Source organism: Mesorhizobium sp. 10J20-29 (genome assembly GCF_054130485.1).
Genome location: NZ_CP199156.1, coordinates 2,182,932 through 2,405,912 on the forward strand (window position 1 = coordinate 2,182,932; position 222,981 = coordinate 2,405,912).

Consider the following 222,981-nt stretch of genomic DNA (forward strand, 5'->3'; position numbering starts at 1 on the left):
CCGCGCCTTCTCGCGTGTCGTCGGCTCGTTCGACGAGGGCATCGATGTCGCCATCAAGGACATCTTCGACGAGGTCGGCGTCGAGACGGGGAAGCTGGCGAAGGCCCGCTATACCTGTCCGTCGCGCGAAGCGGTCGATGTTTGCAGAAGTCAGGTCTTCAACGATGCCGGTTTCGGCGACATCGCGGACTACGTGGAGGGAAACGACCAGATCTACACCAATCTGGCGGGGACTCTCGATTATAAATGGGCCGACGACAGCGGCACGGTCTACGACGCCAGCGAGAAGTTCCGCGTCGACATCTCGCTGGCGGTGATCGAATATCCGATCGAGGCGGAATGCGGCGACCTAGCGCCCATGGCGCCTGAAGCGCTGCGCTACCAGGAAGTACACCTGCCGGTCGGCAAAAAGGACTACAGCATTGACATCCCGGTGCGCGGCAACCGCAGCATTTCGAGCTACATCTCACGCATGAAGCTCGGTGCCGAGCCCGCCATGTCGTCGTTCCACCAGTTCAGCGTAGCGGCGCATTTCACAGACGGAAGCATTCGCAAGAGCAAGCCGGTGAACCTCTATTACGTGCAGCCCCGGCTGTCGAAATTCCAGCCGGGCATGGAGCCGCCGGTCTGCACCCTGTCGAGTGTCGGAGGCTGCTAGGGACGACGGACAAGCCTATCCGTTCAACGATTTGACTGAATTCCGACCCCTGTCTACCTTTGCGTAAGGTTGGCTGTGGGGGCCGAAGGTCGGGGGCACTGTCATGAAATTCGGGATTGGGGTTGTAGCTGTCGTTCTGGCTGGCCTGTCGGGCGCGCCGGCAATTGCCGAGAGTGCAACACCGGCCGGCGCATGGGCCGAGCGCGTCCAGGTCATCTACCAGAAGGACGAAGGAACGGTCGTCCGCCGCGCGGTGCGCGTCTGGGACAGCGAACCAGAAAAGAACCTCGACTTCGTCTGGGAACCGGCTGAACCCGACTCGCTTGCTGCAGACGGTAGCGTGACCGGCAAAGGCAAGCTCGTCTGGCGCGTGCGCGGATCGGCGAGCTACGATCCCAACACCATCTACAGCACTTATGTCGGTGAGATGAAGGACGGCCGTCCTGATGGCGAGGGCCGGCTGCAGTTTCGCTCGGGCGAACTGTTCGAGGGCCATTTCGCTGCCGGCCTCCTCAGCGGTAGGGGCGTCCATGTCGATGCCGCGGGCAACCGCTACGAGGGCGAGTTTTCCGAAGGCCGTCCACATGGCGAGGGCCGTCTGGCCGAGACGAACGGCAGCATCTACACAGGCACTTTCGCGCATGGTGTCAGGCATGGCGAAGGCGAGACCAGGCTAGCCGGAGGCGCGACCTACATCTCGCGCTGGACCATGGGGCTGGAGAGCGGCAGGCCGGAGATCTTCGCCGACGCGACGCTTGGCGGGCTCATGAAGGCGCAGTCGGGCGGCGACGCCGGCAGGGTGGAGATATCGGTTGCGATCGAGCCGCGCATGACGCAGCAGGCCAGCGAAAACGACGTCCTCGCCTACCAGCACCTCGTGCGCGAGGAGGACATCGCCGTCTACCCCGTCAACGAGGAGATGAACAATTTCTGGAACGGCACCGGGGTGATCCACGAGAGCGAATGGATGTTCGAAGACCGCGACCTCGATGCGCCAGCCTATGTCGAAGTCGAGATGGGCTCGACCGATGGAAAGCGTGTCGATCTCGACAGGCTGGAGCTGCAGGTCGCCAACAGCGAGGCCTACCGCAAGCCGATGCTGTCAATCGTCCCCCATCGCGGGTGTAACGGCTTCAGACCGTCCTTCTCGATCAAGAACCATGGCTGGGGCGACGTGCGCGACTTGACGATGAACTTCCAGTTCACCGGACAGGACGAGGGCAGCCCGGCGAGCCGCAGTTACAGCCACGCGGTCGGCAGCTTCGACCAGGGAACCGACGTCGGCATCCGCAACATCTTTGACGAGGCTGGCGTTGACACGCGAAAGCTGGAGCAGGGTCGCTTCTCCTGCCAGTCCATCGAGGCCATAAACGTCTGCCGTAGCCAGGTCTTCAACGAGGTCGGTTTCGGCGAGCTTGCCGACTTTGTGTCGGGAGACCAGTTCCTGACGACGACGGCTGTGGGCACCTTCGATTACAGCTGGGCCGACGATGCCGGCAATGTCTATCCGGCATCGGAGCAGTTCCGCGCCGAGTTCTCGCTGGCGGTGATCGAGACCCCGAACCAGGCCGAGTGCGGCGCAGGTTATAACCAGGCGCCGGAAGCGTTGCGCTACCAGGACGTGAACTTTCCCGTCGGCAAGCAGAACTACACCATTGAGTTGCCGGTGCGGGGAAACAGGAAGCTCACGCGACACGTGGCACGTCTGAAACTTGCGGCCGAACCGCGAATGTCGTCGTTCCACCAGTTCAGCGTTGCCGCGACATTCGCCGACGGCAGCGTGCGAAAGAGCAAGCCGGTCAGCTTCTTCTTCATGCGGCCGCGAGATTCCAATTTTCAGCCCGGCATGGAGCCTCCTGTCTGCACCCTGTCGGACGACGCCATTCCCGGTTGCTGAGGCGCTCGCCTAGCCCGGCGTGTCGTAGAAAGCTGGGAGCGGGATGAGCCGCGCAAAGAAGGTCCCCTGCTCGAAGACACGGATCTCGAGCAGCGAACCGGACGACCGCTCGGCGGTCTGGTCGAACAGGAAGTTGCCGAGCGAATAGAGTTCCAGCGTGTCGCCGCCGCCGAGCGCGTTGAGCGAACCGCTTGCGACATGCGGGTGGGCGCCAACGATGGCCGAGACGGCGCGCAGCCGCATCTCGTCGGTGAGCATTCTTTCGCGAGGACCTGGCGCGGCGACGTACTCGCTGCCCCAGTGGACGAAGGCGACGACGGGCCTCAGAGCATCGGGCCGCACCAGGCGGTCAAGCAGCGGGGGGTCGATCAGGTCGAGCGCGTCGGTGCCGTTCCTGCCGATGTCGGTCAGGCCGACGATGTCGAGGCGGGGCAGTTCCAGCGCCTCGCCCTGGCCGAAAGCGGAAATGCCAGCCTGCTTCAGCGCTCCGAGCGTCTCTGCATAGCCCGCGTCGCCAAGGTCCATGGAATGGTTGTTGGCAAGGCCGACGCCAGCGACGTTCAACCGCTTCAGCCAGTCGACGGCAAGCTCCGCCGGCATGCCGAGCGTCATGTGCTCGAGCGCCTCCGGCACGTTGGGCAAGAGTACGCCCTCGAGATTGACGACCAGCGGCCGCGACTTCGTCAGCGCCAGAATTTCGTTCTCCACACTTTCGCTGTGGCGCTCGTCGAGCAGGAAGCGCGTCATGGCGCGGCCGAACATGGTGTCGCCTGCGAGGTAGTAGAAGCGTTCCTTGCCCTCGGCCGGATTGTTGAAGCCCGGGCCGAAACGACCGAACAGGATGACCAGGTAACTCGTCGTCTCCTCGATATGGCCGGCCGAATATTGCTGCATGTTTTCGTTGGCGACGACCAGGGGCGCCGCGCCGAACAAGCGGCGCTGCAATGCCGTCTGGATGTAGAGCGCGCCGGCGGAGTCGGCGTGGTCCGGCTGGCGCAGGCCGGCAATCGCGTCGAGCGAGCCCGACGCGATTATATTCAGCGTCTGCTGGTCGAAGCGGCGTGCCTCGTGGTGCGGCAGGTAGTGCGAGAAGTCGGTCGACTGGACGATCAGCGTTTCGCCGTCGACGAGCGGCGCCAGCGTCTCGGCCATGCGCTCCCAGTCGGCGCGGCGGGTCTTGATCGAGATGGCGACGGGGATGACCGACGCCTCCGGGAAATAATGGTGCAGGAAGGGCAGCAGCGCGCGCACGCCGTGCTCCTTGTCGAACAGGCAGGACTCCTCGATAAAGTCCCTGCCATCGAGCAACTGTCTCACCGCCGCGGCGTCGGTAGCGACGCGGCCCGTCGCGGTGTCAAAGCCATGTGTTGTGGTGGCGAAGGGTTTGCCCGACCGGAAGAAGTGGTCCGGTGCGAGCAGGATGATGCGCTTGTAGCGGAAGCCGGATGCGGCGCGAAAGCCTAGAGCGACGAGGTGGCTGGCCAGCAGATGATGCGGCGAAGTGATGCCGGTGAGACGCTCGTTGGAGGGTTCGTAGGAGGCGATCTCGGCGATTGCCTTGTCGAACAACGACCGGTCACTGTAGAGGCGCGGGTAATCACCGCCGGCTGGCGGGCATGCAGGCTCGGCAGCCCGGCTGCCGACGCCGAGCGAGACCAGCACTGCCAGTGCTGCCATCAGCGCCGGGAGCCGCCTGGCTGCTGCAAGTCCGAGCCGTTTGAGCACCGGAGAAATTTGCCGGCTCACGGCTTTGCCATCAGCAGGTTCTCGACGCCGCCGGCGTAGTAGAAGGGCTTCTGCCGGGAATCGGTCAGGGTCGCCACCTCGCGCCCGACATAGTCGGCGAGGCCGAACAGCGTGACGCCGTCCTCCGAGGTCTTTGCCTCGCCCTCCAGTCCCTTGAGCAGCGTGTAGGTGAAGACGCCGTGGCCGAGCTCGGCCATTTCGAGCGCCGTGTTGTTGGCAGCTGTCGCCGAGAAGACGACGATGCGGGCGTCTGCAGCGTCCTTTTCGAGGCGAGGGTTGAAGGCGTTGCCGGCATGGCAGGTGTCGAGCATCATGAAGCGCACGCCCTCGGCGCGCTCCACCGCCTTCTGGATGTCGGACCACTCCACGAGCGAAGACCGTTTCCAGCGATCGGCATCCTGCTTCCGCCCGTCCGTCGGGATGAAGTAGTAGTCCTCGCCGATGTTGATGCCGTGGCCGGCAACGAAGACGATGGTCGTGTCGTCCGGTCCCGGCAGGTCGAGGAAGTCGGTCAGTTCGTCGCTGATCGTGTCGGCGTCGGGTTCCAGAACGTCGTCGAGAGCGGCGAGGCGGACAGCACCTTCCGAGGTTTCCTCGAGCGAATCCTGGTTGACGATGACCAGCGATTCCATGCCGGTGAAGAGCGGCGCGGAGTTGCGCTCCAGAACGTGTAGGAGCGCGGTGGCGTCGTCGACCGTGTAGCTGAGATCGCAGGGCCGCCCGCTGCACTCTTCCTTCAGGAACGGGTACTTCTCGACGCCGATGACCACGGCGTAGAGCTTGCCCTTCCTTTCGGCTGCGCGCTTCTTCTTGCCGAGCGCGGCCACGCTGCGCTCGGTCAGGTAACCGGCGGCATTGGTGCCAGTGATGCGGATCTCGTTCTGGCCTTCCTGGATCGGCACCTCGATGATCGTCGTCTTGCCGCCACCGTTCACCGAGCGGGAGGTCAGGTCGCCGACATTGCGGCTGTTGGACAGGATCGAGAAGGTGGCGACGTCGGTCTCGGCTTCCTCGGCGCCGATGATCTCGATCGCCACATAGCCGTCGCGCACGCCCGACTGGTCTGCGGCGAGCTTGATGTCGAACTCGGGCGGCCTGCGCTCGAGCAGGCGCTCCAGCTGCCGCTCCGCGCCCGGGCGCATCTCGGCGACAGCCGCGCTCGAACTCTTCAGGATGATGGCGCGGCGCACCATTTCGGGGCTCCACAGGAAGGTCTTCAATTGCCCGGCGCGGACGAAGCGGCCTTCCTTGTCCTGGCCCTGATTGACCTGCCAGCCGAAGCGCTCGTCGCCATTGTCGGAAGCGTAGTAGTAGCCCTGCGGCATCCAGGCGACCCAGTCGGTGTCGTCGGCGTAGATCGAGACGATCAGTTCGCGCGTCCGGAGGTTCCAGAGCCGCAGCGTCTGGTCGGCGCTGCCGGTGACCAGCAGACCCGCCCTGTCGAGCGCGGCCATGGCGTGGATCTCGCCTGTATGCCCGCCGCGGAATTCGCCGGCGAAGTCGCCACTCTCCGCACCGTACTCGATCAGCGTGCCGTCATTGCCGCCGGTGACCAGGTTGGCCCCGCTGTCGAAGAGCGTGAAGGCGCTGTGCAGGTAGCCATTGGTGGCGTCGTTTTCGATGCGGTGCTGCATTTCGCCGGCCCGCGCGATTTCGAGGATCGCGTTGTCGAGGTCGTAGCTGCCGCCAGCCGCCGCCTTCAGCGCCCAGTCGCCGGTGGCGAGGACGGCGCGGCGGTAGCGTTCCGCGCCCCCGGCAAGCGGCTCGGGCTGTTCGAAGTATCGCTCCAGCGACGGCAGGCCGAGCCGCATGGAGAGCTCTCCGAGCGCCTCGGGGCAGGCATTGCGATCCGGGCAGGGATCGACATTGCCCCACGCGATCTCGAGCGTCTTCGGGTCGGCACCGACCGCCATCACCGGCTGGCCGCGACCCTGCAAGGCGCGCGTCATCTCGCCGGTCAGCGGGTTCCAGAGCTGGATCACGTGGCGGGTGCCGCCCGCGGTAACGACGGTGCCGCCGTCGGGCGATACGGTGCTTGCCGAGACCGTGCCGTCATGGCCGCGATAGTCGAGCACGGGCGCGTCGCCGTCGATCGGCCAGACCTGCGACCGGTGTTCGTCGCGGCAACCATAGCCGCAGGACAGCACGATGCGGTCGCCCGTGCCGGTGAAGGAGAGCGCGCCGACGAGATAGTCCTGTGGAGGCAGTGCGTGGACAAGCGTGCCGTCATCCGCGCGGCGGATTTCGACTTCGCCGTTCGCCGTGCCGACTGCAAACAGCGCGCCGTCGCTGGAAACCGCAAGCGACACGACGCTGGTGTCGCGCAGCGGCTCGGCATCTTCCGGCAATTCGATCTCTGCCTGCGTTGCCATGTCGAAGAGGCGGATGCCGTTGTCGGTCGTCGTGGCGACGAGGCGGTTGCCTCCAGCGGCAAAGCCTACTTGGCTGATGCGGTAGGAATCGGCGTCGAGCGCGGCGAAATCGGACCAGCCGGATTCGCCAGCCGCATCCTGGCGCCACAGCTTGACGATGCCGTCCTGGCCGCCAGCAGCGATCACCGTTCCGTCGGGCGAGAAGGCGACGTCGTAGTTGGCGTAGTCGAGACCCTTCAGAACGGCCTTGATCTTGCCGGTAGCGAGATCGAACAGTCGGACGTCGCCATAGGGCGGGCTATCGCCGAGACCCGGACCGAAATAGCCGACGGCGGCGACGGTCTTGCCGTCAGGCGAGATGGCGATGCCGAATATCTTGCCCTCGTTGCCGGGGCCGATCTTGCCGCGCAAGGTACGCAGCGACAAGCCAGTCTGCCAGTCCCAGATGCGTATGGTCTTGTCGTCGGAAGCCGAGACAAGCAGTTCGCCGTCGGGCGTGAAAGCGAGGTCCTTGACGAAGGCGCGGTGGCCGCCGGTGTCTAGGTCAAGGAAGAACTGCGGCGCCTCCTGCGCCAGGGCGGGGTGCACTATGGCCATGCAGCCAGCGAGGGCGGCCGCTGCGACTAGGCCGATGAACCGGCGGATGGTGGAACGGCGTCTCGGGGCAGAAGTCATGGCGCTACTCCGGCCGGGCGGGCGCGGCGCCCGAACCCTTGAGATACTGCTCGATCGGCAGCGCGTAGGTCGGCGAGAAGGCCTTGCGTTGTCTGGCAACATAGCCGGAGAAATAGCTCCAGAAGGATTGCGCAAAATCGCGGAAATAGGCGTCGGCCACCTCGCGCGAGCAGAGTCCGCCCTCGACGCAGAAGGACACCCGGTTGAGGAAATAGACGATGCGGTCGAACTGGTCCTGGAAGTCGGCGAGCGGCATGGTGCCGCCATCCGCCGTCAGCGCCTCCATGCCGATGCGGCTGGCATAGACCGCCTGCTCCGAGGCGGTCGGGTTTTCCCCGACCAGGCTGGCATAGCGTTCGTTGAGCGAGCCGATGCGCAGCTTCAGCGCCCGCTGCGCCGCCTGGTAGTCGGGCTGCTCCCAGAGCTCGACGAGTTCGAGCGCGCGCTCGACGCGCTTTTCCTCGCGGGCGGCAAGATACTGGTAGACCGAGAAGATGGCGCCGAGCACCAGCGTGAGGCGGATGACCAGGCCGGACCAGGCATAGACCAGCATGCGCCAGTCCCGCTCTGTGAAGGGGTTGGACTCCTTCTTTACCTCATGCGCGCTGAGCCACGGCATGGCGCCGGCTGTCTCGGGGAGTGCGGCGGGCTTGTTCTCCGGCGCAGGCGCGGCCTTGCCGACGACTGTCTTCGCCTTGCTCATTCGCAACTGTCCAGCTCGATCGTCGCGGTCGGGTCGAGCGCCAGGTCGGGTTGCTCGAGCTTCGCCTTGAGGCAGCCGAGCTGTTCGGGCGTCAGGATGAATTCGACGTCTGGCTCCAGCGGGCCGGAGCCCGGCAGGCGCAGGGCATCCACGATGCCGCGCGACTGCTCGCAGGCGCTGAGATCGACGACCACGGCGCCCTCGGTCTTGCCGGCAAGCGAGGGATAAGCCTCGAGGAAACAAGCGGCCAGCGCCGAGTTGGTCACCACTTTCTGGTCGCACAGGCCGCAGGGCTCCGTGGCGCCGGTGGCGGAGGCGGACATGAGCGCGCCAAGCAGGGCAACGCCGCGGTGCAATCTTGTCAGTCTGGTCACGGAACCACCTTTTCGGCAGGGACTGGCATTGTCGGGCAGGGCACGAGCCGTGTCAAAGCCGCGGCGTCGTCTCCATCGGGAAGATCATCACTGCCCCCTTGGCACCGCTCTTGTCGCCGAGCTTCATGACGGAGCGCGTCGAGGGTGCCGCGCCGATGTCAGCCAGCATGTCCGCGAAGCCGACCGGTGCGTTGATGTCACGGGTGACTTTGGCGACCCCCGGCTGGGCGAGGAACGAAAGATCCTCGATCTCGCTAAGCGGCGGCGCCTCGGTCAGCACGGCAATCATCCGCTCACGCCCGAAACTCGTGTCGGTGAAGGCGAACAGCCCCTCCTCGATGCGCGCACCGGGCACCAGGCGCTGGGCGTCGATATGGGTGATCGAGTAGTCGCTGCCGACGTAGAGAATGTTGATGTCGACGAGTTTGGTCGACTTGTTCTCGGCGAGGATGTGCACCTCGTCGTCGGGCATCAGCACAGGCACTGAGGCGGTCTCGAGCGGTTGCATCTCGTCGGCGCCGTCGCGCCGGATCATGAACTGAACGTTGACCTGGTCGGGCTTGTAGTCGCTGGCTGCCGCAAGCCGCGACAGGCTGGTGGCGCGGAAGATCTTGAGCAGATTGTCGGCCGTGCCCTTGGCGAGCCTGTCCGGGTCGGAGGGATCGATCGCCACCAGAGGCGGGTGTTCGCCGGTCGCGGTGCCGGCGTCGCCGGAGGATGGCAGGAAGTAGAGCGCCGGGCCGGCGACGTTCGCGGATTTCGCGCCGGGAAAAGCGTCGCCGCGCATCACGGCGAGCCGAACGTCAGCCTCCGCGCCGGGATCGACGATCTCGACATTGACGCCCCTGCCGTCGGTGGCGAGCTTTTCGAGCGCGCCGTCGACGAGGTCCACTTCGGCGTCGAACCCGTCGCCACCGGCAGGGCGCGCCACCTTGAGCCGATAGTCGACAGCCAGCTCGACGAGCCGCGCATAGGCGTTGGCGGGCATCGCGGCAAGGTCGAGCGCAGGCTTGCCCTCGAAGGCGACCGGCACGACCGTGCTCGTCAGGTTCTTTGCCGACTTCACCTCGAGGTAGCCGAGCGTCTCGGACAGTTCCGAAGCAGGCGAAGGAAGCACCGCCAGTTTCGTTCCGGGCGTCAGGCGATGCAGTAGGCCGGCCGGCAGGCCTGCCTTGCCGTCCTTGGCCTCGACCTGCCATTGCATGACGGTGTCGATCTTTTCCGAACCGAAGACGCGCGCATCGAGTTCGCCCTCGAAGAGCGGGGTGGGTCGCTGCCTTGCATCGGCGGAGTATTGCTGCAGTACGGCGTGGCCGAGCTGGCGGTAGGTCATGTTGGGGTTCTCCGCCAGCTTGGAGAAGATCGTGTAGGTGAAGAGCCCGTAGCTCTCCGCGCCTGGCGTTCCCTTGGGCAGCGGCATTTCCGGCGTCGTCTCGATGGTCTGGGCCGCGAAGAAGGCGACCATGCCGCCCTTGGCGATCGACTGCGCGCCGGTGGCGCTCTGGTCGGCGCCGGCGTCGATGCCGCGGCTAGAGGTTCCAAGCTCGAAGGCAGCCTCGCGGCGCGCGGCTTCGACCTCCTGTGGCGTCGCCGCTGCCTCGGCCATCGCAGCCTGCACGGCCGAGTCGGGAATGCCGAGATCGTCGAACTCGACCTTGCGGTCGTGCTCGCCGGCCGGCGCGATATCGCGTGTGGCGTCTCCCGAGTGGCAGGCATCGAAGATGATCCAGACGAAGGCGCCCTTGTCGCGGATCGCATCGAGAGCGGCACCGATCTCGTTGTCCATCAGCGCATTGGGGACGCCTTTTGTCCGGTCGGCCCATTTCGCCGTGTCGGCCGGCAGGAATATCTCGTCGAGACCGTCGGTCTCGCTACCGGGCTCAAGCGCCGGCTGCTGCGCGCCATGGCCGGAAAAATGCAGGTAGACGAAGTCATCGCGCTCGGCGCCCTCAGCGACCGCCTTCAGCGCATCGAGAATGTGCTCGTGGGTCGGCGAGGCGGCTGCGCCGTCAAGATTGTCGGCGAGCAACGTCACATTGGCTTCGTCGAAGGCGACAGGTGCGCTTGACAGAAGGTAGTCGCGCACCAGTTTCGCATCGTGGTTGGGTCCGACAAGTGAAGCCTTCGGCGGGAGCCCGGGATAGGCGGTGACGGCGACCAGCACCGCGTGGTTCGTCCGCGCCATGGCCGGCGCGGCCAGCATCGTACCGGCAGCCACCATCGTCGTGGCGGCCAGCATGCCGACCCGCAAAAACTTCAACATATTGCTATTCTCCCAAGCCCTTTTTGTCCCAAGCACTGCAATCGTCCCCCAAGAATTGGGCAGTATTTTGAATGTTGTGGCCGCGATCAAGCCGAAACCGGCCGCGAACGCATTTGCATCGGGCAGCTTCCGCAATATCCTGCTGCCGGCCGCGGTGGAATAAAGCCGCGCCGATCGCCATATCAGGCTTGCCGGCCGCGAACGCGACTGGCTGGAAATCGGAGTGGAGTGGAATGCTGGCGACACGCGAGAAGCTGACCAAGAACCAGTTGCGCGTGCTGGAAAGGCTGGAGGGCGCTGTCGGTCCGCTGAGCGCCTATACGCTGCTCGACCAGTTGCGCGACGACGGTTTCCGCGCGCCGCTGCAGGTCTACCGCGCGCTAGACACGCTGATGAAGGGCGGCTTCGTGCATCGTCTGGAAAGCCTCAACGCCTTTGTCGCTTGCGCCGAGCCGCACGACCACAGCCACCGCATGACGGCTTTCGCGATCTGCGACATCTGCGGCCAGGTTACGGAATTCTCGGACCACGAGGTCGGCGAGCAGCTCGACGAGTGGGTCGGCTCGACCGGTTTCGCGGCCAAGAAGGCGGTTATTGAGTTTCGCGGCACCTGCGCCAAGTGCCTTGCCGAGGCGGCCTAGCGGGCGGTTGACCAGCCGAACCACAGGGCGACGCCGGCGAGCAGCGCCGACAGGGTCCGGCGCGCCACCGTCTCGCGGCGGGGCTCGTTGAGGAGTGGCTCCAACGATCCGGCAAGCACGACGATCGCAACATGGATGACCGTCGCTACGGCCACATAGACGGCGCTCAGGGTCAGCGTCTGCGGGATGATCGGCTGATCGAGCTCGACGAAGGTCGGCAGCACGGCGACGTAAAAGACGGCAGCCTTGGGATTGAGCAGGTTGGTGACGAGGCCGCGCAGGAAATAGCTTCCGTGCGACACGCTTCCGCTCGAGACGACATTGGTTTTCGCCGTCCAGCCTTCCCAGGCGAGATAGAGAAGGAACAGGACGCCGGCCCAGCGCAGCCCCTCGTAGAGCAGCGTCGAGGCCTGAATGAGTTCTCCGACGCCGAGTGCAGCAATGACGCCGACCAAGGCCAGCCCGAGTGCAACGCCGGCGACGGTGGCAAAACCGAAGCGCCGTCCATGGCCGGCCGCGACCAGCGCCAGATAGGTCATGTTCGGTCCGGGGGTCAGCTCGATGAGCGTGCTGGCCACGGCGAAAGATAGGAGCGTGGCCGGCGCAACCGAGAAGATGTCCGCCAAATCAGTGCGCCTCGTCCCAGTTGTCGGCGGCACGCGCGTCGACCTGCAAAGGCACCGACAGCGAAATCGCCGGCATGGCGGCCTCTTCCATCACTTTGCGGATGACCGGGATGGCGGCTTCGACACTGGCGGCCGGGGCCTCGAAGACGAGCTCGTCGTGTACCTGCAGCAGCATGCGGACGTCCGACAGGCCGGCGTCATCGAGCGACGCGTCCATCCGCACCATGGCGCGTCGGATGATGTCTGCGGCCGAGCCTTGGATCGGCGCATTGATCGCCGCGCGCTCGCTGTTGGCGCGGATCGACGGGTTGGACGCCCGGATTTCCGGATAGTGCGCCCGGCGCCCGAAGATCGTCTCGACATAGCCGTGCTCGCGAGCGAATGCCTTGGTGCTTTCCATGTAGTCGCGAATGCCGGGAAAGCGCTCGAAATAACGCTTGATGTAGTCACCGGCTTCCTCGCGCGGGATCGACAGTTGGTTGGCGAGCCCGAAGGCCGAGATGCCGTAGATGATGCCGAAATTGATCGCCTTGGCGCGGTTGCGCACCTCGCGCGGCATGCCTTCGACCGGCACGTTGAACATTTCGGACGCCGTCATCGCGTGGATGTCGTCGCCATGCGCGAATGCCGCCTTCAGCTGAGGAATGTCGGCGACATGGGCGAGGATGCGCAGCTCGATCTGGCTGTAGTCCGCCGAGATCAGCTTGTTGCCCTTCTCGGCGATGAAGGCGGTGCGCACCTTGCGGCCGGCCGCTGTGCGGATCGGGATGTTCTGCAGGTTGGGTTCGTTGGAGGACAGGCGGCCAGTCGAGGTGGCCGCCATGGCGTAGGAGGTATGCACCCGCTTGGTTTCCGGGTGGATGTAGCCCGGCAGCGCGTCGGTGTAGGTCGACTTGAGCTTGGTCAGCTGCCGCCAGTCGACGATCTTGCGCGGCAACTCGTGGCCCTCGGCGGCGAGCTCCTCGAGCACTTGGGCGGTCGTCGACCATTGTCCGGTCTTGGTCTTGGATCCGCCGGGAAGCCCCATGCGGCCGAACATGATGTCGCCGAGCTGCTTGGGCGAACCGATGGTAAACCGCTCGCCGGCCAGCCTGTAGATGTCGTCTTCAAGCGCTGCGGCGCCCTGGGCGAGCTCGCCCGAAAGCCGGCTAAGTATCTGCCTGTCGACGGAGATGCCGCGCTGTTCCATGCGGGCAAGCACCGGCACCAGCGGGCGCTCCAGCCGCTCGTACACCGAAACCAGGCTCTTGGCGGCGAGGCGCGGCTTGAGCACGTCCCAGAGCCGCATCGTTACGTCGGCAGCCTCTGCGGCATAGGGCGTGGCGCTTTCGATCTCGATCTGGTCGAAGCTTCGTGCCGAGCGTCCGCTGCCGGCAAGTTCCTTCAGCGTCTGCGTCGCATGGCCGAGCCAGCGGTCGGCAAGGCCCTGCAGCGTATGCGCCGCCGTGCCGGCGTCGAGCACGTAGGAGATCAGCATCGTGTCATCGAACGGGCCAAGCTCGATGCCGTGCCGGGCAAGCACGATGTAGCTCGACTTGATGTCGTGGCCGATCTTTAGCACCGACGGGTCCTGGATCACGGGTTTCAACAGGGCGATCGCCTCGCGCAACGAAATCTGGCCCTCGACAGGACCGCCCGAGAGCAGGTCCTCGGCGCCACTGCGGTGAGCAATCGGAATGTAGCCGGCGCGGCCCGGCCGGATGGCGACCGAAATTCCCCAGATCTCAGCCTGCATAGGATCTATCGAGGAAGTGTGCAGTGCGAGCGCAAACTTTCCGGCCTCGAGGGGCTCGGCGGCCCAGTCGGCCAGCGTCTGCAAGTCGCGGATACATGCGTAGTTCGACGTCTCGACCTTGCTGGAGACGGCCGCCTCGGCGCGCGCAGCGGCCAGTGCCGCCGGGGTGCCGCCGAGATGGGCCGCGATGGCGGAGGCAGGAGAGGCGCTGGCGGATGCGGAGCCGTCCCCGGCAGCTTCGCCTTCGCCCGGCGATCCGGAGCCAACGTCGGGCCCATGCGCCTTGTCGCCGGTCTCTATGGCAACGGCTGCAGGGTCGATCTCAGCCGCCTCTGTGCCAGTCGCTTCTGCGACGCGGCGGGTAAGCGTGGAAAATTCCATCGTCTTGAGGAAGGCGATCAGCTTGGGGCCGTCCGGCGGATGCAGCACGAAATCGGCCAGCCCCTCGGCGATCGCGACGTCGTTCTTCAGCGTTACGAGTTCACGCGAGATTCGCGCCTTGTCGGCGTTCTCGATGATCGACTGGCGGCGCTTCTCCTGCTTGATCTCGGCGGCGCGTTCCAGCAGCGTGTCGAGATCGCCGAATTGTTCGAGGAGCGTAGCCGCCGTCTTCGGGCCGATGCCAGGAACGCCCGGCACGTTGTCGACGGAGTCGCCGGTCAGCGCCTGCAGATCGATCATCTTCTCTGGCGGCACGCCCCATTTCTCGATGACTTCCGGCACGCCGATCTGGCGGTCCTTCATCGGGTCGTACATCGACACGCTCGGACCGACGAGTTGCATCAGGTCCTTGTCGGAGGAGATGATGGTGGTGTCCGCGCCGGCCTCGTGCGCAAGGCGGGCATAAGTGGCGATAAGGTCATCGGCTTCGAAACCGTCCATCTCGATGCAGGGCAGGTTGAAGGCCTTGGTGGCCTGGCGGATCAGGCCGAATTGCGGGATAAGGTCTTCCGGCGGTGCCGAGCGGTTGGCCTTGTACTCGGCATAGAGGTCGTTGCGGAATGTCTTGGACGAATAGTCGAAGATGACCGCGAAATGGGTCGGGACCACGCCGACATCGGTGTTTCGTGCCTCCAGCATCAGCTTCCACAGCATGTTGCAAAAGCCGGAGACCGCACCGACCGGCAAGCCGTCGGATTTGCGGGTCAGGGGCGGCAGCGCGTGGTACGCGCGAAAGATGTAGCCGGAACCGTCGACAAGGAAGAGATGGTCGCCTTTTTTCATGCGCAAGGCCTAGCGCGCGGCCAAAAGCGTGTCCATCTCAAAGGCCACTTTTCGCAATCATTACTGACGTGTGGAAGAGCACCAAACGGCGATCACGGCTATGTTACACAACTGTAATCTTCGTGCCCTTGAATCGCCATGTTCAGATATCCAAATGATCGTCATCGGCGGTTTTTAGCCGAAGTCCGGAGTATGGCCCGTCCCCCGCCTAGACCGGACATTGCGGCAGCCTCATCCCCCCTCTCCGGGCTGCCGCATCGTTTGTAGTAAAGCCGCCGTGGTTGTCCCCTCCGCCACGGCGGCATTTTCTTGTCCGTTTTTGTTGCGAATCCATTGGATTTCGACCGGTTTGCCGCTGAATTGAGACAATCGACTGTCCCATTCCAACCTTTGATGCACTAGGGTTGCCGCGCAGATTCGAAAGGCAATCCGGCAATGTTGTCACTCCCCCCTGTTCTCGACCATCTCGACTCCAATCTTGATGCCAGCCTCGAGCGGCTCTTTGCGTTGCTGCGCATTCCTTCGATTTCGACAGATCCCGCATATGCGGCCGATTGCAGGCGCGCCGGCGAGTGGCTGGTCGAGGATTTGCGCTCGATCGGCTTCGACGCCAGCCTGCGCGATACGCCCGGCCATCCGATGGTCGTCGCTCATCACGAAGGAACCTCTGCCGACAGCCCGCATGTGCTTTTCTACGGCCACTACGACGTGCAGCCGGTAGACCCGCTGGAGCTCTGGACCGATGGCCCATTCGAGCCGGCGATCAAGGAGATCGAGCCCGGACGCAAGGTCATCACGGGGCGGGGCTCGTCGGACGACAAGGGGCAGTTGATGCTCTTCGTCGAGGCCTGCCGCGCCTACAAGAAGGTCAACGGCCAACTGCCGTGTCGCGTCACCATCCTGTTCGAAGGCGAGGAAGAATCCGGTTCCCCGTCGCTGAAGCCGTTTCTGGACGCCAACCGCGACGAGCTGAAGGCAGATTTCGCACTCGTCTGCGACACCGGCATGTGGGACGGCGAGACGCCGGCGATCACGGCGTCGCTGCGTGGCCTGGTCGGCGAGGAGATCACCGTTCGCGCCGCCAACCGAGACCTGCATTCGGGGCAGTATGGGGGTGCCGCGGCCAATCCGATCCGGATCCTGGCGAAAATCCTCGCCGACGTGCACGACGATACGGGCCGCGTCACCATTCCGGGCTTTTACGACGGCGTGGAGGAAACGCCGTTGCAGATACTGAAGTCATGGGAGACGCTTGGCGAAACCGCCGAGACAATGCTCGGCCCTATCGGTCTTTCCGAACTGGCCGGCGAGAAGGGCCGCTCGGCGCTTGAGCTGGTCTGGGCGCGGCCGACCGCCGAGTTCAACGGCATTTCCGGCGGCTATACCGGCAGGGGATTCAAGACGGTGATCGCGGCCGAAGCCTCGGCCAAGGTATCGTTCCGCCTGGTGCACAAGCAGGACCCGAAAAAGATCAGGGCCGCCTTCCGGAAATTCGTCGAGGAGCGCATCCCGGCCGACTGTTCGGTCTCCTTCCACGAGCACGGCGGTTCGCCGGGCATCCAGCTGCCGTACGACGCGCCTTTCCTCAGCAAAGCCAAGGCGGCGCTGTCGGACGAGTGGCCGAACCCGGCCATCATGACGGGCGGTGGTGGTTCGATCCCGGTGGTCGGCGACTTCCAGACCTATCTCGGCATGGACTCGCTGCTCGTCGGTTTTGCACTCGACGACGACCGTATCCATTCGCCAAACGAGAAATATGAGCTAACCTCCTTCCACAAGGGCCAGCGCTCCTGGGCGCGCATCCTCGATGCCTTGGCCCGCTGACACCGGAACCCCGACATGACCATCCGTTTCCACAAGCACGACCTGCCGGACCTCGCCCACTACGCCGTACCGGCGATGGCCATCGACACCGAGACGCTCGGGCTCAACCCGCACCGCGACCGGCTCTGCGTGGTGCAGATCTCGCCGGGCGACGGCACAGCCGACGTGATCCAGATTGCGCCCGGCCAGAAGAAGGCGCCGAACCTGGTCAAGCTTCTGCGCGACCGCAGCATCACCAAGCTGTTCCATTTCGGCCGCTTTGACATCGCCGTGCTGTACAATGCCTTCGGCGTCATGGCCGAGCCGGTGTTTTGCACCAAGATCGCCTCGCGCCTGACCCGTACCTACACCGACCGGCACGGGCTGAAGGATATCTGCAACGAACTGCTTGGCGTCAGCCTGTCCAAGGTTCAGCAGTCGTCCGACTGGGCGGCCGAGACCCTGACGCCCGAGCAGCTCGAATATGCAGCCTCCGACGTGCTCTATCTGCACCGCCTGCGCGATGTGCAGATGGCACGGCTTGCGCGCGAAAACCGCGCCAAGGAGGCCGACGCCTGCTTCCGCTTCCTGCCGACGCGGGCCAAGCTCGACCTCATGGGCTGGGCCGAAGAGGACATCTTTGCCCACAGCTGACCGCGGAACGCTTCGACCAGCGCCGCGTTGAGCGCGCAAACGGGAGACAAGCCATGAGCGGAGAGAGACCGATCACGACCGCGCCTATGGACGGCTCGAAGGTCACGGTGCTGTGGAGGGACCGCGACGAGCAGGAAAACCGGTCCATCGCTCAATACAGATCGGTGCAGAGGCTGAAACCGACCGGCGGCGATTGGGACGAGACGGACGAGGGCTGGTGGGCCTTCGTCGACAGCGACACCCAGATCCGCGTTGAGCCGCACAGCTGGAAGCCCGACGGTCCAGACGAAGACGATTAGGCGGCGTCGACGCACCATCTGACCGCTCGCCGCGAATCCGATTGTCGACTATGATGGTCCCGCACCCTTTCGATTCGTCGCGAGCGGGTTGAAGAGGGTTCACCGGGAGGGGAATACCATGGGTATCGAAAGCCTGATCATCTTCCTCATCGTGGGTGCCATCGCAGGCTGGCTTGCCGGACTGCTCGTCAAGGGTTTCGGCTTTGGCCTGCTCGGCAACATCGTCGTGGGCGTAGTCGGCGCGTTCATAGCCGGATGGCTGTTTCCGAGGCTGGGCGTATCGCTCGGCAATGGCATTCTCGACGCAATCGTGTATGCGACCATCGGTGCCGTCATCCTGCTGGTGCTGATTCGACTGGTCAAGCGGGCCTGACGTCACAAGTCATTGAAACGATTGGGTGCGCCGATGAAACAGAACCAGCTTTATCTTGTCATCGGCGCACTCATTGTCGCGGTCATCGCACTCGGCATCTACGTGTTTCGCGAGGAATCGAAGCCCGACGGCGTCGAGCTGCGGATCGACGACAAGGGCATCTCGATCCAGCAGAACTGATCGGGCAGAGGTCGTTGCCGCCGCGCGCGGGGGCGTTTCAGCCGTTGCAGCCTTTAAGCTTAACCCCACCTTAAATTGCCGCATTTAGCTTTCACCCCGAGTCCCAGTCCCGGGACCGGAATGGCGGCTTCATGGCGAAACGAAACAACCGGCGCATCGAGCCGACATTCGACACTCCTGCAAGGGCCAAAGCCCGGGGGCTGTCGGTGACCGATGACGACCGTGTCGTACCCGCCGGCAAGGCAAAGAGCGTACGGCGCAAGCCCGCGGCGAAGCGGTCTCGCAAGGCTCGCGGCGGCCGTCGCAAGTCCGGCATGTTCGGCCGCTTGGGCAAACTGTTCTACTGGACCTTCGTGCTGGCGATCTGGGGCGGTATCGCGGCCGCCGGCGTGGTCGTCTACTACGGCGCCAAGATGCCGGCGGCGACGACCTGGTCGATCCCGGACCGCTCGCCCAACATCAAGATCGTCTCCGTCGATGGCAGGCTGCTTGCCAACCGGGGCATGACCGGCGGCGAGGCCGTCGGCCTGCACGAGATGTCGCCCTATATCCCGCAGGCGGTGATGGCGATCGAGGACCGCCGCTTCTATTCGCATTTCGGCATCGACCCGCTCGGCCTCGCCCGCGCCATGGTCACCAATGTCATGCAGGGCCGCTTCACCCAGGGCGGCTCGACGTTGACACAGCAGCTTGCCAAGAACCTGTTCCTGAAGCCCGACAGGACGATCGAGCGAAAGGTACAGGAAGTCCTGCTCGCGATCTGGCTCGAGCACGAGCATACGAAGGACCAGATCCTCGAAATGTACCTCAACCGGGTCTATTTCGGCTCCGGCGCCTATGGCGTTGAGGCGGCGTCCAGGCGCTATTTCGGCAAGAGCGCGCGCGATGTCAGCCTGTCCGAGGCGGCCCTGCTCGCCGGTCTCCTGAAAGCGCCATCTCGCCTCTCGCCGGCGCGCGATCCCAAGGCTGCGGAAGAACGCGCCCAGGTCGTACTGGCCGCCATGCGCGACGAGAAGATGATCGGCGACAAGGAACTGACAATGGCGATGAGCGCGCCCGCGACACGCGCCGCCTCCTACTGGACCGGGTCGGAGAACTACGTCGCCGACCGCATCATGGAAGAGCTCCCCGGCTTGATCGGCGACGTGCGAACCGACATCGTCGTCGACACCACGGTCGATCTCGACCTGCAGGAACTGGCCGAGAAATCGATCCGACGGCTGGTCAACGAGAACGGCAAGAAGCTGAACGTCAGCCAGGGCGCGCTTGTGTCGATCGACAATTCCGGCGCCGTGCGTGCCATGGTGGGCGGATACGACTACGCCAACAGCCAGTTCGACCGCGCCTCGGAGGCACGCCGCCAGCCGGGCTCAGCCTTCAAGCCCTTCGTCTTCATGGCCGCGCTCGAACAGGGCCGTACTCCAGACAGCATTCGCAACGACGCGCCGATCAAGATCGGCAAGTGGACGCCCGACAACTACAACGGCAAGTATTACGGTCGGGTCACGCTGGCCACTGCCCTGGCGAAATCGCTGAACTCGGTCGCCGCGCAGCTTGCCATGGAAGTCGGACCGGCAGCCGTGGTCGAGGCAGCCCACCGCATGGGCATCGAATCCGAGTTGCAGGCCAACACGTCTATCGCGCTCGGCACGTCGGAAGTGACGCCGCTGGAACTGACGGCGGCCTATGTGCCCTTCGCCAACGGCGGCTACCGGCCGGACATCCATTTCATCACGCGTGTCACTTCGACCGATGGCGAAGTGCTCTACGAGAACACCGGCAGCGGCAATCCGCGCGTCGTCAGCTCCGAGGTCGTCGGCATGATGAACTCGATGATGACCGGTACGGTAGAGACTGGAACAGCCAGGAAGGCGGCATTCGCCTGGCCGGCCGCCGGCAAGACTGGCACCAGCCAGAATTCGCGCGACGCCTGGTTCATCGGCTACACGGCCAATCTGACCACCGGTGTCTGGTTCGGCAATGACGACGGCGCACCAATGAAGAGGGTGACCGGCGGTGCGCTGCCGGCGCAGGCCTGGCACGAATTCATGGTCGCCGCGCACGAAGGCGTGCCCGTTGCAGCCCTTCCCGGCACCTGGCATTCCCAGGGCGCGGACAGGCCGCTCGTCGAGCCGCAAAGGCCGGTGGCCGAGGTGTCACAGGGTGTGCCGAGCGCCAGCAGCCGCATGGACGACTTCCAACCGGCCAATGACGTTCCCACTGCCTCGATCGGCCGTCCGGTGCCGCCAGCCGATGTCGGCGGCCCGGTCCGCAAGCGCAGCACCTCCATCCTCGACATCCTGACCGGCGGCTGACGCGGCCATCTGATTGCCCCTCGCAATGTCTGGTGCGCGGCGCTACATAGCGCAGTGGAGAACCCCGTCATGGCCGAAATTGATACCCGCAAGACGATCGTGCTGACCGGCGCCAGCCGCGGCATCGGCCATGCGACCGTGAAGCGCTTCTCGCGCGAGGGCTGGCGTGTCATCACCTGTTCGCGCCAGGCCTTTGCCGACGATTGCCCCTGGCCGGCGGGTCCGGAGGATCACATCAAGGTCGATCTCGCCGACCAGGAGGATGTCGGCATCGCCGTGTCGGAAATCCGCCACCGGCTCGAAGCCCATGGCGGCAAGCTGCATGCGCTGGTGAACAATGCCGGCATTTCGCCCAAGCTGAAAGACAATGGCCGGATGAATTCGATAGACACGCCGATGCATGTCTGGCGTGACGTCTTCCAGGTCAATTTCTTTGCGCCGATCATGCTGGGACGCGGCCTGTTCAAGGAACTGGCGGCAAGCGGCGGCTCGATCGTCAACGTCACCTCGATCGCCGGCACCAGGGTGCATCCATTCGCCGGCACCGCCTATGCGACCTCGAAGGCGGCGCTCGGTTCGCTGACCCGCGAAATGGCTGCCGATTTCGGCCCGCACGGCATCCGTGTCAACGCCATTGCCCCGGGCGAGATCGACACCGCTATCCTGTCGCCCGGCACGGATCGGATCGTCGAGACCATTCCGCTGCGCCGCCTCGGCTCGACCTCGGAAGTGGCCGACATCATCTTTTTCCTGTGCTCCAGCCAGGCTTCCTACGTGACCGGCTCTGAAATCCACATCAACGGCGGCCAGCACGTCTGAAGCGGCAATCGCGCCAAGCCATTCCGGCCAGGCGCAACTCGCGGAAGATTTTTCTGCCGCGACGGGTAGCGGCAGAAAACCAATTGCCTGCCAATCCGGGCAGCGCCACCCCATTCCTTCAGCGCCATCGGCCCCGGGCGTAAAACTTCCGACTACACTTTCGGAAGCCGTATGCCATGACCAAGGATATCGCCCGCCTCAACGCCTTTCCCGTCTTTATGCGGGTCGAGGGCCAGGCCGTGCTTGTCGTCGGCGGCGGCGAGGAGGCCCTCGCCAAGGCCAGGCTGCTCGGCCAGTCGAGCGCCCGACTGCGGGTGGTGGCTGAAGCTGCCGAGCCGGAACTGGTCGACTGGATAGCCGCCAACGACGCCGAGCTGGTTGCCGAAGCCTTTCGCCCGGATCATCTCGACGGCGCGGTGCTCGTCTTCGCGGCAACCGGCGACGAGGCGCAAGACAGCGCCATCTGCGCTGAAGCGCGACGCAAGAGCATTCCCGTCAACGCGGTCGACCGCCCCGAACTCTGCGACTTCTTCACCCCGGCGCTGGTCAACCGCGCGCCACTCGCCATTGCCATCGGCACCGAGGGCGCTGGACCGGTTCTGGCGCAGATCGTGCGCGCCCGCATCGACCGCTTGCTGTCGCCCTCGCTCGGCGCGCTGGCCGGTCTCGCCAACAGCTTCCGCGGCACGGTGGAAAAGATCGTGCCGAAGGGTGGCGAGCGACGACGCTTCTGGAACGAGTTCTTCAGCGGTGCGCCGGCGCGTGCCATGGAAATCGGCCACATTTCGGAAGCGCGCCGCGCCGCGACCGAACTGCTTGCACGCCGCGCCGGACCCGCTACGGGCCACATTGCGCTTGTCGGTGCCGGTCCCGGCGCCGAGGACCTGCTGACGCTGCGTGCGCAACGCCTGCTGATGGACGCCGACGTCATCGTTCATGATGCGCTGGTCCCCGAGGCGGTGGTTGCCATGGGACGCCGCGACGCGGAGCGGTTGCCGGTCGGCAAGCGCAAGGGCTGCCACTCGAAGTCGCAGGCCGAGATCAACGAGCTTCTGGTCGCGCTCGGACAAGAGGGCAAGCGCGTCGTGCGCCTGAAGTCCGGCGACCCGCTGGTGTTCGGCCGCGCCGGCGAGGAAATGCAGGCTCTGCGCGAGGCCGGCATTTCCTATGAGGTTGTGCCGGGCGTTACCGCGGCCTTTGCCGCCGCTGCCGATTTCGAGCTGCCGCTGACGCTGCGTGGCGTGTCTTCGTCGATGGTGTTCACCACCGGCCACGACCTCAAGGGCGGCACACTGCCCGACTGGGGCAAGCTGGCGATCTCGGGCGCCACGGTTGCCATCTACATGGGTCGCTCGGTCGCCGCCGATGTCGCCTCACGGCTGATCGAGGCCGGCCTTTCGCCGGACACGGCGGTCGCCGTCGTCGAAAACGCCAGCCTCTCCAGCCGCCGGCGCTTCCACGGCACGTTGGCCGATCTGCCCTCGCTCGAGGAGCGCAGCGACCTCACCGGTCCTGTCATGACGATCATCGGCGACGCCGTTGCCGGCGCGAATTTTGAACGTTCCGAGCCGCTGGCGACACACAGGCGGGAGAAGCCCGCAGCACGCCAGGCCGAAGGAGCAGTGGCATGAAGATACTGACCGCCAACCGGCTGACCGACGGCGAGGCCGTGTGGTTCTCGACCAGCCAGGGCTGGGCCGAGACCATCGGCGATGCCGAACTCGCCGGGGACAAGGAGGCGGAAGCCCGCCTGCAGGCCATCGGCGACGCAGCCTACGCCAACAACGAGGTCGTCGACGTGAACCTCATCGACGTCGACCTCACCGACGGCGCGATCGTGCCGTCGCGCCTGCGCGAGCGCATCCGCGCCGCCGGGCCGACAAACCGAAACGACCTTGGCAAGCAGGCCCGGCTGGACGCCGGGCCGGCGGCCTAGGGAAACAGGGAAGGGCGGACGCGCCCCGCGAGACGAAAATGTACCGTTACGACGAGTTTGACCATGATTTCGTGAAGGCCCGGGTCGCAGAGTTCAGCGACCAGGTGGAGCGCCGTCTTGCCGGCGAGATCACGGAAGACCAGTTCAAGCCGCTCCGGCTGATGAACGGCGTCTATCTACAGCTGCATGCCTACATGCTGCGCGTCGCTGTTCCCTACGGCACGCTGAACTCCAGGCAGTTGCGCATGCTCGGCCACATCGCCCGCAAGTACGACAAGGGCTACGGCCATTTCACCACGCGCCAGAACATCCAGTACAACTGGCCGGCGCTGTCGGACATCCCGGCGATTCTGGCGGACCTTGCGAGCGTCGAGATGCACGCCATCCAGACCAGCGGCAACTGCATCCGCAACGTGACAGCGGACCATTTCGCCGGCGCGGCGGCCGACGAGGTTGCCGACCCGCGGCCCTATGCCGAAATCCTGCGGCAGTGGTCGTCGGTGCACCCTGAGTTTTCCTACCTGCCGCGCAAGTTCAAGATCGCGGTGACGGGTGCGTCGCGCGACCGCGCGGCCATCCAGACGCACGATATCGGCCTGCATCTGAAGAAGAACGACAACGGCGGACTCGGCTTTGCCGTCTATGTCGGCGGCGGGCAGGGCCGCACGCCGATGGTCGCCAAGAAGATCAACGACTTCCTGCCGGAAGAGGATCTGCTCTCCTACTGCACGGCGATCCTCAGGGTCTACAATCTGCACGGCCGCCGCGACAACAAGTACAAGGCGCGCATCAAGATTCTGGTGCACGAGACCGGCGCGGAGGAATTTGCCCGCCAGGTCGAGGCCGAGTTCGCGGCGCTGAAGGAAGGCGAACTGAAGCTGCCGGATGAAGACATCCGGGCGATCGAGCGCTACTTCGCGCCGCCGGCTCTCGCGCCGCGCCCGGAAGGCGACGAAGCGGTGCGCTTGGCGCGGCTCGATTCACGCGGTTTTTCCGAATGGATCGACCAGAATGTCGTCACCCATCGGCATCCTGACTATGCCGCGGTGACGATCTCGCTGAAGGGGATCGGCGAGGCTCCGGGTGACGCCAGCGACAGCCAGATGGAGGCGATTGCCGACCTCGCGGAGAAATATGCCTTCGACGAGATCCGCGTCAGCCACGAACAGAATCTGATCCTGCCGCATGTCGCACGCGCCGACCTCAAGGCCGTCTATGACGCGCTGGTGGAGATCGAGCTGGCGACTGCCAATTCTAACCTGATCACCGACATCATCGCCTGCCCGGGCCTTGACTACTGCGCGCTCGCCAATGCGCGCTCGATCATCGTCGCACAGAACATCTCGAAGCGCTTTGCCTCGCTGGAGCGCCAGCGCGACATCGGCGAGTTGAAGCTGAAAATCTCGGGCTGCATCAACGCCTGCGGCCATCACCATGTCGGGCACATCGGCATTCTGGGTGTCGAGAAGAAGGGCGCCGAGCTCTACCAGGTAACACTGGGCGGTTCGGGCGACGAGAACACCTCGGTCGGCGAGATCGTCGGCCGCGGCTTCGGCCCCGACGAGATCACCGATGCCATTGAAACGGTCGTGGAGACCTATCTGCGCGTCCGGTCGGACCGCTCGGAGACCTTCCTTGACGCCTACCGGCGTGTTGGGCAGGCCCCGTTCAAGGAGGCGCTCTATGCTGGCGAAGCCAAGGCCGCCTGAGGCCGAAGTCGAAGCGCTGGCGGAAGCCGCCAGCCTCGACGCTCTCTACGGGCACCTCGCGCCCGAGAGGATCATCGAGCGCGCCCTGCGCGACCACTTTGCCGGCGAGATCGCCGCCGTGTCGTCGTTTGGCGCGGATTCGGCCGTGCTCCTCAGCATGATCGCCAGCGTCGACCGCACGCTGCCGGTGATCTTTCTGGATACCGGCAAGCATTTCGGCGAGACTCTGTCCTACCGAGATGCGCTGATCGCCGATTTCGGCCTGACCGACGTGCGCGTCATCACGCCGGACAAGGCGGCGCTCGAGCAGCGCGACCCCGATGGCAATCTGCACCAGTCGGATACCGATGCCTGTTGCGCCATCCGCAAGGTGGAGCCGCTGGCGCGCGGTATTGAGCCGTTCCGTGCCTGGTTCACGGGCAGGAAGCGCTTCCAGGCCGCGACGCGCGCTGAACTCGCGGCGTTTGAGTCGGTAGGGCCGCGTATCCGCATCAACCCGCTCGCCCGCTGGACCACCGCCGACCAGGCCGACTACATGCGCAGCCACGCGTTGCGCGAAAACCCGCTGGTTGCCTATGGCTATCTGTCGATCGGCTGCTTCCCGTGCACCCAGCCGGTACAGCCGGGCGAGGACGCGCGCAGCGGCCGTTGGGCTGGACAGGCGAAAGTCGAGTGCGGCATACATCTGTCGGGCCTCGACCGCTCGCTCACCGACGCATCTTTGTAGGAATGTTGCATGGCTGACCCGACACCGGAGACCGCGCCGCGGCTCTGGACCCCAAGCGGCTTCCGCGAAGACGAGTGGACGCATGCCGAAAGTGCCGAGGCGCTGGCGGGCAACGGCCGCTTCATCCTGCCGCTGGCTGCCTTTCTTGAACTCGGCGAGCAGGAGCGCATATCTGCGCGCGAGCGGCTTGGCGTGCTCCTGCTACCGGGCGATGCGTTGGACAAGATTGTCGGTCTTCTCGACCAGCTTTCGCTGGTGGCGCTTGCGTTTCCAGCCTTCAGCGACGGCCGCTCCTTCTCCAAGGCGGAACTCCTGCGCAGCCGCCATGGTTTCGAGGGCGCGGTACGGGCGACCGGCGATGTCCTGGTCGACCAGCTGCCGCACATGCTGCGCGTCGGCTTCGACGAGTTCGAGGTGACGAACCCGGTGCTCATCCGGCGGCTGGAGACCGGCGTGACCGGTGGAATAGCGCTGCACTACCAGCCGGCGGCAAAACCCGCCGAGCGGGCCGGGCGCTATGCCTGGCGGCGCGCCCGCGCCGACTGAACGGGCGGCCGGTCGGCAGTTTGCGGGACAGCACCGCCAATCTGGTCCGACCAATTGCTTTCGAGCAAGCCTCGCCATAAAGTGCCGCCCGACTGTTCTGTCGTTCAAATGTCGGTCGCTATCCAGGGAGGATGATTATGTCGGGCAAGAAAATACTGATGCTGGTCGGAGAGTTCAGCGAAGAGTACGAAATTTTCGTCTTCGAGCAGTGCATGCATGCGGTCGGGCACACGGTGCATGTCGTTTGCCCGGACAAGAAGGCGGGCGAGATCATCAAAACCTCGCTGCACGACTTCGAGGGCGGACAGACCTATACCGAGAAACTCGGGCACGATTACATTCTCAACAAGACCTTCTCCGAGGTCGATCCGGCCAGCTACGACGCCATCTATTGTGCCGGTGGCCGCGGCCCGGAATATATCCGTATCGACAAGCGCGTGCAGGCGCTGGTTCGCCACTTCCACGAGACTGGCAAGCCGATCTTCACCATCTGCCATGGCGTCCAGATACTCATCGCGGTTGATGGCGTAGTGCGCGGGCGCGAAGTCGCGGCTTTGCAATATTGCGAGCCCGAAGTGACCCTGGCCGGCGGCAATTATATCGATGTTGCGCCGGACGGCGCCCATATCGACGGCAACCTGGTGTCGGCCAAGGGCTGGCCTGGCCTCGCGGCTTTCATGCGCAACTGCCTGAAGGTGCTCGGCACCGAAATCCGGCACGGCGAGCACCTGATGCGCGACGAGCGCAAGGCTGCCTGACGGGAACCTACGAGACGGCGGGCCGTCAGGCCCGTCGTGTCTGCAATTCAATTGATCGGGAAAAGCGGGGCGGGCCTGTCGGTCCGCCTTTTCGTCATGCCGCCGCGCGGGCCTCGCGGAATGACACCAGCTTGCGCCGGTTCTCGTCCCACAGCACGAGCTTTACGCAGCGCAGGCTTTCCAGCAGCGTGATGCGGCCGAGATTGCGCAATTCGGGAAAGTCCCGCAGCACTTCCGGAAGCCGATAGTAGGGCACGCGACTCGACAGGTGGTGAACGTGGTGGATGCCGATATTGCCGGTGAACCAGCGTAGCACCAGCGGCAGATCGTAATGCGAGGAGCCGTGCAGCGCGGCATGCTGAAACTGCCAGTCGTCGCCTTCAGCCCAATGCGTTTCCTCAAACTGGTGCTGCACGTAGAACAGCCAGATGCCCATGGCACCAGCCAGCGTCACGATAGGCAGGTGAACCGCCAGGAACGGCACGACGCCGCAGAACCAGATCAGCCCGCCGGCGAGCACCGCGATTCCTATGTTGGTGGCCATGGTCGAAACCCAAGGCGTCACGCCGGCGCGCATAAGTCCGAAGGGCAGGCGCTGCTGTAGGAAGAAGAGCCAGGCCGGTCCGATGCCGAACATTACGACAGGGTGGCGGTAGAGCCGATAGCGGAACTTGCCCCAACCGGACAGCGCGCGATATTCGGCGACGGTCAGCGTCGTAATGTCGCCCATGCCGCGCTGGTCGAGATTGCCGGCGCCGGCGTGGTGCGCGGCATGCGTGCGGCGCCAATAATCGTAAGGGGTCAGCGTCAGGACGCCGATAACGCGGCCAATCCAGTCGTCGGTCTGGCGATGCGCGAAGAAGGCGCCGTGCCCGCAATCGTGCTGGATCATGAAAAGGCGGACAAGAAAGCCCGCAGCCGGCAGGATCAGCACGAGTCCCCACCAGTAGCCATAGGCGACCGTGGCCAGGGCAAGAGCCCATAGCGCAACGAAGGGGATGACGGTGACGGAAAGTTCAAACGAACTTCGCAGCCGGTTCGGCGTGCGATAGGCTGACAGCGCTTTTACCCAAGCGCGCTCGTTTTGCGCGGAGCGCGGATCGGGCAGAGTCGTATTCATGGACGACCCTATGCAGAGCGGCGCGTATCAGGCAAGCGATAGAAGCGAGAACTTACGTTAATTCCCTGTCATGTTTGCGCTGCGGGCCTGTTTTCTGCGGCTTTCCACGCGATCCAGTTCGTCGAGCAGGGTCGCGAAGCGGTCGTCCGTCTCTGGCGGATCGCCAAAGCTTGGAAGCGAGTGGACGAAGCGCGTCATTGCCGGGGAGCCGAGCTGGCGCCGGATTTCCACCGGCAGGCTGCCGGGTGTATCGGGTATTCTGGCGTTCATGGGTTCCAATGCCTTCTGTTGGGAGCAAAACTACCCGCGCATTGGAATGGTTCCAGCTTTCGGCGGCTAACGGACAGTGCGCCACAAGATATGGTAAAGTTTATCTAAATTTGTATCGATCGCGTTGCCTGCCTGTAACAGCCGGTCCCGCCATGGCAGGTTTCGGCGATCGCTGTCCTAGGCCTTTACCCCTTGATTTTTGGCCGTCAAACATCGATATGCGGCACGACTTCAAACAGTGCCGAGATGACAGAACGCGATGAGCGACACCTCAAAAGACGAACACGCGCCTGACGACGCCCAGATGCCCGAAGCCAAAGCCGAGCGCCCGGAAGGGACGACCGACGGCGACTACGAGGCCCTGTTGCGCCTGATGAAGGAAAACGAGGAGCTGAAGGACCGTGCGCTGCGCGTTGCGGCCGACATGGAGAACCTGCGTCGCCGCACGGCGCGAGACGTGCATGATGCACGTGCCTATGCGGTGGCGAACTTCGCGCGCGACATGCTGTCGGTTTCCGACAATCTGCGCCGTGCCCTCGACGCCATTCCGGCCGAGGCGAAGAGTTCCGGCGACGCTGGCTTCACCGCCCTCATCGAGGGCGTCGAACTGACCGAGCGTGCCATGCTTTCCGCGATGGAGCGTCACGGGGTCAAGAAGCTCGCGCCGGAAGGCGAGAAATTCGACCCGAACTTCCATCAGGCAATGTTCGAGGTTCCCAACCCCGACGTTGCGGCCAACACGGTCGTTCAGGTGGTGCAGCCGGGCTATTCGATCGGTGATCGGGTGCTCCGGCCGGCTATGGTGGGCGTCGCCAAGGGCGGTCCCAAGCATGTTACCCCGGAAGCGCCGCCGGAGCCCGGTCCGGTCAACGAACAGGCCGAAAAAGACGCCTGACCTATCCGGCGCCATCGCATTCCGGTAAGCGGGAGCGATGAACGCAATCCAGCTTCTCGACTATGCCGGTGTCGCGGTTTTTGCCGCGACCGGCGCGTTGGCTGCCTCGCGCCGGCAGCTCGATATCATCGGCTTCCTGTTCCTGGCGAACGTTACCGCCATTGGCGGCGGAACCTTGCGCGACGTCATCCTCAACATCCCAGTCTTCTGGGTCGGCAATCACCACTACGTGCTCATCAGCGCCGCGGTGGCGGTAATCGTCTACTTCACCGCGCACCTTGTGGAATCCCGCTACAGGCTGTTGATCTGGCTTGATGCCGTCGGCCTCGCCGCCTTTTCGGTGATGGGTGCGGCCAAGGCCATGGCGATCACCGGCTCGCCTGTCGTCGCCATCGTCATGGGCATGCTGACGGCGACATTCGGTGGCATCCTGCGCGATCTGCTGGTCGGCGAACCCTCGGTGCTGATCAAGCCTGAAATCTACGTTTCGGCCGCAATGGCCGGAGCCGCCGTCTACACGCTGGCCGATATCGCCTACCTGCCGGGCTTCGCGGCAGCGCTGATTGCTTTTGGTTGTGCCTTTGCCGTGCGCGGCGGCGCGATCAGGTTTGGATGGAGCTTTCCACCCTACCGGGCGCGGCCAGGCCGACGGCCGGAAGACATTCCATGACGCTCGAATGGGCCTGCGCGTCCCGGGGTTCAGCCATGGCTAGTCGCGCGCGCTGTCGGCCTCAGGCCGCGTAGCGCTGCCCCTCGCCGCCATAGTAAATGACGTACCGGGCCGCGATCTCCTTCACCGGCATCACGATGAAGACGTCGACGGTGCCGAACTGGTGGTCGATGACGCAGCCGTCGCCGACCCGTGCGCCAACCCTGAGATAGCCCTTGATCAACGGCGGCATGGCGGCGAGTGCCGACTTCATGCTGACAGCCTCGGGCGGCATGAGATCCATCGAGCAGTAGCGGCTCGCCACGGCGCGGATGTCCCAGTCTGACGTGGTCCGGCAGTTCTGCGCCAGGAAAGACAGGGCCTCGGCATGTGCCGCCGGCACGACGCCGTGGAACGAGGCACAGCCGGTCATGACGCCGACGTTGTGTTGGTTGATATAGGCCCAGATGCCCTGCCAGAGAACTTCGATCGTGCGCTTGGAGCGGTATTGGGGCAGCACGCAGGAGCGGCCAAGTTCAAGGAACCGCTGGCCCGGATGCCGGGCGATCAGCTTCTTCAGCTCGAATTCGTCATCGGAGTAGAAACCGCCGGCCTTGTTGGCCGCTTCCTGACTCAGTAGCCGGTAGGTGCCGACGATCTGCCTGTGGCAGGGGCCGGGGAGGGCGGTGTCGAAAACCAGCAGATGGTCGCAAATGAGGTCGAAGCGGTCGGCGTCGCGTCGCTCGGTAGTATCGAGTTCTGCGCTGTTGGCGCCGAGTTCCTCGTAGAAAACGCGGTAGCGGACTTCCTGGGCGGCGGAGATTTCGTCGAGACTGCGCGCCAACCGGACCTCTAGGCTGCCGATCCGGCCAAGCGGAGCGCCGGCATCGAAGCGGCTCACCGCATTTCTATCGACCGCGGCCGGCGATAGGGCCTGATGGATTTCACGCTCCGGCAAGGCTGCACGCACAGGTGATTCTCCTTCGAGCCATCCCTCATGGCGCCGGGGATACGGACGGAGTGCAACAGGATTGTGACACTAGCTTGCTCGCCGGGACCGGGCAAGACAGCGGACTGTAGCCGGCTCAGCAGGATGACAACGACATCGGTTCGGGGCGTATGTGCCCGGAGTCGTGACGGTGTGGACACGGCCTTAGGCCGCGGCGCGTTCTTCCACCAGGCGAACCAGCGCATCGGGATCGAGCGGCTTGGTCACGAAGCCGCTCGCGCCATGAGCGAGGATGGCATGACGGGTCTTTTCCTGGCTGTCGGCCGAAAGCACCATGATCGGAATCGGCGGGGAGCCGACCTCCTCCTCGTAGCGACGAATGGCGGCGATCGCGTCGAGACCGTCCATGACCGGCATGTGCAGGTCCATCAGAACGACGTCGTAGGGGCGCTTGCCCCCGGCACCAGTTACCGCCTCCACCGCTGCCTTGCCGTTGCCCACGACGTCGACTCGGTGACCGGCCTTGAGCAATGTCGAACGCGCCAGCATGGCGTTGATCTCATTGTCCTCTGCGACCAGTACCGAAAGTCCTGGCAACTGTCCGCGCCTGCGCGCCGGCTTGATGCCGGGCTCTCTTGCGGGCTCGACCGACGCCTCCTTCGTGGCCAAAGCAGACAGCAGCACGCGAAGCAGCGTCTCGCCGCGCACCGGGCGCGCGAGGAACGTCGAATAGCCGCTGGCGCGGAACTCACCAAGCATGCCGCGATCGGTCGGCGCTATCATGGTGATGGCGTTGGCGGCGTTGAAACCGGCTTGGCGAAGCCGCTTGAGCACGCGACCGTCGGCCTTCTCGATCGCCGCGTCGACCAGCAGCGTCTTGCAGCCCTGCGCCATCGTGGAGGCCTGCGAGACGGAACTGGCAATGGCCACGCTGCCACCATAGGCATGGATCGTCATGGCGATGGCGCGCGCCTCGACGAGGTTCTTTGACAGTACCACCACCTTCTGCCCGGCCAGAATCTTGCCGCGCTCCTGCGGCGCTTCCGTGGCGCTGACCGCCGGAATCTCGAAGACGAAGTCAGAGCCTTCGCCGTGCTCGCTGGTGACCGACAGCGCGCCGTTCATCGATTCGATCAGCCGCTTGGAAATGGCGAGGCCGAGGCCGGCGCCGCCATGGACGCGGGTGGACGTACCGTCGGCCTGCTCGAATTCCTGGAAGATGCGGTCCATCTCCTGCGGCAGCAGACCTGGGCCGGTGTCGGCGACAGAGAAGCGTATCCCGCCGGGGTTGGAGCCGACCCGGGTGATTGTCAGCAGGATGCCGCCGGTATCGGTGAACTTGACCGCATTGCCGAGCAGGTTGAGCAGCACCTGCCGGACGCGCCCGGGGTCGGCAGTGATCAGGCGCGGCACCTCTGGCGCCACGTGGCAGCCAAGGCCGATCCCCTTGGCGAAGGCCTTGGCGGCGAGGAGTTCGACAACATTGTCGGCGATCTCGCGGGGCGACATGGGCTGCGGTTCGGCGTCGAAGCGGCCAGCCTCGATCTTGGAATAGTCGAGCAGGTCCTCGATCAGCGCGAGCAGAGCGCTTGCCGAGGTTGATACGGCACCGACATAGGTGCGCTGCTCCGGCGAGAGCTCTGTGTCGGCGAGCAGCTTGGCCATCCCCATGATGCCGTTCATCGGCGTGCGGATCTCGTGGCTTACAGTGGCCAGGAAGCGCGACTTGGCCTGGCTGGCGAATTCAGCGCGCTCGCGCGCGTTTATCAACGCCGTTTCGGCGCGCTTGCGCGGTGTGATGTCACGCGCGATCGCGCGGTGCGAGACGTCGTCGCTTGCCTTGTCGCGCACCGAAAGCTCGATCCAGGAGAACCAGCGTGGCCCGCTGGCGCTGCGGATCTCGACGTCGGTGGAACTCAGGCACTCGCCTTCCGAGAAGGCGGCGTCCGGCACCACGCCGACGTCGATGCCGATCTCGGCCAGCGTCAGGCCGACCAGCTCGCGCTGATCCATGCCGACAAGCTCTGCAAACACCCGGTTGGCGTAGACGATGCAGCCGTCCCGGTCGCGGTGGACGACGAGATCGCCGAGCGCGTCGATGAGGCCGCGGAACCGCTCCTCGCTCTCCTGCAGCTCCCACATCCGGTCGGCAATGTTCTCGATCTCGGCGCGGCTGCGGGCGACGCTTTCCGAGAGGATGAGAGCGGCGCGACCTTCGGCCTTCAGAGCCCTGGCGAACAGGACGATGCCGGCAATGCCGGTAACCAGCAGGCTGACGACCAAGAATCCGGGAGCGCCCGTCAACCGGGCCACGCCGGCCAGCATCAGAACAGCAACTATGGTGGCGAAGGACAGGAGGCGAGGCACGCGTTTGGGCAATACCGGAGCAAGCGGAGGCGGCGCCATGATGCGCCGGTTCACCGCTCCGCCAACCGGCCTTGCGGTGCCAGAATGCGCCTGCGGTTTCGCCCTGCTGTCAGAGTCCACGATCATGCGCAAACACTTGGCAGAGAGAGATTAGGGAAGCTTTTGGAGGAAAGATCGCATTTTAGCGGATCGGCTGGGAGCCAGCCGATCCGCCATGTGGCAAATCACATTTCGACGACGACGCGGCCGCGGATCTTGCCGTCGACGATATCGCGCGCCGAGGCGATAATATCGTCGAATCCGATCGTTCTGGACAGTGCGGACAGCTTGGCGTGATCGAGCTCGGTGGCGATGCGCCGCCAGGCCTCAAGCCTCATCGCGCGCGGTGCCATGACGGAATCGATGCCGAGCAGCGAGACGCCGCGCAGGATGAAGGGCGCGACGCTGGACGGCAGGTCCATGCCGCCGGCGAGGCCGCAGGCGGCGATTGCGCCACCGTAGGAGGTCATCGACAACACGTTGGCGAGCGTATGGCTGCCGACCGCGTCGACGCCCGCTGCCCAGCGCTCCTTGTTGAGCGGCTTGGCCGGGCCCGACAGTTCGTCGCGCTCGATGATCTCGGAGGCCCCGAGTTGCTTCAGGAAGTCGCTCTCCTCGGGCCGTCCGGTCGAGGCGATTACGTGGTAGCCGAGGCCGGAAAGAAGCGAGATGGCCACGGAGCCGACGCCGCCGGCGGCACCCGTGACGATTGCGGGCCCCATGTCTGGCGTGATGCCGTGCTTCTCCAGCGCCATGACGGACAGCATGGCCGTGTAGCCCGCCGTCCCGACGGCCATGGCATCGCGCGCGCTCATGCCGGCCGGAAGCGGTACCAGCCATTCGCCCTTGACCCGGGACTTACCGGCAAACGCGCCGTGGTGCGTCTCGCCGGTGCCCCAGCCGTTGAGGATCACCTTGTCGCCCGGCTTCCAGTCGGCGTTGTCGGATGCGACTACCGTGCCCGCGAAGTCGATACCGGGAACCAGCGGGAAGCGCCGTACGACCGGTGCCTTGCCGGTGATCGCGAGGCCATCCTTGTAGTTGATCGTCGTCGCTTCGATGGCAACGGTGACGTCACCCTCCATGAAGTCGGCTTCACCGAGTTCGGTGACCTCGACGGATTGCTTTTTTTCCGCATCGCGCGAAATCAGGATTGCCTTGAATCTGTCGCTCATCTTCTTTTTTCCTGTTTAGGGCTGCAGATTGGAGTGCCGGCCGAACGCGGTCAATCGGCCGAAGGTCGATCCTTGTCGTCCTGCCGTGACCAGCCGAGGAACTCGTCGGCGAGCACGATCAGGGCGCCGATGGTGATGAAGGCGTCGGCCAGGTTGAACACGGCAAACGACCAGACGGGCGTGTGGAAGAGGATGTAGTCGATGACGTGACCATGCAGGGTGCGGTCGATGATGTTGCCGATGGCCCCGCCCACGATCAACGCAAAGCCCAGCCGCGCAAGGACCTGCCCGGGCTCCGTGCGGCTCGCCAGATAGAGCACGAAGGTAATGACGGCGAGAGAAAGGACGATCAGGCCCGTGTCACCGAAGGAGGAGAACATCGAGAAGGCGACGCCGGTGTTATAGGTGCGAAACAGCGCGAGGAAGGGCAGGATGTCTACCTGCTCGTGCATGACGAGCCCGGTCTCGACAAGATGCTTGATCCACTGGTCGAGCGCCACGGCGACGGCGACGACCAGCGTATAGGACATGAGCGGCTTCAAGCGTCGGCCTCCCCATCGCCGATGGCAAGCGCACCGCGCCGGACCTCGTAGAGCATGACCCCGGTGGCAACCGCGAGATTGAGCGAATCGGCCCGACCCGCCTGCGGGATCTTGAGCAGCCGATCGCACGAGGCAGCGAGGTCTTCGGGCAGGCCTTGCTGCTCGTTGCCCATCAGGAGAAGCACCGGGCGGCCCGAATAGTCGACCGAGCGGTAGTCGACCGCGCCCTTGAGATGCGTTCCGGCCACCAGGCCGGGAAAACCCTTCCGCCAGGCAAGGAAGGCCTCTGGCGAGGCCTTTGCGACCGGTACGGCGAAGATCGATCCCATCGTTGCGCGCACCGTTTCGAGCGAGAACGGATCGGTCGTCTCGCCGACGAGGATGACGCCCTTTGCGCCAACGGCGTCGACGGTACGGATGACGGTGCCTAGATTGCCGGGATCGCGGACCCGGTCGAGGGCGACCCAGACGTCGTCGTTGCCGGGTCTGACGTCGCCGAGTGCGGTAAGGCGCTGTGCGAAGACGCCCACGACCGCCTGCGGGTTGTCGCGGCGGGTGATCGCAGTCAGGATCTTCTCGCTGACCTCCAGCACGGTACCGCCGGAGGCGACGGTGCGCGCGGCGATCTTTTCGATGGCGGCATTGCCGCGCGCCGCCTTGGCATAGACCAGCGTGCGGATCGACCAGCCGAGTTCGAAGGCGTCGATGATCAGCTTCAGTCCCTCGGCCATGAAAGCGTGCTGCTGGTCGCGGTACTTCTTCAGCGCCAGGGACTTGATGTCCTTGATCAGCGGATTGGCAAGGCTGGTTATTTCCTTGACCTGGCCCGGCGCGCCGCTGGCACGATGCTCGCTCATGAGGCCACCCAGCGCGAGAAGAGCGATGTCGAGAGGGCACGGCCGGCCGACTTCTCGCGGATGATCAACTCCCCGGATTCGACGGTTCCACCCATGCCGGCGAAACTGTCGCGCATCAGCGCGTGGATGGCGAAGAAGGAGGCGCGGATGGAATAGGCCGTCAGCACGACAGCGAGCGGCTTCGGCGTCAGGATTCGGCGGCAGAGATCGGCCAGTGCCGGCAGGTCGGCGAAGAGCTGCCAGACTTCGCCCTTCGGGCCGCGTCCATAGGCCGGCGGGTCGAACAGGATGATGTCATAGGCGCTGCCGCGGCGTTCTTCCCGCTCGGCGAATTTCATAGCATCCTCGCAGATCCAGCGGATCGGCTTGTCCTGCAGGCCGGCTATGGCCTGGTTTTCGCGGGCCCAGCCAATTGCCTTCTTCGAGGCGTCGACATGAGTGACTTCGGCGCCTGCACGCGCGGCGACCAGCGAGGCGACGCCCGTGTAGCCGAAGAGGTTCAGCACCTTCACCGGACGTCCGGCCTTTTCGATCAGCCCGGCCATGTGATCCCAATGCGAGGCTTGTTCCGGAAACACGCCGACATGGCGGAACGAGGTGAAGCGGCCGAGGTAATGGATGCCGTCGTGGCGCATTGGCCAGGTCTCGCCGAGCGGCGTGCCGGGGAACCGCCAGCGGCCAAGGCCTTCCTCTTCGGTGTCTCCGGTGAAGATCGCGTCGGCATTCTGCCAGTCGCGCTCGGGCAGGGCGCGCAACCAGATCGCCTGGTTCTCGGGGCGGATGATGCGGTAGGCGCCGTACTGCTCGAGCTTCTGGCCGTCGCCGCTATCGAGCAGCGCGTAGTCGTCGTTCGGCTTGACCTCGAGGATGAGGGGCAGCCGTTCGGCCGGCAAGGGTGCGTCGCGGCGCTTCAGCGTGGCCGGCGGGTGCGGCGCCTGCCGCGGTTCGTCGGCGTCAGGGCGCGCCTGCGCGGGTCTTGCCTGCGGCTTGGGCGCGCCGTGCTCGCGACGACGGTCTGGGCGTTTGGCGCGCTTCTGGCTCAACGAGACGGCTCTCCGGCGGGGGTGCTGGCTGCTTCTGCCATAGGCCAGAAGTCGGCGCAACAAAGCGCCGAACCTGCTACGGCAATCGATGGTCAGGCGGCAGTGGGTCGCAACGCCTTGTAGACCGCGATGCCGGCGGCGAGATCCTCGAGTGCGGCGCCGACCGACTTGAAGAGCGTGATATCGTCCCTCGTTTCGCGGCCGGTCTTCTGACCGCGCGCAAGCTCGTGCAGGTCGGCAACGATATGGTCCGGGTCGATGACCTTGGCTCTTAGGGGCTGCACGATATCGCCCGCTTCCTTGCTGGCGCCGGCGCGCGTATCGACGAAGACGCGGGCGCGCCGCACCGCCTCGTCGTCGCTCTCGCGCATGTCAGGCGTGAAGGCGCCGACAAGGTCGACATGCACGCCGGGGCGCAGCAGCGCGCCCTTGACGAGCGGTTCGGTCGAAATGGTCGCCGACGAGATGATGTCGGCCCAGCCCTGCGCCTCATCGAGGTCGGTGGCTACCGAGACCGAGACGCCGGGAATTTCGAGTGCGGCCGCCACCTTTTGGGCATTGGCTGGTGTGCGGTTCCATATCCGTATCTCGCGGATCGGCCGCACAGCGGCGTGCGCATTCGCAAGAAAGGGCGCAAGCGCACCGGCGCCGACGATCAGCAGGCGCGAGGCATCTTCGCGCGCCAGGTAGGTTGCCGCGAGCGCCGATGCACAGGCCGTGCGCCACTGCGTCAGCCGCTGTCCATCGATCAGCGCCCGCGGCTCGCCGGTTGTGCCGTCGAGCAGGAGATAAAGACCCATGACGGCCGGCTTGCCGATGCTGTTATTGTTGGGCGACACGGTGACGACCTTGACGCCGATATAGCCGTCCTTCGAGGTGCCCGCGGCCTGGAAATCCGACCAGGCCGGCATGATCAGCAGCGTAGAGGCCGCGCCGTCGGGCCGTTCGATCGTGTGATGATGGCGCACCGGCTGCACCGCGCCGGCCGAGAAGGCCTCGCGCAGCGTCTCGACCAATCCCGGAAAGGTCAGGGCGCGGTCGATATCGTCCGCCGAAATGGTCAGCATCTGTGGAACTCCGCCGGCCGCCGCCGGACTGTTGCTAGGGATGCGGCAGCGCGACCTGGGAAGGAGCCTTGTCGCCGGGCGCCCGCGCCGCGGCTTGGCGCAGCATGTCTGCCTCCTGGCTGCGGTGGCGCGCCATCTTGCGGTAGCGGCCCTGCTTGAACCAGGTTGCCAGGCTGCCGACGATCATGCCGATGCCGACCGCGAGGAACAGCAGTACGAACAGCGGCAGTTGCATGGTCAGCGCAGGATTGCCCGGATTGAAGGGATCGAGCGTGAAGGCCACGGGATTGCGATTGGCCACGGCCAACGCCACCAGGATGATGGCCAGGGGGACGACGATCGCAATCAGCACAAATCGGTTCAGCATGTTTTCTTCCGGTAGCTTTGGGGCGGCAGTCTCACTTGCTGCCGTTCAGCCGTTCGCGCAATTCCTTGCCCGTCTTGAAGAAAGGCACCCATTTCTCCTCGACCTCGACCGATTCCCCGGTGCGGGGATTGCGGCCCGTGCGCGCCGGCCGGTTCTTGACCGAAAAGGCGCCGAAGCCGCGAAGCTCTACACGGTTGCCATCGGCGAGTGCATCGGTGATCTCTTCGAAGATGGCGCCGACGATGTTCTCGACGTCGCGCAGAAACAGATGCGGATTTCGTGACGCAATGAGCTGCACGAGTTCAGATTTAATCATAGGAGCGATCCCCGCCACAATCACAGACTGAAGAATATGCGAATGATTTTATTGTCTTTTTTTATCGCTGCTGGTGACCCCGGCTAAGGGTGCCAGACGGATACGAGACCGTCAAGGAACAAGCGTTCGGCGCCAAGTTCGTTCAAAATGGTAGCGCTGTCTTCCGGAATGCCGAGCAGCCGGGCGACGGCCGCCACTGCCTGCGGCAAGGGAAACAGCGAGCTGTCGTCCTTCTGCTTCCACTCGATGACCTTCAATTCGGCGTCGACTCCCTTGGTTTCCAGCCATCCGATCGCCGCGCTCTCGCCGCCGAGTTCGTCGACCAGCTTGTTCTTCAGCGCCTGACGACCGGTGAACACCGAGCCGTCGGCGAGAAGCGCCACTTCGGCGGCCGACAGGGGCCGGCGTTCGGCCACCAGTCCCTTGAACCAGTCATAACTGTCGAGGATCATTGCACGCAGCATGGCGCGTTCTGGCTCGGTCGTCGCGTTGAAGGGCGAAGGCTCGGCCTTGAGGGGAGAAGACTTCACTTCCTCGAGCTTGATGCCGACCTTTTCCATCAGGCCGGTGACGTTGGGAAACTGCACGAGAACGCCGATCGAGCCGATAATCGACGATTTCCGGGCGACGATGTGATCTGTCGCGCTGGCGATCATGTAACCTGCTGAGGCGGCCAGCGTGCCGACCTGGGCGACCACGGGTTTTTCGGCGGCAAGCAGGCGTACCGCCTCGAAGATGGCCTCACCCCCGGCAGTGGTGCCGCCAGGCGAGTCAACGGCAAGGATCACGCCCTTGACAGCGGGCGCCTTGCGGATCTTCTCCAGACGCTCGAGCAGTTCGTCGTCCTCGGTGATCGTGCCCTCGATGCGCACTTTTGCGATGTGGTCGGCAGCCAGTCCGCCGAGGCCGTCGCGCATCGTCCATGCCGCGGCGGCCGCAAGGCCGACTGCAACGATGCCAAGTGCCGCAACCCGCCAGAAGGTGAGCTTGCGCCGCAGTCGGCGACGGTCGATCAAGTCGTCGGCCCGCATGGCCATGTCGAGTGCTCCCGTGCTGAAAATCCGTCGCGTTTTAGAGCATGCGTTTCTCCACCGCCACCGCTTTCATCTGTCGCCAATGCTGCGTTCCCGCAAGACGGGCTGGTCAAACTTCCCAAAATAACCATATTGGGGTGCAAATCGCATGCCTGTAAGATTTCGTGATGTGCTGGCGGCTTGGGCACGAACGCGAGCTCGGGCGGAACTCTAACCGAAGTGGACCGCAGAGAAGGTCCATCAATCATGGTGCCCCCGGCATCATCCAAGGCGAACTGGATATTCGGTACCCGATGGGCGGAGCGATCTGTCCGTCGTTATCGGACGAAGGCAGACGGAAGGCGGGCGCGTTGGCGCAAACGATCGGTACGACTGAAGATCAGGCGGAGCTGTCCATGGCGTCGATGCACCGGACAGTCCGGTCACGCACGGATGCGTTCGGCCGTGCCGCGCGCCATTCGCGCAATGTCCGGCGTCTGAAGTTCGTGCTGCCGGTCGCCGCGGTATTGCTGGCAGCCGGTTTCATTTCCATGTCGATGATGTCGGCACCGCCGGCGGTGAAGGTCGTGGAACAGGGCACGGACGTTGCTGACGGCAAGCTGGTGATGGCAAATCCGAAACTTGAAGGCTTCACCAAGAAGGGCCTGCCCTATTCGATGATTGCCGGGCGCGCATTGCAGGATTTCGAGGAACAGGGCATCGTCACGCTTGAGGGCATCGATGCCAAAATGCCTCTGAACGAGGACAACTGGGCCCGCGTTCAGACTGAGAGCGGCGTCTTCAACCGCATCGAGAACACGCTTGAGGTGGATACCGCTATCACGGTGACGACGAGCGATGGCCTGATCGCCAAGTTGCAGTCCGCCTTTCTGGACATCAACAATGGCAACTTGAAAACAAGTCAGCCCGTCGATATTCAATCCAATGGCTCAACGATTACCGCAGGGTCAATGGCAATTCTCGACAATGGCAATCGCGTTATCTTCGAAACGAAGGTCCGCGTGAACATTGACCCGGACAGAGTAAAGGCTGCTGAGGCGGCCAGGAGAGACACCGATGCGTCCAACTAGGTCCCATGTATGTCTTGCGGCGCTGCTGGCGCTTGGTTTCAGCGCGGGTGCGGCGCAGGCTCAGGCCGAGAGCGAGAGCCGCATTTCCGGCCTGCGCCTCAATGGCGGAGAGCCGATCGCCATCGAGAGTGACAAGCTCGAGGTCCGCGAGGAAGACAACATCGCGGTCTTCACCGGCAATGTCGCCGTGACCCAAGGCCCGACCCTTCTCAAGGCAGGACGCATGACGGTCCATTACGCCAAGGACGGCGGCTCGGCCGCAACCGGTTCGTCGAACATCGAGAAGCTCGAAGTCGACGGCAAGGTCTACGTCAAGTCGGACAACCAGGTCGCGACGGGCGATTCCGGCGTCTTCGACATGAAGACGGAAGTCCTTGTCATGTCGGGCAACAAGGTGGTGCTGTCTGAAGGCAGCAACGTCCTGACCGGTTGCAAGCTGACCGTGCAGATGAAGACCGGCCGCGCCCAGGTCGACGGCTGCTCGGGTCGCGTCCAGATGAAGATCGATCCGAAGTCCAAGAAGTAATGGACAGTCAGCCGTCCTTCTTCTCGCGCCTGTTCGGCACGCGCGGGCCGGCAGCGCCTGCGATCCGCAGAAGTGACATCGCGGCCTTCAAGGGCACGCTGATCGCCAAGGGGCTGACCAAGAGCTACAAGGGCCGCAGGGTCGTCAACGGCGTTTCGCTCGGTGTCAGGGCCGGCGAGGCCGTCGGCCTGCTCGGCCCCAACGGGGCCGGCAAGACGACTTGCTTCTACATGGTCACAGGCCTCGTGCCCGTCGACCAGGGGACTATCGAGATCGACGGTTTCGACGTTACGTCCATGCCGATGTACCGCCGCGCGCGGCTTGGCATAGGCTACCTGCCGCAGGAAGCCTCGATCTTTCGCGGCCTGACGGTAGAGCAGAACATCCGCGCCGTGCTCGAAGTCGTGGAAAAGAGCCGCAAGCAGCGCGAGATCGATCTCGATGCCCTGCTCGAGGAGTTCCACATCTCGCATCTGCGCGCCGCGCCGTCGCTGTCGCTGTCCGGTGGCGAGCGTCGCCGCCTTGAGATCGCCCGGGCACTCGCCAGCCGGCCGCACTACATGCTGCTTGACGAACCCTTTGCAGGCATCGACCCTATCGCCGTCGCCGACATCCAGCAGCTTGTTCGCCACCTGACCCAGCGCGGCATCGGCGTGCTGATCACCGACCATAATGTCCGCGAAACGCTTGGCCTCATCGACCGCGCTTACATCATTCATGCCGGCGAGGTGCTGACCCACGGCCAGGCCGACGAGGTGGTGGCCAATCCCGACGTCCGGCGCCTCTATCTCGGCGAGGGTTTCACGCTTTGAGGCGAGCCACTCCCGTTTTCCACCCCTGGACGGATCGAAAACCATTCTATCGACCCCAATAACCCCCCGGTAAGCGGTCCCTGCTAGTCATTCGCCTTGACAAGCAAAAGCCGGGCCAGTTTTTATGACCGGTCGCATAATTGTCACCTGGAGCCTCTCGCTGCCGGGGTGACGGTTGCACGGGGATGTATCGGGTAATGGCGCTTTCCGCCAAATTGCAGCTTAGGCAGTCGCAGTCGCTGGTCATGACGCCGCAGCTGATGCAGTCGATAAAGCTGCTGCAGATGACGCATCGCGAGCTCGAGCAGTTCGTCGACGAGGAGATCGAGCGCAACCCGCTGATCGACCGCGCCGAGCCGCGCGACGATGCGGCCACCGATCAGTTGCAGAAGAGCAGCAGCGATCAGGGCGACGACGACTGGCAGGACGGAGAGCCGGCCTGGACGTCCAAGGCGATGGCCGACAAGCTCGACAGTTCGCTCGAGAACGTTTTCCCGGACGATCCGGGCACGGGCGAGCGCCTCGGCCCGGACCTGACAGCACAGTGGAAATCGGCCGGCAGCGGCAGCAGCGGCAATGCCGGCGGTTCAGGCGATCCGTTCGACATGGACGACATGGCGGCCAGCGCCGTCACTCTGCGCGACCATGTCGGAGAGCAGATCGCCTTCGCTTTCGCAGAGCCGGCTGCCCGTCTGATTGCGCGCGAACTGACCGACAACCTCGACGAAGGCGGCTACCTGCGGGCAGATTTCGCCGACATCGTGGAGCGGCTGGGCGTCGAGGTCGAAGAGATCGAAAAGGTGCTCGCCATCTGCCAGACATTCGAACCAGCGGGAATATTCGCCCGCGACCTTGCCGAATGCCTGGCGCTGCAACTGGCGCAGCGTGACCGGCTGGATCCTGCAATGCAGACGCTGCTCGGCAACCTCGAAATGCTGGCACGCCGCGACTTTTCCGCGCTCAAGCGCCTGTGCGGGGTCGACGAGGAAGACCTTCTCGACATGATGGCCGAGATCAGGCTGCTCGACCCGCGGCCCGGAACCGGCTTTACCGGCGGTCACACGGACGCCATCGTCGCCGATGTCGAGGTGCGCGCCGCAAGTGACGGCAGCTGGACCGTCGAGCTCAACCCCGAGACGCTTCCCCGCGTGCTTGTTGACAACATCTATTTCGCCCAGGTGTCGGGCCAGGCCAAGAACCCGGCGGAGCGCGATTTCCTGTCCGAGTGCTTGCAGAACGCCAACTGGCTGACGCGCAGCCTCGACCAGCGTGCCAAGACGATCCTCAAGGTGACATCGGAAATCGTAAGGCAGCAGGACGCCTTTCTGGTCCATGGCGTGCGCCACCTGCGCCCGCTCAACCTGCGCACGGTTGCTGACGCCATCGGCATGCATGAATCGACGGTCAGCCGCGTAACCGCCAACAAGTACATGCTGACGCCGCGCGGCGTGTTTGAACTGCGCTATTTCTTCACGGTCTCGATTGCCGCATCGGGCGGCGGCGACGCCCATTCGTCGGAATCGGTGCGCGACCGCATAAAGCAGATGATCGACGAGGAGCGGCCCGCAAATGTGCTCTCCGACGACGCGATTGTGGATATGTTGAGGAAAAGTGGCATCGACATCGCGCGTCGGACCGTGGCCAAGTATCGGGAAGGCATGAGCATTCCGTCCTCCGTGCAGCGCCGCCGCGAAAAACGGGCCCTGGCGACCGCCGGACGCTAATTCTGCGCCCGATTCCGCCCTGCCCAAGCTTCATTGACATTCCCCGATGAAGTGACTAGAAGCCCGCCCGCATGGACAGGGCAGATGGCCTGACTGTTGAAGGCGCCGTCCGAAACGGCTTGTTGATCAACCAGAAAGTTCGAACCGTAAATCGGCCTGGGTGCCGCTGCGAAGCTTGTGTGCATCCGCCACGAGTATAAACTCTCGGACATCCAGAGTCTGAACAGGGAAGGTCGATAACAAAATGAGCCTGCGGATCTCGGGTAAGCACATGGACATCGGCGATGCGTTCCGTACGCGCATCGAAAGCCGGATCGGCGACGCGGTCGAAAAGTACTTCGACGGCGGCTTTTCCGGGCATGTGACGGTGGAAAAGTCGGGATCTCGCTTTTCGGCTGACTGCGTCATCTTCCTGGACAGCGGCATGGACCTGCAGGCTGCAGGCGAGGCCTATGATCCTCAGGCAGCCTTTGAGGCTGCTTCCGACCGAATCGAGAAGCGACTCAGGCGCTACAAGCGCCGCCTGAAGTCATATGATTCGGCCGCAAACGCCAATCTCAAGGAAGACATGGCTTATCGGGTGATGGCGCCTGTGGCCGACGAGGATGAGGAGGTGCCGGAAGACTTCGCACCCGCCGTCGTCGCCGAATCAACGCTGTCGCTGCGTACCATGTCGGTGGCGAACGCCATCATCGAACTGGACACGAAGGACAGCCCGGTCTTTGTATTTCGCAACGCCGGCAACAACCAGGTCAATATCGTCTACCGCCGCGGCGACGGAAATATTGGCTGGATCGACCCGTCAACGGCCTTGTCGGCCTGACGAAAATGCGTCTCCCGGCGATGGCCGGAAAGACCACGAGGATTTTTGCAATGGATCTCAGTGATCTCATCGAAGTTCCCGCAATCATGCCAGCGCTGAAGGCCAATTCGAAGAAGCAGCTTCTGCAGCTTCTGGCCGAGCGCGCATCAGCCATTACGGGCATTCCGGAGCGCGAAATCTTCGACACGATCTTGCAGCGCGAGCGCCTGGGTTCGACGGGCGTCGGCAACGGCATCGCAATACCGCACGGCAAGCTTGGCGGAGTCGAGCAGATCAGCGGTGTTTTCGCGAGGCTGGAAACGCCGATCGACTTCGAGGCGCTGGATGATCAGCCGGTCGATCTGGTGTTCTTACTTCTCGCCCCGGAGGGAGCCGGGGCGGATCATCTGAAGGCTTTGTCGCGTATCGCCCGCGTGCTGCGCGACGCGGATACGGTGGCGAAGGTACGCGGTACCCGTGACGCCACCGCCATTCATGCGTTGCTGTCAGAGACCCAAGGGTCGAAAGCAGCCTGAATCGATGCTTGCGGTCAGACCAGCGGGGCCTGACCGGCCCCGGTCAGTGAATGCTGACCGGCGTAAGGTCGTTTTCGAACGCTCCGGCGATCGCGCGTTCACGAGCGTCGGACAGCAGGATCGGCTGTCCATTGGCTGCAAACAGCGCCCAAAGCTTGGTGTTCGGGGCGATTTCGGGCAGGTTCGGGAACTTGCCCATCAGCTCGTCGCTGCCGATTTCGCGAAGATAGGCCACCGTGCCCTCGCCGAGATGGGCGAGGTCAGACTGCGTGAAGGTCTGGGTTTCGTCACTATGGGTCATGCTAGCCTCCAGTTTGCGGGGCGTCATTCCGACCGACCCGCCATCGAGCCAATATTTCGGAGCAGGACGAGATCAGTCTTTCACCGAAATGTTTATTTTTTGTACCAGCTTCTGCGGTTCTGGTCGGTCGAGATCAATCGCCAGCAGGCCGTTCTTCAGTTCAGCGGCCGTTACCCGCATTCCATCCGCCAGCACGAAGCAGCGCTGGAACTGTCGCGCAGCTATTCCGCGATGCAGATAGTCCCGTTCGGTTTCGTCGGTCTGCCTTCCCCGCACCACCAATTGGTTCTCCTCGGTTGTGACTTCGAGGTCTTCCTCGGCGAACCCTGCCACCGCCAGCGTAATTCTCAACTGCTGTGCGGTTCCATCGGTTCCATGCAGTCGTTCGATATTGTAGGGCGGATAGGAATCGCCGGTCTTGGACAGGCGTTCGAGCGTCTTTTCCATGGCATCGAAGCCGAGCAAGAGCGGACTCGAAAAAGGCGTCATACGGCTCATCGTTACGGTGTCCTCTGCGAGCGACATAATAGCGAAAGACCCGAAAGGCATCTTTCACACTGACCAGAGATATGGTTCCAGCCAAACTCAACTTCAAGCCTTTTCAGACGCCGCATTACAAGGAAACATCATGCCTTCCTCCATGCCCATCATCATCGACACCGACCCCGGCCAGGACGACGCAGTCGCCATTCTGCTGGCCTTGGCGAGTCCCGAGATTGATGTGCTGGGCATCACCGCGGTCGCCGGCAACGTGCCGCTCAGGCTGACCGAGAAGAATGCGCGGAAGATCTGCGAACTCGCGGGCAAGCCGGAAACGAAGGTTTTTTCCGGCGCCATACGCCCGATGGTGCGCCAGCTCGTCACCGCCGAGGAAGTGCACGGCAAGACCGGCCTCAACGGCCCGCAGCTGGCCGAACCGACCATGCCCCTGCAGGCGCAGCATGCCGTCGACTTCATCGTGGAGACGCTGATGCGCGAGGAAAGCGGCACGGTGACGCTTTGCGCTCTCGGCCCGCTCACCAATGTCGCACAGGCGCTTAACCGCGAGCCCAAGATCGCGCCGCGCATCAAGCAGATCGTGCTGATGGGCGGCGGTTTCTTCGAGGGCGGCAATGTGACGCCGACGGCCGAGTTCAACATCTATGTCGACCCGCACGCCGCCGACGTGGTGCTGAAGTCCGGCGTTCCAATCGTCATGATGCCGCTCGACTGCACCCACAAGGCGCTGACAACGGCCAAGCGGACGGCGGCCTTTCGCAACCGCGGCACCAGGGTCTGCGTCGCGGTGGCCGACATGCTCGAATTCTTCGAGCGCTTCGACGAGCAGAAATACGGCACCGACGGTGGGCCGCTGCATGATCCCTGCGTGATCGCCTGGCTGCTGAAGCCGGAGCTTTTCTCCGGCCGTTTCTGCAACGTCACGGTCGAGACCGCCTCCGAACTGACCATGGGCATGACGGTCGCCGACTGGTGGGGCGTCACCAAGCGTCCGAAGAACGCTACCTTCATGCGAGACATCGATCACGAGGGATTTTTCGAGCTTCTGATCGAGCGAATCGGCCGACTCTAGGCGGCTGCCTCGTCCGAAGATGCCGCGGCGATGACGCGACATCCGTTCAGGATATTCCCAGAAGAATTGCTGCTGCGTTTCCAGACGTGGCGGCGGCAATAGCATATCCCGCGTCTGACGAAGTGTTTCGCTCGGTTGAGAAACGTGTGGACCAGTCACGGAACTGCCCGATCCCTGCCTCAATTGTTGCCTTAGTCGCCCGCTAGCAACGCCCGCGAGTTAGGACGGAGAGTTTTCAAGGATGATGGGTATGAAAGCCGCAATGACTGCGGCCGCGTTGACGGCTGTACTTTTTTCGGGCGCGACGCCCGCTTCCGCCCAGTGCGGCAGTGCCTCCTGGTATGCGCTCTATTCGCAAACGGCATCGGGCGAGCAGATGAACCCGGCCGAACTGACGGCCGCGCACCGGACATTGCCGTTCGGCACCAAGCTGAAGGTTACCAATCAGCGCAACGGCAAGTCCGTCGTCGTGCGCATCAATGACCGCGGGCCCTTCATCAAGGGGCGCATGATCGACCTGTCGAAGGCGGCTGCCAAGAAGCTCGGCTTCATCGACAAGGGCGTCACCAAGATCTGCATGGCCAAGGCCTGATCGAACGTCAGAGGAGCCTGGCTGCGGCGGTTGCCGCCATTGCATCGGCCAGGTCTAGACCCCATACCGAGCGGCAGTAGTCGCGGAAATCGAAGCAGGGCAGGCCCGGACAGACCTCGAACTCGATGAGGTGTACGGTGTCGTCCGGCTCGACCCTGAAGTCGGCAGAATAGACGTCGCGCAGGCCGAGCCCGCTCATCATGCCGGCCGCAATCTCGCGGATCTTCTGTGCCGCTCCGGGCTGGCTGTCAGCGACGGCAACCAGCACCGGTTCGCGGTACCTGCCGTCTGCGGCCGCCTGGCTGCCGGTTTCGCCATAGAGCGCCATGCTGTCGTCCATTGTCTGGAAGTCGTTGCCGGAATCGACGAAGAAGATGCCGAGCGCCTCGATGCCTGCGCCAGGCTCGACGCCGAGGAAACTCGCCCGCACGTTTCGGCCCGGGACATAGGGTTGCACGACCACGCTGTCGCGATAGGCCGAATGGACACGTCGGCTGAGATCAAGCGCGTCATCAAGCGCGTCGGTGCGCGAATCCGGCCAGATGCCGATCTTGGCGCCAAGCCGGTTGGGCTTGACGAAATAGCCGCGCGCCGAGGTTGGCGGCTCGACCAGCCATTGCCCGTCGTGGGCGAGCCCCGCCGGAGGAACCGGCAGGCCGAGCGCGGCGAGCACCGCGCCGGAGCGGAACTTGTCCTGACAGAGCGAGAACAGGGAATCGTCGGCACCGAGCGTTCGCAGTCCGTTCAGCCGCGCCAGCATCGGTCCCGCGCTGCCGCGGAAGTAGGCGATCCCGTCGGTCAGGGTCCAGACGAGTGTCGGCTGCACGGAGTGGCGCGCAAGTGCCGCCGGCGCGTCGTCGAGCGCGACTGCCTCGAAACCCAGTCCACGCTCGTTGCAAGCCGCACCGATGGCGCCGAATTCGGGCGCGAGATCAGTCGATTGCGCGAGGTACGACGAGATTTCCAGCGCCTGTCGTTCGGCGAACCCATCCTGCCTTAGCCGCGCGCGGCAGGCCTCCTCCGGTTCATAGACGAGGACCAGTCTGGGCCTGTTGTTGCTCATGTGCGCAAACCTCTGCTCTCAGATGGCGACGCGCGGATCAAGCCGGCCGTTGACCGGCAGCTCGACCAGGAATGTCTTGCCGGCATGCGGATCGCCAGCACGGGCGCCGGCATCCATGTCCTGCCAGGCCGAGGTCACGGCGATGCGATCGGCTCTGGGACCGACGAAGACAGGACAGGTGGTCTGCCGCGCCGGTATCGCGACCGACCTGACACGCCTTCCGTCCGGTGCATAGGCATCAAGGCTTGCCGCGCCCCAACGCGCGTTCCACAGGACGCCATCGGCATCAACCACCGATCCGTCGAGGCCGCCGGTGCCACCGCTCTGATCGAAGAACACTGACGGTTCGCCGATCGGCAGTCCCGAGAGCGGATCGCAGTCGACCCGCATCAGGAGATTGAGGTCGGTGTCGGTAAAGTAGGCGGTCGCGCCGTCGGGCGAGAAACATATCGAGTTGGGAATGGTGATGCCGGCATAGAGCGTGCGAAGCTCGCCGCGAAAATACCAGTAGATCGCGCCCGCCTTCTTTTCCGCCCTCTTGCCCATCGTGCCGACCCAGAACGCACCCGACGGATGCACCCGGCAATCATTGGAACGCGTGACCGGATTGTCTGCCTCGATCGCCCTGTGCGGGGTGATCTCGCCCGAACGGATATCGCGTACATGCAGTCCGGTCTCTGTGGCGAGGAGCTGGCGGTCGTCGTCGATCCCGGCCAGCGCGCTCGTCATCTCCGGCAGGTTGTGGACCTTGACGCCGCCGCCCGGCATCGGCTTCTCGAGCAGTATTCTGCCGGTGATGTCGAACCAGAACAAGGTTCCCGTGTTCGGGTCGTAGGTCGGACCTTCGCCGAGCTGGCAATCGATATCGGACAGGATTGAGACGGGTGTGTTCACGTATCGGCTTCCTCAAAGACTTTGTCCCGGGGCGCCGCCGAACTACCGCTCGGCCCCGGTGCGCTCGCCAGCAAGAACTTCACCGCCGATGCGCCCGAGGCCGTGCGCATGGCGTGGGCGCCTGTACCCACGGCCCCTTCTGCGTTCGCACGGGCGCCGTGAAAGCGGCAAGCATCGTCTGGTTCATAGGTATCCCCCGTCGACGACCAGCGTCTGGGCCGAAACCATGCGTGCGGCATCGGATGCCAGGAAAAGGCAGGGGCCCACGAGGTCGTCTGGATACATGACCTGATGGATACTCTGCTTGTCGACATGCGCCTTGAGGGAAGCCTGGGTAACCCAAAGCTTGCGCTGGCGCTCGGTAATGACCCAGCCGGGCGCCACCGCATTGACCCGGATACCGTCATTGCCGAGCCTGCCTGCAAGTCCCTTGGTGAGGCCGATGATGCCGGCCTTTGCGGCCGTGTAGGACGGCATGTCAGGGTTGTTCATCATGAAGGAGGTCGAGGTGAAGTTGATGATCGAACCCTTGCCGGCCTTTTTCATTCCCGGCGCCACGGCCTGCGCGGTGAAGAAATGCGGGCGCAGGTTGATCGCCTGGTTTTCATCCCAGAAGTCCGGAGTCACCGCGTCGACCCTGTGGCGCTGGTCATAGGCCGCGTTGTTGATCAGCACGGTAATCGGCCCATGCGCCTCGGACGCAGCGGCAACCGCTGCCCGCAGAGCATCAATGTCACGCAGGTCGGCGTTGAGATAGAGAGGCCGTCTGCCGGCGGATTTCTCGACGCGGTAGCAGAGTTCTCGGCTCGGCTCGTCGGCGATGTCGATGAAGGCGACCTTGCTCCCCTGCAGGGCAAATCCTTCCGTAAGGGCGGCGCCGATGCCGCTTCCGCCCCCGGTGATAAGGACAGAGGCGTCTTCGAGGTCTGAAAATTTCGCTGAAGGTATCACCTGAAAATGACCTCCCTGAATGCTTGCCTGCCGGTGCAGGCACAACGTATCGGCGAAGGTGCGGATCAGGGCAAGGGCCGTCTCCAGCGATTTTTTGCGGCCGGGTACGTTGAGAACGGAGGCGTACTGCTCCATCTATCCGCCAACCAGGTGCTTGCGTGCAGGAGCGACAAGTGCTTGCACCCTATGGAGAATTGACCGTCTTGGCCTGGCATGGTCAAAAGCCGGTCGATTCCGAAGGCCGTATTCCGTTCACTGGAGCCCAATTAATGACCGATCGCGTAGAGATCTCTGGCCTGCGTGTTGCACGCGCGCTGCATGACTTCGTTTCTGGCGAGGTCCTGCCGGGAACGGGCGTAGACGAAGCCGGGTTCTGGAGCGGTCTCGCCTCGGTCGTTGGCGATCTCGCGCCGCGCAATCGCGACCTTCTTGCCAAGCGCGCCGCCTTGCAGGAGGCCATCGACGCCTGGCACCGCGATCATGGCGCTCCTTCCGACATGGAAGCCTACAAGTCGTTCCTGACCGATATCGGCTATCTCGTGCCCGAAGGCCCGGCCTTCAGCGTGACCACCGACAATGTTGATCCCGAAATCTCGACGGTGGCCGGGCCGCAGCTCGTCGTGCCGGTGGCCAATGCGCGCTATGCCCTCAATGCCGCAAATGCGCGCTGGGGTTCGCTCTACGACGCGCTCTATGGCACCGACGCCATCCCGGAGGACGGCGGCGCCAACAAGGGCAAGGGCTACAACCCTGTTCGCGGCGAAAAGGTGATTGGCTGGGTGCGCGACTTTCTGAACGAGGCCGTTCCGCTGGACGGCGCCGCCTGGCAGGACGCGCGCGGCTTCTCGATCGAAGGGGGCCGGCTGGTAGCCAAGCTCGATGGCGGCAGCGCCGGCCTGAAACAGCCGGAGAAGTTCGCCGGCTACATCGGCGAAAAGGCCTCGCCCGAGCGGGTTCTGCTGGCCAACAACGGCATCCACATCGAGATCCTGATCGACGCGACATCGACGATTGGCAAGTCCGATCCTGCCCACATATCCGATGTCTGGCTGGAATCGGCCCTGACGACGATCCAGGATTTCGAGGATTCGATCGCCGCCGTCGATGCCGAGGACAAGGTCTCGGCCTATCGCAATTGGCTTGGCCTGATGAAGGGCGACCTCGAAGAAGAAGTCACCAAGGGCGGCAAGAGCTTCGTGCGCAGGCTGAACCCCGACCGCACCTACCCGGCGCCGGACGGATCGCCCTTCGAACTGGTCTGCCGCTCGCTGATGCTGGTTCGCAATGTCGGACACCTGATGACCAATCCCGCGATCCTCGACGCCGATGGCAACGAGGTCCCGGAGGGAATGATGGACGCTGCGGTCACGGCGCTGATCGCCATGCACGACATCGGGCCCAAGGGACGTCGCAAGAACTCGCGCGCCGGCTCGATGTACATCGTCAAGCCGAAGATGCACGGACCGGAGGAAGTCGCCTTCGCGGTCGAGATATTCGGTCGGGTCGAGAAGATGCTTGGCCTCGCGCCGAACACGCTGAAGATGGGCATCATGGACGAGGAGCGCCGCACGACGGTTAACCTCAAGGAATGCATCAGGGCCGCCAGGGAGCGCGTGGTGTTCATCAACACCGGCTTCCTCGATCGCACCGGCGACGAGATCCGCACCTCGATGGAAGCCGGCCCGATGATCCGCAAGGGCGACATGAAGCAATCGGCCTGGATTTCCGCCTACGAGGCACGCAATGTCGATGTTGGGCTCGAATGCGGACTGGCGGGCCACGCGCAGATCGGCAAGGGCATGTGGGCGATGCCCGATCTGATGGCGGCGATGCTGGAGCAGAAGATCGCGCATCCGCAGGCCGGCGCCAATACCGCCTGGGTGCCATCCCCGACGGCGGCTACGCTGCATGCCACCCATTACCACAAAGTCGACGTGCACGCCGTGCAGGCGAGACTGAAGGACCGGCCGAAGGCGAAGCTTGAGGACATATTGTCCATCCCGGTGGCCGTGCGTCCGAACTGGACGCCCGAGGAAATCCAGAAGGAGCTCGACAACAACGCGCAGGGAATACTTGGCTATGTCGTGCGCTGGATCGACCAGGGCGTCGGCTGCTCGAAGGTTCCGGACATCAACGATGTTGGCCTGATGGAAGATCGTGCGACCCTGAGAATCTCCTCGCAGCACATTGCAAACTGGTTGCACCACGGCGTGTGCAGCCAGGCCCAGGTGATGGAGACGATGAAGCGGATGGCCGGTGTCGTCGACCGCCAGAACGAAGGCGACCCGCTGTACCACCCGATGGCGGCGAATTTCGAGGGCTCAATTGCCTTTCAGGCCGCCTGCGATCTCGTCTTCAAGGGGCGCGAGCAGCCGAGCGGCTATACCGAGCCGGTGCTGCATGCGCGCCGCCTTGAGCTCAAGGCATCGCGTGCGCAGGGCTGACTCCAGCGCTGACCGGGGCCCGGCCGCCGCGCCTTTCGGTAGCGTCGGCTTTGCCGACAGGTTGTCGACGCCGCCATCCGGCTGGATGAAGCACCCATGAAACTGCTCGCCATCGACACCGCATCGGTCATTTGCGCGGCCTGCGTCTACGACACGGCGGCCCGACAGGAGGACGGCCGCGCCGTCCTCGATCTCGGCAAGGGCCATGCAGAGCACCTGATGGCGGTGGTTGGCGACGCTATGCAACGGGCGAAAATCACGTTTCCGGAGCTCGACGCGGTGGCGGTGAGCATCGGCCCCGGTTCTTTCACCGGCGTGCGGGTCGGCGTTGCGGCGGCGCGCGGTCTGGCCATGGCCCTGAAGGTGCCCGCAATCGGCGTGACGACGCTGGAGGCTCTGGCCGCCGAGGCGCGCCAGCGCTTCGGCGAGGTGACGGTGATGAGCGCACTCGACGCAGGGCGGGGCGAGATCAACGCTGCCGTCTACGGCGAGACGGGCGCAACGCTCGTCGAGCCCACCGTGATGACGCTCGATGAGGCCGTCCTTCTGGCGCGGCGCCGTTCAACCGTGGTTGTTGGTTCCGCCGGGCCGCGGATCGCTGTGGAACTGCCCGCAGTCAAAACCGGCTCAACGTCGGCAACCGCCGATATCGGCTACTATGCGGCGATTGCCGCCGGCCGCGATGCGGGGGGCGAGAAGCCGCGTCCGCTCTATCTGCGCGGCGCCGACGCCAAGCCGCAGGCCGGTTTCGTCCTGCTGAGGCAGGCGACATGATGCGCATTCCCTTCCTGAAGCCGCGCGGCCGTGACTATTTCCTGGAGCCGCTGGCCCAGTCCGACAGTCCGGCGGTCTCGCGGCTGCACCAAGAGGATTTTCACCGGCCCTGGACCGATGGCGAGTTCGCCAGCCTGCTCGCGCAGGACACGGTGTTCGGCTTCGTGGCGCGAGAGACCGGCCGTGGCCACGAGGCGCCGGCGGGTTTCGTGCTCGCCCGGCTGGCCGCCGACGAGGCGGAAATCCTGACCATTGCGGTGGCGCGCTCACACCGCAGGCAGGGACTCGGCTGGAAGCTGATGGACGCGGTGCTGCGCGAGCTTCACCGCCAGCGCGCCGAGGCGCTTTTCCTCGAGGTCGATGAAACCAACGCGCCGGCAATCGCTCTCTACCGGCGCTTCGGCTTCTCCGAAGTCGGCAAGCGTCCGAACTATTACCAGTCGGCCACCGGCGCGTCGGGCGCGCTTGTCATGCGCCGCGATCTTCGCTAGCCAGTGGGCCTCTGCCGGGAGATGAAAAGCGCGCCATGATTGGCTGGGCAAGGCTCGTGATCGCGCTTTCCTGCGTCCTCTTGGCGACACTGCTGCTGGTGCCGGTACAACTGCTGGCCATGCGGACGGGCTGGTTCAGCGAAAATTTCGCGCGCGGCCTGTGGCACAGGGTCAACGTCAAGGCGCTCGGATTCCGCATCCACGTAGTCGGCGAAATGACCGCTCAACGGCCGCTGCTGATTGCCTCCAACCACATTTCCTGGACCGACATCGAGGTCATGGCCTCGCACTTCGACATGACCTTCATCGCCAAATCGGACATCGACGCATGGCCGGGGGTCCGGCGGCTGTTCAGGCTGCAGCGGCCGATCTATGTCGAGCGCACGCGGCGGCGAAAGACGGGCGAGCAGGCCGGCGAGATTGCCGAGCGCATGGCGGGCGACCAGCCCATCGTGCTCTTTCCGGAAGGCACGACCGGCGACGGCAACATGATCCTGCCCTTCAAGACCTCGCTGTTCGGCGCGGCATCCCTGGCGATTGACAGCGGCATCCGCGAAACCGTTCACATCCAACCGGTGGCCATCGCCTACACGCGCATCCACGGCGTCCCGATGGGCCGTCTCCACCGCCCGCTCGCCGCGTGGATCGGCGACACCGAGCTGTGGCCGCACCTGGCCGACCTGCTGCGTGGCGGCGGAATCGACGTCGAACTGCATTTCGGCGAGCCGGTCGCCTTTACCGCCGGCACCAGCCGCAAGGAGGCTGCCAGGCTGGTGGAAATTCGGGTCCGTTCCATGCTGCAGGCTGCTCTGCGCAACCCGCTTCCGTCCGCGTAGAAGATCGACGGCAGATTCGCCTGTTTTTTGCCGCGGGAACGCATTAGAAAGCGCCGCATGGAACAAGAACAGCTTTCAGAGCGGCCTGGTGCCGCCCCGACCTCCGAGATCGGGACGGCCACAAAGAAGGTCTTCGTCAAGACCTATGGCTGCCAGATGAACGTCTATGATTCCCAGCGGATGACCGACGCGCTGGCCGCGGATGGCTATGTCGGCACCGAGGCGATCGAAGAAGCCGACCTCGTGCTCCTGAACACCTGCCACATTCGCGAAAAGGCCGCCGAGAAGGTCTATTCCGAACTGGGACGTATTCGCGGCCTTAAAGCCGAGCGCGCCCGAAATGGACTGGAGACGATCGTCGGCGTTGCCGGCTGCGTGGCGCAGGCCGAGGGCCAGGAGATCATGCGGCGCGAGGGCGCCGTCGACCTGGTGATCGGGCCGCAGACCTATCATAAGCTACCCGAGGCGCTGCGCAGGGTTCGCGGCGGTGCCAAGGTCGTCGAAACCGATTACGCCATCGAGGACAAGTTCGAGCACCTGCCGCAGCCGCGCCGGGCGCAGATCGCTGGCCGTGGCGTGACCGCATTCCTGACGGTGCAGGAAGGTTGTGACAAGTTCTGCACCTTCTGCGTCGTGCCCTACACCCGGGGATCCGAAGTCTCGCGCCCGGTGGCGCAGATCGTCGCGGAAGCGCGACGTCTCGCCGAGAACGGCGTCCGCGAGATCACGCTGCTCGGGCAGAACGTCAACGCCTGGCACGGACTGGGCCCCGACGGCGCCGAGTGGGGCCTCGGCAGACTGCTCTTCGCACTGGCCGAGATTCCCGGGTTGGCACGCCTGCGTTATACGACGAGCCACCCGCGCGACATGGACGACGAACTGATAGCCGCGCATCGCGACCTGCCGGCGCTGATGCCCTATCTGCACCTGCCGGTGCAGAGCGGGTCGGACCGCATCCTGAAGGCGATGAACCGGCGCCACACGGCTGAGGACTATCTGAGGCTGATCGAGCGTATCCGCGCCGCGCGGCCTGATATTGCCATGTCGGGCGACTTCATCGTCGGATTTCCCGGCGAATCCGAAAGCGATTTTGAGGCCACCATGGAATTGGTGAGAAAGGTCCGCTACGCGCAGGCCTACTCGTTCAAATACTCGCCGCGCCCGGGTACGCCGGGCGCCGAGATGGACGACCACGTGGCCGAAAGCGTGAAGGACGAGCGGCTGCAGCGCCTGCAGACATTGCTGTTCGAACAGCAGCGCGAATTCCTTTCCGGCCTGGTTGGCAGCGGCATGGATGTGCTCATCGAAAAGCCCGGCCGCAAGCCCGGCCAGCGTGTCGGTCGCTCGCCCTGGCTGCACCCCGTTATTGTTGATGAAACCGCCGGCGAAATCGGTGACATTGTCAGTGTGCGAATCATTAACGCAGGCCAAGGCAGCCTGTTCGCCGATCCGGCATGACGGCGGATGACAACGAGGAGAGTCGTTTGAGCGCTACCGAGTTGAAGGACCCGCCCTCTGGGGCGTCGGACATGGCGCATATCGTTCTGACATTCGACAACAATAAGCTGGCCAGCGCGCTCTACGGCCAGTTCGATGAGAACCTGGCGCGTCTCGAACAGAAACTCGGCGTCGACATCCACTCGCGCGGCAACCAGATCACCATCAAGGGTTCGTCCTCGGCGGCCGAACAGGCGAGGCGCGCGCTCGACAATCTCTACGGCATACTCCAGAAGGGCGCCGACATCGGCCAGTCCGACGTCGACGGCGCGGTGCGCATGGCGATTGCAGCGGACGACCAGATGACGCTGCCGACGCTTGAGCGGAAGGGCAAGATGGCCGCCGCCCAGATTGCCACGCGCAAGCGCACCATTTACGCCCGATCGCTCAACCAGGACGCCTATATGCGCGCGCTGGACCGTTCCGAACTGGTATTCGGCATCGGGCCGGCCGGAACCGGCAAGACCTACCTGGCGGTCGCCCATGCGGCAATGCTGCTCGAGCGCGGCATGGTCGAGCGCATCGTGCTGTCGCGTCCTGCCGTCGAGGCCGGCGAGCGTCTGGGCTTCCTGCCGGGCGACATGAAGGAAAAGGTCGACCCCTACCTGCGGCCGCTCTACGACGCGCTCTACGACATGATGCCGGCCGACAAGGTCGAGCGGGCTATCGCCGCCGAGGTGATCGAGATCGCGCCGCTGGCTTTCATGCGCGGCCGAACATTGGCCCACAGCGCGGTGATCCTCGACGAGGCGCAGAACACCACGCCGATGCAGATGAAGATGTTCCTGACCCGGCTTGGCGAGAATTCGCGCATGATCGTCACCGGCGATCCGACTCAGATCGATCTGCCGCCCAATACCAAGTCGGGCCTGGTTGAGGCGCTTCGTATCCTCGACGGGGTATCAGGCTCCGTCACCGTGCGCTTCACCGACAGCGACGTGGTCCGTCATCCGCTTGTCGCGGAGATCGTCAAGGCCTATGACCGAGACTCCAAGATGGCGCGCGGCTTCGGCGCCAGCGAAGGGTGAAAAAGGCCGGCGCGCGTTTGCCGGCACGGATGTGATGCGTTCAACCTGGCCAAACATCGAGATCGATCTCCTTGTCGAGGCAGGGGCGTGGCCGCAGGAGTCCGATCTCCTCGAGATCACCTCGGATGCAGTCGGCGCGGTGTTGGCTGAGCTGGACCCGCCTTCGGGTGCGGCTACCGAACTCAGCGTCGTGTTTTCCGACGACGCCCATATCGCCGCCCTGAACGCCGAGTGGCGCGGCAAGGACAGCCCGACCAACGTGTTGTCGTTTCCGGCCTTTCCCGTAGCCATTGGCGCCCCGCTGCCGCCAATGCTTGGCGACATCATTCTTGCCAGTGAGACCGTCGAGCGCGAGGCGCGGCTGGAAGGCAAGGTCCTGCAGCACCACATATCGCACCTCGTCATCCACGGGCTGCTTCACCTGCTCGGTCACGATCACGAGAATGATGCGGATGCGGAGGCCATGGAGGGCATCGAGCGGGCCGCTCTTGCCAGACTTGCCATTCCCGATCCCTACGCGTAACAGAAGCGGAAACCAACCGGACGACGATGAACGATATTCCTGAGCCTGCCCCAAAGCCGGAGACGGGCGGTACAAAACCCGCCGCCGACGGCGCGGAAGAGGGACCTAGTCCCAGCACGACGGCGCCTGAGGTCTCGGCCGATCGGCCGACACTGCTTGGCCGCCTCTCGGGGCTCTTCAAGCCGCGAAACGGCTCCAACCTTCGCGACGAACTGGCCGATGCGCTGGCCGAGACGGACACCGGCGGCGAATCCTTCTCGCCCGGCGAGCGTGCCATGCTGCACAACATCCTCAGGTTGCGCGAGGTGCGGGTCGAGGACGTGATGATACCGCGCGCCGACATCGAGGCGGTCGAGATCAACACCAAGCTCGGCGAGCTGATGGCGGTATTCGAGCAGTCGGGCCATTCCCGCATGCCTGTCTACGCCGAGACGCTCGACGACCCGCGCGGCATGGTGCACATCCGAGACGTCCTGGCCAACATCACCAAGGTCGCGCGCACAAAGAAGGGCCGCGGCGGCAGGAAGCCGGCAGCCGTGACACTCGACCTCGGCAATGTCGATCTTTCCAAGACGATCGGCGAACTCAACCTCATCCGCACGGTGCTCTTCGTGCCGCCTTCGATGCTGGCCTCTGACCTGATGGCGCGCATGCAGGCGGCGCGCACCCAGATGGCACTGGTCATCGACGAATATGGCGGCACCGACGGGCTGGTCTCGCTGGAAGACATTGTCGAGATGGTCGTCGGCGACATCGAGGATGAGCATGATGACGACGAGCCGATGATCACGCAGTCCGGCGATGGCGTCTTCGTCGTCGACGGCAAGGCCGAGATCGACGACGTAGCCAAACTGATCGGCGAGGATTTCGCAGCCGGGGAGCATGGCGACTATGTCGATACGATCGGCGGCATGATCTTCAATACGCTCGGCCGCGTGCCGGCCCGCGGCGAGGTCGTCCAGGCCATACCGGGCTTCGAGTTCCACGTGCTCGATGCCGACCCGCGGCGCGTCAAGCGGGTCCGTATCGTCAACATCCTGAAGGCGGAGCGCCGTCGACGCGCCGCCCGAGCGGACCAGCCGAGCTCCTGAGGCCTTCAGGCCGTTTGGAACAGCCCGCCCATCCTGCTAAAGCTGCCGTCGTGATTCTGGGGACCAGATCCGCGGGCGATTCGGCGCGGAAGCTGGCAAGGCATGAGCAGGATAGCGAATGGAGCGTCTGGCTGGGCGGATAATTCTGCTTTGGGGCTGGCGCCGCGCCTTGGTGGCTTTCACCGCGGGCGCGCTTGCCGTGCTGACGCAGGCGCCGTTCGATTTCTTCGCCGTCGGCTTTGTGTCATTTCCGGTGCTGGTCTGGCTGCTCGACGGCGCCACCGTACCGCGACCCGCTGCGCTGACCAGGCGCCTGGCGCCGGCCCTTTCGATCGGCTGGTGGTTCGGTTTCGGCTATTTCCTTGCCGGGCTTTGGTGGATCGGCAACGCGCTGCTTGTAGAGGCAGACAGTTTCGCCTGGGCGCTGCCCATCGCAGTTGTAGGCATTCCGGCGCTTCTTGCCATCTTCTATGCCTTCGCCTGTGCACTGGCCTGGCTGCTTTGGACAAACAACATCAGCAGGATCGCCGCGCTCGCCTTCGCCTTCGGTCTGGCGGAATGGCTGCGCACCTTCCTGTTCACAGGTTTCCCGTGGAATCCCATTGGTTTCGCTGCAATGCCGACGCCTCTCCTGATGCAGAGCGTCAAGCTGGTCGGCGTAATCGGGATGAATGCGCTGGCGGTGTTCGTCTTCTCGACGCCGGCGCTGTTTGCGGCGCGCCGCAACCTTGGCCTGGGCGTGGCGACCGCGCTGGCGCTGGTCGCCGCGCACCTTGGCTACGGCTTCTACAGCATGGGCGTCAGGCTGCCCGAAACGGCCCAAACGCTCCCAGTGCGAATCGTGCAGCCTGCCGTGGATCTTTCCGAAAAGTGGGACAACAACGTGCGCGACCGGATATTCGCCACCACGCTCGAATTGTCGGCGCGCCCGCCGGAGGCCGGATCGCCGGCGCCGAAGCTGATCCTCTGGCCCGAAACGGCAGTCCCCTTCCTGTTCACCGACCGGCCAGACGCGCTGGCCGCGATCGGCGAGATGCTGCAGCCGGGGCAGCTGCTGCTGACAGGGGCGGTGCGCGCCGAACCCGGCAGCGGCACCGACGCTCCCCGCTATTACAATGCGGTCATCGCGATCGACGACGGCGGGGAGATCGCCGACGCCGTCGACAAGGTGCACCTGGTGCCCTTCGGCGAATACCTGCCTTTCTCCGGCTTGCTTGCCAGACTGGGCATAGAGCAGTTGGTGGCCGGTCCGATGAACTTTGTCGCCGGCAGCCAGCGTCACCCCCTGGCCCTGCCGGGCGGCATCGTTGGACTGCCCTTCATCTGCTACGAGATAATCTTCCCGGATATAGTAGCAGTTGACGTTACGTCACCTGGGGTTATTGTGAACGTGACTAACGATGCGTGGTTCGGGGAGACGCCTGGCCCGTACCAGCATTTTCGGCAGGCGCAGGTGCGATCTGTGGAAAGCGGGATGCCGCTGTTGCGTGCAGCCAACACCGGGATATCCGGTGTTATCGATCCGCAAGGGCGGATCGTGGACGGGCTTGCGATGAATTCCAGGGGCATTCTCGACGTCGAGCTGGCCGTGCCGGCCAGCGCCTGGAACTCTTATTCGCAGGCCCGGCTCGTCGGTTTTGCAATTCTGTTGATCCTGGCTCTCTTTGCTGCGGCAGGCAGGGTGTGGCACGGGATGCGGGCAGTTTGACAGGGTTTGTTGCGCGGCACATAGTTTGCCGCATTTGGAATGACGAGACTGGCTGCAGACAGGTATTAGCTATTTGGGGGGCTGAATCGGACGGACAGGTGACAATTGGTCCGTCGTGATCGGCGAGAAGAACCATGGTCGACAGCAGCAACAAGAAGAAACCGAATCCGACCGACATCCATGTGGGGAGCAGAATAAGGCTGCGCCGCAACATGCTCGGCATGAGCCAGGAAAAGCTCGGCGAGAGCCTGGGCATAACGTTCCAGCAGATTCAGAAGTACGAGAAGGGCACGAATCGTGTCGGCGCGAGTCGACTGCAGGCCATCGCCAACATACTTGGCGTGCCCGTCGCATTTCTGTTCGAAGACATGCCTGGCGCAGAGCCGGCCGCCACTGGCGGGTTTTCGGAGGATGCCTCGACCGCCTTCGCTCTTGAATTCTGCACCAGCGCCGAAGGACTGCAACTGAACCGGGCCTTCGTGAAGATCTCCGACGCCAAGGTACGTCGCAAGATCATCGAACTGGTCAAGACGCTGGCCAGCGATCCCGCCGCCTGAGGGGCGGTCGCCGCTTGCCGGTCCTGAGTCGGGCGCCGCTCTCCGGGGAGCGGCGACACGCGGCTTGACGACCCCGGCTTGTCCTCGCTAACACGTTGTCCGCCTGAACTCGGCTTCCGCCGATCGGACTTTCAAGAGGGGACACCCGTGACGCGGCAAAACTACATTTTCACTTCGGAGTCGGTTTCCGAAGGGCATCCGGACAAGGTCTGCGACCGCATTTCGGACGAGATCGTCGATCTGGTCTATCGCGAAGTGAAGAAGGTCAAGCCGGAAGACGCCAAGCGCTATGAGCAATACGCCGTCTCGGACCCGTGGAGGGTTCGCGTCGCCTGCGAGACGTTGGCGACCACCAATCGCGTCGTGATTGCCGGCGAGGTCCGAGTGCCGCACACGCTGCTGAAGAAGGACAAGAACGGCGACGTCGTTCTCGACGCCAACAGTCACCCGGTGGTCAACCCGTCCAAGTTCAAGTCTGCTGCGCGCAAGGCCATTCGTGAGATCGGCTATGAGCAGAATGGCTTCCACTGGAAGACCGCAAAGATCGATGTGCTGCTGCACGGTCAGTCTCCCGACATCGGCCAGGGCGTAGACAACGCTTCCGACCGCCAGGGCGAGGAGGGAGCGGGAGATCAGGGCATAATGTTCGGCTATGCCTGCCGCGAGACGCCTGACTTGATGCCGGCGCCGATCTACTACAGCCACAAGATACTCGAGCTCCTGGCAGCCGGCCGCCATTCCGGCGAAGGCGATGTTGGCAAGCTGGGCCCGGACGCCAAGAGCCAGGTGACCGTTCGCTATGTCGACGGTAAGGCTGCTGAGGCCACGCAGATCGTGCTTTCCACCCAGCACCTCGATGGCAGCTGGGATTCGGCCAAGGTTCGCAAGGTGGTCGAGCCCTTTATCCGTGAGGCGCTTGGCGACCTGAAGATCGCAGACGATTGCAACTGGTACATCAACCCGACGGGCAAGTTCGTCATCGGCGGCCCGGACGGCGACGCCGGCCTGACCGGCCGCAAGATCATCGTCGACACCTACGGTGGCGCAGCGCCGCATGGCGGCGGCGCCTTCTCCGGCAAGGACACCACGAAGGTCGACCGCTCGGCCGCCTATGCCGCCCGCTACCTCGCCAAGAACGTGGTGGCCGCGAAGCTCGCGGACCGCTGCACGATCCAGCTTGCCTACGCCATCGGCGTCGCCCAGCCGCTCTCGGTCTATGTCGACATGCACGGCACCGGCAAGGTCGACGAGGCGGTGCTCGAAAGAGCGCTTCGCGTCGTGATGGACTTGTCGCCGTCCGGTATTCGCCGTCACCTCGACCTCAATCGGCCGATCTATGCGAAGACGGCTGCCTATGGCCATTTCGGCCGCAAGGCAGGACGCGACGGCTCGTTCTCTTGGGAGAGAACCGACTTGGCCAAGGCGCTCAAGGAAGCCGTCACCGCCTGACCGGAGACCGAACAGTGACAGTCGAGGGCAGGCGCAGCAGGGCGACCGAGGCGTTCTTCGGTCGCCGCAAGGGGCGGCCCATGAGTCCGCTCCAGCAGAATGCGCTGGAGCAGGGCATGCGACACTACGCCGTCGACCTGAAGGCCGCGGCGCCAGCCGAGCTCACGACATTGTTCGAGCGTGACGTGACCGATGTGCGGCTGGAAATCGGCTTCGGCGGCGGCGAGCACCTGCTGCATGAGGCGAGGACGCACCCCGACACCGGATTCATCGGCGTAGAGCCCTTCATCAATTCCATGGCCAAGCTGATGGGCGTGCTGGCGGAGGCCCCGCTTCGCAATCTTCGCGTGCATGACGACGACGCCACGCAATTGCTCGACTGGCTGCCGGACGCTTCGCTGTCGGGGATCGACCTTCTTTATCCCGATCCCTGGCCGAAGAAAAAGCACTGGAAGCGTCGCTTCGTCAGCCCGGACAACCTCGACCGTTTTGCCCGCGTCATGCAGAGCGGGGCGCGCTTCCGCTTTGCCTCCGACATTGACACCTACATCAACTGGACGCTGCTGGCCTGCCGGGCGCATGGCGAATTCCACTGGCAGGCAGACGACGCGCGCGACTGGAATACGCCCTATCCGGGCTGGCCTGGCACGCGTTACGAAGCCAAGGCGCTGCGCGAGAAGCGGCGGCCCTGCTACCTCACTTTCGTCCGCCGCTGAGCGGCCGGATGCCCGTCCGGGCGGCATGCAGGACTTGAAAGCGGCTGGCGCTTGGTCTATATCGGGTTCAAATTCTTGGTCGGTTTGACGAAGAGTGGGTCCACCCGGTCCCGCTCTTTTTTGTTAGCTGGCCGTAGTGGAGACCCAATGACGGCCCTGGCAAACGAAACAACGGGTGACGATCGCATCATCCGCGAAAGCGGTGTGGACGCGCGCGTTGCGTCCATCGTCCAGCCGGTGCTGCGGGCGATCGGCTTCAGGCTCGTTCGCGTACGGCTGTCCGGGCAGAATGGACTGACGCTGCAGATCATGGCCGAGCGCGAGGACGGCACGATGACCGTCGAGGATTGCGAAGAGGTCAGCCGTGCGGTGTCGCCGGCGCTCGACGTTGAAGACCCGGTGGACAAGGCCTACCATCTGGAAGTCTCCTCGCCGGGCATTGATCGGCCGCTGGTCCGGAAGTCGGATTTCGAGAATTGGGCAGGACACCAGGCCCGTATCGAGACCTCTATCCTGGTCGCTGAGCGCAAGCGCTTCAAGGGAACGATTGTGTCTGCCGGTGCCAATGGCGTCACCATCGAACGAGACCAGGCCCCCGAGGGTGCCGAGACACGGATAGAAGTACCCTACGAATTGATCGCCGAGGCCAGGCTCATCCTGACCGATGATCTCATCCGCGACGCCCTGTCCAAGGACAACCAGGCGCGCAAGGAAGCCAAGAAGCGTGCCGGCGAGCCGGAAGACGAAGCAGACGACGAAACACAGGATTGATCGAACACCCACACCGTTGACCGGTGCAGGAGTGGATGACCAAGGAGACGACGAACATGGTTGTTAGCGCCAACAGGCTTGAACTGCTGCAGATCGCAGACGCGGTTGCGCGGGAAAAGTCGATCGACAAGGAAATCGTCATCGAGGCGATGGCCGACGCGATCCAGAAGGCTGCGCGCTCGCGCTACGGCCAGGAAACCAACATCCGCGCCGACATCAATCCGACGACCGGCGAGATGAAGCTGCAGCGGCTGATGGAAGTGGTCGAGGAGGTCGAGGATTACGGCCGCCAGATCGCGCTGTCCTCGGCGCGTGAGCGCAACCCCGATGCCGAGGTCGGCGATTTCATCGCCGAGCAGCTGCCGCCGATGGAGTTCGGCCGCATCGCCGCGCAGTCGGCCAAGCAGGTCATCGTGCAGAAGGTGCGCGAGGCCGAGCGCGACCGCCAGTTCGACGAGTACAAGGACCGCATCGGCGAGATCGTCAACGGCACGGTAAAGCGCGTCGAATACGGCAACGTCATCGTCGACCTTGGTCGCGGCGAGGCAATCATCCGCCGGGACGAGCTGATCCCGCGCGAGAACTTCAAATATGGCGACCGCGTTCGCGCCTATGTTTATGACGTGCGCCGGGAGCAGCGTGGCCCGCAGATATTCCTGTCGCGCACGCATCCGCAGTTCATGGCCAAGCTGTTCAACATGGAAGTGCCGGAAATCTACGACGGCATCATCGAGATCAAGTCGGTCGCCCGCGATCCAGGTTCGCGCGCTAAGATCGCCGTCGTTTCGCGCGACAGCTCGATCGACCCGGTCGGCGCCTGCGTCGGCATGCGCGGCAGCCGCGTCCAAGCCGTCGTCGGCGAGCTGCAGGGCGAGAAGATCGACATCATTCCGTGGTCGCCTTCGGCGGCATCCTTCATCGTCAACGCGCTGCAGCCGGCCGAGGTCGCCAAGGTGGTCCTCGACGAGGACGCTGAGCGCATCGAGGTGGTGGTGCCCGACGACCAGCTGTCGCTGGCAATCGGTCGCCGCGGACAGAACGTCCGTCTCGCCTCGCAGCTGACCGGCTGGGATATCGACATCCTGACCGAGCAGGAAGAGTCCGAGCGCCGCCAGAAGGAATTCGTCGAGCGTTCGACCCTGTTCATGGAAGCGCTGGACGTCGACGAGATGGTCGGCCAGGTTCTGGCTTCCGAAGGCTTCACCTCGGTCGAGGAAGTCGCCTTCGTCGAGCAGGACGAGATCGCCTCGATTGACGGCTTCGACGAGGACACCGCGGTCGAAATCCAGACGCGTGCTCGTGACTACCTCGAAAAGATCGAGGCAGAGCACGATTCCAAGCGCAAGGAGCTCGGTGTCGAGGACGATTTGCGCGAGGTCCCTGGTGTGACCACAGCCATGATGGTGACCCTCGGCGAGGACGGCGTGAAGAACATCGAGGATTTTGCCGGTTACGCGGTCGACGATCTCGTCGGCTGGAAGGAGCGCAAGGACGGCGAGACCAAGTTCTTCCCGGGCGTACTGGCAGATCACGCGGTGTCGCGTGCCGATGCCGAGCAGATGGTGATGACGGCCCGCCTGAAGGCTGGCTGGATCACCGAAGAAGAACCCGTCGAGGCGGAAGAAGAACCCGCTGAGCCGACCGGTGCGTGACGTGAGCCGGCCCGGAGACCGCATTGGAACAGATGAACGATCGCACCTGCATCGTCACACGCCGGCAATCTCCGCCGGATGAACTGATCCGTTTCGTTCTCGGGCCAGACAATTCGGTCGTCCCGGACATCAAGAGAAGTCTTCCCGGCCGGGGCTGCTGGGTAAGCGCCGACCGCTCGAGCGTCGACAAGGCCGCCAGGAAGGGGGCCTTCGCCCGGGCATTCAAGGCCGAGGTTACGGTACCGTCGGAACTCGGCGCTATGGTGGACAATGTGCTGGTAAAGTTGGCACTCGGTTCACTCGGGCTGGCCCGCAAAGCCGGAATGGTCGCGCTCGGTGCGACCAAGGTGGAGGCCAGTGTCCGCAGCGGAGCAGCGCTTTTCGCGCTGCATGCGGCTGAGGCATCCGAAGACGGCCTGCGCAAGATTTCGCAGGCGCGGCGCGCCACCGCCTATGCCGGCGGGCCGCAAATCGCCGCCTACAAACTTTTTTCGGAGGCCGAATTGGGTTTGGCATTGGGCGGTACAAATGTGATACATGCAGCCGTTCTCGCGGGCGACGCGGGTAGGGCGGTTGAAAAGCGCATGGTTGCGCTTGACCGATACCGGGGCGGATCCCCGGACGAACGGGCAATGTTTGCGGCGATTGCTGACGAAGTTGATGCCGCAGAGGATATGGAATGAGCGATACGAAATCGGATGACGACAAGATCTTGAGTGTCCCTGCGAAGAAGACACTGACGCTGAAGCGGCCCGGCATGGAGCAGGGTACGGTGCGTCAGAACTTTTCGCACGGCCGCACCAAGTCGGTCGTCGTCGAAACCAAGAAGCGCAAGTTCTCGATTCCCGGCGAGAAGGCCGAGACTGCTGCTGCCGCTTCCGTGTTCACGCCGAAGCCGGCGCCCGCGGCGCCTGCGCCCGCGCCGGCCGCCACCGCACCGACGCCTGCCGCCAAGGAGGCTCCAAAGGCCCCGGCCGAGCGTTCGGGCATGGTGCTGAGCGACCTGTCGACGAGCGAGATTGAAGCGCGCCGCCGTGCCCTCGAGGGCTCGAAGGTTCGCGAGGTCGAGGACCGCCAGCGTGCGATCGAGGACGCCAAGCGCCGCCTCGAGGAAGAAGAGCGCCGCAAGCGCGAGCGCGATGAGTCCGCGCGCCGCCAGGCCGAGGAGGAAGCTCGGCTTCTGGCCGAGGCCGAGTCGCGCCGCCGGGCTGAGGAAGAGGCACGCCGCCGCACCCCGGCCGCCGACCTGGTCGGCGCCGAAGAGGAAGCTGAAAGCAAGGCCAAGGGCCCTGTCCGCGGCGCGCCGATCAAGCGCATCGCGACTCCCGAAGTCACGCGTCCGGCCAAGCCGAAGGGCGAGGACGACCGCCGCCGCGGCAAGCTGACGCTGAGCAACGCGACCGCCGGCGAGGAGGCGCGTGCGCGCTCCCTGTCATCGATGCGCCGCCGTCAGGAGAAGTTCAAGCGCGCCATGCATTCGGAGCCGCGCGAGAAGGTCATGCGCGAAGTGGTTCTGCCCGAGACGATCACGATCCAGGAACTGGCGAGCCGCATGTCGGAACGCGCCGTCGACGTCGTGAAGTACTTCATGAAGGAAGGCCAGATTCTCAAGCCGGGCGACGTCATCGACGCCGACACCGCAGAACTGGTCGCCGCCGAGTTTGGCCACACGGTCCGACGTGTCGCCGAGTCCGATATCGAAGAGGGCATGTTCAACGTCGAGGACAAGCCGGAGGACCAGAAGTCGCGTCCGCCGGTCGTGACCATCATGGGCCACGTCGACCACGGCAAGACCTCGCTCCTCGATGCCATCCGCAACGCCAACGTTGTTTCCGGCGAGGCCGGCGGCATCACCCAGCACATCGGCGCCTATCAGGTCGAGAAGAACGGTCAGAAGATCACCTTTATCGACACGCCGGGCCACGCCGCCTTCACGGCGATGCGTGCGCGTGGCGCGCAGGCGACTGACATCGCGATCCTGGTGGTGGCGGCCGACGATTCCGTCATGCCGCAGACGATCGAATCGATCAGCCATGCAAAGGCTGCCGGTGTCCCGATCATCGTTGCGATCAACAAGATCGACAAGCCGCAGGCCGATGCGCAGAAGGTGCGCGCCGAGTTGCTCCGCCACGAGGTTTTCGTCGAGTCGATGGGCGGTGAAGTGCTGGACGTCGAAGTATCGGCGACCAAGGGCACCAACCTCGACAAGCTGCTGGAGGCGATCCTCCTGCAGGCCGAATTGCTCGACCTCAAGGCGAACCCTGACCGTACGGCCGAAGGTGTCGTCATCGAGGCCAAGCTCGACAAGGGGCGCGGCGCCGTCGCCACGGTTCTTGTGCAGACAGGCACGCTCCTGATCGGTGACATCATTGTGGCCGGCGCCGAATGGGGCCGTGTGCGCGCGCTGATCAACGATCGTGGCGAACAGCTGAAGGAAGCGCCGCCGGCTATGCCGGTGGAGGTGCTCGGCCTTGCCGGCACCCCCATGGCCGGAGAACGCTTCGCCGTGGTCGACAACGAAGCCAGGGCACGTGAGATCACCGACTACCGTCAGCGCCTTGCGCGCGACAAGGCGGTGGCCAAGCATGCCGGCCAGCGTGGATCGCTCGAGCAGATGATGTCGCAGTTGCAGGCGAGCGGGCTGAAAGAATTCCCGCTGGTCATCAAGGGCGACGTGCAGGGCTCGATCGAGGCGATCGTCTCTGCGCTCGACAAGCTCGGCACCGACGAGGTCCGTGCCCGCATCGTTCACGCAGGCGCCGGCGGCATCACCGAGAGCGACGTGTCGCTGGCGGAGACGTCCGGAGCGGCGATGATCGGCTTCAATGTTCGTGCCAACCCGCAGGCTCGTGCGGCTGCGGAAGCTGCAGGGATCGAGATCCGCTACTACAACATCATCTACGATCTGGTGGATGACGTTAAGGCGGCGATGTCGGGCCTGCTCTCGCCGGAGCGCCGCGAGACCTTCATCGGCAATGCGGAGATCCTCGAAATCTTCGACATCACCAAGGTCGGCAAGATCGCCGGTTGCCGCGTGACGGAAGGCAAGGTCGAACGTGGAGCGGGCGTGCGCCTGATCCGCGACGATGTCGTCATCCACGAAGGCACGCTCAAGACACTGAAGCGCTTCAAGGACGAAGTGGCAGAGGTGCCGGGCGGCCAGGAGTGCGGCATGGCCTTCGCGAACTACGAGGACATGCGCGTCGGTGATGTCATCGAGTGCTTCCGCGTTGAGATGATCACCCGGACGCTCTAGGCGTCGGACAACGCAGTGCATGCGGATGGCGGCAAGACCGCCATCCGGAACGCGTGAAACATGTAGTGCGGTTTGATCCCGTGCCGCACGCTTTCGGGATCGAAAAAACAATGAACAAATCTGCTAGTTCCGGCCCCTCGCAACGCCAGCTTCGCGTTGGTGAACAGGTGCGCCACGCTCTCTCCGAGACGCTGCAGCGCGGCGAGATCATCGATCCACTCATCGAAACGACGGTGATCTCGATTTCGGAGGTGCGCATGTCGCCCGATCTCAAGATTGCCACGGCCTTCATCTCCCCGCTCGGTGCTCCTCACCCGGATGCGGTGGTGGACGCTCTGAACAAGCATGCAAAGTTCGTGCGCGGGCGCGTTTCGCATGCGTTGCGCCAGATGAAGTACATGCCGGAGTTCAGGTTCCGTCTCGACACCAGCTTCGACAATTTTTCTAGGATCAACGAGTTGCTCAAGTCGCCGGAAGTGGCGCGCGACCTCGACGCCGACGACAAGGAAGACGAATAATGGGCCGTCGCGGCAAGAAGAAGGGGCGCCCGATTTCGGGCTGGGTTGTCCTCGACAAGCCGGTCGGCATGGGCTCGACCGATGCGGTCGCCAAGGTCAAGTGGCTGTTCCAGGCCGACAAGGCGGGTCACGCCGGTACGCTCGACCCGCTGGCGTCCGGCATGCTGCCGATCGCGCTCGGCGAGGCGACCAAGACTGTTCCCTATGTTCAGGACGGCGCCAAGGTCTACCGTTTCACGGTTGCCTGGGGCGAGGAGCGCTCGACCGACGATCTCGAAGGGCCGGTGACCGAACGCTCGGACCAGCGACCGGACGAGGTGGCGGTGCGCGCACTTCTGCCGAAATACACCGGCGTGATCATGCAGACGCCGCCACAGTTCTCGGCCATCAAGATTGCCGGCGAACGTGCCTATGACCTGGCCCGGGAAGGCACGACCGTGGAAATCCCGCCGCGCGAGGTCGAGATCGGTCGTTTCGACCTCGTCGAGATGTCCGCCGACGGGCGCTCGGTGTTCGAGATCGAATGCGGCAAGGGCACCTATGTGCGCTCGCTTGCCCGCGACATGGGGCGCGATCTCGGCTGCTTCGGCCATATCGCAGACCTGCGCCGCACCGAGGTCGATCCGTTCACAGCAGAGGACTTCGTCACCATCGCGGAGCTCGAGAAGGCCCGTTTCGGCGAAAAGGCCGAGGCATGCGCCGACACCGCCGAGGCCCAGGCGGCCGAGCCGGAAGTTCTGGTGCAGGACTTTTCAGCCATCGACGCGCTGTTGGTCGACACGGTCGCCGCGCTCGACTGTCTGCCGCAGGTCGCGCTCTCGGACGACGCTGCCCAGCGGATCAGGCTTGGCAATCCGGTAGTCATCCGTGGCCGCGACGCTCCGGTCGAGGCGGAGGAAGCCTGTGCCACCGCGCGCGGCCGGTTGGTCGCTATCGGCGCTATCGAGGCCGGAATGTTCCGGCCGAAGCGCGTCTTCGTCGGCTAGCTGCGATCCGGTGCTTTCCCATTGGGTGAAGGCCGTAGAGCCATGAGCCAGCAAAGCGGTGCATCGCAAATGCTGCTGGCTTTTCCGGCAAAACTGGACTATATGCGCCGCAGCATGGCGCCAGGCGTCATGTGCATCGGCCTCCGCTGGACGACATCCCGGCTGCAGGCGTCCCGTTTCCAAGTCATTTGAAAGGAAAGAATCCGATGTCGATTACCGCAGAACGCAAGCAGGAACTGCTGTCCGAATACGCGACCGTCAAGGGCGACACCGGTTCCCCGGAAGTCCAGGTCGCCATCCTTTCGGAGCGCATCAAGAACCTGACCGAGCACTTCAAGGACCACAAGAAGGACAACCATTCCCGCCGTGGCCTGCTCGCTCTGGTGTCGCAGCGCCGCAGCCTGCTCGACTACCTGAAGCGCAAGGATGAGAGCCGCTATTCGACCCTGATCGAGAAGCTCGGCCTGCGCCGATAAGAATTTGACCGGCGCGTCCTGACGAAGGACGCGCCGGTCACGCATTCGGGCTGCCGCATTGGCGGTCCGACCCGGCTCCGGATCAGTCAAGGGATTTGACGGAGCCTCCCATGGACGGTCATGGGGCAGGATTGCAGGATACTCGGCGCGGATCGCGCAGCCTGAATTTTACGAGTTTCCCGTTGTCTTGCCCGTGGCTCGCCCGAACAGGAAGCCAGGCAGGGATACACGCGCCGGAAAATGCGCGCGGGCCCTGCCGCATCGAAGGACAAGATATGTTCAATCATCACAAAGTAGAAATCGAGTGGGCAGGCCGTCCGCTCGTGCTGGAAACCGGCAAGATCGCGCGTCAGGCTGACGGCGCCGTGCTCGCCACCTACGGCGAGACCGTCGTTCTCGCTACGGTCGTCTCGGCCAAGGAGCCGAAGCCCGGCCTCGACTTCTTCCCGCTGACCGTCAACTACCAGGAAAAGACCTACGCGGCCGGCAAGATCCCCGGCGGTTACTTCAAGCGCGAAGGCCGTCCGAGCGAGAAGGAAACCCTGGTTTCCCGCCTCATCGACCGCCCGATCCGCCCGCTCTTCGCCGCCGGCTACAAGCACGACACACAGGTCGTCATCACCGTGCTTCAGCACGACCTTGAGAACGACCCGGACATCCTGTCGATCGTCGCCACCTCGGCTGCGCTGACGCTCTCGGGCGTTCCCTTCATGGGCCCGATCGGCGGCGCGCGCGTCGGCTACATCAACGGCGAATACGTTCTCAACCCGCATGTCGACGAGATGCAGGAATCGCAGCTCGACCTGGTGGTTGCCGGTACCGACGCCGCCGTCCTGATGGTCGAGTCGGAAGCCAAGGAGCTTCCCGAGGACGTCATGCTCGGTGCCGTCATGTTCGGCCACAAGGGTTTCCAGCCGGTCATCGATGCGATCATCAAGCTCGCCGAGGTTGCCGCCAAGGAGCCGCGCGACTTCACGTCCCCGAGCTATGACGAGCTCGAGGCCGAGATGCTGAAGCTGGTCGAGGGCGAGCTGCGCGAAGCCTACAAGAACGTCGACAAGCAGAAGCGTTACGCCGCCGTCGACGCCGTCAAGTCGAAGGTCAAGGAAGCCTTCGGCGCGAAGGAAGACGAGACGCCCAAGTACACAAGCGAGCAGGTCGGCGCAGTATTCAAGGACCTGCAGGCCAAGATCGTCCGCTGGAACATCCTCGACACCAAGGCACGCATCGACGGTCGCGATCTCTCCACGGTCCGCAAGATCGTCTCGGAAGTCGGCGTTCTGCCGCGCACGCACGGTTCGGCGCTGTTCACCCGCGGCGAGACGCAGGCGCTGGTCGTCGCGACGCTCGGCACCGGTGAGGACGAGCAGTATGTCGACAGCCTGACGGGCATGTACAAGGAGAAGTTCCTTCTCCATTACAACTTCCCGCCCTATTCGGTCGGCGAGACCGGCCGCATGGGTTCGCCCGGCCGCCGCGAGATCGGCCACGGCAAGCTTGCCTGGCGCGCTATCCGTCCGATGCTGCCGGCACCGGAAGCTTTCCCCTACACGCTGCGCGTTGTCTCCGAGATCACCGAGTCGAACGGCTCGTCCTCGATGGCGACGGTCTGCGGCACCTCGCTGGCCCTGATGGACGCCGGCGTTCCGCTCGGCAAGCCGGTTGCCGGCATCGCCATGGGCCTGATCAAGGAAGGCGAGCGCTACGCTGTGCTCTCCGATATCCTGGGTGACGAGGATCACCTCGGCGACATGGACTTCAAGGTTGCCGGTACCATGGGCGGCATCACTGCGCTGCAGATGGACATCAAGATCGACGGCATCACCGAAGAGATCATGCAGATTGCGCTTGGCCAGGCCAAGGACGGTCGCCTGCACATCCTCGGCGAGATGGCAAACGCTCTGTCCGGCGCCCGCGCCGAACTCGGCGAGTTCGCGCCGCGCATCGAGGTCATGCAGATCCCGACCGACAAGATCCGCGACGTTATCGGTTCGGGTGGCAAGGTCATCCGCGAGATCGTCGAAAAGACCGGTGCCAAGATCAACATCGACGACGATGGCGTGATCAAGATCGCCTCTTCCAACGCCAAGGAGATCGAGGCGGCGAAGAAGTGGATCCACACCATCGTGGCCGAGCCGGAAGTCGGCGAGATTTACGAGGGCACGGTCGTCAAGACCGCCGATTTCGGCGCTTTCGTGAACTTCTTCGGTCCCAAGGACGGCCTCGTCCACATCTCGCAGCTTGCCAATGACCGGGTCGCCAAGACCTCGGACGTCGTCAAGGAAGGCCAGAAGGTCTTCGTCAAGCTGATGGGCTTCGACGAGCGCGGCAAGGTTCGCCTGTCGATGAAGGTCGTCGACCAGGAGACCGGCAAGGAAATCGCCCGCGAGAAGCGTGCCGAAGGCGAAGACGCCGCGTAAGCCTGCTTGCGACGATCGAAACGAGTTGAAGACGGGCGCGGCCATATGGTCGCGCCCGTCTTGCATTATGTGAGCCGACGATGAACCGTGACGCCCAGAGAACGCTGTTTCACCCTTTCGAGACCGGCGACATCGCCTGTCCCGGCGAGGGTCGGCACATCCTTTATCTTGGCGCGGAGCCGGGCTATCGCCCCCCGGTGGAGTTTGCTGCGGAAATGTCTCTCGTGCAGGGCTTCCGCCCCTATTTCAATGCGCTGAAAGCTGCCGGACAGAAGGTCGCGCCGCGGCCGGACGGCGGCCCCTTCGACGGGGCGCTTGTGCTTGCGGGGCGCCATCGGGGCCAGAACGAAATGCGCATCGCTGCGGCGATCGAGCGCGTCGTGCCTGGCGGCACGATCGTGGTTGCCGGAAGCAGCGATACAGGGATAGCCAGCCTGCGCAAGCGGTTGGAGAAGCTGGTCGCACTCGAGGGCTACCTGCCGAAATATCATGGTGTGGCCATGTGGTTCGCCCGTCCCTCCGGCGCTGGCACGGTAGTTGCCGCGCTGGAGCCGCAGCAAGGCCTTGCGGAAGGCCGCTTCGTGGCAGCGCCCGGAATGTTCTCGCATGACCGGAGCGATGCTGGCTCGCGTCTGCTCTCCGAGCATCTACCCGATTCAGCAAAGGGTGCGGCGGCCGATTTCGGCGCCGGCTGGGGCTTCCTGTCGGTGGCGCTGGCCGAGCGCACGGCGGGGCTGAAGTCGATCGACCTCTACGAGGCCGATTTCGACTCGCTTGAGGCAGCAAGGACCAATCTTGCGTCGATCGCCGACATGCCGCCGACGGAATTCTTCTGGCACGATCTGGTCGGCGAGAAGGTGGAGAGGAAATACGACCTCATCGTCATGAACCCGCCCTTCCACCAGGGCCGTGCGGCGGAGCCGGGCATCGGTCAGTCCATGATCGGGACGGCGTCGGCGGCCCTGAAGCCCGGTGGTCGCCTGTTTATGGTGCAGAACCGCGGCCTGCCCTACGAACAGACACTCAAGGCGCGTTTCTCGCGTGTCGAGGAGATCGGCCGCGACGGTGCATTCCGGATCGTCCTGGCGCAGCGCTGAGCGCTGCAGGTATTCAGTTCATGCTGTTCGAATGATCGCGTTCGGCGCCGTGGACGGCGACAACCTGGCCATTCTCGACCTTGAGCGGCGCCGGCCGCCCGTAGAGATAGCCCTGCATGACCTCGCAACCCGCCGCCTGCAGCAGGCGGGCCTGCTTCTCCGTCTCGACGCCTTCGGCGATGGCATGGACGCCGAGTGCGCGCGACAGGCCGACGATCGTCGAGACGACTGCCCCGGAATTGGCGTCCACGTCGATGCGGTTGATGAAAGAGCGGTCGATCTTCAGCTTGTTGAACGAGAAGTCGATGAGATAGCTGAGGTTGGAATAGCCGGTGCCGAAATCGTCGACGGCAATTGAGATGCCCATCTCGGTCAATTGCTTCAGGATAGCGGCAGCGCGGTCCTTGTCCTGCATCATCGCCGTTTCGGTGACTTCGAGTTCCAGCCGCTGCGGCTTGATGCCGGTCGTGCGGACGACTTCACCGACGAGACCGACGAAGTCCCGTGTCATGAACTGGACCGGCGAGATGTTGACCGCGACGAAGCAGTTCTCGGGCAGGAATGCGGCGTCCTTGCAGGCCTTGCGCAGCACCCATTCGCCGATCGGCCCGATCATGCCGGTTTCTTCCGCGATCGGGATGAATTCAACCGGAGGGATCATGCCGCGGTCCGGATGCTTCCACCGGATCAGTGCCTCGTACCCCACGACCTCGCCTTTCAGGAGGTCGGTCTGCGGCTGATAGTGCAGATCGAAGTCGCCACGGTCGAAGGCGACACGCAATTCGGATTCGATCCACTGGCGATAGTCGGCGACACGGCCGATATCGGGGTGGAAGACGGACCAGTTCCCGATGCCGCTCGCCCGCGCGTTCTGCAGTGCAAGGTTGGAGCGCCTCAGCACCAGCACAGGGTCGACGCCGTCCTTCGGCATCGCGACGATGCCGATCGATACGTTGACGGACTGCTGGTGCGCCAGGAGGTCGTATGGCTCCATCAGCTCATTGATCAGTTGCTCGGCAATCGCTTCCATGGAGATTGTGAAGCTGGAATCGGGATAGAGCACCGCGAATTCGCCAGCCCCAATGCGGCCGACCGAAGCGTCGGGCGGCAATGCGGCCTTCAGCCGCTTGGTGAAGGCCCGGATAAGCTCGTCGCCCTTGGTGTAGCCGATGGAATCGTTGATTTGCTTGAAACGGTCGATGTCGACGTCGATCAGGAAGACCGGGTCACCCGTCTTGAGCGTTTCCTGCGCCGCCCGCCCGATGCGCGCGATCATTGCGGGCCGCGTCAGCAGGCCCGTCAGCTTGTCGAGGTGCGTCTCGTTGTAGACGTAGGTTGCGGATTCATCGATGCCGGCGAAGAAGGACATGGCGGCTCCGGCGGCTGCAAGCGCACAGAGCGAGGCAATGATCGCGCCGATCACCTCGGCCGGCATGCCGGCCACCCCGTCGCCGAACCCGAAGCGCAGCCCCCAGATGCCCAGCATGAAGCTTCCGAGGCCGGAACTGGCAATCGTGATGGCCCGGAATACCGGGGTTCTGCTCGGGTTGCTTACAGCGGGCATGAGAAGATTTCCCCAGTTCGCAGGGATTCTTATCTCAAAGGTCCTTAAAATGGGTTTCCAGCGAATATTTCAATTTTATCCGCCTGAGATGCCGGCAAGCAACGCCGAATCTATTCCTGCGGATCCTGCGTGCGCCGGAGTTCTTCAAGCGCCGGCATCGAAACGATGTGGTATCCGGAATCGACATGGTGGATTTCACCTGTCACGCCGGCCGACAGGTCGGAGACAAGGTAGAGCGCAGACCGGCCGATCTCGTCGATAGTCACGGTTCGCCTCAACGGCGAATTGCGCTGCTGGTACGACAGCATCTGGCGCGAATCCGAAATGCCCGCGCCTGCCAGCGTCCGCACCGGTCCGGCCGACAGGGCGTTTACGCGAATGTTGCGCGGGCCGAAATCATTGGCGAGGTAGCGCACGCTGGCTTCCAGTCCGGCCTTGGCAACGCCCATCACGTTGTAGTTTGGCATGATGCGGGTCGAGCCGGCATAGGTCAGCGTGATCATCGAACCGCCGCTGTCCATGAGCGCGGCGGCATGTCTTGCACACTCGGTGAACGAGAAGCACGAGATCACCATGGTCCGGATGAAGTTCTCACGGCTGGTATCGGCGTAGAGACCCTTCAACTCGTTCTTGTCCGAAAAGCCGATGGCGTGGACGATGAAATCGAGACTGCCCCATTCCTCGCCCAGTCGGGTGAATACCGACTCCAGGGAAGCGCTGTCCTCGACATCGCAGGGAAGGACCAGTTCGGCGCCGACCTGCTCGGCAAGCGGCTTTACGCGCCGGCCAAAGGCCTCACCCTGGTAGGTGAAGGCCAGAGTCGCACCCTGCTCGGCAAGCTGCCGCGCGATGCCCCAGGCGATGGAATGGTCGTTGGCGACGCCCATGACGAGGCCGCGCTTGCCGTGCATCAAATGGCCCATGCCGATTTCCTATGCGGAGTAGCGCTGGAACACCAGCGTTGCGTTGGTGCCGCCGAAGCCGAAGGAGTTGGACAGTACCGTGTCGATCTTGGCGTTGTCGATGCGCTTGCGCACGATCGGCATGCCTTCGAATTCCGGGTCCAGCGTCTCGATATGGGCGCTCTCGCCGATGAAGCCGCCCTGCATCATCAGGATGGAATAGATTGATTCCTGTACGCCTGCCGCGCCGAGCGAATGGCCGGACAGCGACTTCGTCGAACTGATGTGCGGCATCGTCTCGCCGAAAACTTCCCGAATGGCGCCCATCTCCCTGGAATCGCCGACTGGCGTGGAGGTGCCGTGCGTGTTGATGTAGTCGATGGGACCGGAGACCGTGGCCATCGCCTGGCGCATGCAGCGCACCGCGCCTTCGCCGGACGGCGCGACCATGTCGTAGCCGTCGGACGTGGCGCCGTAGCCAACGACTTCCGCGTAGATCTTGGCGCCGCGCGCCTTGGCATGTTCGAGTTCCTCGAGCACGAGGACGCCTGCGCCGCCCGCGATCACGAAGCCGTCGCGGTCGACGTCATAGGCGCGCGAAGCGACCGAGGGGCGGTCGTTGAAGTCGGACGACATCGCGCCCATCGCGTCGAACAGGTTCGACATCGACCAGTGCAGATCCTCGTGGCCGCCGGCAAAGATCATGTCCTGCTTGCCCCACTGGATCAGTTCGTAGCCATTGCCGATGCAATGCGCGGAAGTCGAGCATGCCGACGAGATGGTGTAGTTGACGCCGTGGATTTTGAACCAGGTGGCGAGCGTCGCAGATGCGGTGGAGGACATGCCTTTCGGAACGGCGAAAGGCCCGATGCGCTTAGGACTGCCGTTCTTTCGCGTAATGTCGGCGGCTTCCATGATGACCGTGGTGGAGGGGCCGCCCGAGCCCATGACGATGCCGGTACGCTCGCTGGTGATGTCGCCTTCCTCAAGGCCGGCGTCGGCAATCGCCTGATCCATCGCCACGTGGTTCCACTGGCCACCCTTGGACAGGAAACGCAGTGCACGCCTGTCGATCAGCGGGGCAGGGTCAAGCTTGGGCTCGCCCCAGACATGGCAACGGAAGCCGTGCTCGGCGAATGATTCCGAGAAGGTGATGCCTGATTTCGCATCGCGCAGTGATGCCTCGACCTCTGCAGCGTTGTCGCCGATGGACGACACGATTCCGAGGCCAGTGACGACGACCCGTCTCATCTGAAACTCCTTGCGGTCGAGCGTTGGCCGTCAGGCCGAAGCTGCTTGTTTGAACAGACCGACCCTGAGGTCGGTTGCGCGGTATATGGTCTCGCCATCTGCCTTTAGCCACCCGTCGCCGATGCCGAGCACCAGACGACCGCGCACGACACGCTTGAAATCGACGCCGTACTCCACCTTCTTGGTTTGCGGTGTCACCATGCCGGTGAACTTGACCTCGCCGGTCGACAGCGCACGCCCCTTGCCGGGCTCGCCGAGCCAGCACAGGAAGAAGCCGCTGAGCTGCCACATGGCGTCGAGCCCGAGGCAGCCGGGCATGACCGGATCCTTGATGAAGTGGCAGGGGAAGAACCAGAGATCGGGGTGGATATCGAGTTCGGCGCGGATATAGCCCTTGCCGAATTCGCCGCCGTCCTCGTGCACTTCGGTGATGCGGTTGAACATCAGCATTGGAGGGTAGGGCAATTGTGCGTTGTCCGGACCGAACAATTCCCCTCTCGCACAAGCCAGCAATTCTTCGTAATCGTAGCTGGACTTCGAAGCCGCCATCAATCGTTTCCCCGTTGGCGGGCGGCCTGGGCGCCCTTGTTGTTTCGTAGCTACCACAATCCGCTTGCAGGCGGAAAGCACAGTCAGCGATTATCGTGCCCGACCGTTAGGGTCAATGCGTGCTATTGATCGCATAGGCGCGAGCGAATATATTGAAAGACAAGCGGGTTCATTGAGGCGCGGGCATCTCTGCCCGCGGTATGTTGTGGAGCCCGGCGAAGAGGTTGGATGGACTCCAAGGTCCGGAACGATACGGTAGCGGTGGACAAGCGGGTGCGGGACGCGGGACTGCGTCCTACGCGCCAGCGGGTAGCGCTCGGCAATCTGCTGTTTGCCAAGGGCGACCGTCACCTGTCGGCCGAGGAACTGCACGAGGAGGCTCTGGCAGCCGGCGTGCCGGTTTCGCTGGCGACCGTTTACAACGCCCTGCACCAGTTCACCGAGGCTGGCCTGTTACGCATTCTGGCGGTCGAAGGGTCGAAGACCTATTTCGACACCAACACGTCGGATCACCACCATTTCTTCATCGAGGGCGAGAACCGGATTTTCGACATCGCTGCCGGCCCGGTCGAGATCGTCAACCTGCCCGAGCCGCCCGAAGGCATGGAAATCGCCAATGTCGACATCGTGGTGCGCCTGCGCCCGAAGCGCTCGAAATAGGCGAAGGCAGGTTGCGGCAGAGCGTCACGCCTGCCGAATGCTCCATCCCACTCAGATAATGGCTGGACGACCGACGAATCGGTCAGTTTGGCACTGGCGCTGCGTCCTCAGTCCTTGACCTGCTCGCCCGGGTAGGCGCCCCAGACGAGGGACTGGCTGATCCAGCCGGTGTGCCCGTCGAAGGTCATTTCGCACCAGTCACCGTTACAGGCGCGAATCGTGCCGATGACGCCGGGCTCGATCATCGCTCGCGTCGCCGAGGAAGGATCGGGGTCGGCAAGCAGGTTGATGCGCGCGTCCTTGCCCTTCTGCCATGGCGCGGTGATCGCGGTGCGCCGGCCGGACAGCAGCGACTGGTTGACCCAGCCTTCAGCGCCGTCGGCGTCGCGCACGCGCCGCCAGTTGTCATACTCCTGGATGATCTCCATCGGCAGGCCTGGCTTCAGGTACAGCCATTCGACCGGGTAGTTGACGCCGGGGCCGATGCGCGCATTGACGCGGCCGGATTTCAGGCTGACGAAGCGCGGCAGCGGCAAGCCGCTCGGCCCGCGTGAGATGTCCTGCGTGCCTGCTGCTGCCAGGGCCTCGCTGGACGGTATGGCGGCCGACAGGAGTCCCAGGCCGACCAGGGTGGCGCTTATCGTCAGGTGAAGGGACTGAAAACTGGACAATTTGGTTCCTCTGATCGAAAACAGCGCCCGCACTCAAGCTGAATCGGGCGCGCCTTTTTCTTTGTCATCGGCGAATCTGCTTGTTACACAGTCAGCCATGCCGGGCCGGTCCAGTGTCGCCTGTCTTGGTTAAAGAGGTCTGAAACAGACCCGGGTTCGAGGAAACTATGGCCGGCAAAAAGAAGCCCCTGGTCGTCATCACGCGCAAGCTGCCGGACCCCGTGGAAACGCGCATGCGCGAGCTTTTCGACGCGCGGCTGAACGTCGACGACCGGCCGATGAGCCAGCCCGAGCTGGTGGCGGCGATGAAGGAGGCGGATGTCCTCGTTCCCACCATCACCGACCGCATCGATGAAGCGTTGATCGCGCAGGCCGGCGACAATCTCAAGCTGATCGCCAATTTCGGAAACGGCGTCGACCGGATCGACGTCGCGGCTGCCGCCCGCCGCGGGATTTCGGTGACCAATACGCCGAACGTCCTGACCGAGGACACCGCCGACATGACGATGGCGCTGATCCTGACGGTGCCACGCCGGCTCACCGAGGGCGCCAACGTCCTGGACGGCTCGGGCAAATGGACGGGCTGGTCGCCGACGTGGATGCTCGGCCGGCGGATCTGGGGCAAGCGGCTCGGCATTGTCGGCATGGGCCGCATCGGCACGGCGGTGGCGCGTCGGGCGAAGGCCTTTGGCCTGTCCATCCACTACCACAACCGTCACAGGGTTCTGCCTGCCGTCGAGGATGCGCTGGAGGCGACCTACTGGGAGAGCCTCGATCAGATGCTTGCCCGCATGGACATCATCTCCGTCAACTGCCCCTCGACGCCGGCGACGTTCCATCTCCTGTCGGCCCGCCGCCTAGCGCTGATGCAGCCGTCGGCCTACCTGGTCAACACGGCGCGCGGCGATCTCATCGACGAGGATGCGCTGATCGGCATGCTGCAGGAAGGCAAGCTGGCGGGCGCCGGGCTCGACGTCTTCGAGCACGAGCCGGCGGTCAACCCCAAGCTGGTCAAGCTCGCCAAGCAGGGCAAGGTGGTCATCCTGCCGCATATGGGCTCGGCAACCATCGAGGGCCGAATCGACATGGGCGAGAAGGTGATCATCAACATCCGTGCCCATGTAGACGGCCACAGGCCGCCCGACAGGGTATTGCCGCTGAAAGCTTAACCGTCGAAGCCGACGGCGCCGTTGCTGTCGACGGCGACCCGTCGGCCGTCGAAGGCCGCAAAGCCCACCCGGTCGAGCCTCAGGGCAACGGGCGTAGACCAGCCCATCTCGCGTGCGACGATAAGGCCGAGCAGCAGGATCGCGTCCGGCTCGTGCAGCACGAGGGCCGCAGGCGCATGGCCGTTGTGAACCAGTTCGAGCAGTACCGCGGAAGCCGATGACGAACCGATCGTGCCGGGCAGGAAGAGCACCGTGCCGGCGATGGCTGCACCATGCTGAGGGTGACGAACATCGATGATGCGCCCCGATACCGGGTCGACGCCGCCCCAGAAGCTGATCGGCGCGGTGAGCACGAGGGCGGGGCCGGAACCGGCCGTTCCGGGCACCAGGATTCTTCCCCCAGCCACGCTCACGACTGCAGCTCCTTTAGCATGGGTCGTCCGGCCACGGCGCTTTCGACGCAGTCCGCAAGCGAGGCATAGAGAACCGAGTAGCCGGTATTGCCTGGCGCATAATGAGCGAATTTCCCCGAATTGGTCATCAGCACGCCTTCCCGGAGTTCGGGCAGGATCGGCGTGACGACAACGCATGTATCGGCGACCACCACGACGCCCAGTGCTTCCAGCGCCTGTCTGCGACCGTGCTTGTCGAGTTCCGCCAGCACGTGACGGCCGGTACAGGCATGGATAGGCACGCGCAGGCGCCGGCCGGCCACCAGCTTCTCCAGCGCGTCGAATTCGGCGAGCGAAAGGTGCGGGCTGCCGATGGCCACTGCGTCGATCTTCTCGCCCGGTCCGGCGGTCGAAAGGCGCATCTGCGCATCGGCTGCCATTTGACGGGTGACACGGATGACAGATGTCGGTTTGTTGCCGCCTAGCGCCGTCTCGGCGTCGGGAGCTTCCGGCGTGGCTCCGGCGATGTGGAAGAGCCCGACCGCTCCCGACGACGCGGCAGCCGCCCCGAAGGCCTTCAGAGCGTCCTCGCCCGGTGAAGCGGGGACTCCCGTGACGACGCCGATATCCGAGCCGACCAGGCGCCCATAAAGGCTGCCAAGCACGGGCCAGGCAATTTCGGAGGAAAGGAAGACTGGCTTCAGCGCCGAGACGTCGAAGATGACGCTGGCTCGGCGGTTTTCCGGCCGGTGCAGCCCGTAATCGGGCGCTCGCCCGGCGATCGCGCAGGCAATGTCCAGGAAATCACCGTAGCGGTTTGTGCGTGCTCCGAGCACGGAGTTGCAGAAGACGACGGCATTGGATTCGCCCCAGGCAACGTCGCTGCCGAGTGCCGGCCGGTGCCCGGCCTGGTAGGGCGCGCAAGTCCAGCTCTGCTCGCAGCCGAGCTTTCGGTAGGCCTCCATCATCCGACGCGCCATGCCGCGGGCGGGCTCAGCCAGCCGGACGCGCGAGCAGCCCATCAGATCGAGCGCGCCGACATTGAGCGTTGAACGCACGGCGACGCTGGCGCCGCCCTCGACCAGCCTTTCGGCGAAGATCGTGCCGGAATCGCCGTGATAGAGCGCGCCATCTATGTGTGCCGAGGCGACAGGGATGAGGCGCGGGGCGCCGAGAAGGCGCGCGCTTTCTGCGACGAGGCGCATCGCCATGGCGGTGCCGGCGCCCATCTCGCCCGTTGCCATCATCCGCTCCTGCGCGGTCAGTTCGAGGCTCAAGGCTGTTCCTTTCCGGGCATCTGCTCTCTTGCCGGGGTCATCGAAGGGCGATCGGAGGCGGGAGGTCTAAGATCACGACCGCTTGTAGCGGATCGTGTCGAAACGCGCCGCCAGCGCGTCGTAGAGCAGCAGTCGCCCGATCAGCGGCTCGCCGATGCCGACGATAAGCTTGATGACCTCGAGCGCCTGCAGCGTTCCGATTACGCCGGTCAGCGCGCCCAGAACGCCGGCTTCCGCACAGGACGGCACCAAACCCGCCGGCGGCGGCTCGGGAAAAAGGTCGCGGTAGGACGGGTTCGGCGTGCCATCGGCTCCGGTTTCGTAAGGCTTCAGCACGGTCACGCTGCCGTCGAAGCGTCCGACCGCAGCATGCACCAGGGGGCGCTCCTCCGCCGCGCAGGCATCGGCGACTGCGTAGCGGGTCTCGAAATTGTCGGAGCCATCGGCCACCATGTCATATGCCGCGACAAGCGAGCGGGCATTGCTGGCGTCGAGGCGCAGCGGATGGAGTTCCAGCCTAGTGTGCGGATTGATGCGCCTGAGCGCATTGCCGGCGCTGTCGAGCTTGGACAGGCCGACGGCCTCGGTGTCGTGGATGACCTGGCGTTGCAGGTTGGAAAGGGAGACGGTGTCGTCGTCGACGATGCCGAGCGTGCCGACGCCGGCCGCCGCGAGATATTGCAGCACGGGCGCGCCAAGGCCACCGGCGCCGATCACCAGCACGCGTGCGCGCTTTAACTTCTGCTGCCCGGCGCCGCCGACTTCCGGCAGCACGACGTGGCGCGCATAGCGTTCGAGTTCTTCAGGCGAAAAGGGGGCGCTCATGCCCGACTAATACCGCGTGCCGCGGGCAATGTCAGTCACCATCGGTGGCTGCTACACTGCCATGATCGACGGTCAGGAATTGCGCCCGTCCTTTGATGCTGGAAAACAGCGAGGCATCTGTGCCGGTCATGAATGCCTGACAACCAAGCTCCTCGAGGATCGTGAAGAGCGCTGCGCGCCGGCCGGCGTCGAGATGGGCGGCAATCTCGTCGAGCAGCAGGATCGGCACATTGCCGAAGACCTCACCGCAGAGCCTTGCATGCGCAAGGACGATACCGATGAGCAGCGCCTTCTGTTCGCCCGTCGAGCAGAGTTCGGCCGGCATGTCCTTGGGCCGGTGACGGACCAAGAGGTCGGAGCGGTGAGGGCCGTCCAGCGTGCGGCCGGCCGCACGGTCGCGTTCGCGGCCCGACGCCAGCGCCTGGCGGAATTCTTCCTCGACCTCCACCGCGGCTGCGGAACCGATCCGCGCCTCCAGTGTGCCGGAAAGCGCCAGATCGGAATGAGGGAAGGGACCATCGGGCAGCGCTGCGACCATCGTCGCCAGAAGCCGGACGGTCTCGACGCGGGCTGCAGCGATGGCTGTGCCCGACTCCGCCATCTGGGTCTCGATCGCCTCGAACCATGCACGATCCGTCGATCCATCAGTAAGTAAACGGTTACGATTTCGCATCGCTTTCTCGAAGGCCAGCGCCCGCTGGCCGTGGCCGGGCTCGGTGGCGAGCACCAGCCGGTCGAGGAAACGGCGTCGGTCGCCGGCAGGTCCCGTGAACAGCGCATCCATCGACGGCGTGATCCACATGACGCGGAGCCATTCGAGCAGCGCCTCCGCGGGCTTCGGCGTGGCGTTGATCCTGACGCGCCGCCCGGAATCCGTCGTCGCGTCTATGCCGGCCGTCCCGGTGCCGATTTCGCATTCGCCGCCGGGACCGTCCAGCACCGCGTGGATGGCGAAGCCGCCCGGCTGTCCCTCGCGCGCCATCTCGCCATAGCCGGCACGGCGCAGGCCCCGGCCCGGCGTCAGAAGGGATATCCCCTCGAGGAGATTGGTCTTGCCGGCGCCGTTGTCGCCGTTGAAAGCCACCATTCCCGGCCGGAAGTCGAGCGAAACGGCAGAGTAGTTGCGGAAATTTGTAAGCGTAAGCTTACGAATATAGGTGCCCACGGGCGGTGATGCCCGCGCGTCCGCGTTGTCCGGATTCATCCTGACGCCGGTCTTAGACCCGCATCGGCATGAGAACGTAGAGCGCGTGCTCGTCCGCGGTATCCTGGATGAGGGTCGGAGAGCCTGCGTCGGCCAGCATGAAGCGCGCTTCACTGCCGGAAAGCTGGGCCGCCACGTCGAGAAGGTATCGGGCGTTGAAGCCGATCTCGATCGGGTCCGAAGAATAGTCGGCGGCCAGTTCCTCTGTAGCGCTGCCCGAATCCGGGTTGGTCACGGCGAGGGTCAGTTGCCCGTCGGCGATCGACAGCTTCACCGCGCGGCCGCGCTCGGACGAGATCGTCGAGACACGGTCGACGGCGGCCGCAAAGGTCTGGCGGTCTATGGTCATCGCCTTGTCGTTGCCCGACGGAATGACGCGCTGATAGTCGGGAAAGGTGCCGTCGATCAGCTTCGAGGTCAGCACGACGCTGCCGATGGTGAAGCGGATCTTGGTGTCGGATACTTCGGTAGTGACCGCCACATCCGGGTCGTCGACCAGTTTCTGAAGCTCGCTGACGGTCTTGCGCGGAATGATGATGCCGGGCATGCCCTCGGAGCCGGCCGGGGCGTCCATTTCGGCGCGCGCCAGGCGATGGCCGTCGGTCGCGACCGAGCGCAGCTTCAGCTTGCCGCCGGATTCGATGGTGTGGAAGTAGATGCCGTTGAGATAGTAGCGCGTTTCCTCCGTCGAGATCGCGAACTGGGTCTTTTCGATCAGGCCCCTCAGCGCGGCCGAATCGATGCGGAAGATGTGCGAAAAGCTGCCGGCCGACAGTTCGGGGAAATCGGACTGGGGCAGGCACTGCAGCTTGAAGCTGGAGCGGCCCGAGATGACTGACATCGAGCCGCCGTCCTCGTCCGTGCGCAGCATGATCTCCGAGCCGTCAGGCAGCTTGCGCACGATATCGTAGAGCAGGTGCGCCGGAACCGTCGTCGCGCCGGCAGTCTCTACCTTGGCGGCTGTGGCTTCGGTGACTTCGAGGTCGAGATCGGTCGCCTTCAGCTCAAGGCTAGCGCCTGTCGCGTTGAGCAGCACGTTGGACAGGATCGGTATGGTGTTGCGCCGCTCGACCACGCGGTGAACGTGGTTCAGCGATTTCAGAAGGTTGGAGCGTTCCAGAATAACACGCATGACCGATCGAGCTCACTTGAATGAAGATTCGGAGGTCCGGACACGGACCTCCAGCCGGGGCGCACCAGGCGCCTGAATCGCAGCAAACTGACAGGAAAACCGGAGCAAACGCAAGCCTGTAGGCCCCGCTGCGGCGGGTTCGGGCGCCTTTCTGGGGATAAACGCCAAAGCGGCTGGCCCGCGGGGCGGGTCCAGCCGAATCGGCGTCGTTCAGGCCTGGTCGTTGATCAGGCGGCGGAGCAGTTCAAGCTCCTGCGCCAGCGTGTTGTCAGAGCCCGACAGGTCCTCGATCTTGCGCACGGCGTGCAGCACAGTCGTGTGATCGCGACCGCCGAACCTGCGTCCGATCTCGGGCAGCGAACGCGGCGTCATCACCTTGGCGAGATACATGGCGATCTGCCTCGGCTTCACGATGGTGCGGGTGCGCCTGTTGGACAGGAGCTCGGTCTTCGACACGTTGTAATGCCGCGCCACGACGCGCTGAATGTCCTCGATGCGCACGCGCTTGGGTTCGCCCGAGCGGTAGATGTGACCGAGGATCTCGTCGATACGCTCGATGGTGATCTGCGGCTCGAAGGTTTGCCGGAACAGCAGCTGGTTGAAGGCGCCTTCCAGTTCGCGGCCGCTGCCGGTGATGGTGCGGGCGACATGGGCGAGAATCTCTTCGGAGATGTCGAGATTTGCATCCTCTGCCTTGGCTGCCGCGTGACGCATCTGCAGCATGCCGAGCCGCATCGAATAGTCGGGCAGCGACATTTCGAGCGCAACGCCGCCATTGAGGCGTGAACGGACGCGCGGCTCGAGCGACTCGAGCTCTGCCGGCGGCCGGTCGGCCGCGACCACGACCTGCTTTGCGCTGTCGAGCAGCATGTTGATCAGGTGGCAGAACTCATGCTGGATCGACTTGCCCTGCAGGAACTGCATGTCGTCGATGATCAGCAGGTCGATGTCGCGCAGCTGCTCCTTGAGCGTCAATGCGTTGTTGTCCCGGATCGCCGTCGCGAAGCGCCACATGAAGTATTCGGCCGTCAGGTAGACGACACGGGATTTCGGGTTCTGCTTCAACGATTCCGCTGCAATTGCCTGTAGCAGGTGGGTTTTGCCAAGGCCGACGGTGGCATGCAGGAACAGCGGGTTGAAGCGCGACATGGACTCGGCGACGGCGCGCGCCGCAGCTAGGGCAACGCGGTTGGACGGTCCCTCGATGAAGGAGTCGAAAGTATAGCGCTGGTCGAGCGGCGAGCCGAGCACACCCTGGCGGAATTCGGGGCTGTTGTAGCCATTCCGGACGGGCGCCGGCGGCTCGGCGCGTCCGTTAGCGATGGTGCCGGAACCGAGCGCCGTCTGCTGCGTCGGCCGGGCCGGCTTGCGCACGAGCTCCTGGTCATCTTCCTGGGTCGGGCGGGCCAGACGAGTTGCGCTACGCACGACAATTTCGATCTTGAACAGGTCGGGGTCCTGCTGGCGCCAGAGTTCGGCGATGAGGTCGAGATAATGGCCGTTGATCCAGGACTTCAGGAACGCCGTCGGCACCGAAATGCGAACGAGGCCCTTGGAGGCTTCTGCAAGCTTCATCCTGCCGAACCAGCTGGAGTAGACTTCGGTACCGAGCCGCGCCTTCAGTTGTGTCCGCACGCGTTCGAAATTCTTCTCCGCGTCGCTCGAAGCCGCCATGTCGTTCCCCTCGGTCAAATTTACTGGAAAGAGAAGTCCGCCCTCGGCTCTCCCCTCAATACCGCCTTGCATCGTCAACATCCTCGTTCCTGCTTCCTGCGAGCCGCCGCCGGCCCTCCGGGAAAATTCCCGCGCCATCACTTCTTTTCGTTTCTCACGCCTGCAGGCAGCCAGACAAACCTTCGGCCATGCCGATAAACGCTCTTGAACGTTTTCGGCCGACTGATGGGCAAAGCGATCCTCGTTCCGGTGAACCACCAGAATTGATCCTTTACGCGTTGCTGCTAGACCCCACTCGCCTGCTACGTCGAAACAGACAGCACTGACCGATCGCGGAGTCGTATCCGCGTTGGCAAACTACGCCGAAATTGGCTGGCTTGACCGGGTTGGTGCCCGTCTTTCTCGATGGACAGACATTACAAAAAACGTCGTGGACAGGGCAAGTGCGGGGCTAACAGTTTTTTAATGAATCAGATTGGGTGACTGCCCGATTCAGCCGACCGTATTTGAACCAGAAGGGACAAAACCGTTTTGATTCAAAACCTTTCCCGCAGCCCGTCCGAAATGTCACTGCGGCGGAAATTTTTTCAAAAAATTCGCTTGACATTGGCTTGTCCCCCACTCGACGGAGCATGCGTGGGCAAGCTGTGGACAACCGGCTGTAACTATCTGAAAGAATGGAATAAATTGTGTTGCCGTTAACCTTCGGCAATGGCCCTGACGGCAGGGTGTACGGCGCTCCGGCGAGGCGTTGCCGGCAAACGATGGCGCGGGCAAGAGCAGGGGCGCAGAACGCATGTTCCACGGTGGGAACAAGCCGTTGTCTGGCAAACAAAAAACCCGGCGCAGAGCACCGGGTCATGTCACGCTATGACGTGGAGATTAGGCCGAAAGCGCCTTCAGGCGCTGGGCAAGGCGAGAGACCTTGCGGGAAGCCGTATTGGTGTGCAGGACACCCTTGTTGGCTGCGCGCATCAGTTCGGGCTGCGCTGCCTTGAAGGCGGCTTCGGCCGCGCCCTTGTCGCCTGCCGCCAGAGCCTCTTCGACCTGGCGCACATAGGTGCGAACACGCGACCGGCGGTTCTTGTTGATCGCCGTCTTGCGAGCGATCTTTCGCGTCGCTTTCTTGGCCGAAGATGTGTTGGCCATAGTGCCTCTCAATCTCTCTTGATGGGCGCTGGCTACGGGAGCAGCGCGCAAAAACAAACAGGCGGCCTCGAAGGCCACCTTGGTTGGGCCGGCTTATAGTTCAGCTTGACCGGCGCGTCAACGCGGATTCAGTCGCAAATGGTCTGGAATGGTCCCTTCCTAGCGGTTGCGGAAGTTGGCCGGCCGTTTCTCCGCAAATGCCGCCATTCCTTCTTTCTGATCCTCCAGCGCAAACATCGAGTGGAACAGCCGGCGTTCGAACCGCAATCCTTCCGAAAGCGTCGTCTCGTAGGACCGATTGACGGCCTCCTTTGCCATCATGACGGCAGGTAGTGAGAAGGCGGCGATCTTGTCGGCAGCCTTGAGGGCCTCGTCGATAAGGTCGCCCGCGGCAACGACGCGCGACACCAGCCCCGCGCGTTCGGCCTCGGCTGCATCCATCATGCGCCCGGTCAGCACCATGTCCATGGCCTTCGACTTACCGACGAAGCGCGTCAGACGCTGCGAGCCGCCCATCCCCGGCATGACGCCAAGCGTGATCTCGGGCTGGCCGAACTTCGCGCCGTCGGCAGCGATGATGAAGTCACACATCATCGCCAGTTCGCAGCCGCCGCCGAGCGCATAGCCGGCGACCGCCGCGATGACGGGCTTTCGCAGGCGAGCAAAATCCTCCCAGCCGACGAAGAAGTCTTCGAGATAAGCCTCGACATAGGTCTTGGCCTGCATCTCCTTGATGTCGGCACCTGCCGCAAAGGCCTTTTCGGAGCCTGTCAGCACGCTGGCGGCGATCTCCGGATCGGCTTCGATCTGCTTCAGGGCCGCCAGCAGCTCGGCAAGCACGGTTGAGTTCAGTGCGTTGAGAGCCTTGGGCCGGTTCAGCGTGATCAGCCCGACCTTGCCGCGGGTCTCGACGATGATCGTTTCATAGTTCATTCGGATGTTCCTTATCGCCGCCGCCGGTGGCTAATGCTGGCATACCGGACAATAGAATGTCGACCGGCCGCTTTGCACGATCCGGCTGATTGTTCCGTGACAGCCTGGCTTCCGGCAGGCTTCCCCTTCGCGGTCGTAGACGGAGAACTGGTGCTGGAAATAACCCAGCGACCCGTCTGCCTGGGCGTAGTCGCGCAGAGTCGAGCCCCCGGCCTCGATGGCATCGGCAATCACCGAGCGGATGGCCTCCGCGAGCCGCCGGGCGCGCTCCGTTGCCTTGCCCGAAGCAGTTGCGAGCGACCCGGCGCCGCGGCGCGGCGAGAGACCGGCCCGCCACAGCGCCTCGGCTACGTAGATATTTCCGAGGCCTGCGATCAGCGACTGGTCGAGCAGCGCTGCCTTGAGCGGGGTTTTCTTGCCGCGGAAGAGTGCGGCGAGAAGGTCGCCGTCGAGTGTGTTTCCGGTCGGCTCGACGCCGAGCCCGTCCAGCATCTTGTGCCCGCCCGCCTCATCGGCAAACAGCATGAAGCCGAAACGGCGGGGATCGTTGAAGATGACCTGCACGGCTTCCTGCCGCGAGTCGGTCAGATGGAAAACGACATGATCGTGTGCTGCGGCCCGCGAACGGGCATTATGAAACCCGCCCGGCGCATCCCCGGCATCGATGCGGAAGGACCCCGACATGCCGAGATGGCAAATCAGCATCGGTCCCCGGTCGAACTCCATCGTGAGGTACTTGGCCCGCCGGCCGAGCGACACGATTTGCCGCCCCTTGAGACGCGCGGCCAGGTCAAGTGGCAGCGGAAAACGCAGGTCCGGCCTGCGGGTCTCGACCGAGAGGATTCGTGCGCCTTCCATGGCCGGCTGCAGGCCCCGCCGGACGGTTTCGACTTCTGGCAGTTCAGGCATTGCCGGCGATGCGCGAAAGGAAGGACGTGCCGTGACGTCCGGCCGGAAGGCCAAGATGTTCGGCGACAGTTTCTCCGATGTCGGCGAAGGTTCGGCGCAGGCCGATGCCGCCGCCAGGCAGGCCTGGAGCCGCGCCGATTACGGGAACGCGCTCGCGCGTGTGGTCGGAACCGTGCCAGGATGGATCGCAGCCGTGATCGGCCGTCAGCATAAGCAGGTCGCCCGGTTGCAAGAGCGCCAGCGCCTCTGGCAGGCGGCGGTCGAAGGCCTCGAGCGCCGCTGCATAGCCGGCGATGTCGCGGCGATGTCCGAACAGCATGTCGAAGTCGACGAAGTTGGCAAACACAAGGTCGCCGTCGCCGGAATCTTGCATGGCCTGCAGCGAGGCGTCGAACAACGCCATGTTGCCGGCTGCCTTGCGCACTTCGGAAATCCCCTGATGGGCGAAGATGTCGCCGATCTTGCCGATCCCGAAGACCTTGCTGCCGCGCCCCGTCAGCCGGTCGAGCAGGGTGGGCTCGGGCGGCGGAACGGCATAGTCGCGCCGATTTGCGGTCCTTTCGAAGGTTTCCGGTGTCTCGCCGAGGAAGGGTCGCGCGATGACGCGGCCGATATTCAAGGGATCGACGAGTTCGCGCACCATCATGCAGAGCTGATACAGCCGCTCGAGGCCGAAATGCGTCTCGTGAGCGGCAATCTGGAAGACGGAATCGCTCGACGTGTAGCAGATCGGCTTGCCGCTCCTGATGTGCTCCTCGCCGAGCCGGGCAATAATGTCCGTGCCTGACGCATGGCAATCGCCCAGAATGCCGGGCAGCCCGGCCCTTTCGATCATCGATCTGGTCAGCGCCTCGGGGAAGGTCGGCACGGTGTGCGGGAAGTAGCCCCATTCGAAGGGCACCGGCACGGCGGCGATCTCCCAGTGCCCGGACGGCGTGTCCTTGCCGCTGGAGACCTCCTGTGCGGCGCCGTGGAAGGCTGCATCGCAAAGCCTCCCGGCTGCCGAAATCTGGAAACCGGATGCCGTGTCGGCTGCTTTTCCGAGCCCGAGCGACAGCATCTGCGGAAGCGCTATCGGCCCGCTGCGCAGGCCGGCGCGGTCGGCACGGCCCTCCGCGCAGGCCTCGACAATGTGCCCGAAGGTGTTTGCGCCTGCGTCGCCGAACTTGGCAGCGTCATCGGCTCCGCCGACACCGAAAGAATCCAGTACAAATAGAAATGCACGCCGCATTGGGGAATCTCTGACAGTCAATCGCCGAAACGGCGAGCCAGACATAGGGTTTGCCGACGGCGATGGCAAATCGGGAAGTGCAGGCCCCGCTGCCCTGCTGCGTGTCACGCAACGGGGCGTTGTACCATTCGACGACAAACAGCCCGGACCTTGTGGGGCCGGGCTGCTGGCTAAACGAGAGAGTCGGTCAGAAGCGTCGCGGAGAGTTCGCTCCCCGGCCGGTCAGCAGTCCGGGCAGGGGATCGTGGTACTCATGCGCGGCCGCAGAAAGTATGTCTCCTTCATGGAGATGCTGTCGAACGCCGCAGTGAGGCCGAGTGCGGGCTTGTCGGCCGCAGCCCATGTAATCACCGGTGTGTAGTTGAGCGAGGCCACGGCGCGTACCAGGAAGCTTCCCTTGATCTTCAGCGCCGCCGGAATGGTGGCGGCTGTGCCTGGCACTTCAGCCTGGCTGAAGACACCATTGACCAGTTTACGGGACCAGACCACCTGGACCTTCGGCGTCATTTCGTCGGTGACCTCGATCGCGGTGATCGTGATCGAGGGCGTGCTGCGGTTGTAGGGCTGGAGGGTGGCCTCGCCGATCCGCATGATCGCTTCGAGTTCGGACTTGTGGATCTCTTGCTGCTGGGTGACCAGGTCGGCCACCATGTCGCCAACGCGGCTGACCTTCTTGTTGACCTCGATCGCCTGCGACACTTCCATCGTGACGAAATACATCGCCATCAGAAGCGGCACGATCAGCGCGAACTCCAGTGCCGCCACCCCGCGCTTGTCGGAAAGCAGCCCGGCCAGCAGCGACGAACAGCGCATGCCCGCCCTCTTTGCCTTAGCCCGCAGTCCCATTTTCCTCTCCTTCCCCATTGTTCTTTCGCCCAACATTGACTGGTGTCAGTCGTCGAACGGTTCGTTCTGCCAGGTGACGGTCGCGAAATGCAGCGTCTTGCCGTCCTTCAGGTTCGACATGAGTTTGCTCATGAAGTCGGTGATGACTGGCCATTTGTAGAAGACGCGAAGCATGTTCTTGGACATCGAAAGACCCGGCGTTACCGCGAAGTCCGACGTGTTCAGGTCCTTGTCGGCAGTGATCCGGATGCGAACCGCCGCCGCCGCCGCGAAGGTCGGGAATTCGCGCAGGTCGACCTCGAGGCCGGGGCAGTCCTTTGCCACCATGATCTCGAGCTCGTCGCAGATCATCTTCTTGAGAGTGGCTTGCGTCAGGTCAGCGGGCTTCAGCTGGCCGGTGCGTATCTGCCTGGCAATGTCGTCGGTGATGTTGGACATCACCTGTTGGCCGGCGAAGGAAATGCAGCTCTCCAGAATCGCGAAAACCAGCGCTGCGAAGGGCAGTGCGAGGAGCGAGAACTCGACCACGGTGCTTCCGCTGCGATTGCGGAGAAATAGGCCTGCCAGCCCGGGACGCCGGGACGAAGCTTGCATATGATTTGGTTTGGTCATGTCGGTTTCCTGCCGCTCTTGGTGCGGTTATCTCGGAAACCTTAGAGGAAACCGGTTGAAGTCCGGTTTGGATGACAGTCGCAATTTTCGCGTTGGTTTTGATGAACCGTTAACGAAGTCGGCGACTTTGCCTGGGACCGGCGCCGGCGGCTATTGGCCGGCGCTCATCTCTGCTTCGGAGGTGCGTTCGGCCTCCGTCTTGTAGGAGCTTTCGCAATAGGGCGTGCAAGAGAGCGTCTGGACTTCCGAGCGCCTGTAGATGCGCACCGAGGATGCGGTGGACCGCGTCACGGTGATTTGCTCGTCGATGATGGGCGTCCCCTGGTCATCGAGAACGACAACGTTGGTCACCCCAAAGCCCTTGCCGGTCAGGATCACTGTCGAGGCGTCCTGCACCGACGCGTCGGCGATCTCGGGATTGCCGACGATGATGGTGTCGGCGTCGCGCGCCAGCTTGACGATCTTGGCCTGGTTCATTGTCACTTCGATACCGGCGGCTAGCGCAGGCACTGCCGAAATCGACGCGGCAAGAAGCGCGCCGAGGCCAATGTGCAGGGAAATTTTCGCCATTTTGGCTCTCCAGACGGGGACATGTTCAACAGAAGATGAAGGATATTGGTGAACCAACAGTTAAGCCCGCGGGTCTCATCACGGCTTCAACTGCGTCTTTCCCGCTCGCTTATTATAAGGTGCATCGCGCATGTGCTCCTCCGGCATAGCCTGGAAGCCGTCAGTGTGCGGCAGGCTGCGGGTTAGGTGGAGGTTAACCACCCTGGACCTTCGCCAGTTGAAAGGATTCGGTAAGGCTGTTTCTTAAGTCGATCGAAAGAGCTTCTCCCTAGATTGCCGGTATCCGATCAACCAGTCACAGAAGTTGACGGAAGTGCTGTAACACGGAGTAGGAGTTCTCAAATGACGAACATTTTCGCACGTTTCATCAAGGACGAATCCGGCGCGACCGCCATCGAGTATGGTCTTATCGCCGCTCTTATCGCTCTGGCCATCATGGTTGGCGCCGGCGCCGTCGGCAACTCGCTCGACGCCAAGTTCAGCAGCATCGCTACCAAGCTGAACTCGACCAACTAAGACACGGCCGGGTTCGTCCCGGCAGCGTAAAAGGGCCGCCCTCTCGGGGCGGCCTTTTTTTTGCTCCGTCGCAAGTCGACAAAAGTCCTTCACGCGCAATTAACGCCGTAGCGGCTAGATTTCGACCCAAGGTCTGCAACGTGGAAACCTTGTCATGCTCGAAGCTCTGATTTTCGTCGTCTTTCCATTTTGCATGGTATTTGCGGCCGTGTCCGACACGCTGTCGATGACCATCGCAAACCGCGTGCCATTGCTGCTGCTCGGTGTGTTCGCGGTCGTTGCGCCGCTCACCGGCATGGACTGGGCCACCTATGGCTGGCATTTCGCGGCCGGTGCCCTTGTGCTCGTGGTGACATTCGGCATGTTCGCCGCAGGCGGCATGGGTGGCGGCGACGCCAAGCTCGTGAGTGCTTCGGCAGTCTGGATGGGCTTCAACATCCACCTTCTCGAATATCTGGTAATCTCGGCCTTCGCTGGCGGCGTGCTGACGATTGCCATCCTCAGTTACCGGGGATCCGTGCTGGCGACCTATACCAGCCGCAACATGTTCCTTCGAAACCTGGCAGACGGAGAGGGCGGAGTGCCTTACGGCATCGCGCTGGGGATCGGTGGTCTGGTTGCGTATCCCTCTTCGCCTTTGATGATCTGGGCTCTGGCGCAGCTCGCCGCACAATAGAACTACGGCGATCTGCCGCGCTGCCTTCCATTAACTCTCAATCGACTGGCCGCAACGGAATATTAATCACGATAATAAGCATTGCGTTAACCCTAATTTGACGATTGGGGCTGCATGTTCCGGGCTGGCTAGGTGGTTTGCCACGTACGAGGTTAGGACAAATGGCAGCATCCCGACTTATAATTTTGGGCGTAGCAGTCGCTGCGGCAGGCGGCGCAGGTTACGTTGCCAAGAACATGATGGCGGCTCCGCCGCCGCAGGTCATCGTCGAGCAGGGCCCCCAGGGGCCGGCCATCGACCTGACGGATGTGCTGGTGCTGGGCGGCGATGTGCCGATGGGCGCCACGGTGGGCGACCAGCTCGAGTGGCAATCTTGGCCTTCCGACGGCATCAACGCCAACTTTATCACCCGCGACAGTGATCCCGAGGCGCTTGCCAAGTACAAGGGCTCGGTCGCCCGGGTGGCAATGTATGCCGGTGAGCCGTTGCGCAGGTCCAAGCTGATCGGCGAAGGCCAGAGCTTCATGTCGTCGATCCTGCCCTCGGGCAGTCGCGCAGTCGCCACGCAGATCGCCGCCGACACTTCGGCCGGCGGCTTCATTCTCCCCAACGACTATGTCGACGTGATCATGACGCGGCGTTCCGACACCGCCACGACCACCGGTGGGTTCGTCACCGAAACCATCCTCAAGAACATCCGGGTACTGGCGATCGACCAGGCCATCCAGGAGGACGAGGAGGGCCGGCGCGTCAAGGTTGGCGATACCGCGACATTGGAACTGACACCGCAGCAGGCGGAGATCATCACCGTCGCACAGCAAATGGCAGACAGGCTCACTCTGGCCTTGCGGCCCCTGGTGGATACCCAGGAAGTCGTGACCGACGAGGCCGATTATCTCGTCTCCGGCAACGGCAGGCGCGGCACTGTCCGCCTGATCAAGCAGGGCGAAGTTTCCGAAGTGGGGGCAAGGAAATGAATTCAACGGTGATTATGCCGGCCTCCAGGGGCGCAAAGGTTACAGCCGTGATGGCTGCGGCAATTGGGCTGCTTCTAGTCAGCACGAGCCTTCAGAGCGTTACAGATGCCCGTGCGGCGGGTCAGGCCCGTGTCGGTGAGACGACGGCGTCGCAGCGCATCAAGCTTGGCCTCAACAAGTCTGTCGTCATTGACCTGCCGGCCGATGCCTACGACATCCTGGTCGCCAACCCGGCAGTCGCCGACGCGGTGACCCGTACGGCGCGCCGCATATACCTGTTCGGCAAGAGCGTCGGCGAAACCAACATCTTCGTCTTCGGCCCGAACGGTGAGCAGATCGTCAGCCTCGACCTCGCGGTAGAGCGCGATACGGCCGGCGTCGAGGAAAACATCAAGCGCTTCATCCCGACTTCCAACGTCAAGGTCGAGCTGATCAACGACAACGTCGTCCTGACAGGCACGGTGGACACGCCGCTCGACGCTAGCCGGGCCGCGCAGATCGCCAACATGCTGGTCCGCGGCGGTGAAGCCACGACAGGCCAGTATTCGCAGACTGCAGCCGCCTCGAGCGATGGCGGCGGCGTCGACATCGACAACCCCGACGCAACGCGTCAGGTCAGCGGCATCGTCAATCTGATCCAGATCATCGGTGAAGACCAGGTGATGCTGAAAGTGACGGTTGCCGAAGTCAGCCGCAACGTCATGAAGCAGCTCGGCGTCAATATGATTGGCGACGGCTCGTCCAACGGTATCAGCTGGGGAGCGGTCTCAGAGAGCTTGCCGGGTCTCGGCAAGCCGCTCGGCGGAACCCAGGCCTCCATCGGAACGGCGGCCATCGACGCATACCTCAACGCAATGGAACAGGCCGGCGTCATGAAGACGCTCGCCGAGCCGACCTTGACGGCGGTTTCGGGCCAGCAGGCGACCTTCCGGGTCGGCGGCGAGTTCAACCTTGTTACGAACCAGGAGTCCGGCGATGACGGGTCGGTCACCTACGAGGTGGAGAAGATCGAGTACGGCATCGGCCTGGAGTTCAAACCGGTCGTCCTGTCGCCCGGCCGCATCAGCCTGAAGATCCGCACCTCCGTTTCGGAGCCGACCGACGAGGCCTCGGTCGCCCTGTCAGGCGGCGGCCAGCGCGGCGCGACCTACCGGCGCCCCGGCATGACGGCCCTGTCCATTCGCAAGCGACTTGCCGACACGACTGTCGAGCTTCCCTCCGGCGGCTCCATGATGATCGCCGGCCTGGTGCGCGACGACGTCAAGCAGGCCGTCAACGGTACCCCTGGCCTGTCTAAGCTTCCGGTGCTCGGAACGCTGTTCCGCAGCCGCGATTTCATCCGCAACGAGACCGAGCTGGTGATCATCGTGACGCCCTACATCGCAAGGCCGGTGGCGCGCAATCAGCTCGCCGCGCCGACCGATAACTTCAACCCCGCCAGCGACGGTGCCGCGATGTTCCTCGGCCGCGTGAACCGGGTCTACGGAACCATGCAGACCAACCTGCCCAACGGCCGCTATCACGGCGTTGTCGGCTACATCTACAAGTAATCGGGGATCTCAGGCCATGTCTGATGCAGCGTTCAAATTGAGGTCAGTCGCCGCACCGGCTCGCGCCGGGCGGATCTTCCGGCCTGCCATGCCGATCCTGGCTATCGCCACGGTTGCCTTGCTCGCCGGCTGCGCCATGCAGAAGCGGGATTCGATCACCGTCGGAGCCGTGCCTGACGATTATCGGACCAACCATCCGATCGTTATCGCCGAGCAGCAGCAGACGCTTGATTTGCCGGTGGCGGCGTCGCAGCGCGGCGCATCGCGGCAGCAGAAGGACTCGCTCGAGGGATTCCTGGTCGGCTACGACCGGACGGCGGCGCCGGTGCTCAATATCATTTCGCCGATGGGTTCGCCGAACGCCGTGGCGGCTGCCGATGTCGCGCATGATTTCGCCAGCGTCGCCGGAGCGAGCGGCGTGCCGACGAGCCGGATCATGTACGCTTCGTATCAGGCGGGACCGGAAGAAGTGTCAGCGCCCGTACGGGTTTCCTTTGCATCGATGCGCTCGCAGACCAACAAATGCGGACGTTGGCCGAAGGACATCCTCGAGACCAGCGATAACAAGCACTACGCGAATTTCGGCTGCCCGACCCAGAACAACCTCGCGGCGCAGGTCGCCAATCCCGAGGATCTTCTCGGACCGCGTAAGCAGACGCCAATCGACGCCGACAATCGCGATGCTGTGATCGGCGACTACCGCGATGCGCCGGCAGGTTTCGAGCCGAGTATCGGCTACTGACACGGGCTAAATTTGGGGTAAGGCAACATGACCAATCTGGCATATGACAGTCCAGTTGACGGCGAACCGGCAGAACAGGAAGTCGCAGCCATGCAGGCGCTGCGGCCTGTCCCGCGCATCTCCGTCCAGGCCTTCTGCGAAACGGACGGAGTCGCCCAGCCGATCGAACGGGCCGGCGAGGACCGCCGCATGTCGAAGGCTCACCTGAAGGTTCACATGGGTGGCGTCGCGACTGCGATCGAGTTCTACCAGTCCGCGCCGACGCCAAACCTTATCGTCCTCGAATCGCGCAGCGAGCCGCGCCAGCTGCTTGAGCAGCTTGGCCAGCTCGCCGAGTATTGCGACCCGAGCACCAAGGTCGTGGTCATTGGTCATTACAACGATGTCGGTCTCTACCGCGAACTGATCCGCTCGGGCATTTCCGAATATGTCGTCGCACCCATCTCGATGGCCGACGTGGTCAGCGTCATCTCGACCATCTTCGTCGATCCGGATGCAGATCCGATCGGGCGTTCCATCGCCTTCGTCGGCGCCAAGGGCGGCGTCGGCTCCTCGACGATCGCGCACAATGTTGCCTGGGCGATGTCGACGCTCTTCAACTCAGAGGTGGTAGTCGCCGACCTCGATCTCGCCTTCGGCACGGCCAACATCAACTTCGACCAGGACCCTGCCCAGGGTATCGCCGAAGCGGTATTCTCCCCCGAGCGGATCGACGAGGTCTATCTCGACCGGCTACTGGCGCAGTGCTCCGAGCACCTTTCGCTCCTGTCCGCACCCTCGACGCTGGAGCGCGTCTATGACTTTGACGCCGACGCCTTTACGCAGATCATCGATACGGCGCAGCGCAGCGCGCCGCTGCTGGTTCTCGATGTGCCGCACATCTGGACCGGTTGGACCAAGGCGACGCTGATGAAGGCCGACGAGATCGTCATTACAGCAACGCCGGAGCTGGCAAATCTGCGCAACACGAAGAACCTGGTCGACATGCTGAAGCGGCTGCGCCCCAACGACGCGCCGCCCAAGCTGATCATCAACCAGACGGGCGTGCCGAAGCGGCCCGAGATCGCCTCGAGTGATTTCTCCGAGCCGCTCGGTATCACACCGATGGCGATGATCCCCTTCGATCCCGCGCTGTTCGGCAACGCCACCAACAACGGACGCATGCTCGGCGAGATGGATGCCGCCCACTCGGTGGTTCACACCATCAACGAGATGGCCCACATCCTGACCGGCCGCAGCGAGATCAAGGCGAAGAAGAAGGCCGGCTTGGGCGATATTCTCGGCAAGCTGAAGTTGAAAAAGAACTGATTGTCCGACAGCTGAATTGGTAAGCGATCATGTTTGGTAAGAGAGGCAAAGACGACGGTTCGCGGGCGACGCCCGAATTCCGTCCAGCCGCCACACCCGAGGTCAGCGAGAAGCCAGCAACGCCTGCGCCGGCCCACGCTGGCGCGGCCGACGTCGACACAGTCACTGCTCCGCCAAGGACGGCAGCCGCCACGCCACCGCCTCCGCCGGCCGCGCCGGCGCGAAAGGTGGTCGAGGCGCCGCCTATCGCTACCGAGCCGCGCAAGCTGCAGCGCGAGCGTAGCGACAGCTACTACGACACCAAGAGCCAGGTATTCTCGGCGCTGATCGACACGATCGATCTTTCGCAGCTCGCCAAGCTGGATCCCGACAGCGCGCGCGAGGAAATCCGCGACATCGTCAACGATATCATCGCGATCAAGAACTTCGCGATGACGATCTCCGAGCAGGAAGAACTGCTCGAGGACATCTGCAACGACGTCCTGGGTTACGGGCCGCTCGAGCCGCTTCTGGCGCGCGACGACATCGCCGACATCATGGTGAACGGCTCCAAGAACGTCTACATCGAGGTCAACGGCAAGGTCGAACAGACCGGCATCCGTTTCCGCGACAATCAGCAATTGCTGAACATCTGTCAGCGCATCGTCAGTCAGGTCGGCCGTCGCGTCGACGAATCCAGCCCGATCTGCGACGCGCGCCTGCCCGACGGCTCGCGCGTCAACGTCATCGCGCCTCCACTGTCGATCGACGGCGCCACGCTCACCATTCGTAAGTTCAAGAAGGACAAGCTGACACTCGACCAGCTGGTCAAGTTCGGAGCGATATCGCCGCAGGGCGCCGAAGTCTTGAAGATTATCGGCCGCGTCCGCTGCAACATTGTCATCTCCGGCGGTACCGGCTCGGGCAAGACAACGCTTCTGAACTGCTTGACCAACTACATCGACCGCGAAGAGCGCGTCATCACCTGCGAAGACTCGGCAGAGTTGCAGCTGCAGCAGCCGCATGTCGTGCGCCTCGAAACCCGCCCGGCCAACCTGGAGGGCGAGGGTGAGGTCACGATGCGTGACCTGGTCAAGAACTGCCTGCGCATGCGTCCGGAGCGGATCATCGTCGGCGAGGTGCGCGGACCGGAAGTGTTCGATCTTCTGCAGGCCATGAACACGGGCCATGACGGTTCGATGGGCACGATCCACTCGAACAGCCCGCGCGAGTGCCTGAACCGTATTGAATCAATGATCGCGATGGGCGGCTACTCTCTGCCCCAGAAGACGGTTCGCGAGATCGTCGTCGGATCGGTCGACATCATCATCCAGGCTGCCCGTCTGCGTGACGGTTCGCGCCGCATCACCCACATCACAGAGGTGATCGGCATGGAAGGCGACGTCATCATCACGCAAGACCTCGTCCTCTATAATATCAAGGGCGAGGATGCGAGCGGCAAACTGGTCGGCGAGCATGTCTCGACGGGCATTGGCCGTCCGCATTTCTGGGACCGCGCACGCTACTACGGCGAGGAACAGCGGCTTGCCGCGGCCCTCGAGGCGATGGAGCAGCGGTCGGATTGAATGGGCGAACCAGGAAGGCGCTAGCTCCCGATGTTCGGAATTGACACCACGATACTGGCGTTCATCGCCCTTGCCGGTTGCAGCGCGGGGGCGGTGGCCTATGCCTTCCTTTTCAAGAGGATAGAGAGCGAGAACACGGCTGGCCGCCGGCTCGAGACCGTGAAGAAGGCCGAAACCGATCGCTCGGTCGTGATGGCCACGCGCGACCGCGCCGCCGAAGCGGCCAAGCGCCGCAAGTCCGTGCAGGATTCGCTCAAGGATCTCGATGCCAAGCAGATGGCGTCAGACAAGAACATCCGCAAGCCACCCCTGAAGGTGCAGTTGCGCCAGGCCGGCATGAAGGTTTCGATCGAACGCTTCTATATCTATTCCCTGCTTTGTGGTCTGCTGATCACGGCCGGAGCCTACGTGCTCCAGGCCCCGCTGCTCACCTTGCCGGGCGCATTGCTGGCAGGCGCCTTCGGCCTGCCGCGCTGGTTCGTCTCAATGAGGCGCGGCATGCGGGTGAAGGCGTTCCTCAACGAGTTCCCCAATTCGCTCGATATCATCGTGCGCGCCGTGAAATCCGGCCTTCCGCTCAACGACGGCATCAGACTTATTGCCAGCGAGTCGCCTGAACCGGTGAAGACGGAGTTCCGTCGCATCGTGGAATCGCAGCAGATTGGCCTGTCGATCCCGGATGCCGCCATCCGCATGCAGGAAACCATGCCGTGTCCGGAAGCCGGCTTCTTCGGCATCGTCATCCAGATCCAGCAGCAGGCGGGCGGCAATCTCTCCGAGGCGCTGGGCAACCTCTCGCGCGTGCTTCGCGACCGCAAGAAGATGAAGGCCAAGGTCCAGGCCCTTTCCATGGAAGCCAAGGCGTCCGCCGTCATTATCGGCGCGCTGCCTTTCCTCGTCGGATTCCTGGTCTACCTGTCCAGCCCGAACTACATCATGCCGCTCTTCACCACGAGCACCGGCCACCTCATTCTCGGTATCTCGGGCATCTGGATGTCGATCGGCATTTTCGTGATGCGCAAGATGATGAATTTCGATGTCTAGGAACGCAGCACAATGACCGCACAAGTCGTCAAGGCAATCACGGATCCCGCATTCCTGATCGCGTTGCTGGTCGGTATCGCGGTCTTCGCCACGATCTTCACGTTGATGCCGGCGTTGAGCGGCAACACCTTGAAGAACCGGATGAAGTCCGTCGCGCTCGAGCGCGACGAACTCCGCGCCAAGCAGCGCGCCAGGCTGGCCGTCGAGGCCGACCGGCGCCGCAAAGGCCTTCGGGAGGAACAGTCGGTGGGCATGCGCGCCATCGTCGACAGGCTCGACCTGCGGCGCGCACTCGTCGATGAAACCACGGTGGCGAAGCTCAAGGTGGCAGGCTTTCGCGGCCAGAATCCGCTGACCAAGTTCCTCTTCTTCCGCCTCGTGCTGCCTTTTGTCTTCTTTGCGGGCGCAGCGGCCTACACCTTTCTTCTCGGCGGTCTTCCCGAGCAGCCGACCTTCGTCAAGGTATTCGTCTGCGTCGTCGTTGCCTATGCCGGCTTCTACACGCCGGTTCTCTACGTCAACAACCGCGCCACCAAGCGCAAGCACTCGATCCAGATGGCCTGGCCCGATGCGCTCGACCTGATGCTGATCTGCGTCGAATCGGGCATGTCGATCGAAGCCGCCATCAAGCGGGTTGCCGACGAGATCGGTGGCCAGTCGGTAGCACTGGCCGAGGAACTGATCCTGACCAATGCCGAGCTTTCCTACCTGCCCGAGCGCAAGCAGGCCTATGACAATTTGTCGAGCCGCACGGGTCTGGAGTCGGTGAAGTCGGTTGCGCAGGCACTGGTCCAGGCCGAACGCTACGGTACGCCGGTGGCCCATGCCCTGCGCGTGCTGGCCAACGAAAGCCGCGACATGCGCATGAACGCCGCGGAGAAGAAGGCGGCCGCACTGCCGCCGAAGCTCACAGTGCCGATGATCCTGTTCTTCCTGCCCGTGCTGTTTGCCATCATTCTCGGGCCCGCCGGCATCCAGGTCAGCCAGCAGGGTGGCATCTTCGGTGACGGCGAAAAGACGATGCAGGAATAGCGCCGCACCGTCGGGCACAACCAGTCAAAGAAGAAGGGGCCGGTCGATCGACCGGCCCCTTCTTCTTTGCTGTTGCCCGGAGCCGATGCTCAGTTGGTGTTGGGCTTGTCTTCGTCCTTGAGCTGGTTCCAGGCATTCTGCTGAGCCAGCATGGAGCGCAGGTAGCTGACATTCGCTTCGGCCTGGTCCGGCGAAAGCTCGTGGCTGGCGATCTTCTCGGCCTCCTCGAAGCGGCCCTGCAGGCCGACGACGAGGGCGAGGTTCTGCCTGACGCGGCTGTCGGCGCCCGCTTGCTCGGAAGCCTTTCGCATATGCATCTCGGCGGTCTTGAGATCGCCCTCGAGCACGTAAGACATGCCGAGATTGGAGAGCACCGAAGGCTCGTTCGGCTTGAGGTCGAGCGCCCGCCGGTAAAGGTTGCGTGCCTCGCCGGCCTGGCCCAGCTGATCGAGGATGGCGGCTTCGGCCGACAGCAGCTTCCAGTCTGGATATTCGGGGGTCTGCGCCCTGCGCACCGCGTCGAGAGCGGGCTGCAATTCGCCGGCCCCCGCCAGGGACTTGCCGTAGGCTGCAAGCACCTCACGATCGGTCGGATGGGCGATGGCAAGCTTGCGCATCACAGCCAGAGACTGCTCCGTCTTTCCGTTCATCTGCAGCACGGTCGAGTATCGCATCGCCGTGGCCTTGTCGTCGGGGTTCTTGGTGTAGGACTTGCCGAGCGCCGCGCCAGCATCGCGCAGTTCGCCAGACGACATGTCGTTGACGGCTTTGCCGGATTGGCGGGAAATAGATCCCGTCGTCATCTTGCTGGTGCCGCAGCCGGACAGGTTTGCGACGACCGCGAGCGCCGTTGCAGCAAGGAGAAGCCTTTTTCCCGTTGCGTTCATCGTGCGGTTGGTCAACATCTTGGCAGGCGCTCCATTTTACGTGCACGGCCGCGTTTAGGTTCTGTGAAGAAATATTCTGTTAACCCTAACGGATGGTTAAGGAACGCCTCCTCGCAGCTATCGGGAACAATGCGGAATGCCTGTCGAACTCGTCGAAAAGAAACTTAAATCGTCTCGCCCCATCCATGTCATAGCCAAGGGCGGCCTGGACAGCGCTGGTCTGGCTGCGGCCGATGTCGCGTGGGCGAGGGCAAACGGCTTTTCAGGCGAGGCCGGTCGCACGCTTCTGGTTCCCGGCGCCGACGGGTCGGTGACCTCTGCCCTGTTCGGCGTAGGTGACGGAGCCGACCGCCTCTCGCTGGATTCTGGTTTCCTCGCGAAGTCATTGACGGAAGGAGACTGGCATCTTGCCGGAGATTTGGACGCCCCTGACTTGTCGGCATTGGGAATGATTCTCGGCGGCTACCAGTTCACCCGCTACGGCAAGAAGCCGGGCGCCAGGATCCGTTTGGCTTCGCCCGCCGGCACCGACGCCAAGTGGGTCGGTCGCATCGCCGAAGGCGTTTTCCTCGCCCGCGACCTGGTCAACACGCCGACCAACGACATGGGCCCCGACGAGCTCGAACTGGCAGTCCGGCGCCTTGCAAAGGCGCACAAGGCCAAGGTGTCCGTGATTGCCGGCGACGACCTGATCGCCAGGAATTTTCCGATGATCCATGCCGTCGGGCGCGCTTCCGACAAGGCGCCGCGCCTGATCGACATGATCTGGGGAAGAAGGGATGCGCCGAAGGTCACGCTGGTCGGCAAGGGGGTCTGCTTCGACACAGGCGGCCTCGACATCAAGCCGGCGAGCGGCATGCTGCTGATGAAGAAGGACATGGGCGGCGCTGCCAACGTGCTTGGCCTCGCCTCGATGATCATGTCGGCCGGAATGAAGGTCAGGCTTCGCGTGCTGATACCGGCGGTCGAAAATGCGATCGCCGGAAATGCCTTCAGGCCGGGCGACGTGCTGACAAGCCGCAAGGGGCTGACAGTCGAGATTGGCAACACGGACGCAGAGGGACGCCTTGTGCTCGCCGACGCGCTGGCATTGGCGGACGAAGAGGTGCCGGACCTTCTGATCGACATGGCGACGCTGACTGGTGCCGCCCGGGTCGCACTCGGCCCGGACCTGCCGCCTTTCTATACCGGCGACGACGACCTCGCGGCGGAGGTGTCGTCAGCGGCGTCGGAGATCGCGGATCCTCTGTGGCGTATGCCCCTCTGGCAGCCCTACGACAAGAAGCTGGCTTCCAAGATCGCCGATCTCAACAACGTCACCCCCGACGGCTTTGCGGGCTCGCTCACAGCGGCGCTGTTCCTGAAGAGGTTCGTCGAGAAGGCTGGCGCCTGGGCGCATTTCGACATCTTCGCCTGGAGCCCGTCCGACCGGCCGCATGGACCGGCTGGAGGCGAGGCGCAGGGCATCAGGGCGCTCGAACGGGTGATTTCGCGCCGCTTCGGCTGAGTTGACGCTGAGCAGGCTAACAATGAAACGGAAGCGAAACAATTTTGCCGCATTCTGCCGCGATGTCGATCTCATTGCGCCCGAGCCAGGCCCTTCAACTGTGGCAGCAGGTAACCCTATCGGAGGTGCGCGACGACGCGCCTGACCTGACCATGCGCCAGATGGCGATCCTGCTGACGATCTATCTCGAGAGGCCGCCGCATACGGTGCGGGGCCTGGCTGCGCGGTTGCAGGTGACAAAGCCGGTAATCACGCGCGCGCTAGACACGATGGGCCGCCTCAAGCTGGTGTCGCGGCACCGCGACGAGCGCGACCGGCGCAACGTCCTGGTCAAGCGGACCGTCGAAGGTGCCCTCTATGTCGAGCGCTTCGGCGATGTTATTATTGCGCAGGCTCTGGAGTTACCGATTTGACTGCCCACGACAAGCGTCTTCATGCCATCAGGCCGGATCTCGCAGACGAGAGACTGCGCGGCCAGGTCTCGTCTGATCGGTTCGTCGCCGGCCGGCCGGCCCGCATCTCCGTGCCTGTCGCCAATGTCCTGAAGGAGCCGTCGGCGGACGCGGAACTGAGCACGCAGCTGCAACTCGGGGAAAACGTCATAGTCTTCGAGGAGACCGGCGGATGGACCTGGGTGCAGGGCGGCTTCGACGGCTATGTAGGCTATGTCGAAGCAGGCTCAATCGGCAATGTCGGCGCGCCGGCGACGCATGTTGTCCGCGTCCCGCGAACCTTCATCTATTCCGGCCCTGACCTGAAGCTGCCGCACCGCGCCAGCCTGTCCATGGGCGCGTCGGTTGCGGTGACCGGCTCAGCGGAGACCCGCGGCACGCGCTATGCGGTGCTGGCCTCGGGCGAGGCGATCATCGCCGAACATCTGGTCCCAAGAGGCCATGATGACGACGATTTCGTCGCGGTGGCCGAGATGCTGGCGTTGACGCCTTACCTCTGGGGCGGCTGCACGGGTTTCGGCATCGACTGTTCGGGTCTCGTCCAGTTGTCGATGCGGATGGCAGGCCGCAAGGCCCTGCGCGATTCCGACATGCAGGCCGAAACGGTCGGCGAGCCGATTGAGCCGGGCGGACAATTGCGCCGCGGCGACCTGGTTTTCTGGAAGGGCCATGTCGCCATCATGACCGACCCCGAGACGATCCTCCACGCCAATGGCCACACGATGATGGTTTCCCGCGAGCGGCTGGCCGACGCGGTCGACCGGATCGGCTACCTCTACGGCACGCCGACTGGCTACCGTCGCCCCTGAACTAGTATCCGGCCCCGCGGTCGACCACGTATTGCAAGGGCTCGCCGCGTTCGAACGCGGCCATCTGCTCGAGCATCGGCTCGACGAGGTGAACCGGGTCTGATGTGGCGGCTGCATGCGGCGTGACGAATACGGCGGGATGGTTCCACAGCGGGCTGGTACGGGGCAGTGGCTCGACTTCGAACACGTCGAGGCTGGCCTCCTTCAGGGTTCCGTCCTCGAGCGCCCGCAGGATGTCGGCGTCCTTCTGCAGCCTGCCGCGCCCGGCATTGATCAGCACCGCGCCGCCGAGGCCGTTGCGCTTGCGCAGTTCCCTTAGCAGTTCGTAGTTGATGATGCCCGTGGTCTGCGGCGTCAGCGGCAGCAGCACAACCAGAATGTCGGTGGCATTGAGGAAGGGGATCAGCCCGTCATCGCCGCAGAAGGTGGCAACGTCGGTCATTGTCTGCTCCCGGCGGCTCCAGCCGTTGACCCGGAAACCGGCGGAAAGAAGCGTATGTGCCGCGGCGCGTCCGAGTTGCCCGAGACCCATGATACCGACCGAGATGTCGCTTGCAGGCCGTTGGGCGGGCTCACGCCAGATCTTGCGCTTCTGCTGCGCCCTGAACAGCATGCCCTGCCGGTGATGGTCGAGGACGCGCCAGAGCACATACTCGGTCATGTACTGCGTCAGGTTATCGGCGACGACGCGCACGATCGGCACGTCGGGCACGCCCGGGTCATTGAAGATGTGGTCGACGCCGGCGCCGATGGAGAAGATTGCCCTGAGGTTCGGCAGGCCGGCCAGCAGGTTCGGCCGCTGCTTCCACACCACCGCGTAGGTGATCGAAGGATCGTTCGGCCCGTCCGGTTCAAGCACGACCTCGCGGGACTTCGACAGGAGTTCGAGCCACAATCGCGGACTGAACCCGGTCACGGAGAGCAGAATTCGACCTTGTTCTTTCTCAGGCATCGGTTCCTCTGATGTTTCCGGCACTACTCGCTGACGACGCCTGTCGCCGCGGTCTCGATCCTGAAGGCTGCCGAGATCAGTGCTCTGGTATAGTCGGATTGCGGCCTTTCGAAAATCTGTTCGGCCGGGCCCGCTTCGACGATCTTGCCGTTGCGCATGACGATGACGTCGTTGGCGAGCGCCCTGACGACCTTCAGGTCATGGCTGATGAACAGATAGGCCAGTTCGTGCCTGGCCTGGAGGCTGCGCAACAGGTCGACGACCTGTGCCTGGACGCTCATATCGAGCGCCGATGTGGGCTCGTCCAGCATGACGAATTTGGGCTTCAACACCATCGCCCGAGCAATCGCGATACGCTGGCGCTGGCCGCCCGAGAACTCGTGCGGGTAGCGAAAGCGGGTTTCCGGGTCGAGGCCGACCTCGTTCAGCACATCGACCACCCGGCGGTCCCGCTCCTCGACCGACAATGCCGGCTCGTGGATGGCGAGGCCCTCCTCGATGATCTCCGATACCGACATGCGCGGGCTGAGCGAGCCGTAGGGGTCCTGGAAGACGATCTGCAACTCGCGCCGCAGCGGCCGCATGTCGCTGAAGGAGAGCGCGTCGATATCGCGACCGTTGAAATGGATCTTTCCCTGCGACGAGATCATGCGGGCAAGCGCCAGCCCCAGCGTGGTCTTGCCCGACCCGGATTCGCCGACGACGCCGAGCGTCTGCCCTGCGCGGACAGTCACGTCGACCCCGTCGACCGCCTTCACATGGTCGACCGTCTTGCGGAAGAAGCCCTGCTTGATCGGGAACCAGACCTTGATGTCCTCGCCCGACATGACGGTCCTGGCCGAGGCGTCGGCTGCCGGCGGCCGGCCCTTCGGCTCGGCTGCCAGCAGGTGGCGGGTGTATTCGTGCTGCGGATTGGAGAAGATCTCCTCCGTCGGACCCATCTCGACGATCTTGCCATGCGTCATGACGCAGACCCGGTCGGCGATCTTGCGCACGATGCCGAGGTCGTGGGTGATGAACAGCATCGACATGCCCAGCCGTGCCTTAAGGTCGGCCAGCAGCTCTAGGATTTGCGCCTGCACGGTAACGTCGAGCGCCGTCGTCGGCTCGTCGGCGATCAGCAGTTCCGGCTCATTGGCAAGCGCCATGGCGATCATCACGCGCTGCCGCTGACCACCTGATAGCTGATGCGGATAGGCGCCGAGCCGCCGCTCCGGATCGCGGATGCCGACCTCGTGGAACAGTTCGATCGTCCGCTTGCGGGCCTGCTGGTCGCGCATGCCCTGGTGCAGGGACAGCACCTCGACGATCTGCTGCTCGATCGTGTGCAGCGGGTTGAGCGAGGTCATCGGCTCCTGGAAGATCATCGTGACCTTGTTGCCGCGCACCTTCCTGAGTTCGTTCTCCCCTTGGGAAAGCAGGTCCTCGCCCTTGAACAAGACCTGCCCTGAGGGATGGCTGGCCGACGGGTAGGGGAGAAGCTTCAGCACCGAGAGCGCCGTGACGGACTTTCCCGAGCCGGACTCGCCTACCAGCGCCACGGTCTCGCCCCGGCCTATGTCGAACGAGACGCGGTCGACGGCGGTGGACGACTTGCCGCCCTGGGTGAAGGCCACGGAAAGGTCCCTGACCGAAAGGAGAGGCGTATCGCTCACTTGAATGTCTTCCTCGGGTCGAAGGCATCGCGCGTTGCTTCGCCGATGAAGATCAGCAGCGACAGCATCAGCGAGATGACGACGAAACCGGACAGGCCGAGCCAGGGCGCGTTGAGGTTGCTCTGCCCCTGCCGCAGCAGCTCGCCGAGCGAGGCGGAGCCCGGCGGCAGGCCGAAGCCGAGGAAATCGAGCGAGGTCAGGGTGGTGATCGAACCGTTCAGGATGAAGGGCAGGAAGGTCAGCGTCGCCACCATGGCGTTGGGCAGCAGGTGGCGGAACATGATCGTCCGGTTCGAGACGCCGAGCGCGCGGGCCGCGTTGACGTATTCGAAATTGCGGGCGCGCAGGAACTCGGCCCTGACGACACCGACGAAGGCGACCCAGGAAAACAGCAGCATCAGCCCGAGAAGGATGAAGAAGCCGGGCGGCAGAACGGCCGCCACGATGAGCAGGAGGTAGAGCAGAGGAATTGCCGTCCAGATTTCGATGAAGCGCTGGAACAGCAGGTCGACCATGCCGCCGAAATAGCCCTGAACGGCGCCTGCCGATACGCCGATGACGGCCGATCCGAGCGTCAGGATCAGGCCGAACAGGACCGAGATGCGGAAGCCATAGATGACGCGGGCGAGCACGTCGCGCGCCTGGTCGTCGGTGCCGAGCCAGTTCCAGTTGCCGAGATTGCAGTTCGGATCGTCGACCCCGAGCGGATAGCGCTGGCAGCGTGTTTCCTTGTCGTAGAGCCAGGAGGGTTTCGCGGGGGCTGCCTGCGGAATGTCGTTGTTGACGGTCCGGTAGGAGTAGCGCACCGGGGGCCAGAGTATCCAGCCATTGGCCTCGATTTCCTCGGAGATCACCGGGTCGCGGTAATCGGTGACGGCGAGGAAGCCGCCGAACTTCTCTTCCGGGTAGTCCACGGCAAAGGGCACCAGCAACTCGCCGTTGTAATAGGCGAGGATCGGCCGGTCATTGGCGATCACCTCGGCGATCAGCGACAATCCGAACAGCGCGAGGAATATCCACAGCGACCAGTAGCCGCGGCGGTTGGCCTTGAAGCTCTGCCAGCGCCGCTGGTTGAGCGGTGAGAGCCATGGTCGCTTCCGGACGGCTGGCACGGTATCGGCCAGCGACATCAGACATCCCTCCGGTCGAAGTCGATGCGCGGGTCGATCCAGGTGTAGGTGAGATCCGAGATCAGGCTGACGAACAACCCGAGCAGCGAGAAGATGTAGAGGTTGGCGAAGACCACGGGATAATCGCGGTCGAGCACCGAACGGAAGCCGAGAAGGCCGAGCCCGTCGAGCGAAAAAATGTTCTCGATTAGCAGCGATCCGGTGAAGAAGGCGGAGATGAAGGCGCCGGGAAAGCCGGCGATGACGATCAGCATCGCATTTCGGAAAACGTGGCCGTAAAGCACCTGTCGCTCCGACAGGCCCTTGGCGCGCGCCGTCACGACATACTGCTTGCGGATTTCGTCGAGGAAGGAGTTCTTGGTCAGCAGCGTGGTGGTGGCGAAAGCCGAGAGAACCATGGCTGTCAGCGGCAGCGCCAGGTGCCAGAAATAGTCGAGAATCTTGCCGCCCAGCGACAGCTGGTCGAAGTTCTCCGAGGTCAGGCCGCGCAGCGGAAACCAGTCGAAGAACGATCCGCCGGCGAAGAACACCATCAGCATGATGGCGAAGAGGAAGCCCGGAATGGCGTAGCCGATGATGACGATGCCGCTTGTCCAGACGTCGAAGGCCGACCCGTCCTTCACTGCCTTGCGGATGCCGAGTGGGATGGAGATTAGGTAGGACAGGAGGGTGATCCACAGGCCGATCGAAATCGAGACGGGCATCTTCTCGAGGATCAGGTCGAGCACCGAGATGTCGCGGAAATAACTGTCGCCGAAGTCGAACCGCGCATAGTTCCACAACATCAGTCCGAAGCGCTCAAGCGGGGGCTTGTCGAAGCCGAACTGCTTTTCGAGCTTGGCGATGAATTCGGCGTCGAGCCCCTGCGCGCCCCGGTATTTCGACGATCCCTCGCCGCCCTGACCGAACTCGCCGCCACCTGCGGCACCGTCGCCGCCACCGCTGCTCAGGCGGTCGCTGCCCTGGCCGGTCAGTTTGGCGATGACCTGTTCGACAGGTCCGCCGGGCGCGAACTGGATGACGGCGAAGGAGATGGCCATGATGCCGAGCAGGGTCGGGATCATCAGCAGCACGCGTCGGAGAATATAGGCGCCCATCAGCGTTCGCCCTCCCGTACCGGCCGCAGGAGCGCGCCCCGGCAGGACCGGCGCCGCGTGCTCACGCCTTCAGGTCCATTGATTCCGGTCCGTTGCCAGGATCGGGTGCTAGCCCTTGCCAATTGCCGCCGCCTTTTCCTTGTCGAACCACCACATCTCCTCCACCGGAAAACCGTAGTCCGGTTTGGGCTCCTGGTATCCGAACATGTCCCAGAAGGCGACCCGGTGATTCGCCGAGTACCAATTTGGAATCCAGTCTCGCCGCGCGCGCAAGACCCGGTCCAGCGCACGCATGGCGGTGATCAGGCCCTGCCGGTCGCCGGCAGCGCCGACGGCGTCGATGAGCGCGTCGACGGACGGGTCCGCTGTGCCCGGGAAATTGCGCGAACCCGGCAGGCTAGCCGCGCGTGAATGGAATAGTCCGTCGATCTCGTCGCGCGTCGGGGTGGCGCTGAAGGACAGGGCCATCGAGATGAGGTCGAAGTCGAAGCTTGCCTGCCGCGCCTGGTGTTGTGCGGCATCAACCAGGCGGATCGACGCGTCGATGCCGATCGATTTCATGATCTCGGTCCATGGTCCGAAAACGCGCGCGAAAGTCTCCTGATCGATGAGGATCTCGACGGTGAGGCGCTCGTTTCGATCGTTGACACGGAACGCGCCGGAGCGCTTCCAGCCAGCCTGGTCGAGCAGCTTCGAAGCGGCCCCGAGCACCTTGCGGTCGCGCCCGGACCCATCCGTCACAACCTGGATGACGGCCTCGCCGAACGCCTCGTCGGGGATCTTGCCGCGGAGCGGCTCGAGCAGTGCGAGTTCTTCCGGCGAGGGTAGGCCGACGGCCTTGTAGTCCGAGCGTTCGAAGCAAGACTGCGAGCGCGTATAGGCATCGTAGAACAGATTGCGGTTGGTCCACTCGAAGTCGAAGCACATGCCGATCGCCTGGCGCACGCGAGCATCGCGGAAGCGGTCGCGGCGCTGGTTGACCGCGACCGCTTGCATGGAAGGTCGATGCTCGCCGGGGAACTCGCGCTTGACGACCTTGCCTGCTGTGAGCGCCGGGAAGTCGTAGTCGGTCGCCCATGTGCGCGAGGTGAACTCCTGGCGGAAATGGATGTCACCCTTCTTGAAGGCTTCGAAGGCGGCCTGGCGCTCGCGGTAGAACTCGATGCGGATGCGGTCGAAATTGTAGAGGCCGCGATTGATCGGCAGGTCGCGCGCCCAGTAGTCCTCGACGCGATCGAACTCTATGCTGCGGCCGGCGGAGATACGGCCGACGCGGTAGGGCCCCGAGCCGAGCGGTGCCTCCAGCCCGGCGCTGCCAAACGGGTTTTCGGTGAAGTAGTGTTTCGACACGATCGGAAAGATAATGACGTCCTGAACCGTGCGCGCCGACTGTCTGCCGGAGAAGGTCAGGCGGAATGTCTGCGGATCGGGCGCCTCGGCCGATACCATTTCGGTAAGCGGCAATAGTAGGTTCGGATGACCGTCGGACTTGAGGAGGTTGAAGGTGAAGGCGACATCGTCCGCCGTCAGCGGCGTTCCGTCGTGAAAACGGGCCTCCGGTCGCAGCGCGAAATCGAAGCTGTTGCGGTCGGCCGACAGCACCACGGATTCAGCGATCAGCCCGTAGAACGCATCGGGCTCGTCGAGTACCGGCGTCATCAGCGAATCGAAGCACAGTTCCATCCGCGGGGGCGCATCGCCTGTCGGCACGAAGGAGTTCAGCGTGTTGAAGGTCTGGGTGTTCTGGTTGTAGAGCCAGTTTGGCGGCTGGAAGTTGAAGGTGCCGCCCTTGGGCGCGCCGGGATTGACGTAATCGAGGCGCTCGAACCCCTTCGGGTATTTCAGGTCGCCAAAGGCGGAGAGCCCGTGCAGCCTCGTCCCGGTCGGCGTGGCGGCGAAGGCCTGTCCGGGCAGCGTGCCTGCGGTAAGTGCGCCGCCGGCTAACGCAAGAAAATCCCGCCGGGAAAGCCCGCGCGCAGCCATCAATTGGCAGACTTGTACTTGGAAGACAGAATAGCTTCCTTCTCGGGATCGACCCACCAGGACTCGATATCCACGCCGATGTAGCCGGGCTGCTTGTCGGGCATCCCGAACTTGTTCCAGTAGGCGATCCAGACCTTCGCCAGATGCCACTGCGGAACGACATAGAACTCCCAGAGGAGGACTCGATCCAGCGCATGCGTGGCGGCAAGCAGGTCTTCCCGGTCGGTGGCGAAGATCACCTTGTCGACCAGGGCATCGACCACCGGGTTCTTGATGCCTGACTTGTTGCGCGAACCGGGCGTATCGGCGGCCGACGACGAGAAGAAGTCGCGCTGCTCGTTGCCGGGCGACAGTGACTGGGCCAGCACCGCCGTCACCGCGTCATAGTCGAAGTTCTCGTAGCGGTTCACGTACTGGCTGGTGTCGACGATGCGCAGCGTAGTGTCGATTCCAAGCTTTCGCAGATTGTCCATGAAGGGAGCGGTCACCCGCTCGTCGCTTGGATCGTTGCCAAGGAACTCTATTCTGAACTGCTCGCCGGTCTCCTCATTGATCAGCTTGCCGCCCTTGCTGGCCCAACCGGCCTCCTTGAAGAGCTGCACGGCGCGTCGCAGATTGTCGCGCGTCGATTGCGGGGTGTCATAGACGGGGAGCTTGAACTCCTCGGTAAAGACCTCCGGTGGCAACTGGTCGCGGAACGGCTCGAGAATGGCCAGTTCCTTGCCGGTCGGCAGACCGCTTGAGGCCAACTCGCCGCCTTCGAAATAGGAGTCCGTGCGAGCGTAGGAATCATAGAAGAGCGTGCGGTTCATGCTCTCGAAATCGAAGGCATAGGTAAGAGCCTGGCGGACGCGCCGGTCCTGGAACTGCGGCCGGCGAATGTTGAGAACGAAGCCCTGCATCGGTTCGCCGGAGGTCGTGTCGAACTCGGCCTTGATGACGTCGCCTGCCTTGAAGGCCGGGAAGTCGTAGCCGATGGCCCAGCGCTGGGATCGGTTCTCGCGTCTGATGTCGTCGAAGCCGCCCTTGGTGAAGGCTTGCCATGCGGCATTGTCGTCGCGGAAATATGAATACCGCCGGATGTCGAAGTTTTCGCGGCCGACCTTTACGGGAAGATCCGCGCCCCAATAGTCCTCGACACGCTCCCAGACGATTTCCTGGCCGGCCTTGAAGCCCTTGACCTTGTAGGCGCCCGACCCGAGCGGCGGCTCCAGTGTCTGGCGCGTAATGTCGCGCGTCTTGCCGGAGGCGTCGGTGCCTTCCCACCAATGCTTGGGCAGCACCGGCATGTCGCCGAGGATCTGCGGCAGTTCGCGATTGCCCTTCTGGTCGAAGCGGAACTCGACCTCGCGATCGGACACCGCAACGGCCTCGGTCACGTTGGCATAGTATTTGTTATAGAGCGGGCTGTTCTTTTTCAGCACGTCGAAGGTCCACACGACGTCCTCGACGGTGATTGGCTGGCCATCATGCCATTTCGCCCGCGGGTCGAGCCGGTAGGTGGCAGATGAAAAATCGTCCGGATGCTTGTAGGCGTCAGCGAGCAGCGCGTGGCTGGTGCTCGGCTCATCGGTCGCCTGCTCCATCAGCGTGTCATAGAGCAGGCCGCCGCCGAATGGCGTGAAGCCTGCGGCGGGCGATCCCTGCACGATGTACGGATTGAAGCTGTCGAAACTGCCAGCTGCGGTGCTGTTGAGCGTGCCGCCCTTGGGCGCATCGGGATTGACGTAGTCGTAGTGCTTGAAGTCGTCGCCATATTTCGACTTGTCCATCAGCGACGAGGTCGTCAGCCACTCCTCGGACTGGGCCGGCAGACTGCCGGCGACAAGCGATGCGGACATCCATCCGGCGAGCAGCAAGCTTCTTGCAATCACGGTAAGCCTTTCCCAATCGTTCCAGGCCCGGCCGCAGCCGGGCGCCACCTGTTCGTAGTCGAGGCCGAATTGCCCGTACGCTCGGACCCTAATAGCAAAAAAGCCGGGCAGAACCCGGCTTTTTCGTGATTTTTGAGGTTACAATTTTGTCATTGCGCCGGAGCGGCCTCGGATGGCGCTTCTTCGGCAGGAGCCTCGGCAGGCGCCGCATCCGCGGGTGCTGCCTCTGCAGGTGCCGCCTCAGCTGGTGCTGCCTCTGCCGGTGCCGCCTCGGCTTCAGCCGGTGCTGCCGCATCGGCGGGAGCCGATGCATTCTCGGCAGCGGGGGCCGCCGCCTCCGGCAACGGGACGGGGCTATCGGAAAGCGTGCGCAGATACGCGATGAGATTTGCGCGCTCGCCGTCCTTCTTGACGCCGGCGAAGCCCATCGCCGTGCCCTTGATGAAGCCCTTGGGCGAGGTCAGGAAGTGGTTCAGGTTGTCGTAGCTCCAGACCTTGCCGCCCTCGGCGAAGGCCTTCATGGCCGACGAATAGGAGAAGCCTTCATGCGAGGCGATCGGCCGGTCGACGGTGCTCCAGAGGTTGGGGCCAACCTTGTTGGGGCCGCCATTCTCGACCGTGTGGCACGCGGCGCATTTCTTGAAGACCGTCTCGCCGGCGGCCGGGTCGGCCGTTGCGAGCAGTTCAGCGATCGAGACTTCCGGCGCGGCCTCTTCAGCGCCGCCCGCTTCGGGTTCGGTCGCTTCGATGAGGAAACCTTCCTTCTCGGGCACCGGGGAGGCGAAAATCGAATCCGAGATGATGCTGACCGAGAAGACGATGAACACGACGCCCAGAAGCGCGCCGATCAGCTTGTTGAATTCGAAAGAGTCCATTCGCCCGAGGCTCCCTTGGCCGGCACACCGGCGGAAGCTTCCTTCTGCGCGGTGGATGATATGATATTTCTCTCCGGCCGGGCCGGTCGATTTGGCCGGAAACTAGGTCTTTTGCTTGGTCGTTGCAACACCTATAAGGGCGGTTCCAGTGAGACCTTTTGCCACTTTTGGCAACCCCGTCCAGACCGCATCGGTTCCCATGCCTGCACTTGTCATTATCCCGGCCCGGATGGCCTCGATGCGGCTTCCCGGCAAGCCTTTGGCCGACATTGCCGGGCGCCCCATGATCGTCCATGTCGCCGAGCGTTCGGCTGAGAGCGGGCTCGGTCGCGTGATCGTGGCCACCGACAGTGAGGCTGTAGCCGATGCTGTCCGCGCACACGGTTTCGAGGCTGCGATGACGAGAGAGGATCACCAGTCGGGATCGGACAGGATCTTCGAGGCGCTGCAGGCGCTGGACCCGGACGGCGGCATCGAAACGGTGGTCAACGTACAGGGCGACCTGCCGACGATCGAGCCGGAATCGATCCGCGCGGTCCTCGCGCCATTCGAGGATCCGGCCGTCGATATCGCCACGCTGTGTGTCGAGATTTCGCGCGAGGCTGAAAAAACCAACCCTAACGTGGTCAAGCTCGTCGGTTCGCCGGTGTCGTCGTCGCGCCTGCGCGCGCTCTACTTCACACGCGCCACGGCCCCCTGGGGAGACGGCCCTCTCTACCATCACATCGGGCTCTACGCCTATCGTCGCGCAGCGCTGCAGCGTTTCGTGTCGCTGCCGCCATCGCCGCTCGAGAGGCGTGAACGGCTTGAGCAGTTGCGCGCGCTGGAAGCCGGTATGCGCATCGACGCCGAGATCGTGCAGTCGGTTCCGCTGGGCGTCGACACGCCCGAGGACCTTGAGCGCGCCAGAGAAATTCTTGCAGACCGAAGAGGCTCCGACCATGCCCGCTGAAAAGACCAACAGGATTTCCTTCCAGGGAGAGCCGGGGGCAAATTCGGATACTGCCTGCCGCGACATGTTTCCGGGAATGGAGCCGCTGCCGTGCCCGACATTCGAGGACGCCTTCAATGCGGTCGAGACCGGCAAGGCGGATCTGGCCATGATCCCGATCGAAAACACGATCGCGGGCCGTGTCGCCGACATCCACCATCTGCTGCCTGAATCGAAACTGCACATCATCGGCGAGTACTTCCTGCCGATCCATTTCCAGCTGATGGCGCTGCCGGGCGTGGCCCGCAAGGAGATCAAGACCGTCCACAGCCACATCCACGCGCTAGGCCAGTGCCGGAAGTACATTCGCAGGAACGGCTGGAAGCCGGTTATCGCCGGCGACACCGCGGGTGCTGCCAGGCTTGTGCGGGATATCGGAGACCGCACCATGGCCGCCCTCGCGCCGCGTCTCGCCTCAAGCCTCTATGGGCTCGACATCATGGAGGAGAACGTCGAGGACACGGATACCAACGTGACGCGTTTCGTCGTTTTGACCAAGAGCAAGCAATGGGCCGAGCGCCCGTCGCCGGATGCCGGGATGATGACGACCTTCATCTTCCGCGTCCGCAACGTGCCGGCCGCGCTCTACAAGGCGATGGGCGGTTTCGCCACCAACGGCGTCAATATGACGAAGCTCGAGAGCTATCAGCTCGGCGCTTTCACGGCGACACTGTTCTACGCCGACATCGAGGGCCACCCGGACGATCCCATGGTCAAGCTGGCGCTAGACGAACTGCGCTTCTTCTCGCGCGAGGTCAGGATTCTGGGCGTCTACCCTGCAAGCCAGTCGCGCGACGAGTGGAAGGTCGCCGACTGACCGGGCTTCATCCTCAGGCGAGCGGCACGTAGTCAATCTCGAGAAACGCCTCGACTTCGGGAAGCCAGCGGTCCCGCACATAGGCGACGTGGTAGGGATGGTTGTTGTAGCCGTCATAGGCAGCCTGGTCGTCGAACTCCATCGAGAAGCCGTAGTGGAAATCGTTCTTCGGGCTGATCTGTTTCAACTGCTCGAAATGCTTCACGCCGGGAATGGTCGCCAGTGCCAAGCTGTCGGCCAGGAAGACGGCCTCCTCAGGCGAGCCGGGCCGATGCTTCAGGCGAAACGTGACGGTGTGGCGGATCATTTGTCGGTCCCCTTGTCAGAGTTCAGGCGCTCTCGGCCCAGTCACGGATGAGATGGTAGGCGATGGCGCCCTTCGGCGGCACGAAATGAGTGGGATGGGTCCTGGCGAGCATGGTCAGAACCTCCTCGCGCGAAAACCAGCGGCAGTCTTCCAGTTCCTCGAGGTCGGCGTCGATATCCTCGTTGAGCGCTTCGCCGTAGCAGCCGATCATCAGCGAATAGGGAAACGGCCAGGGCTGGCTGGCGTGGTAGACGACGCGGCCGAGCCTGATCCCGGCTTCCTCCAGGGTCTCGCGGCGTACCGCGTTCTCGATCGTTTCGCCCGGCTCGATGAAGCCGGCCAGCGCGGAGTACATGCCGGGCGCGAAATGCTTGCTGCGTCCAAGGATGCACTTGTCCCGCGCCACGGTCAGCATGATGGCGACCGGGTCGGTGCGCGGGAAGTGTTCCGCGCCGCAAGACATGCAGACACGCTTGTATCCGCCTGCGCGCATCTCCGTCGGCTGGCCGCAGCGGCCGCAGAAACGGTGGTTCGCATGCCAGGCAAGCAGGCCCGCACCCTGCGCCAGCGCGCCCAGCGAGGCGGGGTCGAGCAGCCCCTGCATGTTGATCGACCGGTAGTCGACGGCCTTGATCGTCTCCGGCAGCGTTTCAGGATCGAGAGAAACCGGCGCTGCCAGCATCGGGCCCTGCGGCGAGAAACCAAGCAGGATCGCCTGGTCTTCCAGCGCCTGGAAGGATTGCGCCTCCGCTCGCGTGAACTGCCCGTCGAAGGCTTCGCCTGCGAGCTTCAGCAGCGCGCGGCCGCCGCCCATCAGGAAGAGACGCGCACCTGGATCGTCCAGGGCGCGCAGCGCGGCGTCGTCGCTGCGGTTTTCCGACTGGCGGTCGAGGATGTTTCCGGCAAAGCCCATTGTCTGGCTGGGCTCTGTCGCTGGCGCATCGAATAGACGGAAGCTCATGCAGGAGACTCGGCGATTAGGGAGAAGTCGCCGGGGTTATAGCGCCGCCTTTATCTTTTGAGCAAACAGGTGAATGTCGGAACGCTTGTAAGGCTCGCGCGAGCCGTGGCCCCAGACCGGACCGGGCCATCCCGGATCGCCTTCGGAACGGGCAACGACATGGACGTGCAACTGCCGCACAATGTTGCCGAGCGCCGCCGAGTTGATCTTGGTGCAGCCGGTGACGGTCTTCAGCGCCTGTGCGACCATGTTGGTCTCGAAGGTCAGCATGGCCTGGTCGAGCGGCGTCATGTCGTGGATTTCCTCGATGCCGGACCTTTGCGGTACGAGGAGCAGCCAGGGCCAGCGCCGGTCGTTCATGACACGCAGTTCGCAAAGGCCGAGCCACATCAGTTGCTCGCTGTCGGCCTCCAGCCGGCCGTCCAGCGAAAATCCGGCCTTGCCGCCCGGCTTCATCTGCGTTCCCTCCTTTTCTGAAGGCTAGAGCGACCGCCCTTTCGCTGCAAGCGAATCGTGAACGGCGTGCGCCCGCCTTGTCGCGGTCTTCAATCCCGCTCTTGCAATCGCCGGCCAAATTGCCGATATGGACAGTGGGAGGTTGGTGGTGGACGAGCCACTCGCCAACCGGGTCAGGTCCGGAAGGAAGCAGCCCTAACGAGCACGGAACGGGTCATTGTTCCAGCCTCCCACCTAACCCATGATATGTCAGCATCGACCGCCGCATCATTGACGGCGCGATGCCGTGCAGGCGAAGGTCTGGCGGGGGAATCGGCCTGCCACTGGAATACGGGAAACGGGATGAGCGACGCCGGAAACGATCCGAAGGGCCAGGCTGCCGGCGGCTACAGGGTTCTCGCGCGCAAATACCGTCCCTCCGACTTCACCTCGCTGATCGGCCAGGAGCCGATGGTGCGGACCCTCACCAACGCCTTTTCGACCGGCCGTATCGCGCAGGCCTGGATGCTGACCGGCGTTCGCGGTGTCGGCAAGACGACGACGGCGCGCATCCTGGCGCGGGCGCTCAACTACAAGACAGGCACTGTCGACCAGCCTTCCGTCGATCTTTCGGTGCCAGGCGAGCACTGCAAGGCTATCATGGAAGGACGTCATGTCGACGTCACCGAGATGGATGCCGCGTCGCACACCGGCATCGACGACATTCGCGAGATCATCGAGCAGGTGCGCTATGCGCCGGTGTCGGCCCGTTACAAGGTCTACATCATCGATGAGGTCCACATGCTGTCGACGCAGGCCTTCAACGGTCTGCTGAAGACGCTCGAGGAGCCGCCGCCGCACGTCAAGTTCATCTTCGCGACAACCGAAATCCGCAAGGTTCCGATCACCGTCCTGTCGCGCTGCCAGCGCTTCGACCTCAGAAGGGTCGACGCCAGCATGCTGACGGAACATATGCGCGGCATTGCCGGCCAGGAGCAGATCGGCGTCGACGACGAGGCGCTGGCCATGATCGCCCGCGCGGCCGAAGGCTCGGTGCGTGATGCTCTGTCGATTCTCGACCAGGCGATCGCGCATGGCGCGGGCACGGTTACGGCCGAGCAGGTTCGCACCATGCTGGGTCTCGCCGACCGGGCGCGCGTCGTGGAACTCTTCGAATACCTGATGAAAGGCGATGTCGCCGCCGCACTCAACGCCTTCCGCGCTCAATACGATGTCGGGGCCGACCCGGTTGCCGTTCTGACCGATCTTGCCGAGTTCAACCATCTGGTCACCCGCCTGCGATTCGTGCCGTCGGCAATCAACGACGCCTCGCTGTCGGAAGAGGAGCGCGGTCGCGGTGCCGAGTTCGCCAAGACGCTGTCGGTGAGAGTTCTGTCGCGCAGCTGGCAGATGCTGCTCAAGGGAATTCCCGAGGTGCAGTCGTCGAACCGGCCGGTCAGCGCCGCCGAGATGGTGCTGATCCGTATCGCGCATGCCGCCGACCTGCCGACGCTCGACGAGGCGCTGAAGTCGCTGTCGGACGGCTCGCCGGTGTCGAGCGGCGCCGCGCCACGCCAGTCGCCGGGACAGGCGCCCATGCAGCCGGGCAATGGTGCAAATCCTCCGCAGTCGCGCATGGTGGCGACGAGCTCCGGCGGCGGGCAGACGATGCGTCTGGTCGAACCGGCTGAGAAGCCTGTCGAATTCACGCCGGCACCCGAGCCGGTGGCCGAGGCGGCCGCCGTAGCTGTTCGCTCGCTTGAAGACATAGCCGCCCTTGCCGACACGCACCGCGACAAGCTGTTCAAGATTTCGCTGAAGCAGTATGTGCGGCTGGTCCGCATCGAGCCCGGGCGGCTCGACGTCAGCCTGACCGGAGATGCGCCAAAGACCCTGCTCGGCGACCTGACGACGAGGCTGAAGTCCTGGACTGGGCGGCAGTGGATTGTCTCGCTGTCGCGGGAAGAGGGTGGAAAAACGCTCGCGGAGGCTGAAACCGCCAAGCGTGACAGCGCCATTCTCGACGCCAAGAGCGATCCGGCCGTTGCCGCCATACTGTCGCGGTTTCCCGGTGCCAAGGTAATCGACGTACGCATCCCGGATGCGACTGAAATCCAATCCGATGAGAACAGTCCACCGCCTGAACCGGCGGATGACGACGACATCGACAGCTAACGGAGACCATCATGAAGGATCTGCTCGGCCTTATGGGCAAGGCCAAGGAAATGCAGGCGAAGTTCCAGGGCATGCAGGAGGAACTTGCGACCATCGAGGCCAGCGGCCAGGCGGGGGGCGGCCTCGTCACCGTGACTTTGTCCGGCAAGTTCGAGATGAAGTCGCTGAAGATCGATCCGTCCCTGTTCAAGGAAGATGAGGTCGAGATCCTCGAGGACCTCGTTCTGGCGGCGCACAACGACGCCAAGGCTAAGGTCGAGGCGGTCATGCAGGAAAAGACGCGAGAACTGACCGCTGGCCTGCCGATTCCCCCCGGCATGAAGCTGCCCTTCTAGGGCTTCGACAACTCAAGCCTCATGTCGACGGCGGGTAGGACCAGGTCCGGTCCCATCTCGACCTCGATGACGCCGAGGCGGCGAAACCCCGCGGAGCGGTAGAACCCTTCCGCCGGCAGGGTCGACTGGCACATCATCGTGCGGATGCCGGCTGCCGATGCTTCCGCGAGGCATCGCAGCAGCAGGCTTCGCGCCACGCCTTTTCGCATATGGTCGGGATGGGTGGCGAAATGCCTGATATGTGCGATCCCCTGGCGGATCTCGCCGCTGCCAGGCTTTTCCACTGACCAGCCGCCGCAGCCGGCCGGCTCGCCGCCGATCGCGGCGAGATAGTAGGTGCCCCCCGCCAGCAGCTTCGGGTTGGCGCGAGACATGTAGGGCAAGGCAGCATCAAGCCCGTGCGGGTCGTATGACCCCTTGAGGCTGGCATAGGATGCGGCAAGCAGCGCCGACAGGAGTTCCTGGTCCTCGCTTCGCGCCGCGCGGATGCTTATCTCGCTCATGGAGGCCTTGCCGTTTTCCTTCCGCTCCGGCCCAGCATCATAAATGTCGCTGCCGCCGCTGCTACCCAATTTCGCCGTTCCCCGCTAAACCACGTCAATGTCCAAGCGAATCGCCGGTCCGGAAATCGAACGCCTGATCCAGCTCCTGGCCAAGGTGCCGGGGCTCGGCCCGCGCTCGGCCCGGCGCGCGGCGCTGCACCTCATCAAGAAGAAGGAGCAGCTTCTGGCGCCGCTTGCTTCGGCCATGGGCGAGGCCCTGGAAAAGGTTCGCATCTGTTCGACCTGCGGCAATGTCGATACCGCCGATCCCTGCATGATCTGCACCGACGCGCGGCGCGACCCGGGCACCATCATCGTGGTCGAGGATGTCGCCGATCTCTGGGCGCTTGAGCGGGCCGGCTCGATGAACGCGCTGTTCCATGTGCTGGGCGGCACGCTTTCGCCGCTCGACGGCATCGGACCGGACCAGTTGAACATCAAGGCGTTGATCGACCGCGTCGCGCCGGGTGGCGTGACGGAGATCATCATCGCGGTCAACGCGACCGTCGAGGGCCAGACGACGGCACACTATCTGACCGACCAGCTCTCCGACTTCGGCGTGAAGGTGACGCGGCTCGCGCACGGCGTGCCGGTCGGCGGCGAGCTCGACTATCTTGACGAGGGAACGCTCTCGGCGGCGCTGAAGTCGCGGACGGCGTTCTGACTCGTATCCTGGCGAGGAGACCGTGATGATTGCTGGCAGCCACCTGTTGCGATTGCCTTTCCTTGGGCTGCTCGCGCTGCTTCTGCTGCTGGCAATGCCGGCAGGCAAGGCCTCCGCCGCGAAGATCGACGACCAGTTCCGCGCCTGGCTCGCCAAGGACCTTTGGCCCGCTGCCCAGGCCAACGGCGTTTCCAGGAAGACATTCGACGCGGCCTTTACCGGCGTGAAGCCAAACCTCAAGCTGCCAGACCTGGTCATGCCGGGTGAGAAGGAAGAGACGCCGAAGGACCAGCACCAGGCCGAGTTTCGTTCGCCCGGCAACTACTTTGCCGAGAACACGGTTGCCGCGGTAACGGCCGGCGGCCGGGCCCGCGCCGGGAAATATGCTTCCGCGCTTGCCGCACTGGAAAAGCGTTACGGCGTGCCGCGCGGCATTGTCCTGGCGATATGGGGCCGCGAATCCGGCTTCGGCAACGCGAAAATTCCCTACGATGCCTTCGAGGTGCTTGGCACCAAGGCGTTTCTCGCCACCCGCAAGGAGATGTTCCGCGAGGAGGTGCTGGCCGCGCTCGTCATGGTCGAGCGAGGGCTGGCGCCGCGCGCCGCGATGAAATCGTCCTGGGCCGGCGCGCTCGGCCAGCCGCAATTCATGCCGACCTCCTTCCTCAAGCACGCCGTCGGCTTTGACGGCAAGGGCAGCCCGGACATCTGGAATTCTGAAGCCGATACGCTGGCTTCCATCGCCAACTATCTTGCCGACTATGGCTGGGTGAAGGGGCGTGACTGGGGTTTCGAGGTCACGGTGCCCGACAACGTCACCTGTGCACTGGAAGGTCCGGACCGCGGCAGGAAAATCGCCGACTGGGCCGCCATGGGCATAGAGAGGGTGGGCGGCAAACCCTTCCCGCAGCACGAGGCTCGGGCCGAGGGATACCTGATGATGCCGGCCGGGCGTTACGGCCCGGCCTTTATCGTCACCCCGAACTTCTATGTGCTGAAGGAATACAACGAGAGCGATGTCTACGCCCTGTTCGTGGGCCATGCTGCGGACCGCATCGCCTACGGCGACAAGAGCTTCGCCTCGGGATGGAACAAGGTCGACGCGCTCTATCGATCCGACATCGCCGCCATGCAGCGCGGGCTGGAAAGGCAAGGCTACGACGTCGGCGGCGCCGATGGCCTGCCCGGCTACAAGACCAGGCGCTCGATCGGTGACTGGCAGGCCAAGAACGGCCGCGCCGCCACCTGTTTCCCGGACAAGGAATTGGTCCGGGCGCTGAAATAGGCATTCGCGGTTGTGCAGTCCCAGGATGTCGCAAGAACTACCCTGCGCTTCCGGCGCGATCTCGGGCAGCCGGTTGATGCGTCGGTCTGGCCGGCCGGCTTTGCCTGCCGCACCCTTGCACCCGGCGATGAGGCGGCAGTGCACGCACTGCTGAAGGCCGCCAACTTGCATGGGCCGGATCTGCCGGATCCGGAGGGCTGGTGGACCGCGCTCTCCGGGGATCCGGAATTTGAGGCCGCACTGTGCTTTGTGGCGTTGGATGCCGAGTTGCGCATTGTCGGCGTCGCGCAATGCTGGACCAGCGCCTTCCTGAAGGATCTTGCCGTTCACCCGGACTTCCGGCGGCTTGGTATCGGCGAGTGCCTGCTCCGCCAGGTTTTCGGCGCGTTCAGGGCGCGCGGGGCCTCTAATCTCGACCTCAAGGTGGACGCCGGCAATGCGCCTGCGATCAGCCTTTACGAGCGCGCCGGCATGTACCGGGTACCGCTCGCCGGCTGAAGCATGCGCGTCAGGCTGCCTGCTGCAGGTCGCGATGAGCCTCGGCCAGGATCTCGAAGGAGCGGACCCGCGCCTTCTGGCCGAAGATCTGCGCCGTCACCATGAGTTCGTCTGCCCCGGTTCGCCGGATGAAGGCGTCGAGCCCCTTCTTCACTGTCGACGGCGAACCGACCACGGCACAGGACAGTGCCTGGTCGAGCATCGCCCTGGCCATCGGATCAAGACCCTCCACATAGCCTTCCACGGGGGCCGGCAGCTTGCCCGGACGGCCGCTGCGAAGGTTCACGAAGGCTTGCTGCAGCGACGAGAACAGGAACTGCGCCTCCTCGTCGGTCTCGGCCGCGAAGACGTTGAGGCCGAGCATCAGGTTTGGCTTGCCCAGCCGCTCCGACGGCTCGAAGCGCGAGCGGTAGATGTCGACGGCGTGTTCCATCTCGGCTGGCGCGAAATGCGATGCGAAAGCGTAGGGCAGGCCAAGCATGGCGGCGAGCTGTGCGCCGTAGGTGCTGGAGCCGAGCATCCAGACCTCGACCTCCTGGCTCTCGCCGGGCACGGCGCGCACGCGCTGCCCGACTTCGGCCGGCGCGAAATAGTTGATCAGTTCGACGACGTCCTGCGGGAAATTGTCGGCACCGGCCTCAAGGTTCCGGCGTAGCGCGCGGGCCGTCAGCATGTCTGTGCCCGGCGCGCGACCGAGCCCGAGGTCGATGCGGCCGGGATGAAGCGCGGCCAGCGTGCCGAACTGCTCGGCGATGATCAGCGGCGCATGGTTGGGCAGCATCACGCCGCCCGCCCCGACACGGATGGTCGAGGTGCCTGCGGCGATATGGGCGATCACCACGGCGGTCGCTGCGCTTGCGATGCCCGGCATGTTGTGGTGCTCTGCCAGCCAGTAGCGACGATAGCCGAGCTGTTCGGCCCGTTTGGCCAGTTCGAGCGAGTTGGCGAGAGACTGGCCGACATCGCTGCCTTCGGGAACCGGTGCGAGATCGAGGACGGAAAGCGTTGTCATCAAAAAGTCCGCTGTTCGGCACTCGCATATAGGAGCGCCGACAGCCGACGCAACGGTCTGGCCTCAATCCTCCTGGTTTGCGTTAGGAACCTCCTGCGCTGCAAGGAAGATGCCGATGTGGCGCCAGCTTTCGAAATGGTCGCAGAAGACCTTGATGACGACGAGCAGCGGCACGGCGATCAGTGCACCGATGAAACCCCATAGCCAGGACCAGAAGGCGACCGCGACGAACACCGCAACGGCATTGATCTCCAGCCGTCGGCCAACGATCAGCGGCGTCACCAGTTGCCCCTCGACCAGGTTGCAGGCGAGCACGAAGGCTGGTGCCAATAACGCGTAGGAAAGCGTGTCGAAGCTGATGAGCGCGATGGCCGCGACCAGCACCACCGTAACCACTGCGCCGACATAGGGCAGGAAATTCAGCGCCGCGGCGGCAGCGCCCCACACGACAGGTGTCGGCATGCCCAGGCCCCAGAGTCCGAGTGCCACGGCCACGCCGAGCCCGGTGTTGATGAGCGCGACGGTGAGCAGGTAGCGCGAAATCTCGCGCTCGACATCATAGACCAGACGCAGGGCGCGCTTCTTCTCGCTCATTCGCGCAAAGGATTGGATCGTCTTTTCGTAGAACATCGTCCCGGAGGCGAGGAGGAACAGGGACAGGACGAACGTTATCGCCGCTGTCGTGCCCGCGGAAAGCAGGTTGCCGGCCGCCTGGGACAGGATGCCGGGCTGCGCGACGACAACCTTCTGCACGTCGGGCTCCTGCGCCGTTTCGGCGACTTTCTCGACCTGCTTTGAAACCTCCATGACCTGTTTGAACGGGTGCCGCAGTTCCGCAAGGCGCTCGGTAACCTGTCGCCCGATCGTCGGCGCGCGGTTGACCAGGTCCACGATAGGCCCCGACAGGAAGTAGCCCACCGCCGTGAGCGACAGGACCGCCAGGAGCACGAGCAGCGTCGCAGACAGCGGCTCGGGCACGCCGTGCCACTTCAGGAAGCGCACGATCGGCGTCAGTGTCAGCGCCAGCAGGAATGCCAGCACGACCGGCATGAAGAAGTCGCGTGCGAAATAGAGCGCGTAGATCACCATGAAGATGAATATGCCGATGAGCAGCGACCGCATCAGCCGCGTGTCGGAACCGCGCGTGTCGACGACGGCCGGCAACGGCGCGTCCGCGACGCTTTTCTTCCTGTTCATGGCAACCCCTCAAAGGGCCGCGTCGAACGGCTTTCGAAACTGTGGCCCCGACAGCAAACCCGCTGGCAAGGAATTGGTTCCGCCGGCGCTGTTCAGGCGGTCGCCGTATCGACCGCGCTCGCGGCGGTTTCCTTGCGGACCAGCGGCGCGACTCTGGTGCCGTAGAGCTCGATCGCCTTCATGATCTTGGCGTGCGGCATGATGCCGATCGCCATCTGCAGCACGAAGCGGTCATTGCCGAAGATCCGGTGCTGGGCGACGATCTTCTCGGCGACCTGTTCCGGGTTGCCGACAAACAGCGCGCCGGTCGGCGAGCGCGACTGGTCGAAATGGGCGCGGTTGGTCGGTCCCCAGCCGCGCTCGCGTCCGATGCGGTTCATCACCTCCGCCTGAGGTCCGTAGAAGTCGTCGGCCGCCTGCTCCGTTGTCTCGCCGATGAAGCCATGCACGTTGAGGCTCGTGGCCAGGGTGCGTGGATCGTACCCGGCGCGCCGCGCGGTTTCGCGATAGAGCTGGAACAGCGGCGCAAAGCGATGCGGCTCGCCTCCGATGATGGCCAGCGCCAGCGGCAGGCCGAGCGTTGCCGCGCGCGCGACCGATTGCGGCGTGCCGCCGACCGCGATCCAGATCGGCAATTGGTCCTGGTAGGGGCGCGGATAGACGCCGCGGTCGTGGATCGGCGCGCGCAGCCTGCCCGACCAACTGACCTTGACGCTATCGCGAAGCTTGAGCAGGAGATCGAGCTTTTCCGAAAAGAGCTCGTCGTAATCCTCGAGATTGTAGCCGAACAGCGGAAAGGATTCGATGAAGGAGCCTCGCCCCGCCATGATCTCCGCGCGGCCGGAAGAGAGTTGGTCAAGCGTCGCGAACTGCTGGAAGACGCGCACCGGATCGTCCGAGGAGAGCACGGTGACCGCGCTGGTCAGCCTGATCCGCTTGGTATGCTCGGCTGCGGCGGCAAGCGCCACGACCGGCGCCGAAACGGCATAGTCGGGCCGATGGTGTTCGCCGAGCCCAAAGACGTCGAGGCCGACCTGGTCGGCCAGCGTGATCTCCTCGATCAGGTTGCGCAACCGCTGATGTGGTCCAATGGCGTTGGGACCTGGCTCGACGGAAACATCGGCGAAGGTATAGAGACCAAGTTCCATGGTGCGCTCGCTTTCGAGGTCGTGAACCACACAGCTAGTAGCGGTGTGGCTTTGTTGCCAGAGCCCGCCCGGTGAACAGTGCATTCAGGAAAAGGCCGACCGAAATCATGCTTTGAACGCCGGTTTAGGCGTACCGAGAGGGCAATTTCGTGGAAACGCGCGCTTTGGCGCTTGAACTTCGGCCTGTCGCGCGTATGTAAGCGGCGCGAGATGACTCTAGGGATATAAAATTGGCGATCTACAGGGAAAAAGACATTTTTGAACGCCGCAATGCGGCGAACGACGCGAAAAAGGCATTGCTGGAGAGGTTCAAGGCCCGACCGGCGGAGGACGATCCGGCGGTACAGGCCCGAAAGGCCGAGCGCCAGGCAATCCTTGAGGCGCGTGAGAAGCGCGCGGTGGAAAAGGAAAAGCAGCGGCAGGAAAAGCTCGCCCGCGAGGCAGCCGAGCGCGCCGCGCGCGAAGCAGCCGAAGAGGCAGCCCGCATCGCAGCCGAGGAAGCTGCCCAGGCCGAAGCCAAGGCGCGCGAAGCCGAAGAGAACGAGCGCATTGCCCGTCTGCTCGGCGACGAAGCAGAACGCAAGGCCAAGCGCGACGCGCGCTACGCGGCCCGCAAGCAGCGCAAGCGCTGAACGGCACCATATTCCGCCGGCTTGCGCCGGCGGGCCGGTGCCTCTGTTGTTGCCTCAAGCTCTTTAGCCTGAACCGCTTGCCGGATCGATCTGGCGGCTTTGCCGCCTCTCGCCGTCAAATGCCCGTGCGGACGCGCCCCTTGCGGACTATTTCTTTTCCTTCAGACGTATGGCGGCAACGGGCGGTGCCTTCAGGGCCGGGGCCGGCGCGGGCTTCTTGGCGTCCTTCTTGGGTTTGCGGGTTTCCTTCTTGCTCTTCATCTGACCTTTGGCCATGATTCGTCACTCCGGGTTGCGGGAAGCGGAGTGAACCAACTCTCCGTTCCGAGAGCAAGACATCACCAAGCCACACCAAGCGCATCAGCGGGTGCAAGCCGGGATTTCAAGCTGAACCCTCGTCAACCCGTCGTGCCCGTGCAATGCTCGCCTGCCTGCCGCATACAGGGTGCATCCGCCCTCTCGAACTGCACGGCCAGCAAGGAGATCAATGCGTATTCACATTGGCTGCGAGATGAGTTTCGACTTTCCGCAAGCCACACCGATGATTGCCATGCTCAACGTCCATTATTCACGCGCCTCGGATCTTGAGCGTCCCGACTTTCTCGTTTCCGATCCGCCGGTGCAGATCGAAAGCTACCGCGACAGTTTCGGCAACTGGTGCAACCGTCTTGTTGCGACGGCTGGACGCTTCACGATCGGCACCGATTCCGTCGTGCGCGACCCGGGATCGTTTGAAGTCGTCGATACATCGGCCTTCCAGCATCAGGTTGAGCATCTGCCGACCGACACGCTGCTCTTCCTGCTGCCCAGCAGGTATTGCGAAAGCGATGTCCTGGCGACCGAGGCGTGGCAACTGTTTGGTCACACGCCGCCGGGCGCGGCGCGCGTCCAGGCTGTCTGCGACTTCGTGCACAACCATCTGACGTTTAATTATGGCCTGGCGCGTCCGACCAGGACCGCCGTCGAGGCTTATCGCGAGCGGAGCGGCGTGTGCCGGGATTTCGCCCACCTGGCCGTCGCCTTCTGCCGCGCCCTGAACATTCCGACCCGATACTGCACCGGCTATATCGGCGACATCGGCCTGCCAAAACCCTGGTCCGACATGGACTTCGCCGGCTGGATCGAAGTCTATCTCAGCGGGCGCTGGCACCCATACGATCCCCGCAACAACGCACCGCGCATCGGCCGCACGCTGATTGCCTACGGACGCGATGCGGCTGACGTTCCGCTGACCCATATTTTCGGCCCGGGTATCCTGTCCTCCTTCAAGGTGTGGACCGACGAACTGGCCGACTGACGCAACCTTTCGCCCGCTGCCGCTTTTTCGACACGATTGAGCGTCCGCGAGAGCGAGGCGCGGCACAGAGGGGACGTTTCCATGGCCGGGCACTCAGGCTCCAAGGTTGTCATCTACGCCGCGATTGTCGGCAATCTGCTGATCGCACTGACCAAGTTCGTCGCCGCCTTCTTCACCGGTAGCTCGGCCATGCTCTCGGAAGGTGTCCACTCGGTCGTCGACACGGGTAACGGACTGCTGCTTCTCTACGGGCTGAACCGGGCCGCCCGGCCGCCTGACCTCAGCCATCCGCTCGGTCATGGCAGGGAACTCTATTTCTGGAGCTTCATCGTCGCGCTCCTCGTCTTCGCGCTCGGCGCCGGCATCTCCTTCTACGAGGGCGTCTCGCACATCCTGCATCCGGAGCCGGTCCGCAATCCCACGGTGAACTATGTCGTTCTCGGCGTCTCCTTCGTTTTCGAAGGGGTGACGTGGTGGGTCGCGTTCAAGGAGTTCCGTCGTCACAAGGGAAGCTTCGGATGGTTCGAGGCGGTTCGACTGAGCAAGGATCCTAGCGTCTACACCGTACTGTTCGAGGACAGTGCGGCGCTGCTCGGGCTCGCGGTCGCCTTCTTCGGCATCCTTGCCGCCGAGGTGCTGGAAATCCCCGAACTCGACGGTGTCGCTTCGATCGGCATCAGCCTGATACTCGGCGCAACCGCCATCTTCCTGGCTCGCGAGAGCAAGGGCCTGCTGATCGGCGAACCGGCCATGCCGGACGTTCAGCGCAGGGTGCTTGAAATCGCGCAGGCAGACCCGGTCGTGCAGAAGGCGAACGGTGTCCTGACGGTGCATCTGGGGCCCGATTCAATTGTCGCGGGCCTCAGCATCGAATTCGAGGATCACACAGCCGCGCCGGAGATCGAGGCCTGCGTCGAGCGACTCGAAGCACTTCTCCACAAGGAGCTTCCCGAGATCACTTCCTTGTTCGTGAAGCCGCAGACGACCAGCGGCTGGGAGCGGCGGCGCCTCGCGCTGGAGGAAGGCAAGGCATCGGCGGAGGCTGCGGGGCAGGAAGCCTAGTCGCCCTCGTCGACCACCCGCAGCTTCAGCTGGCCGCCGCCCAGTGCCGGCTTGTCGCCGCTACCCGACACGCTCCTCGGCTCGGCGTCGCGCATGTCCTCCGTGTCGTGGCCCGAAGCGCCGAACTCCAGCGCCTCGATCTTCTGGCCGCGCTTGGTGACCTTGCCGGACGAGACCAGAATGTCGTCGATGTCCCGCGATGCCTGGCCGAAATGGGTCTGGAGCTTGCGCACGCGCTCGTCCAGCCTGCCGACATCTTCCATGAGCCGGACAACCTCGCCCTGGATCAGATGCGCCTGCTCGCGCATCCGGGCATCCTTCAGGATCGCCTGGATGACCTGGATCGACAGCATCAGGAGCGACGGCGACACGATGACGACGCGTGCGCGGTGCGCCTTGTGGACGATCGCTTCGAAATTCTCGTGGATTTCGGCGAAGATCGATTCCGACGGCACGAACATGAAGGCCGTATCCTGGGTTTCGCCCTGGATCAGGTACTTGTCGGATATCGCCTTGAGATGGATCTCGATGTCGCGCCGGAACGCCTGGGCTGCGAATTTCGGCTGTTCGCCCGGATTGTCGAGTTCCGACGCCGCGCGGATGGCATTCCACGCCTCGAGCGGAAATTTCGCGTCGATGACCAGCGACGGTGAATCGTTGGGCATCTTGATCAGGCAGTCGGGCCGGTTTCCGTTGGAGAGCGTCGCCTGGAATTCATAGGCTCCCATCGGCAGTCCGTCTGCGATGATTGCTTCCATGCGCGACTGTCCGAAGGCGCCGCGCGTCTGCTTGTTGGACAGTATTGCCTGCAATTGCACCACCTGGCCGGCGAGCGACTGGATGTTGTTCTGGGCGGTGTCGATGACCGCCAGCCTTTCCTGCAGCTTGGCCAGGCTCTCATGCGTCGACTTGGTCTGTTCGGTCATGGTTTGGCCAAGGCGGCCGGTCATGGCGTCGAGGCGCTGGCCGATCGACTGCGTCAGTTCTGCCTGCCGGGCGCCAAAAACTTCGGCAACGGTGCCTAGCCTTCCCTGCATCTCCGCCTGGGCCTGCAAAATGCCGGCCATGCGCGTCTCGGCGTCCCGTGCCAGCTGCGCGGCCTCCGCTGCGGCGGCGGCGCGCGCGCTGGACGCACGCCACAACGCGACAGCAAGGAAAATCAGGAGCCCGAGCACCAGCAGCGCCCCGAAAACCAGCAACTGGCCGAGTGTCACGCTGGTCGCGCCAAGCCGCAGGATGGGTTCTGCCAGTAGTGCTGAAAGGTCATTCATGGCGCCAGCATAGACGATTCGCTGCCTTCGGTCAGATCAAAACAAGAACAACCGTTCACGTGGCCGGTTGACGCGTCAAAGCGGACATCTTAGGTGAGTGCGATGTCGATCAAGCCTCTCATCATCCTGCCGGACCCCATACTGCGCACCGTCTCGAAGCCCGTCGAGCGCATCGATGCGCCGCTGCAGAAGCTGGCCGACGACATGCTGGCCACGATGTATGACGCGCCCGGCATCGGACTGGCGGCCATCCAGGTTGGGGAGCCGCTGCGCATGCTGGTCATTGACCTGGCCAAGGAAGACGAGACGCCCGCGCCGCTCGTGTTCATCAACCCGCAGGTCTTGGGCAGCAGCGATGAGCGCTCGGTCTACGAGGAGGGCTGCCTGTCGATCCCGGACTACTACGCCGAGGTCGAGCGGCCCGCGACCGTCAGGGTCAGCTACCTCGATCGCGACGGCAAGACACAGGAGATCGAGGCTGATGGGCTTCTGGCAACCTGCCTGCAGCATGAGATCGACCATCTCGACGGCGTGCTCTTCATCGATCACATTTCGAAGCTGAAGCGCGACATGGTGGTCAAGAAGTTCAAGAAACTGGCACGCGACCGCCAGCCGGCCAGGATGGTCGGGTAGGGCGCTCCGCCCCCATCGGGAAAGCCAGCCATCATGCCGCTGCGCATCATCTTCATGGGTACGCCGGATTTCTCCGTGCCGACGCTCGATGCCATTGTCGGGGCCGGTCACGAGGTCGTGGCCGTTTACACGCAGCCCCCCCGACCTGCCGGTCGACGCGGCCTCGACCTGACGCCTTCGCCGGTGCAGAAAGCTGCCGAACGCCTCGGCATCGAGGTCCGTTCGCCGACGACGCTGCGTGACGGCGCCGCGCAGCAGGAGTTCACCACGCTCGATGCAGATCTGGCCGTCGTCGTCGCCTATGGACTGCTGCTGCCGTCGCAAGTGCTTCGGGCGACGCGGCTTGGCGCGTATAACGGCCATGCGTCGCTCCTGCCGCGCTGGCGCGGCGCCGCGCCGATCCAGCGCGCGATCATGGCCGGCGACGCCGAGACAGGCATGATGATCATGAAGATGGAAGAGGGGCTGGATACCGGTCCGGTGGGGCTTGCCCAACGGATCGCAATCGGTCCCGACGAGACCGCAGGCGAGTTGCACGACAGGTTGATGCATGCGGGTGCGCGTCTGATGGTGGAGGCGCTCGAGAAGCTTGAGGAAGGCCACCTACCGCTGACGCCGCAGGCCGCTGAAGGAGCGACCTACGCCCGAAAGATCGGCAAGGCCGAGACGCGGATCGCCTGGAGCTTGCCAGCATCGGAAGTCCACAACAGGGTGCGCGGGCTGTCGCCATTTCCGGGCGCCTGGTGTGAAATCGAACTCGGCGGCCGGCGCGAAAGGCTGAAGATACTGCGCACGACGATCGGCAAGGGCAGCGGCCCGGCAGGCGCCGTGCTGGACGACCGGCTGACCGTCGGCTGTGGAGAAGGCGCCGTGCGCCTCGTCGAATTGCAGCGCGCCGGCGGAAAACCAGTTAAGGCTGATGAGTTTCTGCGCGGTGCAAAAGTAGATCAAGGAACGATATTGCTATGAGCATGATGTCGATAAGGGCCGCGACGCCCAGGGATCGCGAGGCGATCAGGCTGGTCGAGGAACACGCATTCGGCCAGAAGGCGGAGGCCGGGCTGGTCGATGCGCTGGTTTCGGGCGGCGACGCCGTGGTCGAACTGGTCGCGGAGGAAGAAGGCCAGGTCGTCGGCCATATCCTGTTCTCCCGCCTTTACGTGGAGCATGCCGGCCGGGAGTTTCCGGCAGTTGCACTCGCCCCTCTGGCGGTGGAGCCCGCCATGCACGGATCGGGGATCGGTGGCGCGCTGGTGCGCGAGGCCCATCTCAGGTTGAAGCAGGCGGGTGAAACGCTCGCCATCGTGCTGGGCGACCCTGCCTATTACAGCCGCTTCGGCTACGAGCGCCAGCGCGCCTCTGGATTCGAGAGCGACTACCAGTGCGACGCCCTGCAGGCGCTCGCCTGGGGCGAAGCGCCGGAAGCCGGCAAGCTGGTCTATGCGACGGCTTTCGGCGCCGAACTGGCGGCTTAACGGACTGGATGCCGCGCTACCGCCTCGACGTCGAATATGACGGCACGCCCTATTCAGGGTGGCAGAGGCAGGCCGGCCAGCCGTCGGTGCAGCAAGCCATAGAGCAGGCAGTCTTGGGCTTTTGCGGCGAAGAGATTTCGCTTCGCGGCGCCGGCAGGACGGATGCCGGCGTCCACGCGACGGGCCAGGTGGCGCATCTCGACCTCGTCAGGGAGTGGCCAGACGACACGGTGCGCGACGCCATCAACGCGCATCTGCGAATGGCGCGGGAATCGGTGAGCATTCTTGCGGCTGGTGCGGTTCCGGACAGCTTCGACGCCCGCTTCTCTGCGACGGCGCGGCACTATCTCTACCGCATCCTCAACCGTCGGGCTTCGCCGGCGCTGGAGAAGAACCGCGTCTGGTGGGTTCCGGCCATGCTCTCGGCCGAGGCCATGCACGAGGCGGCGCAGATGCTTGTCGGCCGGCACGACTTCACCACCTTCCGGTCGGTCCAGTGCCAGGCCAAGAGCCCGCTTAGGACGCTCGACCGTCTCGACGTCACACAGGCGGGAGACCTGATCGAGGTCCGGGCTTCGGCGCGATCCTTCCTGCACAACCAGGTGCGGTCGATGGTCGGCACGTTGAAGCGGGTCGGCGAGGGTGCCTGGACGGCCGGAGACGTGCAGGCCGCACTCGAGGCGAAGGATCGATCGGCCTGCGGAGCCGTTGCGCCGCCGGACGGGCTCTACCTGATGCGCGTCGACTATCCGCCGGAGATCTAAGCCGCCGACGCCAGGCCCAGCGCGGACTGCAGCAAGATCAGGATCGCGATCGACGAGACGAACATCCCGACAAAGACGGCCGTTGCGATGGCGGGGCCCTTGCCTACTGCGAGGTTGGTGAGGCGCCATGTCAGGAGGAGCGAAACGGCGAACAGCACCAGCGACAGCAGCGAGGCTGCGCTCTCGGCGGCGGGATAGACCAGCCGGAGCAAGGGCGCCGGCAGCATGAACCAGACGATCACTGCCGATCCCCAGTTGCCGGCGACGACGATCCGGGCGAAGCGGTCTGCGATGGGAGTCCTGGTGATGACGAGCGCAAGCAGGACGAGCGGCCCCGTCCATGACGCGAAGTCGATCGCCGCTATCCTGAGCAGGATGGTGAAGCGGCTGCCGATGGCGTCCGGCATCTGCTCGAGGTCGTTGGCAAGACCGACCCAGCCGATCATCAGCGCGGGCAGCGCTACGACCATTGCAAAGAAGGAATTCCAGAATCCGTCGGCCGAAAAATCGAGCATTCGCAGGCCGTCAGCTTTGCCCAGCATCAGCCGCGCCGCGCCGGTAAGATATTGCTGTACCTGTTCAAACGAAGGCATGCCGCGTTACCCGAACCAGTCCTCGAGGAAGCGGCGGTAGATCTGCGTCAGGGCCTCGAGCTGGGCCACCGGAACACGCTCGTCCACCATGTGCATCGTCTTGCCGACCAGGCCGAACTCGACCACCGGGCAGAAATCCTTGATGAAGCGTGCATCCGAGGTGCCGCCCGAGGTCGACAGCGCAGGCTTGCGGCCAGTGACCGCCTCGATGGAGCCGCTGAGCGTCTCGATCAGCTTCTCGTCCCTGGTGATGAAGACCTCGCTGGGGCGGTCACGCCAGGACAGCTCGAAATTCGAGGGCTCGGCCTTGCCGGCCCGGAACCTCGTCGAGCGGCTCGCCTTCTCGATCCGCGCTTCGATCTCGGCCCGCAAAGTCTCTGGCGTCCAGGTGTCGTTGAAACGCACGTTGAACGCCGCGGAGGCCTTCGCGGGAATGACGTTGGTGGCCGCATTTCCAACATCGACGGAAGTGATTTCGAGGTTGGTCGGCTGGAAATTCTCGGTGCCGGCATCGAAGGCAGGCTCAAGCAGCGCCTCAACGATCGCCATCATGCCGCGCACCGGGTTGTCGGCAAGGTGCGGGTAGGCAACGTGTCCCTGGCGCCCATGCACGGTCACGATGCCGGAGAGCGAACCGCGCCGGCCGATCTTGATCATGTCGCCCAGTGCGTCCGGATTGGTCGGTTCGCCGACGATTGCGGCATCCCAGCTCTCGCCCTTCGCCGTGGCCCAGTCGAGCAGCTTGGTGGTGCCGTTGATCGCCGGGCCTTCCTCGTCGCCTGTAATCAGGAGAGATATCGAACCGGGGATCGTGACACCGGCTTCTACGTGGCGGGCGATTGCGGCAACGAAACAGGCAATGCCCCCCTTCATGTCGACGGCGCCGCGACCGAACATCTCGCCTTCATGGATGTCGGCTGAGAAGGGCGGATGCGTCCAGGCGGCCTCGTCGCCGACCGGCACCACATCGGTATGGCCGGCAAACATCAGATGTGGCCCGTTGCCAGAGCGGCGCGCGTAGAGGTTCTGGATGTCGGGTGTTCCCTGCTCCGAGAATACCGGACGTTCTACGGTGAACCCGATCTGCGCGAGCATCGACCCCAGCACCTCCAGCGCGCCGGCATCCTCCGGCGTCACGGAAGGGCAGCGGATCAGGGTTGCGAGGTTTTCGACGGGATCAACGGGAAGGGTCATGGGTTCGGATTAATGCAAAGCACCGGCGGTGTCATCACGTGCGTCAGCCGAGCGGCACAGGCGGGCCTGCCCGCGCGGCGATGTCCTCGATCATGGTGATCTTCTGCCAGATCTTGCGTGACAGGTTCGAGCCGAGGTCCTCGATGTCGTTGACCGCCTCGATGACGACCTCGTCGTTGACCGATTGCGCGAAGAGTGCGGCGAGCTTGCCTGTAAGCGACAGCATTTCCGAGCAATAGTCGAGATAGCGTGCGAGGTCCTGACTGTTGGTGATCCGCACCGGCGAGTTCGGCATCGGCTTGAAGCTGTCGGAGAGCGCTGCCGGGTCCTTGGTCATCTGGTGCATGTCGACGACATGGATCATCGAGCGTAGCGTGTGCAACTGCACGAAGACGCGCTTGCGTTTGATGCGCTCCTCGCTGCGTGCCAGCGCCAGGAAGCCGAGCGCCGCCAGGAGCAGCGTGTTGAGCGAGGCCTCGATGCCCTGCACGAAGTCGAAGGCGCCGGTCTCGATGCGGTCGAAGGACAGGATCGTTCCGACGAAGAGAAAGACGGCGGCACCCGCCGCGACTGCGACCCCGATCAGGATGCGCACCCACCAGATCGGCGCCTGCAGCGCCTCGGCCGAACGCGCAAGGTCGCTCGACAGGAGGACGAGTTCACTCGCCACGTTGCGCAGGCCCGCTTCCGGAAACCGTTCGCCGACACGCTGCTCGAGCTTCGCCGCGGTGCCGATGATCTGTTCGGGATCGAGCCGTCGGTAGCGCATGCCGTCCCTGCCGGCTTCCGCCCCGATCACCTCAGACGGTCCTTGCAGGACTGTTCGGCCGGTCGCCGTAGCGGTTGGGGCCGGGCTGGCCGGGAATCAGACAAAGCGCCACGAAGGCGAGGATCGATAGCATCGGGATGAACAGTGCGGCGGCCATGATGCCGTGCCGGCCGATATCGTGCAGCCGCTTGACGCCGAGCGCGACGCTGGCCCAGACCGACACCAGCACGACAGCCCAGAAGGCCAGTGCCCAGACCTGTCCGGCCGTGCTGTCTTCCGGCACAAGCGTGAACCGGTAGAGCAGGAACGCCTGGACGATGGCGAGCAGCAGCCCCGCGAGGAAATAGGCCGCGCGGCTGACACGGCCCGAGAACTTGAAGAATAGCCAGAAAAGCTGGTCTTTATCGGGCAAGGGAATCTGGTCCGTATCTGTTGGCGCCGTTGGCGAGGAAGATCACCACGGTGCCCGCCGGGACCTTTGCCCGGTTGAAGCGGCCCGCGTGGCTCGGGAAAGGATACTTCCAGTCCATTTCACCCCCTGTCGCGGCGTCCGCGGAGGCGAGGACGCGCGGTGCGAAGGTGGAACCGTTCGCCGGAAAGATCAATCTCTCAACAGTTCGTTTATCGAGGTCTTGGTGCGGGTCTGTGCATCGACGCGCTTGACGATGACGGCGCAGTAGAGCGACGGCCCCGGCTGGCCGTTCGGGAAGGGCTTGCCCGGCAGCGAGCCGGCCACCACGACGGAATTGGCGGGAACCTCGCCATAGCTGATCTCGCCGGTGGCGCGGTCGACGATCTTGGTGGACTTGCCGATGAAGACGCCCATGCCGAGCACCGAGCCTTCGCGCACGATGCAGCCCTCGACGACTTCCGAGCGGGCGCCGATGAAGCAATTGTCCTCAATGATCGTCGGTCCGGCCTGCATCGGCTCCAGAACGCCGCCGATGCCGACGCCGCCCGACAGGTGCACGTTCTTGCCGATCTGCGCGCAGGAGCCGACAGACGCCCAGGTGTCTACCATCGTGCCGCTGTCGACATAGGCGCCGAGATTGACGAAGGAGGGCATCAAGACGACGCCGGGCGCCACATAGGCCGAGCGCCGGACGATTGCCGAGGGCACCGCGCGCATGCCGGCCTTCTCGAACTCGGCGGCACCCCAGCCCTCGAACTTTGACGGCACCTTGTCCCACCAGACAGAACCGCCCGGGCCTCCCTCGATGACCTCCATCGGGTTCAGCCGGAACGACAGCAGGACTGCCTTCTTGAGCCACTGGTTGACCTTCCAGCTGCCGTCGTCGAGGCGCTCGGCCACCCGCGCCTGGCCCTTGTCGAGCAGGTCGAGCGCCGTGCTGACGGCATCGCGCACTTCGCCGCGGGTCGCCGTGGAGATGGCGTCGCGCCCCTCGAACGCATTTTCGATGACCGATTCGAGGCTGGCGAGGTCCGGCTTGGACATGAATAAGCTCCGTTACACAGGCTGTTAAGGCTGCGGCAGCTAAGCTGGCGCGAAATCGCGCGGACCCTATGTCAAGCCATTCTGGGGGTCAATCGCGCCTGCGCCGGGGGACGGCGTGGCGAGCAGGACGGGGAAAGACATGAATTCCAACGAACAGACGGGATGGACACCGCTGCCGCATTCCGACGAGGATCTGGAGCGTGCCAGAAGTGTCCCGGAAACCCCGCAGACCGTGGCGCCGACCTATAGGCTGGCATGGAACGATCCGGACTTCATGACGCGCCGCGAACTGCGCGCCGTGCGCCTGCAGCTTGAACTTCTGAAGCCCGAGATGATCCTTGCCGAGCGCGGCATCCGCTCGACGGTCGTGCTGTTCGGCGGTGCGCGGCTGCCGGAGCCCGGCGGCGACGCCTGGGCGGCCAAGAACGAGACGCAGAAGAAGAACCTTCTGGCCAACAGCCGCTACTACGAGGAGGCGCGCCTGTTCGCACGACTGTGCTCGGAGCACTCGGCAACCTCCTACTACCGTGAGTTCGTGGTGGTGACAGGCGGCGGGCCGGGCGTCATGGAAGCCGGCAACCGCGGTGCCGACGATGTCGGTGCGCCCTCGATCGGGCTGAACATCGTGCTACCGCACGAACAGGCGCCCAATCCCTACGTCACGCCGGAATTATGCTTCAATTTCCACTACTTCGCCATCCGCAAGATGCACTTCGTCATGCGCGCCAAGGCCGTGGCCGTGTTTCCGGGTGGCTTCGGGACAATGGACGAGTTCTTCGAGACGCTGACGCTGATCCAGACCGGTCGCATGGAGCGCGTGCCGGTCATCCTGTTCGGCAAGGAGTTCTGGAAACGGGCGATCGACCTCGATTTCCTGGCCGAGCAGGGCACCATCTCGCCGGGCGACCAGGATCTTATCGACCTGGTCGATTCGGCTGACGAGGCCTGGACGATCATCAGCCGCTTTTACGGATTGGGCGAGCCTGCCGTTTGACCGTTCAGACCGGGCAGCGCTTCAGGCTGGCGCCTTCACGATGGCGCCGAGAAAGCTCGACAGGTCGTCGGTGACGAAGTCGACATCATCCTCATATGCCTCGTCGCGTTCCCAGATCTCCGAGAAGGTCGGCTCGAAGTTGTTCGGTACGATCAGCACCGTCTTCATGCCGATCGCCTTGGGCACTGTCAGATTGCGGGCGAGGTCCTCGAACATGACCGCGCTTTTGGCCGTGATGCCGTGTGTTTCGGTGAAGCGTTCATAGGTGCGCCTCTCCGGCTTGGGCAGCAGCTCGGCGGAGACAATGTCGAAGATGTCGTCGAAATGGTCGAGGATGCCGAGCTGTTGCGCCGTGCGTTCGGCATGCTTGCGGTTGCCGTTGGTGAAGATGAACTTGCGCCCCGGCAACTGCCGAATGGCTGCACCCAGAACCGGATCGGGAACCAGCCACGAATAGTCGATGTCGTGCACTTTCTCGAGGAAGTCATCGGGATCGATGCTGTGCCGCAGCATCAGGCCGCGCAGCGTGGTTCCGTATTCGAGGTAGAGCTGCTTCTGCACCTTGCGTGCCTCGTCGCGCGGGACGCGCAGCAGTTCGGACACATAGGCCGTCATCCTGACGTCGATCTGCGAGAACAGATTCGTGTGATGGGGATAGAGCGTGTTGTCGAGATCGAAGATCCAGTCTTCGACATCGGCAAACAGAATCGGATCGGGCAGTTCGGTCATCGTTTCACTATGGCACGGTTTGGCGTTCCTGCGCCTTCACTCGCCGGAGATTCTTTCCAAAACAACAACAAAGACGCCGTCACGTAAAACTTTAACCCTTCTGGAAAGGGGTCCTTCAGAGGCACGTGCGATTTAACCTCACACGAGGAGCGGTGCATGGGTAGGATATTTGCGAAGTCTGCATTGGTGGCGTTCGCGTCGCTTGTGGCATCGCTGCTGCTCGCCTACACGGTCGTGCCGACTCTCGGCGGCGTTGTCGACGGAAACGCCTGGCTCATCCTGACCATCTGCCCCATGCTCGTCGCCTGGCCGGCCAGCGCCTTCGCTTTCCTGCAGGCCGAGAACCTTAGGAATGCGCACCAGGAACTCGCACGCACCCATGCCCAGCTCGCTGCAGCCCACAAGCGGCTCGAGGACAAGGCAAGCCGCGACAACATGACCGGCATGCTGAACCGCGAGAGCTTCTTCCTTGCGCTCGACCGGACCCGCCCACGCTCCGAGCGCGGCGCGCTGCTCATCATTGATGCCGACCACTTCAAGAAGATCAACGACGGGTTCGGCCATCTTACCGGCGATGCCGCGCTGGTCGAGATCGCAGCCGCGATAACGCGTGCCATCCGCACCGGCGATGTCCTCGGCCGGATCGGCGGCGAGGAGTTTGGCGCCTTCCTCGTCGGCGCCAGCGATCAGGAGGCAACCCGCGTTGCCGAGCGCATCCGCCACGAGGTAGAACTGATCCGCTTCCAGCCGGTCGATGAACGCACCATCCCGCTGACGGTCAGCATCGGCGGCACCTCGTGCCCGAAGGGCGCAACCATCTCCGACCTGATGCGCGCAGCCGACCGCCGGCTCTACGAGGCCAAGAACAGCGGGCGCAACCTCGCCATCTTCAAACCCGACATATCTGCGGCAGCCTGAGTAAGCGACCGGCTCCGACGATCTGAACGCGACCGGTTCGGTCAGGTCTCTCCTGCGGATACGTCCGGACTATACGCGCGCATGGTCCCCTCTTTATGCTTGCCTGGCATGGTCGCCGTAGCTGCCGCTGCATGCTAAGAGCGCGCGTCCCTGCCGAAAGCATCGCATGGAACTCTGGATACCGATCACCATCGCCGCCGCGTTCTTGCAGAACCTGCGCTCGGCGACACAGAAGCACCTTAAGTCCGTCATGGGGACGACGGGCGCAACCTTCGTACGCTTCGGCTTCGGCTTTCCCTTCGCGCTGCTCTTCGTCGCCATTTTGCACTACGGGCTGGGCTATCCGCTGCCGGCCGTGAATTCTACCTTCTTCGGCTGGGCCCTTGTTGGCGCGCTCGGCCAGATCGGCGCGACCTTCCTGCTCATCCACCTCTTCTCGTTCCGCAACTTTGCCGTGGGCACCGCCTATTCGCGCACCGAGCCGGCCCAGGCGGCGCTGTTCGGTCTTGTTTTCCTCGGCGAGCGAGCGAGTCTCGGCGCGCTTGTCGCGATCGCCATCAGCGTCTTCGGCGTGATGCTGATCTCGGTAGCGCATGTTGCCGTCAGCTTCCGCACGATGCTGTCGTCGACCGTCAGCCGCAACGCCCTGATCGGCCTGGCCTCCGGAACGGCATTCGGCGTATCGGCGGTCTCATACCGCGCCGCGTCGCTGGCGCTCGGCGGTCCGAATTTCCTGATGCAGGGCGGCGTAACGCTGGCCTTCGTGATCACCTTCCAGACGCTGCTGATGCTTGGCTGGATGCTGTGGAAGGATCGCGACGAGATCGGCCGGATCGCAAAGGCGTGGAAGCCGTCGCTCTTCACCGGCCTGGTCGGCGCCTCTGCCTCCTTCGGCTGGTTCACGGCGATGACGCTGCAGCAGGCGGCAGTCGTCAAGTCGCTGGCCCAGATCGAGATGCTGTTCACCTTTGCCGCGACGGTCTTCTTCTTCAAGGAGCGGATCAACAGGCTTGAAGTCGCCGGTTGCATCCTGATCGTCGGCGGAATCCTGGTGCTTCTGGCGGTCGGCTGAGGCGCCCTATGGCACGATCAGCGTGCCGGCGCCGTGCTCGGTGAAAAGCTCGAGCAGCACCGCGTGCGGCGTCTTGCCGTTGAGGATGACGACGCCCTCCACACCGCGCTCGATCGCCTCGATGCAGGTCTCCACCTTCGGGATCATGCCGCCCGAAATCGTTCCGTTCTTGATCAGCGCCCTGGCCTCGGCGACGGTCAGCTCGTCGATCAGCTTCTTGTCCTTGTCGAGCACGCCGGGCACGTCGGTCAGGAACAGCAGGCGCGAGGCGCCAAGCGCCCCGGCAATCGCGCCGGCGAAGGTGTCGGCGTTGATGTTGTAGGTATGGCCGTCGCGGCCCGGCGCGACTGGCGCCAGCACCGGGATCATCTCGGAGCGCGCAAGCAGGTCCAGCAGTGTCCGGTCGACCTCGACCGGTTCGCCGACGAAACCGAGATCGAGCACCCGCTCGATGTTGGAATCCGGGTCGGTGAAGGTCTTCTTGGCCTTTTCGGCGAACACCATGTTGCCGTCCTTGCCGCACAGGCCGATCGCCCACTCGCCCTCGGCATTGATGAGTGCCACAATTTCCTTGTTGATCGACCCGGCCAGCACCATCTCGACGATCTCGACGGTCTTCTGGTCGGTGACGCGCAGTCCACCCTCGAACTTGGACTCGATGCCCATCTTCGACAGCATCGCGCCGATCTGCGGCCCGCCACCGTGGACGACGATCGGGTTCACGCCGGACTGCTTCAGGAGCGCGATGTCGCGGGCGAAGGCCTGCCCGAGCGCAGCGTCGCCCATGGCGTGGCCGCCGTATTTCACCACGACGGTCTTGTTTTCGTATTGCTGCATGTAGGGCAGGGCGGCCGATAGCAGGCGCGCCTGTTCCGCTGCGGTGGCGGCTTTGTCCGTCGTCATCGGCATGTTCCCGAATTGCTGGAAAGGTCGGCGGCGTCTTAGCCGGAAACGGCGCGCCGGGCAAATGCTTCATCCTCCCGGAGATCGGCAGGTGTCTGCGTCTGGCGCCCGTTGCAAACTGGATGCAAAACCCTAGTTTGTCCGAAATGACTCCGCAGGACATCACCAAGCTGATCGTCAGGGTCTCGATCAAGGATCGGGCGGCTTTCGATCTGCTTTACCGGCAAACGAACGCGAAACTTTTCGGCGTCTGCCTGCGTGTCTTGAATGACCGGGCAGAGGCCGAGGAGGCGCTGCAGGAGGTTTTCGTCAAGATCTGGACGAAGGCCGACCGCTTTGCCGTCTCGGAGCTCAGCCCGATCTCGTGGCTGGTGGCGATAGCGCGCAATCATGCGATCGACCGCATCAGGGCGCGGCGCAGGCCGGCCGCGGACATCGATGCGGCTGCGGACGTGGCGGACCCGGCGCCCGGACCAGAGGCGATGGCGGTGGCGGGCGGCGAGAGCGAGCAGATAGACCGCTGTCTGGATGAACTGGAACAGGATCGCGCAGCGGCGGTGCGCGGCGCCTATCTCATGGGCGAAAGCTACGCCGATCTTGCCGAACGGCATGGTGTTCCGTTGAATACAATGCGGACATGGCTGCGTCGCAGCCTGATGAAACTGAGAGAGTGTCTCGAACGATGAGCGCGGTGGACGATAACGGACCGGAACACGGAGGCGACGATGTCGTGGCCGCCGAGTACGTTCTGGGCGTCCTGCCTGCCGAGGAGCGGGCGGCCGCCGCGCGTCGCGTCGAGACCGATCCGGCCTTCGCCAGGCTCGTCGAGCGCTGGGAAGCCGATCTTTCGCCGCTGGCGACCGGCTATGCGGAGGTGGAGGCCCCGGCCTCCGTCAAGGCCGCCCTCGACCGCCGACTGTTCTCCAATGCCGGCGCGGCCGATGTGGCGCCAGCGTCATCCGGACTGCTGTCCAGCCTCGCCTTCTGGCGCGGGCTGGCGATCGCAGCACTGGCAGCGCTTGCCCTCGTCGTTGCCTTGCCGCTGCTCAATCCGCCGGTAAGTCTTCCCGAAGCAAGGCTTGTCGCCTCGCTGGCGCCGCAGGACAGCGATGTCCACTACATGGTTGTCTATGACGCCCGCACCCACGACGTCGGGCTGTCCCATGTGACCGGCGAGCGGACGGACGGGCGCGACTTCGAACTCTGGGTGATCGACGGCCAGCAGCCGCCGCTGTCGCTGGGTGTGATTCCGGCCGGCGCCAGCGTGCACCTGGCGGTCGACGACGCGCTGCGCCGCCACATCGCATCCGGTGCCGTCTTTGCCATCAGCCTTGAGCCTGCCGGCGGGTCGCCTACCGGACAGCCGACAGGCCCGGTGGTCGCTGCTGGCGACCTGAAGACCATCTGAGCGGAATATCGAGCCGTCCGGGCCCGGCGCGTGTCTGAAAGAAGTCTGAATCTTTTTTGCCGCCGCTGAAACTCCCCGCGAAACCGCCTCGTATCTCCCTGTGCCCCTCCAAGAGGGAATGCCAACACAAGGAGACCACACCATGCGTAAACTCACTTCGACGATCCTCGCCGGCGCTGTTGCTCTTTCGGCCCTTGCCACTGCGGCCTATGCCGAGAACCCGATGGTCGGCGGCGCTGCCATGTATGCCGACAAGAACATTGTCGAAAACGCCGTGAACTCGAAGGACCACACCACGCTCGTTGCCGCCGTCAAGGCCGCCGGCCTGGTGGACACGCTGTCGGCCGAAGGCCCCTTCACCGTCTTCGCGCCGACCAACGAAGCCTTCGCCGCGCTGCCGGAAGGCACCGTCGAGACGTTGCTGAAGCCAGAGAACAAGGACCAGCTGACCAAGATCCTGACCTGTCACGTGGTCGGCGCCAAGGCGATGTCCGACGCTATCATGAAGATGGTCGATGACGACAAGGGCGCGCATCCGGTCAAGACCGTCGGCGGTTGCACATGGACTGCCAAGTACGAGGGCGACAAGCTCATGCTGGAAGACGAGAACGGCAATGTCGCCAACGTGACCATCGCCAATGTCGAGCAGTCGAACGGCGTCATCCACGTCATCGACGCGGTCCTGCTCCCCAAGATGTAATCAGGCCGTCTCAGGCTTGCGGCCGCACGGGGTTTCCACTCCGTCCCTCTCGTGCGGTCGACCATGCGCACGCCCCGTTTCTGTCCCTCTTGCTGTTCCGGGACAGGTGCGGGGCGTCGCTGCAAGGGGCGCGATCAACCTCAGTTGATTTCAACTTGAGAGCACCCCTCCCTACATTCCAGCCAAAGGAGTCTGCCATGAATCGTCGTAATCTTGTTGCCGGGGGCGCCGCCCTTGTTGCCGCACTGGCTGGCACGACCGTGCTCTGGCGCATCGGGCGCCCGCAGCCGGCACGGGCCGAGAACTTCGAGATCACGAAGACGGATGCCGAATGGCATGCGATCCTGGACGACGCGCAGTACGCCATCTTGCGGGAGGAAAGCACCGAGCGCGCGGGCACCAGTCCGCTGAACCATGAAAAGCGCGCCGGCATTTTCCACTGCGCAGGCTGCGACCTGCCGGCCTATTTGTCCGAGGCTAAGTACGATTCGGGCACCGGCTGGCCGAGCTTCTGGGAATCGCTTCCCGATGCCATCGGCACCAAGGAAGACAATTCCTTCTTCTCGACGCGCACCGAAGTCCACTGCCGCCGCTGCGGCGGCCATTTCGGCCACATCTTCGATGACGGACCGCCGCCGACCGGCAAGCGCCATTGCCTGAACGGACTGGCGCTGACCTTCAAACCGGCATCTGTGCAGGCCGGCTAGCCGCCAAGCACGACGCGCACGATGGCCTCGCGCAGATCGGCGAGGCCTTCGTTCTTTTCCGACGACGTGGCGATGACCTCCGGAAACGCCGCCGGGCGCTTTCGGATCTTCTCCAAAGTCTCGGTGACCAGCTTGGGCACCGCAGGAGCCTTGATCTTGTCGGTCTTGGTCAGGACGATCTGATAGGACACGGCTGCCTTGTCGAGCAGGCCGAGCACCTCCTCGTCGTTCTTCTTGATGCCGTGGCGCGAGTCGATCAGCACGTAGACGCGTTTCAGCGTCACCCGGCCCTTCAGGTAGTCGAATACGAGCTTCGTCCACTCGTCGACCTTTTCCTTCGGCGCGGTCGCATAGCCGTAGCCGGGCATGTCGACCAGCGCCATCGGCGGCAGGTCGCCCTCCGACCCGGAATAGCCGTCCGGCACGAAGTAGTTGAGCTCCTGCGTGCGGCCCGGCGTGTTCGACGTGCGCGCGAGCCCGCTGCGGCCGACCAGCGCGTTGATCAGCGACGACTTGCCGACGTTGGAGCGGCCGGCAAAGGCGATTTCCGGCGGCCCTTCCGGCGGCAGGAACTTCATGGCCGGCACGCCGCGGATGAAGGCCCATGGCCGTGCAAAGATGCCGACGTCCACCGTCCCGCTCGTAAACTCGTTCAAACCGCTGCCTCCAGCGCATCGATGTCGGCGCCGCGTATGGCATTGAGGTTGCGGGTGATCTTGTCAACAGGCCAATCCCACCACGCCGCCTCCAGGAGGCGCGCGACCGTCCGACGGTCGAAGCGCATCCTGACCACCTTGGCGGCGTTTCCCGCCACGATCGCGTAGGGCGCAACGTCGTGCGTCACGACCGATTTGGCGGCGACGATGGCGCCGTCGCCGATCGTCACGCCTGGCAGGATCACCGCGTCCATGCCGATCCACACGTCGTTGCCGAGCACGGTGTCGCCGCGGAACTCGCGCTGCCAGGTCGCCGGGTCGAAGCCTTCCTCCCAGCCATGGCCAAAGATGTTGAATGGATAGGTCGAGAAGCCCGACATGGCGTGGTTGGCGCCGTTCATGATGAAGCGCGCGCCTTCCGCGATGGCGCAGAATCTTCCGATGATCAGCTTGTCGCCTATGAAGGGATAGTGGTGCAGCACGCAGCGTTCCTGGAACAGGTCCGGCCCGTCAGGATCGTCGTAGTAGGTGAACTCGCCGATCTCGATGTTCTCGGCGGTGACCAGCGGTTTCAGGAAGCCGACCCGACTGTGCAGGGGAACCGGGTGCTTGATCGAGGGATTGGGTCCGTTCATGGCGTGTACGCTCCGGCTGGTTCGCTAGGCGGGGCGATTGTAACGCGAGGCGAGGCGGGTGTGGAACTCTTGAGTGCCGCTCCCGCTCCGGACTGGAACCCTCCGGGAGGAAGCCTAGGCCAGGGTGCCGCCGGTCAGGCGCTTGCGCAGCGCGTTGGAGATATTGTCGAAGACGAACACCACGGCCAGGATCAGCAGCACCATGTAGGCGACGTTTTCCCAGTCGGAATTGGTGCGCATCGCTTCCCACAGCTTGAGGCCGATGCCGCCGGCGCCCACCGCGCCGATGATCGTCGCCGAACGGGTGTTGGATTCCCAGAAGTAGAGGGACTGGCTGAGGAAGACCGGCAGCACCTGCGGCAGCACGCCGTAGCGCTGCACCGACGTCGGCGCCGCGCCGACGGATTTGACGCCCTCGCGCTGCTTGTCGTCGATGTTCTCCAGCACCTCGGAATAGAGTTTCCCGAGCGTGCCGGTGTCGGTGAAGAAGATTGCCGACATGCCGGCCAGCGGACCGGGACCGAAGGCGCGGGTGAAGAACAGCGCCCAGATCAGCATGTCGACCGACCGCTGGAAGTCGAAGAACCGCTTCAGGAACTGGTTGACGAGCCGGTTCTGGGTGATGTTGCGGGCAGCGAAGAAGGACAGCGGAAAGGCGATGAGGCTGGCCAGAACGGTTCCCACGAAGGCCATGACGATGGTCTGCAGCAGCTTGGTCCACACGTCGAGGTGCTGCCAGTCGGCGTTGTAGAGGACGTTGTTCCACGCCAGCGACAGGTTCGACCGATCCGGGTCGATGCGCTCGCCGCTGGTGACCAGCGTCCACACTTCGCCGGCCGATTTGCCCCAGAAGGGCGAGTGGGTGTCGAACAGGAAGTTTTCCCAGCCCCAGAAGCGGTGGCTGATCTTGACCTCGTCGTCCTCGATGTCGGCCCTGCCGGCGAAGCCGAAGCTGACGACGATCTTGTCGCCCGGGTTGCGCTGCCTTGCCCAGGCGGGCAGCGGCCCGCGCGCAGTGACGCTCTGGTCGCGCACGATGTCAGCAATGAGGGTCTCGCTGCCGCGCGTTACGGTCACAAGGCCAGGCTCGACCTCGATCGTGTTGCTTGTGCTGATCGTCGCCACAGCGCGCACCGTCTCTTCGCGCAGAACCGTCCTTGCTTCGTCGGCAGTGGCGGCGGACGTGTCGGTGCCGGTCGGCGCAGGCTCGCCGCCGACGGTGCCGAGAAAGCTGCCGCTCGAACTGCTGGTGCCGCCGCCGTTGCCGCTCGCCGTCTGGGGCGCATCAACGCGGCTTTCGACCATGGCGCGCTCGCGCACCAGCCAGTCCGGGTTGGCGTTCTCCCCCAGCGGGTCGCCGCGCGAAAAGGCGATGTCCAGATAGCCGTCCTCATATTCGACGCGCGGCCGCACCTCGTAGCTGACCCAATCGGCGAGATAGGTGCCGGCAATGTCCCAGCGGCCGTTGGCGACCACCGAGCCTACGGAGAAGAACCACCAGGCGAAGATCAGGTAGCCGACCGTGCCGAGGGCCAGGCCCCAGTTCATCAGCCTGCGCCTGCCGCTGCCGGCGAAGACGTGCGGATGGCGGGAAGCGATATCGTTGACTTCGGCGACGGACAGCAGGGACATGCTCAGACCTTTCCACCGAAGGCAAAAGCCTGGTCGCCGACCAGCTTCTTGCGCAGGTAGGCCGACAGCTGATCGACCGCGACGATGGTCAGGAAGAGCAGCAATACGATCGCCAGAGTCTTGGCTTCGTGGCCGCGCGAGATCGACAGGCGCAGCACTTCGCCGATGCCGCCGCCGCCGACGGCGCCGATGATCGTCGAGGCGCGAACGTTGATCTCGAAGCGCAGCAGGAGATAGGAAATGAAGTTCGGCATCACCTGCGGGACGATGGCGAACCACACCCGCTCGGTCCAGTTGGCGCCGGCAGCACGCAGGCCTTCCTCGGGCCGCATGTCAGCATTCTCGACGACCTCGAAGTACATCTTGCCGAGCGCGCCGATAGTGTGGATCGACACCGCGATGATGGCCGGGATGGCACCGAGCGAGAAGATCGCCAGGAAGAAGCCGGCGATGACGATTTCGGGAAAGGCGCGCAACACTTCCATGAAGCGCCGCACGAAGAAGCGCAGCCAGCGGTTGGCGACGAGATTGCGCGCGGCGAGAAAGCACAGCACGAAACCGGCGCCGAAGCCGATCAGCGTGGCGACGAGCGCGATGTTCAGCGTCTCGACCATCTTGTAGAAATATTCGGGGACGTAGAACCCGTCCGTCAGGTAGATGCGCCCTTCGGGATAGTTGAACTTCAGGCTGCCGTCGTCATAGGGCGAGGGCAGGTCGAACAGGGCGCGCCAGACCTCCCAGCCGTCGCGCGGCACCAGCATGCTGATGAAGTCGAAAAAGTGCGGCAGGCGATCCCAGAACTTGCCGGCATTGGTCTCGTTGGCGAACCACAGCGAGCCGCCCATCGCGACCACCATGAAGAGGACGCCGCCCAGCGTGTAGAGGCGGCGGCGCGAGGCTAGCTCCTGCCAGTGGCGCTCGATGCCGAGGCCCGCCTCCGAGAGGCGCGTCGCGGAAGTGGCCGTGTGTTCGCTGGCGCTCATTGCGTCCCCTGCCCATGGCAAAACGCGCCGCGAGGCTGTGCCCCGCGGCGCGTCGGTTGTTGAAGGTCCCTACGAACCGATCTGCGCCTTACGGGCGTCGATGATCGGCTGGTAGAAGGCCGGGGTGACTTCGGTATAGCTCGTGTAATCGCCGCCCTGGATGGCCGAGAAGCAGGCCGGGTCGGACTTCGGCAGGTCGATCATGAACGCCTTGAACTTGTCCTTGATGCCGGCGTCCATGGTCGAGCGCACGACAATCGGGCCGTTCGGGATCAGCGGCGATTCCCAGAGCTGAACGAGGTCGTCCATGTCGAGGATGCCCTTCTCGACCATCTTGCGCAGGTTGCCCGAGGTATAGCCGTCCTTGAAGTCGCCGACGCCCGAGGCCCAGGTCGTGCCGGCATCGAAATTGCCCTTGACCACTTCAAGAACCAGGTTCTCGTGGCCGCCGCCGAAGCCGGTCTCTGCGAAGAAATCCTTGACGGGCGTGCCGCCGAGGTCGGCCGGCAGCGACGTGACGGGCACGAGGTAGCCCGAGGTGGAGTCGGGATCGGCAAAGCCGAGCTTCTTGCCCTTCATGTCTTCCAGCTTGGTCATGCCGGAATCCTTGCGGGCGACCATGACCGAATGGTAGCCGGTCGAGCCGTCGGTCTGGACCGTCGTCAGGATCGGTTCGACGGCGTCCTTGTTCTCGAGGTAGATCTTGGCATAGCCCGATGCGCCGAGTTCGGCGTAGTCGAGCGTGCCGCCGAGCAGGCCCTGGATGGTGCCGTCATAGTCGGCCGCCGGGAACAGCGAGACCTTCTCGACGCCGAGCACTTCCGGCAGCTTGTCAACCATGCACTGGAAGCTGCGCAGGCGGTCGGATTCGTTCTCGCCGCCGAGGATGCCGATGCGAAATACCTTGAGGTCTTCTGCCTGCGACGCGCCGGTCATCAGCGCGCTGATTGCGACTGCGCAGTAAAGTGCGTTCCTGAACATGGTGGTCTCTCCTGTTGAGCCGGCAGCGCCGGGGTTTGGTAGGGTGAGGGAGGGCTCCGGACGGTCAGTAGCCGGCGAAGGCCGGTTCGAGAACCGGCGCGGTCTCGCGCTTCCTGGGCTTGGGCACGTCGATGCTGGTCGATGTGATCGCCTCGGAAATCTCCGACCCGTCGGTGTCGGCGCCGTAGATCATCCGCACGGCATCGCGTGTCAGATCCTCCGGCGCGCCATCGAACACCACCTTGCCGGCCGCCATCCCGATGATGCGGCTGCAATAGGCGCGCGCGGTATCGAGCGTGTGCAGGTTGGTGATCACCGTGATGCCGTCGCGGGCGCTGATGTCGCGCAGGGAGTCCATGACGACCTTGGCGTTCATGGGGTCCAGCGAGGCGATCGGCTCGTCGGCGAGCATCGCCTTCGGCTGCTGCATCAGCGCCCTGGCGATGGCCACACGCTGCTGCTGTCCGCCCGACAGGGTTCCGGCCACCTGCAGGGCGGTCTGCGCGATGCCGAGGCGCTCGAGCGAGGCGATGGCCAGAGCCCGTTCCTCCCGCGAGAAGATGCCGAGCAGATTGGCCGCCGTCGAACGGTAGTTGAGCCGGCCGAGCAGCACGTTGGTCAGGACGTCGAGGCGCGGCACGAGGTTGAACTGCTGGAAGATCATCGCGCAGTCGCGCTGCCAGTGGCGCAGCGCGGCACCCTTCAGCGCCGAGACTTCCGTTCCGTCGAAGAAGATGGATCCCTCGCTGGGGTCTATCAGGCGGTTGATCATGCGCAGCAGCGTCGACTTGCCGGCACCCGAGCGGCCGATCACGCCGACCATCTGGCCCTGCGGGATCTCCAGCGTCACGTTGTCGACGGCGGTGTTGCCTCCGAAGCGGCGTGTCACGTCGCGTATCTGCAGCATTGGCTTCCCCGGTTCAGTGCGGCTTTTGTCCGCGTCTGGACCATTCGCCTAAACCAGCCATATGAAGGGGGCATGTCGGCCGGATTGCAGTTCTGTGACAGTCCACAGCGGCCGGCAGCGGATGGCCTGCCGCCGCTCGCCGAGTCCGATCGTGCGCGCAGGCGTGTTCCATCCTCGCCACGCCTCGTTTCCGATCTGGCCACTGTGAAGTTTGCGGGAGGCGGCGCATGGCGGCGACGTCGATCTTATTTTTTATGTGACGCGCTGCCATGCGCCGCCGGCGTCTTACCCATGCCCGTTCCGGCCCATGGGCATCCCATGAGCTGGATGCCAAGGGCGCTCGGTACGGAGCAGGGCCGGATCCGGCCCGCGCGACCACGCGGGCAAGTCCGGCGCCACACTTGCCTGGATGGAGGTCGTGGCCACCCGTTCCCACCGGCAAGCTGCGGGGAGGAGTATGCGGGCAGTTCTGCGGGTGGGGATGAAATGGCGGTCGCAAAAACTGTCGCTCGCGGCTCTCTCAGTCGGGAGAAAGCGAGGATGGTTCCGCCGCGTGCATGGTAAGACTTTGATTGGATTTAAGAAATGACGACGGGCCGGTTCAGCAGCGTTGCCGGAGCACCTGCGCAGGCTGAATCCTGGAACTCGCCAGCGGGAAAATCCCTGTCCACGTTCGGCGCCCGGCGGCTGGCGACGCCGCTTCGCCTATGCAGCGTTCGACAGTTCCGCCCGGCGCAGCGACCGCTCCAGCATCTCGACGCAGAGCGGGTCGTGCGATGTGCCGGCTCCTTCCCGCAATATGGCGAGCGCCTTCGAAACCGGCATCGCCGCGCGGTAGGGCCGGTCCGCCGTCAGCGCGTCGAAGACGTCGGCGGTCGAGATGATGCGGGTGTCGAGGTCGATCGCCTCGGCCCGCAGGCCGCGTGGATAGCCCTTGCCGTCGAGCCTTTCGTGATGGGCGCCGGCAACCTTGGAGAGATCCGCAAAGGCAGCGATCCGCGACAGGATCTGTTCCGACAGTTCCGCGTGGCGCCGCACGGCGGCCCATTCGGCTTCGTCGAGCTTTCCGGGCTTGTCGAGCACGCTGTTGCTGACACCGAGCTTGCCGATGTCGTGCAGGAGTGCGGCGCGCTTCAACCAGCGCCGGCGCTGGTGGTCGTAGCCCATTTCCTCCGCGATCAGATCGGTGAAGACGGCAACCCTTTCGCTGTGGCCGGAGGTGAACGGGCTCTTCGCGTCGATCACCCGGGCGAAGGCCTCGGCAATGTCGTCGAGATAGTCTTCATCGGCGAGCAGGGCCTGCCGGCCGGGTTCCATCTCCAGCACCTGCGCCTCGAGATCGTCGCTGGCGAGCGTCTCCCAGAAGTCTTGGCCTTGTGCAGCACTCTCGAACGCCGCGACGATGGCCGGATCGAACCAGCCGCCGGAGCGGTGGCGCGCCTCTGCGAGGGCAGCCTGGCGGCCGGCGCTGGCATGGAACACGTCGACGACCTGCGCCAGGAGCGCGATGCGCGCGAAGAGCGAGATGTCCGTGCCGGCGAGGCCAACGGGCTTGCCGCCGCCGTCCCAATGTTCGTCGAGGTCGAGGATCGCCCTGGCCACCGGCTCGGAAAAGCGCATCTGCTGCGCGATCTCGGCACCGCGCTGGCAGCGGGTCTCGATCAGGCTGCGGGCGATCTCGCCGCCATTCTGCAGGATGGCAACGATGCTGCGGAAACGCTGGGCAAGGTCGGTATTGGCGCCCGTGTGCGAGAGCACGAAGCGCAGCACCTGCGGAAGGCTGCCATCGACCAGCTTGAAGTCCCTCTTGAATGACAGGTCGTCGGCCAGATAGAGGTCGCAGATGCGCGCCGCATTGCTGCTGCAGCCGAGATCCTTGAGCAGCAGGGCGTAGTAGAGGTCCTTGAGCTCCACCTCGCCAAGGCCGAGTTGGCGTCCGATGCTGACGCCGATCCAGCAGCAGCGGACGCAATGCCCCGGCGGCTGACCCTCGGTCAGGTCGAGCGCCCGGCTGAGCGCACCGAGAATCTCGGCGAGGCGCACTTCCGTGCTCATTGACGCAGCCCTCGTGGCATCATTGTCGTCGGTCTGGTGTCATGGCTTGCCGTTGTTGTCGCATCCTGACGACAGATAGAGCGTGGCCGGCCGTTTGGATCATTCCGGCCTCATGAATGCGCGTTCGGCGTTAACGGAGTGTGACGCCGTTCCTCGGTCGCACCGCCGCTAGCGACTTAGGATTTGCTATGCCCTTAAAGGAATTTCAATCTGTGCGCGCATAATTGCCTGGCGGGCGAGTGGTCAGGATTTCGGTCGCGAGCGATCGCGAACGACGACCCACGTACGTCATCTGCAGAAGAGTTCGGGCGAGCGATCCGATCCGGTACAGGAAGGGTTCCTGGATGCGTGTCATCACGTGCGTTTTCACGCTTCACAATCTCTGGCTGGTGGCCCTGGCCGCTGTCGTGTGCGTCGGCGGAGGCTGGGTTGCACTGGAACTGCTGCGCCGCGCGCGCGCCCGGCAAGGGGTGCAGCGCGCAGGATGGCTCTTCCTTGCAGCGATCGCGGCAGGTGCATCGGTCTGGTGCACGCACTTCATCGCCATGCTTGCCTACGACGCCCAGGCGCCGGTCACCTTCGACCCCCTGCTGACGATGACTTCGCTCCTCCTGGTCATTGGCGGCAGCCTGCTGGCCTTCCGCACGGGTATTGAAGGCTCGATGTCCAAGATCGGCGCCTCCGGAGCATTCCTCGGACTGTCGATCGCGGCAATGCACTATGCCGGCATGACCGCCTACCATGTCGACGGCATCGTGGATTGGGACGGCTACTATGTCCTCGCCTCGGTGGTCATCTCTGCCGCGTGCGGTGCTGCGTCGCTGGTCGCCCTGCACAAGCAGAGGCGTTACTTCGGCCTGCTGATGTTCGTGGCGGCAGTGGTCGGCCTGCATTTCACCGGAATGACCGCCGTTTCGGTGACGCCCTTCGTCACCGGCGCCCCATTGGCCGATGCGGCTGCCGTCGCGGCGATGGCGGTCGCCGTGGCCGGCGTAGCGATGCTCATCGTCGCCACCGGTGTCGCCAGCTACATGATCGACAATGACACTGCTGAAAAGAACGTCGAGACGCTGCGCCAGATGGCGCTGAACGACGCGCTGACGGGCCTTCCCAACCGTACCAGCTATGCCGACTATCTCGAGCACGAGCTCGGGCGGGCAAGGCTTGACGGCAAGCACGTCGCCGTCATCGGCATGGATCTCAACAACTTCAAGGAGATAAACGACCTGCGTGGCCATGATGCAGGTGATCAGGCGTTGAAGATCATCGGTGGCAGGCTTGTCTCGATGCTCCGGGACGGCGAGTTCGTGGCCCGTATCGGCGGCGACGAGTTCTCGGCGCTGAAGCGTTTCACCGACCACCGCGACCTGCTCGATTTCGTGGCACGGCTTGAACGGGAGCTGTTCGCCTCAATGCGCATCGAGGACTTCGATGTGGTGCCCGGCGCGAGCATTGGCGTTTCCGTCTTTCCCAATGACGGCGACACAGCCGCTCGCCTGATCGGCAACGCCGACCTGGCCATGTACCGGGCGAAGGGCGACGTGACGCGTGCTGTCTGCTTCTAGAGGCTGACATGGACGAACTGGCGCGCGCCCGTCGCAACCTGTCCCTCGACCTTCGGCGCGCCATCGAACTCGACCAGCTCGAACTGCACTACCAGGTCCAGGCCAGCGTTTCCGGCAAGCAGGTCTTGGGCCACGAGGTGTTGCTGCGCTGGAAGCATCACGAGCGAGGCTTCATCCCGCCTGCCGAGTTCATCCCGCTTGCCGAGGAGACGGGCACGATCCTGGTCATCGGCGAATGGGTCCTGCGGGAAGCCTGCAGCGAGGCGGCAGGCTGGACCGACGGCGGCAAGATTGCGGTGAACATCTCCGCCGTCCAACTCGCCAACGCCGACCTGCCGAGGCTTGTACACCAGGTGCTTCTCGACACCGGCCTGCCGGCCTCCCGGCTTGAACTCGAGATCACGGAATCCTCGATCATTCAGGACAAGGCCCGCTCGCTTCACGCCCTGAGGCAGATCAGGGCGCTCGGGGTCACGATAGCGATCGACGACTTCGGAACCGGCTATTCGTCGCTTGAGACGCTGCGCTCTTTCCCGTTCGACCGGATCAAGCTCGACCGTTCCTTCATGACCGAACTGGAGCATAGCCAGCAGGCGCGTGCCATCGTGCGCGCCGTGCTCGCCTTGGTAAAGAGCCTCGACATCAGCGTGCTGGCCGAGGGCGTGGAGACAAGGGAGCAGCTGGAACTTCTGGAGTCGGAGGGCTGCAACGAGGCCCAGGGCTATTTTCTCGGTCGTCCGCAACCGCGCGGCGCTGTCGAATCCGATGCCGTAACTGTCGCCGCCGTCGCCTAGCGGCCGACGCCGAACAGGCGGTCGCCTAGCCGCCGTGCTTCTCGAGGAAGGCCTCGGCATCCAGCGTGCGGAAATCGTCGAGCGCGGCGCGAATCGCGGCATGCTCCCACTCCCACCAGGCGAGCGCCTGATAGCGTTCCGCCGTCCGGCGGTCGAAGCGCTCGCGGATCGGCTTGGCGGGCACGCCGCCGACGATCGTGTAGGGCGCGACGTCCTTCGACACGACCGCACCTGCGCCGACCACCGCGCCGTCGCCGACCGTGACGCCGGGCAGGATGGTCGAGCCGTGGCCGAGCCAGGTGTCGTGGCCGATCTTCACTGCATTGGAGCGCCGCCAGTCGAAGAACTCGGCCTCATGCTCGGCGTCGTCCCAGTAGTCGGACGCACGGTAGGTGAAATGGTGCAGTGTCGGGCGCCAGGTCGGGTGGTTGGTGGCGTTGATCCGGACGGCGGCGGCGATGTTTGAAAACTTGCCGATCTGCGCGCACCAGACTCCGCAATCCTGGACGATGTAGGAGTAGTCGCCGAGCGAGGAATCGATGAAGTTCGTGCGCGCGCCGATCTCGGTGTAGCGGCCGAGCGTCGAGCCCGAGACGTCGGCGCTGTCGTCGACCAGCGGCGATACCGACAGCTTGCTCATGCGGCAGCCTTTCCCGGCGCGAAACCGGTGACGTCGATGACCCGGTCGGCCACCGCCTCGCGCACGTCTGCATCGTGGAAGATGCCGAGCAGCGCGACGCCCTCGCTCTTCTTGCGCGCGATCATCTCGACCACGACCTCGCGGTTCTTCGCGTCGAGCGAAGCCGTCGGTTCGTCGAGCAGCAGGACCGGGTGCGGCGTGATGAAGCCGCGCGCGATGTTGACGCGTTGCTGCTCGCCGCCCGAGAAGGTCGCCGGCGGCAGGCTCCACAGCCGCTCGGGCAGGTTCAGGCTGGCCAGCAGGTCGCGTGCCCGCTCGCGTGCCTTCTCCCTGTCGGTGCCGAGCGTGACCAGCGGTTCGGCAACCACGTCGAGGGACGAGACGCGCGGCACGGTGCGCAGGAACTGGCTGACATAGCCGATCGTGTCGCGCCGGACCGCCAGCACCGTGCGCGGGCTGGCACTGGCGAGGTCGATCAGCTGGTCACCGTGACGGACGATGATCTGGCCGGCGTCGGCCGAATAGTTGCCGTAGAGCATTTTGAGGATCGAGCTCTTGCCGGCGCCGGACGGCCCGCCGAGGACGGCGCACTCGCCTGCCTTGACGGCGAAGGAGACGTTGGCGACGACCGGCAGGAGGATGCCGTCGCGCAGGTGCATGGTGAAGCTTTTCGAGACTTCGGAGACGACGATCGGCGTTGCCATGATCAGACCTGCAGGATCGAGGAGACGAGGAGCTGGGTGTAGGGCGCGCGCGGGTCGTCGAGCACGCGGTCGGTGAGGCCGGTCTCCACCACGTGGCCGTCCTTCATCACCATCATGCGGTGCGACAGGAGCCTCGCCACCGCGAGGTCGTGCGTGACCACGACGGCGGCGAGGCCCAGATCGTTGACCAGGCCGCGAAGCAGATCGAGCAGGCGTGCCTGTACCGAGACGTCGAGCCCGCCGGTCGGCTCGTCCATGAAGACCAGGCGCGGACCGGTGACGAGGTTGCGGGCGATCTGCAGGCGCTGGCGCATGCCGCCGGAAAAGGCGCGCGGCTCGTCGTCGACGCGGTCCTCGCCGATCTCGACGCGGCCGAGCCAGTCGACCGCGGTGGCGCGGATGTTGCCGTAGTGGCGGTCGCCGATCGCCATCAGCCGCTCGCCGACATTGGCGCCCGCCGACACCGTCATGCGCAGGCCATCGGCCGGGTTCTGGTGCACGAAGCCCCAGTCGGTGCGCATCAGGAAGCGGCGCTCGGCCTCGCTCATGCGGTAGAGGTCGCGGTAGGCGCCGTCGCGCATCCTGTAGGACACCGAGCCTGACGTGGGCATCAGCCGCGTCGAGATGCAGTTGAGCAGCGTCGTCTTGCCCGAGCCGGACTCACCGACGACGGCCAGCACCTCGCCGGGCCAGAGGTCGAAGGAGACATCCTCGCAGCCGATGCGCGAGCCATAGAATTTCGACAGCGAGGAAACGCGCAGCAGGGGTTCGTCGGTCGTCATCAGGCAATCTCCCCGGCCAGTTCGCCGCGATGGCCCTCGGCCTGGCGTTTCTCGCAATGGTCGGTGTCCGAGCAGACGAACATGCGCCCGCCCCGGTCATCGAGGATCACCTCGTCGAGATAGACGTTCTCGGCGGCGCAGAGCGCGCAGGGCTTGTCGAAGGTCTGCACCTCGAAGGGATGGTCCTCGAAATCGAGGCTGACCACCTCGGTGAATGGCGGGATCGCATAGATGCGCTTCTCGCGGCCGGCGCCGAACAGCTGCAGCGCCGCCGACATGTGCATCTTCGGATTGTCGAATTTCGGGGTCGGCGAGGGGTCCATGACATAGCGGCCCTCGACCTTGACCGGATAGGCGTAGGTCGTGGCGATGCGGCCGTGCCGGGCGATGTCCTCGTAGAGCTTCACATGCATCAGCCCGTATTCCTCCAGCGCGTGCATCTTGCGGGTCTCGGTCTCGCGCGGTTCGAGGAAGCGAAGCGGCTCGGGGATCGGCACCTGATAGACCAGCGTCTGCCCGGCCGTCAGCGGCAGTTCGGGGATGCGGTGACGCGTCTGGATGATCGTCGCCCGGGCGGTTTCGGTCGTCGTCTCGACCGCTGCCACCTTGCGGAAGAAGTTGCGGATCGAGACCGCGTTGGTGGTGTCGTCGGCGCCCTGGTCGATGACCTTCAGCACATCGTCCGGGCCGATGATGGCCGCGGTCACCTGCACGCCGCCGGTGCCCCAGCCATAGGGCATCGGCATCTCGCGCGAGGCGAAGGGCACCTGGTAGCCGGGGATGGCGATGCCCTTGAGGATCGCCCGACGGATCATCCGCTTCGTCTGCTCGTCAAGATAGGCGAAGTTGTAGGTCGCGATGTCCTTGTCCAGCGCGCTCATTCCGCGGCCTCCTTCGTCGTGGCGTCCGTCCCGTTCTCCGCCTCGTGGTCGGCACGCATCCGACGCACGAGGTCGAGTTCGGCCTGGAAGTCGACATAGTGCGGCAGCTTGAGGTGCTCGACGAAGCCGGTCGCCTGCACGTTGTCGGAATGCGAGATGACGAACTCCTCGTCCTGCGCCGCCGCGGTGATGTCCTCGCCGAGTTCGCGGGCGCGCAGCGCCCGGTCGCAGAGCGACATGGCCATCGCCTTGCGCTCGCTCTGGCCGAAGACCAGCCCGTAGCCGCGGGTGAACTGCGGCGGCTGCTTTGCAGACCCTTTGAACTGGTTGACCATCTGGCACTCGGTGACGCGGATGCGGCCGAGCGTCACCGGAAAGTCCAGCTCCGGAACATCGAGCTCGAGTTCGACTTCGCCGATGCGGATCTCGCCGACGAAGGGATGGCTGCGCGCATAGCCGCGCTGCGTCGAATAGGCGAGCGCCAGCAGAAAACCCTCGTCGCCGCGCGACAGCGCCTGCAGACGGGCGTCGCGCTCGAGCGGGAACTCCAGCGGCTCGCGCGTGATGTCGCCGGTGACATGGCCGGCCGGCAGGTCGCCGTCGCTCTCGATCAGGTCCTCTCCGGCGAGCAGGTCCGAGACGCGCGGCATCGCCTCGGGTTCGATGTCGCGCTGTTCGGGCTCCTCCACGGGCGCGCCGGTGGCAAGCTCCGGGTCGAGCAGCCGGTGCGTGTAGTCGAAGGTCGGCCCGAGCATCTGGCCGCCGGGCAGATCCTTGTAGGTGGCGGAGATGCGCCGCTCCGCATGCATGGCGGCGGTGTCGACCGGCCGCGTGTAGCCGAAGCGGGGCAGGGTGGTGCGGTAGGCGCGCACCAGGAAGATCGCCTCGATGAGGTCGCCGCGCGCCTGCACGATGGCGAGTGCGGCGAGCTCGCGGTCATAGAGCGAGCCCTCGCTCATCACGCGGTCGACGCCGAGGCCGAGCTGCTCGACGATCTGGTCGAGGCGCAGCGCCGGCACGCTGCGGTCACCGCGCCTGCGGTCGGCGAGCAGCCTGTGGGCGTTGCGGATGGCGGCTTCCCCGCCCTTGACGGCTACATACATGGTTTCATGCCTCCGAGGCGCGGATGCGGGTGCTGCGCGGCAGGCAGGCAATGCCATCCCCGGCAGCAAGGATCAGATCGACGCCGCGCGGAAAGCGGGCGCGGTTCTGCTTCCACTGCTCGATGAAATGGCGCGGCAGCGGCGTCGGCGCGAGCGTGGCGACGCGCTCGATCCCCGGCCCCTCGAAGAGCAGCGTCTCGCCCGCCGTCAGGCTCGCAACCTGGAAGACGAGCGTGGTCGAGCGGTCGGGATATTCCTGCGTGCCTTGCGCGAAATTCTCGAGCGCCATCAGGCTTGCAGGGTCGGCGACGAGCGCGAAATGCGCGTCGGCCGGCGTGTGGGCAAGCGGCGCGCCGGTGTGGAAGCCGATCCAGCTTGCGACCGCTTCCGAGGCGCGCAGCGATGCGTCGAGCCAGACCGGCGTATCCTGGTCGCAGAGCGTCAGCGCGATGGCCGCGGCCGTCGGCGACAGCGGCGCAGGCGGCCCGGCAAGGGATGCAACGGGCGATACGGTTCCCGGCCGCGCCATGGCGTCCATGACCGAGCGAAACACGCTCTGCGCGTTGAAGACGGGATCGCCGAACCCGCCGGTGATGTGTTCGGCCAGCACCATCAGTCTTCTCCCCGCACCATGGTGAAGAAATCGACCCGGGTCGCCGCCGTTTCGGCATGCTTGCGGGCGTCGGCCATGGTCGCCAGTTGCGCAAGCGGCAGCACGATCTTCTGCTCGACCGCCGGCCGTGTCTCGTCGCTGCACCAGAGCGCGTCGAGGATCGCGGCGAGCCGCACCTTTTCCTTGTCGCGGCCAAGCGCGAAGGCGTGGCCGATCTGGCCGGAGGGCAGGCGCACCGTTGCCCGCGTGACCGTCGCTTCCCCGGTGTTGAAGACGGCGCCGCCGCCGCCGATCCGGCCGCGCACCGTCACCAGCCCGGTCTCTGGCCCGCGCATCGTTTCGGACTCGAGCGGCAGGCCGGCGTCCTGTGCGAGCTGCCTGAGCTGATCGCCGGTCGCACCGGCGAAGGCCGCCATCGCCGCCTTGCGCGCCGCGTCGGCATTCTTTTCCAATCCACGTTCTGGCTGCATGGCAATCGCTCTCGGTTGACAATTTGTCTATTGATATAGACAACTATACAAATTATGCATATTTGCTACCGCGTGTCGATGACGCCTGCATGACAGGTTCCGGGAAATGACGATCGAAGCCGAAAAACTGATGGAGCGCCGCCACGGCATTGCGCTCTGGCGGCAGATTGCCGACCAGATCCGCCTTGCCATCGGGACCGGCGAATTTGTCGAGACGCTGCCGCCGGAGATGGCGCTGGCGGATCGCTTCGGCGTCAACCGGCACACGGTGCGCGGCGCGATCGCAGCGCTCGTGCAGGAGGGCGTCCTGCGCGCCGAGCAAGGCCGCGGCACCTTTGTCGAGAACCGCAAGCGCTTCGCCTATCCGATCGGCGTCCGGACCCGCTTCTCGGAGGGACTGAAGGACCAGGCGCGGGAACGGCGGGGCAGCCTGCTTGGGCATTCGGTCGAGGCGGCGGATGCCCGGATCGCCGTCGCTCTCGGGCTCGACGTGGGGACGCCGGTACTGAGGCTGGAGACGCTGAGCGAGGCCGATGGCCGCCCGGTCTCGCGCGCCACGAGCTTCTTCGACGCAGCCCGCTTCGACGGTCTTGAAAAGGCCTATGCCGCATCGGGGTCGATCACCGCGGCCTTCCGCGACTTCGGCGTGAGCGACTATTTCCGCCGCTCGACCAATGTCTCGGCGCGCCACGCCACGGCGTCGGACCTGGCCGACCTGCGCCTGTCGCCGGGCGCCATCGTGCTGGTGACCACCTATGTGAATGTCGCTCCCGACGAGGCGCCGGTGCAGTATTCGGAGACCCGCTTCGCGGCCGATCGCGTGGAACTCTCGGTGGCCTAGGCCTCGGCTGCCAGCCGCACCAGCGCGTTCAGCATCAGGTCGGCTGCCTTCTCGATGTCGGCCCAGTCGCTCCACTCCTGCGGCGCGTGGCTGATGCCGCCGCGGCTTGGCACGAAGACAAGCCCCGCCGGGCACAGCGTTTGCATCGTCTGCGCGTCGTGACCGGCGCCGGACGGCATGTCGAGCGCCGCCAGCCCGAGCCTCTCGGCCTCCTCGGCAAGCATCGCATGGAGCCCCGCATCGAGCTGTGCGGGTTCGAGCCAGCTCTTCTCCTCGATCGTGAAGCGCAGGTGATGGGCGCCGGCTGCCGCCTCGATGCTGTCGGCGATGGCAGCGCGCAGGCGCTGCATGACGTCCTGCGACGTGTCGCGGATGATGATCGAGAATTCGGCGGCGCCCGGGACGGTGTGCGGGACGTTCGGGCCGAGTTCCACCTTGCCGATGGTGATGCGGCTCTGGTCCGTGCCGCTTGCGGCGATGGCCTGCGGGATCGTGACGGCGAAGGCGGCGAGGCCGGCGAAGGCGTCCGCGCGCATGTCCATCGGCGTGGTGCCGGAGTGGTTGGCGGTTCCCTCATAGCGGACCTGCAGGTTGCAGACTCCCGAGATCGCGTTGACGATGCCGATGGGAATCCGGGCCCGCTCAAGTATCGGCCCCTGTTCGATATGGAGTTCGAGGAAGGCCTTGATCGAGCCGGGCGACCACGCGGCAGCCGGCGCGCCATGCGCATCGAGCCCCCGACGCGCCATCTCCCCGACCAGGCCGATGCCGTCGCTGTCGCTCGCCTGGTCGATCCATTCGCGGGTCACGGCGCCGGCGATGGTCTGCGACCCGAGCATGCCGCCGAACCGACCCTCTTCCTCGGCGGTCGCCACCACGGTGATTGCGCAGCGCGGCTCGATCCCTGCGTCCTTCATGGCGCGCACGCATTCCAGCGCCACGCAGGCGCCAAGCGAACCGTCGAAGGCGCCGCCTTCGGGTACCGTGTCGAGATGCGAGCCGGTCATGATGCAGGGACCGTCCGTCGGCCCGAAGCGCCCGAAGAGATTGTTCACGCAGTCACGGGTGACCGAGAGGCCGTCCCTTGCCATCTCCGCGGCGAACCAGTCGCGCACCGCCATGTCCTCCGGCGAATAGCCGATCCGGTTGTAGCCGCCGCTCAGCGCGTTCAAACCGAACGCGTTGATCCCGTCGAACAGGCGCCGCAGCCGGCCGGAATCGATGCTGGGCTTGGGATGGTTCATGGTCGACGCGCCGCTCCTCCCGTTGGTGGCTTGCAGACCGGCTCATGACTGCACAAAAATTTATCATAATAAATACTTGCCTTACCTTAAATTTTGCGAATTAATTGTCTTCCATCTGAAACGATGGAGATCGCCATGAAGAGATTTCTGGCCGCCATGGTGGCATCTGCGCTGCTCGCCTTCGCAGCGCCCGCCCATGCCCAGACGCCGCCCAACGTGCTTGTCGTGGGCCAGATTGCCGAGCCGAAATCGCTTGATCCGCATGCGGTGACGGCGGTCAACGACTTCCGCATCCTCATGAACGTCTATGACGGGCTGGTGCGCTACAAGGACGCCACGCTGGAAGTCGAGCCCGCGCTGGCCGAGAGCTGGACGATCTCGGACGACGGCACGACCTACACCTTCAAGCTGCGCGCCGGCGTGACGTTTCACGACGGCTCGGCGTTCAACGCCGAGGCGGTCAAGTTCAACTTCGACCGAATGCTCGACGAGAACCATCCCGCGCATGACACCGGGCCTTTCCCGCTCTCCTTCTTCTTCTCCTCGGTCGATACGGTCACCGCCGTCGACAACCTGACGGTCGAGTTCAAGCTGAAGGAGCCCTATGCGCCTTTCCTCTCCAACCTCGCCTATCCGACCGGCCTGATCGTCTCGCCGGACGCGGTGACGAAGAACGGCAAGGAGTTCGGGCGTAACCCGGCGGGCACGGGCGCTTTCAAGTTCGCCGAGTGGGAAGCCAACGCCAAGGTGGTCGTCACCCGCAACGACGACTACTGGGATGGCGCACCGCGGCTAGAGGCGGTCATCTACCGGCCGATCACCGACGCCAACACGCGCATTGCAGAGATGCTTTCGGGCGGTCTCGACATCATGGTCGAGGTGCCGCCGGACAGCCTGCAGCAGTTCCGCACCGACGGCCAGTTCGTCGTCCAGGAACAGGCCGGCCCGCACGTCTGGTTCCTGATCCTGAACACCAAGGAAGGGCCCTTCGCCAACAAGGCCGTCAGGCAGGCCGCCAATTACGCCATCAACAAGACGGCGCTGGTGGACAACATCCTACAGGGCACCGCCGAGGTTGCGGCCGGACCGACCCCACCGGCCTTCGCCTGGGCCTATAACGAGGATCTTGAGCCCTATGCCTACGATCCCGACAAGGCCAAGGCGCTGCTCAAGGAGGCTGGCTACAACGGCGAGCCGGTGACCTTCTACGTCACCGAGGGCGGTTCCGGCATGCTCGATCCGATCGCCATGGGCACCGCCATCCAGGCCGACCTGAAGGCCGTCGGCATGGAGGTGAACATCGAGACCTACGAGTGGAACACCTTCCTCGGCAAGGTCAATCCAGGTCTCGAAGGCAAGGCCGACATGGCCGAGATGGCCTGGATGACCAACGATCCGGACACGCTGCCATTCCTCGCGCTACGCACCGAAGCGATGCCCGACAAGGGCGGCTTCAACTCCGGCTACTACTCCAACCCGAAGGTCGACGAGCTTCTGGAAGCCGCGCGCCGTTCGACCGACCAGGACGAACGCGCCAAGCTCTACAAGGAGATGCAGACCGTGGTGCAGGAAGACGCCCCCTGGGTCTTCGTCGCCAACTGGAAGCAGAACGCCGTGACCAAGGCATCGGTGGCGAACTTCAAGCTCCAGCCGTCCTTCTTCCTGATGCTGCAGAAGGTCGCCAAGCCGCAGTGACCGTATCGCGATGCCGGGGCAGGACCCCGGCATCGCCCTGACGCCCGGAAGGGGAGCGCTTCTTGACGGCCTACATCGCCAAACGACTGCTGGCTGCGATCCCCGTCATCTTCGGGCTGACCATCATCGTCTTCCTGATCATGGCGATGATTCCCGGCGACCCCGCGACGGCCATCCTGGGCTCCTACGCGACGCCCGAAAACGTCGAGAGGCTGAACCGCGACCTCGGCCTGGACAAGCCGCTCCTGCAGCAATACCTGATCTGGCTGACCAACCTGACCCACGGCGATTTCGGCCGCTCCTACACCATGAACAGGCCGGTCCTCGACGAGGTGATGGAGCGATTTTCAGCAACGCTCATCCTTGCCGGAACGTCGCTGGTCCTGTGCTCGATTGTCGGCCTGGTGGCGGGCATCGTCTCGGCCGTCCGCCAGTTCTCCTGGGTCGACAAGACCATCACCTTCGTCGTCCTGATCGGCATATCGGTGCCGTCCTTCTGGTTCGGTCTGCTGCTGATCCTCGTCTTCGCCGTCGACCTGCGCCTCTTCCCGGCCAGCGGCATGTACGCGATCTACGGCGGCGGCGACCTGCCGGACCTGCTGCACCATTTGTTCCTGCCGGCGTTGACGCTGGCCGTCGTGGCGACCGGCGTGATCGCCCGGCTGACCCGCACCGCGATGCTCGAGGTGCTGCGCCAGGACTACATCCGTACAGCCCGCGCCAAGGGCGTCACCGAAAACCGCGTCATCTACAGGCACGCCTTCAAGTCGGCGCTGGTCACCGTCATCCCGGTCATCGGCATCCAGGCCGGCTTCGTGCTCGGCGGCGCCGTCTATATCGAAACCGTGTTCCAGTGGCCGGGCATCGGCTCGATGCTGGTCAAGGCAATCTCGACGCGCGACCTGCTGCTCGTCCAGGGCGGCGTGCTGATCGTCGCAACCGCCTATGTGCTGTTCAACCTGGCGGCCGACGTGGTGCAGACCATGCTCGACCCGAGGCTGCGCTGATGGCGGAAGTCGCAGTTGCCCCGCCCGCCCGCCGCAGCTCGGGGCGTCCCGACGGGCTGCGCCTGCTGCTCAACAACAGCCTGGCGACCGGCGGGCTGATCGTCTTTGCCGTCATCGTGCTCGTGGCGCTCGCTGCGCCTCTGCTGCCGCTGCCCGATCCCGACGCCACGGAGCCGGTCAACCGGCTGCTTCGGCCGCTCGAGGCGGGACACCTGCTCGGCACCGACGCGCTCGGGCGCGACATTCTCTCGCGGCTGATCTGGGGCACGCGCGTCAGCCTTGCGGTCGGCATTTCGGCCACCCTGATCGCCGCCTTCTTCGGGTCGCTGATCGGCCTCGTCGCCGGCTATGTCGGCGGCCGTGTCGATACGCTCCTGATGCGCGGCATCGACATGGTGATGGCGTTTCCCTACATCCTTTTGGCGCTGGCCATCGTGGCGGTTCTCGGCCCGGGCCTGCTCAACGCGCTCTACGCCATCGCCGTCGTCAACATCCCGTTCTTCGCCCGCAACATCCGCGGCATCTCGCTCGGCGTTTCGCGCCGCGAATTCGTCGACGCGGCGCGTCTCTCCGGCAAGTCCAATGCCCAGATCCTGTTCATCGAAGTGCTGCCCAACGTGCTGCCGGTCATCATCATCACCATGTCGACGACCATCGGCTGGATGATTCTCGAAACGGCGGGCCTTTCCTTTCTCGGGCTCGGCGCTCAGCCGCCGCAGGCGGACCTCGGTTCCATGCTTGGCGATGGCCGCAAGATCCTGTTCAGCGCCCCGCATGTCTCGATCATCCCCGGCCTGATGATCTTCGCGCTGGTGATGAGCATCAATCTGCTCGGCGACGGCGTGCGCGACGTGCTCGACCCGCGCCTCAAGTCGGGCGCGCTGACGCGGCCGGTGGCGCGCACCGCGGTGATGCGCGATGCGCAGCCGCCCATGCAGCGAACAGACGGCGCGGTGCTGGACGTGTGCGGACTGCGCACGGAGTTCCACATTGGCGGCGAGATCTACAAGGCGGTCGGCGGCGTCGACCTCCATGTGAAGCGGGGCGAGTGCCTTGGCATCGTCGGCGAATCCGGTTCCGGCAAGTCGGTCACCGCCATGTCGATCATGGGGCTGGTGCCGACGCCACCCGGCCGCATCGTCGGCGGCACCGCCATGCTGGGCGACGAGGACCTGTTTGCCGCCTCCGACGAGCGCATAAGGCAGCTGCGCGGCGCGGCCGTCAGCCATGTCTTCCAGGATCCGCTGTCGACACTGCACCCGCTGTTCACCGTCGGCGACCAGCTGATCGAAGCGATCCAGGCGCACCAGCCGCTGTCGAAGGCCGAGGCGTCGGCCAGGGCCTTCGACCTGCTCAAGCTGGTCCGCATCCCCAATCCCGCAGAGCGGCTCGACGCCTATCCGCACGAACTGTCGGGCGGCATGCGCCAGCGCGTCTGCATTGCCATGGCGCTCGCCAACGACGCCCGCATCATCATTGCCGACGAACCGACGACGGCGCTCGACGTGACGGTGCAGGCGCAGGTGCTGTCGCTGCTCGACGCGCTGCGCAAGGAGCGCGACACCGGCATCCTGTTCATCACCCATGATTTCGGCGTCGTCTCGGCAATCTGCGACCGGGTGGCGGTGATGTATGCCGGCAAGTTCGTCGAGACCGGCAGCACCGAAGACATCCTGTCCACGCCGGCGCATCCCTATACCGCCAAGCTGATCGACTGCGTGCCGGTGCTCGGCCAGCCGGAACGCCGGCTCGACGCGATTGCCGGCCGCCCGCCCGTCGTCAACAGGCTGCCTGTCGGCTGCGCCTTCGCCGAGCGCTGCCCGCGCGCCCGGGACGACTGCCGCGCCGCGCCGATCCCGCTGGTCGACTTCGCGCCGGGGCGCGCGGTGCGTTGCATCCACCCGCTGGTCGGGGAGGTTGCCGATGCATGACGAGACGCTGCTGAGGATCGAGAATGCCGGGCGCGTCTTCGGCGGCGGGCGCACCCTGCTCGGCAAGCCGAAACGCGGCGTCCACGCCGTGCAGGACGTCTCGATCGAGGTCCGTCGCGGCGAGACGCTTGGCGTGGTCGGCGAATCGGGCTGCGGCAAGTCCACGCTGGCGCGCATGATCGTCGGCCTCGACAGGCCGACCGCCGGACGCATCATCTTCGAGGGCCGCGACCTGGTGGCGGAAGCGGGCAGGGACCTTCGGCGCCTTTCGCGCGAGGTGCAGTATGTCTTCCAGGACCCGGTCGCCTCGCTCAACCCGCGCAAGACGGTGCGCACCATCCTCGAGGCGCCCTTGATCCACCTGCTGGAACTCGGCCGCGAGGAGCGCGCGGCGCGGCTCGCCGAACTGATGGATGCCGTCAATCTGGCGCCCGAGTTCCTCGACCGCTACCCGCACGAATTCTCCGGCGGCCAGGCGCAGCGGATCGGCATTGCCCGGGCGCTCGCCGCCGACCCGAAGCTCATCGTGCTCGACGAGCCGGTCTCTGCCCTCGACGTGTCGGTGCAGGCGCAGGTGCTCAACATTCTCGACGGCCTGAAGCAGCGCTTCGGCCTGACCTATGTCTTCATCAGCCACGATCTGTCGGTCGTCGAAAGCGTCAGCGACCGCGTGGCGGTGATGTATTTCGGCCGCATCGTCGAGATCGGATCGAGCCGCGCCGTGTTCGGCAGGCCGCGCCATCCCTACACGCATCTGCTGCTCAATTCCGCGCCGGCGCCCGGCCGCAGGTCGCTGGCGGCCGAGGATGCGGAGACCGAACTGCCCGATCCCTACGACCCGCCGCCCGGCTGCTCCTTTTATGCCCGTTGCCCGAGGCGATCCGACACGTGTAATGCGGTTGTGCCGGCTCTTGAGGGGGTTGCCGGCGCAGACGGCCAGATGGCCGCGTGTTTTCACCCCCATGGAGGCAGATGACTGGCATGGGGGAGGCGGACGACAGCCTGCCGGTTCCGGCGCTCGACCCGCAGGCGGGCAAGCGGCGCAAGCGGCCGGACATTATTTCGGATGCGATTCGCGACCGCTTGATGAGCGCCGGCCTGGCCCCGGGCGACCGCGTGCCCGCCGACTGGCTCAACCCCGAACGGCTCGGCGTGTCGCGTGGCACGCTGCGCGAGGCGCTGAAGATACTCGAATTCCAAGGCTTGATCGCCAGCAAGACGGGACCCGGCGGTGGCGCATTCGTGGCGGCCATCGACCCCGACAATGCCATCCGCATCCTCGACAACCTCTTCCTGTTCGAGCCGCCGTCGATTGCCGACATCTACGTCATCCGAAAGCTGGTCGAGCCCGAACTTGCCGCCACCGCGGCGGCGGATTCGCTTTCGGAGAAGGCGTTCACGGCTTTGCAGGCAACCATCCGGCTCTATGAGGCCGAGCCTGCGTCCAGCGAGGACGAGTATCGCCAGCGTCTCGCCGAGCTCGATTTCCACGCCGAACTCGCCCGCAACAGTTCAAACCGCCTGCTCGGCTTCGTCGCCATCTTCCTGCTCAGCCTGCTGCGCGACATGACGGTGTGCCGCGAGATCTACCAGTTGCCCAACCCGCAACTGCGCGAGACAGGGCTGCATTACCAGGTGCGCCTGCTGCGGGCGATCAGGCAGGGCGACCCCGACAGGGCGCGGCAGGTCATGCTCGAGCACATGGTAGAGGCGGAAAAGTCCATGCTGAAGAGCGCAGCGATGCGCGAACGCCCGAAAGCCGGCTGACAGGCAGCCGGACGGCGATCCGCTCGCTCAACAAGCCGGACATTGGTAACGCCACCGCGAAAGCGCGGCAGAGCTTGGCCATGGTCTCCTCGTCAAGAGATATCTCAAGATATCTAGTGAAACTGTTTCCATGTTGAAGTATGGCCTTCAGCATCTTGGCGGCAGGTCGAGATGCCTGATCGGGGAAAATTTGTCTCCGGAGCGCCGCAATGTTCTCCGGTCACTCGATGGACTGTCGGAAGCACGGGAAATGGGAAAGCATGACTAAGGGCATCATTCTTGCGGGCGGCAGCGGCACGCGGCTTTACCCGCTGACGATTTCGGTGTCCAAGCAACTCCTTCCGGTCTTCGACAAGCCGATGATCTACTATCCGCTGAGCGTGTTGATGCTTGCCGGCATTCGCGACGTACTCGTCATAACCACGCCGCATGATGCGCCGCTCTTTCGCCGCCTGCTCGGCGACGGCAGCGCCTTCGGCATCAACATTGAATATGGGGTGCAGGCCGAACCGAACGGCCTGGCGGAGGCATTCATCATCGGCGCGGATTTCGTCGCCGGCGAGCCCTGTGCCCTGATCCTTGGCGACAACATCTTCTACGGCGACGGGCTTGGCGACCTGTGCCGGGATGCCGCGGTCCGTTCCGACGGAGCAACGGTCTTCGCCTATCAGGTGAGCGATCCGGAGAGATACGGCGTGGTCGAGTTCGACGCGACGGGCAAGGCCTTCTCGATAGAGGAAAAGCCGAGTGCCCCGCGCTCGGACTGGGCGGTCACCGGGCTCTATTTCTACGACGGCGACGTTGTCGATGTCGCCCGCTCGCTGAAGCCTTCGGCCCGCGGAGAGCTGGAGATAACCGACCTCAATCGCCACTATCTCGAGGCCGGCATGCTCCAGGTGCAGCGCCTGGGACGCGGCTATGCCTGGCTCGACACCGGAACGCATGACAGCCTCAACGACGCGTCTTCATTCGTGCGCACGATCGAGCACAGGCAGGGCATCAAGATTGCCTGCCCGGAGGAGATCGGCTTTGAACTCGGCTATCTGACCGCCGAAGAAGTGCTCGCGCGGGCCGACTTCCTCGGAAAGACCGATTATGCGGTTTATCTGCGCAAGCGCGTCGTCTCCCTGCAGCGACACTAGACTGCGCGTGCTTTGGTCCATGGCAGGCGTCCGCGCCTGGTAGAAAGACGCGTCACCGCACTGGGGCCCGCACGGTGCCATTCATCGGCGGCTGAGCATCGTTCGGGTCGCTTTCGTCCTGCCTGACCGGCCCGAACTCAGCTCGGTTGCGATATCTGCTGAGAGCGCGGAACGCGGCGGCGCATCAAGACGCGGAATCGCCGTCATCGAGTTCGGCCGTCGCGGCAGCAAAGTCAGCGATGCTTTTCCCGATTCCGGTGACGAACGTCTTCTGCCTCCCGAGCGCCTCGATCCTCGCTTCGTAGCGCAGCATGGAGGACGTCAGGTCATCGACCTTGGTCGAGATCGTGGAGTCGCCCTCGTTTTCGAGGGTTGCCTGCGCAAACGCGGCGGAAGTCTTGGTTTCCGAGTAGCGGCGCTCCAGCCCTGCACGCTCGTTCTCGATCTCGTCGCCAAGTTTCGCAATCATCTGGGAGAGCCGCTCGAAACGCGTCCGGTCGGTTTCGCCGTCGCGCTGGGCGCTCCTGATCCGAAAGCCTGAGAATAGCATGATGTCCACCCTTGCGTTCGCCGGTGACCGATATTGGAGGGTAGACATATCGCACACACGACCGGAAACGGAAACGGTTCCGAGCTGCTTCCAGCCACTCGCCGGCATCGGTCGATTTGGACGACCTGGGCTCCCGGCACGCGACGTGTAGCGTCGGCACGATAATCCTGTACCGCTCGCGCCAGAGAGGGCGGAAACGCCTTGCAACCCGGACGTGAAGGATGGCGAACGCCCGTTCCGGCGACCACGCTTACCGCGGCATCTGAATCCTGATCGTCTCGCCATTGTCCAGCCGCACAGCCAATCCACGCGCGCCGTCCCCTGCCCGGTACCGACTTGGTGGTGCTGGGTTACCCTTCCGACTATTGGGGCGAGATCGTGACACTGGTTGCACAACGTCCCCCGGCCGACTGGCGGGAGCGACTTGCGCCAGCGCTGGAGGCCATGACCTCCTACAAGCGGCCGCGCCTGTTCGCCGCCATTGACGTGCTGCCTCGAAATTCCATCGGCAAGATTTCCCGCACACATCTGCGCAGTTGGCTTTCGGAAACCCATGATCTGACCGAAAGCCCACGCCCTGCGCTCACTCCCAAAAGGGGAATCGAAGCATGAAGTTCTCGCAGGTTCCCGCAATCTATCACCGGCAGGTCGGCGAGGTTCTGGTGACCGCTCTGTGCGACGGCCACATGGCATACCAGTCACTGGACATCATGCGCGATCCCGATCACGCAAAGCTTCGGCGTCTGTTGGAGGAGGAGACGCGCGTTTGTCCGCCTATAGTCTCAATCAACGCCTTCCTGATCCGCGACGGGATTCACACCGCTCTGGTTGATTGCGGGTCCGGCGATATCATGGGGCCGACCTGTGGCCATCTGCCCGCGCTCCTGGACCGTCTTGGCGTCGCGTCTGAGACTATCACCGATGTCCTGCTGACTCATGTGCATCCAGATCATTCGAATGGACTCACCGACCCTGCAACCGGACGCAAGCTCTTTCCAAGCGCGCGGGTCCACGTCCATCAGGCGGAAATCGACCACTGGTTCGACGATGACGCAAAGGCAAAGGCCACCGAGCGACAGAAGAGGGTTTATTTCGATGCCGGTCGCATCCAGCTTGGTCCCTACCTGGACGGCGCGGTGAATGCCTTTGACGGTGAACATCAAGTGCTGCCCGCCATAACGGCGCTGCCAAGCCCAGGCCATACGCCGGGGCACACCTGCTATATCCTGCGCTCTTGCGGGGAGGCGATGATCATCTGGGGCGATACCGTCCATGTGCCGGAGGTGCAGCTTGGCGATCCGGATGTGGGGATGGTCTTCGACACCGACAGTGCAGCGGCCGCCAGCTCTCGCCGACGGGTTCTGCAACGGTGTGTTGACGAGGATTTGCTGGTCGCGGGCATGCACATCCACTTTCCCGGCTTTGCCCGCATCCGTCCCGGGCATGATGGAGCATACCGTTTCATTCAGGAGCAATGGTTTCATGCCCCGAACCACGGTCATCGGTCAGAAGTTTGGCCCACCTCCCACCCAAGACAGGAACCGACCAATGACGAGTATGCAGATCTGCGATGCCCCGAAACGCGGCGGGCCCGATGCGCTGACATTTCTGACGGCTGAACGCCCGCGTCCGGCTGCGCATGAGGTTTTGATCCGCGTTGGTGCCATCGGGGTCAACAGGCTGGATGCTATGCAGCGGTCGGGAAACTATCCGCTGCCCCCGGGGGCGAATCCGGTACTGGGCGTCGAATGCGGCGGTGAGGTGGTGGCAGTCGGGGCCGAGATCTCGGACATGGCCCTCGGCACGCGGGTCGCGGCGCTGCTCTCGGGCGGCGGTTACGCCGAGTACGCAGTGGCAGAGCGACGCCACGTAGTCGCGGTGCCGGATGGGTGGGACGATGTGCAGGCGGCCTCGGTGATCGAGACTTTCTGCACGGCACATGAGACCCTGTTTGAGCTTTCGCGCCTTGCCCCCGGCGAACGGGTGCTGATCCATGCCGGCGGCAGCGCCGTCGGTAGCACCGCCATCCGAATGGCACAATCCATCGGCGCCGAGATTATCACCACCGTCGGACGCGAAGAGAAAGCCCGTCGCCTTCGCGATTGGGGTGTGCCCCATGTCATCAACTATCGTGAGACCGACTTCGCCGAAGCCATCCGCGCGTCGCATCCCGATGGCATCGACGTGGTAGAGGATTTCATCGGCCCTTCTTACCTCTCGCGCCATATCTCCTTGCTGCGTTGGCAAGGACGCATGGCTTTTGTCGGGCTCCTGAGCGCAGGTCTAGCAGAGTTGGATGTCGCCGCCGCTCTCACCAAGATGCTGCAACTGCGTGGATTCACCCTTCGGCCGCATTCGTCCATAGCGAAGGCGGCGGTGGTTGAACGCTTCCGGCAACGGTGGCTCCCCGAACTGGCCAGTGGCCGGATCAAGCCAGCGATTCACGCCGTGCTGCCTTTCGACAAGGCTGTCGAGGCGCATAAAATGCTGGAGGCGGGTGACAATTTCGGCAAGATCGTTCTGCAGATCTGAAGCCTGAACTGCTCAGGAGGTAGCCACACCATCCCGGAGCTCTCGCGGTCCGTAGAAGCTGCGCCTCACTGGATCGACAGGACAGTTCCATCCATCGCTGCCACAGCATCAATCGTACCGGCAACCGGATCGGTGCGGTTCAGGAGATTGAGCGGACGTCGTGGCCTGGGTGCTGGAGCGCGCCACCGGCCAGTCCCTTGCCGATCTCGTAAGTCGTCACCTGTGGCAGCCCATTGATGCTGCACGTGACGCGTATTTCACGGTCGATGAAGCGGGAACTGCCTGGCAGACGGCGGCTTCAACGCAACGTTGCGCGATTACGCTCGCCTCGGATTGTTGATGCTCAACTCTGGTCAGGCGGCGGGGCGGCAGGTCGTGCCCGCGACTTGGATGGAGGCTATCCGAACCGGAAACGATGAGGTGTTCGGCTCACCTTACACGCATGTCCTCCCAAAAGGCGCCTATCGCAGGTTCTGGTGGGTCCGCGACACGAGACGGCGCGATGTCTGCGCTCGCGGGGTCTTTGGGCAGCTTATATACGCAGACCCAGCCAGTGAGCTCCTGGCCGTAAAGCTGTCGACATGGCCAGACTACGTCATGCCTTCTCTGAGCCGCGACACGTTTCGTGCCATCGACGCAATCCGCACTGCGTTGACAGGGAACTGACATGATGGCGCTACAGATGGCCTTGGGCGTCTCGACGTCCCCTCGTAAGCTCACCAATTGTTGTGAATAGTATCGTCTATCGTCGAGGGGCCTTCTTCGCCGATGCGCGCCTGATGTCTCCTTTGCGATACCTTCTATCAGAAGCAGACCTGCCAGAAATGGCCCCCAAACCGTCATTCCGCTTTGCGCCCTCAAGTCAGATATTCGAAGTGGGCTGACGGTGGCCTGAAAGCGGACATTGCCAGCGACAAACTCTCGCCGCGATCTCGATAGCACTAACGCCTTGATCCAATAAAACCTGCCAAAATGGAGGTGGCTTCTGAGCCATTAGTGGATGCTGAAACTGTAGGGTTCGGTCACCATCTGCGGCAGCGAGCGGTGTGCAAGTTCCCGCACCGTCTCGCAGAATGGGCTAGTCGGATCGCCTCCCATGCAGAGGAGACCGCCAGGCAGCAACACCTCGATCTTGGCCCGCTTCACATTCAGCACCTCATTCCACCAGCGCTGGAGGTCTTCCTTTTCGCGTTCCGCTGGGTAAAGGAGCGTGCTGCTATACGGTCCGTTTGGCAGGATGGGGGTACCTACGGCGACCAAGGTCATGCTTTCGTGGGGATCGAGATCGACGGTCCAGGTTGCGCCGCGGTAGACCGGTCCTGCGCTTGCGGAGATCTCGACACCGGTCAGCGACTTGTCTCCTCTATTGAGCACCGTGATGCGAAACTTCGGGTGGAACGAGGTAGGCTTGCATAGCGATCCTTTCCCGGCCTGTGCAGTCTGCCGCGCGATCTCGTCGGCGGCCGCGAGCAACGCTTGGCGCGAGCGCTTTTCCAACTCATCCTGCAATCGCTCACGCAGTTGCTGTTCCGCCATCCCGGCTGCCGCTTCGATGGTGATGTCGGCGGCGAGATTGCCAACGTTAGCCGCGAGATCGGCGCTTGGAATTTGGCTGACCGATGTTTTCGCGACCTCCTGTGCGAGGCCATCTATACCCTCTTTCATAAGCTGATCGAGGTTCGGAATATTCGGCGGTATACCCATCGTGGCAAGTGCGGTGTCTAGCGCGAAGCCCAGAACGCTCTCGGGGATCAGGTCAAGGGTCAGCGTGTTGACGACGTCGACCACGCGATCCTTGACCCATTGATACGCCTTGCTCGCCCAATTCCAAGCACCTGAGAAGAAACCGCCAATCTCTTCCAGAATGTTCTTGTCGTCGTCGCCGTACTTTTCCTCCCAGGTCTTGCACTTCGGTGGCCATCGCGTGACATATCGATAGGGCTCGAAAACCAGCTTGGTCAATTCGAGGTCCGGTCGCGAACCGGGCACCTCTAGCGTCGAATAAAACTGGAACGGCTCCTGAGGCGGCAACTCGGCGCCATAAAAGATACGCATGACGTTGGACGGCTGGCCGACCACCTGACCGAACCCGGCAGCGGCGAGCGGAAGGACGCGCACGTGCAAAATGGTGCTGGCTGTGCCACGTGGCAATCGGTGGGCAGTTTCTCGCAAGTCAAAGCTGAAGCTCCCCTCGACGGAGCGAACTACGTCGCTTTCTACGAGGCCCGGCGGCTCGATATCGCGGGCACTGCCGTTGCTAAAGGGTGGAAATGGTAGGTGACTTACCTGCCAGCGCGCACTGCCGCTGTGCGGCACCTTCGTGATGTTGAAATTGAGTGTGACGTGTTGGTGGGCTGCTGTGGGGACGATCTCGAAATCCGCAGCAGTTGCGATCGAGCAATCGCCGCTGGCGCACCTATAAAGACCGGCACCGGCTGGGTAGGTTGCCAGCGCCTTTAGGGTCAAGCTCCAGTCGAGTGCGACGGCCTCACTCGACAGAGGGCGGAACTGAGCAAAACTAATCATGGGTGGGGGCGACGGGACGACGATCGGATCGGCCCGATTCGTCGGTCGCGGCACTGGTAGTAGCGTCATCGTCTCGGGCAACGCAAAGATCCGGGCCGGCGGTTTCGTCGACGGCTCAAGAGTGGATTCTCCCAAGGGCTCGGCAGATTCATTCTTTGACGATTTAGACCCGAGACCGGCCTTCTCTTTCGGCGACTGTGATTTAGCTCTGTCGGCGTCGTGCATGCAGATGATCTGCCGGAAGCCGCTGCATTGCTTGCCTTCACAGGGCCGTCCATCACCGAACACCAGAGTTGGAATACCTTGTGCGCCGATGTTCCGATCTATCTGGAAGTCGCGCGCCCCGGCAAATCCCCGCTCGAGGCAAAAAAGTTCTGCTGCTGAATGACCGCAGCCTTTGCCCCAGTTGCGGCACCAGTCGAGACGGACGCCCTTCACTGCGGGGTAAGCAAACCTCGTCGCGTTCCGGTCAATGACAGTCACGGTCATCTTCGATCCGGTCTTGGGCTTCGGATGCGCGGCGAATGGGACACCTGCGGCATCTCCGTCCTTGGCGGCGCCGGCCGGCGGCCGGGATTGCTGGAGCATGTTGTTAGAAGGCGGCGCCTGTGCACCCGGCTTCATGCAGGTGATGGCGCGGAAACCGGTGCAGGCCGGCCCCTCGCAGATGCGGCCGTCGCCGTACACGACCGTTGCGATGTTGCGCGAACCAAGGCTCGGATCGGGCAAGAAGCGCACCGCGCGCGAGAAACCCTTTTCGGCGCAGAAGAGGTTAGCCGCTGGTCCTCCGCATTCGCGGCCCCAGTGCTTGCACCAGTCAAGACGAACACCCCGGACCTCTGGAGCCGCGAACGTCTGCACGACATCTGCAGCGAATGCTACGCCCGGCGCCAGCAGCAAGAGCGCAAAAAGCAATGCGGAGCGCGTCATGTTCATGACGACCTCCTATCTGCTGCAAGAATACGCCCTTTTCCGGGATGCGACAAGAAAGCCGTCCAGAGGTTGGCTGAACCGGATCCCGTCATGGTGCCGGCGGCGATGCTGGAACCTCAGGGTTGGATGCCCCCAATTACCGAGCCGCGACCCTCCAGTCGGTTGAGTTGAACCGGAGCCACCCGGACCTCGACATTTAATGCAGCCACTGAATCCGGAGATCGGGCCGCATCTCGATTAACGTCCAGGCAACTGATCACCCGTCCGGATGATCAAAATGATCGCCTGAGTCCCAATCGGCAGGCTGATTTCCGCGTGCTGGAATCGCGTTGTCCCGCAACATCCGTGCCATATGCATGAGGTTCCAAGTCATGAATGCGGTATTGCGCTTGGTGAACTCGTTGTCCAGACCCGCTCCATCGTCGCCAAAGGATGCGCCTGGACCTGCCTCCCCGATCCACCCGCAGTCAGCTTGCGGCGGTATCGCATAACCAATGTGCTGGAGAGCATAGAGAACCGTCATGGAGCAGTGCTTTATGCCGTCTTCATTTCCGGTCACAATACAACCCCCGACCTTGTTATAGTAAATATACTGGCCTTTGTCGTTCGTCTGCGCACTGTGCGCGTAGAGACGCTCGATGATCACTCGGCAAACTGAGGACTCTTCCCCGAGCCAGATCGGAGTGCCTATTACCAGGATGTCTGCTGCCTCGACCTTTGGCCAAATATGCTCTGGCCAAGCGTCTGTGGTCCACCCCTCCTGTCGCATGTCGGGCTGCACGCCAAACGCTATTTGATGATCTACCGCGCGAATGTATTCCACCTGCACGCCATTGCTTTCCATGATCGAAATCGATTTGCGCATCAGCAATTCGGTGTGGGACCTTCGCGGCGAACGCGTCAGGGTGGTGTTGACGAAGAGCGCCTTCAGGTCAGTAAAATTCGTCGGAACAGCCATCGTCTATGCCGCCAGGGTGCCGCGCGCCGGGTAGTTTTTCTCGATAATGAAATCCAGACCCTTCAGCAGGTCGTCGAGACGCGGGCGCGCAAAGGGCACGCTCTGTTGAAACAGTGCGTAGATGGTGCCGTCTGGATAAACGATGGCAGTGCCAGGCTCGGCAAAACGGTCGGGCTCTCCGTCCTTCTCCTTCTTGGAGATGTACAGTCCCCAGCCTCGGGCGTCGGCCTCGTTGAGCGAATAGCCGATCTTAAGGCCTTCGATCTTCCAGCTCTCTTCCTGGCGCTTGGCGCGTTCCTCCGAATCCATCGAGGCGGCCAACAGGTTCACGCCGCGCTTCTCGAAGTCACGCGCACGGGAAGCCAGTTCTTCGATCTGTGTCTTGCAGATCGGGCAATGCACGCCTCGATAGAAGAAAATGACAGTGAATTCTCGGGGAGGCTCAGCAGACAGGTCGATCGTACCGCCGCCGAGGGCCGGCAGCGACAGGGTAGGCGCCTGCGAACCCGGTAGTGCACTTTGATGTGACATGGAACTCCCTTTACTCTCGGAATGCTTCGACCCGACATTGAAGCGGGCCACCAGAGACGGATGCTTTGATCGCGACGACCAACTCCCCCAGTGCAGCAAGAATCGTTCCTGCGCGTGTGCGGTTCCATGACCAAATCGTGATCGGCCTGTCGTTAGCGAGCCATGCACGACCATCAGGTCAATCAACGACCGGTCAGTGTGACTGGGCCACCTTCTGCCATGACGGTCAGGCCTGGGTGAAAAGCCAGCACCACGAAGGCGAAGGTCGTGTCGTGAACGATCGGTGAGCCATCGGCGATCCGTTCGACTGTGACCGAACCGATATCGGTTCCCTCGGCAATATTTGCGTCATCGAGCGCGGAACTGACACCTTCGCGCCATGACAACCGTATGCCATCCATTTCAACGCTGCCGACACTCTTCAAATACGGCAACGTGACCGCAGATAGACGCTCGTCGCGGACCACGACAACCCGCATCATTGGCGGCAGGTTAGCCGGTAGCGCACCGGTGTAGAACGGGTATGGTGCCTGACGGCTATCGTAGGCGACGTATGGATTTTGGCCGTAGGCACGGATCGACGGATCGCGCGGGACGAGTACGTCGGCCGTCGGGTTCTCGCGGGCAAACGCGCCGAATGCCTGAATGCGCGAAGGGATCATGTTCAACTTCTGGCCGGCCCGCTCGCCGACAATGCCGCGGCCGGTGAACTGTTGCCACCAGCTTTCCGTGTCGCGGTCATACATGATCATGTCGGAGTTTCTGAGAAGGCCGCTGACGCCAAACGTCGTGACCGTGCCGTCCGCCAGGTTCCTTTCGAACGCGATCGACGAATTGCAGAGTGGGCAATAGGTCACGAGGACGGGCTTGCCGGCCAGCGTGTCGTTGACAATCTCGTGCCAGGTCAAAACCCTCAGCGGGTAGGCGCGCACCATGCCGTCGAGTTCAAGGCGGATTACCGGTTCGTTCGGCCCAATGTTCTTGATCAGGTCGGCTTGCTTGAACACAGGCGAATCTATCGACGGAATACCATCGCGTGCCGGGCCTCCCGAGATGATCTCGTCGAAATCGACCTCGGTGATGGAGAAATCGGTCTTCCAACCGGCCGCTCGCCAGACGGCAGGTTCGGCGCTGGCAGGCGCGGCCAACCCTAGCGCGAGAAGCCAGGCGATTATGACGAACCGAATACTCATCCCGCATCGTGGGGCTTTCGACGGTCGCGAGCCAGTCAAGTTTGCTTGAGACCGCGTTTACCGAACGACAACCAAGGTCGGCGACTTCGATCACGCATCCTAACGCGTACCGCATCGGGGACTGTGCTGTTGCTCAGTGGTTGGTCAAGGCAGAACGCTCGTCAGGATGCGTCCGCTTTGGTGTCTCAGCCTCAGCGCGAGCCATGATCTCGTCTACATTTGCGATCGTCTTCTCTTCCTGCAGGATGTCACCGTGATTTGTGACAACTTGCCTGCCGTGGTCATCCTCGAGGATATTGAATGTGCCCGGTCGCATCCATTCGATGCGATGCGAAAGTCTCGTTATCATATGTCTGTATTGAGCGATGGCTTCTTCGCGCCAGGTCATTCTTACCTCCCATGTACTCCGGCTGGATTCGATTTGCTCTTTCGTTGACACAGGTCAGCATAGTCTCGACCGTCAGGTTGAGGAGCAGCCGCGACCGCCTATGTGCCCCCGCCTTTCTTGAGACGACGAGTTTATAGCAGCTATTGCGATGTCAGGGTCTCGAGATCCTCACCACCGACGCTCGTGTGGCAAGCGATACAGCCTTGATCCATCCCTTTTGCCACTCGACCGGCAAGCTCGGCTCCGTTTGGATTCTTGTCGAGAACCCCGTCAGGCAGATACTTGGCCCAGAACCAGTCCTTGTTCTCCGGATCGTAGCCTGCTTCCCTCTTGAACATCACAGTGATTGCCGCGAGGTATTGCGTGGGGTTGTCGTAAACTTCCTGAACCGTCAGCCCTTCCTTGCCACCGTGGTTGCGCTTGAGGAGAAGTCTGCCCGTATGGCCACCGACTGTCGCAGTCGTGGCGAGCACTTCCTGAACGGCACCGTGGGGCTCGTTGCCTTCAAACGGTACGACCCGAATGGCCTCTTCGCCGACTAGGCGCGCTTCTTCCAATGCGGCCCACAGCGCCTTGGCGTCATCTGTGTCTTGCGGATTGCCAAAGGGAGCGTCCTGGGCGAACGCCGCCTGTGAGACCGCAAACAAAATTGCACCGGCGACGGACAGCCCTTGCCCGGTTCGAACCAAGTTACGCCTATAGGCCATGGTATCCTCCCAGGATCGTTTGCTGAATGCCCGACTATAGCATCTGACGCTTCACAAAGAGGTCACGATCCATTGACCGAGGCGGTTGGCCTGTTCCTCCACGCAGCAACTCAGGCCGCCACTGCTGAACAGGCGCGTTAAGCATCTCGACGTCGAGGGTTGGCGAGCAGCGCAATAAAAGGATGTTCGCCCTTCCGATCATTTAACATATGTGTTATATGATTTCACATGATCCACGTGTCTTTCATCTTTTCGGCACTCAGCGACCCTTGCCGCTTGGAGATCGTTGAGAAACTGATGCGCGACGGCGAAACCCCGGCAGGCACTATTTGCGAAATGTTTGAGATCTCGGGACCGGCCGTGTCCCGCCATCTGAGCGTACTGCACCAAGCGGGACTGGTCAGCCGCAGGGTTGCCGGCAAGCAAAGACTCTATTCAGTGCGTCCCGAAGCAATCCGGCAAGTCTCGGACTGGACGCTGGACCACCGAAAATTCTGGGGGACGAGCCTCGACCGTATTGAGGCTTCTCTTCGCGAGGATACGTAGATGGCAGATGTCGTCACCTTGGAGCGTGTCATGCCGGCTTCGGCCTTGCGGGTCTTTCGGATGATCAGCGAGCCTGAGAACATGGTGCGCTGGTGGGGTCACGACGATATGGTTGTACCCGATCATAATCTGAATTTCTCTAAGCTTGGCCCTTGGTTTTCTGTGATGGAAACGCCTGACGGAAAACGCAGAATGGTCTCGGGTGAGGTCATCGAGGTAGATCCACCACGTTTCATCGCCTTCACCTGGGCCTGGCACGATGGCGGACCGGGCGGGCCAAGAGGCAATGAATCCCGCGTGACCATCGAAATCATGGAAATCGACAAAGGTCAGTCAAAGCTCATATTGAGCCATTTTGATCTTTCCACCGACTCTGCGCGAGCTGGCCATACACGAGGGTGGCTGTCCATATTTGACAAGCTTGAACAAGGGTTGGCGTGACGCCACCCACAACCGGAGGAAACTCTATGCCCAATTTTGTATTTGCCTACCACGGAGGTGGCATGCCTGAGACACCCGAGGAGGGCGCGAAGGTCATGGCAGCCTGGAACGCCTGGTACGGGTCGATGGGCGCCGCCGTGGTCGATGGAGGCGCACCGGTCGGGATCTCAAAGACCGTCAGCGCACGTGGTGTTACCGACGATGGCGGCGCCAACCCGTTGTCGGGATATACGGTTGTCAAGGCGGACACTATCGAGGCCGCTTGCGAAATGGCCAAGGGCTGCCCGATGGTCGTCGATGGCAGTGGTTCTGTCGAAGTGGCGCAAGTGCACGAGATGTAACAGGCCAGTTTCTCAATGCGGCGATCGGCCCATGCTTATGCGCCGGTCGCTGTCTCCAACACGAGAGCCTTCGCTTGCCGCATTGAAGTCAACTCGATCTACCCATCCTTGAACTCAATGGAGGTCGATCATGAGCCTGCTGGTTCAGTACACATTAAAAAATGAAGGCGATCACGATGCGCAGGTCGCTGCCATGTCGGCGCTGGTATCGGGCTTGAGATCAGAAAAAATCTCTGGTTTGCATTACTCGTGCTATGCAACCAGTGATCCTTTGAGCTTTATCGGGATCTTGGAGTTTCCGGATGAACCAACAAAGCAAGATTTCTTGAGTTCTGCTTCCTGTGCCATTTATCGCCTAAAAGTCGGTCCGACATTTGCCAATCCGCCCCAAACCACTGAAATCGCCGCAATAGCGTCCACACGAGACTAGAGCTGCCGCGTCTTGATAGGACCGGCAAGGATCCAAGTTAGCTGTGCGCCTCGAAGATCTCAAAACTCAGACGCTCAGACAACGGCCCGCGAACTCGATGACTGCCTGCCCACCGAGCAAAACGCGGCTGCCTTCCAGCCGTGTTCGGATTGCGCCGCCGCGCTGCGAGGCCTGCCAGCAGCGTAGTTCCGTTCCGAGCCTTCCCTGCCAATGGGGAGCGAGACAGGTGTGGGCAGTCCCAGTCACTTGGTCTTCCTCGACCCCCACGATCGGCGCGAAATTTCGCGAGACGATATCATAGCTAGGCAAGTCCGAAGGTGCGGTGACGATAAGAGCGCGTATGCCCTGTTCGACGATCCAGTCGAAGCGTGGACGCACCGCCCGCACCTCACTCGCATTCGCGAACTCAAGGAGCCAGCGCTCTCCATGACGGGCGGACGAGACAGGACTTGGGTCGCCGGGTGAAAGAAGACACTCGGGCGCCGGCTCGACTGAGCCCGCTATCACAGGGAAGTCCAGCCATATCAAGCCGCCCGGATCGAGCGTTGCCGACAGGGTGGCAATAGCGGCGTCGAAATGGATAGGTTCGTTTGGCGGCACCAGCCCTTCGCGCCATAGTACGGCAGCGGCTGCCAACGTAGCATGACCGCATAGGTCGACCTCAGTCTGCGGCGAAAACCATCGGATCGTCCAGCCATCCAGACCCCTCCCGATGAAAGCTGTCTCAGGCTGCCGCAGCTCGCTTGCGACGTCCTGCATGAAAGAGAGATCTACCGTTGTCTCGGGGTCCAGAAGGCAAACTCCGGCCGGGTTGCCGCGGAAAGGCAAATCCGAAAATGCAGCGACGAGATAGAAGCGCACTGAACGAACCCCTTCTAGCAAACCAATCGATGCGTCGAGAATCGCAACCGAGAAGTCTCACTGAGACAAGCGTCCAGATCGCATTGGGCCGACTGCCCCGATTACATTTCTAGAGACGTGGCGCCATCAGATCGGTATTGCGAGGGCTGTCAAGGGTCGCGGCGCGTGTCGCTCAGGATCGTTGAAGCTATGCCATTTGAACCAGGCAGGAATGCGCAAAATTTGTCGCAAGTACCCGGCGCAGTCGAGGCGGCAGGAACCACCCTACGCGTCCTCAAGCCTGCCTGCAATCTGGCGTATCAGTTCCGAAATGCGCTGCACTCTTTTCGGAAGGATCCGCCCGCGCTGGAAAATCGACCACAGTTCGAACTTCCGCTCTCTGGCCAGATTTGCAACGCGCAGCTTTTGTCTGTCTGGATAAGCATCCAGCCCACTACGCGGCAGCAGCGTATAGCCAATACCCTGGGCAACCGGCGTCGGGATCTGGCTGATCTGATTGACGAACCCGCGGACCCGCAAGCGATCAGAGCCTTTGAACTCCTCGGGAAAGTTCAGGGAAAACAATTCGTCCGCATAAGCATATCCATCGGGATGGGCGATGAACCCGATGTCTTCGAGTGCCGCCAACCCTATGTCACCACGTGGCGCACTAGCCGGCAGCAGCAGACATAGCTCCTCGCGTCCCAGACTGCTGGCGTCAAGGCGAGGATGGCTTGGCTCTTGGTTCGTCACCCCCAGGTCGAACTTGCCGTCGAGAACGCCCTTCACAACCCTCTCCTGCGGCATGGCCTCAAGTCTCAGCGAGAGATGCGGGGCGGTTTTCATCAAGGCCAGCAGTTGCGGGTAAACAAGCATGGCAAAGCTGCCGGAACAGGCGATGGCAACATCGCCGACATCGGGATCGTCGTTCTGAATTGCCTGCCTGAGTTGGCGTTCCTCCTCGCGCCGAGCACGCCCGAGTGCAAGGACTGCCTCGCCCGCGGGCGTCCGGCTGAAGCGCTTGCCCTGGCTTGAGATCAGAGCCTGCCCGACCTGATTCTCGAGCTTGCGCAAGTGCTGCGATACGCCGGGTTGCGTCATTCCCAGGCGCTCTGCCGCCCGGGTGAAGTGACCCGTCTCGCACAGCACTGTGAATGTCTCGAGCCATTGGGCGTTCAGCATCGAACATTACTAAATGTAATAAAGATAATTTGAAATGATAATTTTTGGCACAGAGATGGAGGCGCTATGTACCACTCACCATTGAGAGGAACACCCAATGCTGCCGACCCCGCGTACCTTCTCCTATATCGGCTTGTCCGTCCCGGACGTTGCAGCCGCTGTGAAGTTCTACACCGAGATCCTCGGTTTCTACACGATTATGGAAGCGACCGAAGTCACCGAGGATGACAGCGACATCGGCCGGATGTGCACCGACGTATTCGGGGCCGGCTGGAGGCGTATGCGCATCGCGCATCTTTCCACAGCCGACCGCATCGGCTTCGAGCTATTCGAGTTCGATGGCAACCATTTCCCGCAGGACAATCTGGACTTCCGCCAGCACGGCACATTTCACTTCGCTATTCAGGACCCAGACCTCGAAGGCCTTCTGGCCAGGATCGTGGCCGCCGGCGGCAAGCAGCGGATGCCGGTGCGAGAATACTTCCCCAACGCCAAGCCCTACCGGATGGTCTATGTCGAGGATCCGTTCGGGATCGTCTTCGAGATTTACAGCCACAGCTACGAACTGACCTATTCCGCGGGCGCCTACGCCTGATGGTCCGGGGGATCGCAAAATCGGTTACAATGACCTGACTGGGGTCGACGAGCAAGTGTTGTGTGTCCGCGACTGAATGGCAGCTAACCAATCGTCAGCCCCCAAGAGCGGACCGTCTGGATACGGCCCGCTTTCAGACAAAGTTTGCCTGTCGGCTTTGCGCCCTCAAACCGGTCATTCGAGGCGACTACACTATAGCCTGGAAGCGGGCATGCCTACTTCACCACTTCCACGAGATCGGTCTACGTCCGAGTTCGAAACAGATCGCCGTGTTCAGGGGAGGCGGATCGGTGCATCAAAAGCTCAGGATCGGTCCTTGGAACGGGTCGAACCAATTTGGTCTGCCTGGTGCTTTTCGTTATCGATTGCCGACGGGCAGTATGCAGGATACCGATCTTAGAAAAGTAACCGGCTGCGTCTGGCCGCCCGATTAGCCCCCGAATCGTGAGCTACCTCCAAGCCAATGCAGTCCTCCTATGTAATTCTTCTTGCCGTATTCGGCGCAGTGGTTCTGCTCACTGCCTGGCTGCCCATGCTCCTGAAGCGTGTTCCTGTCTCGCTTCCGATGGTCTGCATTGCGATTGGCGTTGTCCTATGGTCGCCCCTCACGCCGCTTGTCGGGGTGAACCCGCTGGAAAACCGATACCTTACGGAACGACTGACCGAATTCGTCGTCATCATCGCACTCATGGGCGCGGGGTTGAAACTGGATCGTCCCCTGAGCTGGCGAGGCTGGGGAGCGTCTTGGCGAATGATCGGCATGGCCATGCCGCTGACCATTGCCGCCATCACGCTTCTGGGGTCGACAATTCTGGGACTCGGGATAGCGTCAGCGCTTCTGCTCGGCGCGGCTTTGGCACCCACTGACCCCGTTCTTGCCAGCGATATCCAAGTCGGGCCCCCGCAATCTGGAGAAGAAGACGAAGTTCGCTTTGCTCTCACTTCGGAGGCCGGCCTCAACGATGGAGCGGCATTTCCCTTTGTGTATCTGGCCATCGCCATCGCCCTGTCGGAAGTCTCAGGCGAACCGTTCCTTGCACATTGGGCTTTGGTCGATGTCATCTGGAAGATCGCCGCGGGAGTAAGCGTAGGCTGGATCGGTGGCAAAGCCATGGGATATCTGGCGTTTCACCTACCAAGGCGGACCGGGCTGTCGGAGACCAAGGACGGCTTTGTTGCACTTGGCATCACGTGTCTTGCATACGGCTCGACCGAGATGATCCACGGTTACGGCTTCCTCGCCGTGTTTGTCTCGGCCTTGGCGCTTCGGACGGTGGAGCGTCACCACCGATATCACGAGAACCTGCACAACTTCGCCGAACAGATCGAGCGGCTGTTGATGATGGTGCTACTGGTCTGCTTCGGTGCCGCCATTGCGGAAGGTTCGATCTTCGGCGCATTGAGCTGGCAGGTTGTCGTCACTGCGGCCCTAATCCTGCTCGTCGTGCGCCCGCTTTGCGGCTGGATTGGCTTGATCGGTTTTCCTGCAAGACCCCTTGAAAAAGGCGCCATAGCGTTTTTTGGAATACGCGGGCTGGGATCGTTTTACTACCTGGCGTTTGCCCTTGGGCAGGCAGAGTTTCAAGGCAGCAAGGTTCTATGGGTTACAGTCTGCTTCGTCGTTCTGAGCTCAATCATCATGCACGGCGTCTTGGTCACTCCCGTGGTGCGATTGCTCGATCGTAATCGCTTGTGACCCACACGCGAGCACGATCGACGTTACCCGGCTCTGAAACGCGGGCCCGCCACCTCTGACCGAATGCGGCACCTCGCTACGACACCGGGCTATCAGACGGCTCGATCACCGGCGTCGACGTTTCCGAAGGAGATTTCGGGGCTGACACTTCCCGGGAAACTCTAGCGAGCCGGCTGGCTGGGAATGCAAACAAACCTCAAGACTCAGTCGTAGAGAGTCCTCGCTGGCGCCTGGACGTCGGCTGCGGGGGGCTGATTGCCTTCGTGGCTGCGAGGGCCACCTATTTCCAGAACACCAAACAGGAATAGAAGCACAACGGCCACACATGATCCCAGTATTGTTATCGTGGTCATAGCATCGTCCCCAGACTGGATCTTGTGCTGTGACATGCCGCCCGCTCTTTCAATTAGCCAGAAAACCAAGCGACACGAAGGCTATGCACAGAACGAAAACTGGCGCCAGAATCCAGCGAGCCTCTTTGATGCTTGTCTCCATGATCGCCTCCTAGGTAGTCGGCAAATCAACGGGGCCTGCCCTGATCGGTTCCATCCAACTGGCCAACGGTGCGAGCATCAGGGGACGGGAACCTTCTTCGCTGGGCCAAGTTCATTGCGCGATGGGACATCGAGCAAGGAACCAAAACATGAGCAACAAACTCTTACTGGGCGGCGTTGCCGCCTTGGCACTTCTTACCACTCCACTCATGACGCAGTCCGCAGGCTGGATCGTGGGAACCGCTCAGGCTCAAAGCGCTGCAATCAGTGTTGGCGTTTTCTACGACGAGCTGACGTCGGAAGGCGCATGGGTGAAACATTCCAAGTATCGGTATGTATGGATCCCCACCAAAGTTGCAGCTGACTGGACCCCATACACGCATGGGCGTTGGGTCTACACCGAGCGCTACGGTTGGTATTTCGCGTCGGATGAGCCCTTTGCGTGGGCCGTCTATCACTATGGTCGGTGGGCCTTCGAACCGCAGCTGGGCTGGTATTGGGTTCCAGGGCGGGTATGGGCTCCCGCTTGGGTGAGCTGGCGTCGCAGCAACGACTATGTCGGCTGGGCGCCCCTCCCGCCAGAAGGTGATGGGCTGTCAGTCAGCGTCAGCATATCGACCTATGAGCCGCCCCGCAGCCACTGGCATTTCGTGCCGGTTCGAAAGTTTGCTTCCCGCGATCTCAGCGTCGTGGTTGTGAACGACAACAGCGTCTACGAGCACACCGAGTATTACGGACCGGTGACCATCGAGAACAACATCGTCATCAACAATGTCATCAACATCAATTTCGTGCGTGACAACAGCGACGAGGAAGTCGAAGTGGTCGAAGCCAAGGTGGTCAACGACCCCCGTGATGCGAAGACGGCAGACGGCAGCGCCGTAGTCGCGGTTGAGGGGCAGGTTGGTGAGCCATCCTCCACCGAGGCTCCGCCTGAAGGCAAAGAGCCGACTGAGGTGAAATCCCCCACTGCTGAGCAAAAGGTTGAGGCTACTGCGGACGGAGGCTCTACGGAAACTCCGGCTGATGAAGCGAGCGACGCTCCTTCTGACACATCGGGTGAAGGCCAGAAGCCTCAGGCCGAGCCAACCGAGGAGAATCCGGCCACCGCTACTGACGCGGCCAAGCCGGCGGAGGAGTCGTCCGACAGTGCAACGGATAAGCCCGCGGAAGCTACGGAAGGTTCGCAGCCTACAGACCAGGCCCCAGCCGAAGGCGAGACCTCTGACACGACTGAAGGCAGCGACAGCACGCAGCCGGTGGATCCTGCCCCGAGCGAGGCCGAAACCACAAAGCCGGCCGAAGCAGCGAAACCAGCAGAGGAGGCGCCCGATGCGGGCGAGGCGGCAGGACAGGCCCCTGCTGCAACGGCCCCGACAGAGCAGCCAGCTGACCAAGCACCGGAAACCGGTGAGGCGACCGACCAGGCGCCCGCTGAGGTGCCCGCAGAACCGGATGCGTCAGCCGCAAAGGAACAGCAGCCAAAAGCCGACCAGTGTTCGGAAGAAGACAAGGCGGCAGGTCGCTGTTGACCAGTCTCTAAGTAGGACGAGGTATCGGTCCGGCCGCATATCCTGCGGCCGGACCATCATTTCAATCAACTGCGCATCCGTCCGACCAAGTTGTGCACGAAAGCGCGATTGACATTTCGTTCCAAGCTGGAAGCGGATCTAATTATCGGTATCCTTCGACCCGCGCGCTGACGATCCGGCCGGTCCAAGCGTTCACTCGGACAGACCACAAGCGATCGCGGCGAATTGCCCGATATCGGTAGACGTTGCCGTGGCACCTGACCGGCTCCACGCGACGAAATCCTTCATTGCGTACGATCCGGCTGCCCTCGCGACAGGTGATCGCCTCATAGTCGTCGTCGTCCTCGTCCCACCAGTCACGCGGACGCTCGCGATGGTCCGGATAGCGTTCGGGGTAAGGCTCTCCGATCGCGATGCCGGCAGAGAATCCGTTGCCGGCGTGGGAGATTGACATCGAAGACGCCATGATTGCGGCGGTGGACAAGGCAGCAAACAGATACTTCTTCATGGATGTGGTCCTAGCTGACACTGCAAGGCCCGATTACCTCACGAGTGTTGAACACCGACGGAACGCGGCATTCACCGGCCATTCATAAAATCGATCCTGACCTCAGGCGCGCCGCAGATTGATCTGGCTGGTGATGACCTCCTTGCCGGTCGCCGGGTCCTTGTCGACGGTAGTCAATTGCATTCCGTTGCTACCCTCTTTTTCCACCACGAGGCGCGCGTCGCGATCGCCATTCACTTCCTTCGCCCAACGAATGGTGAGATTGATCGCGTTTCCATTGCGACGCCCCTGAAGCCCCGCCTTTCCGGAGCCAGCACCAAGATACGAGCCCTTGTAGCTTGAGCCGTTCGCCTTCAGGTTGGCGGACACTGCACGAGAAAACATGAAAGGCCCGCGACAGTTGCCGTTCAGGGCCAATGAGGAGGCCGCAGCGTCGGAATTGAACTTGCAGGATATGCTGACGGGTGATGCGTCTGCGCGGACCTTCACGGTTCCCGTGCCGGTCCAATTGCCTTCAAGTGAGGTCAAGAAGTCGGATTCTGAGGCCGCGACGACCGACGGTGCAAATGCAATGGAAGCGGCGAGGAGCATCCTCGCTAATGAGGTTTTCATTCGAGCGTTCTTTCGTGATCGTTGGGTTTTGTGGCGCCACGGCCACCGGAAACCGAACGCATAAGCGCGGCGGCGTGAACCAGTTCGGAACGGCTCGTTTAGTTGAGGTTCACCAAAGCTTTGGTGCGGTGGAATTGGGCCGAAGCCGTTCCAACGGGTGACGCCCGTGAGACAAACGATCGAGCGTCGTTGCTTGAAGGATGTAGGCCTCTACCTCCTCGACGTGGTGTCGTTGCAATCGGCGATAACGCGCATGTTGATTGCCCAAAGGAGACGCGTTGTGTCTAGCTAACCGCAAGAGGCAATACGGAGTTAGGCTTAGGGAATGCATCCGGCCGGCCAATCGGCCGGATGCATTCCTCGGTCAGCGTCCCGCGCGCAGCAGCGGCGTGATGCGGCGTATGGCGACCCGGCGGTTCTCCCGCTCGGGCGCCTGGGTAATGATCTTGAGCTGCTGCTCGCCATAGCCCTGCGTCACCAGGTTTTCCGGAGGTATGTCGAAATCCTCAGAGAGCGCCACTGCCACCGCTTCGGCACGCTGGTCCGATAACAGCAGATTTGCCTGATCCGAACCGACCGCATCCGTGTGGCCTTCGATCAGGAAGATCTCGTCCGGGTTCTTGCGGACCAGGTCCTCGATGGCCTGGCCGACGCTGTCCAGCGAGTCGAGCTGGTCTAGACCGATAGCCGCGCTGCCAAAAGCGAAGGTGATGGTGTCCAGATCAACGCGGCGCACCTTTTCGCGCAGGCGGTCGCTGTAGCGTACCTCGTCCAATGTATAGGCACGCTCCACTCGCTCTACCGGCGGCGCAACAAGTGTCTCCTGGATCTGGCGGCGCGAAGCCCTTCTGGTCTCCACGATGTATTCGTCGCGGGGGATGCGCAGCACGAGGGGCGGCAAAGGATCAATTTCTCCATAGTGCCTGCCTCGCCTGGGTGTCTTTTCGATATCGCGATTATCGATCAGGACGATCCTGCGACCGCCTGGAAGAACCCGGGTGCGAAGAAGGATATCGCCGTAACGGTCGCGCAATGTGACGATCTTGACACCACTTTCTCGGTAGACGGTCGTGCGCGTCTGGCCCCTTCCCAGATCCTCGACCTCGACGTCGCGCGCTCCTGACAAGAACCGATCGCTTTCTCTGTTTGGCTGAATGACCAGCTGGTCGCCGAGGCGGATGATGATGCGGTCGCCCTGGCGATTTACGACTTCGCCGCGATCAGCACGGTCGCCGTTTGTGCGCTCGGCGCGCTCGTTGCCGGTGGAATCCTGCTGCTGCGGGTCCCGCGCCTGGTTGCGTCTGTCCCGTTCTCGCTGCCGCTTGCTTCGCGCATCGTTAGCGTCCTCGTCGGGTTCAGCTTGATCGGGGGCCGCCTGCTCCTGCAAGACCTCAACGCGCTTTCGTTCCCGGTCGAGCTTCTTGCGCAGTCGGCGCAATTCCTCGACCTCCGCGCTTCCGCGCTGGATCTGGATTTGCTGCTCTACGGGCGAGGCGCCTTTTGCAACCGGGGCCGGTGCGGACGGTTCAGGCGCCACGGGAGACGCCTTCAACTGCTCGCGACGGCGCTGGCGTTCTTGTCGCCGCTTTTCGCGGAGGTTGTCGGGCTGCCCGGTCGGCGATACCTCGTTGGACTGGGTGGGGGCCGGCGCGATTGGGTCTTCTGCGGCATCATCAATCGAGCGTTGCTCTGCGGCCCTGTCGTCACGCCTTTTCTTGCGACGCTCCTCGCGCGTCATTTCCGGCTGCTCGGATTCGGGGGCGGCCGGTCTTGCCTGTTGGACGGCACGGGCTGCTTCTTCCTCTGCAGCCCTTAAGGCCTCCTCCTCGGCGGCCCTGGCCGCGCGCTCCGTTTTCTTTCTGGTGCGGGCATTTTCCTCAGCGGCCTGTGCGGCTTCCTCTTCGGCGATCTTGGCTGCCTCCTCATCCGCAACCCTTTGAGCATCAGCCTGCTCGGCTTTCCTGGCATTTCTTTCGGCTTGGGCGGCATTCTTGCTCGCCGACCGGAAGTCGGCCTGCTTCTCTTCGGCGAAAGCTTCGGCTTCTTTGGCAGCCCTTCTGGCTGCGCGGGCATCCTCCACAGCCTCCTCCGCCCGGGCGGCAGCCTCACCGGCAGCCTGCTGTTCCGCTTCGCCGCCCTTGGCTGCTGCCCGTTCGGCACGTTTTACTTCTCTGACAGCCAATTTGGCTGCTTCCTCCGCCTCGGCTGCAATGGCAGCGGCGTAAGAAGCCTGCTCGGCGGCACGCGCAGCCTCCTCCTCGAGGAGCGGCAACATCTCAGCCTGTGCCACCAGTAATGGCCGGGGTGAGATCTCCTCGGCAGAGCCAGCATGTGTAAGCGCCAATACCGAAACGGAACCAATCAGTAGGAGAGTGCGGAAAGTCATTCGATTTGTCTCCATTTGCGGCGCAACGGCGCGGCTGGGAATTTGACACTGAGTTAATCGACAGGGCCTGAACTGCAGATGAATAGTGGTGCACCGCGAAGTCGCGAGTTCCGGGTGAGGGTTGCGATATTTGCTGTGAGACAGATTCACCTTGAACCGCCTTCGGCTGGAATGCGTCTAGATGGGCGGTAGGCGAAGCCCGCCAGCCAAGGTGGGGCTCGGTCAGCGGGCTCCTTGTTGGCCACCTCTGGCATCGGGACTCATTGGCGGCCTATCCTAAGAAACATTGGCATCGGAAATGGTTCCGCCAAGGCGTGTCCCCCGGCCCATATTGCATCTTCTAAGGATGAGAGATTCTGTTCGATTGGCGTCTCCGCAGCGGCACCAATCAAGGATGTATTGGCTGCGTGCGACAAGTCATCGAGCTTTGGATACAGCATCAACGACAAGAACTACGCTGAGGGAGGCAACGGTTGGCCCAAGGTTGTGACAAAAAAAGAGGCCCGCCGCCCAATTGGGATGGGGCGACGGGCCATGTGCAGCCTTGATCCATTTCAGTGAGGGCTTCCGCGGATCAGACAGCAGCACCCGGGATTTTCTGGGTCAGAGTGCCAAGAAATCAGTCTAGCGCTTTATCGCTCTCGCAATCGCGATCAGAAGGCTCGCTCCGATGAAGCCGGCGATCAGGTAGCCAATCCACCCACCCAGTGAGACCCCGATCAATCCAAGCAGGATATTAGCGACGACGGCACCGACGATGCCAAGAACAATGTTCATGAGCACGCCCATGTTGCTCTTCATGAACATCTCGGCGAGCCAACCCGCCAAACCGCCGATGATAATAGCTGCCAGCCAGCCCACGCCTGCGTCTTCCATCTTATTCCCCTTTGCTTGCGGCCGATCTCGACCCGTTAAAATGATATCTAGCCAGTGGCGATCCGATTTGCGCTTAGCGCCTCGGCCAAGTGCCTGCCTATCAATACCCGTCGGGGCAACGTGCGATGTATCTGCGCCCTGCTCTATCACGGTAGTAGCATTTACCCGGTTCGTTGGCGGAACCGATCAGCGCACCAGCGGCCGCACCAACTGCGCCACCAATCAGGGCGCCCTCCGCTGTGTTGCCTGGGGCTGCCACTGCAGCACCAACGGCGGCTCCGCCCAGTCCGCCAATGGCCGCGCCACGTTCGGTCTGCGAGCATGCAGCCAGTGGGATCAGACACATCACGACAAATATGGTGTTTCTCATCTCAACCTCCCAAGGGTTCCAATCCGCATCCACAATGCGCGGGAGGTCGAATCGATCCGAGGGAGCAGCGCAGAAAAGCGAAACGGTTCATTATTTTAGGGATGCTGTCGCTCGACGGGCGTTTGCCGTCCCGATCCGCCAGGCATCTCGGAACATTGTCACGCCACCTCGGTTTCAGACCTCGCGAGGTGGAAATGAAATTGTTCGAACTTGTTATGGCTCGGCTATCTGAAAGCTGGCGCCGGCGACAATTTATACGACACGCGAGGGAAGAGGCTGAGGCAATGGACAAAGCCAAGCGGGAGTTCGCTAGGCGCTACCCTCGGATATTCGACAACCCGAAATCCGATGAGCATACGGGCGAAAGAGACTAGGTTCCCGACTTTTTGGTCTGGCCCAACCAGGAATGGCCGTCGCTCCAAGTTGTTTAGCGATGTGCCTGTCGCTCTATTGCGGCACTCTCTACGAAGCCGCACGCATTTGTCAGGAGGACGCAATGGGTTCCTCCCCGTTCTCGATCCGATGGGCGCCGCCGGGACGGTAATCGACCCGCCCGCACAGTTCCGGACCTACGTGACTACAAACAGTCTGGATCCGGTTTACCTGGAAGGCGAGGTAGTCGTTGGCGCCGGAGTGCCAGAGAGGTCGACTCCAGACACGCTAGATCGTGTGTGTACTAAGAACTGGCGTGTGCGCAGCCGTCGGAAACCCGCCGATGGCTGCGCACATGTTGGCCAGCAAAACATCCGACCCGCATGTGGAAGTAGGTGCTTCCGCAGCCTGATTGCAACTTTGCCGGCTCCGTCCGCTCCCGGCCGGCTTTCTACCAGTCTGCTTTGCACTCAAGCCAGCCGTCAGACAAATTCCGCCATCGCTTGAAGGCTGACGTCTTCGGTCGGCCGCGGTTGATCAGCTGGGGGCTCGCGTGCAACGCGGGACAGAAACTGTTAGATTTCCCGCAACCAATTGCCTGAGGATCCACGACATGCCGGGGCAGCAGGTACGCTACTTCGAGAGCTTCGACGGTGCCCGGATTGCCTATGCGATCTCGGGGAGCGGCCTGCCGGTGGTGCTGATGCCGAGTTGGCTGACACATCTCGAATATCAGGATCGCAGCGTGGCATGGCAGCCTTGGCTCGAAGTGCTTGAATCGCGGTACACGCTCGTCAGATACGACCCAAGGGGCTGCGGCATGTCGGAACGCGATGTATCGGATCTTTCCTTCGAAACCTGGGTCCGTGACTTCGAGGGACTCGTCGAGAAGCTGGAATTGGAACAATTCGCTACGATTGGCATCTGCCAGGGTGGCGCCGTCGCAATCAATTACGCCGAAAGGAACCCTGGACGGATTAGTCATCTCATCCTCTACGGCGCCTACGCAAGGGGCAGAAACAGGCGGTCATCACCTCCCCTTGAACCCGAAAAGGCCAGGGTAATGATTGAGATGATCGAATTGGGATGGAGAGACTCGGACAGCGCCTTCATGCGTTCCTTCGCAACACAGTTCCAGCCCGAAGGCTCGATGGAGCACTTGAGTTCTTGGTGCGAACTGCAACGGCGCGCGACCTGTGCGCGAAACGCCGTGGAATTGACGCGCATCATGTTTGAGATCGACATCAGCCGGGCCGCAGAACGCATAACCTGCCCTACGCTGGTTGCCCATGGCGACCGCGATGCAGTTGCCCCTGTCGAGGAGGGTAGATTCCTTGCGCAGACTATCCCGAACGCGACTTTCCTGGAGCTCGATACTCCAAACCATCTAATGCTTCGCGGCGAGCCAGCATGGCGCGTGTTCACCGAGGCGATGCACGAATTCCTGCCAACCGCGACGGCGGACAAAGCCGAGTTCTCGGCACTTACCGCGCGTGAGAGCGAAGTCCTGCATCTGGTTGCACGCGGCCTCGACAATCATGCAATCGGCGCGCGATTGTCGATCACTGAAAAAACCGTTCGAAACCACCTCTCGGCCATACTCGACAAGCTTGGATCAGCGACACGCGTGGAGGCGGTTGTCCGAGCTCGCGAAGCAGGCTACGGCATCTAGGGTCGCCCGGGACCCCGGACCCACCTATTCTCTCACCACCGTCACGATTCTTCGCCGCTCCGGGACATCGGCCTCATGCGAGCGACCATAGCGCGGTCTATGATTCCTCGCTCAGGCCGGCACTGCCGCAGGCCTTCTGGAGGAAATGATGTCCGCACATCTCGTGCCACATATCCCCCGCGTCGCCCCGCTCGGCGCGGCGATCATGTTCGTCTTTGGAGTGCATCAATCCGCTGGCGCCGACGACCAATCCTGCATCAGTTCAATGTCAATCGATGAATTGAAAAGCGTTTACCTCGGGTGCGAGCAAGCCGCCACAACCAGCAGGCTGAACGGAGGGGACGCCATGTACTGTTCGATGGTGTACGAGGAGCTTAAGGATAAAGCTTTCCGGGGAGAATTCAGGCGCATCACATCCTGGTTGGACCGGAACTGCCTGCGGTGCAGTCCAGAGTCGGAGAAACGTTGACGCATGCCTGAGGCGTTCTTACTGCGACCCGCAGGATTGCGCCCCGATATTGGCCGTTGAGATCTGCTTTAACGCTTCCTGAATCCAGACATCGTCGTCGATGACCCAGGAGATCGTAGGTTCACCAAATGCAGGCGTTGATTGTGGCTTCTCGCCTCAAGACACCCTGCTAGTGGGAGCGGGCAGAACGGGCGGCTTTAGCCGCGGCACAGGTTCGCAGTCGTGATAAGGGAGCACGTCGCGTCGTTAGCGTATACCTCGCATTCGGGTACACCCGGCACCGTCCGAGCATGCCCAACGGCTTAAAGCACGCACTCGTTGGGATCACGGCGACGTCCTTCCACGTCCGGATGCGCGAACCCGATCCGGCAGTCCCATAGCATTGTCAATTAACTACCTGATCTAGCGCCGATGTTTAGGGCCCCATCTGAGCGATGCTCCCACGAATGTCTTGATTATCGCTCACGATTGCTTATGTCGCATCGCGGGGGCAAGAACAGGATATTAGAAGATGGAATTCGAGAAACGGGACGATGCACTATTGTCGCTCACTGCAGAGGTGGTGATGGCATATGTATCAAAAAATCCACTTCCAAGTGCGGAACTCACCGACTTGATTGCTTCGGTGCACGCTTCGCTGGTGGCACTTGCAAGAAGCGAAGCAACCGCATCGAGTGCAGAGCCTCAGAAGCCGGCGGTGCCGATCAGGAAATCGGTCACACCGGATTTCATTGTTTCGCTGGAAGACGGTAAGAAGTTCAAGTCGCTCAAGCGGCACCTTCAGACCAAGTACGGGATGACGCCGGCCGAGTATCGGGAAAAGTGGAATCTGCCATCCGACTACCCGATGGTGGCACCCAACTACTCTGAGGAAAGGTCGCAGTTGGCCAAAAACTTGGGTCTGGGACGAAAACCTCAGCCCAAGGCGAAATCGACCCAGCCGAAAGCGAGGCCCGCCCGGAAGAAGGCGGCCTAACGGGAACTCCGCATTCCCGCGGGGCCTCAGCATGATTGCGCCTTTCTGAACCCAGCGCGGATGCTGTCGACCCGAAAGGTCATCCGATACTGTGGCGGCTGCCATATCACCGCTTTGTTGGCTAGTTGCGTATGGAACTCGTTCAGCGTTTGCGAGTTGAAGAAGTTGGTAGTCCTTGGCGCGACAAGCAGGGACACTGGTTGAGAGCCGGGAGTTGCCGTGAGGTGCTTCCGGCTTTCCCATTTGCACAGCGATAGCGATCACGCAGTCGAGACCTTCGCACGAAGTCGAGCGCGCACGAGGATGGACATCGCCCCAAGCGCAAGGCGCAAGCGGCCATTTTGGACGTGCGCGGGGCGATAGTCGCAGTGGAACACTTGTGATGATCTTAAGGCCGTCCTGACTCGCGTCGAAGCACTCGAAGCAAGATGGTTAGTCGCCAGCCAAGATCCCGAGCTCGAGCGCGGCTGCTACAAAAGCCCGTCTTGCGAAGGGAGTTTGGGCGTCGCCTCGGGTTGCTCCCAGGCAGGCAATCATTGCTTGCTTGCGCTTTGCAGTTTCGCGGGGGAATTCCTTCAGGAGTATCTTGGCTGCCGCACTTACATCGACGACGGTGCGGTCGCCTCCCGCCCGTATGATGACCGGCCGTGCGAAGCGATTTTCCCGTCTGATTTCTCCCCTGAAAGCCTCCCCTTTCGGATCCAGGTACACCATTGAGCAATACATTACATCACTGCAGTTCTGCTATCCGACTTTCGCCCGGGAGACGCTACCCCATAGCCGCTTAGTCGGCACCTCTGCCGAGGCCAGGCGGCGCAACCAGCGCGCTGTTCCAAGAGATTGCAAACGCTGAGAAGATGGACGAATCTGAAGCTGAACGTTTGCGCCCCCCGGGACTCGATGAACTGAACGCTAAGATCAGATCCGGCTCCGAGTACGCCACCTTTGGACGCTCTCGCGGGTCGCGGGAAACGATGGCCCGCGCCGTATCGGCAATAGGCTTACCCGAGTTCTTTCCCAGCGTGCTGAATTTCATGCGAAGTGTCGTGCCCTTCAGCGGCGCATTCATAACTCATTTCCACCGAACGCGTGCGCCAACCCACATATACGACAATGTACGTGCCGAGCGGCACCGCGTGGTCGTCGACCAGTACATGGACAGCGCCTATCTGCTCGACCCCGTCTATGATGCATTCCTTTCCGGACGAAACAGTTGTGCGATGCGACTGCGTGACATCGCGCCCGACCAGTTCATGCGCTCTACCTACTATCGCCGCTACTACCAGAACATCGCGTTGCGGGACGAAATGGCGATTTTGGTTCCCTATGGGGACGGCGCGGTGTTCTATTCGCTTGGTCGGCTGGGCGAGGAGCCGCGCTTCACCGGTCGGCAGGTGAGGGCATTCGAGGAAGAGATCGAACTCATCTCCGCTTTGACGGCCAAGCATCTGGACAGCGGGAGTGAGAGCGCGCACCGGAGCGCGGCGTTCGGCGAGGAACGCTCGCTGGCGGCCGCCCTGGAAGCATTTGGCGAAAACATTCTGACGGCCCGCGAACGCGAAGTGGCCACGCTGATACTAAAGGGCCACTCTTCTGTCTCGATATCAAGGCTGGCCGGCATCGCTGTGGGAACGGTGAAGATCCACCGCAAGAATATTTACCGGAAACTCGCGATCTCCTCGCAATCGGAGCTCCTGTCGCGGTTTCTGCGTTCGGTGCTGGGCTGACCTACATACTCCCTTCGGGGTATTTAAGTGCCGGACCCGGAGACCTAGCCTTGGCGGTATGGACACTGGGCTTAGCCGAATGATGAATCGCGAGGCGACCGGAGGGCGCGGCAACCCCGCGGTCTCGGTACGGGCGCTCACAAAGGGGTTCGGCGCCGGAGATGCTGCGGTGACCGCGCTGGATCGAGTTGATCTCGACATTGCCGAAAACGAATTCTTCACGCTTCTCGGACCTTCAGGATGCGGAAAGACTACGCTTCTGCGGCTGATTGCAGGCTTCGAACTTCCGACGCAGGGCTCTATCGCGCTGGGTGGTGAGGACATTAGCCAACTCCCGCCGCACCGGCGCCCAGTGAACACCGTCTTCCAAAGCTACGCGCTTTTTCCGCATTTGACCGTGGCCGAAAATATCGGTTTCGGATTACGCATGCTCGGCCGGTCGTCCGCAGACATCAGGCAGACTACCGAGCGCATGCTCGCGCTCGTGCAGTTGGAGCAGATGGCCGGACGCAGCATCAGCCAGCTCTCGGGCGGCCAGCAGCAACGTGTCGCGCTCGCACGCGCCCTGGCTCCCGCGCCAAAAGTGCTGCTTCTGGACGAGCCGCTGGCGGCGCTGGATCTCAAGCTCCGCAAGACCATGCAGATCGAACTGAAGCGGTTACAGGCACAAACCGGAATTACATTCGTGTTCGTAACTCACGATCAGGAAGAGGCCCTTACCATGTCCGACCGCATCGCAGTGATGAAGGCCGGCCAAATCCTGCATGTCGGAACTCCAAAGGAAATCTACGAAAGCCCGTCACACCGCTTCGTGGCGAACTTCATTGGCGACATCAACGTTCTCGACGGTTCGATTGTACAGTGGGATGGCGACCTGGCGACGGTCCGGCTGAAGGACGCAACTTTGCTTACGGCGCGACTGGGGGCAAAGCGGTCGGGTAACATATCAATTGCCATCAGGCCGGAAAGTGTCCGCTTGGCTGGTGCGGGCGAGGCGCCGACAATTTCAGGGGTTCTTACCAACCTCGTCTATTTCGGTGCGGCGACCAATCTCCACATTCGCCTTGCCACAGGCGAGGAAATAGTGGTTCGCCAGCCCGGATCGATCGATGAAGACAAGTACCGGCCCGGCGTAACCGTCGGGGCCGTTCTCCCACCAGAGCTGATCCGGGTGCTGGCATGACGGCGGCGGCGGATATATCCACGCTTGTAGCAGCGACCCGGCAAAGCCGGCGCACCGATCGGTTCAGACGCGTGGCGTTGCTCACGCCTGCGTTGGCCATCATACTTCTGATCAGCATCCTGCCGCTCGGACTCACTGTTCTCTATTCATTTCTGACGCCCGGTACCTATGGCGGAGTGACCTGGAAATTCAGCACGGACAGCTACGTCCAGTTCCTGTTCCAGCGCGACATCTTCGACGACACGCTGACGCTCAACTCGGCCTACGTTTCGATTTTCCTCAGATCGATCTGGCTTGCGTTCGGCGCCACGATCGGCGCGCTGCTGCTGGGATTTCCGACCGCCTATTTCATTGCCACCAAACCACCGGGGCAGCGCAACACCTGGCTGTTCCTGATCACGCTGCCATTCTGGACGAATCTTTTGATCCGCACCTATGCCATGCTGCTGATCATCCGTGACGAGGGGCTCATCAACATCGCGTTGATGAAGATCGGGATCATCAGTTCGCCGCTGACGATACTCTACACCGACACGGCAGTGTTCATCGGGCTGATCTATTCATTCCTGCCGTTCATGGTCCTGCCCATCTATGCCAGCCTGGAAAAGCTTGATTTTCGCCTCGTCGAGGCTGGCTACGATCTTTATGCCAGTCGCCTGAGAGTCCTGTTCAACATCATCGTGCCGCTATCCAAGCCGGGAATTGTGGCGGGATGCGTACTGGTCTTCATCCCCGCGCTAGGCGCGTACATCACGCCGGAGCTTCTCGGTGGTGGAAAGAAGCTGATGATCGGCAACATGATCGCGATGCAGTTCGGTGCATCACGCAACTGGCCTTTCGGGTCAGCCGCGGCGCTGATTCTGATGGCGTTGGTCATAATCGTTCTTCTGATAAACGCTCGCATCACGGGCAGGAGCGGCAACCAACATGGTTGAGATTGCCGGCGCCACGCGAACGAATGACGCCGGGAAGCGGCGCGGCAAGCCGATCCGGGATCTCAAGGCGATGCCCGGCTTCAACGCGATGGCCTGGATCTGCATCTTTGCCCTTTATCTTCCGATTCTCGTCCTGGTTTGGTTTTCCTTCAACGGAAACCGTTCGGTTGTGCTGTGGACCGAGTTCTCGCTGCATTGGTATGCCATGGCATTCGAGAACGAGGGCATCCGCAATGCAGCCTGGGTTTCGATCAAGGTCGCACTGATCGCCACCGTCATATCGACAGCTGCCGCAACGACGGCCGCGCTTGCGACGACGCGGACGAAGGGATTCGTCGGCCAGGGGTTGGTTTACGGGATCATCAACCAGCCATTGATGATCCCCGAAATCGTCACGGCAATCGCGACCCTGTCCCTCTTTGCGCTGGTAAAGAGGTTTACCGGCGTCAACGGCATCGGGTACCTGATGCTGGCGCACGCCGCCTTTTGCATTCCATTTGCCTACATGCCGATCCGGGCACGGCTGCAGACGATGGACCTGACCCTGGAACAGGCTGCGGCGGACCTTTACGCGCCGCCGCTTAAAGTCTTCGCCCGTGTCACGCTGCCGCTGCTAGGACCGGGCATCGTCGCCGGAGCGATGCTCGCTTTCGTTGTGTCATTGGATGACGTGATCATAACACTGCTGATCGCGGGCCCCGGAGAAACGACCCTTCCCATCTACATCCTCGGCGCCATCCGGCGCGGGATCACCCCCGAGATCAACGCCGTTTCGACCATCCTAGTGGCGGTTTCGGTCTTGTTGGTACTGCTGCTGTTTTTCGTGCAGCGGCGCATGCAACGATAAATTACAGGCAAGAAGTCGAGAAAGAGAGGAACAATGAAAAAGCTGTTTAGTCTATTCGCCACCGCGTCGGCAGTGGCCCTTGTGTCTTCGGCGGCCATGGCCGCCGGTGAACTCAACATCTACAACTGGGGGAACTACACCTCCCCGGAAATGATCAAGAAGTTCGAGCAGGCGCACGACGTGCAGGTGAACCTGGACGGCTATGATTCAAACGAGGCCATGCTCGCCAAGGTCAAGGCGGGCGACACCGGCTACGATATAGTCGTTCCTGGCGACTATATGATCAAGGTTATGATCGGCGAGGGGCTTCTTGAGGAAGTCAAGCCCAACTCAATGGAGAACTTCAAGAATGTCGATCCGCAATGGGTCGATGTGTGGTGGGACCCTGGCCGCAACTATTCCATCCCATATCAGTGGGGCACCACTTCCTTCACGGTCGACACAGCCGTCTATGATGGCGAGATCGATACCCTGGCATTGCTGTTTGATCCGCCAGAGGTGTTGAAAGGTCGTATCAACATGCTCAATGACATGAACGACGTAATCAACGCCGGATTGCGCTATCTCGGCTATGGACGATGCAACGGCAACCCGAAGGAGTTGCGCGAGGTGCTCGACCTGCTCGCCAAGGCAAAGCCGCACTGGCGGACGATGGACTATGCGGTCATCGAAAAACTCACCTCCAAAGACGTCGACATCAGCCAGAGCTGGAACGGCGCTGCGATGCGCGCGCGGGCACAACGCCCGACGCTCAAATACGCCTATCCGAAGGAAGGTTTCACCGGATGGATGGACAATGTCGCCGTATTGAAGGGCGCGCCCAATCTCGAGAATGCAAAGCTGTTCATCAACTTCATGATGGATCCTGAAAATGCCGCGCTGACCTCGAACTTCGCGCGTTACGCCAATGGCGTTGTTGGCAGCGACAAGTTCATGGAGGAAGAGATACTTTCCGCCCATGAGATCGTCATTCCTGCCAATGCGCCGGAACCCGACTTCGTCACGCCCTGTCCGCAGGAGGTCGTCGATCTTTACAACAAGATCTGGACCCAGCTGAAACAGTAGGCGCATGGCCGGCGCGACGTTGCACTCGCGCCGGCCTGCCATCAAAGAAGCCTTTCCATGTCAGACATCAGCAAGTCCAGACCGGCCCGGGCGCCGAAAACCGCCCGGCAAATGGGAATCATGCAGGGTTTTCCGCCGCCGCCGGAAATGAGACCAACCCTCGCGAACTGGGACCTGCCCCCGTTCAACCGTTGGACGTTTCAGAATGTGCGCAGTCTCATTCCGACCGTGGATGTGTTTCGCGGGTTCGGTCCCTCCACTGAGCTCAGGGATGCACCTGAGAACCTTGGCGAAATTCGCTTCGACCGGGAGGACGGTGTCACAGTCTCGATCGAGCAGTTTCTCAGGGAAAGCTATTGCGACGGCCTGCTGGTAATGCACCGAAACCGGGTCGTTTTCGAGCGCTATCTGAACGGAATGGCGCTGGAAACACTGCACCTGTCGCAGTCCGTGTCGAAATCGGTCGTCGGTCTCCTGGCCGGTATTCTAGAAGCTGCCGGCTTGGTCGACATCGAGGCGCCACTCGCCGAGCTCGTTCCCGAGCTAGAGCACTGCGGCTACGCCGATGCCACGCTGGACCAGGTTCTAGACATGCGTTCGGGCGTAAGGTTCACCGAGGACTACAATCTGCCCGGCAGTGACATGACGCGAATTGATATTGCGTCGGGATGGCGGCCCAGTGCCGACGGAGTCGCAAGGCAGACCATTCGCGAAGTCATCCTCAGCCTGCCCAAGATCAGGCCTCATGGGGGAGCTTTCGAATACCGCTCGATTGAGACGGACGTCGTGGCCTGGGTGCTGGAGCGCGCCACCGGCCAGTCCCTTGCCGATCTCGTAAGTCGTCACCTGTGGCAGCCCATTGGTGCTGCACGTGACGCGTATTTCACGGTCGATGAAGCGGGAACTGCCCTGGCAGACGGCGGCTTCAACGCAACGTTGCGCGATTACGCTCGCCTCGGATTGTTGATGCTCAACTCTGGTCAGGCGGCGGGGCGGCAGGTCGTGCCCGCGACTTGGATGGAGGCTATCCGAACCGGAAACGATGAGGTGTTCGGCTCACCTTACACGCATGTCCTCCCAAAAGGCGCCTATCGCAGGTTCTGGTGGGTCCGCGACACGAGACGGCGCGATGTCTGCGCTCGCGGGGTCTTTGGGCAGCTTATATACGCAGACCCAGCCAGTGAGCTCCTGGCCGTAAAGCTGTCGACATGGCCAGACTACGTCATGCCTTCTCTGAGCCGCGACACGTTTCGTGCCATCGACGCAATCCGCACTGCGTTGACAGGGAACTGACATGATGGCGCTACAGGTGGCCTTGGGCGTCTCGACGTCCCCTCGCAAGCTCACCAATTGTTGTGAATAGTATAGTCTATCGTCGAGAGGCCTTCTTCGCCGATGCGCGCCTGATGTCTCCTTTGCGCCCTCATCGCTGACGTCCAGGCAAACTTTGCCTGCACCCAAAGGCGGACATCGATCACTCGCCCTCTGATCTTCACCTTCAAGTCTCATATCGGCCGGTGATGGTGATTCTGTCCCTTCTCATTTGCGGACGCCGCCAGATTCCAAGCTAGAGGTCGTCTATTCGGAAAAAATGGCGAGGATGCAGTTTCCGTCGGCGTTCTGATCAGTCTATCGCTCGTCGCTTTTGCTAGACAATCACGAGCCGGTCACTGCTTAGGCCATTGTCGCCAACTTTTATCCGCTCCTGCAAGTCGTTTCATTCAGGTAGATACTTTTCGGACCAACGGTCCCCTACCGCACCCGAGGCGAGCATCGTGTCGATGGCGTTGGCTGTGTATCCGACCCGGCGCAGCACCTCTCGGGTATGAGCACCGTATTTCGGCATCGGTCCGGGGATGGTGATGCGCCCGCGCTCGGGCCGCACCGCATTCGGCGCGACGAGGTCGGCCCATCGGCCCATCGGGTGGCGGTCGTGGCGGATCACCCGGAACGTCGCCTGCGCGAGATCGATCGCGCCTTCGCTTTCCCGCTGGAGCGCCGCGTCTCGGGTGGCTTGAAGCGAACCAAGCCGCACCACCGCCGAGGGCGTGCCGGCAAAGGCCTTTTCCCAATGAGCGAAGGGCAAGGTGGCGAACCGTTCCGCAAGGGAGGCCACAAGATCGACGTCGGAACGGTCGGCAAGATCGGCTAGATCGGCGCACGAGCGCAGCGCGTCATGCTTTTCCTTAGGGGCCGCGAAGAACATCCAGCCGTCAGCTGCCTCGTAACAGTGATAGAACGGCCCCCAACCGCGTGCCTCTCGACCTGAGGGTTCGGCAAAAGGCGCCCGGTCGTCGTAATCGTACATGAACTGCGCCTGGATCAGGTTGCCGGCCCCGGCGAGCGCGGCGCGAGCGATGCCGCCCTTCCCGGTCCGGTTGCGCCGTACCAGTGCCGCGGCCAGCGAGACGCAGGCGCAAAACCCGGTCAAAACGTCAATTGTGCCGAAATGGGCGTGCTCCTCAGGCGTCGCCATGCCCCCGCCGAAGCGGACCATTACGCCGGTCGCCGCCTGCGCGAGGTCGTCATAGCCGAGATCGTCGGATTTCGGCCCTCGCATTGGCCCGCCGAAGGCGTCGAGCTGGACGAGGATCAGCTGGGGATTGAGCGCCGCGAGCCGCTCGGGGGATAGACCGAGCTTGTCGCGCTGCTCGTCTGTGCCGTTCATGGTGATGACGTCGGTCTCGGCGATGAGCTTCGCCAGCGCCTCTTGACCCTCCCGGGACTTCAGGTTCAGTAGGACACTTCTCTTACCCCGCTGAGCGTGCAGGCCGAAGACCACCGCGTTCCAAGGATCTACCGAGGGCTCCACCGGCTGAACTAGCGTCACTTCGGCGCCGTAGCGCGCCAGCGTCGAGCCGATTGTCGGCCCCGCGATGACGTTGGTAAGGTCGAGCACATTCAGTCCGTCAAGCCAACCGCCCGCGCCACTGTTATGGGGCGTTGGTCGGACAGGCTCGGAAAGGATCGTATCGAGCTTGGCGCGCGCATCGTCTAGGACAGGACCCGGCTTCTTCTTTGCGGCCATCTTGTCGTCGGCGATCCAGGCGACATTGCCCATCTGCCGCATCTTCCCATAACGCGGATCGTCTACCTCCAGAACCAGACCCGAGGCCAAGGCATGGGGGTCGGCGAGCCATTCCCTGGTGAAGCGCTGCGCCGTCGCGGGCGCCTTCGCGGCGCCGAAAATCTCCTCCCATTCATGCGAGGGACGAGTGAGAAACGCCGCCTTCATCGCCGATGAAACCCGGGCGCGGTCATTTACCCCGACCGGGTAGTTCCTGACGCTCCAGTCAGCGGGCCAGTCCTTCTGGTCGAGATAGGCCGAGAAATCCGGCAGCTCGTCAGCCAGTGAGCCTAGGCCGAGCGCCCTCAAGGCGCGCTGAGGATGGCCGGCAATGGAGCAGGCGACAACGTAAAAGCCGCGGCCGTCAGCGCAAGTATAGGTGCGGTAAAAGGGGTCGAGGAATTCCGACAGAGCCGAGAAAGGCAGGTTCATCGGCAGCCCATCGGCGGCGCGGCGGTCAAGTTCGACCTCACGCGGGGATTTGTAACGGTCAGGGTAGTCTTCGATTTGTTCGCAGTTGTAAACGAGCCCTTCCATGAGCGCCGAGGCCAGCGGCACCTCGATGTGATCACCGCCGTTCCGCTCGCGCGCATTTAGCGCGAAGAGCACCGACATCGCGCCGAAGGCCGCGCCATAGGCTGAGGCGAGCGCCAGCGGCGTGAAGCTTGGGTTGATACCCATGAGGCGGCGGTTGAGTCCCATGTCGGTGAACTGCCCAGTTCGTGCCGCGATCACCGTCTCCCAGGCGGCAAGCCCGGCGAGGTCTGCGTCGGTCGAGGCAAAGCCTGGCATAGAGAGACTGACAATACCCCCGTTGACCGTGCGTAGCTCATCAGGACCGAGGCCCAGCCGCTTCATCACGCCGGGGCGGAAGTTTTCGATCACCACGTCGGCGCGTGCGGCGAGATCGAGTGCCACAGCCCGTCCTTCCGACGTCTTTAGGTCGAGGACCAGAGAGGATTTGCCGCGCGACAGCATGTCGGATGCCGGCGATTTGAAGCGCGGGCCGCCGGGCGGGTCGATGCGGATCACTTCGGCACCCATGTCAGCCAGCATCATGCCGACGAGGGGACCTGCCAGGTATTGCCCGAAATCGAGCACCCGAATGTTTGGAAGAGGGCGGTCGGCCATTGCAGAATCGACTCCGTGCGCCTCACCCGCTGGGGGGATAGTTGGCTTCCATCTCATATGCCAGCTACATCGCCAATAACACTGGACAAATGAGACCTGCAACTGCCGCGCATCCCTCATCGGACCAAGACAGCTAGTCTCGTCCACGCATTACCTGGAGTTACGAAGCGCGGCTTGGAGGCCGAATAGCTCGGGCGGAGTGATGGCCTCGTAGCGAAGCTTCTCGCAAGCGTCTGCCGCGCTGGCGATCACTTCGCGAAGGAGACATCCCGGTCCGATTAGACAGAGTGGACCATCATGTGGAGAAGGCGGGAGACGTCCGCACTGAAGCTTTTGGTTTTGCATTTCTTGCTTTTCGTTGCCCCGCGGTTCCGGTCGCAATGTTGTGACGACCGAAATGGCTGCACAAAGGTGTACTTTCAACCCCACCAAGCCGCATTCCTTTCGCCAGCGATTCGAACTATTCGGACCTCGTACGTGAGGCCAGTGCCAGGGCTGCCTCTCGAAGGAACAGTGGCGCACCCATTTGAAGTGCCGCGCTGACCGTAGCGCCGGCGTCGTGGCGCTCACAACGCCTTTTTGAGCCACCTCGACAAGACACCCACGATCCCTTCACGGAAAAGCAGCACTCCAAGAACGAATATCACACCCTGAATAACCGTCACCCAAGCGCCGAAAGTTGCGAGGTAGTTCTGCATCGTCACAATAATGCAAGCACCGACCAACGGACCGAAGATCGTTCCCATGCCGCCTAAGAGAGTCATCAAGACGACCTCTCCCGACATTGACCAGTGCACATCGGTTAACGATGCCAGCTGGAAGACCTGACTTTTCGTGGCCCCGGCCAGGCCTGCCATCGTAGCAGACAAGGTAAATACGATGAGCTTGTATCGGTTCACGTCATAACCCAGCGAGATGGCGCGCGGTTCATTCTCGCGGATAGCCTTGAGTACTTGTCCGAAGGGCGAATGCACGATTCGGTAGAGCAGCAGCACGCCTCCGAAAGTGATAGCTAGAACGAAAAAATATAGAGCAATGTTGTCGCCGAGCGGGATCAGACCAAATAGATCGCCGCGTGGTACGCTCTGAATCCCGTCCTCGCCGCCGGTGAAGTCCGACTGAAGGGCGACGAAGTACACCATCTGCGCAAAGGCTAGCGTGACCATGGCAAAATAGATGCCCTGTCTCCGGATCGCTAACGACCCGATGATGAATCCCAGTAAGCCCGCCGCGGCTGCGCCGCAAAGGACAGCCAATTCCGGGGTGAGTCCCCAAACTTTTGCAGCATGGGCGGCGATATAGCTCGCGCCACCGAAGTAAGCCGCGTGGCCAAATGACAGCAGCCCGCCGAAACCAAGGAGAAGGTTAAAGGCTGCTGCGAACAGGGCAAAGCACATAACCTTCATGGCAAATACTGGATAAACTAGGAACGGTAGCACTAGCAGTCCGACCAGCAGAGCTACGAAAATCACCTTATGGAGGCGCGGCATGCCGCCAGTCTCCCTGGAGGTTGCGCTCTCGATCGCGCGGCCTGCCACTGCCATCAGCTTGGCCTCCCAAACAAACCTTCGGGTTTGATCATCAGAACAATTGCCATAATGACGAAAATCACGACAGCGGATCCCTCAGGATAGAATACCCTAGTCAAGCCCTCGATTATTCCGAGCATGTAGCCCGTCACGATCGCGCCCACGATTGAGCCCATGCCCCCGATCACCACTACCGCGAATACAACGATAATCAGATCGGCACCCATATTGGGATTCACCGAATAGATCGGTGCCGCCAGAACGCCGGCAAATCCGGCAAGTGCCACGCCGAAGCCGTAGGTAAGGGTGATCATCACCGGCACGTTGACGCCAAACGCTCCGACCAGAACAGGGTTCTCCGTCGCCGCACGCAAATAGGCACCGAGCCGAGTCTTTTCGATCATGAACCACGTACCAAAGCATACCAGAACGGACGCAACGACGACCCAAGCGCGGTAGTTCGGCAAGAACATGAAGCCCAAGTTCTGACCGCCCGATAGCAAATCGGGGATCCGGTAAGGCAGTCCGGAAATTCCATAGTAGTTGCGGAACAGACCCTGAATGATCAGGGCAAGACCGAAAGTGAGCAGTAGCCCATACAAGTGATCGAGGTGATAGAGCCGCGACAGCATGGTGCGTTCCAAAACGATGCCGAAAGCCCCCACGATCAAGGGTGCCGTGATCAGAGCGGGCCAGTAGCCGATACCGACGTAGTTCAGCAGCATCCAGGCGACAAAAGCCCCTGCCATATAGAGCGCACCATGAGCGAAATTGATGATGTTGAGCAGGCCGAATATCACGGCCAGTCCCAACGATAGGACCGCATAGAACGACCCGTTAATTAGGCCGAGCAGGAGTTGGCCCATCAGGACCTGCGGCGATATCCCCAGTAACTCGAACATGGATGCAGCCCTGTCGCGCGGTTTGTAAGTCTTGCGTCCGTCCGAACCCGGACGGACGCAAGGAGTGTCACTTCTTGGTGAAGTCGCACTCGTCAAGCATTGGCAAGAATGCTTCTTCGCCGCTGATGGAAGAGATCTGGTTGTAGAGATCCCATTCACCCGTCGACTGGTCCGGCGACTTGACTTCGAATAGATACATGTCGTGAATTGCTCTCCCGTCACCACGCACGGTGACCTTGCCGAAGAGCGGATCGTCGAACTCCATCTCCTTCATCTTGGCGGCGACAGCCTTGCCGTCGGACGCATCCCCAACTGCCTCGACAGCGGCCAGGTAGGCCAAGGTTCCTGAGTAAACTCCAGCCTGCACCATTGTCGGCTGTGCTCCGTGAACTTCCATAAACCGCTTCGACCATGCTCGGGTATCGTCATTTTGATCCCAATAGAAGGCTTCAGTCAGCGACAGGCCTTGGGCGGTTTTTGCACCGAGTGCGTGCACGTCGGTCACGAAGAAGAGAAGCGCCGCTAGTTTCTGGCCTGCCTGCGTGATGCCGAACTCAGACGCCTGTTTAATGGCGTTGACTGTATCGCCACCAGCATTCGCCAGCCCGATGACGTCAGCTCCGCTGCCTTGTGCCTGCAGGAGGAAGGAAGAAAAGTCGGTCGCCGGAAAGGGCACGTTGACCTGTCCAACCACTTCGCCGCCATTGTCCGTCACGACCTTGCTCGTGTTCTCTTCCAGAGAGTGACCGAACGCGTAATCTGCTGTGAGGAAGAACCACTTTTTGCCACCCGCGTTGGTCATCGCGGTTCCGGTGCCGGTAGCCAGAGCCGCAGTATCGTAGGTCCAGTGAATAGTGGTTGCTCGACACTGTTCGCGAGTTAGTGCCGTCGATCCGGCGCCGGAATCGATGAGTACCCCGTTCTTCTCGTTTGTGATGTCTGCAACGGCCAGGGCAACAGAGGATGTCGGCACGTCGAGGATGGCGTTCACGCCTTCTACGTCATACCATTGCCGTGCAATGTTGGAGCCAACATCCGGCTTGTTCTGGTGATCGGCCGATACTATTTCGACATTCAACCCCTTATCGGCCGCCTTGAAGTCCTCAACAGCCATACGTGCTGCGACAACCGATCCTTCTCCCGAAAGGTCAGCGTAGACACCCGAGCGGTCGTTGAGAACACCAAGCTTTACGTTGATGTCCTTGGCCAGCGCGGGTGCTGCGGCCAGAGTGGCCAGTACTGCGGTTCCGATAGTGAGCTTCCGTATCATTTCTTCCTCCTGATTAAGACGCGGATACGCCGGTGTATTGATTCAGACGCCAAGATAGGCATGCAGCTTGTCGGTGTTTTCATCGAGTTGATCATTCGGGATCATGTCGACAACCTTGCCTTGGTCCACGACGTAGTGCCTGTCGGCAACTGATGCCGCGAATCGAAAGTTTTGTTCAACCAACAGGATCGTGAATCCGATTTGCTTAAGCGCGCCGATGGTCCGGCCGATCTGCTGGACAATCACGGGCGCCAGCCCCTCAGTGGGTTCATCCAGCAGCAACGTTTTGGCGCCGGTGCGCAAGATTCGTGCGATCGCAAGCATCTGCTGTTCGCCGCCAGACAACTTCGTACCCTGACTGGTGTTGCGCCGTTCACTCAGGTTCGGAAACAGATCATAGATTCGTTCTACGGTAAGGCCGCCCTCGGCGATGCGAGGTGGCAGCATCAGGTTTTCTTCAACGCTGAGCGAAGAAAATATTCCGCGCTCCTCAGGACAAATCGCGATCCCTAACCGCGCGATGTGACGTGGCTGTGAGCCGATTATCTCGGTGCCGGCGAAGGTTACGGATCCGGTCCGTTTGGCGATGATGCCCATGATTGCCTTGAGCGTAGTCGTCTTGCCGGCACCGTTCCGACCAAGAAGTGTGACGACCTCGCCCTCGGTGACGTCAATATCTACGCCATGCAAAACGTGGCTCTCGCCATACCATGCCTGTAAGTCGCGCACCGACAACAACGTACTGCGTGCAGAAGTCCCGGACTGCCTATCGATATCCGATGCAATCTCATTCATGGCCGGATCCGATGTATGCTTCGACGACACCCGGGTCGGCGGAGACTTCAGCGTAGTTGCCTTCCGCAAGCACCTGCCCCCGGGCAAGTACAGTGATGTGATCCGAAAGCGAGGCAACTACCGAGAGATTATGCTCAACCATGAGAATGGTTCGGTTTGCCGAGATCCGCCTTATCAAGGCCGAGATGTTGTCGACGTCAGCCTGCGCCATTCCGGCCATAGGCTCATCGAGTAACAGCATCTCCGGGTCGATAGCCAGTGTTGTCGCAATTTCAAGCGCACGCTTGCGTCCGTATGATAGGTCGCTGGCACGAGAATCAGCAAATTCCCCCAATCCCACTTCGGAAAGCAGGGCCGTTGCTTGCGCATCGTATTCCGAAAGGATCTTTTCTGACCGCCAGAAATCGAAGCTGTCACCGCGCCGTCGCTGCAGCGCAATGCGCACATTTTCGAGCGCCGATAGGTGCGGGAACACCGCTGAAATCTGGAAAGAGCGTACGAGGCCAAGCCGGGCGATTTCGGCAGGACGCCGCCCTGTGATGTCTCGGCCATTGTAGCGAATGATACCGCGCGTAGGCTGCAGGAACTTGGTCAAAAGGTTGAAGCAGGTGGTCTTTCCAGCACCGTTCGGGCCGATTAGCGCGTGAATCGTGCCGCGTCGGATCGAGAGATCAACACCATCGACGGCGAAGAAACCCCCAAACTCTTTCGTCAAACCTGTAGCGGATAGGATGACATCTGGTGTGCTCGCCATCTCAAGTTGGGCTCCTCCTCCCACCATTGATGCCTCTGATCTTCGAACGCTACCGGTCACGGCTGGGCGAGTCAAAAGATTTCCATTGTCACGCACGAGAGTTCATATATGTGAAAAGTAGAGAGGCCGGAACGGAGGAGGGAAGGGTGCGCATCAGACAACTCGACAACGCGCTCGATCTCATCGAGGTCTTTGCACAGCAAAAGACGCCGATGACGCTTACACAAATTTCGCGAGCAATCGGCATGCCCAAGTCAAGCGCATTCAACCTCATCGATACGCTGCTCACGCGAGGCCTGATATACGAGATCAATGCCCGCTCCAGCTATTACCCGACCCGGCGCCTCTTCGATCTGTGTAAGGATTTCATGGAGGGGGATCCGTTTCTCCAACTGATCCACGGCCAGTTGGAAGCGCTCGCCACAAGCACCGGAGAGACGGTACTGATAGCCTCGCGTGACCCTCATAGCCGGAACGAGATCGTCTACATCGATGTTGTCGAATCGACGGCGTTGATAAGGTATTTCGCCAAGGTGGGAGACAAGCGACCAATCTACACTACATCGAGCGGGAAGGCGATTCTGAGCGGATACCCGAGGGAGGAGCGTCTGCGTATCCTAGCGTCGTTGACCTATGTCCAACACCAAAGCGGAACGGTCACGGACGACGAAGAACTTAATGCGGTGATTGATGCCTCGATCGCACGCGGCTGGTGCGAGGACAATGCCGAGTTCACGCCCGACGTCATGGGAATTGCGGTGCCGATCCGGTATGGCGACAGACATTTCGGCCTCGCGCTTGCCGGTCCGATCTACCGTATGCACGCCCGCCGCACCCAACTGGCCGAACTCCTTCGCATCGCGGCCAAACAAATTCACAGTCTGCTCGCACGTGACAGACCGCAGCCGCTGGTTGACGCTAGGTAAGGCCCGAGTTGCCACTCACTGCCGTGCTCTGTCTCTTGAGGCCGGCTTGGGAGTTAAAATAGGAGGATGGAAGCGACAGCGGCATGCTCAGTTGAACCGCCCTCGGCGCACTGCGCTCCGGATTTCGCTGCGATCCAAGCCGATGTCCCGCAAGAGTTAGTCGGGTAGCGTTTGCAGGTCACAGACCATGCTCCGCTGTCTCTCTGTCTCCAAAACCCAGTGCAGCCAGCTCCTGAACCATCGGGTTATGACGTAGGGATTTCCTAGTGCAATCGCGTTATCATTCGACATCACAATTGATCCTCTTCGAGTGTTTCGGTTGGATCGCGCCTGTGAGCGGCCGACGTAGCCAAACCGTTGCAACGTCACTCAAGCTGCCGCAGCGAGGCCTTGGGCTCCGGCGCCGTTGGTCAACGGTTACCAGCGCCACGCGTGCTGCCCCTAGTCGACCTTAACGGCAACGCGATCGCACAGTGGAAGCCAAACGCCGCCACGCTTCCACTCCCAGACTACATTCTGTCGCCTGTTGTCGGCGTCGAACTTGTAGGTTGCTCTCTCCCCGACGCCTGAAAAGGTCCAAACGTCACCTTGATGCTCGACTGCATATTCTCGGTAGAAGCCATGGTTCTCGAATATGCGGGCAACAAATTCGCCCTGTTCGGTTACACCAATGACGAACAAGGTATCAAAGCGACTGCCTGAAATATCCGCGCGCTCATCTTGAAGCAGGAAGAATTTGCCCGTGTGCCAGTAGGCCTCATGAGTGCTCAACCATTGCTGCCCATCTGTCTTCGGATCGGCGCCAGATTGATCTGTGCCGCCGAAAGAGGTGCCTCGCGCAGTCCATTTCCCCAAGAACACGGATAGCTCGTCATGTTGCGAAGTTCGTTCCATATCGGTCTCCTGTTTTCACAGGGAAATTACTTCGCCAGACGTCCGTTCCAAAAGAAAGGGATCGCACAATCGGTCGTAATGACCTGACTGGGGGTCGAAGATCTAGTGTTCTGCTTTTCGCGTCTAAATGGCAGCCAACCATTCGTCAGCCCACAAAAGCGAACCGTCTGGATACGGCCCACAAGTTGCCGGTCCGCTATGCGCCTAAACCAGACATTCATACAAACTTTGCCCTGCGCCAAAAGCGGGCACTCCGTCAGAGAAGCCTAAGCGTCGATCAAAGTACTCGCAGACATGCCTTTTCGGGATACTTCATCGGTTCCGCGAGATGCCGAATTTCCGCAGATTCGATTTATTCGAAGGTTACCCACAAATCGAACTAGACGATGACCCCGTTTCAGGTTGAGGTCGGTGAGAAATGGTTGACGCACGATTGAATCGTTAGAGAGGGCGCGGATGAACCGCATATATCTGTTGGCGAGCGGTGATCTGCGCGAGAGTGCGAATCGCGTCTGCTGGCCGGCGCAGGAGGCCATGGAGAAGGCGCTGACGGGCGCTATGGCGAAGCTTGGCGCGGAGATTGTCCGGGCACATCACTACGACCCCGAACGCGGGCACGGCTTCCTTTCGTCGCAACGCATGGGGCTCGATACGTTCCGCGATCTGCCGCCGGATGCGCCGGTCGTCGTCGCGCAGTCGGCCTGGCAGTATTCCCATCATGTGCTGCCTGGCCTCATCCACCACAAAGGGCCGATCCTGACGGTCGCGAACTGGTCCGGGCAATGGCCTGGCCTCGTGGGAATGCTCAACCTGAACGGCTCGCTCACCAAGGCCGGCGTCGACTACTCGACGCTCTGGAGCGAGGATTTTACCGATGCGCTTTTCCAGGATGGACTGCGCGTCTGGCTGTCCGACTGGAAGGTCGATCATCTGATAGACCATATCCAGTCCGACTTCGTCGTGCCCGAGAAAACCCGCGTGACAGCCCGCAGGCTGGCGGCGGAAATCCGCCATGCCAAGTTGATCATGGGGGTGTTCGACGAAGGCTGCATGGGCATGTTCAACGCCATCATCCCTGATCACCTGCTGCACCCGACAGGCGTGTTCAAGGAGCGCCTGTCGCAGTCGGCACTCTACTATGCCACCACGCAGGTGCCCGAAGCGGAAGGACGCGCAGTCCTCGACTGGCTCGAGGCGCGCGGCATGACGTTCGATTTCGGCGAGGACGACGCGACCGAACTGACACGGGAACAGGTGATCTGGCAGGGCCGTCTCTATGTCGCCGCGTTGCGCATGGCGGACGAATTCGGCTGCGACGCGATCGGCATCCAGTACCAGCAGGGCCTGAAGGACCTGCTCCCCGCCTCGGATTTGGTCGAAGGGCTGTTGAATAATTCCGACCGCCCCCCGGTCCTGCGGGCCGACGGAACGGAAATCCGCCCTGGCGAACCACTGCCCCATTTCAACGAAGTGGATGAATGCGCCGGCCTCGATGCGCTGCTGACCAACAGGGTTCAGGCTGCACTGGGTCAACCAGTCGAGACGACGCTGCACGACCTGCGATGGGGTGACGAAGACCGCGACGGCAACGCCGGATTTGTCTGGGTATTCGAGATCTCGGGCGCAGCGCCTGCCGCGCATCACAGCGGCGGCTACGCCGGCTCACGGGGCTATCGGCAACCGGCAATGTATTTCCGGCTTGGCGGATCGACTCTCGCCGGGGTCGCCCGGCCCGGGCCGATCGTCTGGTCTCGGATTTTTGTCGCAGGCAACGCTCTGCAGATGGATATCGGAACGGGTCACGCGATTGAGTTGTCGGAGAAGGAAACCCACCGCAGGCTGGAGGCCACCACGCCGCAATGGCCGATCATGCATGCCCAGCTCGACGGCATAGACCGGGACAAAATGATGGCGCGCCACAAGGCCAACCATCTCAATGTTACTTATGCCGACAGCGAAGCGATCGCGCGAGAAGCCGCACTCTGCCGGGCCGCCCTCGCGCAGGAATTGGGACTGACCGTGCACCTCGCAGGGATTGTCCGTCGCCCCAAGTCCTGATGAAGATCCTAACCGATCATGGATTGGCGTTCGCTTAGCTGGAACGTCGATTGCGAGCGTGTGAGGTGTTGGTGAACCTAGGCACGACGCTGCGCAACCACGTTCCCAGCCGAGCGGCGCTAGGATCGGACCTAAACCGTGGGCACGTCGCTGTGATCAATGATGCCGGAGCTAAGCAGGCCGCATAGGAATGTCGAGAGAACTATCATCTGAAAGTTCGAGGTTGAAATCCTTCGTCCAGAATGCCCACGCCGCCGGCACGGGCATTCCCCCACGGTGGACTCGCCAACGCGTAGGAATGCCGAGATCGCATCGTGAGTGGCATCGCCAAACGCGTGGCCTGACCCTGCGGTCCAGGCTTCGGCCCCGCTGAGTGGCGTGCAGGCATCAAATTAGAGCTTGCCTGCGCGCCTAAGCTCGCCATTCTAAAATGAGGACCATTACGACCGCGTCATGAGTACCTTCGACATTATGGTCGCAACCGCACTCATACCGACGGTCTTCATTTCTAGCTTTTTCGGCGAGCACCCAAGTGCACACAGTTCGTGGGTCGCACAAGCCTATTGAGGCACCGTCACACCGGAACCAAAACCCGCTGGAAAATCCCTGAACTTCGGCAGACCGTCTTTGAAGGGTAAGACCGTTTCTGCATAATTTAGATGTACCGACGGCTGAAACGGCATATCGGGAAATACCGCCGCATGAACATCCGTGAGATCGTGACTAGGATGTCCCGTCATTAAATGCCCGCCACATCGTGTGCAGAACTGCCGCTCGCTCGTTCCCGTCTTGTTGAAGCTGCCAATGTATTCCGCACCCATCGTGACCCTGACATCTGCTTTTTGCCAGAGGATGAACGCTGTCAGGGGCGCGCCGGAATAGGTGCGACACGACCCACAATGGCAGTAGCCCATCTGCAGGGGGGCGCCCTTCGCAACGATCTCAACCTCGCCGCAGAAACAGCGTCCAGTGTAGCTCCTTGCATCGATTGTTTCCTGGCATTCGAACGGACCATTCATGCGCATTCTCCTCTTTCCAGATCAATAGAACACCGAGGGCATGTATGGCCGGGTGGGGAGACGGTAATGCCCCTTCGCCATGATTGTCATCGGCTTCGCAACCTGCATTCCCTGGTCCAGGCACCACCTGAATGACGCGGTCTGCCTCGTCGGTAGCAGGAACGAGACGCTCGGATTGACGGCGGCCGCGCCGAGTATCATCGCGTGCATATCGCTCGCAGAGTGTGCCACGCCATGGTTGGCGAGCCAAAGTGAGGGTGCCGTCATGTACCCGACAATCTTCGACGAGCGTTCGGCAACCAGCGGCGAGAGCGAACGGACTGCGTTCTCGATCTCACGCCGGCGTGACACCCCAAGAATCCGCTTACAGAGTTCGTCGCAAGCTTCTACATCGCCGTCGACCATTGGCCTCACGGTCAAGACCTTAGACGTTGTACCGAAAGGCATTCCTGTCATCACTACGACTGGTTCTCGCACTTCGAAGCCGAGCGAGGCGTAAAGCGCCAGCGAACCCATGTTGAAGCCGTCCTGCAGGAGGCGGATTCCGGCCGAGCCATCTGCCTTGTCGCATACCGTCTGCATCAGCTTGCGACCGATGCCGCGTCCCTGCATCGCGGGATCGACCGTGATCGGACCGACCGCCTTAATTGCGTCAGCCTCAGAGAGAAAATTGGATGCCGACACCTTTCCGTCGACCTCCGCGACAAGGCTGTAGACCGCTGGATCGGCGATTAGAATCCTAGCTAAGTCCGTCGCGGCGTCGGGCGTTGGGAAATCGGCTGGAAAGCCATGTCTCGATGCAATGTCGTTGAAGGCCTCGAACATTATCCGACCACACCTCTCGGCATCGGCTGGTGTTGCTGTTCTTATCTGCATCGCAAGAAGATCCCGTTGGAACTTGGAATGTCTTTTCCATGTCGATCAGGACCTGCGAAATATCGAACGGCGCATCGTCTCGCCATCATCGTTTCTGGCGGTTGGGTCGGCAAAAATGCATAGTATCAGGATGCTTGACTGGAACGATCTTAGGTACTTCCTAGCCGTGGCGCGAACCGGGACCACGGCTGCTGCCGCCCGACAGCTTGCCGTCAACCAGTCAACCGTGGTTCGCCGCATACAGGCGCTGGAGGAAGGATTGGCCCTCCGACTCTTTAACAGGAGGCGCGACGGGTACGGGCTAACATTAGAAGGAGAGGCGCTGCTACCGGAAGCCAATGCAGTTGAGGCAGCCGTTCAGGCGCTCGCACGGCGGGCTTCTGCACTTGACGGTGGCTACACCGGTACGCTGCGCGTGACAACTGCGGAGGGAATGGCTATCGGTCTGGTACCTCAGTTGCTGGCCTCGTTCCACGAGGCGTTTCCTGGCATCAACGTGGTTCTGATCATCGAGGACCGCTATAATGACCTCAGCGACGGCCAGGCGGAGATTGCGCTGCGCGCAGGGCCGCCCGGCAACAGTTCGCTAGTAGGCAAGAAGCTCTCGGATCAATCTTGGGCCGTATATGGGAGCAATGGATATCTAGATCGGGCGGGTCGTCCGGAGACGTCAGAGGATCTGAACGGCCACAAGCTGATTGGCTTCGAAGGCACGCTCGAGAACATTACGCCCGCCCGCTGGTTACGCCAAGTTGCGCCCAATTGCGAAATTGCCAGCCGAAGCAACAGCGTCTTGGGTATCTCTTTCGCAGCGCAATCGGGATTTGGACTTGCGCTTTTGCCCTGCCAGATCGGCGATGCCGATCCGCGGCTTGTCCGTGTCATCGGACCTCAGCCGGAACTTACCACTGGCTTCTGGATTCTCACGCATCCGGACCTTCATAAGCACCCGAAAGTCCAAGCCTTCTTTACGTTCATGTCCAAGGAGATCGTCAAGCACCGCCCGATATTGTTGGGCCAGGCTAAGCCGCTGAATCGAAGAACTGCCAGCTTCTAGGGGTGGAAAACAATATGACGCGAAATCCCTCCCCGGTATGCCAGAGCGCCTAAACTGGTCTGCTTTCCGCATCTCGCAAGCAGAAGCTGACCGTCCGGATCCGGCCCATTCTGGTCATTCGGATAGCGGCGTCCGTCGCCCCGAAGCAGACGTTCACCTCCTACTGCCATGCAACGATATGGGCTGCGCGGACTTCATACGCCCCATAGCTAAAGTCCAGAGCGTTTGATCAAGGACGATTCCCGCGACCTTGCGCCTCGCATCGCTTTAATCGAACGGCTTGCCGGCTCCCGATCGCTCGGTATCTTGGGGGGTGGTATGAATTTGGTATAAGCCTTGAAGGGGCACCCGAACGCTACCCAGAGGGCTAGGTCATATCGTGTAATATCAAGAGGTTAAATGGCGCGCCCGAAAGGATTCGAACCTCTGACCCCCAGATTCGTAGTCTGGTGCTCTATCCAGCTGAGCTACGGGCGCGCAGTGGGCCGTCCTTGGACAGCCGCACGGACCGGTCTTTGAGGCCGGCCGCAATCGTGACGTGCTAACTAGCGATGGCGATCATGAAAAGCAAGCGGCAAGACCGAATTCTTTTGCCGACCCTTTCGCAGCCGTCTTGTCGCTGCAGGTTGCGGGGTCCTGCGATCAGCAGGGGCTGTCTCAGGCGGGCCGCCGCAGGCCGCTGCGGGCTTCCTCGAGGCTAACCGGCTGGTCGGGAATGGTGACGGCAAAGACGGTTCTCCCGCCCACGCTCTCGACGAGCTCCAGCGTGCCGCCATGTGCGCGCACCAGCTCCTGTGCGATGGCAAGGCCAAGACCGGTGCCGCCGCTGCGCGCCGAGCCGCGAAACGCCGTGAACAGGTTCTCGCGCGCCTTCTGCGGCAGGCCGGGCCCCGTGTCGGCGACCAGGATGCGGCTGACGCTGCCGCTGCGCTCAGCCGATATGGTCAGCCGGCGCACGACGCCGCCGCTCCCGTCGCCTGCCATCGCCTGCACGGCGTTGCGCGAAAGATTGGTCAGCACCCGGTAGAGCTGCTCGGAATCGGCATCGACCTCGAATTGCGGGTCAACGGCGTTGACGAACTCGACCCCGCTGTCCTCGATGCCGAGCAGGCCCTGCACTTCATCGACAAGCTGGTGCAGCCTGAGCCGGCGCCGCGATGGCGGTGCCTCCTGGGTGCGGCCATAGGCGAGCACGCCCTCCGAATAGGCGACGGCGCGGTCGAGCGCGCGCAGGAGTTTTGGGGCGAAGGCCTGCACCGTGGGGTCGCGCACGTCGCGGAGGCGGTCGCTGAGCAGCTGGGCCGAAGCCAGAA

At 63.1% G+C, this 222,981-nt stretch carries 219 protein-coding genes, 1 tRNA gene, 1 other RNA gene and 2 pseudogenes (2 of these 223 running past the window's edge); 115 read left to right on the plus strand and 108 right to left on the minus strand.

Going from position 1 to position 222,981, the window contains the following annotated elements; translation table 11 throughout:
• On the plus strand, window positions 1-658 hold the 3' end of the coding sequence (locus tag ACT2BZ_RS10455) for an MORN repeat-containing protein (RefSeq protein ID WP_457940902.1). Its footprint begins 1,100 nt before the window's first position; 658 of the gene's 1,758 nt are visible here — the last part of the coding sequence; its start codon lies off the left edge, out of view; the stop codon is at window positions 656-658.
• 103 nt (window positions 659-761) lie between these two features.
• Window positions 762-2,555: an MORN repeat-containing protein gene (locus ACT2BZ_RS10460; protein WP_457940903.1), complete on the plus strand. Its 1,794-nt coding sequence runs from the start codon at window positions 762-764 to the stop codon at window positions 2,553-2,555.
• 9 nt (window positions 2,556-2,564) lie between these two features.
• Here the strand turns inward: ACT2BZ_RS10460 and amrB are convergent, their stop codons facing one another.
• The 5 genes from amrB to ACT2BZ_RS10485 form a co-directional block, all read right to left on the minus strand.
• The gene (gene amrB, locus ACT2BZ_RS10465) at window positions 2,565-4,232 is read right to left on the minus strand and encodes an AmmeMemoRadiSam system protein B (protein WP_457940904.1); all 1,668 of its coding nucleotides are present in this window, start codon (window positions 4,230-4,232) and stop codon (window positions 2,565-2,567) included.
• Window positions 4,233-4,297: 65 nt separating this feature from the next.
• Window positions 4,298-7,348 (minus strand): WD40 domain-containing protein, encoded by a 3,051-nt coding sequence (locus ACT2BZ_RS10470; protein ID WP_457940905.1) that lies wholly within the window; start codon window positions 7,346-7,348, stop codon window positions 4,298-4,300.
• A 4-nt stretch (window positions 7,349-7,352) separates the two neighbouring features.
• Window positions 7,353-8,051, minus strand: coding sequence for a DUF4760 domain-containing protein (locus tag ACT2BZ_RS10475; RefSeq protein WP_457940906.1), 699 nt, complete (start codon window positions 8,049-8,051; stop codon window positions 7,353-7,355).
• Window positions 8,048-8,425: a hypothetical protein gene (locus ACT2BZ_RS10480; RefSeq protein ID WP_457940907.1), complete on the minus strand. Its 378-nt coding sequence runs from the start codon at window positions 8,423-8,425 to the stop codon at window positions 8,048-8,050. The genes ACT2BZ_RS10475 and ACT2BZ_RS10480 overlap by 4 nt, the downstream gene beginning before the upstream one ends.
• Before the next feature lie 52 nt (window positions 8,426-8,477).
• Window positions 8,478-10,688 (minus strand): caspase family protein, encoded by a 2,211-nt coding sequence (locus ACT2BZ_RS10485; RefSeq protein WP_457940909.1) that lies wholly within the window; start codon window positions 10,686-10,688, stop codon window positions 8,478-8,480.
• On the opposite strand from ACT2BZ_RS10485, the gene ACT2BZ_RS10490 reads away from it, so the two are divergent.
• Window positions 10,663-10,851, plus strand: a complete 189-nt coding sequence (locus tag ACT2BZ_RS10490; RefSeq protein ID WP_457940910.1) for a hypothetical protein — start codon at window positions 10,663-10,665, stop codon at window positions 10,849-10,851. The two genes, ACT2BZ_RS10485 and ACT2BZ_RS10490, sit on opposite strands and share 26 nt — an antisense overlap.
• A 73-nt stretch (window positions 10,852-10,924) precedes the next feature.
• The gene (locus ACT2BZ_RS10495) at window positions 10,925-11,329 is read left to right on the plus strand and encodes a Fur family transcriptional regulator (RefSeq protein WP_457941270.1); all 405 of its coding nucleotides are present in this window, start codon (window positions 10,925-10,927) and stop codon (window positions 11,327-11,329) included.
• Here ACT2BZ_RS10495 and ACT2BZ_RS10500 read toward each other — a convergent pair.
• Both ACT2BZ_RS10500 and polA read right to left on the minus strand, forming a co-directional pair.
• Window positions 11,326-11,946 (minus strand): LysE family translocator, encoded by a 621-nt coding sequence (locus ACT2BZ_RS10500; RefSeq protein ID WP_457941271.1) that lies wholly within the window; start codon window positions 11,944-11,946, stop codon window positions 11,326-11,328. The two genes, ACT2BZ_RS10495 and ACT2BZ_RS10500, sit on opposite strands and share 4 nt — an antisense overlap.
• 10 nt (window positions 11,947-11,956) lie before the next feature.
• Complete coding sequence (gene polA, locus ACT2BZ_RS10505; RefSeq protein ID WP_457940911.1) at window positions 11,957-14,914, minus strand: DNA polymerase I; 2,958 nt, start codon at window positions 14,912-14,914, stop codon at window positions 11,957-11,959.
• Window positions 14,915-15,349: 435 nt separating this feature from the next.
• Here polA and ACT2BZ_RS10510 point away from each other — a divergent pair, with 435 nt between their 5' ends.
• The 13 genes from ACT2BZ_RS10510 (at window position 15,350) to ACT2BZ_RS10570 (ending at window position 27,033) form a co-directional block, all read left to right on the plus strand.
• Entirely contained in the window at window positions 15,350-16,738 is a 1,389-nt protein-coding gene (locus ACT2BZ_RS10510) for a M20/M25/M40 family metallo-hydrolase (RefSeq protein ID WP_457940912.1), read from the plus strand.
• Window positions 16,739-16,753: 15 nt separating this feature from the next.
• Window positions 16,754-17,371, plus strand: a complete 618-nt coding sequence (locus ACT2BZ_RS10515) for a ribonuclease D (protein ID WP_457940913.1) — start codon at window positions 16,754-16,756, stop codon at window positions 17,369-17,371.
• A 53-nt stretch (window positions 17,372-17,424) separates the two neighbouring features.
• Window positions 17,425-17,670, plus strand: coding sequence for a hypothetical protein (locus ACT2BZ_RS10520; RefSeq protein WP_457940914.1), 246 nt, complete (start codon window positions 17,425-17,427; stop codon window positions 17,668-17,670).
• A 118-nt stretch (window positions 17,671-17,788) separates the two neighbouring features.
• Complete coding sequence (locus ACT2BZ_RS10525) at window positions 17,789-18,043, plus strand: GlsB/YeaQ/YmgE family stress response membrane protein (protein ID WP_457940915.1); 255 nt, start codon at window positions 17,789-17,791, stop codon at window positions 18,041-18,043.
• A gap of 33 nt (window positions 18,044-18,076) precedes the next feature.
• Window positions 18,077-18,223: a hypothetical protein gene (locus tag ACT2BZ_RS10530; RefSeq protein ID WP_457940916.1), complete on the plus strand. Its 147-nt coding sequence runs from the start codon at window positions 18,077-18,079 to the stop codon at window positions 18,221-18,223.
• Window positions 18,224-18,354: 131 nt separating this feature from the next.
• Entirely contained in the window at window positions 18,355-20,538 is a 2,184-nt protein-coding gene (locus tag ACT2BZ_RS10535) for a transglycosylase domain-containing protein (RefSeq protein ID WP_457940917.1), read from the plus strand.
• 69 nt (window positions 20,539-20,607) lie between these two features.
• Window positions 20,608-21,357 (plus strand): SDR family NAD(P)-dependent oxidoreductase, encoded by a 750-nt coding sequence (locus tag ACT2BZ_RS10540; RefSeq protein ID WP_457940918.1) that lies wholly within the window; start codon window positions 20,608-20,610, stop codon window positions 21,355-21,357.
• Window positions 21,358-21,533: 176 nt separating this feature from the next.
• The gene (gene cysG / locus ACT2BZ_RS10545) at window positions 21,534-22,988 is read left to right on the plus strand and encodes a siroheme synthase CysG (RefSeq protein ID WP_457940919.1); all 1,455 of its coding nucleotides are present in this window, start codon (window positions 21,534-21,536) and stop codon (window positions 22,986-22,988) included.
• Window positions 22,985-23,293 (plus strand): DUF2849 domain-containing protein, encoded by a 309-nt coding sequence (locus ACT2BZ_RS10550; RefSeq protein ID WP_457940921.1) that lies wholly within the window; start codon window positions 22,985-22,987, stop codon window positions 23,291-23,293. Before cysG ends, ACT2BZ_RS10550 begins: the two co-directional genes overlap by 4 nt.
• A 38-nt stretch (window positions 23,294-23,331) precedes the next feature.
• Window positions 23,332-25,002 (plus strand): nitrite/sulfite reductase, encoded by a 1,671-nt coding sequence (locus ACT2BZ_RS10555; RefSeq protein ID WP_457940922.1) that lies wholly within the window; start codon window positions 23,332-23,334, stop codon window positions 25,000-25,002.
• Entirely contained in the window at window positions 24,977-25,729 is a 753-nt protein-coding gene (locus ACT2BZ_RS10560; protein ID WP_457940923.1) for a phosphoadenylyl-sulfate reductase, read from the plus strand. The genes ACT2BZ_RS10555 and ACT2BZ_RS10560 overlap by 26 nt, the downstream gene beginning before the upstream one ends.
• A gap of 9 nt (window positions 25,730-25,738) precedes the next feature.
• Window positions 25,739-26,275, plus strand: a complete 537-nt coding sequence (locus tag ACT2BZ_RS10565; RefSeq protein WP_457940924.1) for a DUF934 domain-containing protein — start codon at window positions 25,739-25,741, stop codon at window positions 26,273-26,275.
• Window positions 26,276-26,412: 137 nt separating this feature from the next.
• Window positions 26,413-27,033 carry a DJ-1/PfpI family protein gene (locus ACT2BZ_RS10570; RefSeq protein WP_457940925.1) on the plus strand — a complete coding sequence of 207 codons (621 nt, stop codon included), beginning with the start codon at window positions 26,413-26,415 and terminating at the stop codon, window positions 27,031-27,033.
• A 94-nt stretch (window positions 27,034-27,127) separates the two neighbouring features.
• Here the strand turns inward: ACT2BZ_RS10570 and ACT2BZ_RS10575 are convergent, their stop codons facing one another.
• Both ACT2BZ_RS10575 and ACT2BZ_RS10580 read right to left on the minus strand, forming a co-directional pair.
• Window positions 27,128-28,153, minus strand: coding sequence for a fatty acid desaturase (locus tag ACT2BZ_RS10575; protein ID WP_457940926.1), 1,026 nt, complete (start codon window positions 28,151-28,153; stop codon window positions 27,128-27,130).
• Between the two features lie 57 nt (window positions 28,154-28,210).
• Complete coding sequence (locus ACT2BZ_RS10580; RefSeq protein WP_457940927.1) at window positions 28,211-28,432, minus strand: hypothetical protein; 222 nt, start codon at window positions 28,430-28,432, stop codon at window positions 28,211-28,213.
• 250 nt (window positions 28,433-28,682) lie between these two features.
• On the opposite strand from ACT2BZ_RS10580, the gene grpE reads away from it, so the two are divergent.
• Entirely contained in the window at window positions 28,683-29,318 is a 636-nt protein-coding gene (grpE, locus tag ACT2BZ_RS10585) for a nucleotide exchange factor GrpE (RefSeq protein WP_457940928.1), read from the plus strand.
• A gap of 37 nt (window positions 29,319-29,355) precedes the next feature.
• Entirely contained in the window at window positions 29,356-29,988 is a 633-nt protein-coding gene (locus tag ACT2BZ_RS10590) for a trimeric intracellular cation channel family protein (RefSeq protein ID WP_457940929.1), read from the plus strand.
• A gap of 61 nt (window positions 29,989-30,049) precedes the next feature.
• On the opposite strand, the gene olsB is transcribed toward ACT2BZ_RS10590, so the two are convergent.
• From olsB to sppA, 10 genes are all read right to left on the minus strand, one after another.
• A complete protein-coding gene (gene olsB / locus ACT2BZ_RS10595) occupies window positions 30,050-30,868 on the minus strand; it encodes a l-ornithine N(alpha)-acyltransferase (protein WP_457941272.1) in 819 nt (272 codons plus the stop codon).
• Window positions 30,869-31,120: 252 nt separating this feature from the next.
• Window positions 31,121-33,409, minus strand: a complete 2,289-nt coding sequence (locus tag ACT2BZ_RS10600; RefSeq protein WP_457940931.1) for an ATP-binding protein — start codon at window positions 33,407-33,409, stop codon at window positions 31,121-31,123.
• A 98-nt stretch (window positions 33,410-33,507) separates the two neighbouring features.
• Entirely contained in the window at window positions 33,508-34,497 is a 990-nt protein-coding gene (gene acuI, locus ACT2BZ_RS10605) for an acrylyl-CoA reductase (NADPH) (RefSeq protein ID WP_457940933.1), read from the minus strand.
• Window positions 34,498-34,547: 50 nt separating this feature from the next.
• Window positions 34,548-35,039, minus strand: a complete 492-nt coding sequence (gene lspA, locus ACT2BZ_RS10610) for a signal peptidase II (RefSeq protein ID WP_457940934.1) — start codon at window positions 35,037-35,039, stop codon at window positions 34,548-34,550.
• Window positions 35,036-35,896, minus strand: coding sequence for a TrmH family RNA methyltransferase (locus tag ACT2BZ_RS10615; RefSeq protein ID WP_457940936.1), 861 nt, complete (start codon window positions 35,894-35,896; stop codon window positions 35,036-35,038). Before ACT2BZ_RS10615 ends, lspA begins: the two co-directional genes overlap by 4 nt.
• Window positions 35,893-36,939 (minus strand): class I SAM-dependent methyltransferase, encoded by a 1,047-nt coding sequence (locus tag ACT2BZ_RS10620; protein WP_457940937.1) that lies wholly within the window; start codon window positions 36,937-36,939, stop codon window positions 35,893-35,895. The genes ACT2BZ_RS10615 and ACT2BZ_RS10620 overlap by 4 nt, the downstream gene beginning before the upstream one ends.
• A 92-nt stretch (window positions 36,940-37,031) precedes the next feature.
• Window positions 37,032-38,006 carry a bifunctional Delta(1)-pyrroline-2-carboxylate/Delta(1)-piperideine-2-carboxylate reductase gene (lhpI, locus tag ACT2BZ_RS10625; RefSeq protein ID WP_457940938.1) on the minus strand — a complete coding sequence of 325 codons (975 nt, stop codon included), beginning with the start codon at window positions 38,004-38,006 and terminating at the stop codon, window positions 37,032-37,034.
• 34 nt (window positions 38,007-38,040) lie between these two features.
• Window positions 38,041-38,373, minus strand: a complete 333-nt coding sequence (locus ACT2BZ_RS10630; RefSeq protein ID WP_457940939.1) for a LapA family protein — start codon at window positions 38,371-38,373, stop codon at window positions 38,041-38,043.
• A 31-nt stretch (window positions 38,374-38,404) separates the two neighbouring features.
• On the minus strand, window positions 38,405-38,689 hold the full coding sequence (locus ACT2BZ_RS10635; RefSeq protein ID WP_457940940.1) for an integration host factor subunit beta: 285 nt from the start codon (window positions 38,687-38,689) through the stop codon (window positions 38,405-38,407).
• 83 nt (window positions 38,690-38,772) lie between these two features.
• Window positions 38,773-39,726: a signal peptide peptidase SppA gene (sppA, locus tag ACT2BZ_RS10640; protein ID WP_457940941.1), complete on the minus strand. Its 954-nt coding sequence runs from the start codon at window positions 39,724-39,726 to the stop codon at window positions 38,773-38,775.
• Between the two features lie 290 nt (window positions 39,727-40,016).
• Between sppA and lptC the strand changes: the two genes are divergently transcribed.
• From lptC to ptsN, 6 genes are all read left to right on the plus strand, one after another.
• The gene (gene lptC / locus ACT2BZ_RS10645; RefSeq protein WP_457940942.1) at window positions 40,017-40,793 is read left to right on the plus strand and encodes an LPS export ABC transporter periplasmic protein LptC; all 777 of its coding nucleotides are present in this window, start codon (window positions 40,017-40,019) and stop codon (window positions 40,791-40,793) included.
• On the plus strand, window positions 40,780-41,319 hold the full coding sequence (locus tag ACT2BZ_RS10650; protein WP_457940943.1) for an LptA/OstA family protein: 540 nt from the start codon (window positions 40,780-40,782) through the stop codon (window positions 41,317-41,319). Before lptC ends, ACT2BZ_RS10650 begins: the two co-directional genes overlap by 14 nt.
• Window positions 41,319-42,131: an LPS export ABC transporter ATP-binding protein gene (lptB, locus tag ACT2BZ_RS10655; RefSeq protein WP_457940944.1), complete on the plus strand. Its 813-nt coding sequence runs from the start codon at window positions 41,319-41,321 to the stop codon at window positions 42,129-42,131. Before ACT2BZ_RS10650 ends, lptB begins: the two co-directional genes overlap by 1 nt.
• Window positions 42,132-42,328: 197 nt before the next feature.
• A complete protein-coding gene (gene rpoN, locus ACT2BZ_RS10660) occupies window positions 42,329-43,855 on the plus strand; it encodes an RNA polymerase factor sigma-54 (RefSeq protein ID WP_457940945.1) in 1,527 nt (508 codons plus the stop codon).
• A 244-nt stretch (window positions 43,856-44,099) separates the two neighbouring features.
• The gene (hpf, locus tag ACT2BZ_RS10665; RefSeq protein ID WP_457940946.1) at window positions 44,100-44,678 is read left to right on the plus strand and encodes a ribosome hibernation-promoting factor, HPF/YfiA family; all 579 of its coding nucleotides are present in this window, start codon (window positions 44,100-44,102) and stop codon (window positions 44,676-44,678) included.
• 50 nt (window positions 44,679-44,728) lie between these two features.
• On the plus strand, window positions 44,729-45,193 hold the full coding sequence (ptsN, locus tag ACT2BZ_RS10670; protein WP_457940947.1) for a PTS IIA-like nitrogen regulatory protein PtsN: 465 nt from the start codon (window positions 44,729-44,731) through the stop codon (window positions 45,191-45,193).
• Window positions 45,194-45,236: 43 nt separating this feature from the next.
• Here ptsN and ACT2BZ_RS10675 read toward each other — a convergent pair whose 3' ends face one another.
• Complete coding sequence (locus ACT2BZ_RS10675) at window positions 45,237-45,494, minus strand: BQ00720 family protein (protein WP_457940948.1); 258 nt, start codon at window positions 45,492-45,494, stop codon at window positions 45,237-45,239.
• Window positions 45,495-45,566: 72 nt separating this feature from the next.
• Window positions 45,567-45,992 carry an Hsp20 family protein gene (locus ACT2BZ_RS10680; protein WP_457940949.1) on the minus strand — a complete coding sequence of 142 codons (426 nt, stop codon included), beginning with the start codon at window positions 45,990-45,992 and terminating at the stop codon, window positions 45,567-45,569.
• A gap of 130 nt (window positions 45,993-46,122) precedes the next feature.
• On the opposite strand from ACT2BZ_RS10680, the gene ACT2BZ_RS10685 reads away from it, so the two are divergent.
• The gene (locus ACT2BZ_RS10685) at window positions 46,123-47,064 is read left to right on the plus strand and encodes a nucleoside hydrolase (RefSeq protein ID WP_457940951.1); all 942 of its coding nucleotides are present in this window, start codon (window positions 46,123-46,125) and stop codon (window positions 47,062-47,064) included.
• Window positions 47,065-47,314: 250 nt separating this feature from the next.
• Window positions 47,315-47,656, plus strand: a complete 342-nt coding sequence (locus tag ACT2BZ_RS10690; RefSeq protein ID WP_457940952.1) for a septal ring lytic transglycosylase RlpA family protein — start codon at window positions 47,315-47,317, stop codon at window positions 47,654-47,656.
• A gap of 7 nt (window positions 47,657-47,663) precedes the next feature.
• Here ACT2BZ_RS10690 and ACT2BZ_RS10695 read toward each other — a convergent pair whose 3' ends face one another.
• The 3 genes from ACT2BZ_RS10695 to ACT2BZ_RS10705 form a co-directional block, all read right to left on the minus strand.
• Entirely contained in the window at window positions 47,664-48,719 is a 1,056-nt protein-coding gene (locus tag ACT2BZ_RS10695; protein WP_457940953.1) for a D-alanine:D-lactate ligase-like protein, read from the minus strand.
• Between the two features lie 18 nt (window positions 48,720-48,737).
• Entirely contained in the window at window positions 48,738-49,613 is an 876-nt protein-coding gene (locus tag ACT2BZ_RS10700) for an SMP-30/gluconolactonase/LRE family protein (protein ID WP_457940954.1), read from the minus strand.
• Window positions 49,614-49,796: 183 nt separating this feature from the next.
• Complete coding sequence (locus ACT2BZ_RS10705; protein WP_457941273.1) at window positions 49,797-50,564, minus strand: SDR family NAD(P)-dependent oxidoreductase; 768 nt, start codon at window positions 50,562-50,564, stop codon at window positions 49,797-49,799.
• Window positions 50,565-50,833: 269 nt separating this feature from the next.
• Here ACT2BZ_RS10705 and ACT2BZ_RS10710 point away from each other — a divergent pair, with 269 nt between their 5' ends.
• The 22 genes from ACT2BZ_RS10710 (at window position 50,834) to ACT2BZ_RS10815 (ending at window position 74,854) form a co-directional block, all read left to right on the plus strand.
• Complete coding sequence (locus tag ACT2BZ_RS10710; protein WP_457940956.1) at window positions 50,834-53,008, plus strand: malate synthase G; 2,175 nt, start codon at window positions 50,834-50,836, stop codon at window positions 53,006-53,008.
• Between the two features lie 96 nt (window positions 53,009-53,104).
• Window positions 53,105-53,782: a tRNA (adenosine(37)-N6)-threonylcarbamoyltransferase complex dimerization subunit type 1 TsaB gene (tsaB, locus tag ACT2BZ_RS10715; protein WP_457940957.1), complete on the plus strand. Its 678-nt coding sequence runs from the start codon at window positions 53,105-53,107 to the stop codon at window positions 53,780-53,782.
• Window positions 53,779-54,273, plus strand: coding sequence for a ribosomal protein S18-alanine N-acetyltransferase (gene rimI / locus ACT2BZ_RS10720; protein WP_457940959.1), 495 nt, complete (start codon window positions 53,779-53,781; stop codon window positions 54,271-54,273). Before tsaB ends, rimI begins: the two co-directional genes overlap by 4 nt.
• Window positions 54,274-54,308: 35 nt before the next feature.
• Window positions 54,309-55,109, plus strand: coding sequence for a lyso-ornithine lipid O-acyltransferase (olsA, locus tag ACT2BZ_RS10725; RefSeq protein ID WP_457940960.1), 801 nt, complete (start codon window positions 54,309-54,311; stop codon window positions 55,107-55,109).
• A 57-nt stretch (window positions 55,110-55,166) separates the two neighbouring features.
• On the plus strand, window positions 55,167-56,567 hold the full coding sequence (gene miaB / locus ACT2BZ_RS10730; protein ID WP_457940961.1) for a tRNA (N6-isopentenyl adenosine(37)-C2)-methylthiotransferase MiaB: 1,401 nt from the start codon (window positions 55,167-55,169) through the stop codon (window positions 56,565-56,567).
• Between the two features lie 71 nt (window positions 56,568-56,638).
• On the plus strand, window positions 56,639-57,634 hold the full coding sequence (locus ACT2BZ_RS10735; protein WP_457940963.1) for a PhoH family protein: 996 nt from the start codon (window positions 56,639-56,641) through the stop codon (window positions 57,632-57,634).
• Between the two features lie 34 nt (window positions 57,635-57,668).
• Window positions 57,669-58,157: an rRNA maturation RNase YbeY gene (gene ybeY, locus ACT2BZ_RS10740; RefSeq protein ID WP_457940964.1), complete on the plus strand. Its 489-nt coding sequence runs from the start codon at window positions 57,669-57,671 to the stop codon at window positions 58,155-58,157.
• Window positions 58,158-58,183: 26 nt separating this feature from the next.
• Window positions 58,184-59,248, plus strand: a complete 1,065-nt coding sequence (locus ACT2BZ_RS10745; protein ID WP_457940965.1) for a hemolysin family protein — start codon at window positions 58,184-58,186, stop codon at window positions 59,246-59,248.
• A gap of 118 nt (window positions 59,249-59,366) precedes the next feature.
• Complete coding sequence (gene lnt / locus ACT2BZ_RS10750) at window positions 59,367-60,956, plus strand: apolipoprotein N-acyltransferase (RefSeq protein ID WP_457940966.1); 1,590 nt, start codon at window positions 59,367-59,369, stop codon at window positions 60,954-60,956.
• 134 nt (window positions 60,957-61,090) lie between these two features.
• Window positions 61,091-61,513, plus strand: coding sequence for a helix-turn-helix domain-containing protein (locus tag ACT2BZ_RS10755; protein ID WP_457940967.1), 423 nt, complete (start codon window positions 61,091-61,093; stop codon window positions 61,511-61,513).
• A 147-nt stretch (window positions 61,514-61,660) separates the two neighbouring features.
• A complete protein-coding gene (gene metK / locus ACT2BZ_RS10760; protein WP_457940968.1) occupies window positions 61,661-62,962 on the plus strand; it encodes a methionine adenosyltransferase in 1,302 nt (433 codons plus the stop codon).
• A gap of 80 nt (window positions 62,963-63,042) precedes the next feature.
• Complete coding sequence (gene trmB / locus ACT2BZ_RS10765) at window positions 63,043-63,678, plus strand: tRNA (guanine(46)-N(7))-methyltransferase TrmB (protein WP_457940969.1); 636 nt, start codon at window positions 63,043-63,045, stop codon at window positions 63,676-63,678.
• A 147-nt stretch (window positions 63,679-63,825) separates the two neighbouring features.
• Window positions 63,826-64,449 (plus strand): ribosome maturation factor RimP, encoded by a 624-nt coding sequence (rimP, locus tag ACT2BZ_RS10770; RefSeq protein ID WP_457940970.1) that lies wholly within the window; start codon window positions 63,826-63,828, stop codon window positions 64,447-64,449.
• A gap of 56 nt (window positions 64,450-64,505) precedes the next feature.
• The gene (gene nusA, locus ACT2BZ_RS10775) at window positions 64,506-66,101 is read left to right on the plus strand and encodes a transcription termination factor NusA (protein ID WP_457940971.1); all 1,596 of its coding nucleotides are present in this window, start codon (window positions 64,506-64,508) and stop codon (window positions 66,099-66,101) included.
• 32 nt (window positions 66,102-66,133) lie between these two features.
• Window positions 66,134-66,784, plus strand: a complete 651-nt coding sequence (locus ACT2BZ_RS10780) for an RNA-binding protein (protein WP_457941274.1) — start codon at window positions 66,134-66,136, stop codon at window positions 66,782-66,784.
• Window positions 66,781-69,357, plus strand: a complete 2,577-nt coding sequence (infB, locus tag ACT2BZ_RS10785) for a translation initiation factor IF-2 (RefSeq protein WP_457940972.1) — start codon at window positions 66,781-66,783, stop codon at window positions 69,355-69,357. Before ACT2BZ_RS10780 ends, infB begins: the two co-directional genes overlap by 4 nt.
• Before the next feature lie 110 nt (window positions 69,358-69,467).
• Window positions 69,468-69,875, plus strand: coding sequence for a 30S ribosome-binding factor RbfA (gene rbfA / locus ACT2BZ_RS10790; protein WP_457940973.1), 408 nt, complete (start codon window positions 69,468-69,470; stop codon window positions 69,873-69,875).
• Window positions 69,875-70,861, plus strand: a complete 987-nt coding sequence (gene truB / locus ACT2BZ_RS10795; RefSeq protein WP_457940974.1) for a tRNA pseudouridine(55) synthase TruB — start codon at window positions 69,875-69,877, stop codon at window positions 70,859-70,861. The genes rbfA and truB overlap by 1 nt, the downstream gene beginning before the upstream one ends.
• A 42-nt stretch (window positions 70,862-70,903) precedes the next feature.
• Window positions 70,904-71,053 carry a hypothetical protein gene (locus ACT2BZ_RS10800; RefSeq protein WP_457940975.1) on the plus strand — a complete coding sequence of 50 codons (150 nt, stop codon included), beginning with the start codon at window positions 70,904-70,906 and terminating at the stop codon, window positions 71,051-71,053.
• Window positions 71,054-71,067: 14 nt separating this feature from the next.
• Complete coding sequence (gene rpsO, locus ACT2BZ_RS10805; RefSeq protein ID WP_457940976.1) at window positions 71,068-71,337, plus strand: 30S ribosomal protein S15; 270 nt, start codon at window positions 71,068-71,070, stop codon at window positions 71,335-71,337.
• A gap of 275 nt (window positions 71,338-71,612) precedes the next feature.
• Complete coding sequence (gene pnp, locus ACT2BZ_RS10810; protein ID WP_457940977.1) at window positions 71,613-73,757, plus strand: polyribonucleotide nucleotidyltransferase; 2,145 nt, start codon at window positions 71,613-71,615, stop codon at window positions 73,755-73,757.
• Window positions 73,758-73,837: 80 nt separating this feature from the next.
• Window positions 73,838-74,854, plus strand: coding sequence for a class I SAM-dependent methyltransferase (locus ACT2BZ_RS10815; protein WP_457940978.1), 1,017 nt, complete (start codon window positions 73,838-73,840; stop codon window positions 74,852-74,854).
• A 13-nt stretch (window positions 74,855-74,867) separates the two neighbouring features.
• Here the strand turns inward: ACT2BZ_RS10815 and ACT2BZ_RS10820 are convergent, their stop codons facing one another.
• The 4 genes from ACT2BZ_RS10820 to fabA form a co-directional block, all read right to left on the minus strand.
• Complete coding sequence (locus ACT2BZ_RS10820) at window positions 74,868-76,418, minus strand: putative bifunctional diguanylate cyclase/phosphodiesterase (RefSeq protein WP_457940979.1); 1,551 nt, start codon at window positions 76,416-76,418, stop codon at window positions 74,868-74,870.
• Window positions 76,419-76,528: 110 nt separating this feature from the next.
• Window positions 76,529-77,341 carry an enoyl-ACP reductase FabI gene (gene fabI, locus ACT2BZ_RS10825; protein ID WP_457940980.1) on the minus strand — a complete coding sequence of 271 codons (813 nt, stop codon included), beginning with the start codon at window positions 77,339-77,341 and terminating at the stop codon, window positions 76,529-76,531.
• Window positions 77,342-77,350: 9 nt separating this feature from the next.
• Window positions 77,351-78,571 carry a beta-ketoacyl-ACP synthase I gene (fabB, locus tag ACT2BZ_RS10830; RefSeq protein ID WP_457940981.1) on the minus strand — a complete coding sequence of 407 codons (1,221 nt, stop codon included), beginning with the start codon at window positions 78,569-78,571 and terminating at the stop codon, window positions 77,351-77,353.
• Between the two features lie 30 nt (window positions 78,572-78,601).
• Complete coding sequence (fabA, locus tag ACT2BZ_RS10835) at window positions 78,602-79,120, minus strand: 3-hydroxyacyl-[acyl-carrier-protein] dehydratase FabA (RefSeq protein ID WP_457940982.1); 519 nt, start codon at window positions 79,118-79,120, stop codon at window positions 78,602-78,604.
• Between the two features lie 228 nt (window positions 79,121-79,348).
• Here fabA and irrA point away from each other — a divergent pair, with 228 nt between their 5' ends.
• Window positions 79,349-79,780 (plus strand): iron response transcriptional regulator IrrA, encoded by a 432-nt coding sequence (gene irrA / locus ACT2BZ_RS10840; RefSeq protein ID WP_457940983.1) that lies wholly within the window; start codon window positions 79,349-79,351, stop codon window positions 79,778-79,780.
• 107 nt (window positions 79,781-79,887) lie between these two features.
• On the opposite strand, the gene ACT2BZ_RS10845 is transcribed toward irrA, so the two are convergent.
• A complete protein-coding gene (locus tag ACT2BZ_RS10845) occupies window positions 79,888-80,451 on the minus strand; it encodes an SH3 domain-containing protein (RefSeq protein ID WP_457940984.1) in 564 nt (187 codons plus the stop codon).
• A 167-nt stretch (window positions 80,452-80,618) separates the two neighbouring features.
• On the opposite strand from ACT2BZ_RS10845, the gene ACT2BZ_RS10850 reads away from it, so the two are divergent.
• Window positions 80,619-81,620 carry a 2-hydroxyacid dehydrogenase gene (locus ACT2BZ_RS10850; protein ID WP_457940985.1) on the plus strand — a complete coding sequence of 334 codons (1,002 nt, stop codon included), beginning with the start codon at window positions 80,619-80,621 and terminating at the stop codon, window positions 81,618-81,620.
• Here ACT2BZ_RS10850 and ACT2BZ_RS10855 read toward each other — a convergent pair.
• The 13 genes from ACT2BZ_RS10855 to ACT2BZ_RS10915 all read right to left on the minus strand — a co-directional run bounded on the left by ACT2BZ_RS10855 (window position 81,617) and on the right by ACT2BZ_RS10915 (window position 94,374).
• Window positions 81,617-82,033: an aconitase X swivel domain-containing protein gene (locus tag ACT2BZ_RS10855; protein ID WP_457940986.1), complete on the minus strand. Its 417-nt coding sequence runs from the start codon at window positions 82,031-82,033 to the stop codon at window positions 81,617-81,619. The genes ACT2BZ_RS10850 and ACT2BZ_RS10855 overlap by 4 nt on opposite strands.
• Window positions 82,030-83,289 (minus strand): aconitase X, encoded by a 1,260-nt coding sequence (locus ACT2BZ_RS10860; protein ID WP_457940987.1) that lies wholly within the window; start codon window positions 83,287-83,289, stop codon window positions 82,030-82,032. The genes ACT2BZ_RS10855 and ACT2BZ_RS10860 overlap by 4 nt, the downstream gene beginning before the upstream one ends.
• A 72-nt stretch (window positions 83,290-83,361) precedes the next feature.
• On the minus strand, window positions 83,362-84,114 hold the full coding sequence (locus ACT2BZ_RS10865; protein WP_457940988.1) for a molybdopterin-synthase adenylyltransferase MoeB: 753 nt from the start codon (window positions 84,112-84,114) through the stop codon (window positions 83,362-83,364).
• 31 nt (window positions 84,115-84,145) lie between these two features.
• Window positions 84,146-85,318 (minus strand): DNA replication/repair protein RecF, encoded by a 1,173-nt coding sequence (gene recF, locus ACT2BZ_RS10870; RefSeq protein WP_457940989.1) that lies wholly within the window; start codon window positions 85,316-85,318, stop codon window positions 84,146-84,148.
• 13 nt (window positions 85,319-85,331) lie between these two features.
• Window positions 85,332-86,450 carry a DNA polymerase III subunit beta gene (dnaN, locus tag ACT2BZ_RS10875; protein ID WP_457940990.1) on the minus strand — a complete coding sequence of 373 codons (1,119 nt, stop codon included), beginning with the start codon at window positions 86,448-86,450 and terminating at the stop codon, window positions 85,332-85,334.
• A gap of 210 nt (window positions 86,451-86,660) precedes the next feature.
• Window positions 86,661-88,196, minus strand: coding sequence for a chromosomal replication initiator protein DnaA (gene dnaA, locus ACT2BZ_RS10880; RefSeq protein WP_457940991.1), 1,536 nt, complete (start codon window positions 88,194-88,196; stop codon window positions 86,661-86,663).
• Window positions 88,197-89,006: 810 nt separating this feature from the next.
• The gene (rpsT, locus tag ACT2BZ_RS10885) at window positions 89,007-89,273 is read right to left on the minus strand and encodes a 30S ribosomal protein S20 (RefSeq protein ID WP_457940992.1); all 267 of its coding nucleotides are present in this window, start codon (window positions 89,271-89,273) and stop codon (window positions 89,007-89,009) included.
• A 159-nt stretch (window positions 89,274-89,432) separates the two neighbouring features.
• Window positions 89,433-90,206: an enoyl-CoA hydratase gene (locus tag ACT2BZ_RS10890; RefSeq protein WP_457940993.1), complete on the minus strand. Its 774-nt coding sequence runs from the start codon at window positions 90,204-90,206 to the stop codon at window positions 89,433-89,435.
• Window positions 90,207-90,236: 30 nt separating this feature from the next.
• Window positions 90,237-91,115, minus strand: a complete 879-nt coding sequence (gene mutM / locus ACT2BZ_RS10895) for a bifunctional DNA-formamidopyrimidine glycosylase/DNA-(apurinic or apyrimidinic site) lyase (RefSeq protein WP_457940994.1) — start codon at window positions 91,113-91,115, stop codon at window positions 90,237-90,239.
• Window positions 91,108-92,346 carry a phosphopentomutase gene (locus ACT2BZ_RS10900; protein WP_457940995.1) on the minus strand — a complete coding sequence of 413 codons (1,239 nt, stop codon included), beginning with the start codon at window positions 92,344-92,346 and terminating at the stop codon, window positions 91,108-91,110. Before ACT2BZ_RS10900 ends, mutM begins: the two co-directional genes overlap by 8 nt.
• A 222-nt stretch (window positions 92,347-92,568) precedes the next feature.
• On the minus strand, window positions 92,569-93,192 hold the full coding sequence (locus tag ACT2BZ_RS10905; RefSeq protein ID WP_457940996.1) for a TadE/TadG family type IV pilus assembly protein: 624 nt from the start codon (window positions 93,190-93,192) through the stop codon (window positions 92,569-92,571).
• Window positions 93,193-93,237: 45 nt separating this feature from the next.
• A complete protein-coding gene (locus ACT2BZ_RS10910; protein WP_457940997.1) occupies window positions 93,238-93,720 on the minus strand; it encodes a TadE/TadG family type IV pilus assembly protein in 483 nt (160 codons plus the stop codon).
• A 234-nt stretch (window positions 93,721-93,954) separates the two neighbouring features.
• A complete protein-coding gene (locus ACT2BZ_RS10915; RefSeq protein ID WP_457940998.1) occupies window positions 93,955-94,374 on the minus strand; it encodes a pilus assembly protein N-terminal domain-containing protein in 420 nt (139 codons plus the stop codon).
• Window positions 94,375-94,716: 342 nt separating this feature from the next.
• On the opposite strand from ACT2BZ_RS10915, the gene ACT2BZ_RS10920 reads away from it, so the two are divergent.
• From ACT2BZ_RS10920 to ACT2BZ_RS10960, 9 genes are all read left to right on the plus strand, one after another.
• On the plus strand, window positions 94,717-94,890 hold the full coding sequence (locus tag ACT2BZ_RS10920; protein ID WP_457940999.1) for a Flp family type IVb pilin: 174 nt from the start codon (window positions 94,717-94,719) through the stop codon (window positions 94,888-94,890).
• A 154-nt stretch (window positions 94,891-95,044) separates the two neighbouring features.
• Window positions 95,045-95,566: an A24 family peptidase gene (locus ACT2BZ_RS10925; protein ID WP_457941000.1), complete on the plus strand. Its 522-nt coding sequence runs from the start codon at window positions 95,045-95,047 to the stop codon at window positions 95,564-95,566.
• Between the two features lie 161 nt (window positions 95,567-95,727).
• The gene (gene cpaB, locus ACT2BZ_RS10930; RefSeq protein WP_457941001.1) at window positions 95,728-96,543 is read left to right on the plus strand and encodes a Flp pilus assembly protein CpaB; all 816 of its coding nucleotides are present in this window, start codon (window positions 95,728-95,730) and stop codon (window positions 96,541-96,543) included.
• A 50-nt stretch (window positions 96,544-96,593) separates the two neighbouring features.
• The gene (locus ACT2BZ_RS10935; RefSeq protein ID WP_457941002.1) at window positions 96,594-98,093 is read left to right on the plus strand and encodes a type II and III secretion system protein family protein; all 1,500 of its coding nucleotides are present in this window, start codon (window positions 96,594-96,596) and stop codon (window positions 98,091-98,093) included.
• 16 nt (window positions 98,094-98,109) lie between these two features.
• Window positions 98,110-98,835 carry a CpaD family pilus assembly protein gene (locus tag ACT2BZ_RS10940; protein WP_457941003.1) on the plus strand — a complete coding sequence of 242 codons (726 nt, stop codon included), beginning with the start codon at window positions 98,110-98,112 and terminating at the stop codon, window positions 98,833-98,835.
• A gap of 27 nt (window positions 98,836-98,862) precedes the next feature.
• Window positions 98,863-100,143, plus strand: coding sequence for an AAA family ATPase (locus ACT2BZ_RS10945; RefSeq protein WP_457941004.1), 1,281 nt, complete (start codon window positions 98,863-98,865; stop codon window positions 100,141-100,143).
• Window positions 100,144-100,172: 29 nt separating this feature from the next.
• The gene (locus tag ACT2BZ_RS10950; RefSeq protein WP_457941005.1) at window positions 100,173-101,708 is read left to right on the plus strand and encodes a CpaF family protein; all 1,536 of its coding nucleotides are present in this window, start codon (window positions 100,173-100,175) and stop codon (window positions 101,706-101,708) included.
• 30 nt (window positions 101,709-101,738) lie between these two features.
• Entirely contained in the window at window positions 101,739-102,752 is a 1,014-nt protein-coding gene (locus ACT2BZ_RS10955) for a type II secretion system F family protein (protein ID WP_457941006.1), read from the plus strand.
• 12 nt (window positions 102,753-102,764) lie between these two features.
• Window positions 102,765-103,784, plus strand: a complete 1,020-nt coding sequence (locus ACT2BZ_RS10960; RefSeq protein WP_457941007.1) for a type II secretion system F family protein — start codon at window positions 102,765-102,767, stop codon at window positions 103,782-103,784.
• Between the two features lie 89 nt (window positions 103,785-103,873).
• On the opposite strand, the gene ACT2BZ_RS10965 is transcribed toward ACT2BZ_RS10960, so the two are convergent.
• Complete coding sequence (locus ACT2BZ_RS10965) at window positions 103,874-104,689, minus strand: tetratricopeptide repeat protein (RefSeq protein ID WP_457941008.1); 816 nt, start codon at window positions 104,687-104,689, stop codon at window positions 103,874-103,876.
• 118 nt (window positions 104,690-104,807) lie between these two features.
• Here ACT2BZ_RS10965 and ACT2BZ_RS10970 point away from each other — a divergent pair, with 118 nt between their 5' ends.
• The 3 genes from ACT2BZ_RS10970 to ACT2BZ_RS10980 all read left to right on the plus strand — a co-directional run bounded on the left by ACT2BZ_RS10970 (window position 104,808) and on the right by ACT2BZ_RS10980 (window position 107,439).
• Entirely contained in the window at window positions 104,808-106,178 is a 1,371-nt protein-coding gene (locus ACT2BZ_RS10970) for a leucyl aminopeptidase family protein (RefSeq protein WP_457941009.1), read from the plus strand.
• A 62-nt stretch (window positions 106,179-106,240) separates the two neighbouring features.
• Window positions 106,241-106,591, plus strand: a complete 351-nt coding sequence (locus ACT2BZ_RS10975) for a MarR family transcriptional regulator (RefSeq protein WP_457941010.1) — start codon at window positions 106,241-106,243, stop codon at window positions 106,589-106,591.
• Window positions 106,588-107,439 (plus strand): C40 family peptidase, encoded by an 852-nt coding sequence (locus ACT2BZ_RS10980; protein ID WP_457941011.1) that lies wholly within the window; start codon window positions 106,588-106,590, stop codon window positions 107,437-107,439. The genes ACT2BZ_RS10975 and ACT2BZ_RS10980 overlap by 4 nt, the downstream gene beginning before the upstream one ends.
• A gap of 1 nt (window position 107,440) precedes the next feature.
• On the opposite strand, the gene ACT2BZ_RS10985 is transcribed toward ACT2BZ_RS10980, so the two are convergent.
• From ACT2BZ_RS10985 to ACT2BZ_RS11015, 7 genes are all read right to left on the minus strand, one after another.
• Window positions 107,441-108,391: a 2-hydroxyacid dehydrogenase gene (locus tag ACT2BZ_RS10985; protein WP_457941012.1), complete on the minus strand. Its 951-nt coding sequence runs from the start codon at window positions 108,389-108,391 to the stop codon at window positions 107,441-107,443.
• A gap of 23 nt (window positions 108,392-108,414) precedes the next feature.
• The gene (locus ACT2BZ_RS10990) at window positions 108,415-110,046 is read right to left on the minus strand and encodes an ABC transporter ATP-binding protein (protein ID WP_457941013.1); all 1,632 of its coding nucleotides are present in this window, start codon (window positions 110,044-110,046) and stop codon (window positions 108,415-108,417) included.
• Window positions 110,043-111,176: an ABC transporter permease gene (locus ACT2BZ_RS10995; protein WP_457941014.1), complete on the minus strand. Its 1,134-nt coding sequence runs from the start codon at window positions 111,174-111,176 to the stop codon at window positions 110,043-110,045. Before ACT2BZ_RS10995 ends, ACT2BZ_RS10990 begins: the two co-directional genes overlap by 4 nt.
• On the minus strand, window positions 111,176-112,273 hold the full coding sequence (locus ACT2BZ_RS11000; protein WP_457941015.1) for a microcin C ABC transporter permease YejB: 1,098 nt from the start codon (window positions 112,271-112,273) through the stop codon (window positions 111,176-111,178). Before ACT2BZ_RS11000 ends, ACT2BZ_RS10995 begins: the two co-directional genes overlap by 1 nt.
• 108 nt (window positions 112,274-112,381) lie before the next feature.
• Window positions 112,382-114,256, minus strand: coding sequence for an extracellular solute-binding protein (locus ACT2BZ_RS11005; RefSeq protein WP_457941016.1), 1,875 nt, complete (start codon window positions 114,254-114,256; stop codon window positions 112,382-112,384).
• On the minus strand, window positions 114,256-116,097 hold the full coding sequence (locus ACT2BZ_RS11010) for an extracellular solute-binding protein (protein ID WP_457941275.1): 1,842 nt from the start codon (window positions 116,095-116,097) through the stop codon (window positions 114,256-114,258). Before ACT2BZ_RS11010 ends, ACT2BZ_RS11005 begins: the two co-directional genes overlap by 1 nt.
• A 182-nt stretch (window positions 116,098-116,279) precedes the next feature.
• Window positions 116,280-117,005 carry a c-type cytochrome gene (locus ACT2BZ_RS11015; protein WP_457941017.1) on the minus strand — a complete coding sequence of 242 codons (726 nt, stop codon included), beginning with the start codon at window positions 117,003-117,005 and terminating at the stop codon, window positions 116,280-116,282.
• Window positions 117,006-117,204: 199 nt separating this feature from the next.
• Here ACT2BZ_RS11015 and ACT2BZ_RS11020 point away from each other — a divergent pair, with 199 nt between their 5' ends.
• Both ACT2BZ_RS11020 and ACT2BZ_RS11025 read left to right on the plus strand, forming a co-directional pair.
• Window positions 117,205-117,957, plus strand: coding sequence for a 3-deoxy-manno-octulosonate cytidylyltransferase (locus ACT2BZ_RS11020; RefSeq protein ID WP_457941018.1), 753 nt, complete (start codon window positions 117,205-117,207; stop codon window positions 117,955-117,957).
• Window positions 117,947-118,813, plus strand: coding sequence for a prephenate dehydratase (locus ACT2BZ_RS11025; RefSeq protein ID WP_457941019.1), 867 nt, complete (start codon window positions 117,947-117,949; stop codon window positions 118,811-118,813). The genes ACT2BZ_RS11020 and ACT2BZ_RS11025 overlap by 11 nt, the downstream gene beginning before the upstream one ends.
• A 13-nt stretch (window positions 118,814-118,826) precedes the next feature.
• Here the strand turns inward: ACT2BZ_RS11025 and ACT2BZ_RS11030 are convergent, their stop codons facing one another.
• From ACT2BZ_RS11030 to ACT2BZ_RS11040, 3 genes are read right to left on the minus strand one after another with little or no spacing between them, the layout of a single operon-like run.
• Entirely contained in the window at window positions 118,827-119,120 is a 294-nt protein-coding gene (locus tag ACT2BZ_RS11030) for a Dabb family protein (protein WP_457941020.1), read from the minus strand.
• 22 nt (window positions 119,121-119,142) lie between these two features.
• Window positions 119,143-120,081 (minus strand): NAD(+) diphosphatase, encoded by a 939-nt coding sequence (nudC, locus tag ACT2BZ_RS11035; RefSeq protein ID WP_457941021.1) that lies wholly within the window; start codon window positions 120,079-120,081, stop codon window positions 119,143-119,145.
• A gap of 36 nt (window positions 120,082-120,117) precedes the next feature.
• Window positions 120,118-120,537 (minus strand): HIT domain-containing protein, encoded by a 420-nt coding sequence (locus ACT2BZ_RS11040; RefSeq protein WP_457941022.1) that lies wholly within the window; start codon window positions 120,535-120,537, stop codon window positions 120,118-120,120.
• 137 nt (window positions 120,538-120,674) lie between these two features.
• Here ACT2BZ_RS11040 and ffs point away from each other — a divergent pair.
• From ffs to ACT2BZ_RS11055, 3 genes are all read left to right on the plus strand, one after another.
• Window positions 120,675-120,771: signal recognition particle sRNA small type (gene ffs / locus ACT2BZ_RS11045), an RNA gene on the plus strand.
• Between the two features lie 108 nt (window positions 120,772-120,879).
• The gene (locus ACT2BZ_RS11050) at window positions 120,880-122,691 is read left to right on the plus strand and encodes a DNA polymerase III subunit gamma/tau (RefSeq protein WP_457941023.1); all 1,812 of its coding nucleotides are present in this window, start codon (window positions 120,880-120,882) and stop codon (window positions 122,689-122,691) included.
• Window positions 122,692-122,702: 11 nt separating this feature from the next.
• On the plus strand, window positions 122,703-123,026 hold the full coding sequence (locus ACT2BZ_RS11055; RefSeq protein ID WP_457941024.1) for a YbaB/EbfC family nucleoid-associated protein: 324 nt from the start codon (window positions 122,703-122,705) through the stop codon (window positions 123,024-123,026).
• Here ACT2BZ_RS11055 and ACT2BZ_RS11060 read toward each other — a convergent pair.
• Window positions 123,023-123,529, minus strand: a complete 507-nt coding sequence (locus tag ACT2BZ_RS11060) for a GNAT family N-acetyltransferase (RefSeq protein WP_457941025.1) — start codon at window positions 123,527-123,529, stop codon at window positions 123,023-123,025. The two genes, ACT2BZ_RS11055 and ACT2BZ_RS11060, sit on opposite strands and share 4 nt — an antisense overlap.
• Before the next feature lie 97 nt (window positions 123,530-123,626).
• On the opposite strand from ACT2BZ_RS11060, the gene recR reads away from it, so the two are divergent.
• From recR to ACT2BZ_RS11075, 3 genes are read left to right on the plus strand one after another with little or no spacing between them, the layout of a single operon-like run.
• Complete coding sequence (recR, locus tag ACT2BZ_RS11065) at window positions 123,627-124,232, plus strand: recombination mediator RecR (RefSeq protein ID WP_457941026.1); 606 nt, start codon at window positions 123,627-123,629, stop codon at window positions 124,230-124,232.
• A gap of 25 nt (window positions 124,233-124,257) precedes the next feature.
• Window positions 124,258-125,517, plus strand: a complete 1,260-nt coding sequence (locus ACT2BZ_RS11070; RefSeq protein ID WP_457941027.1) for a lytic murein transglycosylase — start codon at window positions 124,258-124,260, stop codon at window positions 125,515-125,517.
• Window positions 125,518-125,529: 12 nt separating this feature from the next.
• Window positions 125,530-126,015, plus strand: a complete 486-nt coding sequence (locus ACT2BZ_RS11075) for a GNAT family N-acetyltransferase (RefSeq protein ID WP_457941028.1) — start codon at window positions 125,530-125,532, stop codon at window positions 126,013-126,015.
• 10 nt (window positions 126,016-126,025) lie between these two features.
• Here ACT2BZ_RS11075 and ACT2BZ_RS11080 read toward each other — a convergent pair whose 3' ends face one another.
• From ACT2BZ_RS11080 to ACT2BZ_RS11090, 3 genes are all read right to left on the minus strand, one after another.
• On the minus strand, window positions 126,026-127,027 hold the full coding sequence (locus tag ACT2BZ_RS11080) for an LLM class flavin-dependent oxidoreductase (RefSeq protein ID WP_457941029.1): 1,002 nt from the start codon (window positions 127,025-127,027) through the stop codon (window positions 126,026-126,028).
• A gap of 63 nt (window positions 127,028-127,090) precedes the next feature.
• Window positions 127,091-128,224 carry an AI-2E family transporter gene (locus ACT2BZ_RS11085; protein ID WP_457941030.1) on the minus strand — a complete coding sequence of 378 codons (1,134 nt, stop codon included), beginning with the start codon at window positions 128,222-128,224 and terminating at the stop codon, window positions 127,091-127,093.
• Between the two features lie 92 nt (window positions 128,225-128,316).
• A complete protein-coding gene (locus ACT2BZ_RS11090) occupies window positions 128,317-129,372 on the minus strand; it encodes an LLM class flavin-dependent oxidoreductase (protein WP_457941031.1) in 1,056 nt (351 codons plus the stop codon).
• 230 nt (window positions 129,373-129,602) lie between these two features.
• Between ACT2BZ_RS11090 and ACT2BZ_RS11095 the strand changes: the two genes are divergently transcribed.
• Window positions 129,603-130,004, plus strand: a complete 402-nt coding sequence (locus tag ACT2BZ_RS11095) for a DUF6481 family protein (RefSeq protein ID WP_457941032.1) — start codon at window positions 129,603-129,605, stop codon at window positions 130,002-130,004.
• Window positions 130,005-130,151: 147 nt separating this feature from the next.
• Here the strand turns inward: ACT2BZ_RS11095 and ACT2BZ_RS11100 are convergent, their stop codons facing one another.
• Window positions 130,152-130,280 (minus strand): hypothetical protein, encoded by a 129-nt coding sequence (locus ACT2BZ_RS11100; RefSeq protein ID WP_457941033.1) that lies wholly within the window; start codon window positions 130,278-130,280, stop codon window positions 130,152-130,154.
• Window positions 130,281-130,491: 211 nt separating this feature from the next.
• Between ACT2BZ_RS11100 and ACT2BZ_RS11105 the strand changes: the two genes are divergently transcribed.
• Together ACT2BZ_RS11105 and ACT2BZ_RS11110 are read left to right on the plus strand one after the other, a co-directional pair.
• The gene (locus ACT2BZ_RS11105) at window positions 130,492-131,301 is read left to right on the plus strand and encodes a transglutaminase-like domain-containing protein (RefSeq protein ID WP_457941034.1); all 810 of its coding nucleotides are present in this window, start codon (window positions 130,492-130,494) and stop codon (window positions 131,299-131,301) included.
• 81 nt (window positions 131,302-131,382) lie between these two features.
• On the plus strand, window positions 131,383-132,363 hold the full coding sequence (locus tag ACT2BZ_RS11110; protein ID WP_457941035.1) for a cation diffusion facilitator family transporter: 981 nt from the start codon (window positions 131,383-131,385) through the stop codon (window positions 132,361-132,363).
• Here ACT2BZ_RS11110 and ACT2BZ_RS11115 read toward each other — a convergent pair.
• Window positions 132,360-133,634 carry a DNA recombination protein RmuC gene (locus tag ACT2BZ_RS11115; protein WP_457941036.1) on the minus strand — a complete coding sequence of 425 codons (1,275 nt, stop codon included), beginning with the start codon at window positions 133,632-133,634 and terminating at the stop codon, window positions 132,360-132,362. The genes ACT2BZ_RS11110 and ACT2BZ_RS11115 overlap by 4 nt on opposite strands.
• A gap of 102 nt (window positions 133,635-133,736) precedes the next feature.
• Here ACT2BZ_RS11115 and def point away from each other — a divergent pair, with 102 nt between their 5' ends.
• Genes def through truA form a run of 4 tightly spaced genes read left to right on the plus strand, consistent with a single transcriptional unit; the run spans window position 133,737 to window position 136,506 of the window.
• Entirely contained in the window at window positions 133,737-134,267 is a 531-nt protein-coding gene (def, locus tag ACT2BZ_RS11120; protein ID WP_457941037.1) for a peptide deformylase, read from the plus strand.
• A gap of 33 nt (window positions 134,268-134,300) precedes the next feature.
• Entirely contained in the window at window positions 134,301-135,236 is a 936-nt protein-coding gene (gene fmt / locus ACT2BZ_RS11125; protein ID WP_457941038.1) for a methionyl-tRNA formyltransferase, read from the plus strand.
• A complete protein-coding gene (locus ACT2BZ_RS11130) occupies window positions 135,233-135,742 on the plus strand; it encodes a GNAT family N-acetyltransferase (protein WP_457941039.1) in 510 nt (169 codons plus the stop codon). Before fmt ends, ACT2BZ_RS11130 begins: the two co-directional genes overlap by 4 nt.
• 8 nt (window positions 135,743-135,750) lie before the next feature.
• Window positions 135,751-136,506: a tRNA pseudouridine(38-40) synthase TruA gene (gene truA, locus ACT2BZ_RS11135; RefSeq protein WP_457941040.1), complete on the plus strand. Its 756-nt coding sequence runs from the start codon at window positions 135,751-135,753 to the stop codon at window positions 136,504-136,506.
• Here truA and ACT2BZ_RS11140 read toward each other — a convergent pair.
• From ACT2BZ_RS11140 to dapD, 5 genes are all read right to left on the minus strand, one after another.
• A complete protein-coding gene (locus ACT2BZ_RS11140) occupies window positions 136,503-137,099 on the minus strand; it encodes a transporter (RefSeq protein WP_457941041.1) in 597 nt (198 codons plus the stop codon). The genes truA and ACT2BZ_RS11140 overlap by 4 nt on opposite strands.
• 6 nt (window positions 137,100-137,105) lie before the next feature.
• Window positions 137,106-138,293: a succinyl-diaminopimelate desuccinylase gene (dapE, locus tag ACT2BZ_RS11145; protein WP_457941042.1), complete on the minus strand. Its 1,188-nt coding sequence runs from the start codon at window positions 138,291-138,293 to the stop codon at window positions 137,106-137,108.
• A gap of 43 nt (window positions 138,294-138,336) precedes the next feature.
• Complete coding sequence (locus ACT2BZ_RS11150; protein WP_457941276.1) at window positions 138,337-139,062, minus strand: hypothetical protein; 726 nt, start codon at window positions 139,060-139,062, stop codon at window positions 138,337-138,339.
• A gap of 31 nt (window positions 139,063-139,093) precedes the next feature.
• Complete coding sequence (locus tag ACT2BZ_RS11155) at window positions 139,094-139,474, minus strand: DUF805 domain-containing protein (RefSeq protein WP_457941043.1); 381 nt, start codon at window positions 139,472-139,474, stop codon at window positions 139,094-139,096.
• A gap of 189 nt (window positions 139,475-139,663) precedes the next feature.
• Complete coding sequence (dapD, locus tag ACT2BZ_RS11160; protein WP_457941044.1) at window positions 139,664-140,518, minus strand: 2,3,4,5-tetrahydropyridine-2,6-dicarboxylate N-succinyltransferase; 855 nt, start codon at window positions 140,516-140,518, stop codon at window positions 139,664-139,666.
• A gap of 139 nt (window positions 140,519-140,657) precedes the next feature.
• On the opposite strand from dapD, the gene ACT2BZ_RS11165 reads away from it, so the two are divergent.
• Complete coding sequence (locus ACT2BZ_RS11165) at window positions 140,658-141,512, plus strand: LOG family protein (protein ID WP_457941045.1); 855 nt, start codon at window positions 140,658-140,660, stop codon at window positions 141,510-141,512.
• A gap of 21 nt (window positions 141,513-141,533) precedes the next feature.
• On the opposite strand, the gene ACT2BZ_RS11170 is transcribed toward ACT2BZ_RS11165, so the two are convergent.
• Window positions 141,534-142,241 carry a pyrimidine 5'-nucleotidase gene (locus ACT2BZ_RS11170; RefSeq protein ID WP_457941046.1) on the minus strand — a complete coding sequence of 236 codons (708 nt, stop codon included), beginning with the start codon at window positions 142,239-142,241 and terminating at the stop codon, window positions 141,534-141,536.
• A gap of 156 nt (window positions 142,242-142,397) precedes the next feature.
• On the opposite strand from ACT2BZ_RS11170, the gene ACT2BZ_RS11175 reads away from it, so the two are divergent.
• Window positions 142,398-143,159 carry a GGDEF domain-containing protein gene (locus tag ACT2BZ_RS11175; RefSeq protein WP_457941047.1) on the plus strand — a complete coding sequence of 254 codons (762 nt, stop codon included), beginning with the start codon at window positions 142,398-142,400 and terminating at the stop codon, window positions 143,157-143,159.
• Window positions 143,160-143,325: 166 nt separating this feature from the next.
• Window positions 143,326-144,231: an EamA family transporter gene (locus ACT2BZ_RS11180; RefSeq protein ID WP_457941048.1), complete on the plus strand. Its 906-nt coding sequence runs from the start codon at window positions 143,326-143,328 to the stop codon at window positions 144,229-144,231.
• Between the two features lie 6 nt (window positions 144,232-144,237).
• Here the strand turns inward: ACT2BZ_RS11180 and argB are convergent, their stop codons facing one another.
• Window positions 144,238-145,140 (minus strand): acetylglutamate kinase, encoded by a 903-nt coding sequence (argB, locus tag ACT2BZ_RS11185; protein ID WP_457941049.1) that lies wholly within the window; start codon window positions 145,138-145,140, stop codon window positions 144,238-144,240.
• Window positions 145,141-145,280: 140 nt separating this feature from the next.
• Here argB and ACT2BZ_RS11190 point away from each other — a divergent pair, with 140 nt between their 5' ends.
• The 4 genes from ACT2BZ_RS11190 (at window position 145,281) to msrB (ending at window position 147,949) form a co-directional block, all read left to right on the plus strand.
• Window positions 145,281-145,820, plus strand: a complete 540-nt coding sequence (locus ACT2BZ_RS11190) for a sigma-70 family RNA polymerase sigma factor (RefSeq protein WP_457941277.1) — start codon at window positions 145,281-145,283, stop codon at window positions 145,818-145,820.
• On the plus strand, window positions 145,817-146,542 hold the full coding sequence (locus ACT2BZ_RS11195; RefSeq protein WP_457941050.1) for an anti-sigma factor: 726 nt from the start codon (window positions 145,817-145,819) through the stop codon (window positions 146,540-146,542). Before ACT2BZ_RS11190 ends, ACT2BZ_RS11195 begins: the two co-directional genes overlap by 4 nt.
• A gap of 142 nt (window positions 146,543-146,684) precedes the next feature.
• Window positions 146,685-147,242: a fasciclin domain-containing protein gene (locus ACT2BZ_RS11200; RefSeq protein WP_457941051.1), complete on the plus strand. Its 558-nt coding sequence runs from the start codon at window positions 146,685-146,687 to the stop codon at window positions 147,240-147,242.
• A 197-nt stretch (window positions 147,243-147,439) separates the two neighbouring features.
• Window positions 147,440-147,949 carry a peptide-methionine (R)-S-oxide reductase MsrB gene (gene msrB / locus ACT2BZ_RS11205; protein ID WP_457941052.1) on the plus strand — a complete coding sequence of 170 codons (510 nt, stop codon included), beginning with the start codon at window positions 147,440-147,442 and terminating at the stop codon, window positions 147,947-147,949.
• Here msrB and yihA read toward each other — a convergent pair.
• The 7 genes from yihA to ACT2BZ_RS11240 all read right to left on the minus strand — a co-directional run bounded on the left by yihA (window position 147,946) and on the right by ACT2BZ_RS11240 (window position 155,798).
• Window positions 147,946-148,605 carry a ribosome biogenesis GTP-binding protein YihA/YsxC gene (yihA, locus tag ACT2BZ_RS11210; RefSeq protein ID WP_457941053.1) on the minus strand — a complete coding sequence of 220 codons (660 nt, stop codon included), beginning with the start codon at window positions 148,603-148,605 and terminating at the stop codon, window positions 147,946-147,948. The two genes, msrB and yihA, sit on opposite strands and share 4 nt — an antisense overlap.
• Window positions 148,602-149,240 (minus strand): CatB-related O-acetyltransferase, encoded by a 639-nt coding sequence (locus ACT2BZ_RS11215; protein ID WP_457941054.1) that lies wholly within the window; start codon window positions 149,238-149,240, stop codon window positions 148,602-148,604. The genes yihA and ACT2BZ_RS11215 overlap by 4 nt, the downstream gene beginning before the upstream one ends.
• Before the next feature lie 114 nt (window positions 149,241-149,354).
• Entirely contained in the window at window positions 149,355-150,872 is a 1,518-nt protein-coding gene (gene phnE, locus ACT2BZ_RS11220) for a phosphonate ABC transporter, permease protein PhnE (RefSeq protein WP_457941055.1), read from the minus strand.
• 2 nt (window positions 150,873-150,874) lie between these two features.
• Window positions 150,875-151,855, minus strand: a complete 981-nt coding sequence (gene phnE / locus ACT2BZ_RS11225; protein WP_457941056.1) for a phosphonate ABC transporter, permease protein PhnE — start codon at window positions 151,853-151,855, stop codon at window positions 150,875-150,877.
• Window positions 151,856-151,924: 69 nt separating this feature from the next.
• The gene (phnD, locus tag ACT2BZ_RS11230; protein ID WP_457941057.1) at window positions 151,925-152,836 is read right to left on the minus strand and encodes a phosphonate ABC transporter substrate-binding protein; all 912 of its coding nucleotides are present in this window, start codon (window positions 152,834-152,836) and stop codon (window positions 151,925-151,927) included.
• 64 nt (window positions 152,837-152,900) lie between these two features.
• Window positions 152,901-153,743 carry a phosphonate ABC transporter ATP-binding protein gene (gene phnC, locus ACT2BZ_RS11235; RefSeq protein ID WP_457941058.1) on the minus strand — a complete coding sequence of 281 codons (843 nt, stop codon included), beginning with the start codon at window positions 153,741-153,743 and terminating at the stop codon, window positions 152,901-152,903.
• A gap of 705 nt (window positions 153,744-154,448) precedes the next feature.
• Window positions 154,449-155,798, minus strand: a complete 1,350-nt coding sequence (locus ACT2BZ_RS11240; protein WP_457941059.1) for an HD-GYP domain-containing protein — start codon at window positions 155,796-155,798, stop codon at window positions 154,449-154,451.
• 344 nt (window positions 155,799-156,142) lie between these two features.
• Here ACT2BZ_RS11240 and ACT2BZ_RS11245 point away from each other — a divergent pair.
• Window positions 156,143-158,157: pseudogene (locus ACT2BZ_RS11245) on the plus strand (putative bifunctional diguanylate cyclase/phosphodiesterase).
• 25 nt (window positions 158,158-158,182) lie between these two features.
• Here ACT2BZ_RS11245 and ACT2BZ_RS11250 read toward each other — a convergent pair.
• The 7 genes from ACT2BZ_RS11250 to phnG are packed head-to-tail and all read right to left on the minus strand — an operon-like array spanning window position 158,183 to window position 163,350.
• Window positions 158,183-158,797, minus strand: coding sequence for a DapH/DapD/GlmU-related protein (locus ACT2BZ_RS11250; RefSeq protein WP_457941060.1), 615 nt, complete (start codon window positions 158,795-158,797; stop codon window positions 158,183-158,185).
• Complete coding sequence (phnL, locus tag ACT2BZ_RS11255; protein ID WP_457941061.1) at window positions 158,794-159,501, minus strand: phosphonate C-P lyase system protein PhnL; 708 nt, start codon at window positions 159,499-159,501, stop codon at window positions 158,794-158,796. The genes ACT2BZ_RS11250 and phnL overlap by 4 nt, the downstream gene beginning before the upstream one ends.
• 2 nt (window positions 159,502-159,503) lie before the next feature.
• Window positions 159,504-160,283, minus strand: coding sequence for a phosphonate C-P lyase system protein PhnK (phnK, locus tag ACT2BZ_RS11260; protein ID WP_457941062.1), 780 nt, complete (start codon window positions 160,281-160,283; stop codon window positions 159,504-159,506).
• Complete coding sequence (locus tag ACT2BZ_RS11265) at window positions 160,283-161,164, minus strand: alpha-D-ribose 1-methylphosphonate 5-phosphate C-P-lyase PhnJ (RefSeq protein WP_457941063.1); 882 nt, start codon at window positions 161,162-161,164, stop codon at window positions 160,283-160,285. Before ACT2BZ_RS11265 ends, phnK begins: the two co-directional genes overlap by 1 nt.
• Window positions 161,161-162,267, minus strand: coding sequence for a carbon-phosphorus lyase complex subunit PhnI (locus tag ACT2BZ_RS11270; protein ID WP_457941064.1), 1,107 nt, complete (start codon window positions 162,265-162,267; stop codon window positions 161,161-161,163). The genes ACT2BZ_RS11265 and ACT2BZ_RS11270 overlap by 4 nt, the downstream gene beginning before the upstream one ends.
• Before the next feature lie 4 nt (window positions 162,268-162,271).
• Window positions 162,272-162,880, minus strand: coding sequence for a phosphonate C-P lyase system protein PhnH (gene phnH, locus ACT2BZ_RS11275; RefSeq protein WP_457941065.1), 609 nt, complete (start codon window positions 162,878-162,880; stop codon window positions 162,272-162,274).
• Window positions 162,880-163,350 carry a phosphonate C-P lyase system protein PhnG gene (phnG, locus tag ACT2BZ_RS11280; RefSeq protein WP_457941066.1) on the minus strand — a complete coding sequence of 157 codons (471 nt, stop codon included), beginning with the start codon at window positions 163,348-163,350 and terminating at the stop codon, window positions 162,880-162,882. The genes phnH and phnG overlap by 1 nt, the downstream gene beginning before the upstream one ends.
• Before the next feature lie 106 nt (window positions 163,351-163,456).
• Between phnG and phnF the strand changes: the two genes are divergently transcribed.
• On the plus strand, window positions 163,457-164,191 hold the full coding sequence (gene phnF, locus ACT2BZ_RS11285; protein ID WP_457941067.1) for a phosphonate metabolism transcriptional regulator PhnF: 735 nt from the start codon (window positions 163,457-163,459) through the stop codon (window positions 164,189-164,191).
• Here phnF and ACT2BZ_RS11290 read toward each other — a convergent pair.
• Window positions 164,188-165,435, minus strand: coding sequence for an allantoate amidohydrolase (locus ACT2BZ_RS11290; RefSeq protein ID WP_457941068.1), 1,248 nt, complete (start codon window positions 165,433-165,435; stop codon window positions 164,188-164,190). The genes phnF and ACT2BZ_RS11290 overlap by 4 nt on opposite strands.
• 135 nt (window positions 165,436-165,570) lie before the next feature.
• Here ACT2BZ_RS11290 and ACT2BZ_RS11295 point away from each other — a divergent pair, with 135 nt between their 5' ends.
• The 6 genes from ACT2BZ_RS11295 to rfbA all read left to right on the plus strand — a co-directional run bounded on the left by ACT2BZ_RS11295 (window position 165,571) and on the right by rfbA (window position 172,977).
• Complete coding sequence (locus ACT2BZ_RS11295; RefSeq protein WP_457941069.1) at window positions 165,571-167,130, plus strand: ABC transporter substrate-binding protein; 1,560 nt, start codon at window positions 165,571-165,573, stop codon at window positions 167,128-167,130.
• Window positions 167,131-167,192: 62 nt separating this feature from the next.
• A complete protein-coding gene (locus tag ACT2BZ_RS11300; RefSeq protein WP_457941070.1) occupies window positions 167,193-168,137 on the plus strand; it encodes an ABC transporter permease in 945 nt (314 codons plus the stop codon).
• A complete protein-coding gene (locus ACT2BZ_RS11305) occupies window positions 168,137-170,068 on the plus strand; it encodes a dipeptide/oligopeptide/nickel ABC transporter permease/ATP-binding protein (RefSeq protein WP_457941071.1) in 1,932 nt (643 codons plus the stop codon). The genes ACT2BZ_RS11300 and ACT2BZ_RS11305 overlap by 1 nt, the downstream gene beginning before the upstream one ends.
• Entirely contained in the window at window positions 170,061-171,044 is a 984-nt protein-coding gene (locus ACT2BZ_RS11310) for an ABC transporter ATP-binding protein (protein ID WP_457941072.1), read from the plus strand. The genes ACT2BZ_RS11305 and ACT2BZ_RS11310 overlap by 8 nt, the downstream gene beginning before the upstream one ends.
• Window positions 171,041-171,835: a FadR/GntR family transcriptional regulator gene (locus ACT2BZ_RS11315; protein ID WP_457941073.1), complete on the plus strand. Its 795-nt coding sequence runs from the start codon at window positions 171,041-171,043 to the stop codon at window positions 171,833-171,835. Before ACT2BZ_RS11310 ends, ACT2BZ_RS11315 begins: the two co-directional genes overlap by 4 nt.
• Before the next feature lie 260 nt (window positions 171,836-172,095).
• Window positions 172,096-172,977 carry a glucose-1-phosphate thymidylyltransferase RfbA gene (gene rfbA / locus ACT2BZ_RS11320; RefSeq protein ID WP_457941074.1) on the plus strand — a complete coding sequence of 294 codons (882 nt, stop codon included), beginning with the start codon at window positions 172,096-172,098 and terminating at the stop codon, window positions 172,975-172,977.
• Window positions 172,978-173,161: 184 nt separating this feature from the next.
• Here rfbA and ACT2BZ_RS11325 read toward each other — a convergent pair whose 3' ends face one another.
• Window positions 173,162-173,527: a hypothetical protein gene (locus ACT2BZ_RS11325; protein ID WP_457941075.1), complete on the minus strand. Its 366-nt coding sequence runs from the start codon at window positions 173,525-173,527 to the stop codon at window positions 173,162-173,164.
• Window positions 173,528-173,971: 444 nt separating this feature from the next.
• Between ACT2BZ_RS11325 and ACT2BZ_RS11330 the strand changes: the two genes are divergently transcribed.
• The 4 genes from ACT2BZ_RS11330 to ACT2BZ_RS11345 all read left to right on the plus strand — a co-directional run bounded on the left by ACT2BZ_RS11330 (window position 173,972) and on the right by ACT2BZ_RS11345 (window position 176,399).
• Complete coding sequence (locus tag ACT2BZ_RS11330) at window positions 173,972-174,139, plus strand: hypothetical protein (RefSeq protein ID WP_457941076.1); 168 nt, start codon at window positions 173,972-173,974, stop codon at window positions 174,137-174,139.
• Window positions 174,136-175,146, plus strand: a complete 1,011-nt coding sequence (locus tag ACT2BZ_RS11335; RefSeq protein WP_457941077.1) for an MBL fold metallo-hydrolase — start codon at window positions 174,136-174,138, stop codon at window positions 175,144-175,146. The genes ACT2BZ_RS11330 and ACT2BZ_RS11335 overlap by 4 nt, the downstream gene beginning before the upstream one ends.
• Window positions 175,076-176,059 (plus strand): NAD(P)H-quinone oxidoreductase, encoded by a 984-nt coding sequence (locus ACT2BZ_RS11340; RefSeq protein ID WP_457941078.1) that lies wholly within the window; start codon window positions 175,076-175,078, stop codon window positions 176,057-176,059. Before ACT2BZ_RS11335 ends, ACT2BZ_RS11340 begins: the two co-directional genes overlap by 71 nt.
• A 160-nt stretch (window positions 176,060-176,219) precedes the next feature.
• Window positions 176,220-176,399 carry a hypothetical protein gene (locus ACT2BZ_RS11345; RefSeq protein WP_457941079.1) on the plus strand — a complete coding sequence of 60 codons (180 nt, stop codon included), beginning with the start codon at window positions 176,220-176,222 and terminating at the stop codon, window positions 176,397-176,399.
• Between the two features lie 653 nt (window positions 176,400-177,052).
• Here the strand turns inward: ACT2BZ_RS11345 and ACT2BZ_RS11350 are convergent.
• From ACT2BZ_RS11350 to ACT2BZ_RS11375, 6 genes are all read right to left on the minus strand, one after another.
• The gene (locus ACT2BZ_RS11350; RefSeq protein ID WP_457941080.1) at window positions 177,053-179,521 is read right to left on the minus strand and encodes a hypothetical protein; all 2,469 of its coding nucleotides are present in this window, start codon (window positions 179,519-179,521) and stop codon (window positions 177,053-177,055) included.
• Window positions 179,522-179,774: 253 nt separating this feature from the next.
• Window positions 179,775-180,476, minus strand: a complete 702-nt coding sequence (locus tag ACT2BZ_RS11355) for a flavodoxin family protein (RefSeq protein WP_457941081.1) — start codon at window positions 180,474-180,476, stop codon at window positions 179,775-179,777.
• Window positions 180,477-180,479: 3 nt separating this feature from the next.
• Window positions 180,480-181,007 carry a peroxiredoxin-like family protein gene (locus ACT2BZ_RS11360; RefSeq protein WP_457941082.1) on the minus strand — a complete coding sequence of 176 codons (528 nt, stop codon included), beginning with the start codon at window positions 181,005-181,007 and terminating at the stop codon, window positions 180,480-180,482.
• 182 nt (window positions 181,008-181,189) lie between these two features.
• Window positions 181,190-182,200 carry a DUF3179 domain-containing protein gene (locus ACT2BZ_RS11365; RefSeq protein WP_457941083.1) on the minus strand — a complete coding sequence of 337 codons (1,011 nt, stop codon included), beginning with the start codon at window positions 182,198-182,200 and terminating at the stop codon, window positions 181,190-181,192.
• A gap of 133 nt (window positions 182,201-182,333) precedes the next feature.
• On the minus strand, window positions 182,334-182,588 hold the full coding sequence (locus tag ACT2BZ_RS11370) for a hypothetical protein (protein WP_457941084.1): 255 nt from the start codon (window positions 182,586-182,588) through the stop codon (window positions 182,334-182,336).
• Between the two features lie 140 nt (window positions 182,589-182,728).
• Window positions 182,729-183,295, minus strand: coding sequence for a hypothetical protein (locus tag ACT2BZ_RS11375; RefSeq protein WP_457941085.1), 567 nt, complete (start codon window positions 183,293-183,295; stop codon window positions 182,729-182,731).
• Window positions 183,296-183,523: 228 nt separating this feature from the next.
• Here ACT2BZ_RS11375 and ACT2BZ_RS11380 point away from each other — a divergent pair, with 228 nt between their 5' ends.
• The 4 genes from ACT2BZ_RS11380 (at window position 183,524) to ACT2BZ_RS11395 (ending at window position 185,053) form a co-directional block, all read left to right on the plus strand.
• A complete protein-coding gene (locus ACT2BZ_RS11380; RefSeq protein WP_457941086.1) occupies window positions 183,524-183,841 on the plus strand; it encodes an ArsR/SmtB family transcription factor in 318 nt (105 codons plus the stop codon).
• Window positions 183,842-184,282, plus strand: coding sequence for an SRPBCC family protein (locus ACT2BZ_RS11385; protein WP_457941087.1), 441 nt, complete (start codon window positions 183,842-183,844; stop codon window positions 184,280-184,282).
• 62 nt (window positions 184,283-184,344) lie between these two features.
• Entirely contained in the window at window positions 184,345-184,623 is a 279-nt protein-coding gene (locus ACT2BZ_RS11390) for a hypothetical protein (protein ID WP_457941088.1), read from the plus strand.
• Window positions 184,624-184,753: 130 nt separating this feature from the next.
• A complete protein-coding gene (locus tag ACT2BZ_RS11395) occupies window positions 184,754-185,053 on the plus strand; it encodes a hypothetical protein (protein ID WP_457941089.1) in 300 nt (99 codons plus the stop codon).
• Between the two features lie 66 nt (window positions 185,054-185,119).
• On the opposite strand, the gene ACT2BZ_RS11400 is transcribed toward ACT2BZ_RS11395, so the two are convergent.
• Both ACT2BZ_RS11400 and ACT2BZ_RS11405 read right to left on the minus strand, forming a co-directional pair.
• The gene (locus tag ACT2BZ_RS11400) at window positions 185,120-185,914 is read right to left on the minus strand and encodes a PhzF family phenazine biosynthesis protein (RefSeq protein WP_457941090.1); all 795 of its coding nucleotides are present in this window, start codon (window positions 185,912-185,914) and stop codon (window positions 185,120-185,122) included.
• A gap of 264 nt (window positions 185,915-186,178) precedes the next feature.
• The gene (locus tag ACT2BZ_RS11405) at window positions 186,179-187,075 is read right to left on the minus strand and encodes a LysR family transcriptional regulator (protein WP_457941091.1); all 897 of its coding nucleotides are present in this window, start codon (window positions 187,073-187,075) and stop codon (window positions 186,179-186,181) included.
• 97 nt (window positions 187,076-187,172) lie between these two features.
• Between ACT2BZ_RS11405 and ACT2BZ_RS11410 the strand changes: the two genes are divergently transcribed.
• The 3 genes from ACT2BZ_RS11410 (at window position 187,173) to ACT2BZ_RS11420 (ending at window position 191,392) form a co-directional block, all read left to right on the plus strand.
• Entirely contained in the window at window positions 187,173-187,670 is a 498-nt protein-coding gene (locus tag ACT2BZ_RS11410) for a lactoylglutathione lyase family protein (protein WP_457941092.1), read from the plus strand.
• Window positions 187,671-188,133: 463 nt separating this feature from the next.
• Window positions 188,134-189,366, plus strand: a complete 1,233-nt coding sequence (locus ACT2BZ_RS11415) for a cation:proton antiporter (RefSeq protein WP_457941093.1) — start codon at window positions 188,134-188,136, stop codon at window positions 189,364-189,366.
• A gap of 643 nt (window positions 189,367-190,009) precedes the next feature.
• Entirely contained in the window at window positions 190,010-191,392 is a 1,383-nt protein-coding gene (locus ACT2BZ_RS11420; RefSeq protein ID WP_457941094.1) for a DUF6600 domain-containing protein, read from the plus strand.
• Window positions 191,393-191,534: 142 nt separating this feature from the next.
• On the opposite strand, the gene ACT2BZ_RS11425 is transcribed toward ACT2BZ_RS11420, so the two are convergent.
• The 5 genes from ACT2BZ_RS11425 to ACT2BZ_RS11445 all read right to left on the minus strand — a co-directional run bounded on the left by ACT2BZ_RS11425 (window position 191,535) and on the right by ACT2BZ_RS11445 (window position 196,144).
• A complete protein-coding gene (locus ACT2BZ_RS11425) occupies window positions 191,535-191,900 on the minus strand; it encodes a hypothetical protein (protein WP_457941095.1) in 366 nt (121 codons plus the stop codon).
• A 102-nt stretch (window positions 191,901-192,002) separates the two neighbouring features.
• Complete coding sequence (locus ACT2BZ_RS11430) at window positions 192,003-192,512, minus strand: hypothetical protein (RefSeq protein WP_457941096.1); 510 nt, start codon at window positions 192,510-192,512, stop codon at window positions 192,003-192,005.
• A gap of 364 nt (window positions 192,513-192,876) precedes the next feature.
• Window positions 192,877-194,898: an OmpA family protein gene (locus ACT2BZ_RS11435; RefSeq protein WP_457941097.1), complete on the minus strand. Its 2,022-nt coding sequence runs from the start codon at window positions 194,896-194,898 to the stop codon at window positions 192,877-192,879.
• Window positions 194,899-195,522: 624 nt separating this feature from the next.
• Complete coding sequence (locus tag ACT2BZ_RS11440) at window positions 195,523-195,774, minus strand: GlsB/YeaQ/YmgE family stress response membrane protein (RefSeq protein ID WP_457941098.1); 252 nt, start codon at window positions 195,772-195,774, stop codon at window positions 195,523-195,525.
• Between the two features lie 100 nt (window positions 195,775-195,874).
• Window positions 195,875-196,144, minus strand: coding sequence for a YMGG-like glycine zipper-containing protein (locus ACT2BZ_RS11445; protein ID WP_457941099.1), 270 nt, complete (start codon window positions 196,142-196,144; stop codon window positions 195,875-195,877).
• A gap of 985 nt (window positions 196,145-197,129) precedes the next feature.
• On the opposite strand from ACT2BZ_RS11445, the gene ACT2BZ_RS11450 reads away from it, so the two are divergent.
• Both ACT2BZ_RS11450 and ACT2BZ_RS11455 read left to right on the plus strand, forming a co-directional pair.
• Window positions 197,130-198,188, plus strand: coding sequence for an alpha/beta fold hydrolase (locus ACT2BZ_RS11450; protein WP_457941100.1), 1,059 nt, complete (start codon window positions 197,130-197,132; stop codon window positions 198,186-198,188).
• Window positions 198,189-199,168: 980 nt separating this feature from the next.
• Window positions 199,169-199,633 carry a MucR family transcriptional regulator gene (locus tag ACT2BZ_RS11455; protein ID WP_457941101.1) on the plus strand — a complete coding sequence of 155 codons (465 nt, stop codon included), beginning with the start codon at window positions 199,169-199,171 and terminating at the stop codon, window positions 199,631-199,633.
• 432 nt (window positions 199,634-200,065) lie between these two features.
• On the opposite strand, the gene ACT2BZ_RS11460 is transcribed toward ACT2BZ_RS11455, so the two are convergent.
• The gene (locus ACT2BZ_RS11460; protein ID WP_457941102.1) at window positions 200,066-200,359 is read right to left on the minus strand and encodes a DUF982 domain-containing protein; all 294 of its coding nucleotides are present in this window, start codon (window positions 200,357-200,359) and stop codon (window positions 200,066-200,068) included.
• Between the two features lie 248 nt (window positions 200,360-200,607).
• On the opposite strand from ACT2BZ_RS11460, the gene ACT2BZ_RS11465 reads away from it, so the two are divergent.
• The 6 genes from ACT2BZ_RS11465 (at window position 200,608) to ACT2BZ_RS11490 (ending at window position 206,683) form a co-directional block, all read left to right on the plus strand.
• The gene (locus tag ACT2BZ_RS11465; protein WP_457941103.1) at window positions 200,608-201,360 is read left to right on the plus strand and encodes a response regulator transcription factor; all 753 of its coding nucleotides are present in this window, start codon (window positions 200,608-200,610) and stop codon (window positions 201,358-201,360) included.
• An 82-nt stretch (window positions 201,361-201,442) separates the two neighbouring features.
• A complete protein-coding gene (locus ACT2BZ_RS11470) occupies window positions 201,443-202,543 on the plus strand; it encodes an ABC transporter ATP-binding protein (protein ID WP_457941278.1) in 1,101 nt (366 codons plus the stop codon).
• On the plus strand, window positions 202,540-203,478 hold the full coding sequence (locus ACT2BZ_RS11475) for an ABC transporter permease (RefSeq protein ID WP_457941104.1): 939 nt from the start codon (window positions 202,540-202,542) through the stop codon (window positions 203,476-203,478). The genes ACT2BZ_RS11470 and ACT2BZ_RS11475 overlap by 4 nt, the downstream gene beginning before the upstream one ends.
• 70 nt (window positions 203,479-203,548) lie before the next feature.
• Window positions 203,549-204,325, plus strand: a complete 777-nt coding sequence (locus tag ACT2BZ_RS11480; protein WP_457941279.1) for an ABC transporter permease — start codon at window positions 203,549-203,551, stop codon at window positions 204,323-204,325.
• Between the two features lie 33 nt (window positions 204,326-204,358).
• On the plus strand, window positions 204,359-205,390 hold the full coding sequence (locus tag ACT2BZ_RS11485; protein WP_457941105.1) for an ABC transporter substrate-binding protein: 1,032 nt from the start codon (window positions 204,359-204,361) through the stop codon (window positions 205,388-205,390).
• 57 nt (window positions 205,391-205,447) lie between these two features.
• Window positions 205,448-206,683, plus strand: coding sequence for a serine hydrolase domain-containing protein (locus ACT2BZ_RS11490; RefSeq protein WP_457941106.1), 1,236 nt, complete (start codon window positions 205,448-205,450; stop codon window positions 206,681-206,683).
• Between the two features lie 424 nt (window positions 206,684-207,107).
• On the opposite strand, the gene ACT2BZ_RS11495 is transcribed toward ACT2BZ_RS11490, so the two are convergent.
• The 7 genes and pseudogenes from ACT2BZ_RS11495 to ACT2BZ_RS11525 all read right to left on the minus strand — a co-directional run bounded on the left by ACT2BZ_RS11495 (window position 207,108) and on the right by ACT2BZ_RS11525 (window position 214,838).
• Window positions 207,108-209,588, minus strand: coding sequence for a CoA transferase (locus tag ACT2BZ_RS11495; RefSeq protein ID WP_457941107.1), 2,481 nt, complete (start codon window positions 209,586-209,588; stop codon window positions 207,108-207,110).
• Window positions 209,589-209,750: 162 nt separating this feature from the next.
• A pseudogene (locus ACT2BZ_RS11500) lies at window positions 209,751-209,917 on the minus strand (ATP-binding protein); the annotation flags it as partial.
• 237 nt (window positions 209,918-210,154) lie between these two features.
• The gene (locus tag ACT2BZ_RS11505; protein WP_457941280.1) at window positions 210,155-211,078 is read right to left on the minus strand and encodes a branched-chain amino acid ABC transporter permease; all 924 of its coding nucleotides are present in this window, start codon (window positions 211,076-211,078) and stop codon (window positions 210,155-210,157) included.
• Window positions 211,079-211,131: 53 nt separating this feature from the next.
• The gene (locus tag ACT2BZ_RS11510) at window positions 211,132-212,019 is read right to left on the minus strand and encodes a branched-chain amino acid ABC transporter permease (RefSeq protein WP_457941108.1); all 888 of its coding nucleotides are present in this window, start codon (window positions 212,017-212,019) and stop codon (window positions 211,132-211,134) included.
• Between the two features lie 67 nt (window positions 212,020-212,086).
• A complete protein-coding gene (locus tag ACT2BZ_RS11515; RefSeq protein ID WP_457941109.1) occupies window positions 212,087-213,289 on the minus strand; it encodes an ABC transporter substrate-binding protein in 1,203 nt (400 codons plus the stop codon).
• A 42-nt stretch (window positions 213,290-213,331) separates the two neighbouring features.
• On the minus strand, window positions 213,332-214,084 hold the full coding sequence (locus ACT2BZ_RS11520; protein ID WP_457941110.1) for an ABC transporter ATP-binding protein: 753 nt from the start codon (window positions 214,082-214,084) through the stop codon (window positions 213,332-213,334).
• The gene (locus tag ACT2BZ_RS11525; RefSeq protein WP_457941111.1) at window positions 214,077-214,838 is read right to left on the minus strand and encodes an ABC transporter ATP-binding protein; all 762 of its coding nucleotides are present in this window, start codon (window positions 214,836-214,838) and stop codon (window positions 214,077-214,079) included. The genes ACT2BZ_RS11520 and ACT2BZ_RS11525 overlap by 8 nt, the downstream gene beginning before the upstream one ends.
• A gap of 146 nt (window positions 214,839-214,984) precedes the next feature.
• Between ACT2BZ_RS11525 and ACT2BZ_RS11530 the strand changes: the two genes are divergently transcribed.
• Complete coding sequence (locus ACT2BZ_RS11530; RefSeq protein ID WP_457941112.1) at window positions 214,985-215,764, plus strand: IclR family transcriptional regulator; 780 nt, start codon at window positions 214,985-214,987, stop codon at window positions 215,762-215,764.
• Between the two features lie 441 nt (window positions 215,765-216,205).
• On the opposite strand, the gene ACT2BZ_RS11535 is transcribed toward ACT2BZ_RS11530, so the two are convergent.
• Window positions 216,206-216,658: a hypothetical protein gene (locus ACT2BZ_RS11535; protein ID WP_457941113.1), complete on the minus strand. Its 453-nt coding sequence runs from the start codon at window positions 216,656-216,658 to the stop codon at window positions 216,206-216,208.
• Between the two features lie 534 nt (window positions 216,659-217,192).
• Here ACT2BZ_RS11535 and ACT2BZ_RS11540 point away from each other — a divergent pair.
• Entirely contained in the window at window positions 217,193-218,716 is a 1,524-nt protein-coding gene (locus tag ACT2BZ_RS11540) for a fucose isomerase (protein WP_457941114.1), read from the plus strand.
• A gap of 560 nt (window positions 218,717-219,276) precedes the next feature.
• On the opposite strand, the gene ACT2BZ_RS11545 is transcribed toward ACT2BZ_RS11540, so the two are convergent.
• A complete protein-coding gene (locus ACT2BZ_RS11545; protein WP_457941115.1) occupies window positions 219,277-219,735 on the minus strand; it encodes a GFA family protein in 459 nt (152 codons plus the stop codon).
• Window positions 219,736-219,756: 21 nt separating this feature from the next.
• Window positions 219,757-220,560 carry a GNAT family N-acetyltransferase gene (locus ACT2BZ_RS11550; protein WP_457941116.1) on the minus strand — a complete coding sequence of 268 codons (804 nt, stop codon included), beginning with the start codon at window positions 220,558-220,560 and terminating at the stop codon, window positions 219,757-219,759.
• Window positions 220,561-220,633: 73 nt separating this feature from the next.
• On the opposite strand from ACT2BZ_RS11550, the gene ACT2BZ_RS11555 reads away from it, so the two are divergent.
• Complete coding sequence (locus ACT2BZ_RS11555) at window positions 220,634-221,668, plus strand: LysR family transcriptional regulator (protein ID WP_457941117.1); 1,035 nt, start codon at window positions 220,634-220,636, stop codon at window positions 221,666-221,668.
• Window positions 221,669-222,068: 400 nt separating this feature from the next.
• On the opposite strand, the gene ACT2BZ_RS11560 is transcribed toward ACT2BZ_RS11555, so the two are convergent.
• A tRNA-Arg gene (locus tag ACT2BZ_RS11560) sits at window positions 222,069-222,145 on the minus strand.
• 180 nt (window positions 222,146-222,325) lie between these two features.
• Window positions 222,326-222,981, minus strand: the 3' end of a protein-coding gene (locus tag ACT2BZ_RS11565) for an ATP-binding protein (RefSeq protein ID WP_457941118.1). Its footprint extends 835 nt past the window's final position; 656 of the gene's 1,491 nt are visible here — the last part of the coding sequence; the start codon falls outside the window, past its right edge; it ends in the stop codon at window positions 222,326-222,328.

Coding starts and splice junctions, on each gene's coding strand:
- trmB (WP_457940969.1), top strand. CDS start 63,043: ATGAGTCCGCTCCAGCAGAATGCGCTGGAGCAGGGCATGCGACACTAC.
- nudC (WP_457941021.1), bottom strand. CDS start 120,081: ATGAGCTTCCGTCTATTCGATGCGCCAGCGACAGAGCCCAGCCAGACA.
- cysG (WP_457940919.1), top strand. CDS start 21,534: ATGACCAAGGATATCGCCCGCCTCAACGCCTTTCCCGTCTTTATGCGG.
- rimP (WP_457940970.1), top strand. CDS start 63,826: ATGACGGCCCTGGCAAACGAAACAACGGGTGACGATCGCATCATCCGC.
- ACT2BZ_RS11350 (WP_457941080.1), bottom strand. CDS start 179,521: ATGAACATGACGCGCTCCGCATTGCTTTTTGCGCTCTTGCTGCTGGCG.
- lptC (WP_457940942.1), top strand. CDS start 40,017: ATGGGCGGAGCGATCTGTCCGTCGTTATCGGACGAAGGCAGACGGAAG.
- ACT2BZ_RS10965 (WP_457941008.1), bottom strand. CDS start 104,689: ATGTTGACCAACCGCACGATGAACGCAACGGGAAAAAGGCTTCTCCTT.
- ACT2BZ_RS11020 (WP_457941018.1), top strand. CDS start 117,205: ATGCCTGCACTTGTCATTATCCCGGCCCGGATGGCCTCGATGCGGCTT.
- ACT2BZ_RS11130 (WP_457941039.1), top strand. CDS start 135,233: ATGAGCATGATGTCGATAAGGGCCGCGACGCCCAGGGATCGCGAGGCG.
- ybeY (WP_457940964.1), top strand. CDS start 57,669: ATGCGTTCAACCTGGCCAAACATCGAGATCGATCTCCTTGTCGAGGCA.
- truA (WP_457941040.1), top strand. CDS start 135,751: ATGCCGCGCTACCGCCTCGACGTCGAATATGACGGCACGCCCTATTCA.
- grpE (WP_457940928.1), top strand. CDS start 28,683: ATGAGCGACACCTCAAAAGACGAACACGCGCCTGACGACGCCCAGATG.
- rpoN (WP_457940945.1), top strand. CDS start 42,329: ATGGCGCTTTCCGCCAAATTGCAGCTTAGGCAGTCGCAGTCGCTGGTC.
- ACT2BZ_RS10570 (WP_457940925.1), top strand. CDS start 26,413: ATGTCGGGCAAGAAAATACTGATGCTGGTCGGAGAGTTCAGCGAAGAG.
- amrB (WP_457940904.1), bottom strand. CDS start 4,232: ATGGCAGCACTGGCAGTGCTGGTCTCGCTCGGCGTCGGCAGCCGGGCT.
- phnC (WP_457941058.1), bottom strand. CDS start 153,743: ATGCTGCAGATACGCGACGTGACACGCCGCTTCGGAGGCAACACCGCC.
- rimI (WP_457940959.1), top strand. CDS start 53,779: ATGATGCGCATTCCCTTCCTGAAGCCGCGCGGCCGTGACTATTTCCTG.
- ACT2BZ_RS11050 (WP_457941023.1), top strand. CDS start 120,880: ATGAGCGACGCCGGAAACGATCCGAAGGGCCAGGCTGCCGGCGGCTAC.
- ACT2BZ_RS11520 (WP_457941110.1), bottom strand. CDS start 214,084: ATGAATGAGATTGCATCGGATATCGATAGGCAGTCCGGGACTTCTGCA.
- ACT2BZ_RS11060 (WP_457941025.1), bottom strand. CDS start 123,529: ATGAGCGAGATAAGCATCCGCGCGGCGCGAAGCGAGGACCAGGAACTC.
- ACT2BZ_RS11055 (WP_457941024.1), top strand. CDS start 122,703: ATGAAGGATCTGCTCGGCCTTATGGGCAAGGCCAAGGAAATGCAGGCG.
- ACT2BZ_RS10890 (WP_457940993.1), bottom strand. CDS start 90,206: ATGAACTATGAAACGATCATCGTCGAGACCCGCGGCAAGGTCGGGCTG.
- ACT2BZ_RS11335 (WP_457941077.1), top strand. CDS start 174,136: ATGAAGTTCTCGCAGGTTCCCGCAATCTATCACCGGCAGGTCGGCGAG.
- ACT2BZ_RS11330 (WP_457941076.1), top strand. CDS start 173,972: ATGACCTCCTACAAGCGGCCGCGCCTGTTCGCCGCCATTGACGTGCTG.
- ACT2BZ_RS10710 (WP_457940956.1), top strand. CDS start 50,834: ATGACCGATCGCGTAGAGATCTCTGGCCTGCGTGTTGCACGCGCGCTG.
- ACT2BZ_RS11085 (WP_457941030.1), bottom strand. CDS start 128,224: ATGAACAGGAAGAAAAGCGTCGCGGACGCGCCGTTGCCGGCCGTCGTC.
- phnH (WP_457941065.1), bottom strand. CDS start 162,880: ATGGTGCTGGCCGAACACATCACCGGCGGGTTCGGCGATCCCGTCTTC.
- ACT2BZ_RS11340 (WP_457941078.1), top strand. CDS start 175,076: ATGACGAGTATGCAGATCTGCGATGCCCCGAAACGCGGCGGGCCCGAT.
- ACT2BZ_RS11040 (WP_457941022.1), bottom strand. CDS start 120,537: ATGAAGCCGGGCGGCAAGGCCGGATTTTCGCTGGACGGCCGGCTGGAG.
- ACT2BZ_RS11190 (WP_457941277.1), top strand. CDS start 145,281: ATGACTCCGCAGGACATCACCAAGCTGATCGTCAGGGTCTCGATCAAG.
- ACT2BZ_RS10950 (WP_457941005.1), top strand. CDS start 100,173: ATGTTTGGTAAGAGAGGCAAAGACGACGGTTCGCGGGCGACGCCCGAA.
- ACT2BZ_RS10600 (WP_457940931.1), bottom strand. CDS start 33,409: ATGATCGTGGACTCTGACAGCAGGGCGAAACCGCAGGCGCATTCTGGC.
- ACT2BZ_RS10780 (WP_457941274.1), top strand. CDS start 66,134: ATGAACGATCGCACCTGCATCGTCACACGCCGGCAATCTCCGCCGGAT.
- lhpI (WP_457940938.1), bottom strand. CDS start 38,006: ATGCTGACCATTTCGGCGGACGATATCGACCGCGCCCTGACCTTTCCG.
- lnt (WP_457940966.1), top strand. CDS start 59,367: ATGGAGCGTCTGGCTGGGCGGATAATTCTGCTTTGGGGCTGGCGCCGC.
- ACT2BZ_RS11025 (WP_457941019.1), top strand. CDS start 117,947: ATGCCCGCTGAAAAGACCAACAGGATTTCCTTCCAGGGAGAGCCGGGG.
- ACT2BZ_RS10565 (WP_457940924.1), top strand. CDS start 25,739: ATGGCTGACCCGACACCGGAGACCGCGCCGCGGCTCTGGACCCCAAGC.
- ACT2BZ_RS11290 (WP_457941068.1), bottom strand. CDS start 165,435: ATGAACCATCCCAAGCCCAGCATCGATTCCGGCCGGCTGCGGCGCCTG.
- ACT2BZ_RS11200 (WP_457941051.1), top strand. CDS start 146,685: ATGCGTAAACTCACTTCGACGATCCTCGCCGGCGCTGTTGCTCTTTCG.
- ACT2BZ_RS10940 (WP_457941003.1), top strand. CDS start 98,110: ATGTCTGATGCAGCGTTCAAATTGAGGTCAGTCGCCGCACCGGCTCGC.
- ACT2BZ_RS10695 (WP_457940953.1), bottom strand. CDS start 48,719: ATGAGCAACAACAGGCCCAGACTGGTCCTCGTCTATGAACCGGAGGAG.
- ACT2BZ_RS10615 (WP_457940936.1), bottom strand. CDS start 35,896: ATGAGCGAGCATCGTGCCAGCGGCGCGCCGGGCCAGGTCAAGGAAATA.
- fmt (WP_457941038.1), top strand. CDS start 134,301: ATGCCGCTGCGCATCATCTTCATGGGTACGCCGGATTTCTCCGTGCCG.
- ACT2BZ_RS11405 (WP_457941091.1), bottom strand. CDS start 187,075: ATGCTGAACGCCCAATGGCTCGAGACATTCACAGTGCTGTGCGAGACG.
- ACT2BZ_RS10520 (WP_457940914.1), top strand. CDS start 17,425: ATGAGCGGAGAGAGACCGATCACGACCGCGCCTATGGACGGCTCGAAG.
- ACT2BZ_RS11465 (WP_457941103.1), top strand. CDS start 200,608: ATGGCCCGCGCCGTATCGGCAATAGGCTTACCCGAGTTCTTTCCCAGC.
- ACT2BZ_RS11015 (WP_457941017.1), bottom strand. CDS start 117,005: ATGGACTCTTTCGAATTCAACAAGCTGATCGGCGCGCTTCTGGGCGTC.
- ACT2BZ_RS11470 (WP_457941278.1), top strand. CDS start 201,443: ATGAATCGCGAGGCGACCGGAGGGCGCGGCAACCCCGCGGTCTCGGTA.
- fabB (WP_457940981.1), bottom strand. CDS start 78,571: ATGAGACGGGTCGTCGTCACTGGCCTCGGAATCGTGTCGTCCATCGGC.
- ACT2BZ_RS10530 (WP_457940916.1), top strand. CDS start 18,077: ATGAAACAGAACCAGCTTTATCTTGTCATCGGCGCACTCATTGTCGCG.
- ACT2BZ_RS10900 (WP_457940995.1), bottom strand. CDS start 92,346: ATGCGGCGTGCATTTCTATTTGTACTGGATTCTTTCGGTGTCGGCGGA.
- ACT2BZ_RS10820 (WP_457940979.1), bottom strand. CDS start 76,418: ATGCCCGCTGTAAGCAACCCGAGCAGAACCCCGGTATTCCGGGCCATC.
- pnp (WP_457940977.1), top strand. CDS start 71,613: ATGTTCAATCATCACAAAGTAGAAATCGAGTGGGCAGGCCGTCCGCTC.
- ACT2BZ_RS10960 (WP_457941007.1), top strand. CDS start 102,765: ATGACCGCACAAGTCGTCAAGGCAATCACGGATCCCGCATTCCTGATC.
- cpaB (WP_457941001.1), top strand. CDS start 95,728: ATGGCAGCATCCCGACTTATAATTTTGGGCGTAGCAGTCGCTGCGGCA.
- ACT2BZ_RS10920 (WP_457940999.1), top strand. CDS start 94,717: ATGACGAACATTTTCGCACGTTTCATCAAGGACGAATCCGGCGCGACC.
- ACT2BZ_RS11425 (WP_457941095.1), bottom strand. CDS start 191,900: ATGAAGAAGTATCTGTTTGCTGCCTTGTCCACCGCCGCAATCATGGCG.
- ACT2BZ_RS10925 (WP_457941000.1), top strand. CDS start 95,045: ATGCTCGAAGCTCTGATTTTCGTCGTCTTTCCATTTTGCATGGTATTT.
- ACT2BZ_RS10945 (WP_457941004.1), top strand. CDS start 98,863: ATGACCAATCTGGCATATGACAGTCCAGTTGACGGCGAACCGGCAGAA.
- ACT2BZ_RS10975 (WP_457941010.1), top strand. CDS start 106,241: ATGTCGATCTCATTGCGCCCGAGCCAGGCCCTTCAACTGTGGCAGCAG.
- polA (WP_457940911.1), bottom strand. CDS start 14,914: ATGAAAAAAGGCGACCATCTCTTCCTTGTCGACGGTTCCGGCTACATC.
- ACT2BZ_RS11505 (WP_457941280.1), bottom strand. CDS start 211,078: ATGCCGCGCCTCCATAAGGTGATTTTCGTAGCTCTGCTGGTCGGACTG.
- dapE (WP_457941042.1), bottom strand. CDS start 138,293: ATGACCCTTCCCGTTGATCCCGTCGAAAACCTCGCAACCCTGATCCGC.
- ACT2BZ_RS11395 (WP_457941089.1), top strand. CDS start 184,754: ATGAGCCTGCTGGTTCAGTACACATTAAAAAATGAAGGCGATCACGAT.
- ACT2BZ_RS10590 (WP_457940929.1), top strand. CDS start 29,356: ATGAACGCAATCCAGCTTCTCGACTATGCCGGTGTCGCGGTTTTTGCC.
- ACT2BZ_RS11375 (WP_457941085.1), bottom strand. CDS start 183,295: ATGGCCTATAGGCGTAACTTGGTTCGAACCGGGCAAGGGCTGTCCGTC.
- ACT2BZ_RS11180 (WP_457941048.1), top strand. CDS start 143,326: ATGGAACTCTGGATACCGATCACCATCGCCGCCGCGTTCTTGCAGAAC.
- ACT2BZ_RS11540 (WP_457941114.1), top strand. CDS start 217,193: ATGGAGAAGGCGCTGACGGGCGCTATGGCGAAGCTTGGCGCGGAGATT.
- ACT2BZ_RS11105 (WP_457941034.1), top strand. CDS start 130,492: ATGCGTATTCACATTGGCTGCGAGATGAGTTTCGACTTTCCGCAAGCC.
- ACT2BZ_RS10675 (WP_457940948.1), bottom strand. CDS start 45,494: ATGACCCATAGTGACGAAACCCAGACCTTCACGCAGTCTGACCTCGCC.
- ACT2BZ_RS10535 (WP_457940917.1), top strand. CDS start 18,355: ATGGCGAAACGAAACAACCGGCGCATCGAGCCGACATTCGACACTCCT.
- rpsT (WP_457940992.1), bottom strand. CDS start 89,273: ATGGCCAACACATCTTCGGCCAAGAAAGCGACGCGAAAGATCGCTCGC.
- hpf (WP_457940946.1), top strand. CDS start 44,100: ATGAGCCTGCGGATCTCGGGTAAGCACATGGACATCGGCGATGCGTTC.
- tsaB (WP_457940957.1), top strand. CDS start 53,105: ATGAAACTGCTCGCCATCGACACCGCATCGGTCATTTGCGCGGCCTGC.
- ACT2BZ_RS10745 (WP_457940965.1), top strand. CDS start 58,184: ATGAACGATATTCCTGAGCCTGCCCCAAAGCCGGAGACGGGCGGTACA.
- dnaA (WP_457940991.1), bottom strand. CDS start 88,196: ATGCAAGGCGGTATTGAGGGGAGAGCCGAGGGCGGACTTCTCTTTCCA.
- ACT2BZ_RS11380 (WP_457941086.1), top strand. CDS start 183,524: ATGATCCACGTGTCTTTCATCTTTTCGGCACTCAGCGACCCTTGCCGC.
- olsA (WP_457940960.1), top strand. CDS start 54,309: ATGATTGGCTGGGCAAGGCTCGTGATCGCGCTTTCCTGCGTCCTCTTG.
- def (WP_457941037.1), top strand. CDS start 133,737: ATGTCGATCAAGCCTCTCATCATCCTGCCGGACCCCATACTGCGCACC.
- ACT2BZ_RS11485 (WP_457941105.1), top strand. CDS start 204,359: ATGAAAAAGCTGTTTAGTCTATTCGCCACCGCGTCGGCAGTGGCCCTT.
- ACT2BZ_RS10690 (WP_457940952.1), top strand. CDS start 47,315: ATGAAAGCCGCAATGACTGCGGCCGCGTTGACGGCTGTACTTTTTTCG.
- ACT2BZ_RS11475 (WP_457941104.1), top strand. CDS start 202,540: ATGACGGCGGCGGCGGATATATCCACGCTTGTAGCAGCGACCCGGCAA.
- ACT2BZ_RS10650 (WP_457940943.1), top strand. CDS start 40,780: ATGCGTCCAACTAGGTCCCATGTATGTCTTGCGGCGCTGCTGGCGCTT.
- ACT2BZ_RS10955 (WP_457941006.1), top strand. CDS start 101,739: ATGTTCGGAATTGACACCACGATACTGGCGTTCATCGCCCTTGCCGGT.
- rbfA (WP_457940973.1), top strand. CDS start 69,468: ATGAACAAATCTGCTAGTTCCGGCCCCTCGCAACGCCAGCTTCGCGTT.
- ACT2BZ_RS10525 (WP_457940915.1), top strand. CDS start 17,789: ATGGGTATCGAAAGCCTGATCATCTTCCTCATCGTGGGTGCCATCGCA.
- ACT2BZ_RS11460 (WP_457941102.1), bottom strand. CDS start 200,359: ATGTATTGCTCAATGGTGTACCTGGATCCGAAAGGGGAGGCTTTCAGG.
- ACT2BZ_RS11070 (WP_457941027.1), top strand. CDS start 124,258: ATGATTGCTGGCAGCCACCTGTTGCGATTGCCTTTCCTTGGGCTGCTC.
- dapD (WP_457941044.1), bottom strand. CDS start 140,518: ATGTCCAAGCCGGACCTCGCCAGCCTCGAATCGGTCATCGAAAATGCG.
- ACT2BZ_RS10485 (WP_457940909.1), bottom strand. CDS start 10,688: ATGTTGAAGTTTTTGCGGGTCGGCATGCTGGCCGCCACGACGATGGTG.
- ACT2BZ_RS10995 (WP_457941014.1), bottom strand. CDS start 111,176: ATGTCGCTGGCCGATACCGTGCCAGCCGTCCGGAAGCGACCATGGCTC.
- ACT2BZ_RS11140 (WP_457941041.1), bottom strand. CDS start 137,099: ATGCCTTCGTTTGAACAGGTACAGCAATATCTTACCGGCGCGGCGCGG.
- ACT2BZ_RS11480 (WP_457941279.1), top strand. CDS start 203,549: ATGCCCGGCTTCAACGCGATGGCCTGGATCTGCATCTTTGCCCTTTAT.
- ACT2BZ_RS11445 (WP_457941099.1), bottom strand. CDS start 196,144: ATGAGAAACACCATATTTGTCGTGATGTGTCTGATCCCACTGGCTGCA.
- ACT2BZ_RS10915 (WP_457940998.1), bottom strand. CDS start 94,374: ATGGCGAAAATTTCCCTGCACATTGGCCTCGGCGCGCTTCTTGCCGCG.
- ACT2BZ_RS11080 (WP_457941029.1), bottom strand. CDS start 127,027: ATGACAACGCTTTCCGTCCTCGATCTCGCACCGGTTCCCGAAGGCAGC.
- ACT2BZ_RS11440 (WP_457941098.1), bottom strand. CDS start 195,774: ATGGAAGACGCAGGCGTGGGCTGGCTGGCAGCTATTATCATCGGCGGT.
- fabI (WP_457940980.1), bottom strand. CDS start 77,341: ATGGGCCATTTGATGCACGGCAAGCGCGGCCTCGTCATGGGCGTCGCC.
- ptsN (WP_457940947.1), top strand. CDS start 44,729: ATGGATCTCAGTGATCTCATCGAAGTTCCCGCAATCATGCCAGCGCTG.
- ACT2BZ_RS11370 (WP_457941084.1), bottom strand. CDS start 182,588: ATGACCTGGCGCGAAGAAGCCATCGCTCAATACAGACATATGATAACG.
- infB (WP_457940972.1), top strand. CDS start 66,781: ATGAGCGATACGAAATCGGATGACGACAAGATCTTGAGTGTCCCTGCG.
- ACT2BZ_RS11295 (WP_457941069.1), top strand. CDS start 165,571: ATGAAGAGATTTCTGGCCGCCATGGTGGCATCTGCGCTGCTCGCCTTC.
- ACT2BZ_RS11325 (WP_457941075.1), bottom strand. CDS start 173,527: ATGCTATTCTCAGGCTTTCGGATCAGGAGCGCCCAGCGCGACGGCGAA.
- ACT2BZ_RS11545 (WP_457941115.1), bottom strand. CDS start 219,735: ATGAATGGTCCGTTCGAATGCCAGGAAACAATCGATGCAAGGAGCTAC.
- ACT2BZ_RS11315 (WP_457941073.1), top strand. CDS start 171,041: ATGACTGGCATGGGGGAGGCGGACGACAGCCTGCCGGTTCCGGCGCTC.
- ACT2BZ_RS10475 (WP_457940906.1), bottom strand. CDS start 8,051: ATGAGCAAGGCGAAGACAGTCGTCGGCAAGGCCGCGCCTGCGCCGGAG.
- phnG (WP_457941066.1), bottom strand. CDS start 163,350: ATGCAGCCAGAACGTGGATTGGAAAAGAATGCCGACGCGGCGCGCAAG.
- ACT2BZ_RS10815 (WP_457940978.1), top strand. CDS start 73,838: ATGAACCGTGACGCCCAGAGAACGCTGTTTCACCCTTTCGAGACCGGC.
- ACT2BZ_RS11165 (WP_457941045.1), top strand. CDS start 140,658: ATGAATTCCAACGAACAGACGGGATGGACACCGCTGCCGCATTCCGAC.
- fabA (WP_457940982.1), bottom strand. CDS start 79,120: ATGGCGGCTTCGAAGTCCAGCTACGATTACGAAGAATTGCTGGCTTGT.
- ACT2BZ_RS11305 (WP_457941071.1), top strand. CDS start 168,137: ATGGCGGAAGTCGCAGTTGCCCCGCCCGCCCGCCGCAGCTCGGGGCGT.
- ACT2BZ_RS11390 (WP_457941088.1), top strand. CDS start 184,345: ATGCCTGAGACACCCGAGGAGGGCGCGAAGGTCATGGCAGCCTGGAAC.
- phnK (WP_457941062.1), bottom strand. CDS start 160,283: ATGACGACCGACGAACCCCTGCTGCGCGTTTCCTCGCTGTCGAAATTC.
- ACT2BZ_RS10470 (WP_457940905.1), bottom strand. CDS start 7,348: ATGACTTCTGCCCCGAGACGCCGTTCCACCATCCGCCGGTTCATCGGC.
- ACT2BZ_RS10850 (WP_457940985.1), top strand. CDS start 80,619: ATGGCCGGCAAAAAGAAGCCCCTGGTCGTCATCACGCGCAAGCTGCCG.
- ACT2BZ_RS11150 (WP_457941276.1), bottom strand. CDS start 139,062: ATGCGCTACCGACGGCTCGATCCCGAACAGATCATCGGCACCGCGGCG.
- ACT2BZ_RS11420 (WP_457941094.1), top strand. CDS start 190,010: ATGAGCAACAAACTCTTACTGGGCGGCGTTGCCGCCTTGGCACTTCTT.
- ACT2BZ_RS11525 (WP_457941111.1), bottom strand. CDS start 214,838: ATGGCGAGCACACCAGATGTCATCCTATCCGCTACAGGTTTGACGAAA.
- ACT2BZ_RS10555 (WP_457940922.1), top strand. CDS start 23,332: ATGTACCGTTACGACGAGTTTGACCATGATTTCGTGAAGGCCCGGGTC.
- phnD (WP_457941057.1), bottom strand. CDS start 152,836: ATGTTCAGGAACGCACTTTACTGCGCAGTCGCAATCAGCGCGCTGATG.
- ACT2BZ_RS11115 (WP_457941036.1), bottom strand. CDS start 133,634: ATGAATGACCTTTCAGCACTACTGGCAGAACCCATCCTGCGGCTTGGC.
- ACT2BZ_RS11455 (WP_457941101.1), top strand. CDS start 199,169: ATGGAATTCGAGAAACGGGACGATGCACTATTGTCGCTCACTGCAGAG.
- dnaN (WP_457940990.1), bottom strand. CDS start 86,450: ATGCGTGTTATTCTGGAACGCTCCAACCTTCTGAAATCGCTGAACCAC.
- ACT2BZ_RS11515 (WP_457941109.1), bottom strand. CDS start 213,289: ATGATACGGAAGCTCACTATCGGAACCGCAGTACTGGCCACTCTGGCC.
- phnE (WP_457941056.1), bottom strand. CDS start 151,855: ATGAGCGCCAGCGAACACACGGCCACTTCCGCGACGCGCCTCTCGGAG.
- ACT2BZ_RS10515 (WP_457940913.1), top strand. CDS start 16,754: ATGACCATCCGTTTCCACAAGCACGACCTGCCGGACCTCGCCCACTAC.
- ACT2BZ_RS10865 (WP_457940988.1), bottom strand. CDS start 84,114: ATGAGCGCCCCCTTTTCGCCTGAAGAACTCGAACGCTATGCGCGCCAC.
- ACT2BZ_RS10985 (WP_457941012.1), bottom strand. CDS start 108,391: ATGCCTGAGAAAGAACAAGGTCGAATTCTGCTCTCCGTGACCGGGTTC.
- ACT2BZ_RS11000 (WP_457941015.1), bottom strand. CDS start 112,273: ATGGGCGCCTATATTCTCCGACGCGTGCTGCTGATGATCCCGACCCTG.
- ACT2BZ_RS10680 (WP_457940949.1), bottom strand. CDS start 45,992: ATGAGCCGTATGACGCCTTTTTCGAGTCCGCTCTTGCTCGGCTTCGAT.
- rfbA (WP_457941074.1), top strand. CDS start 172,096: ATGACTAAGGGCATCATTCTTGCGGGCGGCAGCGGCACGCGGCTTTAC.
- msrB (WP_457941052.1), top strand. CDS start 147,440: ATGAATCGTCGTAATCTTGTTGCCGGGGGCGCCGCCCTTGTTGCCGCA.
- ACT2BZ_RS10460 (WP_457940903.1), top strand. CDS start 762: ATGAAATTCGGGATTGGGGTTGTAGCTGTCGTTCTGGCTGGCCTGTCG.
- phnE (WP_457941055.1), bottom strand. CDS start 150,872: ATGTCCCTGCTGTCCGTCGCCGAAGTCAACGATATCGCTTCCCGCCAT.
- ACT2BZ_RS11415 (WP_457941093.1), top strand. CDS start 188,134: ATGCAGTCCTCCTATGTAATTCTTCTTGCCGTATTCGGCGCAGTGGTT.
- ACT2BZ_RS11170 (WP_457941046.1), bottom strand. CDS start 142,241: ATGACCGAACTGCCCGATCCGATTCTGTTTGCCGATGTCGAAGACTGG.
- ACT2BZ_RS10935 (WP_457941002.1), top strand. CDS start 96,594: ATGGCTGCGGCAATTGGGCTGCTTCTAGTCAGCACGAGCCTTCAGAGC.
- truB (WP_457940974.1), top strand. CDS start 69,875: ATGGGCCGTCGCGGCAAGAAGAAGGGGCGCCCGATTTCGGGCTGGGTT.
- ACT2BZ_RS11535 (WP_457941113.1), bottom strand. CDS start 216,658: ATGGAACGAACTTCGCAACATGACGAGCTATCCGTGTTCTTGGGGAAA.
- argB (WP_457941049.1), bottom strand. CDS start 145,140: ATGCCGATGACGACGGACAAAGCCGCCACCGCAGCGGAACAGGCGCGC.
- ACT2BZ_RS11030 (WP_457941020.1), bottom strand. CDS start 119,120: ATGATCCGCCACACCGTCACGTTTCGCCTGAAGCATCGGCCCGGCTCG.
- ACT2BZ_RS11495 (WP_457941107.1), bottom strand. CDS start 209,588: ATGGCCGACCGCCCTCTTCCAAACATTCGGGTGCTCGATTTCGGGCAA.
- ACT2BZ_RS10635 (WP_457940940.1), bottom strand. CDS start 38,689: ATGATTAAATCTGAACTCGTGCAGCTCATTGCGTCACGAAATCCGCAT.
- ACT2BZ_RS11250 (WP_457941060.1), bottom strand. CDS start 158,797: ATGAGCAAGCTGTCGGTATCGCCGCTGGTCGACGACAGCGCCGACGTC.
- ACT2BZ_RS10575 (WP_457940926.1), bottom strand. CDS start 28,153: ATGAATACGACTCTGCCCGATCCGCGCTCCGCGCAAAACGAGCGCGCT.
- ACT2BZ_RS11510 (WP_457941108.1), bottom strand. CDS start 212,019: ATGTTCGAGTTACTGGGGATATCGCCGCAGGTCCTGATGGGCCAACTC.
- mutM (WP_457940994.1), bottom strand. CDS start 91,115: ATGCCTGAACTGCCAGAAGTCGAAACCGTCCGGCGGGGCCTGCAGCCG.
- phnF (WP_457941067.1), top strand. CDS start 163,457: ATGACGATCGAAGCCGAAAAACTGATGGAGCGCCGCCACGGCATTGCG.
- ACT2BZ_RS11435 (WP_457941097.1), bottom strand. CDS start 194,898: ATGACTTTCCGCACTCTCCTACTGATTGGTTCCGTTTCGGTATTGGCG.
- ACT2BZ_RS11310 (WP_457941072.1), top strand. CDS start 170,061: ATGCATGACGAGACGCTGCTGAGGATCGAGAATGCCGGGCGCGTCTTC.
- ACT2BZ_RS11365 (WP_457941083.1), bottom strand. CDS start 182,200: ATGAGTATTCGGTTCGTCATAATCGCCTGGCTTCTCGCGCTAGGGTTG.
- nusA (WP_457940971.1), top strand. CDS start 64,506: ATGGTTGTTAGCGCCAACAGGCTTGAACTGCTGCAGATCGCAGACGCG.
- ACT2BZ_RS11100 (WP_457941033.1), bottom strand. CDS start 130,280: ATGGCCAAAGGTCAGATGAAGAGCAAGAAGGAAACCCGCAAACCCAAG.
- ACT2BZ_RS11450 (WP_457941100.1), top strand. CDS start 197,130: ATGCCGGGGCAGCAGGTACGCTACTTCGAGAGCTTCGACGGTGCCCGG.
- irrA (WP_457940983.1), top strand. CDS start 79,349: ATGGACTCCAAGGTCCGGAACGATACGGTAGCGGTGGACAAGCGGGTG.
- ACT2BZ_RS11550 (WP_457941116.1), bottom strand. CDS start 220,560: ATGTTCGAGGCCTTCAACGACATTGCATCGAGACATGGCTTTCCAGCC.
- ACT2BZ_RS11410 (WP_457941092.1), top strand. CDS start 187,173: ATGCTGCCGACCCCGCGTACCTTCTCCTATATCGGCTTGTCCGTCCCG.
- ACT2BZ_RS10905 (WP_457940996.1), bottom strand. CDS start 93,192: ATGGGACTGCGGGCTAAGGCAAAGAGGGCGGGCATGCGCTGTTCGTCG.
- ACT2BZ_RS11010 (WP_457941275.1), bottom strand. CDS start 116,097: ATGTCCGCATCGCTTGTCGCCGGCAGTCTGCCGGCCCAGTCCGAGGAG.
- sppA (WP_457940941.1), bottom strand. CDS start 39,726: ATGGCCATGCGGGCCGACGACTTGATCGACCGTCGCCGACTGCGGCGC.
- ACT2BZ_RS11240 (WP_457941059.1), bottom strand. CDS start 155,798: ATGAGCACGGAAGTGCGCCTCGCCGAGATTCTCGGTGCGCTCAGCCGG.
- ACT2BZ_RS10490 (WP_457940910.1), top strand. CDS start 10,663: ATGCCGACCCGCAAAAACTTCAACATATTGCTATTCTCCCAAGCCCTT.
- ACT2BZ_RS11005 (WP_457941016.1), bottom strand. CDS start 114,256: ATGGCTGCGCGCGGGCTTTCCCGGCGGGATTTTCTTGCGTTAGCCGGC.
- ACT2BZ_RS11385 (WP_457941087.1), top strand. CDS start 183,842: ATGGCAGATGTCGTCACCTTGGAGCGTGTCATGCCGGCTTCGGCCTTG.
- ACT2BZ_RS10560 (WP_457940923.1), top strand. CDS start 24,977: ATGCTGGCGAAGCCAAGGCCGCCTGAGGCCGAAGTCGAAGCGCTGGCG.
- ACT2BZ_RS10550 (WP_457940921.1), top strand. CDS start 22,985: ATGAAGATACTGACCGCCAACCGGCTGACCGACGGCGAGGCCGTGTGG.
- acuI (WP_457940933.1), bottom strand. CDS start 34,497: ATGAGCGACAGATTCAAGGCAATCCTGATTTCGCGCGATGCGGAAAAA.
- phnL (WP_457941061.1), bottom strand. CDS start 159,501: ATGGCAACGCCGATCGTCGTCTCCGAAGTCTCGAAAAGCTTCACCATG.
- ACT2BZ_RS11430 (WP_457941096.1), bottom strand. CDS start 192,512: ATGAAAACCTCATTAGCGAGGATGCTCCTCGCCGCTTCCATTGCATTT.
- ACT2BZ_RS10510 (WP_457940912.1), top strand. CDS start 15,350: ATGTTGTCACTCCCCCCTGTTCTCGACCATCTCGACTCCAATCTTGAT.
- lptB (WP_457940944.1), top strand. CDS start 41,319: ATGGACAGTCAGCCGTCCTTCTTCTCGCGCCTGTTCGGCACGCGCGGG.
- ACT2BZ_RS10630 (WP_457940939.1), bottom strand. CDS start 38,373: ATGCTGAACCGATTTGTGCTGATTGCGATCGTCGTCCCCCTGGCCATC.
- miaB (WP_457940961.1), top strand. CDS start 55,167: ATGGAACAAGAACAGCTTTCAGAGCGGCCTGGTGCCGCCCCGACCTCC.
- ACT2BZ_RS11265 (WP_457941063.1), bottom strand. CDS start 161,164: ATGAGCGCGCTGGACAAGGACATCGCGACCTACAACTTCGCCTATCTT.
- ACT2BZ_RS11215 (WP_457941054.1), bottom strand. CDS start 149,240: ATGAACGGACCCAATCCCTCGATCAAGCACCCGGTTCCCCTGCACAGT.
- ACT2BZ_RS11195 (WP_457941050.1), top strand. CDS start 145,817: ATGAGCGCGGTGGACGATAACGGACCGGAACACGGAGGCGACGATGTC.
- ACT2BZ_RS10540 (WP_457940918.1), top strand. CDS start 20,608: ATGGCCGAAATTGATACCCGCAAGACGATCGTGCTGACCGGCGCCAGC.
- ACT2BZ_RS11490 (WP_457941106.1), top strand. CDS start 205,448: ATGTCAGACATCAGCAAGTCCAGACCGGCCCGGGCGCCGAAAACCGCC.
- ACT2BZ_RS10685 (WP_457940951.1), top strand. CDS start 46,123: ATGCCTTCCTCCATGCCCATCATCATCGACACCGACCCCGGCCAGGAC.
- ACT2BZ_RS11360 (WP_457941082.1), bottom strand. CDS start 181,007: ATGTCACATCAAAGTGCACTACCGGGTTCGCAGGCGCCTACCCTGTCG.
- ACT2BZ_RS11355 (WP_457941081.1), bottom strand. CDS start 180,476: ATGGCTGTTCCGACGAATTTTACTGACCTGAAGGCGCTCTTCGTCAAC.
- ACT2BZ_RS10970 (WP_457941009.1), top strand. CDS start 104,808: ATGCCTGTCGAACTCGTCGAAAAGAAACTTAAATCGTCTCGCCCCATC.
- recF (WP_457940989.1), bottom strand. CDS start 85,318: ATGAATCCGGACAACGCGGACGCGCGGGCATCACCGCCCGTGGGCACC.
- ACT2BZ_RS11175 (WP_457941047.1), top strand. CDS start 142,398: ATGGGTAGGATATTTGCGAAGTCTGCATTGGTGGCGTTCGCGTCGCTT.
- ACT2BZ_RS11270 (WP_457941064.1), bottom strand. CDS start 162,267: ATGTATGTAGCCGTCAAGGGCGGGGAAGCCGCCATCCGCAACGCCCAC.
- rpsO (WP_457940976.1), top strand. CDS start 71,068: ATGTCGATTACCGCAGAACGCAAGCAGGAACTGCTGTCCGAATACGCG.
- ACT2BZ_RS11110 (WP_457941035.1), top strand. CDS start 131,383: ATGGCCGGGCACTCAGGCTCCAAGGTTGTCATCTACGCCGCGATTGTC.
- ACT2BZ_RS11090 (WP_457941031.1), bottom strand. CDS start 129,372: ATGGAACTTGGTCTCTATACCTTCGCCGATGTTTCCGTCGAGCCAGGT.
- ACT2BZ_RS10735 (WP_457940963.1), top strand. CDS start 56,639: ATGGCGCATATCGTTCTGACATTCGACAACAATAAGCTGGCCAGCGCG.
- ACT2BZ_RS10755 (WP_457940967.1), top strand. CDS start 61,091: ATGGTCGACAGCAGCAACAAGAAGAAACCGAATCCGACCGACATCCAT.
- ACT2BZ_RS10800 (WP_457940975.1), top strand. CDS start 70,904: ATGAGCCAGCAAAGCGGTGCATCGCAAATGCTGCTGGCTTTTCCGGCA.
- recR (WP_457941026.1), top strand. CDS start 123,627: ATGTCCAAGCGAATCGCCGGTCCGGAAATCGAACGCCTGATCCAGCTC.